This is a genomic window from Gardnerella sp. DNF00497B (genome assembly GCF_049262725.1).
Taxonomy (GTDB): Bacteria; Actinomycetota; Actinomycetes; order Actinomycetales; family Bifidobacteriaceae; genus Bifidobacterium; species Bifidobacterium leopoldii.
This window is the reverse complement of sequence record NZ_CP058400.1, coordinates 519,043-749,728: the sequence shown is the minus strand read 5'-3', so window position 1 is coordinate 749,728 and position 230,686 is coordinate 519,043. Positions and strand designations below refer to the sequence as shown.

181 protein-coding genes, 8 tRNA genes, 1 pseudogene and 4 riboswitches (1 of these 194 cut by a window edge) are annotated in these 230,686 nt (G+C 42.1%); of the genes and pseudogenes, 60 read left to right on the top strand and 130 right to left on the bottom strand.

The window, feature by feature from the left end; genetic code table 11:
* Positions 1–9 precede the first annotated feature (9 nt).
* From HXT26_RS02750 to HXT26_RS02740, 3 genes are all read left to right on the top strand, one after another.
* Positions 10–318: a hypothetical protein gene (locus HXT26_RS02750; RefSeq protein ID WP_422112080.1), complete on the top strand. Its 309-nt coding sequence runs from the start codon at positions 10–12 to the stop codon at positions 316–318.
* Between the two features lie 21 nt (positions 319–339).
* Positions 340–783, top strand: a complete 444-nt coding sequence (locus HXT26_RS02745) for a hypothetical protein (RefSeq protein WP_004119548.1) — start codon at positions 340–342, stop codon at positions 781–783.
* Between the two features lie 446 nt (positions 784–1,229).
* Positions 1,230–2,003 (top strand): helix-turn-helix domain-containing protein, encoded by a 774-nt coding sequence (locus HXT26_RS02740; RefSeq protein WP_004119551.1) that lies wholly within the window; start codon positions 1,230–1,232, stop codon positions 2,001–2,003.
* A gap of 798 nt (positions 2,004–2,801) precedes the next feature.
* Here HXT26_RS02740 and HXT26_RS02735 read toward each other — a convergent pair.
* From HXT26_RS02735 to HXT26_RS02725, 3 genes are all read right to left on the bottom strand, one after another.
* Positions 2,802–2,963: a hypothetical protein gene (locus HXT26_RS02735; protein ID WP_004106675.1), complete on the bottom strand. Its 162-nt coding sequence runs from the start codon at positions 2,961–2,963 to the stop codon at positions 2,802–2,804.
* 103 nt (positions 2,964–3,066) lie between these two features.
* Positions 3,067–3,369: a hypothetical protein gene (locus tag HXT26_RS02730; RefSeq protein ID WP_422112079.1), complete on the bottom strand. Its 303-nt coding sequence runs from the start codon at positions 3,367–3,369 to the stop codon at positions 3,067–3,069.
* 3 nt (positions 3,370–3,372) lie between these two features.
* Positions 3,373–3,528, bottom strand: a complete 156-nt coding sequence (locus tag HXT26_RS02725; RefSeq protein WP_421788877.1) for a hypothetical protein — start codon at positions 3,526–3,528, stop codon at positions 3,373–3,375.
* 489 nt (positions 3,529–4,017) lie between these two features.
* Here HXT26_RS02725 and HXT26_RS02720 point away from each other — a divergent pair.
* The 14 genes from HXT26_RS02720 to HXT26_RS02655 all read left to right on the top strand — a co-directional run bounded on the left by HXT26_RS02720 (position 4,018) and on the right by HXT26_RS02655 (position 18,591).
* A tRNA-Gly gene (locus HXT26_RS02720) sits at positions 4,018–4,090 on the top strand.
* Positions 4,091–4,118: 28 nt separating this feature from the next.
* A tRNA-Cys gene (locus HXT26_RS02715) sits at positions 4,119–4,189 on the top strand.
* Between the two features lie 30 nt (positions 4,190–4,219).
* Positions 4,220–4,291 (top strand) — tRNA-Val (locus HXT26_RS02710).
* Positions 4,292–4,330: 39 nt separating this feature from the next.
* A tRNA-Val gene (locus HXT26_RS02705) sits at positions 4,331–4,403 on the top strand.
* 258 nt (positions 4,404–4,661) lie between these two features.
* Positions 4,662–4,751: riboswitch (TPP riboswitch) on the top strand.
* A 200-nt stretch (positions 4,752–4,951) separates the two neighbouring features.
* Positions 4,952–6,193: a hydantoinase/carbamoylase family amidase gene (locus HXT26_RS02700; RefSeq protein ID WP_004574239.1), complete on the top strand. Its 1,242-nt coding sequence runs from the start codon at positions 4,952–4,954 to the stop codon at positions 6,191–6,193.
* A gap of 299 nt (positions 6,194–6,492) precedes the next feature.
* On the top strand, positions 6,493–7,977 hold the full coding sequence (gene allW, locus HXT26_RS02695) for an allantoin permease (RefSeq protein ID WP_082851869.1): 1,485 nt from the start codon (positions 6,493–6,495) through the stop codon (positions 7,975–7,977).
* 1 nt (position 7,978) lies between these two features.
* Entirely contained in the window at positions 7,979–9,355 is a 1,377-nt protein-coding gene (gene allB / locus HXT26_RS02690; RefSeq protein ID WP_004106667.1) for an allantoinase AllB, read from the top strand.
* A 60-nt stretch (positions 9,356–9,415) separates the two neighbouring features.
* Positions 9,416–9,613 carry a sulfur carrier protein ThiS gene (thiS, locus tag HXT26_RS02685; RefSeq protein ID WP_004106666.1) on the top strand — a complete coding sequence of 66 codons (198 nt, stop codon included), beginning with the start codon at positions 9,416–9,418 and terminating at the stop codon, positions 9,611–9,613.
* Positions 9,614–10,237: a sulfur carrier protein ThiS adenylyltransferase ThiF gene (thiF, locus tag HXT26_RS02680; RefSeq protein WP_004106663.1), complete on the top strand. Its 624-nt coding sequence runs from the start codon at positions 9,614–9,616 to the stop codon at positions 10,235–10,237.
* A complete protein-coding gene (locus HXT26_RS02675; RefSeq protein WP_004108959.1) occupies positions 10,227–10,994 on the top strand; it encodes a thiazole synthase in 768 nt (255 codons plus the stop codon). Before thiF ends, HXT26_RS02675 begins: the two co-directional genes overlap by 11 nt.
* Positions 10,995–11,137: 143 nt before the next feature.
* A tRNA-Gly gene (locus HXT26_RS02670) sits at positions 11,138–11,213 on the top strand.
* A 174-nt stretch (positions 11,214–11,387) separates the two neighbouring features.
* Complete coding sequence (locus HXT26_RS02665) at positions 11,388–14,633, top strand: tetratricopeptide repeat protein (protein WP_112928649.1); 3,246 nt, start codon at positions 11,388–11,390, stop codon at positions 14,631–14,633.
* A 58-nt stretch (positions 14,634–14,691) separates the two neighbouring features.
* Complete coding sequence (gene ligA / locus HXT26_RS02660) at positions 14,692–17,460, top strand: NAD-dependent DNA ligase LigA (RefSeq protein WP_082851871.1); 2,769 nt, start codon at positions 14,692–14,694, stop codon at positions 17,458–17,460.
* A 3-nt stretch (positions 17,461–17,463) separates the two neighbouring features.
* Entirely contained in the window at positions 17,464–18,591 is a 1,128-nt protein-coding gene (locus HXT26_RS02655) for an Mrp/NBP35 family ATP-binding protein (protein ID WP_422112078.1), read from the top strand.
* A 91-nt stretch (positions 18,592–18,682) separates the two neighbouring features.
* Here the strand turns inward: HXT26_RS02655 and HXT26_RS02650 are convergent, their stop codons facing one another.
* Entirely contained in the window at positions 18,683–20,053 is a 1,371-nt protein-coding gene (locus HXT26_RS02650; RefSeq protein ID WP_004574246.1) for a DUF349 domain-containing protein, read from the bottom strand.
* A 96-nt stretch (positions 20,054–20,149) separates the two neighbouring features.
* On the opposite strand from HXT26_RS02650, the gene hisS reads away from it, so the two are divergent.
* From hisS to HXT26_RS02590, 12 genes are all read left to right on the top strand, one after another.
* Positions 20,150–21,550 carry a histidine--tRNA ligase gene (hisS, locus tag HXT26_RS02645; RefSeq protein WP_422112092.1) on the top strand — a complete coding sequence of 467 codons (1,401 nt, stop codon included), beginning with the start codon at positions 20,150–20,152 and terminating at the stop codon, positions 21,548–21,550.
* 91 nt (positions 21,551–21,641) lie between these two features.
* Positions 21,642–23,438, top strand: coding sequence for an aspartate--tRNA ligase (gene aspS, locus HXT26_RS02640; protein ID WP_422112077.1), 1,797 nt, complete (start codon positions 21,642–21,644; stop codon positions 23,436–23,438).
* Between the two features lie 146 nt (positions 23,439–23,584).
* Positions 23,585–24,397, top strand: a complete 813-nt coding sequence (locus HXT26_RS02635) for an amino acid ABC transporter ATP-binding protein (RefSeq protein ID WP_004106646.1) — start codon at positions 23,585–23,587, stop codon at positions 24,395–24,397.
* A gap of 68 nt (positions 24,398–24,465) precedes the next feature.
* Complete coding sequence (locus tag HXT26_RS02630; RefSeq protein WP_004574249.1) at positions 24,466–25,299, top strand: glutamate ABC transporter substrate-binding protein; 834 nt, start codon at positions 24,466–24,468, stop codon at positions 25,297–25,299.
* A 1-nt stretch (position 25,300) separates the two neighbouring features.
* A complete protein-coding gene (locus HXT26_RS02625) occupies positions 25,301–25,978 on the top strand; it encodes an ABC transporter permease subunit (protein WP_004574250.1) in 678 nt (225 codons plus the stop codon).
* Between the two features lie 5 nt (positions 25,979–25,983).
* A complete protein-coding gene (locus HXT26_RS02620) occupies positions 25,984–27,069 on the top strand; it encodes an amino acid ABC transporter permease (protein ID WP_004106637.1) in 1,086 nt (361 codons plus the stop codon).
* A gap of 208 nt (positions 27,070–27,277) precedes the next feature.
* Positions 27,278–28,717, top strand: coding sequence for a UTP--glucose-1-phosphate uridylyltransferase (locus HXT26_RS02615; RefSeq protein WP_004106635.1), 1,440 nt, complete (start codon positions 27,278–27,280; stop codon positions 28,715–28,717).
* A gap of 292 nt (positions 28,718–29,009) precedes the next feature.
* Positions 29,010–30,929, top strand: a complete 1,920-nt coding sequence (locus tag HXT26_RS02610; protein WP_422112076.1) for a helix-turn-helix transcriptional regulator — start codon at positions 29,010–29,012, stop codon at positions 30,927–30,929.
* Between the two features lie 2 nt (positions 30,930–30,931).
* On the top strand, positions 30,932–31,273 hold the full coding sequence (locus tag HXT26_RS02605; protein ID WP_410295844.1) for a hypothetical protein: 342 nt from the start codon (positions 30,932–30,934) through the stop codon (positions 31,271–31,273).
* A gap of 27 nt (positions 31,274–31,300) precedes the next feature.
* Entirely contained in the window at positions 31,301–33,934 is a 2,634-nt protein-coding gene (locus HXT26_RS02600) for a DEAD/DEAH box helicase (protein WP_004106627.1), read from the top strand.
* Between the two features lie 109 nt (positions 33,935–34,043).
* Entirely contained in the window at positions 34,044–34,391 is a 348-nt protein-coding gene (locus HXT26_RS02595; RefSeq protein WP_004106625.1) for an RNA polymerase-binding protein RbpA, read from the top strand.
* Positions 34,384–35,118 carry an HAD hydrolase-like protein gene (locus HXT26_RS02590; protein ID WP_422112075.1) on the top strand — a complete coding sequence of 245 codons (735 nt, stop codon included), beginning with the start codon at positions 34,384–34,386 and terminating at the stop codon, positions 35,116–35,118. The genes HXT26_RS02595 and HXT26_RS02590 overlap by 8 nt, the downstream gene beginning before the upstream one ends.
* Before the next feature lie 643 nt (positions 35,119–35,761).
* Here HXT26_RS02590 and HXT26_RS02585 read toward each other — a convergent pair.
* The 19 genes from HXT26_RS02585 to uvrA form a co-directional block, all read right to left on the bottom strand.
* Entirely contained in the window at positions 35,762–36,367 is a 606-nt protein-coding gene (locus tag HXT26_RS02585; RefSeq protein ID WP_064340297.1) for a MerR family transcriptional regulator, read from the bottom strand.
* A complete protein-coding gene (locus HXT26_RS02580) occupies positions 36,345–36,785 on the bottom strand; it encodes an FHA domain-containing protein (protein ID WP_004106618.1) in 441 nt (146 codons plus the stop codon). Before HXT26_RS02580 ends, HXT26_RS02585 begins: the two co-directional genes overlap by 23 nt.
* A gap of 18 nt (positions 36,786–36,803) precedes the next feature.
* On the bottom strand, positions 36,804–37,640 hold the full coding sequence (locus tag HXT26_RS02575) for a DUF881 domain-containing protein (protein WP_422112074.1): 837 nt from the start codon (positions 37,638–37,640) through the stop codon (positions 36,804–36,806).
* Between the two features lie 3 nt (positions 37,641–37,643).
* On the bottom strand, positions 37,644–37,976 hold the full coding sequence (locus HXT26_RS02570) for a small basic family protein (protein ID WP_004106615.1): 333 nt from the start codon (positions 37,974–37,976) through the stop codon (positions 37,644–37,646).
* Positions 37,977–37,978: 2 nt separating this feature from the next.
* Entirely contained in the window at positions 37,979–39,028 is a 1,050-nt protein-coding gene (locus HXT26_RS02565) for a DUF881 domain-containing protein (protein WP_004106613.1), read from the bottom strand.
* 19 nt (positions 39,029–39,047) lie between these two features.
* Positions 39,048–39,653, bottom strand: coding sequence for a CDP-alcohol phosphatidyltransferase family protein (locus tag HXT26_RS02560; protein ID WP_004574267.1), 606 nt, complete (start codon positions 39,651–39,653; stop codon positions 39,048–39,050).
* Between the two features lie 123 nt (positions 39,654–39,776).
* Entirely contained in the window at positions 39,777–40,442 is a 666-nt protein-coding gene (gene rpe / locus HXT26_RS02555) for a ribulose-phosphate 3-epimerase (protein ID WP_004574269.1), read from the bottom strand.
* A gap of 79 nt (positions 40,443–40,521) precedes the next feature.
* The gene (gene lgt / locus HXT26_RS02550; RefSeq protein WP_004106607.1) at positions 40,522–41,439 is read right to left on the bottom strand and encodes a prolipoprotein diacylglyceryl transferase; all 918 of its coding nucleotides are present in this window, start codon (positions 41,437–41,439) and stop codon (positions 40,522–40,524) included.
* A gap of 42 nt (positions 41,440–41,481) precedes the next feature.
* Complete coding sequence (locus HXT26_RS02545; protein ID WP_012914196.1) at positions 41,482–42,513, bottom strand: phosphatidate cytidylyltransferase; 1,032 nt, start codon at positions 42,511–42,513, stop codon at positions 41,482–41,484.
* Positions 42,514–42,546: 33 nt separating this feature from the next.
* Complete coding sequence (frr, locus tag HXT26_RS02540) at positions 42,547–43,101, bottom strand: ribosome recycling factor (RefSeq protein ID WP_004106603.1); 555 nt, start codon at positions 43,099–43,101, stop codon at positions 42,547–42,549.
* A gap of 19 nt (positions 43,102–43,120) precedes the next feature.
* Positions 43,121–43,870 carry a UMP kinase gene (gene pyrH, locus HXT26_RS02535; protein WP_004106602.1) on the bottom strand — a complete coding sequence of 250 codons (750 nt, stop codon included), beginning with the start codon at positions 43,868–43,870 and terminating at the stop codon, positions 43,121–43,123.
* 175 nt (positions 43,871–44,045) lie between these two features.
* Positions 44,046–44,897 (bottom strand): translation elongation factor Ts, encoded by an 852-nt coding sequence (tsf, locus tag HXT26_RS02530; protein ID WP_004106601.1) that lies wholly within the window; start codon positions 44,895–44,897, stop codon positions 44,046–44,048.
* Between the two features lie 100 nt (positions 44,898–44,997).
* On the bottom strand, positions 44,998–45,816 hold the full coding sequence (gene rpsB / locus HXT26_RS02525; protein WP_004574276.1) for a 30S ribosomal protein S2: 819 nt from the start codon (positions 45,814–45,816) through the stop codon (positions 44,998–45,000).
* Between the two features lie 309 nt (positions 45,817–46,125).
* Entirely contained in the window at positions 46,126–46,614 is a 489-nt protein-coding gene (locus HXT26_RS02520; protein WP_004106598.1) for a peptide deformylase, read from the bottom strand.
* A gap of 64 nt (positions 46,615–46,678) precedes the next feature.
* Positions 46,679–48,718 (bottom strand): AMP-dependent synthetase/ligase, encoded by a 2,040-nt coding sequence (locus HXT26_RS02515; RefSeq protein WP_004106596.1) that lies wholly within the window; start codon positions 48,716–48,718, stop codon positions 46,679–46,681.
* A gap of 287 nt (positions 48,719–49,005) precedes the next feature.
* Positions 49,006–49,596: a hypothetical protein gene (locus tag HXT26_RS02510; RefSeq protein WP_004106594.1), complete on the bottom strand. Its 591-nt coding sequence runs from the start codon at positions 49,594–49,596 to the stop codon at positions 49,006–49,008.
* Positions 49,597–49,962: 366 nt separating this feature from the next.
* Entirely contained in the window at positions 49,963–51,093 is a 1,131-nt protein-coding gene (locus tag HXT26_RS02505) for a GuaB3 family IMP dehydrogenase-related protein (RefSeq protein WP_004106592.1), read from the bottom strand.
* A 67-nt stretch (positions 51,094–51,160) separates the two neighbouring features.
* Positions 51,161–53,503, bottom strand: a complete 2,343-nt coding sequence (gene uvrC / locus HXT26_RS02500) for an excinuclease ABC subunit UvrC (RefSeq protein WP_422112073.1) — start codon at positions 53,501–53,503, stop codon at positions 51,161–51,163.
* A gap of 101 nt (positions 53,504–53,604) precedes the next feature.
* Complete coding sequence (uvrA, locus tag HXT26_RS02495; protein WP_422112091.1) at positions 53,605–56,496, bottom strand: excinuclease ABC subunit UvrA; 2,892 nt, start codon at positions 56,494–56,496, stop codon at positions 53,605–53,607.
* Between the two features lie 284 nt (positions 56,497–56,780).
* Here uvrA and HXT26_RS02490 point away from each other — a divergent pair, with 284 nt between their 5' ends.
* Together HXT26_RS02490 and HXT26_RS02485 are read left to right on the top strand one after the other, a co-directional pair.
* Positions 56,781–58,382 (top strand): ABC-F family ATP-binding cassette domain-containing protein, encoded by a 1,602-nt coding sequence (locus HXT26_RS02490; RefSeq protein WP_012914200.1) that lies wholly within the window; start codon positions 56,781–56,783, stop codon positions 58,380–58,382.
* A gap of 46 nt (positions 58,383–58,428) precedes the next feature.
* Entirely contained in the window at positions 58,429–60,645 is a 2,217-nt protein-coding gene (locus HXT26_RS02485; RefSeq protein WP_004106583.1) for a hypothetical protein, read from the top strand.
* A gap of 19 nt (positions 60,646–60,664) precedes the next feature.
* Here HXT26_RS02485 and HXT26_RS02480 read toward each other — a convergent pair whose 3' ends face one another.
* The 3 genes from HXT26_RS02480 to HXT26_RS02470 all read right to left on the bottom strand — a co-directional run bounded on the left by HXT26_RS02480 (position 60,665) and on the right by HXT26_RS02470 (position 63,847).
* Positions 60,665–61,852, bottom strand: coding sequence for a pyridoxal phosphate-dependent aminotransferase (locus tag HXT26_RS02480; RefSeq protein ID WP_422112072.1), 1,188 nt, complete (start codon positions 61,850–61,852; stop codon positions 60,665–60,667).
* Positions 61,853–61,945: 93 nt separating this feature from the next.
* Positions 61,946–62,719, bottom strand: coding sequence for a polyphosphate--glucose phosphotransferase (ppgK, locus tag HXT26_RS02475; RefSeq protein WP_004108876.1), 774 nt, complete (start codon positions 62,717–62,719; stop codon positions 61,946–61,948).
* Positions 62,720–62,812: 93 nt separating this feature from the next.
* On the bottom strand, positions 62,813–63,847 hold the full coding sequence (locus tag HXT26_RS02470) for a glycosyltransferase family 2 protein (protein WP_004106577.1): 1,035 nt from the start codon (positions 63,845–63,847) through the stop codon (positions 62,813–62,815).
* Positions 63,848–63,919: 72 nt separating this feature from the next.
* A riboswitch (FMN riboswitch) is annotated at positions 63,920–64,066 on the top strand.
* A 6-nt stretch (positions 64,067–64,072) separates the two neighbouring features.
* Here HXT26_RS02470 and HXT26_RS02465 point away from each other — a divergent pair.
* From HXT26_RS02465 to HXT26_RS02445, 5 genes are all read left to right on the top strand, one after another.
* Positions 64,073–64,642, top strand: coding sequence for an ECF transporter S component (locus HXT26_RS02465; RefSeq protein WP_004574293.1), 570 nt, complete (start codon positions 64,073–64,075; stop codon positions 64,640–64,642).
* 47 nt (positions 64,643–64,689) lie between these two features.
* Positions 64,690–67,014, top strand: a complete 2,325-nt coding sequence (locus HXT26_RS02460) for an energy-coupling factor transporter ATPase (protein ID WP_422112090.1) — start codon at positions 64,690–64,692, stop codon at positions 67,012–67,014.
* Positions 67,015–67,188: 174 nt separating this feature from the next.
* On the top strand, positions 67,189–67,494 hold the full coding sequence (locus tag HXT26_RS02455) for a YhbY family RNA-binding protein (protein ID WP_004106568.1): 306 nt from the start codon (positions 67,189–67,191) through the stop codon (positions 67,492–67,494).
* Between the two features lie 248 nt (positions 67,495–67,742).
* Positions 67,743–68,240: a hypothetical protein gene (locus HXT26_RS02450; RefSeq protein WP_116442733.1), complete on the top strand. Its 498-nt coding sequence runs from the start codon at positions 67,743–67,745 to the stop codon at positions 68,238–68,240.
* 74 nt (positions 68,241–68,314) lie between these two features.
* Positions 68,315–69,442, top strand: a complete 1,128-nt coding sequence (locus tag HXT26_RS02445; protein WP_422112071.1) for a hypothetical protein — start codon at positions 68,315–68,317, stop codon at positions 69,440–69,442.
* A 195-nt stretch (positions 69,443–69,637) separates the two neighbouring features.
* Here the strand turns inward: HXT26_RS02445 and HXT26_RS02440 are convergent, their stop codons facing one another.
* From HXT26_RS02440 to HXT26_RS02420, 5 genes are all read right to left on the bottom strand, one after another.
* Complete coding sequence (locus HXT26_RS02440; RefSeq protein ID WP_004106566.1) at positions 69,638–71,350, bottom strand: PASTA domain-containing protein; 1,713 nt, start codon at positions 71,348–71,350, stop codon at positions 69,638–69,640.
* A gap of 135 nt (positions 71,351–71,485) precedes the next feature.
* A complete protein-coding gene (locus HXT26_RS02435) occupies positions 71,486–72,853 on the bottom strand; it encodes a replication-associated recombination protein A (protein ID WP_004106565.1) in 1,368 nt (455 codons plus the stop codon).
* 87 nt (positions 72,854–72,940) lie between these two features.
* Positions 72,941–75,469 (bottom strand): DEAD/DEAH box helicase, encoded by a 2,529-nt coding sequence (locus HXT26_RS02430; RefSeq protein ID WP_004106564.1) that lies wholly within the window; start codon positions 75,467–75,469, stop codon positions 72,941–72,943.
* Between the two features lie 60 nt (positions 75,470–75,529).
* Positions 75,530–77,734: a bifunctional cytidylate kinase/GTPase Der gene (der, locus tag HXT26_RS02425; protein WP_101886053.1), complete on the bottom strand. Its 2,205-nt coding sequence runs from the start codon at positions 77,732–77,734 to the stop codon at positions 75,530–75,532.
* Positions 77,731–78,504, bottom strand: coding sequence for a pseudouridine synthase (locus HXT26_RS02420; protein ID WP_101886054.1), 774 nt, complete (start codon positions 78,502–78,504; stop codon positions 77,731–77,733). The genes der and HXT26_RS02420 overlap by 4 nt, the downstream gene beginning before the upstream one ends.
* A 245-nt stretch (positions 78,505–78,749) precedes the next feature.
* Here HXT26_RS02420 and HXT26_RS02415 point away from each other — a divergent pair, with 245 nt between their 5' ends.
* Complete coding sequence (locus tag HXT26_RS02415) at positions 78,750–79,721, top strand: MIP/aquaporin family protein (protein WP_116442738.1); 972 nt, start codon at positions 78,750–78,752, stop codon at positions 79,719–79,721.
* A gap of 8 nt (positions 79,722–79,729) precedes the next feature.
* On the opposite strand, the gene HXT26_RS02410 is transcribed toward HXT26_RS02415, so the two are convergent.
* The 15 genes from HXT26_RS02410 to HXT26_RS02340 all read right to left on the bottom strand — a co-directional run bounded on the left by HXT26_RS02410 (position 79,730) and on the right by HXT26_RS02340 (position 94,752).
* Positions 79,730–80,047: a hypothetical protein gene (locus tag HXT26_RS02410; protein ID WP_004574306.1), complete on the bottom strand. Its 318-nt coding sequence runs from the start codon at positions 80,045–80,047 to the stop codon at positions 79,730–79,732.
* Between the two features lie 141 nt (positions 80,048–80,188).
* A complete protein-coding gene (purH, locus tag HXT26_RS02405) occupies positions 80,189–81,859 on the bottom strand; it encodes a bifunctional phosphoribosylaminoimidazolecarboxamide formyltransferase/IMP cyclohydrolase (RefSeq protein WP_101886055.1) in 1,671 nt (556 codons plus the stop codon).
* A gap of 33 nt (positions 81,860–81,892) precedes the next feature.
* The gene (locus HXT26_RS02400; RefSeq protein WP_410297057.1) at positions 81,893–83,266 is read right to left on the bottom strand and encodes a DUF6350 family protein; all 1,374 of its coding nucleotides are present in this window, start codon (positions 83,264–83,266) and stop codon (positions 81,893–81,895) included.
* Positions 83,267–83,355: 89 nt separating this feature from the next.
* Entirely contained in the window at positions 83,356–83,937 is a 582-nt protein-coding gene (locus tag HXT26_RS02395) for an adenine phosphoribosyltransferase (RefSeq protein WP_004574311.1), read from the bottom strand.
* Between the two features lie 140 nt (positions 83,938–84,077).
* Positions 84,078–84,476, bottom strand: coding sequence for a preprotein translocase subunit YajC (gene yajC, locus HXT26_RS02390; protein WP_004574313.1), 399 nt, complete (start codon positions 84,474–84,476; stop codon positions 84,078–84,080).
* Between the two features lie 59 nt (positions 84,477–84,535).
* Positions 84,536–85,540: a Holliday junction branch migration DNA helicase RuvB gene (gene ruvB, locus HXT26_RS02385; RefSeq protein ID WP_217428681.1), complete on the bottom strand. Its 1,005-nt coding sequence runs from the start codon at positions 85,538–85,540 to the stop codon at positions 84,536–84,538.
* Positions 85,541–85,634: 94 nt separating this feature from the next.
* A complete protein-coding gene (gene ruvA / locus HXT26_RS02380) occupies positions 85,635–86,264 on the bottom strand; it encodes a Holliday junction branch migration protein RuvA (RefSeq protein ID WP_064340661.1) in 630 nt (209 codons plus the stop codon).
* An 87-nt stretch (positions 86,265–86,351) separates the two neighbouring features.
* Positions 86,352–86,933, bottom strand: coding sequence for a crossover junction endodeoxyribonuclease RuvC (gene ruvC, locus HXT26_RS02375; RefSeq protein WP_004106546.1), 582 nt, complete (start codon positions 86,931–86,933; stop codon positions 86,352–86,354).
* A 6-nt stretch (positions 86,934–86,939) separates the two neighbouring features.
* Positions 86,940–87,698, bottom strand: a complete 759-nt coding sequence (locus HXT26_RS02370; RefSeq protein ID WP_004106544.1) for a YebC/PmpR family DNA-binding transcriptional regulator — start codon at positions 87,696–87,698, stop codon at positions 86,940–86,942.
* A 62-nt stretch (positions 87,699–87,760) separates the two neighbouring features.
* Positions 87,761–88,417: a CDP-alcohol phosphatidyltransferase family protein gene (locus HXT26_RS02365; RefSeq protein WP_004106542.1), complete on the bottom strand. Its 657-nt coding sequence runs from the start codon at positions 88,415–88,417 to the stop codon at positions 87,761–87,763.
* Between the two features lie 215 nt (positions 88,418–88,632).
* Positions 88,633–90,663: a threonine--tRNA ligase gene (thrS, locus tag HXT26_RS02360; RefSeq protein WP_422112070.1), complete on the bottom strand. Its 2,031-nt coding sequence runs from the start codon at positions 90,661–90,663 to the stop codon at positions 88,633–88,635.
* A gap of 183 nt (positions 90,664–90,846) precedes the next feature.
* The gene (locus HXT26_RS02355) at positions 90,847–91,740 is read right to left on the bottom strand and encodes a metal ABC transporter permease (RefSeq protein ID WP_004106538.1); all 894 of its coding nucleotides are present in this window, start codon (positions 91,738–91,740) and stop codon (positions 90,847–90,849) included.
* The gene (locus tag HXT26_RS02350; RefSeq protein ID WP_004574321.1) at positions 91,741–92,697 is read right to left on the bottom strand and encodes a metal ABC transporter permease; all 957 of its coding nucleotides are present in this window, start codon (positions 92,695–92,697) and stop codon (positions 91,741–91,743) included.
* Between the two features lie 6 nt (positions 92,698–92,703).
* Positions 92,704–93,426: a metal ABC transporter ATP-binding protein gene (locus tag HXT26_RS02345; RefSeq protein ID WP_004574322.1), complete on the bottom strand. Its 723-nt coding sequence runs from the start codon at positions 93,424–93,426 to the stop codon at positions 92,704–92,706.
* A gap of 144 nt (positions 93,427–93,570) precedes the next feature.
* Positions 93,571–94,752 (bottom strand): metal ABC transporter substrate-binding protein, encoded by a 1,182-nt coding sequence (locus HXT26_RS02340; protein ID WP_410299661.1) that lies wholly within the window; start codon positions 94,750–94,752, stop codon positions 93,571–93,573.
* 471 nt (positions 94,753–95,223) lie between these two features.
* Between HXT26_RS02340 and HXT26_RS02335 the strand changes: the two genes are divergently transcribed.
* From HXT26_RS02335 to HXT26_RS02320, 4 genes are all read left to right on the top strand, one after another.
* Positions 95,224–96,360 (top strand): ADP-dependent NAD(P)H-hydrate dehydratase, encoded by a 1,137-nt coding sequence (locus tag HXT26_RS02335; protein ID WP_112928669.1) that lies wholly within the window; start codon positions 95,224–95,226, stop codon positions 96,358–96,360.
* 98 nt (positions 96,361–96,458) lie between these two features.
* On the top strand, positions 96,459–97,109 hold the full coding sequence (locus tag HXT26_RS02330) for an HAD family hydrolase (RefSeq protein WP_422112069.1): 651 nt from the start codon (positions 96,459–96,461) through the stop codon (positions 97,107–97,109).
* Positions 97,110–97,291: 182 nt separating this feature from the next.
* Complete coding sequence (locus HXT26_RS02325) at positions 97,292–98,224, top strand: LysR family transcriptional regulator (protein WP_422112068.1); 933 nt, start codon at positions 97,292–97,294, stop codon at positions 98,222–98,224.
* Between the two features lie 135 nt (positions 98,225–98,359).
* Positions 98,360–98,809, top strand: coding sequence for a Panacea domain-containing protein (locus HXT26_RS02320; RefSeq protein ID WP_004106525.1), 450 nt, complete (start codon positions 98,360–98,362; stop codon positions 98,807–98,809).
* A 380-nt stretch (positions 98,810–99,189) separates the two neighbouring features.
* Here the strand turns inward: HXT26_RS02320 and HXT26_RS02315 are convergent, their stop codons facing one another.
* The 3 genes from HXT26_RS02315 to lepA are packed head-to-tail and all read right to left on the bottom strand — an operon-like array spanning position 99,190 to position 102,902.
* Positions 99,190–99,645, bottom strand: a complete 456-nt coding sequence (locus tag HXT26_RS02315; RefSeq protein WP_004106523.1) for a hypothetical protein — start codon at positions 99,643–99,645, stop codon at positions 99,190–99,192.
* Between the two features lie 57 nt (positions 99,646–99,702).
* Complete coding sequence (gene hemW / locus HXT26_RS02310; protein ID WP_004119123.1) at positions 99,703–101,025, bottom strand: radical SAM family heme chaperone HemW; 1,323 nt, start codon at positions 101,023–101,025, stop codon at positions 99,703–99,705.
* On the bottom strand, positions 101,022–102,902 hold the full coding sequence (gene lepA, locus HXT26_RS02305; RefSeq protein ID WP_032842496.1) for a translation elongation factor 4: 1,881 nt from the start codon (positions 102,900–102,902) through the stop codon (positions 101,022–101,024). The genes hemW and lepA overlap by 4 nt, the downstream gene beginning before the upstream one ends.
* 261 nt (positions 102,903–103,163) lie before the next feature.
* Here lepA and rpsT point away from each other — a divergent pair, with 261 nt between their 5' ends.
* Entirely contained in the window at positions 103,164–103,424 is a 261-nt protein-coding gene (rpsT, locus tag HXT26_RS02300; protein ID WP_004106518.1) for a 30S ribosomal protein S20, read from the top strand.
* A 91-nt stretch (positions 103,425–103,515) separates the two neighbouring features.
* On the opposite strand, the gene HXT26_RS02295 is transcribed toward rpsT, so the two are convergent.
* The 3 genes from HXT26_RS02295 to HXT26_RS02285 form a co-directional block, all read right to left on the bottom strand.
* Positions 103,516–104,229: a trimeric intracellular cation channel family protein gene (locus HXT26_RS02295; RefSeq protein WP_032842495.1), complete on the bottom strand. Its 714-nt coding sequence runs from the start codon at positions 104,227–104,229 to the stop codon at positions 103,516–103,518.
* Positions 104,230–104,371: 142 nt separating this feature from the next.
* Positions 104,372–105,541: a branched-chain amino acid aminotransferase gene (locus HXT26_RS02290; protein WP_004106516.1), complete on the bottom strand. Its 1,170-nt coding sequence runs from the start codon at positions 105,539–105,541 to the stop codon at positions 104,372–104,374.
* Between the two features lie 279 nt (positions 105,542–105,820).
* The gene (locus HXT26_RS02285; RefSeq protein WP_422112067.1) at positions 105,821–106,447 is read right to left on the bottom strand and encodes a 50S ribosomal protein L25/general stress protein Ctc; all 627 of its coding nucleotides are present in this window, start codon (positions 106,445–106,447) and stop codon (positions 105,821–105,823) included.
* Between the two features lie 337 nt (positions 106,448–106,784).
* Here HXT26_RS02285 and HXT26_RS02280 point away from each other — a divergent pair, with 337 nt between their 5' ends.
* The gene (locus HXT26_RS02280; RefSeq protein ID WP_004106511.1) at positions 106,785–108,833 is read left to right on the top strand and encodes an AMP-dependent synthetase/ligase; all 2,049 of its coding nucleotides are present in this window, start codon (positions 106,785–106,787) and stop codon (positions 108,831–108,833) included.
* A 175-nt stretch (positions 108,834–109,008) separates the two neighbouring features.
* Positions 109,009–110,583, top strand: a complete 1,575-nt coding sequence (locus HXT26_RS02275; protein ID WP_422112066.1) for a CAP domain-containing protein — start codon at positions 109,009–109,011, stop codon at positions 110,581–110,583.
* 190 nt (positions 110,584–110,773) lie between these two features.
* Here the strand turns inward: HXT26_RS02275 and era are convergent, their stop codons facing one another.
* The 6 genes from era to HXT26_RS02245 all read right to left on the bottom strand — a co-directional run bounded on the left by era (position 110,774) and on the right by HXT26_RS02245 (position 116,402).
* The gene (era, locus tag HXT26_RS02270; RefSeq protein WP_004119093.1) at positions 110,774–111,769 is read right to left on the bottom strand and encodes a GTPase Era; all 996 of its coding nucleotides are present in this window, start codon (positions 111,767–111,769) and stop codon (positions 110,774–110,776) included.
* Positions 111,770–111,839: 70 nt separating this feature from the next.
* Positions 111,840–113,348, bottom strand: coding sequence for a hemolysin family protein (locus HXT26_RS02265; RefSeq protein WP_004106315.1), 1,509 nt, complete (start codon positions 113,346–113,348; stop codon positions 111,840–111,842).
* A 20-nt stretch (positions 113,349–113,368) separates the two neighbouring features.
* On the bottom strand, positions 113,369–113,929 hold the full coding sequence (gene ybeY, locus HXT26_RS02260) for an rRNA maturation RNase YbeY (RefSeq protein WP_064340645.1): 561 nt from the start codon (positions 113,927–113,929) through the stop codon (positions 113,369–113,371).
* Between the two features lie 3 nt (positions 113,930–113,932).
* Positions 113,933–115,126 (bottom strand): PhoH family protein, encoded by a 1,194-nt coding sequence (locus HXT26_RS02255; protein ID WP_174163857.1) that lies wholly within the window; start codon positions 115,124–115,126, stop codon positions 113,933–113,935.
* 3 nt (positions 115,127–115,129) lie between these two features.
* Entirely contained in the window at positions 115,130–115,492 is a 363-nt protein-coding gene (locus HXT26_RS02250; protein WP_004106318.1) for a histidine triad nucleotide-binding protein, read from the bottom strand.
* Positions 115,493–115,604: 112 nt separating this feature from the next.
* A complete protein-coding gene (locus tag HXT26_RS02245) occupies positions 115,605–116,402 on the bottom strand; it encodes a 16S rRNA (uracil(1498)-N(3))-methyltransferase (RefSeq protein WP_174163855.1) in 798 nt (265 codons plus the stop codon).
* A 94-nt stretch (positions 116,403–116,496) separates the two neighbouring features.
* On the opposite strand from HXT26_RS02245, the gene HXT26_RS02240 reads away from it, so the two are divergent.
* Positions 116,497–117,582 carry a succinate dehydrogenase/fumarate reductase iron-sulfur subunit gene (locus HXT26_RS02240; RefSeq protein ID WP_004106320.1) on the top strand — a complete coding sequence of 362 codons (1,086 nt, stop codon included), beginning with the start codon at positions 116,497–116,499 and terminating at the stop codon, positions 117,580–117,582.
* Position 117,583: 1 nt separating this feature from the next.
* Here the strand turns inward: HXT26_RS02240 and HXT26_RS02235 are convergent, their stop codons facing one another.
* The 5 genes and pseudogenes from HXT26_RS02235 to HXT26_RS02215 all read right to left on the bottom strand — a co-directional run bounded on the left by HXT26_RS02235 (position 117,584) and on the right by HXT26_RS02215 (position 121,378).
* Positions 117,584–118,390, bottom strand: coding sequence for a TIGR00730 family Rossman fold protein (locus tag HXT26_RS02235; protein ID WP_422112065.1), 807 nt, complete (start codon positions 118,388–118,390; stop codon positions 117,584–117,586).
* A 71-nt stretch (positions 118,391–118,461) separates the two neighbouring features.
* Positions 118,462–119,700, bottom strand: a pseudogene (locus HXT26_RS02230) (Na+/H+ antiporter NhaA); the annotation flags it as partial.
* 162 nt (positions 119,701–119,862) lie between these two features.
* A tRNA-Arg gene (locus HXT26_RS02225) sits at positions 119,863–119,936 on the bottom strand.
* 153 nt (positions 119,937–120,089) lie between these two features.
* Positions 120,090–120,764 (bottom strand): ATP-dependent Clp protease proteolytic subunit, encoded by a 675-nt coding sequence (locus HXT26_RS02220; protein WP_004106323.1) that lies wholly within the window; start codon positions 120,762–120,764, stop codon positions 120,090–120,092.
* A 2-nt stretch (positions 120,765–120,766) separates the two neighbouring features.
* Positions 120,767–121,378 carry an ATP-dependent Clp protease proteolytic subunit gene (locus HXT26_RS02215; protein ID WP_004106325.1) on the bottom strand — a complete coding sequence of 204 codons (612 nt, stop codon included), beginning with the start codon at positions 121,376–121,378 and terminating at the stop codon, positions 120,767–120,769.
* A 214-nt stretch (positions 121,379–121,592) separates the two neighbouring features.
* Here HXT26_RS02215 and HXT26_RS02210 point away from each other — a divergent pair, with 214 nt between their 5' ends.
* Positions 121,593–122,363 (top strand): hypothetical protein, encoded by a 771-nt coding sequence (locus HXT26_RS02210; protein WP_004106326.1) that lies wholly within the window; start codon positions 121,593–121,595, stop codon positions 122,361–122,363.
* A 133-nt stretch (positions 122,364–122,496) separates the two neighbouring features.
* Here HXT26_RS02210 and HXT26_RS02205 read toward each other — a convergent pair whose 3' ends face one another.
* The 7 genes from HXT26_RS02205 to HXT26_RS02175 form a co-directional block, all read right to left on the bottom strand.
* Positions 122,497–123,891 (bottom strand): chloride channel protein, encoded by a 1,395-nt coding sequence (locus HXT26_RS02205; protein ID WP_422112064.1) that lies wholly within the window; start codon positions 123,889–123,891, stop codon positions 122,497–122,499.
* 151 nt (positions 123,892–124,042) lie between these two features.
* Positions 124,043–125,392 carry a trigger factor gene (gene tig / locus HXT26_RS02200; RefSeq protein WP_012914242.1) on the bottom strand — a complete coding sequence of 450 codons (1,350 nt, stop codon included), beginning with the start codon at positions 125,390–125,392 and terminating at the stop codon, positions 124,043–124,045.
* A 53-nt stretch (positions 125,393–125,445) separates the two neighbouring features.
* Positions 125,446–126,876 (bottom strand): HRDC domain-containing protein, encoded by a 1,431-nt coding sequence (locus tag HXT26_RS02195; protein ID WP_422112063.1) that lies wholly within the window; start codon positions 126,874–126,876, stop codon positions 125,446–125,448.
* A gap of 206 nt (positions 126,877–127,082) precedes the next feature.
* Positions 127,083–127,430 carry a hypothetical protein gene (locus HXT26_RS02190; RefSeq protein WP_004106331.1) on the bottom strand — a complete coding sequence of 116 codons (348 nt, stop codon included), beginning with the start codon at positions 127,428–127,430 and terminating at the stop codon, positions 127,083–127,085.
* Positions 127,431–127,535: 105 nt separating this feature from the next.
* Entirely contained in the window at positions 127,536–128,417 is an 882-nt protein-coding gene (pflA, locus tag HXT26_RS02185; RefSeq protein ID WP_004106335.1) for a pyruvate formate-lyase-activating protein, read from the bottom strand.
* A 110-nt stretch (positions 128,418–128,527) separates the two neighbouring features.
* Positions 128,528–130,903 carry a formate C-acetyltransferase gene (gene pflB / locus HXT26_RS02180; RefSeq protein WP_410295832.1) on the bottom strand — a complete coding sequence of 792 codons (2,376 nt, stop codon included), beginning with the start codon at positions 130,901–130,903 and terminating at the stop codon, positions 128,528–128,530.
* Positions 130,904–131,020: 117 nt separating this feature from the next.
* Positions 131,021–132,718, bottom strand: coding sequence for an NAD+ synthase (locus HXT26_RS02175; RefSeq protein ID WP_410294736.1), 1,698 nt, complete (start codon positions 132,716–132,718; stop codon positions 131,021–131,023).
* Between the two features lie 221 nt (positions 132,719–132,939).
* Here HXT26_RS02175 and HXT26_RS02170 point away from each other — a divergent pair, with 221 nt between their 5' ends.
* The 4 genes from HXT26_RS02170 (at position 132,940) to thiC (ending at position 138,287) form a co-directional block, all read left to right on the top strand.
* Complete coding sequence (locus HXT26_RS02170) at positions 132,940–133,773, top strand: MetQ/NlpA family ABC transporter substrate-binding protein (protein WP_004106340.1); 834 nt, start codon at positions 132,940–132,942, stop codon at positions 133,771–133,773.
* Between the two features lie 181 nt (positions 133,774–133,954).
* A complete protein-coding gene (locus HXT26_RS02165) occupies positions 133,955–134,779 on the top strand; it encodes a methionine ABC transporter ATP-binding protein (protein ID WP_004119080.1) in 825 nt (274 codons plus the stop codon).
* Positions 134,780–134,781: 2 nt separating this feature from the next.
* The gene (locus HXT26_RS02160) at positions 134,782–135,462 is read left to right on the top strand and encodes a methionine ABC transporter permease (RefSeq protein ID WP_004106344.1); all 681 of its coding nucleotides are present in this window, start codon (positions 134,782–134,784) and stop codon (positions 135,460–135,462) included.
* 64 nt (positions 135,463–135,526) lie between these two features.
* A riboswitch (TPP riboswitch) is annotated at positions 135,527–135,632 on the top strand.
* Complete coding sequence (gene thiC, locus HXT26_RS02155; RefSeq protein ID WP_004119078.1) at positions 135,630–138,287, top strand: phosphomethylpyrimidine synthase ThiC; 2,658 nt, start codon at positions 135,630–135,632, stop codon at positions 138,285–138,287. It overlaps the preceding riboswitch by 3 nt.
* Before the next feature lie 311 nt (positions 138,288–138,598).
* On the opposite strand, the gene HXT26_RS02150 is transcribed toward thiC, so the two are convergent.
* From HXT26_RS02150 to hrcA, 7 genes are all read right to left on the bottom strand, one after another.
* Positions 138,599–139,135, bottom strand: coding sequence for a peptidylprolyl isomerase (locus tag HXT26_RS02150; RefSeq protein ID WP_004106348.1), 537 nt, complete (start codon positions 139,133–139,135; stop codon positions 138,599–138,601).
* Positions 139,136–139,370: 235 nt separating this feature from the next.
* Positions 139,371–145,382, bottom strand: coding sequence for a hypothetical protein (locus HXT26_RS02145; protein ID WP_422112089.1), 6,012 nt, complete (start codon positions 145,380–145,382; stop codon positions 139,371–139,373).
* Positions 145,383–145,782: 400 nt separating this feature from the next.
* Positions 145,783–146,613, bottom strand: a complete 831-nt coding sequence (locus tag HXT26_RS02140) for an inositol monophosphatase family protein (RefSeq protein ID WP_004106351.1) — start codon at positions 146,611–146,613, stop codon at positions 145,783–145,785.
* A gap of 242 nt (positions 146,614–146,855) precedes the next feature.
* Entirely contained in the window at positions 146,856–147,509 is a 654-nt protein-coding gene (serB, locus tag HXT26_RS02135) for a phosphoserine phosphatase SerB (protein WP_004106352.1), read from the bottom strand.
* A gap of 25 nt (positions 147,510–147,534) precedes the next feature.
* Complete coding sequence (fmt, locus tag HXT26_RS02130) at positions 147,535–148,518, bottom strand: methionyl-tRNA formyltransferase (RefSeq protein ID WP_004119074.1); 984 nt, start codon at positions 148,516–148,518, stop codon at positions 147,535–147,537.
* Between the two features lie 69 nt (positions 148,519–148,587).
* The gene (gene dnaJ / locus HXT26_RS02125) at positions 148,588–149,739 is read right to left on the bottom strand and encodes a molecular chaperone DnaJ (protein WP_004119073.1); all 1,152 of its coding nucleotides are present in this window, start codon (positions 149,737–149,739) and stop codon (positions 148,588–148,590) included.
* Positions 149,740–149,830: 91 nt separating this feature from the next.
* Positions 149,831–150,847, bottom strand: coding sequence for a heat-inducible transcriptional repressor HrcA (gene hrcA, locus HXT26_RS02120; protein ID WP_004106356.1), 1,017 nt, complete (start codon positions 150,845–150,847; stop codon positions 149,831–149,833).
* A 220-nt stretch (positions 150,848–151,067) separates the two neighbouring features.
* Between hrcA and tkt the strand changes: the two genes are divergently transcribed.
* On the top strand, positions 151,068–153,167 hold the full coding sequence (tkt, locus tag HXT26_RS02115) for a transketolase (RefSeq protein ID WP_422112062.1): 2,100 nt from the start codon (positions 151,068–151,070) through the stop codon (positions 153,165–153,167).
* Between the two features lie 204 nt (positions 153,168–153,371).
* Complete coding sequence (gene tal, locus HXT26_RS02110) at positions 153,372–154,475, top strand: transaldolase (RefSeq protein WP_422112061.1); 1,104 nt, start codon at positions 153,372–153,374, stop codon at positions 154,473–154,475.
* 181 nt (positions 154,476–154,656) lie between these two features.
* Here the strand turns inward: tal and HXT26_RS02105 are convergent, their stop codons facing one another.
* The 24 genes from HXT26_RS02105 to HXT26_RS01990 form a co-directional block, all read right to left on the bottom strand.
* Positions 154,657–155,664, bottom strand: coding sequence for a hypothetical protein (locus HXT26_RS02105; protein WP_422112060.1), 1,008 nt, complete (start codon positions 155,662–155,664; stop codon positions 154,657–154,659).
* Positions 155,665–155,832, bottom strand: a complete 168-nt coding sequence (locus HXT26_RS02100) for a hypothetical protein (RefSeq protein WP_415706251.1) — start codon at positions 155,830–155,832, stop codon at positions 155,665–155,667. It lies immediately after the preceding gene.
* Between the two features lie 390 nt (positions 155,833–156,222).
* Positions 156,223–157,650, bottom strand: a complete 1,428-nt coding sequence (locus HXT26_RS02095; protein WP_415706249.1) for an ATP-binding protein — start codon at positions 157,648–157,650, stop codon at positions 156,223–156,225.
* 691 nt (positions 157,651–158,341) lie between these two features.
* The gene (locus tag HXT26_RS02090; RefSeq protein WP_422112059.1) at positions 158,342–158,866 is read right to left on the bottom strand and encodes a hypothetical protein; all 525 of its coding nucleotides are present in this window, start codon (positions 158,864–158,866) and stop codon (positions 158,342–158,344) included.
* 37 nt (positions 158,867–158,903) lie between these two features.
* Complete coding sequence (locus tag HXT26_RS02085) at positions 158,904–159,497, bottom strand: hypothetical protein (RefSeq protein WP_410297044.1); 594 nt, start codon at positions 159,495–159,497, stop codon at positions 158,904–158,906.
* A gap of 84 nt (positions 159,498–159,581) precedes the next feature.
* Positions 159,582–160,100 carry a hypothetical protein gene (locus HXT26_RS02080; protein WP_410297324.1) on the bottom strand — a complete coding sequence of 173 codons (519 nt, stop codon included), beginning with the start codon at positions 160,098–160,100 and terminating at the stop codon, positions 159,582–159,584.
* Positions 160,101–160,231: 131 nt separating this feature from the next.
* Entirely contained in the window at positions 160,232–160,753 is a 522-nt protein-coding gene (locus HXT26_RS02075) for a hypothetical protein (protein WP_410297042.1), read from the bottom strand.
* A gap of 270 nt (positions 160,754–161,023) precedes the next feature.
* Positions 161,024–161,851, bottom strand: a complete 828-nt coding sequence (locus HXT26_RS02070) for an HAD family hydrolase (RefSeq protein WP_415688449.1) — start codon at positions 161,849–161,851, stop codon at positions 161,024–161,026.
* A gap of 140 nt (positions 161,852–161,991) precedes the next feature.
* A complete protein-coding gene (gene secG, locus HXT26_RS02065; RefSeq protein ID WP_004119067.1) occupies positions 161,992–162,240 on the bottom strand; it encodes a preprotein translocase subunit SecG in 249 nt (82 codons plus the stop codon).
* A gap of 61 nt (positions 162,241–162,301) precedes the next feature.
* Entirely contained in the window at positions 162,302–163,108 is an 807-nt protein-coding gene (tpiA, locus tag HXT26_RS02060) for a triose-phosphate isomerase (protein WP_422112058.1), read from the bottom strand.
* Between the two features lie 163 nt (positions 163,109–163,271).
* Positions 163,272–164,477 carry a phosphoglycerate kinase gene (locus HXT26_RS02055; RefSeq protein WP_174143329.1) on the bottom strand — a complete coding sequence of 402 codons (1,206 nt, stop codon included), beginning with the start codon at positions 164,475–164,477 and terminating at the stop codon, positions 163,272–163,274.
* Positions 164,478–165,335: 858 nt separating this feature from the next.
* Positions 165,336–166,283: a DNA-binding protein WhiA gene (whiA, locus tag HXT26_RS02050; protein ID WP_004119060.1), complete on the bottom strand. Its 948-nt coding sequence runs from the start codon at positions 166,281–166,283 to the stop codon at positions 165,336–165,338.
* A 272-nt stretch (positions 166,284–166,555) separates the two neighbouring features.
* Positions 166,556–167,404: an RNase adapter RapZ gene (gene rapZ, locus HXT26_RS02045; RefSeq protein ID WP_100066601.1), complete on the bottom strand. Its 849-nt coding sequence runs from the start codon at positions 167,402–167,404 to the stop codon at positions 166,556–166,558.
* 107 nt (positions 167,405–167,511) lie between these two features.
* Positions 167,512–168,705 carry a shikimate dehydrogenase family protein gene (locus tag HXT26_RS02040; RefSeq protein ID WP_422112057.1) on the bottom strand — a complete coding sequence of 398 codons (1,194 nt, stop codon included), beginning with the start codon at positions 168,703–168,705 and terminating at the stop codon, positions 167,512–167,514.
* A gap of 22 nt (positions 168,706–168,727) precedes the next feature.
* Positions 168,728–171,184 (bottom strand): primosomal protein N', encoded by a 2,457-nt coding sequence (locus HXT26_RS02035; protein ID WP_422112056.1) that lies wholly within the window; start codon positions 171,182–171,184, stop codon positions 168,728–168,730.
* 72 nt (positions 171,185–171,256) lie between these two features.
* The gene (metK, locus tag HXT26_RS02030) at positions 171,257–172,474 is read right to left on the bottom strand and encodes a methionine adenosyltransferase (protein WP_004106381.1); all 1,218 of its coding nucleotides are present in this window, start codon (positions 172,472–172,474) and stop codon (positions 171,257–171,259) included.
* 139 nt (positions 172,475–172,613) lie between these two features.
* On the bottom strand, positions 172,614–172,898 hold the full coding sequence (gene rpoZ / locus HXT26_RS02025; RefSeq protein WP_004106383.1) for a DNA-directed RNA polymerase subunit omega: 285 nt from the start codon (positions 172,896–172,898) through the stop codon (positions 172,614–172,616).
* Positions 172,899–172,980: 82 nt separating this feature from the next.
* Positions 172,981–173,589, bottom strand: a complete 609-nt coding sequence (gene gmk, locus HXT26_RS02020) for a guanylate kinase (protein WP_117009017.1) — start codon at positions 173,587–173,589, stop codon at positions 172,981–172,983.
* Between the two features lie 15 nt (positions 173,590–173,604).
* Entirely contained in the window at positions 173,605–174,516 is a 912-nt protein-coding gene (pyrF, locus tag HXT26_RS02015) for an orotidine-5'-phosphate decarboxylase (protein ID WP_004106386.1), read from the bottom strand.
* Positions 174,517–174,519: 3 nt separating this feature from the next.
* The gene (carB, locus tag HXT26_RS02010) at positions 174,520–177,915 is read right to left on the bottom strand and encodes a carbamoyl-phosphate synthase large subunit (RefSeq protein WP_004119051.1); all 3,396 of its coding nucleotides are present in this window, start codon (positions 177,913–177,915) and stop codon (positions 174,520–174,522) included.
* Between the two features lie 51 nt (positions 177,916–177,966).
* A complete protein-coding gene (gene carA, locus HXT26_RS02005; RefSeq protein ID WP_064340539.1) occupies positions 177,967–179,178 on the bottom strand; it encodes a glutamine-hydrolyzing carbamoyl-phosphate synthase small subunit in 1,212 nt (403 codons plus the stop codon).
* A 288-nt stretch (positions 179,179–179,466) separates the two neighbouring features.
* Positions 179,467–179,949: a transcription antitermination factor NusB gene (gene nusB / locus HXT26_RS02000; protein WP_004106395.1), complete on the bottom strand. Its 483-nt coding sequence runs from the start codon at positions 179,947–179,949 to the stop codon at positions 179,467–179,469.
* Between the two features lie 167 nt (positions 179,950–180,116).
* Positions 180,117–180,680 carry an elongation factor P gene (gene efp, locus HXT26_RS01995; protein ID WP_004111770.1) on the bottom strand — a complete coding sequence of 188 codons (564 nt, stop codon included), beginning with the start codon at positions 180,678–180,680 and terminating at the stop codon, positions 180,117–180,119.
* A gap of 92 nt (positions 180,681–180,772) precedes the next feature.
* Positions 180,773–181,969: a zinc-ribbon domain-containing protein gene (locus HXT26_RS01990; RefSeq protein ID WP_004106400.1), complete on the bottom strand. Its 1,197-nt coding sequence runs from the start codon at positions 181,967–181,969 to the stop codon at positions 180,773–180,775.
* 117 nt (positions 181,970–182,086) lie between these two features.
* Between HXT26_RS01990 and HXT26_RS01985 the strand changes: the two genes are divergently transcribed.
* Entirely contained in the window at positions 182,087–182,476 is a 390-nt protein-coding gene (locus HXT26_RS01985; protein ID WP_004106402.1) for a YccF domain-containing protein, read from the top strand.
* Here the strand turns inward: HXT26_RS01985 and pyrE are convergent.
* From pyrE to leuS, 22 genes are all read right to left on the bottom strand, one after another.
* Entirely contained in the window at positions 182,452–183,144 is a 693-nt protein-coding gene (gene pyrE / locus HXT26_RS01980; protein WP_004106403.1) for an orotate phosphoribosyltransferase, read from the bottom strand. The two genes, HXT26_RS01985 and pyrE, sit on opposite strands and share 25 nt — an antisense overlap.
* Before the next feature lie 73 nt (positions 183,145–183,217).
* Entirely contained in the window at positions 183,218–184,219 is a 1,002-nt protein-coding gene (locus HXT26_RS01975) for a dihydroorotate dehydrogenase (RefSeq protein WP_004119039.1), read from the bottom strand.
* Positions 184,220–184,224: 5 nt separating this feature from the next.
* Positions 184,225–185,121, bottom strand: coding sequence for a dihydroorotate dehydrogenase electron transfer subunit (locus tag HXT26_RS01970; protein ID WP_004106407.1), 897 nt, complete (start codon positions 185,119–185,121; stop codon positions 184,225–184,227).
* Positions 185,122–185,215: 94 nt separating this feature from the next.
* Positions 185,216–186,259 carry an orotidine-5'-phosphate decarboxylase gene (pyrF, locus tag HXT26_RS01965; RefSeq protein WP_116442757.1) on the bottom strand — a complete coding sequence of 348 codons (1,044 nt, stop codon included), beginning with the start codon at positions 186,257–186,259 and terminating at the stop codon, positions 185,216–185,218.
* Between the two features lie 34 nt (positions 186,260–186,293).
* Complete coding sequence (locus tag HXT26_RS01960) at positions 186,294–187,706, bottom strand: dihydroorotase (RefSeq protein WP_410295828.1); 1,413 nt, start codon at positions 187,704–187,706, stop codon at positions 186,294–186,296.
* A 55-nt stretch (positions 187,707–187,761) separates the two neighbouring features.
* Positions 187,762–188,997, bottom strand: coding sequence for an aspartate carbamoyltransferase (gene pyrB, locus HXT26_RS01955; RefSeq protein ID WP_004106414.1), 1,236 nt, complete (start codon positions 188,995–188,997; stop codon positions 187,762–187,764).
* A 141-nt stretch (positions 188,998–189,138) separates the two neighbouring features.
* Positions 189,139–189,471: a type II toxin-antitoxin system RelE/ParE family toxin gene (locus tag HXT26_RS01950; RefSeq protein WP_308583203.1), complete on the bottom strand. Its 333-nt coding sequence runs from the start codon at positions 189,469–189,471 to the stop codon at positions 189,139–189,141.
* A complete protein-coding gene (locus HXT26_RS01945; RefSeq protein ID WP_117009003.1) occupies positions 189,471–189,704 on the bottom strand; it encodes a hypothetical protein in 234 nt (77 codons plus the stop codon). Before HXT26_RS01945 ends, HXT26_RS01950 begins: the two co-directional genes overlap by 1 nt.
* An 80-nt stretch (positions 189,705–189,784) precedes the next feature.
* On the bottom strand, positions 189,785–192,973 hold the full coding sequence (locus HXT26_RS01940) for a bifunctional [glutamine synthetase] adenylyltransferase/[glutamine synthetase]-adenylyl-L-tyrosine phosphorylase (protein WP_422112055.1): 3,189 nt from the start codon (positions 192,971–192,973) through the stop codon (positions 189,785–189,787).
* Between the two features lie 92 nt (positions 192,974–193,065).
* A complete protein-coding gene (locus tag HXT26_RS01935; RefSeq protein WP_422112054.1) occupies positions 193,066–200,640 on the bottom strand; it encodes a peptidase in 7,575 nt (2,524 codons plus the stop codon).
* Between the two features lie 715 nt (positions 200,641–201,355).
* The gene (gene metF / locus HXT26_RS01930; RefSeq protein ID WP_410295825.1) at positions 201,356–202,210 is read right to left on the bottom strand and encodes a methylenetetrahydrofolate reductase [NAD(P)H]; all 855 of its coding nucleotides are present in this window, start codon (positions 202,208–202,210) and stop codon (positions 201,356–201,358) included.
* 3 nt (positions 202,211–202,213) lie between these two features.
* On the bottom strand, positions 202,214–204,592 hold the full coding sequence (metE, locus tag HXT26_RS01925) for a 5-methyltetrahydropteroyltriglutamate--homocysteine S-methyltransferase (protein ID WP_422112053.1): 2,379 nt from the start codon (positions 204,590–204,592) through the stop codon (positions 202,214–202,216).
* A 118-nt stretch (positions 204,593–204,710) separates the two neighbouring features.
* Positions 204,711–205,268 (bottom strand): SixA phosphatase family protein, encoded by a 558-nt coding sequence (locus HXT26_RS01920; protein ID WP_004119025.1) that lies wholly within the window; start codon positions 205,266–205,268, stop codon positions 204,711–204,713.
* 9 nt (positions 205,269–205,277) lie between these two features.
* Positions 205,278–206,429: a tRNA (adenine-N1)-methyltransferase gene (locus HXT26_RS01915; protein WP_101886072.1), complete on the bottom strand. Its 1,152-nt coding sequence runs from the start codon at positions 206,427–206,429 to the stop codon at positions 205,278–205,280.
* Between the two features lie 44 nt (positions 206,430–206,473).
* The gene (tsaD, locus tag HXT26_RS01910; protein ID WP_004106430.1) at positions 206,474–207,517 is read right to left on the bottom strand and encodes a tRNA (adenosine(37)-N6)-threonylcarbamoyltransferase complex transferase subunit TsaD; all 1,044 of its coding nucleotides are present in this window, start codon (positions 207,515–207,517) and stop codon (positions 206,474–206,476) included.
* A 21-nt stretch (positions 207,518–207,538) separates the two neighbouring features.
* Positions 207,539–208,069 carry a ribosomal protein S18-alanine N-acetyltransferase gene (gene rimI, locus HXT26_RS01905; RefSeq protein ID WP_112928703.1) on the bottom strand — a complete coding sequence of 177 codons (531 nt, stop codon included), beginning with the start codon at positions 208,067–208,069 and terminating at the stop codon, positions 207,539–207,541.
* A 25-nt stretch (positions 208,070–208,094) separates the two neighbouring features.
* The gene (gene tsaB, locus HXT26_RS01900; protein ID WP_004119014.1) at positions 208,095–208,922 is read right to left on the bottom strand and encodes a tRNA (adenosine(37)-N6)-threonylcarbamoyltransferase complex dimerization subunit type 1 TsaB; all 828 of its coding nucleotides are present in this window, start codon (positions 208,920–208,922) and stop codon (positions 208,095–208,097) included.
* Between the two features lie 89 nt (positions 208,923–209,011).
* The gene (gene tsaE / locus HXT26_RS01895; protein WP_004106436.1) at positions 209,012–209,584 is read right to left on the bottom strand and encodes a tRNA (adenosine(37)-N6)-threonylcarbamoyltransferase complex ATPase subunit type 1 TsaE; all 573 of its coding nucleotides are present in this window, start codon (positions 209,582–209,584) and stop codon (positions 209,012–209,014) included.
* 85 nt (positions 209,585–209,669) lie between these two features.
* Positions 209,670–210,698, bottom strand: a complete 1,029-nt coding sequence (gene holA / locus HXT26_RS01890; protein ID WP_422112052.1) for a DNA polymerase III subunit delta — start codon at positions 210,696–210,698, stop codon at positions 209,670–209,672.
* A 66-nt stretch (positions 210,699–210,764) separates the two neighbouring features.
* Positions 210,765–212,456, bottom strand: a complete 1,692-nt coding sequence (locus HXT26_RS01885) for a ComEC/Rec2 family competence protein (RefSeq protein WP_422112051.1) — start codon at positions 212,454–212,456, stop codon at positions 210,765–210,767.
* A 7-nt stretch (positions 212,457–212,463) separates the two neighbouring features.
* Positions 212,464–213,303: a helix-hairpin-helix domain-containing protein gene (locus tag HXT26_RS01880; protein WP_422112050.1), complete on the bottom strand. Its 840-nt coding sequence runs from the start codon at positions 213,301–213,303 to the stop codon at positions 212,464–212,466.
* 650 nt (positions 213,304–213,953) lie between these two features.
* Positions 213,954–216,938 (bottom strand): leucine--tRNA ligase, encoded by a 2,985-nt coding sequence (gene leuS / locus HXT26_RS01875; RefSeq protein WP_422112049.1) that lies wholly within the window; start codon positions 216,936–216,938, stop codon positions 213,954–213,956.
* Positions 216,939–217,178: 240 nt separating this feature from the next.
* On the opposite strand from leuS, the gene HXT26_RS01870 reads away from it, so the two are divergent.
* From HXT26_RS01870 to HXT26_RS01855, 4 genes are all read left to right on the top strand, one after another.
* Positions 217,179–217,619: a hypothetical protein gene (locus HXT26_RS01870; RefSeq protein ID WP_012914287.1), complete on the top strand. Its 441-nt coding sequence runs from the start codon at positions 217,179–217,181 to the stop codon at positions 217,617–217,619.
* Positions 217,620–217,693: 74 nt separating this feature from the next.
* On the top strand, positions 217,694–218,137 hold the full coding sequence (locus tag HXT26_RS01865) for a DUF2871 domain-containing protein (protein ID WP_004106454.1): 444 nt from the start codon (positions 217,694–217,696) through the stop codon (positions 218,135–218,137).
* A 90-nt stretch (positions 218,138–218,227) separates the two neighbouring features.
* The gene (locus HXT26_RS01860; RefSeq protein WP_064340255.1) at positions 218,228–219,043 is read left to right on the top strand and encodes a fructosamine kinase family protein; all 816 of its coding nucleotides are present in this window, start codon (positions 218,228–218,230) and stop codon (positions 219,041–219,043) included.
* Between the two features lie 123 nt (positions 219,044–219,166).
* Entirely contained in the window at positions 219,167–220,876 is a 1,710-nt protein-coding gene (locus HXT26_RS01855; protein ID WP_004106457.1) for a hypothetical protein, read from the top strand.
* Positions 220,877–220,973: 97 nt separating this feature from the next.
* Here the strand turns inward: HXT26_RS01855 and HXT26_RS01850 are convergent, their stop codons facing one another.
* A complete protein-coding gene (locus HXT26_RS01850) occupies positions 220,974–222,785 on the bottom strand; it encodes an AMP-dependent synthetase/ligase (protein ID WP_422112048.1) in 1,812 nt (603 codons plus the stop codon).
* Between the two features lie 142 nt (positions 222,786–222,927).
* Positions 222,928–223,545, bottom strand: a complete 618-nt coding sequence (locus tag HXT26_RS01845; RefSeq protein ID WP_240321009.1) for a M23 family metallopeptidase — start codon at positions 223,543–223,545, stop codon at positions 222,928–222,930.
* Between the two features lie 206 nt (positions 223,546–223,751).
* Between HXT26_RS01845 and HXT26_RS01840 the strand changes: the two genes are divergently transcribed.
* Both HXT26_RS01840 and HXT26_RS01835 read left to right on the top strand, forming a co-directional pair.
* Positions 223,752–223,827, top strand: a tRNA-Asn gene (locus HXT26_RS01840).
* Between the two features lie 181 nt (positions 223,828–224,008).
* The gene (locus HXT26_RS01835; protein ID WP_422112047.1) at positions 224,009–224,914 is read left to right on the top strand and encodes an ATPase; all 906 of its coding nucleotides are present in this window, start codon (positions 224,009–224,011) and stop codon (positions 224,912–224,914) included.
* Between the two features lie 115 nt (positions 224,915–225,029).
* Here HXT26_RS01835 and HXT26_RS01830 read toward each other — a convergent pair whose 3' ends face one another.
* The 4 genes from HXT26_RS01830 to HXT26_RS01815 all read right to left on the bottom strand — a co-directional run bounded on the left by HXT26_RS01830 (position 225,030) and on the right by HXT26_RS01815 (position 229,396).
* Positions 225,030–226,421, bottom strand: coding sequence for an amino acid permease (locus HXT26_RS01830; RefSeq protein ID WP_004106466.1), 1,392 nt, complete (start codon positions 226,419–226,421; stop codon positions 225,030–225,032).
* 149 nt (positions 226,422–226,570) lie between these two features.
* Positions 226,571–226,756, bottom strand: a riboswitch (Lysine riboswitch).
* Positions 226,757–226,870: 114 nt separating this feature from the next.
* Positions 226,871–226,943 (bottom strand) — tRNA-Ala (locus HXT26_RS01825).
* 178 nt (positions 226,944–227,121) lie between these two features.
* Positions 227,122–228,198, bottom strand: coding sequence for a hypothetical protein (locus tag HXT26_RS01820; RefSeq protein WP_004106467.1), 1,077 nt, complete (start codon positions 228,196–228,198; stop codon positions 227,122–227,124).
* Positions 228,199–228,388: 190 nt separating this feature from the next.
* A complete protein-coding gene (locus HXT26_RS01815; protein ID WP_410299591.1) occupies positions 228,389–229,396 on the bottom strand; it encodes a DMT family transporter in 1,008 nt (335 codons plus the stop codon).
* 344 nt (positions 229,397–229,740) lie between these two features.
* Between HXT26_RS01815 and HXT26_RS01810 the strand changes: the two genes are divergently transcribed.
* Positions 229,741–230,145: a pyridoxamine 5'-phosphate oxidase family protein gene (locus tag HXT26_RS01810; RefSeq protein WP_004106472.1), complete on the top strand. Its 405-nt coding sequence runs from the start codon at positions 229,741–229,743 to the stop codon at positions 230,143–230,145.
* Between the two features lie 314 nt (positions 230,146–230,459).
* Here the strand turns inward: HXT26_RS01810 and HXT26_RS01805 are convergent, their stop codons facing one another.
* Positions 230,460–230,686 carry the 3' portion of a DUF3021 family protein gene (locus HXT26_RS01805; RefSeq protein WP_004106474.1) on the bottom strand. The gene runs 223 nt beyond the window's last position, so the window shows 227 of its 450 coding nt (coding positions 224–450); the start codon falls outside the window, past its right edge — the gene reads right to left on this strand; its stop codon occupies positions 230,460–230,462.

The window sequence follows — 230,686 nt, the reverse complement described above, 5'->3', positions numbered from 1 at the left end:
ATAGTTTACATGCCAAAGATTTTTCAATTTATTCGTTTGATTCAGGTGAACGTTTTGAGCCTGATTTCATACTCTTTATTCGTGAGAAAGAGTATGAGGATGTTAAAAACATATCAAGCATATGTTGAGCCTAAAGGTAGTCAACTTTTATTTGAAGATGAGTGGAAAGAAAAATTCTTAGGGCAGATTGAGAACAACTACAAGATTAACGATATTTTAGGAAGAGGATACAAGATTATAGGTCTTCCATTCTTTAATCAAGAAAACAGAATGTCTGAATTCGACAAAGTACTAAACGATTTAGTATCAAAATTATAGTGAAAGGTCTGCGTGTATATTATGTCTCCAGAATTAATCATTTCTTCTACTTCAGTAATAGTTGCTTTAATTGCTATTTTCTTCGCTTGGAAATCAGCACGCGAAGCTCACATAGCTAATGATAAATCAGAAGAAGCAAACAAAATAGCACGACAAGCCCTAGATTTACAAAGACGTTTAGCTCCAGCACCTTGGAGTGAAATTATCCGAAGTAGCCCAACAAAAAATCTAATAAAAAATACGTCTGGGCATAATTCAATAATTACATCAATTGAGGCAATTCCTGAAAGCGCATCCTGGTTACTTAAAATTGACAGAAGTATGCCAATATGTGTAAATAATGGAGATTCTTTTCAATTATCGATTACACGAGTTGCGTGGGGTAATTTAGAATCTATCAAAATACAATGGCATTATGAGGACGACCCTGACTCTACACATGAGATTACTAGAAACGTGAATTGAGATAAAATTTCTAAAAACCCTCATATTTAACAGAAACAAGTGTGTGTTAGAATTTCTATAATCCTGCGCTATCGCTTGATATCTCATAGGAAGTGGTCAAATTGGTGAAATATTAATATATAGCAGCGCGCAGCTCATTTTATCTACTTAATATATGCAATACGTATTTTGCAATCTTTATTTATATAACCTTCAATCTTTCCAAGAGCAACTACAAAGGTTTCAAATTTAGACAAGAAATGTAACTATCAATCAATCTCTTATTTTTTAGAGGTAACTTTTATGTTGTTTGATTTTATTTTTTCATTGAATTTTAATTTTTAAGTTAAAAATTAGTGTGTTTATTTTTTATTAAGTTTTTATAATTAAACTGAGTATTTTTACAAAACTACTCAGCACGTATCAAAACTGTTTCCTTAGCGCAACAATTTTGATACACTTGCGTTATGTCTATTTTTGTGAATGATACTCTTCTTACGCGTGAGGAAGCTGCAGCCAAGCTAGCAGTTAGCACTCAAAGAGTTAGCGCATTATGCTCTAATCGTTTACTAACAACATACGCATTTGGAAGTAGGAAGATTTTAATTTCACTTGATTCCGTAAATCGTTATAAACAACAAAGCTCTAAAAGCGGTAGGGCATATGCTCCGTCATTAGCTTTTGCTGCATTATTTATGCTTAGCGATTGTGAAGTTTCGTGGATAAATAGACAGCAGAAGTATCGTATAGAAGCATATTTGCGCTCAATTACTCCACAAGAGCTAGTTAATCGTTCCAGAAATCGCGCAAAAACAATGAAGTATTGGTGTAGAAAATCGCGTTTGGTAGAACTTTCAAAGCACTTAATACTTTCAGCTGCAACCGGAAATATGCACACACAATTCCAACTTACGCAAACTGACGAAATAGAAGGATACGTAAGCAGCAACAATTTAGGGGATTTAATAAATAAGTTTCATCTTAAAAAGAGCGAAGATGGCGCAGATAGTTCAATAATTAATGTTAGACTCCGCGTTATCGAAGATTCTGAGGTTTTCGATTTTATTTGCCAAAATGTGTCTTCACACATTACTGAAGGCACACAAGAATCATCAGCAATATCCTTTATGCCAATCGCAGTGTGCGCTGCAGATTTGGCCGAATCTCTTGACGTTCGCGAGCGCCAAGCAGGATTAACTAAGCTCTCAGAACTACTTAATGAATACAATCTCGCAAAATAAAATCTTATATGACAACAAAGTTGTGTAATAAAGCGATAGTTGATACTATCGCAAGAAGGAGTCTTCCTGCGTTGAAAGTCGGCTTCATGCCGTCGGTTGATTTACTCACCTTAGATGTTGTGCAGGCTCCTTTACTTTTGGCTATAACATATGAATCATTAAAGACTATAAAACAGTTGGAATATACGAAAGCTAGTCATACCCTCAAACCAACTCATTACGAGATTAAAGGGTAAGAGGAGCCCTAGCTTTTACTTCGATTCTATCATATGAGTCTTTCCCTGCATATGCGGGATAGAACCTACACGTGCGGCAAGTGTGGTTGTAGTAGTCTCGTGGCGGACATGATAGCCGCCGCACACGCGGCAGTTAAAACGCATCGCGGCGCATCATACCGCGCGCGCTAATCTTTTTAAAGAGGGTAGGCAAATAAAAAACTTGCCTACCCCTTACTTTTTACTATTGCTTGCTTGACTCAGTTTTAGCTGCTTTATCAACAGTCTCTTTTAACTCTTGCCATGATGTTGGCAGCTCTACGGGGCGATGTGGGCGGCGTGCTGCCCAATTGCGGATCGTATCATAATCCCACGCGGGCTTTGTGGTTAGTACGCCAACCGAGTGTGTTGGTAGTGGTATTAGACCACGTGACTCACTCGCGGTTTGAACGTCTAAGGCGGCGCGCCTAGAGCGCACTAAATACTGGCGCATAGACTCGTAGCTAACACCAAGAAGCCGCGCAATGTCATGTAGTGATACGAGTACTGTTTGTCCGTTCTCGTCTAACATGGTAAGCTCCTTTTATTTTTCTTTGCTACTGCCTGTTAAGCCAGCGGATAAGCCAGCGATGCCAGCTGCTAGAGTGAACCCGATGCCAGCGAATGGCACTTGTAAAATAACGTTTGTTACCGCGGTAATAGCGCAGATAGCTGAAATAATGCCTAATACTCTTGCTCTACTCATAATCGTGTGGAAAGATTGAGGCTAGGGGTTCTAGCCAGTATCGTTGGTTGGAACCCCCGTTTTTTGACCTATAACCCCAACATAACACCATGACTCTTCTTGCTCACCGCCTAGCAGTGCCATCAGCCACACGGCAGCGGATAAGCTCCGTCGCGTCAGACGCACTATCAGGCAAAACGATAGGACTACGAGAACGGTTAGCAGCATACGCGCGGATCGTCTCATAATTCCACAATGGCGCTTCTTGCACAATGCCAGCTAGCGCGTCGGGTAGCGGAAAATCCGCGATTGTGAGCGTGCCTGCTTTCTGCTTTTTCCTACTAATCACCAAATACTGGCGAATCGTAGGACGACCAACAGAAAGCAAACGAGCCACATCAAGAGCAGTCAGATACACTTTACCCATTTTCTACCCTTTCTTACTACGCCCCGCTATATAGCCAAAAATGCCAGCATTCAAACTCATAAGCATCGCAAGCAAAGGAAGATGCAATGCAAGCAAAACGCTACATACTGCACACAGTAAACTAACAACACCATAAGGGTTTCTATTAAAAAATTTCATTTCTACATTTTCGATGATATACTAAAGGAAAGCACAGAGCGCAGATGCTAGCTACGCTCCATGCAATCCGCTACTTGCCTTTCTTTATGGCATATAGCGCGGCTATTGAAGTAATTATGACGCCAACAATTGCGAATATTTTATAAGTGACGTAATAATTGTGAGTATATCCATCTTTCAGCTCCTTTCTTTTTTAGCCGTCTTAATAATATTAACACAAAGCGCTAATATTATTAAGTGTAAACACAAAATATCATGAATGCATCACCGCCTCAACGCCACATGCCTCGTACCTACACTCTCACAAAGAACTACATACACTCTCACTTTGAAAGAGCTTGAAATGCACTATGCAATTCCAAGCTCACTTACAACCAGCTTGAGAGCACCAGCGACACGCCAAAATAGGCGAGGGCTTGCATTTGAGAATATTTCGGGTATAGTAGTTACTCGTGCTTCGGCGCTGACATTGTTCAGTAAAGTTGCATTGCGGACATAGCTTAGTTGGTAAAGCGCAACCTTGCCAAGGTTGAGACCGCGGGTTCGAGTCCCGTTGTCCGCTCTAGGTCCGATGAGTTATTCGACCTTACGGTGGGTTAGCCAAGCGGTTAGGCAGCGGCCTGCAAAGCCGTATAGATGAGTTCGACTCTCGTACCCACCTCGATTAAGCGGGTTAGCTTAATACACAACCGGGCGGTTGGCGCAGTGGTAGCGCACTTCCCTGACACGGAAGGGGTCACAAGTTCGAACCTTGTATCGCCCACTCGAAAGGATTGCCTTTCACGCATAATTAAAAAATTTTGGGTGATTGGCGCAGCGGCTAGCGCACTTCCTTCACACGGAAGGGGTCATAGGTTCGATTCCTATATCACCCACAATATGTTCGCAGTGTAGAAGCACTGCGTTTTTTGTTATCTGGCTATTTTTTATTTCCTAACTTACATATGAAAATTTTTCGCAGCCAAACACACATGCAACCACAAATAGAAGCAATATCTCATAGCAGTCAGTCAATCAATCAACCAACCAACCGACCAGCCAAGCAAGCAACCAATCATTTCTTCACAGAAACACACATGATAATGTTCATTTTGAGTTCATTTAATATCGTGCTATACTCATCCGAGTACAAGTGAAAATTGCAGGGGTACTGGAAACAGTTGAGAAACACCCTTTGAACCTGTTTTGTTAAGACATGCGTAGGGAGCAATTACAATAAGTGATTTCTTTCTGTCACGATTTTCGTGACATCTTGCGTTGCCACAAAGTAGTAGCAATTACACGAGTATCAACTAAACAATTAAAAAAAGATTTAAAAAACAATTAAAAACTAAAAACTAAAAACCAAACACCAAAACCAAAAAAATATCCGCCTGAATGTCACTTTTGGGAAAACTTGCACAAGTGAGGAGGAATACTGCACATGATTGATAGCAGCATAAGTGCTGAAACTATAGAATCAGCCATAAGCTGGCTTGCAGGATTCACAGAAAAACCAGGAGAACAAGGAGTTACTCGACCTCTTTACACAAAATCTTGGAAACAGGCTCTTTTTGCTCTTCGTCAACGATTTGAAAAACTCGGTATGACTGTAGAATTCGACCAAGTTGGAAACCTAATTGCAACTGTTGAAGGATGCGAAAAACCAGAAAGCATAATAGCTTGTGGATCGCATATTGACACAGTTTCAAGAGGAGGTCGTTTTGACGGCCAACTTGGAATAGTTGCAGCCTATTTAGCAATTAAGAATTTACTTACTAGATATGGAAAGCCAAAGAAAAGTCTTCGCATTATCTGCTTAGCAGAAGAGGAAGGCTCACGTTTCCCATACGTATTCTGGGGTTCAAAGAATTTCTTCGGACTAGCCCAAAAAGAGGACGTAGAAAATATTTGCGACAGCGAAGGTGTTCCTTTCGAAACAGCAATGCGTGAAGCTGGGTTCAATTATCAAACAACTCAACCTAAGTTCGCAAATCTTGAAGCCTGGATTGAGCTACACATTGAGCAGGGACCAACGCTTTACAGCAATCACGAAGATTTAGGTATTATCACTAGCATTGCTGGTCAGCATCGTTGGGATATTCATCTTAAAGGCGTACAAAATCACGCTGGCACAACAATGATGTCCTACAGGCACGATGCAGTAGATTGCATGTCTCATATAATCGCCAAAAATCTTGACAAAGCTAAGCAAGCAGGCGACCCACTGGTGCTTACTTTCGGTAGAATCAGCGTAGTTCCAAATCAAGTAAATATTGTTCCTGGAGAAGTTACTTTTTCAATGAACTGCCGTCATACAGATAAAGCTTTTCTTGATAAATTCTTGCAGGAACTCGACGAGGATATTCACGAAACTGCCAAGTCTTATGGCATTACAGCGCAGATCGATAAGTGGATGTCTGACGATCCTACACCACTTAGCGACGATATTATTAATCTTTTGAAAGATCAAGCTAATAAGCAAGGTTATGCGTACAGAGTCATGCATTCAGGTGCTGGTCAAGATACGCAAATTTTTGCTCCGTTTGTAAAATCCGGAATGATTTTCGTTCCTTCAAAAGATGGTATTAGTCACGCTCCAGAAGAGTACACAGATCCACAAGACGCTGTTCACGGAGTAAAGCTTTTACGAGATGCTCTGCATAGTTTGGCTTATGAGGACTAACTAAAAACCAACTAAAAAGATAACGAAAACCAAATAAATAGAAATCTAGGAAGGACTCAAAAGGCATATACGATGCAAACTTCACTGCTTAATTAATCGCAGCGAAGAAAAGTGAATATCGAATGAGAGTACAACGCTTATTCACGAATAAGAGGCTGATACGAAGGGGCGCACCACCACGGGTACGAAATCCTTTCGTATCTTTTTTTATTTTTGAGCAAAGTTGCGATTATTACTTTCAAAAAACTCAAAACACAAAAAAGAATCAAATTACAAACAAGAAAAGTAAGGAGGTGCGCATGCAAATTAGTAAACTGCTACAAGATGAGCCAGTAGCTAGTAAAAACTTGGAATGTTACCGCGAGCGCGGCTACACCAACGAAGATTTACTGCCAAAGCCGCAAGAAAAACGCACAATGAGCGCTCTTAATTTCTGCACTTTGTGGATGCAGTCTGTACACAATATTCCTAATTATGCTGCAGTTGGCGCGTTCCTTTTAATGGGATACTCTCCAATTTACGTAATGATTGGTATCATGCTTGGCGCAATTCTTACAGCAATTGTCATGGTTGCTAACGGTGTTGTAGGTTCCAAATACGGCATACCGTTTTCTATGCATTTGCGCGCAACATACGGAAAAGCAGGCGCTCAACTACCAGGATTCCTCAGGGGAGTAGTTGCTGCAATATGCTGGTATGGAATTCAAACATATATAGGTGCGAAAGCTTTAGAGATTCTAGTTGGCAAAATTTGCCCTGAGTTTCTTACTTTTGGAAACAAAATACCATTTGTAGGTTCACACATACCTATTATTATTTCCTTCGCAATATTTTGGTTGCTTAATTTGGCGATTGGTTTAGGCGGAGGAAAAACTCTTAATAAGCTAACTGTAGTATTAAGCCCACTTATTTACGTTGTTTTTGGTTGCATGAGCGTATGGGCTATTAGCTGTGCTGGTGGATTATCTGCAATCATGCAATATCATGCTACTGTTCAAGCGCCAACTAATTACGGTCTTGGGCTTTTCATGATGATGGTTGTAAATTCTGTACTGGGCGTTTGGGCTGCTCCTGCCGTTTCTATTGCTGATTTTACGCAAAACGCAAAGTCAACTATGGCTCAACTAAAAGGTCAAATTGCCAGCTTCTTGCTAAGTTACGCGCTTTTTGCTTTTACAAGCGTAGTTATTTTAGTGGGCGGATCGCTTTTTTACCATGAAACTATTACAGATGTTCTTGTTATCATAAACAAGTGGGATAATCTTCCTGCAATTGCAATAGCTACTGGGTTGCTTCTACTTACTACAGTTTGCACAAATGCTACTGGCAATATTGTTCCTGCAGCATACCAGCTAACTGCTTTAGCTCCGCGATTTGTAAATTATAAGCGTGGCGTAGTTATTGCAGCTCTTGTAAGCACTGTGTTAATGCCGTGGAAGTTTATGGCTAATATTACAGGCTTCTTGAATCTTATTGGTATGCTTTTAGGCCCTATTGCAGGTGTTCTACTTGCCGACTATTACGTAGTAAAGCGCACACATATTGATCTTGATCAAATTTATTACGATACAAATAGCTCGTCAAAATCTGCTTATTCTGGAACTAACTGGATATCTTATACTGCTACGATACTTGGGCTTTTATTTGCTCTTTCCGGGCAGATAATTCCTCTACTTTCACCACTTACTCAAATCTCATGGATTGTGGGATGCGCTGTAGGATTCGTGTGTCAAATATTACTATCAAAAGTTTTTCAGCCAACAATGGCTAAAGAAAGGAAATAATATGAACTACGATGTAGTAATCACAAATGGTTTGGTTGTATTCGATAATGAAGCAACTAAAGCCGATATAGCAATTAAAGACGGCAAGTTTGCTGCTTTTGGAAGCAACTTTACAGCCGATAAAACTATTGATGCAACTGATTTAATAGTTGTTCCTGGAAAAGTTGATTCTCACGTTCATATTAACGCTCCAGGCGGCGGCGTTCGCGACGATTGGGAAGGTTTTGTAACAGCAACTTCTGCCGGCGCAAAAGGCGGTATTACTACAATGCTGCAAATGCCTTGCAATCAAATTCCTGCAACTACTGATGGAAAATCATTTGAAGCAGTGCTTAAAGAAGCCGACGGAAAGCTCAAGGTTGATGTTGGTCAAACTGGTGGCTTGGAACCACAAAACCTCAATGGCGGAATATGCGAGCAAGATAAGCAGGGTGTCGTTAATTACAAAGCATTCCTCGGCACTACTGGCGACAAGGATTTGCAAGTTGATTTGTATAATTGCGACGATTATTCCCTCTACACCGGTATGCAGCAGATTGCAAAAACCGGCAAAATTTTGATTATGCATTGCGAAAATGCTCCTATTACAGACCAGCTTGGAAAGAAAGCTCATCAAATGGGAGCTAGAAAGCTTTCTGAGTTCGTAGCAACCAGACCTGTTTTCACTGAAGTTGAAGCGATTGAACGCGCTTGTCTTTTTGCTAAAGAAACTGGATGCAGAATTCATATTGTTCATGTTTCTTCACCAGAAGGTGCTCAAGCTGTTGCTGACGCTCGTAAGAATGGCGTAGACGTAAGCTGCGAAACTTGCAACCATTACCTATATTTCGACACTTCTGAGCTTGACGAAATTGGAAATATCGCTAAGTGCACTCCGCCAATTCGTGACAAGGAAAACCAGAATGGCTTGTGGGAAAAGGTTTTTGACGGTTCTATTAACTTCATTGTTTCCGACCATTCGCCAGCTCCTTTGAGTTTGAAGCAAACTGATGATGCTTTCACAGCTTGGGGTGGTATTGGTAGCGTTCAAAACGATGTTGATGTGTTCTTTGATGAAGCTGTGCAAAAGCGCGGAATGTCATTAACTCAATTTGTGGCATTGAATTCTAGCAATTCTGCAAAACGCTTCGATTTGAAAGGAAAAGGCAGCATACGTTTGGGTTACGACGCAGATCTTGCATTCATTAAGCCAAACGCTCCTTATGTTCTTAAAGCTGAAGACCTTGAGTATCGAAACAAGTTCAGCCCATACGTTGGTCGCACTATTGGCTGCCAGGTGGTAAGAACTTTGCTTCGCGGCGAAGAAATTTACAGCCAAGAAAATGGCGTTTGCAAAGGCTTCAAGGGCAAGTTTATTCTTCATCCAGCTAAGGATTAGGTAGAATCTTTAAACGTAATATTTAAAACTTAAAGCATATTCTACAGAAAGGAGGTAAGTGTGCTGAAACTTAATCACGATACTGTGGATTATGTTGAGAACGAGAATTTACTTGAACTACTTAAGCGCGAAGGTTACGACAGTACTTTTGTTGCAATAGAAGTTGATGGTGAATTAGTAAAACGCAAAGATTTTGAAACTTTCATAGTTAAAGATAACGCAAAAATTGAAGTATTTAGCATTATGGGAGGAGGATGAATGGAAAGTGACGATATTCGCGCAAAAGTTCTTAAACGTCAGCTAAAGGAAGATAATGATTTGTTTGCTCAACAATCAGTTTCAATACTTGGCTGCGGCGGTTTGGGATCAAACATTGCGTTGATGCTTGCGCGAGCCGGCGTAAAAAAGTTGTACATTTACGATTTTGACAGTATCGAGTATTCGAATTTAAACCGTCAAAATTATACGATTAACGAAATTGGACAACACAAAGTATCTGCTACTAAAGCGCGGCTTAATGAAACTTTGCCGTACGTTGAAGTAGAAGCTTTCGTGCAAAAAGTTACGCCGGAATCGTTAGATGAGATTGCTGAGCGCTCCGACTTGTTTATTGAAGCATTCGACAATCGCGAATCGAAAGCAATGGTTCTTGACTATTTCATGAATCATCCTAACAAATATGTTATTACCGCTTCTGGCTTATCTGGACTAGGAGATATTAAGAACGTAAAAATTAAGCATCTTTCAAACGTGTGCTTAGTAGGTGATTTTAAGTCTTCTCCTGAAGAAGGCTTGTATTTGCCTTATGTTTCGATTATCGCAAGTTTAGAAGCGTTAGAAGCGTTGAAATGGATAAAAAATGGAGGAAATTATGGAGAATGAAGATTATTTAGAATTAGGTGGTAAGAAGTTTACTTCTCGATACATTTTGGGTTCTGGAAAGTATTCTGAGGAGCTTATTGATGCCGCAGTAAATAGTGCTAAAGCTGAAATGATTACTGTAGCAATTCGCTATAGCGAGAAAGCTGCAGGAATTTTAAAGCATATTCCAGAAGGCGTTACCATTTTGCCTAATACTAGCGGATGCGTAACTGTAGAGGAAGCAGTTAACACTGCACATATTGCTCGCGAAATGGGTTGCGGAAACTTCATCAAGCTTGAGATTATTCCTGATCGCAAGTATTTGTTGCCAAACAATGAAGCTACTTTGCAAGCAACAAAGATTTTGGCTGACGAAGGTTTTACTGTTCTTCCTTACATGTATCCAGATTTGTACTTTGCTAAGGCAATGCGCGACGCTGGAGCTGCCGCAATTATGCCTCTCGGCTCTTTGATTGGCTCTAACAAGGGTCTTGAAACTAAGAAGTTTATTCAGCTTATTATCGACGAAATCGATCTTCCTGTTATTGTCGATGCCGGCATTGGCGTTCCAAGCCAGGCTGCTGAAGCAATGGAAATGGGTGCTGCAGCTGTAATGGCAAATACTGGAGTTGCTACTGCAAACGATATTGTGCTTATGGCTAAAGCATTCAAGCTTGGTATTGAAGCAGGCCGCGCAGCTTATCTTGCAGGCCCTGGTCGAGTGCTTGAAAAGGGTGCAACACCATCTTCTCCAAAGCGCGATGACGAAAGCAAGTAAGCAAACAAATAAAATAAGTCTTCAACTTAAAACACTGAAAATCTGAAACAAGTAAGCCTTACAAGTGCAGCCAGTACTTGTAAGGCTTGCGACATACCTAATTTGCACTTTTTATGAAAATGATATAAGGTATTCACTTGTTTGCGGACATAGCTTAGTTGGTAAAGCGCAACCTTGCCAAGGTTGAGACCGCGGGTTCGAGTCCCGTTGTCCGCTCCATTTGAAAATAAAATATCCACAATTCTGCAACATTCACACATCGAACATGCGTTTCCTATATACTACTTATATACTGAACTATGATGTGACGAGTGCAGTCAGCGCACAAGATTAAATGCTGAATGCTTACGAACGCAACTTGCATTATGTCAACGACTTGAAAGAATGGGGATTATGGCTGAAGACGTGCAATCTACCGAGCAGACACACTCTAAAGAAGATCGTATGTCAATCATGTCAGACGCTATTGATTCCTTATGGCAACAAGGCGAAATTACTTCCATTCCTACTTTTTCTAAACACCGTATTTTTTGTGATTTTCCAGGACTTCCAGCAAATACCCAACTAGCTTGGTTTAAAATCCCTGGGAAACTATTTGGAATTGCGCTAGGTTTATGCAAAGATGATGGAAAACATTTTCGTCAACTTGCAATCGCAGACAAAGATGGGAGAGTTTACACAGGAGATAAAGTAACTCCTGTAGAAGCAATTGAGCGCATACCACAATTGTCATTTATTGAGCAAGGGTCTTTTAATCTATATAACAAAACTAGATTCTATGGATCTAAGCAAATACAAGCATCACATAACTTTACAAAACAACTACAAAACGTATTTAAAAATTTACGAAAAAAGAAAGTAAATAAGAATACTTCAAGCTCATACGCAAAACAAAACATTAACGATAAGCCTTTTGTCTATGGCGATGTTGTTATGCAAGTTTCTTTAGATGATGGCTTACATCAAGTTGCTTCATGGATCTGCTTAAACAATGGAAAGCATAAAAAATATACTATCGAAGGCACACGCGTATCGTTGAGTGACGATTTTAGATGCAATCTTTCATATGAAGACGCTATTGCTACAGTATTTTTTGCGACTTTTTTTGTGCCAGATTTACACCAATCATTAGTTGGTTTTGGATATTTTCACGTATTACACCGCTTGCATACAGAAGCTCCTCTTGGCGCAATAAGAAGAAGCGTTTCCGATATTAAAACTGCGCGCAAAGAAGGTTTTAGAGTTTCCGGTTTGGAAGAATACTACGAACGCGTCATGCGCGACGTTGGAGCATTAGAGCAAACTCACAGTCTAGAAGCAGTCCATGCAGCGGAAAGATTACACTTACAACCTGCACAGAAAACTTCAGCACATTACTTGATTTGGGATGATTCATTAGAGCCTTCTGCAGCTTTGAAAGTGTTGCGCATTGAAGGTGCATTAAACAGACTACAAGCAATTTATCAATGCATTCAAGCAAACGCATCGCAAGGTGGTAAAAGTTTAGAAGATAATATTACTTGCGAGCGCATTTGTGCTATCGATAACTCATTTATTGAAGATCCAGCTTTTATTGCTAGCGAAGATTTAGGAATGCAAAGTTTCGGAGATCCTACGCAAGATGACTGTATTCGCCCATTAATGCATTTATGGCGCAAAGCTCGCAAGTGCCAACAGTCTGCATCGTATTTAAAACAGACTGAAGCAGGAGAGTGGTTGTATCGCCAATCTTTAGCTGAACTTATTCGTAGCTTGTATTTACCGTTCCGTTTTGATGCAGATTTTCGCTCTAATTTAGGAGATGGGAAAGTTGCATTAGCTTTTACAGCAACAGGATCATCACTAATGCCAAGAAGTATCTACGATACTCATAAAAATAAGTGGCATGAGTATAGCGATAGCGAAAAGTCCAATATTTCAGTAAATTACAATTTGAGAATTGGAATTATGCTTGCAACTCTCGCTTTTGGTATTAGCGATAAAATACAGCAAGTTTCTATTAGACTTGACTCTATAGGTTTAGAAGAAATGGTTGCTGCACAAGATAGCGCTATTAGCAATCTACTAAATCGTACGCTAAGAGCACTAAATAGAATTGATAACAATAGTACGACGCACGAAAAAGGTGAGCCAAAAGATGGAGACATTCATGGCGACCCTTCTAAGTTGCAAGATTTGCAACACCTACCGTTTGCTGATGTTGTAGAAGCTGCGCAATCATTAGTAGATGAGCATAGCGATGATTTAACAAGCGCGATGGCAGCCGGAAACAATGAAAACAACGCAAATAACACAAATCCTTTAGCAGCATTTAGCGAACCGCCAGAAGTGCGAACTTTAATGACCGTCACTTTCGAACGTGACAATTTCGTAAAACATATTCGCTCGCACGGATTACGAAATCCTATAGAATTCTACAAAAAATCTAACGCGCGTATAAGCTTAAACGAAAATTGCAAGCTTAACACTGTAGAACCATCATTCGATTTGCATGACACTTGCTTCTCGCCTAACGGTGCACAGGAAGAGCCAGAGTTTTCAGACACACTATTTAACGAAGAACAAGAAGAAATACTCGGAACAGAACATGCTAAAGGTCTTTCTATACAACGAGAAGACTTGCTACAGCAAGCAGTCGCCGATTTTCATCATATTGCTTCACAACCATTGCTAACAACAGCTGAAAAAGCTCGTGAAGCAATGAATATCATCGAACAAATTGGCGACCCAGAGCTTAACAACCAAGCAGATATAGTAACTCGTTCACTTATTGACGAAACTACAATACCGGAACTTCATTTCAAAGCATCTCAAAATATAAGAGATATGCGCATACACGCCCAAGAACAACTCATAGAGGGCGACATTAAACAAGCATTAGAATCTTATGAGAACAATATTGCAAAATTTGACACCATGTTCACAATAGATAATGCTGTGCCACGTTACTTTAATTCATATGCAGAACGAGTAGTGTACAACCGCTTATTCGCAACACCAGACGAGCAAACACTACTTATTCCAGACGGATTATTCTACGCCCACATGGAATTAGCAGATTTGCTCTCACAACTACATCAATATGATGCGGCGTTAAAACATTTAAACACAATGGTTTCATACGCTCCAACATACGCATTATCGCATTTGCGACTTGCAGCAGCATTATCGCAACAAGAAGATTGGACGTCAACAGTAGCAGCATGTCTAAACGCACTTCGAGTCGCATTAGACAAAGACGACGCAGCATTCGCATACTATAGATTAGCTTATGCAGCTTGGATGCAAGACAAGTTCACTCTGGCAGCAAGCGCTTACCGAATGGCAGACTATTTAGCTCCAGGAAGAATAGAACCGCTACAAATGGAACTAGAAGAATTATTATCACGAATGCGCTCGCAGTGTTATAAAGCTCCTACTAGTATGGATGATGTTAGACATTGCTTTATGAGTGACGATATTCCTGTCTGGCCTAATATTGAAGCAAATCATATTATTGGAAAAGCCGCAAAGCTAACTGTTGACGATGGAATGTTTGTAATTGCAAGAACTTTGTGCGTAGCGCATATTCGAATGTCACTGAATGACGATTGTGAAGGTGCAGTACAATCACAGTTCTTACGTTCATTAAATGCGTAAATGGTAAGTGACATAATCTATATAAAGCAACAGCTGATTTGAAGGGGGTTTCATGAGTATGGCTCACGATGATATCGAGTCAAAAAACGCACAATGGACTCTTTTTGACGATTTTGACGAGCAAAATGAGACTCATGAAAATACGCAAAAAACAGATACGTGGATTGCTCAACTTCAGCCAACAGACACTGATGCGTTGGCTCTTGGAAACTTGCAGCCAGCGACGCTTACTATAGAGCAAGCTGCGAAACTTTGGGCAAAATTGGCAGCTTGGGCACAATCTGATCAAATTGCTTATTACGTAGAAGATTCTCCGACTAGTTCAGACGCAGCATATGATGCAAGAATGCGAGCGCTAAGCGCTTTAGAAGCTGCCTTCCCAACTTTAGATACTCCTCAATCTCCAACACATCGCGTAGGTGGAACTTTTTCTAACGATTTTACTTCTGTAAAGCATCCGTCTCGAATGATGAGTTTGGATGACGTATTTTCAATTGAAGAATTACATGATTGGTATAACAGCGTAATTCGCGATTTACAATGGGATGAGTCTAAGCCTCTTCCTATGACTTGCGAAGTAAAAATTGATGGTCTTGCTTTAAATCTTATTTATCGCAACGGTACTCTTGAACAAGGTCTTACTAGAGGCGATGGCGTAACTGGCGAGGATATTACATTAAACGTAAGAACGATTGAAGCAATACCAACACAGCTTCATTCTGATAATCCTGACGATATTCCTGAGTTCGTGGAAATTCGTGGCGAAGTTTTTATGAAATGGGAAGACTTTAGAAAATTAAATGATGAACAAGAAAATGCTGGACGAGTTGCTTTTGCAAACCCTCGTAACGCTGCAGCCGGCTCTTTGCGCCAAAAAGACCCACGAATTACAGCCACGCGTCGATTAAGCTTTTTTGCACACGGACTAGGTGAGCTTCGTTGGAAAGAAAATACAAACCATAACAATAGTGAAACAAAATTTAATCAGTCTGACGCATATAAGCTCTATCAACAGTGGGGAATACCTGTTTCTCCGTACACAAGAAAAGTCACAAATTTTTCTGAAATAGAAGAAATGATTGACTATTACGGAAAGCATAGAGCAAATATTTTGCACGCTTTAGACGGCATAGTTGTAAAAGTTGATGACAGAGCATTACAGCATCAACTAGGAGCTACTTCTAGAGCTCCACGATGGGCTATTGCATACAAGTATCCTCCTGAAGAAGTTAATACTTATTTGAAGGATATTATTGTCCAGGTTGGAAGAACTGGAAGAGTAACTCCTGTAGCTGTTCTTGAACCTGTTACTGTAGCAGGATCGACAATTTCTCGCACAACTCTTCATAATGCTTACGAAGTTGAACATAAAGGCGTGCTAATTGGCGATACTGTCGTAGTTCGTAAAGCTGGGGATGTTATTCCAGAATTAGTCGGACCGGTACTTAAAGCTAGGGAAGGGCGAGAAAATGAACTTAGAAAGTTTGTTATGCCAGAATACTGCCCATCTTGTGGAACTAAGCTAGCTCCTGCAAAAGAGGGAGATAAAGACATTCGTTGCCCAAATGTAGAAAACTGCCCAGCTCAACTTACAGAACGAATAATTCACTTGGCTTCCAGACAAGCTTTTGATATTGAAAATTTGGGCGATAACGCTGCGCTAGCTCTTACAAATCCTGAGGATTGCAGACCTACAACTGCAGAAGTTTACTGCCCAGATATGGATAAAATTATAATTCAGCGAGGCGCAACTCAACAACCATATATACCGTCACCAGATTTAACGCTACCTGAACCACAAACTCCAGTACTTAGAAATGAAGCTGGATTATTTAGTATTACTGCCGACGATTTGCAAAATGTAATGGTTTGGAAAGAAATTCCTCTTGTTGAAGAGTGGAAAGAAGTTAGTAAAGACGGTAGCTTTAAAAAGCGTACACGCAAAATAGGCGGATCTGGTCTTTGGCATCAAGTTAGAGCATTTTGGACTCGCACAATCGAAGCAAAGTTATCTACAAATTACGAAGCAGAAGGAACTCCCGAAAAAACTACTTCACCAAACGAACAATGGGATCCTCAATATCCTAAATTCCAAGTTCCAATTGACGCTAAAGTGGTACTTTGGAAAAATAAGCGCATTACTAGAAATGCTAAAACTAGCGACAACGCTAAAGAAACAATAAATGTGCCATGGTATACAAGACCTTCTGAAACTACTCGTAGTATGCTTGAAGAAATAGCTCAAAAAGGCAAGAATGCAGCACTGTGGCGAGTTTTGGTTGCTTTATCTATTCGTAGACTAGGTCCACCAACTGCACGTCTTATAGCGGCAAATTTTGGATCTTTAGACAATATTTCCAAAGCATCTATTGAAGAACTTACACAAATTGATGGAGTTGGTCCTGAAATTGCGCAAGCAGTATACAACTGGTTCCAACAAGCTAAAGACCCTGCTAATTGGCAATTTGAAGTATTAAAATCGTGGCAAGAAGCAGGTGTAGTAGGGAAAGTTGAAGCATCATCTTTCGCTCAAACATTAGTAGGTAAAACAATAGTTGTTACAGGATCTTTGCAAGGATTTACAAGAGACAGCGCAAAAGAAGCTATAGTCTCAAGAGGCGGCAAAGCATCAGGATCAGTAAGCAAGAACACATATTGCGTTATTCTAGGCGAAAATGCAGGATCCAAGGCAACTAAAGCGCAAGAACTTGGCATCCCTATGCTTAACGAACAACAGTTTAATACTCTTTTAAAAACTGGGAACTTAGAAGAAATACTACAAATTGCAAATAATACTGTTCCAAATCTCATTGCTGAGGAATCATAACGGATGAATACAAGTGAACTCGAAAAACAAGTTTACGATTTGCTGGGTAGCGTTATTGATCCAGAATTAGGTCGCTCTGTTACCGAATTAAATATGGTAACCGGAGTGCATGTGATAAAGAAAGCTGAAACCATTGATACAACAAAGTTTGCTTATGATGTAGAGATAAATCTTGAACTTACTGTGCCAAATTGCCCTCTTGCGGAAGTAATTACAGGACGAGTTCAAGAAGCTATATCTAAATATCCTCAAGCAATACTCATACCGCACGTTAACGCTACTGCAATGAGTAAAACTAAATTAGAAAAGTTGGTTGCAGATTTAAAAGCTGAACGCAAAGAAAATCCATTTAATAAAGCTGGCACTCGCACGAGAATTTTTGCTATAGCTTCTGGGAAAGGCGGAGTTGGAAAATCTTCTATAACTGCTAATTTAGCTGCAACTTTTGCAGCATTAGGTTACGATACTGCAGCTATTGACGCCGATATTTACGGCTTTTCTTTACCGCGAATGTTTGGAGTTAATTCTCAACCAACAAATTTAAACGGAATGCTTATGCCTGTAGTTGCTTGGGGAGTAAAGCTTATTTCTATTGGAATGTTTGCTGGAACTGATCGTGCTATTTTGTGGAGAGGACCACGATTACAACGTTCTTTAGAGCAGTTTCTTTCAGATGTTTGGTGGGGCAACCCTGATGTTTTACTTCTTGATTTAGCTCCAGGCACAGGAGATATGGCATTAGCTGTAGCGCAATCCTTACCAAACGTAGAGCTTGTTGTAGTAACAACTCCACAGCCTAGCGCATCAGATGTAGCAGTTAGGTCAGGTCTTATGGCTTTGCAAATTCCTGTAAAAGTTCGCGGAGTTGTTGAGAACATGAGCTGGTTTGAAAATAACGGCGAGCGCTTAGAATTATTTGGTTCAGGAGGAGGAAGGAGAGTAAGCGAACAACTTTGTAACGCTCTTGACACTAATGTGCCTCTTTTAGCTCAACTTCCTTTAGATCCTGTGCTTAGAGAAACTGGTGAAGCAGGGAGACCTGCTGTTCTAACCGAAGATGGAAAATTGGCAGATTCTAATTTAGCTAATACTTTTATTCATTTAGCTAAATCTTTAATAAAAAACTCTTAAAGCAAATAAAGCTTAAAATACAGCCGAAAAAATAAGTATGGGGTTGCTTAAAATCAAGCGACCCCATACTTTTAGTTGGTTATAAAACTAATTATTTAACAGCGTTCAACCACTGCTCTTTAGTAGCCTTTTCAGCTTCCAACTTAGCTTTACGCTTATTATCGGTTTCCTTAGCAATAGCAGCGTTAAGCTCTTCTAGTTGTGCTTCCAACTGTAAAGCAAAACTGGACTTACGAGCGTTAGCTTCAGGATCAGCCTCACGCCAAGCAGCTTCTTCAACAGCCTTAATCTTTTTATCAACGTCGTTTAAGCGAGACTCAATACGACGCATATCTTCACGAGGAACGAAACCAATAGCATCCCATTCTTCCTGAATCTGAGACAAAGCCTTACGAGCTTTCTTAGCAGCTTCTTCATTTTCTACTGGCAACAAAGCCTCTGCTTTTACGAGCAAAGCTTCCTTCTTAGCAAGATTTTCGTGTTCTCCAGCATTAACCTTTTCACGGTCATTTTGACGAGCATGATAGAAAGCATCAGCAGCTTCGCGGAACTTAGCCCACAAAGCATCATCGTGCTGGCGGCCAGCATTGCCAGCTTTCTTCCAACGATCCATCAAAGCATTGAACTTCATAGAAGTTTCACGCCAATCTTTTGAATCTTTTAAGCTTTCAGCTTCTGCAATAATAGCTTCCTTAAGCTGCTTAGCAGTATTACGCACGTGCTCACGTTCTTTAACCCAAGAATTGCGAGCCTGAGAGAATGCAGAACGAGCCTTTGAAAAACGCTGCCACAAAGCATCGGCATCAGACTTATTCAAGTGAATAGTAGTACGCTGATGCTCCTGCCATTCGTCAAATAAAGCACGTAGCTTATCGTTTAATTCACGCCAATTAGTAGATTCATTCATTTGCGCTACTAACAATTCTGCACGTTCTACAATATTTGTACGCTCTTTCAAAGCTTTTTCCAGAGCTTCTTTTCGAGCTTTAGCGATTGCTTCCTTCTTTTCATTACCTTTTGCAGTCAATTCGGCGTGTCGCGCACGTAAAGCAGCAATATCGCCTACGGCAGCAGGATTTTCCAATTCAGCTTTCAAAGTATTAAGCGTTTCGTCAATTTCTTTTGCTTTTACATTGGAAGCTTCTAAGCGCTTAGCAAAAAGATCAAGCTTAATCTTCAAATCAAGATAACGGTGAATATAGAAAGTCAACGCTTCTTCAGGAGTGCCAGTGGAGTATTGACCAACCTCACGCTCAGCACCGTTTTCAGTAACGTAAACAGTGCCATTTTCATCAACACGGCCAAAAGTTTTTGCGGCTTTAATATCCTCTTCACTATAAGAAATGGTTGGTGCTTGAGCAACAACACGAGTCTTATGCGCGAAGCTTGCTGGAGATGGAGCAACTGGCTTTGGCGCGGTAGTAGTTTTAGTAGTTTCTTCAGGTTTAGTCTGTTCGGTCACGGGACGACTCCTTACAGCAGATGCACGGTAACATTGTTACGAATAAGTATGACGGTAAGCCATGATTTTTCCGCAACACCACCTATTATAGTGGACATGGTACAAGGCTCATCAATATCGGGTTTCCCTGAATGGCTTCCTAGTGAACGCGCTGTTGAACAGCAAGTAATTGACACACTAAGAGAAGTGTTTGAACTCAACGGTTTTATTGGAATTGAAACGCGTGCAGTAGAACAGGGTTCAAGCTTATTAAAAAAAGGCGAAACCAGTAAAGAAATTTATTTATTATCGCGTTTACAAGAAGTTGGTCACGAATCCGACACTCCTGTAGAAGAACGCATTGGTTTACATTTCGATTTAACAGTTCCACTCAGCCGTTACGTCGTTGAGCATACTGGTGATTTGACGTTCCCATTTAAGCGCTGGCAAATGCAAAAAGTTTGGCGAGGGGAGCGTCCACAAGAAGGTCGTTTCCGTGAGTTTGTTCAAGCAGATATCGATGTCGTAGGAAATGGCGAATTACCTTCACACTACGAAGTTGAACTTCCACTTGTCATGGTTGAAGCTCTTGAGCGTTTACGTAAGTTCGGTCTTCCTAAGGCAACTGTTCATGCTAACAATCGAAAGCTTTCTGAAGGTTTTTATCGCGGTATTGGATTAAGCGATATCGAGGGAGTTCTTCGAGAAATCGATAAGCTAGACAAAATTGGCGCTGAAGAAGTATCCAAGCTTTTGGTAAAAGAATGCGGCGCTACGGCTTCTCAAGCTGATGCATGCTTAGAATTAGCTGAACTTACTGCCGAAACAGGAGATGAGTTGAAGTCTCGTTTCGACGAATTATGCGATAAGCATAATATTTCTCGAAGTGATGATAACGAGTCTTACGTTTTAGCTTCTCAAGGTGTTGAAACTCTTGCGATGATTGTAGACGAAGCAGCACGTATTCGCCCAGGCGCTGTTGTTGCTGATTTGAAGATTGCTCGTGGACTTGACTACTATACTGGTTCTGTTTACGAAACTTTCCTTGATAATGCAGCATCTCTTGGTTCAATTTGCTCTGGTGGACGTTACGATAATTTAGTTTCACAGGGCAAGAAGAAGTATCCAGGCGTAGGACTTTCAATTGGCATGTCTCGACTGCTTTCTTATATGCTTCACACTGCAGGAGCTACTGTTTCTCGAGTTTCTCCTGCTGCAGTACTTGTTGCAGTGTGGAATGAAGAAGATCGTCCTGCATGCAATGCTATTGCTAAAACTTTACGAGATCGAGGCATTGCAGCAGATGTTGCTCCTAGCGCAGCAAAGCTTGGTAAGCAAATAAAATATGCTGACAAGCTCGGCATTCCTTATGTGTGGTTCCCTGCTGATAGCACTGAATCAAAGTCATCTCACGATGAAGTAAAAAATATTATTACTGGCGAACAGGAAACCGCGGATGCCACGTCTTGGCAACCGGATACTGTTTATGCCCGGCAGACAGTTTCTTGCGCTAAATAATGTTCTTGCAAATTTGCTTGAATATTGTGCGCAAAATCATGTCAATAGAAACAAATGAATATATCAATTAGATTGTAGAGGAAGTGGACTTATGAGCCAGACGGCGTATCGCACACATCATGCCGTTGAAGTGACTGAAGAATTAGTCGGGCAAAAAGTAACCATCGCTGGTTGGGTTGATCGTCGCCGCGATCATGGTGGAGTTGCCTTTGTTGATGTCCGTGATAACACAGGCTTAGTGCAAGTTGTTATTTACGATGAAGAAACTGCACGACCATTGCGTAGTGAATTCGTTGTGCAAGTGACCGGCGAAGTTCGCTTGCGTCCAGATGGCAACGAAAACGATCATTTAGCAACCGGTAAAATTGAGATTGTTGCTCAAACTGTTACTATTCTCGCAAAGTCAGACGCTTTGCCATTCCAGGTTTCAACAGCTTTGGAAAACGAGTCCGAGAACAAGCTTCCAAGCGAAGATGTTCGTTTGAAGTATCGCTACCTTGATTTGCGTCGCCCATCTATGCAACGCAATTTGAAGCTTCGCTCTGATATGGCTAAGGCTGCTCGTCACGCTTTGGAAGATATGAACTTTACTGAAGTTGAAACACCAACTTTCATTAAGTCAACTCCTGAAGGTGCTCGCGACTTCGTTGTTCCAGCACGATTGGTTCCAGGCTCTTGGTACGCACTTCCACAGTCTCCTCAGCTTCTAAAGCAGTTGCTCATGGTTTCTGGCGTTGAACGCTACTACCAGCTTGCTCGCTGCTATCGCGACGAAGACTTCCGTGCAGATCGTCAGCCTGAGTTCACTCAGCTTGATATGGAAATGAGCTTTGCAAGCCAGGAAGATGTTATGGCCATGGCAGAGCGCGTTATTGCTGCTATTTGGAAGGAAGCCGGTCACGAGATTACTCTTCCTTTGCCTCGTATTACTTGGCAGGAAGCTATGGATAGGTACGGTTCCGACAAGCCAGATTTGCGTTTTGGAAACCCACTTATTGAGTTGACTGACTACTTTAAGAACACTCCATTCCGCGTGTTCCAAGCTTCATACGTTGGCGCTGTGCTCTTTAAGGGCGGTGCTGCAACTCCTCGCCGTCAGTTTGACGCTTGGCAGGATTGGGCTAAGCAGCGTGGAGCTAAGGGATTGGCTTACGTTGTGTTTGGTGAAGATGGCGAGTTAAAGGGTCCTGTTGCTAAGAATCTTAGTGAAGAAGAGCGCGCAGGTCTTAAGGAAGCTGTTGGAGCAGAAGATGGCGATGCAGTGTTCTTCGCAGCAGGCTCCCGCGAGTCTTCGCAGCTTTTGCTCGGCGCAGTGCGCGTTGAACTTGCTAGCCGCGCAGGATTGCTTCACCCAGATGAGTTTGCTTTCACTTGGGTTGTTGACTTCCCACTGTTCAAGCGCACTGATGATCCAGATGATGACGACGTTGCTGTTGGCCACTCAAAGTGGACTTCTATGCACCATCCGTTTACAATGCCATCTGCTGATTGGATCGATAAGTTTGATAAAGATCCAGAGCACGCTATGAGCGATTCTTACGATATCGTGTGCAACGGTAACGAAATGGGCGGCGGATCCGTTCGTATTCACCGCGACGATATTCAAGATCGTGTGCTTAACGTTCTTGGAATCGATAAGGCTGAAGCTGACGAAAAGTTCGGCTTCTTGCTTGAAGCTTTCAAGTATGGTGCTCCACCTCACGCTGGTATTGCTTTGGGTTGGGATCGTACTGCTGCAATTTTGGCAGGCGCAAGCTCAATCCGCGACGTAATTGCATTCCCTAAGGCTGGCGGCGGTCGAGATCCTCTAACCGGCGCTCCTGCTCCAATTTCTGACGAGCAGCGTGCTGAAACTGGTGTTGATTACGATCCAGAAGAAGACGAGTAAATAAAAATACTTGTAAAAAATGTTATTGATAAGCCGTTGATTGTTGATTTTATGATCACAATCAACGGCTTTTTTGTAACGTAAGAGTTACAAAACGTAACGATAGTGATAAATAGCCGTAACACAGATTAGCTAAACTTCTTGTTATGGATAAGCAAGTATCAAAGTCAAATCCAAACGCCGAGGATATGACTAATCGCACTATTTCAGTGCAAAAAGCGGCAAATCCCCTCGTAGAACTAAGTCATGTCGAAAAGCATTATGGAAAACTTCATGTGCTTAAAGACATCAATCTGACCGTTAACAAAGGCGAAGTACTAGTTATTATCGGTCCATCTGGTTCTGGTAAATCGACAATGTGTCGCACAATTAACCGTCTCGAAACTATTGATTCAGGTGACATACGTATTGACGGTGAGCCACTTCCTCAAGAAGGAAAAGAACTTGCAGCTTTGCGAGCAGAAGTTGGTATGGTATTCCAGTCCTTTAATCTTTTCGCTAACAAGACTATTTTGGAAAATGTTATTCTTGCTCCAATGAAAGTGCGCCATATGGATCAGCAAAGTGCTGAATCTCTTGCTATGGAATTGCTTACTCGAGTCGGAGTTGATAATCAAGCAAATAAAATGCCTTCACAACTTTCCGGCGGTCAGCAGCAGCGTGTTGCAATTGCTCGAGCTCTTGCTATGCAGCCAAAAGTTATGCTTTTTGATGAACCTACATCTGCACTAGATCCGGAAATGGTTAATGAAGTTCTTGATGTCATGGTTGAACTTGCAAAAGAAGGCATGACTATGATTTGTGTTACCCACGAAATGGGATTTGCACGCAAGGCAGCTGACAGAATTGTATTTATGGCAGATGGTCAAATTCTTGAACAAGGCACTCCTGAAGAATTCTTTGAACATCCAAAAACTGATCGTGCAAAAGATTTCCTTTCCAAGATTCTTACGCATTAATCTGCTTTTTGTTTTATCTTTCAGTAAAATTCTGAAACTTTAAAACAGTTCTTATGAAGGGAAAAGATATGAAAATATTACAAAATCGCATTTTTCGTGCGATACTAGCGATGCTTTGTACCATATGTTGCGTTATGCCACTTACAGCGTGCGATCGTAGTGATGGTAAAAAAGTCATACGCATCGGTATTAAATTCGATCAGCCTGGTTTGGGTTTCAAAAAATCAGGAACTTACGTTGGATTCGACGTTGATGTTGCAAAGTATGTTGCTAAAAAGCTTGGCTATTCCGAAGATCAGATTGTGTGGAAAGAATCACCATCTAAACAACGCGAAACGATGCTCCAAAATGGCGATGTTGATATGATTGTAGCCTCATACTCTATTACGGATGCTCGTAAAAAAATGGTGACATTTGCAGGACCATATTTTATTGCTGGCCAGGATTTACTAGTTCGAAAAGATGAGCATAAAGTAAGCGGTCCAAATGATTTGGACGGAAAGCGTTTATGCTCAGTTTCAGGCTCAACATCTGCAATTGCTATTAAGGAGCGTTACTCTTCAAAGGTACAGCTTATGCAACAGCCTGGTTATGCAGAATGTGCAACTGCATTATTCTCAGGAATTGTAGATGCTGTAACTACCGACGACATTATTCTTGCTGGTTTAGCAACCGCTTCTCGAGGTCGTTTAAAGCTTGTAAACAAGCCATTTACCGCAGAATATTACGGAATTGGCATTAAAAAAGGAAATACAGGCTTAGCTAAGAAAATTAACACAGCCTTAAAAGACATGATTCGTAACGGATCATGGAAAAGAGCTCTAGACGACAATTTACGAGGCACTGGCTTTAAGCCAAACGCAAAGTATAATCCGCCAATTCCTCAAGAAGGAGAGAAGTAATATGCAAGATTTTATGCAGCTATTTACCTCCTACAATATTCCAGGAGCATTCTTGGTTAATATTGAAATAACTTTATGGAGTGTACTTTTTTCATCAATTATTGGCGTAATTCTTGTTACTATGCGCATTTGCCCTGTTTCATCATTACGCATGATTGCTACAGTTTATGTTGAATTGTTTAAAAACATGCCACTTACCATCATTATGGTTTTTATGGTTTTAGGCGTTTACGCTCAGCTTAAGATAGGATTCTCCTCAATTTTTGAAGTGAATTTCTTCTGGCTGGCAATTGCTGGATTGTCGCTTTATACTGCAGCATTTGTTTGCGAATCTTTGAGATCTGGTCTTAATACAGTGCCTGTTGGCCAAGCAGAAGCTTGCCGCGCTCTTGGATTAAATTTCTTCCAATCTGCAACACAAGTAATTCTTCCACAAACTTTCTGCGGTTCAGTAGCACCATTAGGTAATACTTTTATTGCTTTGCTTAAGAATTCTACAGTTGCTGCTGCAGCATCAGTTGCCACAGAGACTTCAACAATGATGAGCGAAATGATTGAGAAACATGCAGATTTGATTGTTCCAATCTTCTTAATTTTCGCTTGCGGATACATTATGCTCATCATTCCTATCGGCATTTTGACTACTTATTTGTCAAATAAACTTGCTGTGAGAAGGTGATAACAATGGCTAAACAACGTGAACAATCATTATTATTTGATGCTCCAGGTCCAAAAGCTCTTAAGAAAATTCGCATAGCTAATATTATTGCCGGTTGCATTTTTGTTATTTGCATTATTGCTATTCTCGTTCGTTTGAGCAATCCTCCAGAGGGAGAAAACCAACTTTCTTGGACACTTTGGAATCCTGCACTCGAATCTGAAGCCTGGGTTGATTTTTATCTTCCTGGATTATGGATGACACTAAAGGCATCGTTACTTGCAGTAGTTGGTTCTATTGTATTTGGCTTATTCTTCGGACTTTGCCGTTTACTACCTAATTTTATTATTCGTAGTATTTCCGCAATAGTAGTAGAATTTTGCCGTGCAGTACCAGTATTGATGCTTATGATTTTCTTGTGGAGAGCATTCGCACTTTCTGGTATGAAAGAATCATCATACTGGGCTGTTGTTTTGGCACTGATTATGTATAACGGTTCTGTTGTTGCAGAACTTGTTAGATCTGGTGTTGGCAACTTGCCAAACGGTCAAAGAGAAGCTTCGCTTGCATTAGGATTGAGCGAATACCAATCATTGACACAAATTGAAATGCCTCAAGCAATTATTGCTATGATGCCTGCAGCAGTAACTCAGCTTGTAGTTGTTTTGAAGGATACTGCACTTGGTTCAATTATTATGTACACTGATTTGCTTCAGGAATCGCGTCGACTCGGATCAATGTACTTTAATATTTTGCAAACATTAAGCGTTGCAGCAGTAATATATTTCCTTATTTGCTTGGCATTGTCTTGGTTTGCACAATGGTTGCCATCGCACTTGAAGAATCGAACTGCCGCTCCAACAGAACCAGAGCCTGTTGCTCCAATTGCTATTATGGATCCTTCTAATGTGAACCAAATAGCAGTTGCTAGCGAAGTTAAAGAGCTTCCTTATGGTGGTACTCCACGTAAGTATCACGTACATCATCGCGGTACAAACGCTTCTATTCACCATTGGCGTCACACTCGTTACTTGCAAGGCTATGACGAGCATCATCTAAAAACTGGAGATGAACCGGAAGAAAATGATGACAACAATGCAGAAAATAACTAAATTTCATATTTAGTGGTGTTTAGTAGCAAATTTCTCATAAGCGCAGTCAGTATTTATTATTGGCTGCGCTTATTATTTTCTATCTTGCAATTTCTAACTTTGGTAGAATCATAATAGTATTTCAAAATAACCGTTAAAAGCAATATTTGCACAGCGACGCACAAATCGCTAAACTATTAAGGTCACATGCATACGAGGAGGCTTTTACATGGATGACGCGTTTGAGTTGTCCGCTGCAAAGATGCGCGAACAAGGCATGAGCGAAATTGCTATTGAACAATTTAAACACTTATATAATGCTTGGAATTTAGATAAATCAGGGGATAAGCCTGCGGAGTTTATTCGCGAGAGCACGGTTGAGCCTATTAAAAGCGTTCCAACTTTCCACGAAATTTACGAAACTATTGATCACGACAAAGCTGTTAACGCATTCGCAAAAACTGCTTTTATTAAATTAAATGGCGGTTTGGGAACATCTATGGGCTTGTCTTGCGCAAAATCTTTACTACCAGTTCGTAGGCATAAAGCTCGCCAAATGCGCTTTATTGATATTATTATTGGACAAGTTCTTACAGCTCGTCAACGATTAGGAGTTAATCTTCCGCTTATTTTCATGAATTCTTTCCGCACGTCTCACGACACTTTGCAAGTACTAAAACGCAATCGCAAGTTTGTGCAAGACAATATTCCTGTAGAAATTATTCAACATCAAGAACCAAAATTAGTAGAGGAAACTGGAGAACCGGTTTCTCACAAGGAAGATCGATCTCTTGAATGGTGCCCTCCAGGTCACGGCGATATTTTTTCAACTCTGTGGGAATCTGATTTATTGCATACTCTTAAAGAAAATGGAATTGAGTATTTGTTTATTTCAAATTCTGACAATTTAGGTGCTAGACCGTCGCGCACTCTTGCTCAACATTTTGAAAATACTGGCGCACCTATCATGATTGAGGTTGCGAAGCGAACGCAAGCAGATCGTAAGGGCGGTCACATTGTTAGGGACGCGCAAACAGGAAGACTAATACTACGAGAAATGACACAGGTTCATCCTGAGGATCGTAGAAGCGCACAAAGCATTAAAAAACATCCATACTTCAACACAAATAATATTTGGGTTCGTGTAGATGCTCTAGAAAAAAAGTTAAAAGAGCACAAAGGAATTTTGCCTTTGCCTGTTATTTTTAATCACAAAACTGTTGACCCAACTGACGAAAGCAGCACACCAGTAGTGCAATTAGAAACAGCAATGGGCGCAATAGCTTCACTTTTTGATGACGCAATTTGCGTAGAAGTTGATCGCATGCGTTTCTTGCCTGTTAAAACAACCAATGACTTATTTATTATGCGATCAGATAGATTCCATCTTACTGATTCATATGAAATGGAAGATGGTAACTATATATTTCCTGATATTGATTTGGATCCACGTTATTACAAAAACATCAATGATTTCAACGAAAGATTCCCATATTCTGTTCCAGCTTTAGCTGCTGCAAAATCAGTAACTATTAGAGGGGATTGGACATTTGGAAATCAAGTTTCAATGTTTGCTGACGCTGTTTTAGAAGATACAGGAGAACCAAGTTATGTGCCGAACGGAGAATTCGTGGGACCGCAAGGAATTGAACCAGACTCTTGGGTTTAAAGCAGATTTCTTGCAAATATGCGATTTTTATTGATAGTAAATAAAATTATCTATAAAAAAGTTATATGGCGTGTCGCGAAAAAATGGCGTATTTTCAACGTTGTTGATGTTCGTGTGAATAAAAAATACATAATTATTAGAAGTTTTTTAAAAAATGTCCACACGTACCGCAAAACACCATTAAAATAGAAAAGGTGTGCGCAGTATTGCAACACAAGTTTTGCTGCATTTCGTAGTCGCTTGTATGCAAGGCGCATAAGTAAATTGATACAAACATGATACGTGAGGACTAATGGTAGAAGGAAGCAACGGAAGGCGACGTTTTTCCGACAAATGGGGCAAACACGAGTTAGATGTACTCGCTGTATTGTCTTCCGCATTCCCGCAATGGCTGACTTCGCGTCAAATTGCACAGCGCGTAAAGGCATATGCAGATTCGTACGGTGAGCTTGCAGATCAAGCAGCTAAAGCAGCATTCGCAAAACAATTCCAGCGAGATCGCGCAAAGCTTGCTGCTATGGGTATTGCAATCGAATCTAGGCAGCCAGAATATTCTTCAAAGTCCGAAGGTCAAGACTTTGCGTCTTATCGTTTGCAATTAGGCGATGAACCTCGCGTACGTTTACGTTTCGACCAATCTGAATTACCAGTTTTAGCTGCAGCAAATTATCTTGCTCGTTCAATGTCTATTTCTTCTCTTGATTCAGGTCAACACGAGCAACAGCGCACTTCTCGCACTGCTCCTAGAGTTCCACAAACTCCTATTCCTGGCTTAGGCTTGGATTCAATCGCACCTGGTCTTGGAACACAAATGCTACCTGATTCATTGGTAAAAGTTATTGATTCTCGCAGATTTGCCGCAACTGTGGATGTCGATGGTGAACATTTAAACGTTGCTTATACTGATGCTGACGACTTAGCGATGTTTGTGCTAGAACATCCTGGATCTAGCGTAGTAAGCCCTCAAGAAGCAGTTGATGCTTTCCATCGCCGTTTGCACGCAGCAGTTAATTTTGCTCAATGTGACGAAAATGAGCAAAAAGATGAAGAAGATGCTATACAAGAAGCGCAAAATATTGAAGAACAAAATAGCGACACTGATAAATCGCATACCAAAAAAGGCTCTTCATTCCAAACTGGAAGTGAAGTAGATCGTAGGCTTCGATTGATGCTTTTCTTGTCTGCTCATCTTGGAGAGGAATTCCCATTAGACGAGCTTGCTGAGCGTTTTATTGGTAGACCAAAAAGCGATGATGAACTCCGTCGATTTGTTACAATTCTTCACAAGGATATAAATACTCTTACTACTGTTTCTGACGATGGGGAAATGGCCGGAAGCCAATTCTTTGATATAGATTGGACTCTTCTTGAGAACGAGGGAATTGTTTCTGCTACTAATTCTCTAGGATTGGAAAGACTTGCTGGAATTTCGCAGCAATATTTGAGCATGCTTACTGCGTCTGCTAATTATTTGGCACATTCCTTGCTTTTGCCTATTGAGCAGCGCACACAAGCTGAATCCTTGTATAAACGTCTTCGCCGTCATGTTCTTCCTGGTCAAACTCCATGGCTGAGTTTAACAGGTTACGAAATTGAGCCTCGAAATTGTTCTATTGTTCGCAGTGCTATTAACTCTGAATCTTTGCTAGATATGGAATACACTGACGGGGCAGGACGTATTCGTCGCAAGATTGTTGCACCGTCGAAGATTTACGTTGATGAAGGCGTTTACTATGTTGCAGTGTGGACTGATGTAGAGCAGCAAACACCAGAAGATAAACGTGAATTTGTTGCTAAAGATACGACAATTAATAAAGCGAATGGATTGCCTCGCATTTGGCAAGTTCTTCGCGTAGCACGTATTGAACGTGCAGAAGTTGTAGAGCCTGTGTCTCAAGTTGAAATTCCAGATGTGCCAGTTAGCGAACTTCGCAAGTGGAGCTTTGATAACGGAACTGAGACTTGCTTCATTACCGACGAAACAGAATTGAACTTTTTGAAGAATCTTTCTGGAGCCACTATGGAAACTTGTGGCAGCGGAGTAAAAGTCCATCTTAATGTTTCTTCTGATTCATGGTTCGTTGCTTTTTGCATTGCTCACGCACGTCATATTACAGCTGTTGCTCCTGAAACATTGCGTAGTATGATTATTGCTCGCGCTCAACGTGAATTAAGCGTTAATCACGCTGATAATGCGAATACAGAGGAATAACAATGCCTTGGTGGATTTGGCTACTCATAACAGTTTTTATGCTGATCATGGTAGCGCTAGGAGTTGTTATTGTCGTTTTAAGCGCAATAAAAATAGCTAGGGTCTGCTTTGGCATTTCCGAAGACGTTTCTTCTAGATTCGAACGTTTGCATGAACCAAATAAAGAAGATAATGAAAATCCTCGAGATCCATTATTTACACTTCCTATTAAAGATGCAACGAATCGATATGAGCGAACGCACGCAAAAGTTATTGAGCGTCATCAAAAAATTCGCGAAAATCACCGTAAAATATGGCAGCATTGGGATAAAAAATCTCTTCGCGAAGAAGACATTCAGCTATAGCATATAAGAAAGCGACTAATACTTTTTATGTCTCATTTATCACATAAAAAAGACTGCAAAAATAAATCAAGCAATCCAACTGACTGCAATGAGAATGATGTAGTATTATCTCCTTCACAACGTTTCGCAGCTTTTAAAAATACAATGAAGCACGAGCGTTCAATGGCATCTAAATTTGAGCGTTCTTTGTCTTTTGAACTTGATGATTTTCAACTTGAAGCTATTGATGCACTAGAAAATGGCAATAATGTTTTAGTTGCTGCTCCTACTGGAGCTGGTAAAACTGTTGTTGCGGATTTTGCTGTATTTCTTGCGCAAAATCGTAATGTAAAAGCTTTTTACACAACGCCTATTAAAGCTTTAAGTAATCAAAAATATCACGATTTCTGCGAACAGTACGGCTCAGACAGAGTAGGGCTATTAACTGGCGATACTTCTGTAAATCCTGAAGCAGACATTGTTGTAATGACTACTGAAGTTTTAAGAAATATGCTTTACGAGCATTCGATTACGTTGCAATCTTTAGGGTTTGTCGTTCTTGACGAAATTCATTATCTTGCAGATAAATTCCGCGGAGCTGTGTGGGAAGAAGTTATTATTCACCTTCCAAAATCGGTGAAAATTATTGGGTTGTCTGCAACTGTTTCAAATGTTGAAGATTTTTCTGCATGGCTAGAATCAGTGCGTGGAGAAACTCATTTGGTTGTCGACGAACACAGACCCGTGCCTTTAGAAAGACATGTTGTTATTCAAGAGGATTCTGCAACTGAGCCTGAGTTACTCGATTTATACGACCATGACAATAATGGAAACGTAACTAAGCGCGTTAACCCTGCATTGACTAGGAAACTTAATGAATTTGAGTACCGCGCTCGTCGCCGTAAAGAATCTTACAGCGATAGCAAATACCGTTACAGAAAAGGTAAGAAGCACAGTGCTAACGGGGGAGTTGCACAGTTAGATAAATGCGCGAAACGACATACTCCTCGTCGCTGGGCTGTTATTGACGAATTAGATTACCTAGGAATGCTGCCAGGAATTTATTTTATATTCTCTCGTTCCGGTTGCGATCAAGCTGTTCAACAATGTTTAAACGCAGGATTAATACTTACATCTGATGAAGAAATGTACGAAATCCGTAAAATTGTTGACAGTATGGTTGCAAATCAACTTTCTAAAGAAGATTTACACGCTTTAAGCTTTGAGCGTTTTCGTTTTGCTCTCGAACAAGGATTTGCAGCACATCATGCAGGTATGATTGCGTTATTCCGTCACATTGTTGAAACTCTATTTGAACGCGGACTTATTAAAGTTGTTTTTGCAACAGAAACACTTGCTTTAGGCTTAAATATGCCAGCTCGAAGCGTTGTTGTAGAAAAGCTAGTAAAATTTGACGGTACTGGGCATGTACCTCTTACACCTGGAGAATTTACGCAACTTACAGGTCGTGCTGGAAGACGTGGAATTGACGATATTGGTTACGCAATTCTTGTAGATCATGCTGATTTTGTTCCTCAACAGGCTGCAGCGCTTTCTAGTAAACGCGTATACCCACTACATTCCAGCTTCGTTCCTACGTTTAATATGGCAGTTAATTTGCTGAACTCAAGCGATGCAGATACTGCTCGAACAACACTAGATCGTTCTTTTGCTCAATGGGAAGCTAATGCTTCTGCTGAACGTTTACATAATCGCATGAACGAACTTGAAACAGCTCTTAAAGGCTATGAAGAAGCATTCCACTGCGAACATGGGGATTTTGCTGAATTCTTACAATTACGTATGAAGCTTAAAGAAGCTCAACACGATCAACGCCGTAAACTGAAACATACTTTATTCCACACAGATGCAGAACGCACAGCAGCGTTTAAAGCGCTGGATGATGTTATTGCAAATCTTAGAGAAGCTGAGCGAACGCATCCGTGTGCAGGTTGTGCAGATATTCAACAACATTTGCGTTGGGGCTACCATTGGATTAGAGAACATAAGGAACTTGATCAAGTACGTGAACGCTACGAATCTCGTACTGGTTCTGTTGCTAGAACTTTTGACCATATTTGTGACGTATTGTACAGTTTGGATTATTTACAATCTGAAGATTCTTCACAAAACCAAATTTTGCACCTTACTGAGCGCGGTCAATTGTTAAGAAGGTTGTATAACGAACTAGACATTGTATTTGCTGAAGCTATTTGCGAAGGAATTTTTAATAATCTTTCACCGCTTGAATTATTATCGTGCTTGTCTGCATTAGTTTATGAATCTAGAGGACCTGCAGGGGGAGAACCTAGACGATATCCAGGCGGCAAGGATGGCGCGATATTTAATACAGTATTGCGAATGAAAGAATTATTTATGCGTACTAGCGCATTATGCGCAGACGCTCATTTGCCAGCGTTAAGACCGCTTGAATTTGGTGCTGTAGATATTATGTATGATTGGGCTAATGGTGCTGATCTAGCTGAAATTTTGCGCAATACCGACAGCACTGGAGGAGATTTCGTGCGTCAAGCTAAACGTCTTATTGATTTACTTACTCAACTTTTCGCAGCAGGAGAATATTTACAATCTATAGATGGCGTAGATAAAAATCTTTCTTCGTGCGCTTATGAAGCTGCAAAACTATTAAACCGTGGAGTTGTTGCATACTCAGATGTATAAGTATGAGCATATACAAATAAAACGCATGTATTTTGTATATATAAATCGTTTTTATATATATAGTCCGTGCAATTCGGTAATTTTATAAAGTACTACACAAGGAGATACTATGGCAGAACGCAGTTTACGCGGTATGAGCATTGGTGCGAAATCATTAGAATCTGACGATAATGTAGATTTCGCGGCACGAAATGATGTTGTGTATGTGTGCCCAAAGGGACATCGCACGATTCTTCCTTTTGCTCAAGGCGCAGAAATTCCTGAAGAGTGGGAATGCCGCTGCGGCACGATTGCACATCGCGAAGGCGACGATGATCGTCCAGATGATGATTTCAACAAGCCTTCTAGAACGCATTGGGATATGCTGCTTGAACGTCGTAGTGAAGAAGAATTAAAAACTTTACTAGACAAACGTCTAAAAATGCATCATGAGGGCTGGATTCCTGACTATGAGTGAATTCTCGGTGACTTCAGGATGCACTAGTCGTCGCATTATTCTGCTTGATCTTGATGGCACATTAACAAAGTCAGATGCTGGTATTATTACTTGCGCAAAGCTTGCATTGAAAGAATTGAAACAGTCTATTCCGGACGATGCTGAAATGCATCGTTTTATAGGTCCTTCAATTTTAGAATCTCTTCAACGCAATAATGTGCCTGAATCGCTGCTAGCAAAGGGACTTGCTACGTATCGCAAGTATTATTCTGAAGTAGCAACTTTTGATGATCCAAATAATCCTGGTAAAAAGATTCCAGGATGCCTACTTAACAAAGTATACGATGGAATACTTGAGCAACTCACAAAACTTCGTGAAGCTGGATATTATTTAGCAACCGCATCTTGCAAGCCAGAATATCAAGTAAAGCCTATTTGCGATTATTTTGGTTTAACGAAGTATCTTGACGGAATTTATGGCGCTAGCAAAGATATGTCGCGCATTAGCAAAACTCAAGTTATTCGTTATGTTTTTGATGAGATTGATTACAATCCAGAAAAAGGCGACAGAGCTTTGATGGTTGGAGACCGCTGGACTGATGCCGACGGAGCAAAAGATTGCGGCTTGGATTGCTTGGGATGCGCTTGGGGCTATGCTGAGCCTGGCGAGCTTGAAGCACACGGATCTTACAGAATTATTGATAGCGTAAGCGAATTAAGCACTGCAATTTGCGAATATTTCGCTTAATCTAATCAGAATTTTTGTCGTAACGGCTTTTTCTTTACACCCTCGTAAAGTTTCGGTCGTTTTTTGGCGGGAAACCGACAGTTTCTTTACATACATGCACAGTTTCTGTCGGTTGAGCTTATTATTTGGCTAGATTTACTTGATATTTATCCGATAATGTACGTTATGTCAAATTAGAGATAAATAATCAAACATAACCAACAAAATCTCAACTACTATCAAATAATATCCCTACGATACTTCTTGCTAAATAATCTAAGACTTGCAACTTCGGTACGCACAAAATAGCATTGCAAAAATATTGACAAAAATAAGCGCGATAATAATCACATATGACGCAATCAGCGTTGATCTCATTAATAACCAATAATCATCGCGAACAAATCCAAAATCGCGAACAATATGCAAAAGCATGTACGCAAGCATTGCGCAAGGAAGCCCACAACAATGCGTAATAACAATACTCCAAGGCATTAAACCAATAGAATTTCTCTTATTACTATTGCTAATACTATTTGCCTTCAAATAAGCATTTTTTCGAAATTTTACTAAAAAACGCACGCAAGCAAATAAACTATAGAAAAACAATGATACTGAAGCAAACCAGCAAATAACAGCGATAATAACAACTACAAACATGCCATTATCCCCACGTTTCCTGAACAAGACTCCATGAGTTTGAAGATGTATGAGAAGTAGGTTTTGAATAAGATTTGCGAGTAGACTTACTACTTTTTTCTTCAACTTGCGTAGCATCAACAGAATTTTCAGAAGATAAGTCCTCTTCAACTCTAGAAACAATGCGGCCAACAGCAATAGCAAATACTGCTAAACCAGAAGCAAGCATACGACGCATATTATCTTGATTCTCATCGCACTCTTGAACAGATTGACCATCACAAATAATAGTCATATTTCTCAAACGCTCTTCTGAGTATCGATTAAGAAAAATAATAGCCGTAGTAACATTAACTAAATTAACGCCAGCATCAAGCAGCCTTTTAGCTACAGCCATAATCGCAATATCCTTAAAAGAATACAAACGACGAGAACCAGAACCGCTAGATGCATGAATTGAAGGCTCTATAATGCTTTTACGAGCCCAATAATCGAGTTGCCGGTAAGTAATACCGGCAACCTTCATAGCGACACTACCACGGTATCCTGAAGCGTGATCAGCAGACAGAGAAAAATTAAAAAGCTCCCCCTGTACTGCGTTAATCACATTATCGGACTGTGACTGCGTCATGTGCGAAAAATACCAGTCTGAATTTGCCAATCATAATTTCATCGCCATTATGCAGCACTGATTCATCAACACGTTCACGATTTACATACGTACCATTTAGACTTCCAGAATCTGAAATGCTAAACACGCCATTATGGCGCTTAAACACTGCATGAGCACGCGAAACAGTAGAATCATCTAACAAAATATCAGCATGCGAATCGCGCCCAACTGTTACTAAGTCTTCATCGAGAAGATAGCGAGAACCAGACACTGCTCCCCTAGTTGAAATCAACAACGCAGTACCAGGACGTAGTTTCGCTATAGTATCAAAATCATCCTGCTGCATAGGACGATCTGAAGTTGTATTCATTGGAATATGAATAGCTGGCATACCAATAATAGTGGTTTCGCCAGCTGTAGGAATCGGTTCAGTCATACTTGCTATTCTACCTTGTTACTCGACTGGTTTTGCATATTCGTACTGTTTTGGTTCGCGTGTCGAAGTAATTTCTACCTCATCAGGCACTGAAACCATTACAGAAGAACCAAATTTAATTTTTAAACGCGACCCAACACCGCCTGCAATATTAACAGCATTTTGCAAATTCTGAGGGTCACCAATTGCTTTCACAATATAAGGAGGATCAATCATAATATTGTCACATATAAGACCATGCTTAGTTTGTGAAATATAGCTTGAAGTAACTATTCTCACACCGTTAATAGACATAACTTCTACGCCAGCATTTCGCAATTCCTCTATTAGCTGAAACATCGTAGCGGCATCAATATTCTCTTTTTCACCTGCGGTAATGTGAACTACAATACCTTTACCTACTGCCGGCAGACGTCCAGAAATAAGACCATTTGTTTGAGCATTCTGCTGAGCAATGCGACGAGCTTCATCTTGTTTATCTACTGCTTCACGCAACGAATTAAGCTGACCTGTTAATTCACTTTTTCGGCTTTCCAAACTCTGAATTTGAGAATGAGTTTCTGTAATAAGACGTGTCAACTCCTCTTCACTCATTGTTTCATACAAAAGTGAGTTACTACGATTAACTTGAATCATGTACGCAAAACCTAATAAAGCGCAGAGCAACATCATTAAAAAGCCCGTAAATATACGCGCCCGCGTCACATGACCACTTAGTGAAGATTTTACTTTACGATGAACTGCTGGGAAAGATCCAGTTTGAGTTTCATCACTTTCACGATCATGCGCTTTTTGACGACGCATTTTATGAAGAATATCATCACCTTGTGGAGAATGAGAAAACATTGAAACCATATGCTAACTCCTGAAGATGAAACGACGAATTGCAGAAACGTTAGAGAAAATACGAATTCCTAAAACAACGATAACTGCAGTTTGTAATTGTGCACCTACACCAAGCTGATTTCCAAGTAAAACAAGCAACGTAGCTGCTATAACGTTTGAGAAGAATGAAATAACAAAAACTTTATCCGAAAAGTTTCTCTCAAAATATGCACGTGCGGCACCAAGCAACGCATCTAGTGCTGCAACGACCATAATAGGTAAATAAGGCTGAATGACAATAGGAATATCTGGATGAACAACAACTCCAATTAATACTCCCAAAATTAATCCAAAAATCGCTGCCATGCTTATCTCCTAATTCTCTCGTTGGCAAAACTGATATCGCCTGTGTTTGCTGCGCTGAGTCGTATAACTCTCGAAGGTGAAACCTGTGGATTAATGCCTGCATTAGCTAAAGATGCGTACCATTTCATGCGTTTCATATCATTACACTGTTTAATTAAATCATCAGAATCGCCAATAACTTCAATAACATATGGACTTTGAGTTTGATTAACTCCAATAAGAATAGTTTGGCCAGCAACACGAATAGAAGTTTGTGCTCCAAGTCTATGCCCATTAACAGAAATAGCTTCAGCGCCTGCTTTCCACAATAATGATACAAATTGTTGAATATCGCGATCTGTAACTAATCGCATTCTTGCGCCATTACTCTCGCGAGGCAAAGAACCGCTATTCACATCGCTCGAAGCAGAAATAGGATTAGCAATAGTTACAGTAATCCCAGAACCTTCTACAGCATGAGTGCCATTAACCATATCATCTGATTTACTAACTTCATCCTCTTCAGGCGTAGTAATTTTTTGCGACTCATGATCTACGTTATTTCTCAATAACGTTACTTCTTCTACAAGCTTATCGAAACGAGACGTATAACCTGACAACTCATTAGCTAATGAAGAACGTATTGCTTTTCTAGGATCAGTGTGTAACTTACGAACAAACTGGCTCCCAACAGTACCGATAGAAACACACAATAAAAATACTATAGCTCTAGTGAACCACAGATTAAACGGTTTAACAGGTTGTTTACTTAATCTTGCATCCATAAACATTGGATCAACCGGACGATTAGTTAAATCATCAATAAGACGCAAAGCATAATCGTCAATATAACGTCTACGATCATGATTGTGAGCAAAACCACTAGGAGACATTACAACATGATGCGTTGAAATACCAGTAAATGAGTGCGAGAATAATGCTCTACGCCTAGTTAACAACATTCCATCAGGAGCAGCAAAAGACATTGGCATAGTGCTTTTATGAGACGTATGTTTTACATCTAAATCTTTGATACTATCTTTTAAACTAACAAATTCATCTTGCTTAGTCATATGTGCGTACACGCCTTATTTAGTTTTTTCTTGACTTAGCAAGTAACAAATAAGCTTGCATATAGTAAAGCAAGCCAGCATACCAATATAGAGCAATACCCCACACTCCACATGCAAGTGCAGCAGCATAAAGCAGAAACATAGACTCAGTAGCTACAGCATAAACAATCATTAAAGAAACGATTGAAAGCATAAGAAGCGCCGTGCCAGCTTTACCTACGAAGTTAACAGGCAAAGGACCATAATCTCTTTGCGCAAGTACTATTACAAGTACAGCCATAATAGCATCACGCAATACTACTAATAAAAGTGCCCACCAAGGGATAATCATTGCAACAGCTAAAGCTAACGTACTGCAAAAAATCAATAGACGATCAGCTATAGGATCAAGGATTTGACCCAACTTACTAACTTGATTCAAAGTACGAGCAATATAACCATCAAGACAATCAGAAAACGCAGATATTGCTAAAACAATAAGAGCAAAAGTCATCTGATGCTGTGTAATAAGCCAAGCAATATAAGGAATTGAACATATGCGCAAAAAACTGATTAGATTAGGTATTGTCAAAACTCGATTCATTGCTTCAGGACTATATTCCTGATTAATAACGAACTTAGTCATAATATCTTCCTCATACGAAATCACTCAATTAATCAGCATATATTCGCATCAAAAAAACTCGCTTGTTGTGCAATACTTAATATGTTGGGGACATATTTCATGTCCCCAACATACATCTAATATTTATTCGTGCCAAGCAGCTTTTGCAGTATTACGAATAGCTTCAATCGCCTCTTTAGGACTTTCTGCTCCATAAACTGCAGAACCTGCAACAAGCACATCAGCACCAGCTTCAGCAACTATTGCTGCAGTTGAAGGGCTAACTCCTCCATCGACCTGAATATGAGTCTGCAATCCGCGACGAGTAATTTCGTCACGTAAACGGCGAACCTTATTCATTTGATTAGCTAAGAACTTCTGTCCACCGAAACCAGGCTCAACAGTCATAATAAGAACCATATCGAATTCATCAAGAATATCGAAAATAGGTTCAACTGGTTCCGCAGGGCGCACAGCAAAGCAAGCTTTACAACCCATATCGCGAAGCTGACGAGCTAATCTCACTGGAGCATGAGTAGCACCCATATGGAAACTCACAGAAGCAGCTCCAAGCTTAGCGTATTCTGGAGCCCAACGATCTGGATCCTCAATCATCAAATGTACGTCAACTGGAAGTTTAGTAACCTCACAAATTCGCTTAACAATTGGTTCACCCAAAGTCAAATTAGGTACAAAGTGATGATCCATTACATCGACATGAACAAGATCCGCATTAGATATTGCATCAAGGTCACGCTCAAGATTGCAAAAATCTGCGGAAAGAATGCTAGGTGCTATTTGTATATTCATGTGTACTATTCTAGAAAATGCAAGCGACTAGTTTTATAAAAACAAAATTTTTAAAATTGTTTTTTCAAATACTTGAAACTTATTTACTAGAAGTATTCTGAGACTCACGTTCTCTTTCATCTGAAGTTATATCTATAAGTCGTTCAACAAGAGAATCACGAGTACTAGCACTCTTTTGCAGCAAAGCAAAAACAATAGTTGCACAAATAAATACGATAATAGAAACCCAAACATTAATGCGAACACCTAAGAAGACATGTGAAAAATCAATTCGCAATGCCTCAATCCATACTCGTCCGATTGTGTACCACATAACATAAAGTGCGAATACGGAACCGGCTTTTAATTTCTTAGCTATAACTTTGCCAAAATAAATAAGCAATGCAGCACCGATGAAATTCCAAATCATCTCGTATAAAAATGTCGGATGGAATAATGTGCCTTCTGGGCACGTTAACCCATCATAACATCTTTCGCTATGACCTATTGCTTGAGTGGTATCATAATTTAACTTCAAACCCCATGGCAAGTTAGTAGGAGCTCCGTAAAGTTCTTGATTAAACCAATTCCCCAATCTTCCTATACCTTGAGCAATAAGCACTGCAGGAGCTGCACAATCAGCTAGTAATCCAATAGGATATTTACGATACTTGCATAGCACACAAGCAGCCAATGCGCCTAAGAATATGCCACCCCAAATTCCTAGACCACCATTCCAAATTCTAAAAATTTCTAAAAAATCACCATTAGAGCCAAAAAACTTTTCTGGAGTTGTAATAACGTGATACAAACGCGCGCCAATTATTCCAGCAGGAAGACTGACTAAAACAAGATCAAGTATCTGGTTAAAATCTCCTCCAAGACGCTTCCATCGACGCGTAGTAATCCACATTGCAACCAAAATACCGGCAAGAATACTAAGAGCGTAAAACTTTATGTTTACAAAGCCAAGAGAAAATTGCGAAATACTTGGCGACGGGATAAAACAGACTGTCATGGCGTCGATATTAGTCTAAGCCCACGATTGCGACAGATAAATTCAGAAATGAGCAAGTTGCAAAAGCACAAGCAGCACAGGACCGCACAGCAAAATAGAATCTACTCGGTCAAGAACACCACCATGACCTTTTAGCAAATGTCCCATGTCTTTAATACCAATATCTCTTTTAAGCATAGAGGCACACAAGTCACCGAATGTGCCAATAATTCCAGAAGAAATACCCATGACTAATGGCATCCACCAGAAATTGAACCAAGAAGAACCATAAAAACCTGCAATAATTGCATATGCTCCTATAATTGCAAAAAGCATTGAGCCTATTAAGCCTTCTACAGACTTCTTAGGAGAGATTCGCGGAGAAAGCTTATGTTTGCCCAACCATGCACCAGCAAATAATCCGCCAGTGTCACTTAATGCAGGTAAAAATACCAAAAGCATAGCGTGAGCAACTGCGTATTTTGTATTTGTAAGAGCTAATACAATGCAAGAAGCTAAAAGTGGAATGTACAACACCACGAATAGCGAAACAGACGTATTCGTAAATAAAGTATGTTCGTATGATGAGCGGTTAGAACCATCGAGCTTTTTTTCTACAGCTTGCATCGTTCTATCTGAAATAGTACTGCTAAGAGTCGCACAAATTACTGTAAGAAGCAAAGATGCAGTAATTCCACTAGCCATAGCAACAGCATGCCATTTTGCATAGTATGTTGCAAAAATAGTTACAAGCGAACATATTGATAACGTTACGAAAGGAATACGCAAACCGAGAGTTGCAAAATCAACATGTAATTCCCACAATGCCAGAACCATAAAAATGGCCATAAGCACTATAAAGACATCAATGCTAATAATTAAGCAAGAAACAATTGCTACAACTAGTATTGCGGCAGTAGCAATTGCTTGAGGCATATTCCTGCCCGTGCGACGATTAATATCACTTAAAGTTTCATGGGTGCCATGTGTAGCAGTATCTGCTTTGTCAAAAGACAATCCTACTTCTGATGCAGTTTTTTCAGCATTTGCTTTACTGACTTCATTGGCAAAATTATGCTGTTTTATTTGACTCATACGGCACCCATTCAGTTTGAAACTACAAAAATCTCAGACTTCCATAATTTCTTTTTGCTTACCTTCAAGCAAAACGTCTAAAGAATCAGTAACTTGCTTAGTTACTTTATCAAGCTCTTTTTGTAAACGATCGCCTTCATCTTCGCCAAGTTCACCATCTTTAACAGACTTGTCAATAGATTCCTTAGCTTTGCGACGAATATTGCGAACTGCAACTTTGCCTTCTTCTGCTTTATTCTTAGCAAGCTTGACGTATTCCTTGCGACGCTCTTCCGTGAGCTCTGGCATAGTAACACGAATAACATTGCCATCACGATTAGGGCTTACACCTAAATCAGAATCGCGAATAGCCTTTTCAACAGCATTCGCTTGAGAAGCGTCAAAAGGCGTAACTGAAAGAGTTCTAGGCTCTGGAACACCAATAGATGCAACAGCTTTAATTGGAGTTGGAGCACCATAATAATCAACCATAATTCCGTTTAGCAAAGCAGGATTAGCACGACCGGTGCGAATACCCATAAAATTCTCTTTAGTAGCTTCAACAGACTTATTCATCTGTTCACGGGCTTGATCAATTATTGCTGACATGTGTTCTCCTTTATAATATTTAAGCAAATGTTGGCTCTGCATTAGACACTAATGTGCCAATAGATTCTCCAACAAGAGCACTAGTTACGTTACCTTCGCCCTCAAGACCAAACACACGAATTTTTTGATTATTATCGCGAGCCATAGAAAGCGCAGACGCATCCATAACAGCTAAACCATCAACGATAGCGCGATTGTAGTTTAATGTTAGGAACTTACGAGCAGTAGAATCTTTACGAGGATCAGCACTATATACGCCATCCACACCATTCTTGCCCATAAGAACTTCATCGCAATGAATTTCCAATGAACGTTGAATAGAAACAGTATCAGTAGAAAAATATGGCATTCCGGCACCAGCACCAAAAATAACCACACGACCCTTTTCAAGGTGACGAATTGCTTTCAACGGAATATAAGGTTCTGCAACCTGACCCATTGTAATAGCAGTTTGTACGCGAGTTGCTTGCCCTGCTTGCTCAAGAAAATCCTGAAGAGCCAAGCAGTTCATTACAGTGCCCAACATACCCATATAATCGCCACGGCTACGATCAATACCTGCTTGCTGCAGTTCTGCTCCCCTAAAGAAGTTACCGCCGCCGACAACAATAGCAACCTGAACGCCTTGATTCACTGCAGCTACTATTTCGCCAGCAATCCTACGAATAACATTAGTATCAATACCAACAGCGCCACCACCGAATGCTTCTCCAGAAAGCTTTAATAAAACCCTACGGGACTTTCCTTCATCCGTTTGTGCAATAGCCATACAGATTCCTCCAGTCATAACGGCGAATGAGGTACATCTTTGTCAGTTTATCTATCAATAACGACACTCAAAACGCACGTTAAGCTGGAAAATGAATATAAAAAATGGGTTGCGCACAACTTGTGCACGCAACCCTATATACAAGAACAAAAATAAATTCTTATATAATTAGTGCTTATTCAGCAGCACCTTTGCCAACCTCAACGCGAGCAAAGGCAAGAGCGGTGCCGCCAACTTCCTTGAACAAGTCACCAACGCTCTTGGATGGATCCTTAACGTATGCCTGCTCGAGAAGTACAGTTTCCTTGAAGAAAGCGTTCATACGTCCTTCAACAATCTTTGGAACAATCTTCTCTGGCTTGCCTTCAGCCAAGGACTTCTCGGTTGCAACGCGACGCTCAGATTCCAAAACTTCTTCTGGAACATCTTCGCGGCGAAGCCACTGCGCACCCATAGCGGAAATCTGCAAAGCAGCTTCGTGAGCAACCTTTGCACCAGCCTCGTCAGTAGCAATCATGGAAACGATGCTTGGAGGCAATTCCACAGACTTCTTGTGAGCATAAATCTCAACGTGTGGACCGCTTACCTTAGCAACCTGACCAACCTTGACGTGCTCGCCAAACAAAGCTGCTGCTTCTTCAACAGATTCCTTAACAGTTGCGCCATCAGCTGGTGCTGCAAGTACTTCTTCAGCAGTAGAAGCATTAGCTTCAACAGCATGGTCAAGAACAGTGTTTGAGAATTCCACAAACTTTGGTGTCTTTGCCACAAAGTCAGTTTCGGAATTCAACTCAACTGCGTAACCAGTTTCGCCTTCAGCAGACTTAACAACCTTAGAAGCGATGGTACCTTCCTGAGCCTTACGACCTTCACGCTTACCAGCTGCCTGAATACCCTTAGCGCGGATGATTTCCTTAGCGCGGGCAACGTCGCCTTCAGCTTCAGTAAGAGCCTTTTTAACGTCCATCATGCCGGCGCCGGTTTCTTCACGCACCTGCTTAATCAACGCTGCAGTAATTGCTGCCATTTTGTTCTCCTCGTATCAATATGATTCTTAAAAGCTGCAAAAAGCAAAATCAATTGGATTTTGCAGCTTCTAGATAAGAATCTGGTTGCAAATTAGCTTATCAGGCATTTGCCTCAGTATTTTCTTCCTTGGCAGGCTTAGCTTCAGCTTCGCCTTCCTTGGTGAGCAATTCCTTCTCCCAAGCTGCCATTGGCTGAGCATCATTACCTTCAGACTTAGCGCCCTTACCGGCATGCTCAAGCAAGCCTTCAGCTACAGCATCAGCCATCAAGCTGGTCAATAACTCAATGCCACGAATAGCATCGTCGTTAGCAGGAATTGGATACTCAACAGACTCAGGATCAGTGTTGGTATCAACAATTGCCACAACTGGAATACCAAGCTTATGGGCTTCTTCAACAGCCAAAGCTTCCTTGTTAATATCAACAACGAACATGGCGGATGGGGTGCGGTTCATGTTGCGAATACCACCGAGCTGCTTGGAAAGCTTGTCCTTCTCGCGCTCGAGAAGCAAAAGTTCCTTCTTAGTCAAGCCGGATCCACGAACATCGCTGAAGTCCATTTCCTCAAGTTCCTTCAAGCGCTTTACGCGAGTAGAAACAGTCTGGAAATTGGTCAACATACCGCCAAGCCAACGCTCGCAAACATAAGGCATGTTTACGCGAGTTGCCTGATTCTGTACAGCTTCCTGAGCCTGCTTCTTAGTGCCCACGAAGAGAACAGTGCCGTTGTGAGCAACAGTCTGCTTGATGAAGTCATAAGCCTTGTCGATCATGTCGAGAGACTTGAACAAATTGATGATATGAATACCATTGCGCTGGGTAAGAATGAACTGCTTCATCTTTGGGTTCCAGCGACGAGTCTGATGACCGAAGTGCAAACCAGCCTTCAGCATTTCGCTCATGGTAATCTGTGCCATATCTATATACCTTTCTTGTCGGTTATTTCCTGGCCATGTCTGTTCGCATGCAACTTGGCTGACACATGCCTAAATCCAAGCCGACCGACACGAACGGACGCGTACATGGCGCGTATTTGCGAATCCGTGTAGACAATAAAAAGCGAGCAATCATATAACGCGGCAATACTCATGCTCAAAATGGACACGCAGAGAGTGATTATATCAGATACTCAATACCAAAAATCGGCATCCTTGTAGCAATAAAAGCAACAAAAATGCCGATAACTTTTAAAAAATTATTTACACATAACGCATAAAAACTAAAACTTAGCTACGCATATTATTGCGCAACTCACGCAACGCTTGACGGCGCACATCCTTTTCAAGCCTATCCAAATAAATATGACCATCTAAATGATCACACTCATGCTGAATCATTCTAGCCATAAGACCTTCACCTTCAAGCACTACAGTCTTACCATCTAAATCAATTCCACGAGCTCTAGCATAATTTGCACGCCTAGTTTTGTACCATAATCCCGGAACAGAAAGGCAACCCTCGTCGTCGTACTGTTCACCTTTTAGCTCTTCAATTACTGGATTTAGAATATAGCCAATTCGACCATTTATATTGTAAGAAAAAGCTCTAAAACTTACACCAATCTGATTAGCAGACAATCCAGCTCTACCTGGATCATTTACCGTTTCCAATAAATCATCAACTAAATGTTTCACAGCTGGCGTAATTTCACGAATCTCATCACAAGGAGTTCGCAATACGGGATCCGGAACAATACGAATTTTTCTAATAGACACTCGATTACTCTTTCTTTTATGTAAGTAGGAATAACGAAAAAACAACTACAAATATGTAAGCTTTTTACTCGACATGTTCATTATGATCACTATGCGATGTCGAAGAGGAATCTGATGAAGATTCTTCACCAAAACGCTTCAAATGATTCGCAGCTTGATCGATAGCTTGACGTACTCGAGGAGTTACAGCTTCCTGTGCTTGCTTAACAGTCTCCTGTGCTTGCTTAACAGTCTCAGTAGTTTTATCGAGAATCTTTACAGTTGCTGGCAAAGGACGAGTATTAGGCTTTGGAGCATACAATTGCGTTTCGATAATATCAGCATAGCGAGCAAGAATCTTCGGACGAACAATCTTCATACTTGGAGTCAAGGTTCCAGCATCTTGAGTAAATTCATCTTGCAAAATAACAAACTTACGAACAGACTCAGCGCGAGAAACAGTACTATTAGCTTGGTCAATAAATTGCTGAATTACTGAACGCACTGCTTCGTTAGTAGCAATCTCACTCATAGTAAGGTTAACATCCATACCCTTATTCTTTAGCCAAGAACGAACCATATCTGGATCAAGCTCAATTAAAGCAGAAACAAATGGCTTACCATCGCCCACTACTACAGCATGAGAAACTAATGGGCATTGAGCAATAATACCTTCCATAGGAGCAGGACTTATATTCTTGCCACCGGCAGTAATAATAATATCTTTTTTGCGACCAGTAATAGACAAGAATCCTTCATCATCTATTGAGCCAAGATCGCCTGAATGCAACCATCCATCTTCGTCAATAACTTCTGCAGTAAGCTCAGGCTTATTGAAATATCCCATAAATACGTTAGGACCTTTAATAAGCACTTCATCGTCGTCAGCAAGACGGATAGCTATACCAGGACCAGGTCGACCTACAGATCCAACTTGATTTGCATGCTCAAAATTAACTACACAAGGAGCGGCAGTTTCAGTCATTCCATACCCTTGAATAAAAGTAATACCATCAAGACCATTAAAGAAATGAGCCAAATCAGCATCCATTGGAGCTCCACCGCAAGCTAACCATGAAAGATTAGGACCTAAAGCTGAACGAATAGAAGAACCAACTGTTTTCATGTACATCGCATGATTCATGCGTGCAGCAAGAGAATGAGTTTTACCTTCAACATTGTCGCGAGACCATTGAATGAAATGCTTTACAGCTTTAGCAAAGATACGACCCTTTATGCCAGCACCAGCTTTTTGTGACGCAGCATTATAAACTTTTTCAAAAACTCTAGGCACGCCAAGTAAATACGTAGGCTTAAAACTACGCAAATCAGCCAAAAGATGCTTAGCATTAGGCACATATCCAATAACACCGTGAGCACCAATAGCAACATATTGAATGTACCGAGCAAAACAATGCGCCAATGGAAGGAATAAAAGCAAACGATTTGGTTTGCATAACATATCGTTAAGAACATCGTAACCAGCAAAAACAATATGCGTAAAATTACGATTTGAAAGCATTGCGCCTTTAGGTCTACCAGTCGAGCCAGAGGTGTAAACAATAGTAGCTAAATCATCTGCCTTAACAACATCAACAGCTTTATTAAGCTCATCCTCAGTAATAGATCTACCAAAATCAACAACTGCTTCCAAGCCACCAGCTTTGAAATTAAATACGGTTTTCAAAGTTATATGTTTATGATCCTGACGAACACGCTCTAAGCATTGAGCATGCGCATCGTCTCCAGCAAAAGCAATAACTGGCTTAACTTCATCGATAATGTCAGCTGCCTGCAATGCTGAATCTGTTTCATAAATAGGAACGCTTACAGCACCAATACATGCACAAGCAAAATCGACAATACCCCACTCATAACATGTAGCAGAGTAAATAACAACTTTGGAGCCATGCTGAACTCCGAGTGCTATTAAGCCTCGAGCTACTGCACGAACTTTCGCGAGCATTTCAGATGAAGTAACATCATGCCAACGACGAGTTTCATCGTCTTGCCATTGAGCAACCAAGTCTTGTGGGCTACGCATAGCACGATTGGCGAGTAAGGAATAAATGGTATCACCGTCTTGAGTTGGGTGAATGGCTTCTACAGCAAATTCTCGGAGCATATTATTTATTGTACTTGATAACAGAATCGACACGACTGCACGAAGTACAAAAAATAATACTTAATATTGTCATTTACAAACAAACACTGGGAAAAAACTTAGATTCTACAAGTCGTACAAGTTAGAATGTTTAATCTTACAAAAGTGAACCCCTTTATTGCTAAAATTGTTGAAAAATCAGCAAATCAAGCAATAAGGGGCTCATATTTATTTGAATATATGTACATAAGTCTTCAAACGCATTATCATAGATGTCTTATTTCAGCTACCTACTATAAGCGACGATTTTATCCTAGATCTGCATACGTGCAAATCCAACGATTATTTTTCAATTCCAAAGATAACGACGCCCAGTATTTCACAGGTCCTGCACAAATGCGCACAACACCTTCAAAATGATTCGGGCTGACTAACATTCCATTAAACAAACTCGGAACTGCAGGAAAACTACGCACAGCAGAGCGAGTTTCCGAATCGTTATTATCAGTGAAATACTCATCCATCAGTTTCCACATGTTAGTTAATTTAGTAATACAACTTTTTGTTAAAAGCTGCGACATTGCTGGAGAAATAGGCCTACCTCTCGAAATATCTGCAGCTATGCAAGCAATTTGACAAGTTTTTAAAGCTAAATTAACAAAAGCCTGCTCATCTCTACTGTCGAAATAACACATTCCAACATGGTATTTCAAGCATTCACGCGAAAAACCAACACTAACTTCACCCTCATATACAGGCAAGCTAATACGAGGTCTACAGAAAACATGTGGAGGATCCTCGTCATTGTTTTTCTTAGTCTTTGAGGACTTATCTTTCAGCTCATCATCACTGTAATCGTTATCTTCCATGCCATAGGCATCAGCAAAATCTATCTTCATGTTTCTCTCCTGTTTTAACAATTATTTAAAACTGTTGTTATTTAAAACTTGTTAAGCTTATATTTCTACAAACTAAACGAGTTTAGATAAAAGCTTACAACGTAATTTTTCTCTAACTGCGTAATTAATAAAAATGTGGATAAATTACAAAATATTCGTCGTTTTTATTGAAAATAAACGATTTTATGCGTGTTGAATTATACACATTACGGTTTAAAAGAATAGCAAATATAGCTAAAAAATCATATTTATGCATAAATCAATAGAATGTTCATATAGATATAACAATTTTGAAAACAAAAATGGCGGCTCAGAGCAAATTACTGAACCGCCATATTTTATGCAATAAGCATCATACTTATAACACTAACGAATATCCTGATGGAATGGGTTAAATACTACGTTGCAACGCTGGAAGCTCTTAACATCAACATAACCTGTAGAAGCCATTGTTCTGCGCAATGCACCAACAAAGTTTGTAGTACCATCTGCTTCATGACTTGGACCGAAAAGAATATTTTCTAACGGAGCCACAGTGCCAACATTTGAGCGCATGCCACGAGGAAGTGATGAATGGCGAGCCTCAGCACCCCAATGAGTGCCATGACCAGGAGCCTCAGTTGCGCGAGCTAATGGAGTACCAAGCATAACTGCGTCAGCTCCAACTGCAAGAGCCTTAATAAAGCTGCCGGAATTACCCATTCCTCCATCAGCAATAATTTGCACGTAACGACCGCCGGATTCATCCATATAATCCCTACGAGCTTCAGCAACATCCGCAATGGCAGTAGCCATAGGTGCTTGCACACCTAAAGTATTCATTGTTGCGGATACTGCTCCGCCGCCAAATCCGACTAAAATACCTGCAGCTCCAGTTCTCATCAAATGAAGAGCAGAAGTATAATCCGCGCAACCTCCAACAATAACAGGGACATCGAGATCGTAAATAAACTTCTTTAAATCAAGAGGTTCATGATCTTTAGAAACATGTTCCGCAGATACTGCTGTTCCGCGAATCACAAATAAATCAACACCAGCTTCTAGCACAGTGTTATATAATTCTTGCGTGCGTTGTGGAGAAAGAGCTCCTGCTACTGTCACTCCAGCATCTCTGATTGTATGCAAACGCTTTGCAATCAATTCTGGTTTGATTGGCTCAGTATAAATCTCCTGAATGCGGCGGGTTGCAATATTTGACGGCATCTCAGCTATTTCTTTTAACAAAGGTTCTGGATTCTCATATCGAGTCCATAAACCTTCTAGATCAAGAACTCCAAGACCACCCATTTGACCAATTGCAATCGCAGTATCCGGGCTAGTAACAGAATCCATCGGAGCAGCAATAATTGGGATATCAAACGTGTAAGCATCTACTTGCCATGAAGTAGATACAGCTTGAGGATCACGCGAGCGGCGCGAAGGAACAATAGCAATATCGTCAAGCGAATATGCAACTCGGGCTTTTTTGCCCAAACCAATTTCAATTTCCTGAGACATACTTCTTAGGCTAGTGCCTTATGCTGACGAGTTACGACTCATAGTAAGACTCATAGTAATTCAAAAGCTATTTATCATTATTTTTACGCAAAGCACTGTATATAGCTTTTGCTTTATTCTCGCCAATTCCAGGTACTTTTTGCAAATCTTCTAATGAAGCATTTTTCAAAGATTTTATTGAACCAAAAGATGCAAGCAAACGCTTGCGATACACTGCTCCAATTCCAGGAATTGCATCAAAAGTAGAATGCAATGAACCTTTTCTTCGCAATTTACGATGATACGAAATAGCAAAACGATGAGACTCGTCTCTAGCACGCTGCAATAAATACAATCCTTCTGAGCTTCTCTTAAAAATGATTGGATAATCTTCGTCAGGAAGCCACACTTCTTCAAGCTTCTTAGCTAAACCACAAACAGTAATATCACTTACGCCAGCATCTCTCATAGCTCTTTTAGCAGCTTTTGCTTGTTCTTTTCCTCCATCGACAATAATTAATTGAGGTTTATAAGCAAAATGCCGCGCACTAGTCAATGAATTACCTGAAAAATGCTTATTAGAAATACTGTTAGCATCGCAAATATTAATATCAGATGAGTCAGATGTATCTGATGAATCTGATGCATTTAATATATCAAGCCTATCTTCTGCATAAACATCTTTATGCTTAAACCTTCGCAATAATGTTTCATAAACAGCACTTAAATCATCTATTTTACCATCACCATGTTCACCTCGAACCGCAAAATGACGGTACTCACTAGGACGAGCAACACCATCTTCAAAAACAACCATAGAAGCAACTTGATAACTGCCATCAACTGTATTTGAGATATCATAACATTCAATTCGCAAAGGAGATTTACTCATTCCAAGCGCTTTTGCTATTTCGTTCATAGCTTCTGTTCTCATATCTATGCTGTTAATACGGCTAGATTTTATTCGTTTCAATTCCTGACTAGCATTATCGTTTGCACGATCCATAAGAGCACGTTTTTCTCCGCGCTCTGCAACTCTAATACTTACTTGAGAACCACGAATATTGCTAAGCCACAATTCAAGCTCTTGCTTACGTTCATCAGAAATTTTAATTGGAACTATAATCTCACGAGGAACAGGCGAAATAGGAGCAAGTAAATCCTCACGACCTGTTCTCTCTTGACGTTCACGACGAGTTTTAGTAGCTTGCGCTCGCAATATTACATCAGTTGCAGTAGCTTGCTGCGTAGAGCTAACAGCGTCGCGAACTTTCTTAATGCTAATAGTATCTTCATGGTTTTGTGTGTAATTTTGCTCATATTCTGCGTATACGCGAGTTAATAAATCAGCTATAAGATCACTGTCACTGATATGCTCATTTCGTTCTACTGACCAATTTTTCTCTCCACGAATCATTCCAGCTCTGACAAAAAATACATGAATTGACGCTTCAAGCTCATCTCCGCAGAATCCAAAAACATCTGCTTCTACATCATTGTCAAACACAACTGCATTTTGTTGCAAAATAGTGTTCAAAATAGCAATTTCGTCACGCAATTTAGCTGCACGCTCAAATTCTAGCTCTTCACTTGCTTCTTTCATCTCATTCTTAATTTGTGAAATATAAGACTCTCCAACACTGCCTGTAAGTATGCCAACTACATGTTCTACCATCTTGCGATGTTCGCTAGGATCTATGTTTCCTATACAAGGAGCTGAACATTTACCAATCGAAGCAAATAAGCAAGGTCTACCAGTCCTATGAGCTTTGTTAAAAACAGAGGATGAGCATGTGCGAATAGGAAAAGTTTTAAGTAAAGAATCTAAACTATGACGAAGAGGCCACACTTTTGCATACGGACCAAAATATCTAGCATGCCGCGCACTACGATTTCTAGTAATCCATACTCTTGGAAAAGTTTCTTCTAGCGAAACTGCAACATAAGGATATGTTTTATCGTCACGAAAAACTACATTAAACCTAGGATTAAAAGCTTTAATCCAAGTATATTCAAGTGTAAGAGCCTCAAATTCAGTGCTTACAACAGTCCATTCCAAACTGCGAGCTGTAAGAACCATAGATTGAGTTCTAGGATGAAGTTGGTAAAGAGGTTGAAAATAATTCGCTAAACGATTGCGTAAATTTTTTGCTTTTCCAACGTAAATAACTCGCCCCTCGCCATCACGCCACTTGTATACTCCAGGTTGCGCTGGAATATCACGAGAAGCTGGACGGAATAAATCACGGGTATCACCAAGCAATGGAGCTCCTAATGCATTTACTCTTTCATCATCAAATGATGAATCTTTCGAAAACTGTTCATCTATTATTGCTTGCGTTTTACGCCATTTTTCACTATCTCTCATCCTATTTTCTTCTTGCAAATCATATGCTTTATAAGAATTTTTATTAAGATCATTATCTTTCATTTTCACCTCCTTTCCTAAACAAGATTTATGCAACTATTCATAAGATTTGTCGAGTAAATTTCTCAGTTCAGCAAATTACAGATCGGTAACTTTTTGAACGCTTAATGTAACATTTGCTTAAGGAATTTACCTGTCCAACTCTCGCCATTACGCACTACGCTCTCAGGACTACCTTCTGCAACTAAGGTTCCGCCTTTATCTCCTCCTTCTGGACCTAAATCAATAATCCAATCTGCAGATTTCACAACATCAAGATTATGTTCAATTACAATAACACTGTTGCCTTTATCTACAAGAGATTGCAAAACCGCTAGAAGTTTCCTAACATCTTCAAAATGTAATCCAGTAGTAGGTTCATCAAGAATATAAACTGTTTTACCAGTAGATCTTCTCTGCAGCTCTGTAGCAAGCTTTACTCGTTGAGACTCACCGCCAGAAAGCGTTGTTGCGCTTTGACCAAGACGAATATAGCCCAAGCCAACTTTTACTAAAGTATCTAAATATCGAGAAATAGAAGGATATGCTTTGAAAAATATTGCAGCTTCACAAATAGGCATATTAAGAACATCTGCAACAGACTTTCCGTTATATGTAACTTCCAAAGTTTCACGGTTATAACGTTTACCATGACAAACTTCACACTCTACGTATACGTCAGGCAAAAAGTTCATTTCTATTTTTAAAGTACCGTCGCCATGGCATGCTTCACATCTGCCTCCTTTAACATTAAACGAGAAGCGACCAGGACCATAGCCACGAACTTTTGCTTCTGGAGTCTGAGCAAACAATGAACGTATTTTATCCCAAACACCAGTGTAAGTTGCTGGATTAGAACGAGGAGTTCTTCCTATAGGATTCTGATCGACATGCACTACTTTGTCACAAAGCTCAATACCATCAATACGTTTGTGCTTTCCTGGAACAATTCGAGCACCATTTAGTTTGTCTGCAAGAACAGGATACAAAATTGAGTTTATAAGTGTTGATTTACCAGATCCAGATACACCCGTTATGCATGTGAATACTCCCAAAGGTATGCTTACATCAATATTTTTTAAATTATGCTCATGGGCATTAATTATATGGAGCATACGATTTTCGTCTACACTACGACGTTGTTTTGGCACATCTATTGAGCGTCTGTGAGCAATATAATCTCCAGTAATTGAACGCTGAGCTTTAATAATTCCATCAGACGGACCTGAATATACTACTTCTCCTCCATGCTCGCCAGCTTCTGGACCAATATCAACAAGCCAATCGGACTGACGAATAGTATCTTCATCATGCTCGACAACAATAAGCGTATTACCAAGATTTCGCAGATGATGCAATGTTGCAATCAAACGCTCATTATCTCTTTGATGCAATCCAATAGACGGCTCATCAAGCACGTACATAACACCAACTAAACCTGATCCAATTTGAGTAGCTAAACGAATACGTTGAGCCTCTCCACCAGATAAAGTTTTTGCAGCTCTTGAAAGAGTGAGATAGCTTAAACCCACATCGTTCAAAAAACCAAGTCGAGCACGAATCTCTTTTAATATTTCTGTTGCAATTACTGCTTGAGAACCATCCAAATGCAAAGCATTTACCCATGCTAGACTTCGCTCTACTGGCATATCGCAAACTTCAGCTATGGAAGTATTAGATACTGTAACTGCAAGAACTTCTGGACATAAACGCTTTCCATTACATTTTTGGCATGGAACTTCACGCATATACGACTCATAATATTGACGCATTTGATCAGAATCAGTTTCGTCATGTTTGCGCATAAGCGTACGAACTACACCTTCAAAGCCAGTAGAATATTCACGCTGACGCCCCCACCTATTTGTGTAGGAAACTTGAACTGTGAAATCATGACCATACATGATGTCATGTTTAACGTCTTCCGCTAGATCCTTCCACGGAGTATTCATATCAAAATGCAAATCTTTAGCAAGTCCTGAAAGTATGTGCTGATAATACATTCCAGCTGACTTATTCATTGCCCACGGCTCAATAGCTCCCTGCGCAAGAGATTTGTCTGGGTCTGGGATAACAAGTTCAGGATCAATTTCGAGATTGTATCCAATGCCAGAACATTCAGAGCAAGCACCATAAGGAGCATTGAATGAAAATGTTCTAGGCTCAATCTCATCAAGCTCTAATTGATGATTATTTGGGCATGCGCGATGCTCCGAAAATGATTTACGACGCGTTTGTGAGTCTTCTGGTTCGTCAACAAAATCAGCAATTACTACTCCCTTAGATAGTTTTAATGCTGTTTCAATCGAATCAGTTAATCGAACACGAATGCCATCTTTAATAACTAAACGATCTACTACTACTTCAATTGTATGTTTCTTCTGTTTAGTAAGAGTAATATCTTCAGAAAGCTCATGCATTTGTCCGTCAATAATCGCACGAGCATAACCATCTGAGCGCAAAAGCTCAAGCGTGTCTTTAAATTCTCCTTTACGACCACGAACTACTGGAGCAAGAATTTGTAACCTCGTACGTTCTGGCATAGCAAGCAACGAATCAGTCATTTGCTGAGGAGTTTGAGAGCTTACTATTTGACCACATTCAGGACAGTGAGGCACACCAATCCTAGCAAACAATAATCGCAAATAATCATATATTTCTGTAATAGTTCCAACAGTAGAACGAGGATTACGATTCGTAGTTTTTTGATCAATAGAAACAGCAGGACTTAGGCCCTCAATAAAATCAACATCAGGCTTATCCATACGTCCTAAAAATTGGCGAGCATAAGCACTAAGCGACTCAACATAGCGTCGCTGACCTTCTGCAAAAAGCGTATCAAACGCAAGCGAGGACTTACCAGATCCAGAAAGACCAGTAAAAACAACCATACGATTCCTAGGAATCGATAAACTTACATTTTTTAGATTATGCTCTCTAGCACCCTGGATAGTTATTTTCCATTCAGAAGGAATACTAGATAAATCAGCTATAAAAGTACCGTTGTTAGCGCTCATAGGAGCATTATCAAGCAATTCTTGCAACGAGTCATTTTGTTCATTCGCCTGTTTTGACACAATTACCTCCACACTTCCCCATAATCACTTGAATATTCCCAACCAATACCCAATTTTATTACTAACAAGAAAATTATAGAACAAGTGTTCGAAAAAGTAAAGTATTTGACTATCAACCACATGCTGTATTCGTTACCAGTAAGCAGTATAATGGTGAGTTTGGTTATGACTTTTATAAGTAATAAATACTAACAGCCTAAATTTTGGGGAACGGAACAGACATTATGCCTATTGACGCACAAGCTTTAACCATTCAGATTGGTGCGCGAACGCTGTTAAATCCTACCGATTTTCACGTCACAAAGGGAGATAAGATCGGTTTAGTCGGCAGAAACGGCGCAGGCAAAACTACGCTTACTCGCGTTATTACAGGAGACATGCTGCCAGCAGGAGGCTCGGTTAGAGTTAGTGGAGGTTTAGGCTACTTACCTCAAGACACGCACGCAGCAGACCCAGAGCAAAGTGTTATAGATCGCATTATGAGTGCTCGAGATATTGCTTCTATCGTTTCGCGTATTCGCAAAGCGGAAAAAGAAATGACAGATCCAGATCCAGACATAATGACTAAAGCTATGAACCGCTACGACAAAGCAATGCAAGATTTTGAAAAAGCAGGCGGTTATTCAGTGCAATCTGAAGCAATATCGATGGCAACAAGCTTGGGACTTCCACAAGAAGTTATGCAACAAGCTTTAGGAACACTTTCAGGTGGTCAACGTCGCCGCATAGAACTTGCTAGAATTCTGTTTTCTGACGCAGATACATTAATTCTCGATGAGCCTACAAACCACTTAGACGCAGACTCAATAATATGGTTGCGCAATTATCTTAAACGATTTGAAGGCGGATTCCTAGTAATTTCTCACTCCACAGAATTACTAGACGAAGTAGTCAACAAAGTATGGCATTTAGATGCGCAACTTGCAAAAATAGACATGTACTCAATGGGTTGGAAAGCATACTTGCATCAGCGCGTAGTAGACGAAGAAAGACGTCGTCGCGAACGAGAAGTTGCAGAAAAGAAAGCTGAACGCCTTATGAAACAAGGCATTCGCTTGCATGCTAAAGCTACAAAAGCAGTTGCTGCTCAAAACATGATGCGAAGAGCTGAACGCCTATTAAGCGAAACAAGTGAAGCTCAAAAACAAGAAAAAGTTGCAGATATTCGTTTTCCAGAACCAGCTGCATGCGGAAAAACTCCAATTATGGCAAAAGATATTTCCAAAGCGTATGGTTCTAATATTGTTTTCGCTGGAATTAATCTTGCTATAGACAAAGGTTCACGCGTTGTCATTCTAGGCTATAACGGTGCTGGAAAAACAACAACATTACGCATTTTGGCAGGAGAAGAAACAGCAGATACTGGTGAAGTTCAATACGGACACGGATGCAAAATCGGTTATTTTGCACAGGAACACGATACATTAGACTTGGATTCTACAGTTTTGGAAAACCTTCAGCATGTTGCACCAAACCTGGATGACACGCAAGCACGTTCTATGCTTGGCAGCTTCCTGTTTTCCGGCGACGACGCAATGAAGCCTGCAAGAGTGCTTTCAGGTGGCGAAAAAACGCGTCTAGCACTTGCAACACTAGTCACTTCCAAGGCCAATGTGCTACTACTAGACGAACCTACTAACAACTTAGACCCAGCATCTCGAGATGAAATACTTAAAGCTATTGCAAAGTATGAGGGAGCAATTGTTCTTGTTACACACGATGAGGGTGCAGTTCAAGCCTTACAACCTGAGCGAGTGCTACTCATGCCTGATGGCGACGAAGACTTGTGGAATGACGAATATCTCGATTTAGTTGCCGAAGAGTAAAATGTTGAACTGAATTACTTGAATTGTGCAATAGAATGGTTAAGCAGTGATTTCAACGTACGCGTCTAAGACTTTGCCAAATACGGCAAATAGTGACAACAGTCGTATAAGCAATCAAATTGACAAACATTGCATAAAACGTACGCTACATTTTTTGCGAATACCATTCATCGTAATAATTCTTATAACCTTATTTGAATGTTCTATTGGAAATCTGCCATTTTGGAGCAGTGTTACAGGAAGCACAGATAGCATTTCTGCACACAACGATATAGGTTCTGGAATTAGACGCTTAGCTTCCGGCGGCATTCTTATAACGGATCCTTCAGAAGCATATTTAGAAGTAACATCCGATGGAAGTTCGCCTTATATTCGCTTAGAGCCTGCGATTATTAAAAAGAAAAGCAAAAATAATAATCTTATTTCAAACATCAATGTTTTAGTTGAAGCAAACAAATACTTAAGCAAACCTCAAAGCACAAACACTGCTTCTCTAAACCCATCTTTGCTTAAACTTCCAAAACAAGCAGTAGGAAAATCTTGCATTGTTAGAGTGTGGCTGCAACATCCAATAGGATCAATATTAAATATTGAAGACTCAAGAGCAAACGTTCGAGTGCCTTTTAGGTGGTCATGGGGTCGCGTATTAATACTTGCTATTTTTGCATTTCTTGTTACGCTTTGGAATCCTTGGTCCAAGCTTTGGAAAATTAAACTCAACACTCATAGTCTTATTCAACGTTGCTGCTTTGCTGCTTCTCTTCTTCCATTTATTGCTGTTGGGTTAATAACTATTTTTTGGAATTTACGAAACGCAACTCCTATGCATTTTTACACAAACGGTAATTATGCATATGATTTTGATCAATATGCCCACACTGCAGACGCATTGTTAAAAGGTCAAGTGCATTTAAATCTTCCTGTTCCTAATGAGTTAGAACACTTGCAAAATCCTTACGACCCTACGGCTAGAAATAATTTGTTAAACCACTCAGTACAACATATGTATTGGGATTACGCATACTACAAAGGTCACTGGTATTCCTACTTCGGAGTTCTTCCAGCAATATTGCTATTTTTGCCTTATCGCATTATTTCAAGACTATGGACTCCTGAAGGCTCTATGCTTCCAACAACAGTAGCTACGATAATATTCTTAATTGGTTTTCTTATCGCAGGCTCCCTATTGGTTATTCGAATTATTGAGCAGACTTCAAAAAAAGTATCTTTAGGAACGACATCCATTGTTCTTGCTTTATTCTTCATTACTTCAAATACAGTGTATTTGTGGTTTAGAACGTCATTTTATTCCGTACCTATGGCAGCCTCACTTTTCTTCACATCTCTTGGATTGTGGTGCTACCTAGGTTTTAATAAAACACACTCTTTGCTAAATATTGTTTTAGGTTCTTTCTTTATTGCATTAAATTTAGGATGTAGACCTACTTTTTCTATAGCCGTTCTTTTTGCACTTCCTGCAATTTATTCGCATATAGAAAAAGATTTACCAAATATTTTGCGCAACTGGAAAAAAGTTTCTTCATGGCATAAGCCTTTTAAATATTTTGCAGCTTGGATACTGCCATGCGTAATTACTGCAATTCCATTTGGCGTTTATAATCTTTTGCGCTTTGGCTCACCGTTAAATTTTGGCAATGAGTATCAAATAACTATTACTGACATGACGACTATGCGTTTGCCGTCACAAAATATTTTGCCGTCTATTTTCAGCTATATTGCGCTACCTTTGCGTTTTATTCCAACTTTTCCTTGGATTGGTATTCAGCCTATTGCATTTGACCGTTGGCAATATGCAGAGCCTATGATTGGCGGAATGTTTACACTTTCACCATTGGCATTAGTTGGCATAATATGCGTATTTATTATGAAAAAACGCTGCCGCACGCATATTGCTTGGCAAACAAGCGTAATAGCTATAATAGTTGGGCTTGTTCTTATTGTTTTTGACAGCTTAAAAGCTGGTATCGGATGGAGATATATTGCTGATTTTGCGTGGTCTTTTGCTATAGCTGCCGCAATTGGAATTAGCTTGCTTTTAGAATATGCATCCACTTTGCAATCAGAAAATTCTTTACATAAAAAAACTATTGCTTACACAATACGCTTACTTGTAGCAGTATTGCTATTTGCTTCTATTGCTATCGCTGTACTCAGTTGGTTTGTTACAGGACGTGAAGACAGCACGCTTCGTTTTAACCCAAACTTATGGTTCGCGTTTAGAAGTTGGATGACATTGTTTTAAATAATTATTTATATAATTACTATTCTTCTAACAATGCATCTACAGTTCGAAGAAGCGCATGCAATCCGCTAATAAACTGCTGCGGCTCTGGCAATAATGACAATGCTAAATACCCATTAACTGGCATATCGAAATAATATCCAGGTTGAGAAACTAAATTATAATCTTTCATCAATCTCAAAGCTAATACATCATCGTCAATGCAAGATGGTACACGCAATAAAATATTCCATCCGCCCTCCGCACGCAACGCGCTAACACAGCATTTAGGCGTGGATGCCAACGTTTCTCGAAGCGTATGCAGATTATTAATAATACGATTTCGTACAATAGCGCTTTGAGAAGATGCATATTGCAATAATTCTGGTATTCGCTCAGAAACAGTATTACCAATAGGCAAAAAATCATCCGCTATAACGTCAAGCCTTTTTTGTGCTTCATAAACATCATCTTTAGGACCTGAAACTTCAATCCAACCAACTTTTGCGTGAGGAGCAGCAAGCATTTTGGAGAATCCATCAAGCGCAAAAACTAAAGTAGAAGATTCTCCAGCAAGACGAGCATTTCCAGCAAAAGGTTCAAGCGAATATTCATAAAATACTTCGTCTGCAATAATCGCAACACCATTATCACGACATAATTGCAATAGTATTTCACGTTCTTCAGGCTTGACATATGAGCCTGTAGGATTATTTGGATTAATAAGCACAAGAGCTTTAATACGCAAAGACACATCTTCTAAAAGTTCTCTAACACGCGCAATATCAATAGTCCAAGAACCATCATAGTGCAAAGGATACGGTATTGCATTCACGCATTGCAAGCGCGCAATAGACTCTATAAGAGGATATCCAGGAGTCGGTCCCATAACGGCATCCCCTGCATCACATAAAAGCATCATAAGCCATGCGTAAGCTTGAGAAGTTGAAGAAAGCACATAAAGCTGATCTGGATTAAGCTTTGATGGAACAGACTTTTCAGTGCGGTTATCTCGCTTATTGATAAAGTTTGAAAGAATATCGCGAATTTCCTTAGGACCCCTAGGGTCTGCCGTGTAACGTCCACTTAAACATTTAGGCGCTAAGCCGTGAGACGTTGGATTGGAATCGTTTAATTTAGTAAGCTTTACGCCATTAACAATAGCTTTTCGCTGAGCTAAAATAATAGGATTTGGCTCACTCACATCTACTCTAGAAGAAAATCGCACGAAACTACCCTAACACTTGGCATAACAAAAGCTGGGCTGCAGTATAAACTGCTCACCCAGCTCAATAGATAACAAATAATATTTAGTTATTTTTTAGTTTTGCTGCATCTTTTGCATTGCATAGTAAGCTGCACCAATAATTCCAGCCTCATTATGCAATGTTGCAACAACAATAGGAGTTTTAATATCGATATGCGGCAAGAACTTTTCGCTTACGCGGCTAACACCGCCACCGACAACAAACAAATCTGGGTTGAAATACTTTTCCATCAGGCCGTAGTACTTAGTCAAACGCTTAGCCCACTTCTTATAGCCCATATCCAACTTTTCACGAACAGAAGAAGCAGCGTACTTCTCAGCATCGCCCTTACCTTTTTCAAGCTGAATATGACCAAGCTCAGTGTTTGGAATAAGCACACCGTTGTAAATCAAAGCCGTGCCAATACCAGTGCCAAGAGTAGTAGCAATAACCAAGCCATCCTTGTCTTTTGCTGCACCAAAACGCTGCTCAGCTAAACCAGCAGCATCGGCATCGTTAACTACTGTTACAGGACGACCACAAGCCTCGCTAAAGACTTCAGTAACATCAACACCAATCCAAGACTGGTCAAGATTTGCCATAAAATCAAGCTTCTTACCAGGCTTAATTGGAGCAGGGAACGCAATTCCAACAGGCACATCTGCAGGTACTTCAAAATGTTCAAGCTGCTGACGAACAATATCTGCAACTGCTTGAGGCGTAGAAACCGCAGGAGTGAGAATTTTGTATCGAGGTTCTGCGAACTCTCCCTTTTCCAAATTTACTGGAGCAGCCTTAATACCGGAGCCACCAATATCGACGCCAAATGCTTGTGCAGTGTCAATCATTTCACTAACACTCCCCTCTGAATGTGTGCTGTATGGACAATTACCAGTATTCTATCGTATATTTGATACGACACGCTTACTGTTTACTAACTTCTACTTCAACGAAGGCATAGGTTTCCAGTCTTGATCGTGCAAAATTTTTCGAGAATCAATCCAACCGGTAAACAATTTACCAATACCCGAAATAATATGCTCACGATCGACAGCTATCAAACGAATAAGCTCTTTAGCAGCTGTTAAAGCAGTTCCAAGCGCAAACATAAACGGACGAAAATCGCCATGAACCATAAAGTAGCGAGCCATAAAGCCCCTATTTCGCATAATATGATAACGATTCATGTCCGATGTTGAATTTAGCTGACGCACTCCTGCAATATCCCAATTAGGAATATCACGAGTGCGACGAAGAATAATATCCGGAACAACAATAGGATTCGTAACCTTACTCGCAAGATACCCGTAAGTAGTATCATCCCAGTAAATAAAGTAGCGCGAATCCGGGAAGCCGATTTTTTCAACTATATCTCGACGAATCAAACCGCCCTCAAAACACATCGTATTCATAACTTTATATCCAGCTCTGCCGAAAGCAGCAGGCGCAATAGGATTTGGAATACCAAGCGGAACCAAAAAATCGTACTGCCAGTAGAATTTACCACCGTCATAATCTAAACGACTTCCTTGAACAACAGCATGACGCTTAGTCCAAGGAGCAAGACGCTCAATAGATTCAGGCACTGTTTCAACATCGTCATCCATAACCCAGAACCACTTAGCTCCAAGTTCATAAGCTTTTTTAACACCAGCACTAAAACCGCCAGCACCACCAAGATTTTCATCTTGAGGAGCATACACAACATGAAGTTCATTGCCTTCACAATCTTTTTGAGCTTTACCCCAACGATTAGTTAAAGAAGCTTCAAGACGAGCAACCATTTCGCCGGTTTTGTCACTGCACTCATTGTCAACAACGACAATACGCCAAGGGCATTCTTTTAAACATTCAAACGAATGGAATAAATTCTCCAAAAGCTCTTGACGCTTATAAGTGACAACAACAATAGCTAATTTATCAATGCTAGTTGCGTTATTAGTAGTAATTTTTTTTGATGCACTCGTATTGCTCATACTTGTATTCTCGCACCTACCCTCGCCACACAATTATCACAACAATGTTCTTAGCATGAGATACAAAAGAATAGTTAGTTTCAGGGAAGGTGAAAATCCTTACTGGCGGTAACAAAATACGTATTTCATGCGTTTTTGAAGCCCGCGAGCGGCTTACAAGCTGCTGATTCGGTTAAATTCCGAAGCCAACGGTTACAGTCCGGATGAAAGAAACGGAGACCCATCATGGGCATTTCTAATACAAATAATCACCAAACTTATGCAAAGAACTCTAACTGGTCTAGCGAAAAAATAGCAAAATACGCTCTATTCGTGGCACTTTCAATGGCTGTAAGTTTCATAGAATTTCCACTTATTCCAGACTTGTCGTATTTAAAATATGATCCTTCAGGAATAGTATGCCTAGTTGCAGGATTCGCATATGGTCCTGCAGCTGCAGCAATAGTAAGCATACTAGGTTTCGCACCGCACTTATTTACCAATCCACTAGGCACAGTTATGGCAGTGCTAGTATCTTTAGGAGCTAGCGTCACAGCGGCATTGATTTACAAAAAAATGCATACCAGAAAAGGCGCAATAATCGGACTTTTGGCAGGATCAATTATTGCTATTGCTCTTGCAATAGCTGGAAATCTTGTTATTACGCCACTTTATGCTCACATGACTGTTTCACAGGTTGTGGCTCTTATTATTCCAGCACTGCTACCGTTTAATATTATTAAACTTGCACTTCACGTTGTAGTAACTATGCTTATTTACAAACCAATTTCCAACCTACTACACGAAAATAAATAATAATTCTAAGCGGCATAATTATGCATAATATCAGCACAAGTAGTAGCATGAACGAAGCTAAAAAGCACATGATTGAAAATAATGCGCAAGTAGTGTTGCGAAATGTTTGCTTTAGCTACGATGATGGAAAAACTTGGACGCTTAATAATTTAAGTCTTACAATTAACGCTGGCGAGCGCGTGGCAATTGTGGGATTAAACGGTTCTGGTAAGTCAACCTTGGCAAAAATTATTGCAGGTTTAACGGCACCAGATAGCGGTTACGTTACATTATGCGGTGAAAAAGTTTTTGAAAATACTACTGCTTGTGCTGAATCATATAAAAAAGCACGAAAATATATTGGTGCACTTTTCCAAAGTCCTGAAGACCAGATTATTACAACAATTACTGAAGAAGATGTTGCTTTCGGACTAGAAAATTTGCAATTCCCTCGAAAAACAATGTATAAGCGTATCAGTGAAGCTTTAAAAACTGTTCACATGGAAGATAAGCGTTACGATGACCCTAGCACTATGAGCGGAGGACAGCAGCAACGAGTAGCTTTAGCAAGCGCTATTGCTATGAATTCTAAACTGCTTGTTCTTGACGAACCTACTTCTATGCTCGACTCGTTCGCTCGCAAAGACGTTGATGCTTTATTCGATAATTTGCATAAAAATGGCACTACTATTGTTCAAATTACACACAATTTTGAGGAATGCAAACGAGCAAATCGCATACTTCTACTAAAAAATGGCATTCTGAAAGAAGTAAGCTTTAATGGTTTAAAAACTTACCTTTCTAATATTGAGTTGGCTAATAATCATTTAACTAAAATCAGCAAGAACAAAAACTTAACAGATAGCAGATTCAAAGAAAATGAGTCAGATATCGCTGTAGAAATTTCCGGACTAACTGTTAAATATGATAAAACTTCTCCAGCTGTTATTGACGATTATTCACTCACTGTTAAAAGTGGCGAAACAGTTGCAATAATGGGCGAAAACGGCTGCGGTAAATCAACTCTTGTTAAAACAATGTGTGGATTGTTAAAAGCCAATTCAGGAAACATAACAGTGCATGGTATATCTGTTAGAGGTAAAACATCTAAAATAATACGACAAAAGCTACATCAAACAATTGGCTACGTTATGCAACTGCCAGAACAACAGCTTTTTGCTGATACAGTACGGAATGATGTTTCGTATGGGCCAAAAAATTTTGGGCTGAAAGGCAATGCTCTTAAAGAACGTGTGGATGAAACCCTACGCTTATTGAGCCTTGAGAATTTGGCTGAAAAATCACCTTTTGCGCTTTCTGGAGGTCAGCAGCGTCTTGTTGCAATAGCTGGCGTTTTAGCTTGCAAGCCACGCGTGCTCGTACTGGATGAGCCAACAGCTGGATTAGATTTTGAAGCTGCGTTACGTATTCGAGAAATTCTTGGAATGCTACACAATCAAGGCGTAACCATAATACTTATTACGCATAATCTTCAAGAAGTAGAAGATTTAGGCGCAAGATTAGTAACATTGAAAACAAGGAATAAAGCAAGCAATAAAGAATGCAGCACAGCAAAAAATATTGAAAATACCAAAAACAAAGAAAGTTCCGCAAAAGCAAAAACAACTTCGCTACTTCAATCTTTTGACCCACGCGCGACGCTGCTATCATGCTTTATTCTTATGCTAAGTGCTTTTAGTATTACTAACTACATACAGTTAGCTATTCTTGCTTTTGTAACATTTACTCTAACTGTTGCTGCAAAAATACCATTTGTTAAGCTTATTGCTTCACTGCACATGATTATTGCGGTATTTGTTTTCTCCGGATTACTTAACATTCTGGCAGTGCGAACTGGTACAGTGCTAGCAAATATTGCAACTATTCCTATTACAACTGATGGAATTAATTATGCAATACTTTTTGCAACACGATTCTCGCTTGTTATTATCATTGGAGCAGTTCTAGTGCTAACAATGAGTCAGACAACGCTTAACGAATCTTGCACACGATTACTATCACCACTTCGACATATTGGAATACCAACGCAAGAAATAGCACTTATTATGAGCCTAGCGCTACGGTTCTTACCAACACTCAGTGCAGAAGCGCACTCTGTGGCACTAGCGCAAATCGCTCGAGGAAGTAGCATTCGAGATGGTTCTTTTAAGCAACGAGTACACGCTATAACAGCTTTAATAGTGCCAGGTTTTGCAGGAGTAATTCGCCATGCTGACACTCTTGCGCTCGCATTAGATGCACGCTGTTACACGCCTGGAGCTGAAAGAACTCACTTGCACTCATGGAAAATGCGTATAAAAGATGTGCTGCTATCAGTAGTTACTCTTGGTGTTGTAAGCGCGATTATTGTGTGCAAAATGCTACCTTTGTAATAAAATTTTGAAAATATTTCACACTTTTGCAGCGCGCGTAATAAATACACAATGCACAGTAAATAAATTTGTATTATCACATGCAACAATTCGCAATATACTGTATAATCCGTTAAGCACTATGTAATTTATGTAATATTTGCGTTATAAAACTTGCATTTGAAAGGACGCCTTATGGCATTGACAAAAAAGCAGATTAAGCAGCTCCGCGCGCTCGCTAATACGCTTAGCCCACTTTTATACGTTGGCAAGAACGATATTACTGATGCAGCTGTGAAGCAAGCAGACGAAACCATGCAGTACCACGAGCTCATGAAGTGCTCTGTGCAAGATGGTTCCGGATTAAGCGCTAAAGAAGCTGCTGATGCACTTGCTCAAAAGCTCGGCGCCGAAGTCGTGCAAGTAATTGGCAATCGTTTTGTTTTGTTCCGCGTATCTCCATTAGACAGCGTTGAACACATTATGCTTGTGCGTGAATAATGATTTAGATTAACACGCCGTTTAAATCGTATACGAATGGGCTTCTCTAATTTGAGAGGTCCATTTTGCTTATGAGAAGCTATATAAATTACGTAATCAAGACAAAAATACGCATAATTTTTGCATGTTTTCTTATCAGCGCATATAGATAGAATTGCATGTAAGAATTTCGCTTAAGAGAGATTGATTGATTCGAAAACTGAGTCAGCGATGCTTATTTTGTATCATGCTTGAGATGGAGGTTTATTATGAGTAAAGCTAAAAGTTATTTTTGGGGATTCGTTGTTGTCGCTATATTAGCTGGTTTGTGCTATTGTGTTCAGCACAATCCTTCTTTTAGCGGATTGCGTCACTTACTTAATATAAAACCAGATCTTAACGCTATTAGCGAAAAGTGTCATTTACCAATAAAACGCAGCTACGCTCTCGGAGGAGATAATGCGATTATAAAAGTTGGAACTGGTGACAATTTTCAACAAGCCGCATCATGCGTACTTGATGAGTTTCCTTCTTCTGACGCAAATCATAAAAAATTAGAAAATATTCTTTATAAAAACGGCAACCCATTCGACATGAATGACGACAATCATATTTTTATTGTTAGCGACCCATGTTCTGTAATGATTTTCCCAACTACTGCTGGTGACGTTATGATTGTTGGAAATGCTAATAATCTTTCCAAAATAGACAACGGCTCACTCATGGCAGGTTTAATGAAAGACGTTTCTTCCAATTACGGTGAATGAGTTACACATAAAACGTAGGTTTTGCCAAAATACGATTAAACAATTGCAACTTTGCGAAAGTAGAGATGCTGGGTATGAAAAAGAATAGTGATTTTCTGTATTATTGCGTATCGACTGTTGTACTTATATGCTGGCTTACAACATGGGTTGTGTATGTTTGCTTTGTTGCCGACACTGCACAAAATAGCGGTTTTTCACTGCAACATGTTGCCAGTAGTGCCATAAGCACTATCACAAAACCGCATACTCGCAATGCAGATGACATTCGTTCTCAAGCTGGCCGCGCTTATAAAGACGTACTAACTAATCTCAACGGCAAGTATAAATTTGGTGATGCAGATAAATATTATTATTCGCTTTGGGATGTTAACAATGACAAAATTCCTGAGTTGATTGTAACTGCTGCGAAAGTTGTAGATCCAAATTGTTCGCCAGCACAAAATGGTGAGACTTGTGAAAATGATCGACCAATATCAGCTCGGTTATTTTCATATGATGGGAAAAAGTTAGTCATTCCCTCAACCATACTTAGTTATGGCACTAATTTTGGAACTATGTTTTTTGACAAAAATCATGATGGTATTGTTTTCCTTGAAAATAAAGTACCAGATGGCGGTTATTCTGAGATCCATAACTGGTCGGAAGATCCTCATTTCCCATGGAAAAAAACAATATATAAACTGCAAAATAATGATTTTGTTAAAAAAACTTATTTAGTTGAATATCCTATCGACACAAATCTAACTAAAGGTAGTAATGAGTTAGGTAAAGTAACTGCGCCAAATTATTTGGAATCTGATGATCTTAGCGAAATTAATAAGTTAATTAATATAACTAAATTAACTTCTAAAGAGCGTCAGCATGAAGCAGAAGTGCTGAAATGGCGAGAAAAAGGTTATCAGGTTTTCGACGGTACAATATCTAGTGAAAATGAATTTATTTTCACTAAACGTCTTCTTATTGTTACTAATTTTCATGGAACAGAAAGTGGTTTTTCTGCTCCAGGTACTCGTGTAACAAGAGGTTTAATTCCTCAAGCAAATTCTGAAGAAGATAATTCTAAATTAGATGCTTATTTTTCAAAATACGCAAAAACTGGGGATAAATTTACCATAGCTATTAAAGATTCTAGATATTGTTGTTGGGATGAAGATCTTTCAGGAACTCCGGAAGCTTTTGATGCTATGCATATTATTCCGTAATATGCAGTGAGCGCAGCATTACAAAACTTTCTGTTCCTATGAAGTGATACAGGTAAATGCACATAGTTATATAGATTAAAGTGCTCCATGAATGTTGAACTGCCTCAGCAGTTTTTCAATCATGGAGCATTTTATTTGCGCGAATAAATTTCATTTTTAAATGAATATCACTTCGCTTGATGCATGTAATGCAGTTTAGTCACGTTCAGGAAGCTTACTCCAGTCGAAAGGCTTTTCAACCAAGTAGTATGCAACACTATCGTCTGGAGCAGGCTTAAATGGAACAGCCTTGTGCTTAACTGTTGGCACGAACGGGTTATCTTCTATTGCACCTTTGTAAGGCTCAGCATCAACAGTTGTTTTAGAATACAGTTTCGGATTTCTGCGTAAAATAAACGGTCTTGTAGTATCTGGCTTTTTATTGCCTTTTCCTTCAAAATAGCCAGAAGATTCAATCTTATTAAGATTTGCATGAACTGGAACTACAAGGAAGAAGTCGCGCATTCTAAACGAAGAGTCTTTCCAATAGCCAGGAATTTTATCAGGACTTCCATATTGTTTAATGTCTTCAGGAGGTTCAAACGCGTCAACCCACTTACCATTAACACACATATTGCCAATATTGTCATTAGCTGTTTCACCACAATATGGCAATCCCATTCCACGATAAAGTTCAAAGGCGCCAGTGTCTCCAACAATCAAATGATTCTTCATCTGACTGTCTTTATTCTTATCATTATCCTTATAAAATATCATTCCGCCCATCTGATGAGCACCATTACCAAAAGTTAAATACTCATAGAAATGAGAATCATCAGGGTACTTAGGATCGGTAGGAAGCTGCAAAAACATATAGTCCGGATCATCTTTAGGATAATCATGTTTCTGAAGCTCAATACAGTCGCCATCATTAGTACACCAAGTGCCAATAACAGGAGACGCATTAGTCACATACATTATAGTCTTGTCACTAGGATCATTTTCTGTAAGCACATTTTTGGTTTCAGAAGCGTCAACACCGTAGTACAAGTCAACATGCCCACCAGAAAACTTTGTGCCTAAAGCAGGTTTAGAAGAAATAATCTTACCAAGATTCTTTTCTGACGAGAAATGCGGGTGCAATGAAACATCTTTCAATCCCAAATCTCGCAACTTATTTACTGCTTCGTCTTTATCCATGCCGAACAAGTCTGCAGGAATACCTTTGTCTTTAACTCCAACAGCAATACGAATCACGCCATCATCACTACTTCCGCTCGAAACTGAGAAGCCTGGCATCGGGTCAGTTGCAATAACTTTTCCAGTATTAGTAGAAATAATATTGTATGTTTCAACAGGAACACCCATAGATTCAGCTATTTTCTTAGCTTTTTCGAGAGGCTGACCTACTACTCCCTTTTTAGGAATTCCAGGACCTTTAGATTCTATAACAGTAACATGCGATGAACTTTGCACACGTTGACCAGGACGAACATTAGTAAAACGAACAAAACCACCACGTTTAACAGAAGAAAACTCTTTAACAATAATAACTTTCACACCCTGCTTACGTAAATCGTCTACAGTTTTTTGCAATGGCGCACTTTTTAATGCACTAGCTTTAGGAATAAGAACAGTATGACTACTTTGTGAAGGTAAATAAAATACCATAAACGCAACCGCAGCAGCAATAACAAGTACTACAGCAACAATTGAAGCAATCAGTAGTTTAAATTGCTTTGATTTAGTAAAAGATTTCTCGCTACTACTTTTTGCAATATACCCAGGCTGAGTATAAGTTTCTTTTACAGGTGGCACATTATAATTTTCATTCGCAACATCCGAATAATTTGCAACAACATTGCCACATGAATCACAAAACTTACTATTCTGCTCTAGTTTATTTCCACAATTTTCACAAAATGCCATAATTCCCTCTCTTAACTGTGCTCGCACTTACCGAGTTTTTAACACAGCAAATCCCTCTTAAGTGAAATATCTACACACGATTCTAGTTACACTGTCCGATAAACACAAAGATGCAATAACAAACACAGCACTTATTTATTTGTTAGATTCGTGAAGAATGGCACGGATTTGAGATAAACGTTGCGAAATCTCCTGCTCGTAGCCGCGATTCGACGGCTGATAGTATTCGCGACCAACTAGCTCATCTGGCATGTACTGTTGGGATGCTACAGCACCCGGATAATCGTGAGCATACTTGTACCCGTCATGGTTTCCCCAACTTTTCATCAAAGCAGTTGGAGCGTTACGCAAATGAAGAGGAACTTGACCAATATTTCCAGCATCAACATCTTGCAAAGCCTGATTAATAGCATTGTAGCTTGCGTTTGATTTAGGAGCGGTTGCTACAGCAATCACAGCTTCCGAAAGAATAATACGCGCTTCTGGCATGCCGATTAAAGCAACTGCTTGAGCTGCTGCAACAGTTACTTGCAAAATTTGCGGAGCTGCCATACCAACTTCTTCGGCAGCAGCAATCATAATTCGCCTTGCAATAAAACGCGGGTCTTCACCAGCTCGAAGCATTCGCGCTAAATAATGCAAAGAAGCGTCAACATCACTTCCGCGCATCGACTTAATAAAAGCAGAAATCACATCGTAATGATCGTCGCCGTCTTTGTCGTAACGAACTGTAGTAGTATCCATTACGTTAGAAACAATATCAGCAGTAATTACAGGCTTCTTTTTGCCATGCTGTAACGCAACATCTCCTGTTACTGCTCCTGCAGCCGCCTCTAAAATAGTGAGAGTTTTGCGAGCGTCTCCCCCGCTTAAGCGAATAATAGAATCTATTGCGTCATCGTCGATTTTAAGCTGATTATTAAGACCATTTTCGCCAGTTAGCGCACGTTCTATAAGAGTATGCAAATCTTCAACGCTAAGTGACTCAAGTTTAACAACTACTGATCTACTAAGTAGCGGCTTAATAATTGAAAAGCTTGGGTTTTCGGTAGTAGCTCCAATAAAAGTTACGTCGCGATTTTCAACGCTTGGAAGCAAAGCATCCTGCTGAGATTTAGAAAAACGGTGAACTTCGTCAATAAATAAAACTGTTTCTTGACCATTACTAACTAAACGCTCATGCGCGCGATCAAGTACCGCACGAACGTCTTTAACTCCAGAAGTTACAGCAGAAAGCTCTTCAAACACGCGACCAGACTGACGAGCAACAATATAAGCGAGCGTAGTTTTGCCAACTCCCGGAGGACCAAACAACACAACAGAACTTGGAGCAGTAAGAGAACCTCTAGATTGCGGATTTGCAAGCCTACGCAAAGGAGAACCTTCTTTTAGAGCATGCAACTGCCCTAGTACGTCTTCAATACTGCTCGGGCGCATACGCACTGCCAACGGACGAGTTACATCACTCGGCGCGCTACTTGCTGCAAATAAATCCTGCTCCATAAATACCAGCTTACACTACATATAGAACAAACGTTCGATTGCATTTTGCGTCTTGCATTTCGTATTCTGTTAACACATTTTTAAAAATCACACGTGCGAAACTTGGTAATCGAAGAACACAACTTCGCCTTCATCTTGAGTTGTATCTAAATCGACAACGCCAGTAATAGCCCAATTATGATCCCCGTCTGAATCGTCAATAATCTGCCGAACTTTCCACGAATGTTCACTTTTCTCAAGCGAATCATCCAAAATAAACAAGTCGCCACTTCGAGCCTTAGCATCTATTCCAACATACTCGTGCTCATCATAATAGTCGTCAAGCACATCATTCCACTCGTGAACGCCGTAACCCCAAGCTTTGTCAAGCTCTCCCAAAGATTCCGCATCTTCCAAATCCATAAGCTGCACACGGCGGAACATTGCGTTTCTAATCAACACAATAAGTCCACGACGATCCTCAACTACAGACTCAGAAGTTGAAGGCGCAGCCGTAGTTACAGCGCTAGCTTCAGCATCCGATCCTCCTGCACTCTCCCACTCGTCAACAAGACTTGAATCAATAGAGCGCACAACAAGACGAAGCCACGAAATAATATCACGCAATTCTTCGTTAAGCATATCTTCAGGCACAGTGCGCGCAAGAGAACGGTAAGCGTCCGAAAGGTAACGAAGAAGCGTTCCCTCACTTCTAGCAATGCCATAACGAGAAATGTATCCAGTAAAATCAGATGCTGTTTCAACCATGTCTCGAAGCACAGATTTAGGCTTAATCCAGTAGTCGTTCGCCCACGGCACATCCTTGCGATATTGCGCAAAAGCAGGAGCTAGTAAGTCTTCAAGAGGCTTAGGATAGCTAACTTCAGCTAAGCGTTCCATGCGCTCCTCATAGTCAATGCCATCGTCCTTCATACCAGCCATTGCAGCATCGCGTGCTTTGCGCTCTTGAGCACGAAGAACAGGCTTAGGATCATCCAGAGTTGCTTCAACCATGGAAATTACGTCAAGCGCATAGCTTGGAGATTCTGGGTCTAGAAGTTCCAAAGCTGCGAGTAAGAATGGAGAAAGCGGCTGATCTAGCGCAAAACCGTCTGGCATAGCAACATCAAGATCATAATCGCAAGAACCGTCAACGCGCTCTCTACATTCAATGACTTGAGTATCGAGCAAAGTCTGGAAAATATCATCACAACGCTCAAGCAATTTTTCTTTATCTTGTGGCCTTTGTGCACTATCTTCAATAAGTTTTTCAACGCGCGCTCTAGCATCCCCACCTTGCGTAACTTCGTTCAAAATCATTGAATGCGTTACAACCATGTGAGGATTCAAAGTTTCGGGAGCGCTTTCAATAAGCTTAGTAAATGTCGGCTCGCCCCAAACAACAAAGCCTTCTGGAGCTTTCTTACGCTTAACTTTTTTAAGCTTTTTAGGATCATTTCCAGCTTTTGCAACAGCGCGCGCATTCTCAATCTCGAACTCTGGAGCCTCTGCAACTACTAAGCCCTCAGTATCGAATCCCATTCTGCCTGCACGTCCTGCAATTTGGTGAAACTCGCGAGCGCGAAGCTTTCTACTACGATTCCCATCAAATTTTGTAAGAGCTGTAAGCACAACCGAGTGAATTGGCACGTTAATGCCAACGCCGAGAGTGTCTGTGCCGCAAATAACTGGTAGAAGTCCTTGCTGTGCGAGCTGTTCGACAAGCCTACGGTAGCGCGGAAGCATACCAGCATGATGTACGCCTACACCAGTGCGCAGTAACCTTTGCAAAATTTTGCCGAAACCTGTAGTAAATTTAGTACCTTTAATGGCTTGAGCAATTTTGTCTCGCTGCTCTTTGCTTGAAACTCCAGTACTTGCGAGCGCTTGCGCTGTTTCAAGAGCTGCGTCTTGCGAAAAATGAACTACGTAAATTGGCGTTAAACCCTTGTTAAATAAGAGTTCTACAGTTGTTGCAAGCGGCTTATCTGTGTACTCGTATTCGAGCGGGATTGGTCTTGGAGCGTCTGCAATAATATCGACGTTTCTTTTTGTTGATTTTTCTAAGCGTTCCGCAATATCCGTTACGTCTCCAAGAGTTGCGCTCATAAGTAAGAATTGCGTATTTGGAAGTGTAAGCAGCGGAACTTGCCAAGCCCATCCGCGCTCTGGATCACCATAGTAGTGGAATTCGTCCATTGCGACGCAATCGACTTCAGCGTTTGCGCCTTCACGCAGAGCTTGATTTGCTAAGATTTCCGCCGTGCAGCAGATTATTGGAGCATCCGCATTAATATGCGAGTCGCCTGTAATCATACCAACGTTGTCACGCCCAAAAATAGCTACTAAATCGAAGAATTTTTCGGATACAAGAGCTTTAATTGGCGCAGTATAGTAGGAGCGTCTGCCGGTGGCGAGCGCCGCGAAATGCATACCGAGCGCGACAAGCGACTTTCCAGAACCTGTTGGAGTGTTTAAAATAACGTGGTCTCCTGCAAGCAAATCCATAACGGATTCTTCTTGATGCGGCCACAAATCTACATGTTTGTTATCTTTAACCCAATCAACAAATGCTTGAAAAATCTCATCTTCGCTAGCATGATGCAAATCGAAAGCTAACTCGCCCAAACCAGCCATATACGCTCCTACTTTACTTAACCCTAACTTACTTTGACTTAATCACGCTTTATTTGCGCTTTACTTGCGCTTCTTCTTATCTCGTACTTTTACAGAGATTTGAATAGGAGTTCCCTCGAATCCAAACTCTTCTCGAAGAGAACGCTCAATAAAGCGACGGTATCCGTGCTCTAAGAAGCCAGTTGTGAATATTACAAAACGCGGTGGGCGCGTAGAAGCTTGCGTAGCAAACAAGATTCTCGCTTGCTTTCCGCCTCGCAAAGGATGCGGATGAGCAGACTGAATACGCCCTAAGAAAGCGTTGAGCTTGCCTGTAGGAATGCGCTTATCCCAGCTGTCTAAAGCTGTTCGCATAGCGCGCGCAAGACGATTCGTATGCCATCCTGTTTTTGCGGAAAGATTTACGCGCTCAGCCCAAGTTACGCGCTCAAACTCAGTTTTCCATAAGCGTTCCATGCGCTGTCTGGAAAATTCGTCCATCAAGTCCCATTTGTTAAACACAAGTACGATTGCTCGACCCGCGTCTACAGCCTGGCTCATAACTTTCAAATCCTGCTCTGCAATCGGCTGGGAAGAATCGAAAAGAATCAAAGCAAGTTCCGAGCGTTCAATCGCAGCTTGCGTACGAAGTGAAGAATAGTATTCAGCACCCGTAAGCTTGTGCTGCCTGCGCTTAATACCAGCAGTGTCAATAAACAGCCAATCCTCGCCGTCAACTCGCACAACCTCATCAACAGGGTCACGAGTAGTTCCAGCCAAATCGTTTACAACAGATCGCTCTTCATGAGCTAAATGATTCAAAAGCGAAGACTTACCAACGTTTGGACGACCTACTAAAGCAACTCTGCGAAGTCCTTCTGGAGTTAAGAATCCTGAAGTTTTATTCGCTTTCTTCAAAGAATTGAGCGCTGCATCAAGCAAATCTCCAACGCCTCTGCCGTGCATTGCAGAAATTCCGTAAGGCTCACCCATTCCGAGCTTCCAAAACTCTGCAGTCAAATACTCGCTTCTAGCGTCGTCAACTTTGTTAACTGCCAGAGTAATAGGCTTACCTGCAGCGCGAAGCATTGAAACAATACGCTCGTCTGTAGCTGTTAAACCAACTTGACCATCTACTAGGAAAATCACAGCATCGCTTAAACGCACTGCTACTTGCGCTTGTTGAGCAATAGAAGAATCAATACCTTCAACATCTGCTTCCCAGCCGCCAGTGTCAACAAGCTTGAAGTTGGTCCCAGCCCACTCAGCGTCGTAGCTTACGCGATCTCTCGTAACACCTGGAGTATCTTCTACAACAGCTACACGATGACCCAAAATACGATTTACCAGCGTTGATTTTCCAACGTTTGGTCGACCTATAATGGCGATTACTCCAACAGCTTTAGAGTCTTTTGCATCGTCTTGACTTACTTCGTCGCCTCGAAGAAGCGCACGATCTTCATCGTCAAGATCGTAGCCTTCAAGATTAGCAGCATAACGGTCATACTCATCCTGCTCAATTGCAGCGTCAACCATTTCAACAAGAGCATCGAGAGTCTGCTCAAAAGTCAAATCAGAATTATCGAGCGTTGTAACACCGTCTGCTGCTTGAAGAAAATGCGTAACTTTAGCATCTTTAGCATCACGAGCGCGAATATCGTCTTCTTCAGATTCATTATTTTTAGATTCATTATTTTGCAAATTTTCTTGCGCAATATTCTGCTTGTTTCTGCGAGCTTGACGCACTTCTTCGCGTGCAGTAAGAAGCACTCGAACTTGAGCATTAGGAGCAACAACAGTAGTAATATCGCGTCCTTCTGCAACTATTCCCTCACCTTTAGAGAAAGAATCTTCATCTGACTCTGAAGCAATATACGCACGCTGAGCAGCAATAAGCATACGGCGAACTGCAGGAATCGAAGATACAGTAGACACATGCGAAGAAACTTCGCTGGAACGCAATTCTTCGCTAATATCCTCACCTTCAACAGTCACTACAGGATTCTTAGGATCAACACTAAAGTCAGCGTCACTTTCAGTAAATAAGGCTCCAACAGCTTCAATAATTTGATTAAAACGTTCAGCATCCGCTGGATTTACAGGATTTCCTTCTTCATCCAATTCAAGTTGCGTGCTTAAATCAATACCTTGTTTCAAGCACCACCAAGCAGCAGCTCTATACATTGCACCCGTATCTAAATACGCAAAACCATAGTATTGCGCTAAAGCACGAGAAGTAGAAGACTTACCTACTCCTGCTGGTCCATCAATTGCTACACAAATCACAGGCCAACCTCCTTAGAAAGCGAGCGCACTTCTGTTTGAGAAAGCACGCGATACGATCCAGCTTTTAAGTCACCCAATTTAATAGGGCCAATTTGCGTACGAACAAGACGCTTTACAGGGTATCCTACGGCTCCAAAAATCCTGCGAACAATACGATTTCTGCCAGAATGCAACACAACTTTTACCATGGTTGTGTCGTGATTCTGATCGATTATTGCGCAACGGTCGAGCTTAATCCAACCATCTTCAAGATTTACACCTTGTGAAACCAAGCGGCGGCAAACCATACCGTTGATTTTGCCTTCAACAGTTGCAATATAAGTTTTCTCAACCTCATACTTTGGGTGCATTACGTGCTGGCTTAGCTCGCCATCGTTGGTCATTAAAATAAGACCTTCAGAATCGTAATCCAAGCGTCCCATGTGGAAAATTCGCTCGTACTTGTCTCCAACAATATCTCTTAAAGTAAAGCGACCTTTTGGATCGTCCATTGCGCTAAGAACTCGCTTAGGCTTATGCAATGCGAGCGTTACTAGCTTTGTGTTGAACTTTACGCGAGATCCATCAACGCGCACTTTTTGACGTTTTGGATCTACTCGAGTACCAAGTGTTGTAACCAATTCGTCGTCTACTTCAACACGCCCGTCAAGAATAATCTCTTCACACTTACGTCTTGAACCAAATCCCGCTTCAGCAAGCAGCTTCTGCAGTCGAATGGCGTTGTTGTCATCTGAATGCGCCTGATTGGCGCGGGAATATGCGTTTGGCATCGTTCTCCCAACGTGACCTAAAGAATTACATACATATTTGCGCCAGAATTTACTTAAGAATACGCAATATAAGCAATTCATTACTCATTAACTTACTAATTTATGTGGCAATTTATTAAATTTGCAATAAATCAAAAACACCACGTCTTCCTATGTTACCGTATGGCATAGCCGTGATAGTATAGCCTAGGTTTCATTGTGTTGCAATCATTAACAAAGCGACACAACTAAAATTAAGGAAAATTATGATTAAAACTACAGATACACCGTGCAGCACAACTAAAACTGCTGCGCCACTTATTGTTCGTATTGGTACTGAATTTATTGCTACAGCTTTAGCGATGTTCGTTGTTTACACTTTTTATTCTCTTACTACCGTAATGTACGGAATCAACGTTTTAATGATTGCCGCCGGCACTGGTATCGCTTATGCTGCAGCGACATATATTGCATCTAAAGTTTCTGGAGGCCACCTTAACCCTGCAGTAACAGTTGCTTCGATGCTTACTGGACGCACTTCATACACTGCAGGATTATGCTACATTGTTGCCCAAGTTCTTGGTGCTATTGCAGCTGCAGGATTGTTTATTCTTATTATTCCTCAGCAGGATTCAAGCATTGATCCGTCACAAGTTGGTCAAGGCTCAGGTTTTGACAAAAAGTATTGGTTTGTTTCAATAGTAAACGGATTCGAAAAGGCATCCCTTTCTGCACGTCAACTAAAAGAAATAAACTTGTCTTTCGGAATAGTATCTGCGTTATTAGTTGAAGTTATTGCTGTTATTTTGATTGTTGCCACTGCATTGCGCAGCACAGACCATGAAGGTAATACTAAATGCGGTTATGCAACACACATCGGTATTGCATACGCAGCTGGCGCTTTCATTACGTATCAAATTACAGGAGCTGGTTTGAATCCTGCTCGTTCTACCGGCATCGCATTATTCGCAAACTCTCATGATTTGGAAGTTAAACCACTAAGTCAATTGTGGGTATTCTGGATTGCTCCAATTTTTGCTGCAGCGCTTGTTAGCCTAGTTTTGCTATTAACAAAGCTTCTTTCAAACTCAGCACAAAAACTTGCTGTACCAAATGAAACAAATCCTGCACCAATACAAAATTTTGCAGACACAAAAGCAGATGCTCCTGCAGCGCCAGATATGAGCTATGAGTACGTTCAAAACGCATCTGACAATAACGTTGCGAACAATCTTTAAAAATAAAATTATAGCAAAAATATAATTGAAGCGTATGTTATAAGCAAACCTATGCCGAGCGTAATACTTATGAAAGAATCAAAGCCAACTGAGCGAACTTTCCAAGGGCTACGCTGACGCATAATTAAGCGCATAACTCCTAGAAGTACAGCCGTCACAGAAATAACAACTGTGGCGGCTTTTACATATCCTATAAATGCCAATAATGCGCAAAGTGCAATAATAATTGCTACAATCCATTCAGCATAAGGCTTACCCTCACGTTTTTCCGACACGTACGGATGCTCCGTTTTAGCACTTCTAGTCTGATGCTCACTATCTGTCATACTTGTATCATACCTGCTCCGCGATAAGAAAACATGAGTTGTTTTAGGCACTAACACAAAGATGCAGCGCTTGAAGTACACAAACGCTGCATCCATAATATTGATTAATTTATTTGTCTATGAATCTTAGCTAAAGCAATTTTAGTGGAAGAAGTGACGAGTACCGGTAGTGTACATCGTTACACCAGCTTTGCGCGCAGCTTCGAACACTTCTTCGTCGCGAATAGAGCCACCAGGCTGCACGATTGCGCGAACGCCCGCTTCAATCAAAATTTGCGGACCGTCAGCAAATGGGAAGAAAGCATCCGAAGCCGCAACAGCTCCGCGAGCACGTTCAGCACCATCAGCCAAAGTATTTGCACGCTCAACAGCCAAATGGCATGAATCCACGCGATTAACCTGCCCCATTCCAATGCCAACAGTAGCATTGTCGTGCGCAAGTAGAATTGCGTTAGACTTTACACAACGAAGCGAACGCCACGCGAATTGCAAGTCGCGCAAAGTGTCAGCATCAGCAGGATCTCCAGAAACAAGCGTCCAGTTTTCAGGATTATCACCAACTGCATCAATCTTATCTGCAGACTGAACTAAAGCACCACCGTCAATAGGATGAACTTGCAAATCTAAGACTGGCGGAGTTGCAACCTTCAAAATGCGAAGATTCTTTTTCTTAGTGCGAAGCAATTCCAAAGCTTCAGGCTCATAGTCTGGAGCCACAATAACCTCTGTGAAAATTGGGCGCACACTTTCTGCCATTTCCAAAGTCACAGTAGTGTTTGCAGCAATCACACCACCGTAAGCACTTACAGGATCGCAAGCGTGAGCTTTTTTGTGCGCTTCTACTGCAGTCGCGCCTATTGCCAAGCCGCAAGGATTATTATGCTTGCAAACAGCAACCGCAATTTGTGGAGCAAAATCCCAAACTGCACGCCAAGCAGCATCCGCATCCACATAATTGTTGTAGCTCATAGGTTTTCCGCCAAGAAGCTCAGCCTGAGCCAAACCACCCTTATGCAAAGGATCTAAATACAATCCTGCTTGCTGATGGGGATTCTCACCATATCGAAGCGTATGCTCTAAACTCCAAGTGCGCGTGTAGTTTGCAGGAAGCTTCACAGCTTCAGCATTTTGATTATCTTCTTCATCATTTGTGTTCAAACTTTCAGGCTTCTGCCATGCTTTACTTGTCCACTCAGATATAGAAGCATCGTAAGCTGCTGTATGAGCAAATGCTTTACCAGCCAAATATTCGCGCTCTTGCAAATTAAAGCCTTCACCTGAAACGATTCTATTAGCTAAAAGCTGGTAATCTGCAGGATCTGTAATAACGGCAACAGACTTATGATTCTTTGCTGCAGCACGAATCATAGAAGGTCCACCAATATCAATTTTCTCAATAATTGCGTCACTATCAGCACCGCTCATTACAGTGTCTACGAATGGATACAAATTAACTACTACAGCATCAAACGGCTTTATGTTTAGCTTTTCAAGTTGCTTTACATGATCAGCATTACTCATATCTGCAAGAATTCCAGCGTGAATATGCGGATCTAAAGTCTTCACTCTTCCATCAAGACTTTCTGGGAAACCAGTAACGTCAGAAACTTCAGTAACATGAACGCCAAGTTCAGCCAATTTAGCAGCAGTAGAGCCGGTTGAAACTACTTCAGTATCAGCCTTTCTAAATGCTTCAGCTAATATTTCAAGTCCCTCTTTATGAAAAACTGAAACAAGAACTCTACGAATTTGCTTTTCACCTGTGGTTATCAGCACATTTGCGTTTGATTCTTTGCTCTGTGTCTGTTGCACGGCGGCCTTCCTTCCCAAAATAGTAGTGAGGAATTATTTTCTTTTAGCCTTCGATGAAACCGTCCTAGGAGCAGCTTTTTTCAAAGGCAAAGGTTGATTCTTTTTATTACTAGTCTTATTTTCGATTAATTCTGCAGATTTTACAGGTTTATTCGACTTACTAGCAGCAATAAGATTAAAGCAATATCGCGCGCCACAAATAAGTAGGATACTAAAAATCGAAATAACCCATGCTACAGCAGAAGCGTATAGAGTAAGATGACCAACAGCCCTAGTACTTTCAATAATGTCAACTCCAATATAAGAAAGTCGACATTCACCCAATGAACCATTTGCTATTGAGAAAACAACAGTCCACATAATTGTAATTAAAGCGGATACACCTACACTATCAGTTGCAGCTTCTACAGCATTCAACATAAAAGACTCACGCTCGGTTTTGTCAATAATATTTTTTAAACGCAAGCCACAGCCGCTTTTATGCAATAAAGTTATAAGCATTACAATAAAGCAGAAAATTGGAACTATGGAGTAAAAAACAGTGCGATGCATAACATCAACAATAGCATCAGGAAATATTCCAAAAACCGGAATAGGAGGCAAAGATTTACGCTGAGAAACTGCTAAAGTAAAGTGTGCAACAGATCCAATATTAAATCCAGATCCACAAATCCAAGATAATGCCCAAATAGCAATATTCGGCAGCCAAACTAAGCAAGCAATAGTTGTAAGAATACGAGAACCATTTTGCATGCCTAATTTATTGAAATATGAATTAACATAGCCAAAATTTGTGCAAGCCCAAACTACAACAGTTATTAACGCAATAAAAGCGTATAAACCAAATAAAATTACTGCTGTACGCTTAGTAATACGAATATTTTTTTGAATATACTCAGGGCACATTTGCTTGTAGCGCTGCTTTAACGACATAAACAATGAGCTGCTTGGAAAAACCGCTATAAGCAAAGAAATTAAATAAATACAAGAAGATTTACAAGCAACAATAAAAGTAGAATCCAGTAAAGTAACATGCGTATTTTGAGAAAGTATCGCATTAATAACAGCCCAGACTACAAGCCCAGTAAAATATGCTATATCTCCACCTCGAATACGGCGAATTAAACATACAAGTGTTGCAATAAGTAGAAAAGTAAGACCTAAAGGAATAATCGTAAGAATGCAATTGCCAAAAGTAATACCTACGCCTTGAGCAAACATAAACACAGCCCAAGTCATAGACATTGCAGATTCAGAAAGATTGCCTGCTCCCTCTTCGATAGAAACCACAAGAAGTGTGAGAGATAGGAAAAGACCTATTGTAAGAGAAAAAATAAAAATAACAATAATAGGAGTTATTACACCTTTAGACATGTTTATTAAGAATGACTTAAGTTTCTCAACCATGCCTTTTCCTTTCAATTCTTTTAGGTGCAAAACCAATATATTGCTTTAAATAGGATATTACTTTAATAATAAGCGATAATAATAAACTTTTAAGCTGGCATAGTAATTAAACTACTGCAAGGATAATCGCATAACTCACTCATTCCACTAATACCTGTAAGTTCAATAACAAAACTAAAACCTGCAACTATTCCTTGAGCGCGCTTGACAATATTTGCAGCAGCTTTTGCAGTGCCTCCAGTTGCAATAAGATCGTCAACAATAAGCACACGTTGACCTGGCTTAATAGCGTCGTTTTCAATTTCAATACTTGCCTGACCATACTCAAGCATGTACGACTCAGTAATAACTGGAGGAGGTAGCTTACCAGCTTTACGAATAGCAAGAAAACCTTTGCCTAACCGAGATGCCAACAATGGTCCAAAAAGAAAACCTCGAGCTTCAAGCCCAGCAATCAAATCAATTGAATCAGCCGGTACAGGCAATGCATCAATCAAAGAATCAATAAGAATTCGCGAAGAGCGAGCATTTGAAAATATAGGAAGAAAATCACGAAATATAATACTAGGATTAGGGAATCCTGGAACGGTACGAATCAAAGAAGCAAGATAAGCGGCGTCATCGTTACTTACTGTTTTCAACGTTTTCACTGTAATATCCGTTGCTGTCATAATTCTAACGTTCTTTTCTTCACAAGACTTGTTATTGGAATATGGAAAGAATGTCACATATTCGCATGATGTGTGAGACATGCGCTGACTCACACATCACGACTTAAGTATTAAATTATAAATTTATGAAATAAAAGTTATTACTTTTCAGATTCTGCAGATTCTGATACTGGCTTGTTATCTTCGTTTACAGACTTATTTGCATCATCCTGCTTAGCTTCTTCTGCTTGTGCAGCTTCTGCCTCTTCATCGCTAATAAACGCTGGACGCACATACAATCTGTTTACAGCGCGGAAAGATACTCGCATCAAGCTACCTTCTGAATCGATGACAATCTCTTCATACTGCGTATCTACGCTTACAATCTTGCCGATAATGCCGCCAATTGTAATAATTTCAGTGCCTGGCTCCAAAGATTCATGGAAGGAACGCATTTCAGCTTGACGCTTCTTAGCATTGCGAGTCTGGAACATCATCATGCAAACCATTGCTACAACGAGAATAATAAGCATGCCATACTGCTGGAAAAATTGAGGCAAAGTAAACTCCTTAAGTATCCAACCCTAAGACGGTCGAAATGCCGTCCAAGTTAATTATTTTAAGCTAGCTCACTGACATTACTAGGCTCTTTAAAGCCCAAATGTTTCCAAGCTTTACTAGTTGCAACACGACCTTTAGGAGTGCGAATTAAGAATCCTTCACGCACTAAATATGGTTCACATACTGTTTCAACAGTTTCAGCTTCTTCACCAACCATTGCAGCTAAATTATTAAGACCAACCGGTCCACCGTTAAACTGACAAACCATAGCCTTCAAAACTGCAATATCAAGTCGATCAAGACCTTGCGTATCAATCTGGTATAAAGCTAACGCTTCAACAACAGCTTCATGATTTACTTCTGACAAATCATGCACAATAGCCCAATCTCTGACACGCCTCAACAAACGATTCGCTATACGAGGAGTGCCACGAGAGCGCAATGATAGCTCTTTAGCAGCTTGATCAACAAGACGAATCCCTAAGACTTTAGCAGATCGTTCAATAAGTTTTTCAAGCTCTTCGTGAGGATAAAAATCAAGATGAGCAGTAAAACCAAAACGAGCACGCAATGGAGAAGGCAACATTCCTTCCCTAGTGGTAGCTCCCACTACAGTAAAACGAGGAAGAGTTAACGGTATTGATGAGGCGCCAGGACCTTTACCCACCATAACGTCAACGCGAAAATCTTCCATAGCAATATAAAGCAACTCTTCTGCAGCACGAGGCAAACGATGAATTTCGTCAATAAACAACACTTCACCTGCATCAAGCGCGCTTAGTATAGAAGCTAAATCTCCAGCATGCTGGATAGCAGGACCTGAAGTAATTCGAATAGGAACTTGCAATTCATTAGCAACAATCATTGCTAATGTAGTTTTTCCCAATCCAGGAGGGCCTGCCAATAACATATGGTCAGGCGCAACATCACGCTTTTTAGCAGCATCTAAAAACAGTTGCAATTGCGCTTTTAAAACTGGTTGGCCAATAAAACCTTCTAATGCGTGAGGACGAAGCTCCTCATCACTGAGTTGCTCATTTCCTAAAGGAGTTGAAGAAACCATGCGTAAGGATTCTTCAGCAACACCAGTATTTAGCGCAGAAGCATACTTTTCACTCACTTCAACTCCCCCAATACTAGATTCTTTACAAACATGATTACCTACCTCTATCAAGTGAAGCTAATGCCATTCGTAAGACATTAGGCAAATCTGCATCAGATATAGGAGTTGAAATATTATTCTCTGCACAGACTTGCTCAACTGCTCTTTGAGCGTCAACTTGTCTCCAACCCAATGAAACAAGACCCTCTATGACGCATTGCACGCTAGAATCAACAATCTGCTTATTAGATTGAGTAGAATCATTAGAACTATCTGCCAGTATTGAAGGATCAAGAGAACCCTTCAATTCCAAAATAATCTTCTGCGCACCCTTTTTCCCTAAACCAGGCGCAGAAGAAAGAGAAGTTACATCTCCCTCAGAAATAGCTTGTAAAAGACGATCAACATTCAAAGTTGAAAGCATAGAAAGAGCAACTTTAGGACCAATTCCACTAACTTTTTGCACTTGCAAAAACATTCGTTTAGCAGCTTGAGTTGTAAAACCATAAAGAGTTAAAGCATCTTGCGAAACTTGAAGCGACGTATAAACGCGAACTTCCTGCCCTTCATGCAAAGAAGACAAATCTTGAGAAGGCATATAAGTCTCGTAGCCAACTCCAGAAACAACAATAAGCGCAGAACGAGCATCAATTGACGCAACTTGCCCAACAAGCATTCCAATCATAAGCTCACTCCTACTTAACAAAAACTCATAACTTAAAGCACATAAAGTCAAATACAATTATAATAGAACATCTGTTCTATTAATATCCTACATGTCTCGAACGACAGAAGAAGATTTACGCGCCTGAGCTTGAGCTAAAGCCCATTGTTTCTGTGCAGCAGTTAGATGCTGCTCGCGCTCGCCACCTTGCAAAGCACCAGAAGGACGAAGAGCATGACAAATAGCTTGAGCTAAAGCGTCGGCAGCATCAGCAGGAGTAGGCAAAACATTAAGACCAAGTAATCGCGCTACCATGCGCTCTACTTGAGGTTTTTGAGCTTTTCCGTTTCCAGCTACAGCAAGTTTAACTTCAGTAGGAGTGTGTAAAGCAACAGGAATATTGCGCTGTGCTGCAGCAAGCATTGCGATACCAGCAACCTGTGCAGTGCCAAGAACAGTATTTCGATTTTCTTGCGCAAAAACACGTTCAATAGACACAGTATCAGGCGAAAAACGCTCAATTTTTTCAACTAATCCGTTATAAATCTTTAAAAGTCGCAAATCTTGCGAAAGATCAGGCTCAGACCTCAACACATCGACGTGAATAAAAGAAAGCCGACGCGAGACGCCGGCTTCAATCACGCCGACCCCGCAGCGAGTAAGCCCGGGGTCAACGCCCAAAATCATCATAGGAGACTATTCATCTTCCTCAAGCTGAGCCATAACCTCATCTGAAGCGGTCCAGTTGCTGTAAATATTCTGAACATCGTCCAAGTCATCGAGATTATCGATTAAGCGAGAAACTTTTTGAGCATCTTCGAAGCTTAATTCAACCTCATTGTTTGGATGCATAATGATATCTGCAGAATCATAGTCGAAACCAGCTTCCTGCAAAGCCTTACGCACAGTTACCAAATCACTGGAATTGGTGTAAACAGAATAAACATCACCATCATCAGCAACATCTTCAGCTCCAGCTTCAGCTGCAACTTCGAAAAGCTTATCGTAGTCAACGCCTTCGGATGGAACCTCAATCAAACCTTTACGTTCGAAGTTGAAGCTCACGGAACCGCTTGTCGCCAAAGAACCGTTGCCCTTAGTAAGAGTTGAACGCACATCAGCAGCAGCACGATTACGGTTATCAGTAAGGCATTCAATAATCAATCCAACACCTGCAGGAGCGTAACCTTCGTAAACGATTTCTTCATAGTTTGCGCCGCCAGCTTCTTCACCAGAACCACGCTTTACAGCGCGCTTGATGTTGTCAGCAGGCATGGAAGCCTTCTTGGCTTTAACGATGGCATCGTACAGCGTAGGGTTACCATCAGGATCGCCACCACCCAAACGTGCAGCAATTTCAATGTTCTTAATAAGCTTGGCAAAAAGCTTGCCACGCTTTGCGTCGATAGCGGCCTTCTTGTGCTTTGTAGTCGCCCACTTGGAATGACCTGACATGATACTCCTAAAACGTACAGTTAACCAAACGAAACGATTTTATTGCGCTTTCGCGACAAATTTTATTTATCTTTTATATCAAGCCCATGCTTTACTTCAAAAATACGCTGGAAAACTGTAATAATACCGCCAATAGCAAGCAGAATCATAGCAAAACTCAACCAAAAAAGTTGATTTGTAAGACCAACAAGCCCCATAGCAACAAGAATCACAGCAACTCTATCTGCACGAGTTATTAAACCTTTTTTAGGATCTACATTTATTGACTGACCGCGAGCGCGAGTGTATGAAGTTACGAAAGCTGCCATAAGAGCAACCAAACAGCTTAATAATCCTACATACTTTATTGCATTGCCATTCAAAGTTGAAATCCAAGTGCACATATCTTTTTCATGAGAGTTATACAAACAAATGCATACCGAGGAAAACAATGACCAGTCTGCAATACGATCGAGAGTTGAGTCAAGAAATGCACCAAATTTTGTGCCGCCTGTTGTCAAAGCAGCAACAGAACCATCTAAACTGTCTGCAAGCACAAAAATAGTTAAAAATATAGTGCCAACAACAAACTGTTTAGTAAAAGCAGTAACAAAAGCAATAATAACTACAGCTATTGTGCCGACAATTGTTACACAGTTAGCACTTATGCCTAATCGGACTAGCAATTTTGCAATTGGAGAAATAGTGCGCTTAAACCCACTGCGTAATGATTCCAACATTGAATGCAACCTTCCTAGCGTAATCAAGCAAATAAAACTTGGGTTCAATAAACAATCCCATATTAGTCAATCGGCTGTAATACACACAAAAGCCCACACAACTTTAAGAAGTGTGGGCTTTTGCTTATTTCGTTTATTTATTGCAATTTAATTTTCAAGCGAAACTGTGCTGCTTAAGTAACGTTATTTAAGTTACATAACTTAAATAGCTTATGCTACTTAGTGTAGCGCTCAAAATCTTCTGCAGTATTGACCTGAACGCGCTGCTTAATGATGGACAAAATCCACTCTTTAGCTTGCGAAACAGGAACGCCATTCAATTGGCTGCCATCGCGGAAGCGGAAGCTCACAGCATTGTTGTTCACATCCTCTTCGCCAGCAATCAAAGTGAAAGGCACTTTAGACTTAGAAGCGTTACGAATCTTCTTGCCGAAGCGATCGTCAGAGTTGTCCATTTCGCAACGAACCATATTCTCTTCCAAATCGCTAATCAACTTTTGCAAGTGTGGAGCGAACTCATCTGCAACAGGAACGCCAGTCACCTGGACTGGAGCCAACCATGCTGGGAATGCGCCTGCATAGTGCTCAAGCAAAATAGCGAAGAAACGCTCAATAGAGCCAAAGAGTGCGCGGTGAATCATCACAGGACGCTGGTGGCTACCGTCAGCCGCAATGTATTCCAACTTAAAGCGCTCAGGCAAGTTGAAGTCGAGCTGAATAGTAGAAACCTGCCAAGTGCGGCCGATTGCATCGCGAGCTTGCACGGAAATCTTCGGGCCGTAGAATGCAGCTCCACCTGGATCGTCCACGAGTTCCAAACCAGACTCTTTAGCAACCTCTGCCAAAGTATTAGTTGCTTCTTCCCAAATCTCGTCGGAACCAACGAACTTGTGCTCATCCTTAGTGGAAAGCTCCAAGTAGAAATCGTTCAAACCGAAGTCTTTAAGAAGACCAAGCACAAAGTTAAGCAAGCTCTTCAACTCATCGCGCATTTGCTCGCGAGTGCAGTAAATATGCGAATCATCCTGAGTCAAGCCACGAACACGAGTTAACCCATGCACAACGCCAGACTTTTCGTAGCGATACACAGTACCAAACTCAAACAAGCGCAAAGGAAGCTCGCGATAAGAACGCTGGCGAGACTTGAAGATCAAGTTATGCATTGGGCAGTTCATTGGCTTCAAGTAGTAGTCAGCACCTTGGCGAGTTACGTTACCGTTTTCGTCGCGCTCTTCGTCAAGCTTCATTGGAGGATACATGCCATCCTTGTACCACTGCAAGTGACCGGAAGTCTCATACAAGCCGCCCTTAGTAATGTGCGGAGTTTGTACGAAGCTGTAGTGATGCTTGCGATGCTGTTCGCGGGAATAATCTTCCATTGCGTTAATAATTGCAGCACCTTTTGGATGGAACACTGCTAAGCCTGGACCAATCTCATCTGGGAATGAGAACAAATCCATCTCTTGACCGAGCTTACGATGATCGCGCTTAGCAGCTTCTTCCATGCGAGTTGTATAAGCTTTAAGCTCTTCCTTACTAGGCCAAGCAGTTCCGTAAATGCGCTGAAGCATAGGATTATGCTCCGAGCCACGCCAGTAAGCTGCAGCAACACGCTCAAGCTTAAAAGCCTTAATATAGCGAGTGTTTGGCAAATGAGGCCCACGGCACAAATCGCTCCAAACTTTATTGCCTTCGCGATCCAAATTGTCGTACATGCTAAGCTCATGCTTGCTAATTTCGCCAGCAGCAGCCGGATCAAGAGCAGCTTCCTTATCCCCAATCAACTCCAACTTATAAGGTTGATTTGCTTCTTCAGCGCGCGCTTCATCTTCAGTTACAACGCGACGACGGAAGCTTTGAGACTCTTTAATAATGCGCTGCATATGCTTTTCGATTTGCTTCAAATCGTCTGGCGTAAATGGAGTATCAACATCGAAATCATAGTAGAAGCCGTCTTTAATTACAGGACCTACGCCCAACTTTGCGTCTGGTCGAATTTCTTGAACAGCTTGAGCCATCACGTGAGTAGCGGAATGACGCATGATTGCGATGCCATCTTCACTATCAAGTGCTACTGATTCCACGGTATCGCCGTCATGAAGAGGCGTGTACAAATCACGCAACTCGCCATTTAAACGCACGGCAATAATATTCTTATCTTCCGCGAAAAGTTGGGCGCCAGTGAAGCTTGCATCCACCTCCTTGCGTTCCTTGTTTACGATGATGGAGATGGTATTTTCAGCCATAATTGTCCTTTTCTATCGGGGTCTTGCGTTACTAATGTGCAGACCTGGACTTGTGTGGCGTCGATAAACTTACGCGATTAAAACATAAATAAAACGCGCAAAAAACGACGTCAATCGCACGCATTTTTCACGCGCAATTCGTTGATATTCTAGGACAACAGAACGACTTTTAAGGCACTTTTGCTAAATAGCGTTTTCGGCTACTTTTTCTCGCCTTGCATGCAATCTTGATGAAAAATCATTAATTTTTATAAAAATACTTTCACCAATCTTGACTATTAAGAAGAAAGCTCCAGCTACGATAGCAATAGTGCCGCCGGCAGAAAGTTTCAGTATTACAGCCAAAGCTAGTCCAATTAAAGCAATCGAAACAGCAGTAATTACGCATGCAAGCACGAATTTATTTATAGAAGCAATTCTTCCCTTTAATGCTGCAGCAGGAGCAGCAATAAGAGATACTGAAACAACTGTACCAACTGCTGGAATAATAACGGAAACAGTAATAATAATCAAAGCAAGAACCATGCCCTGTATAAAACCTGATCTTCCGCCTGCAGCACGGTAATTAATAGGGTCAAACGAGCAATGCACAAGATTAGCAGAATTAAAAACCCATAATCCCAAAACAAGTAAGAAAGCAACAGAGGCTGAAATCACATCTGCAGGAGTGCAATTAAGCAATGATCCAGTTAAAAATCCCTCAATACGCAATGGCAATGGAGCAAACCACTTATTTAAAAAGTATCCACTAGCAAAGCCGACAGTTAAAGTAATGCCAGCTGCAGCTTGCGAAGAAATGCCTTTAAGATGCGAAAGTGCATACATTACTAAGGAAAGTACAACGCACGCAACAGCAGCACCAACAAAAAGCCCAAGCGACAAAATATTTTGATCTATTGTATAAGCAGAAGTTAAAACTACACCTAATACTGCTCCAGGAAATGCAGCATGAGTAATAGATTCAGTAAAGAATATTCGCTGATTAAGAAGAGCAAGAGAGCCAACAAAACCGCATAGAGCACCTACAACAATTGCTTCAACTATAGGTAGAGCGATAATTTGCCAAATACTTACCATCTATGCCCTACCTTTATAAGATTTTGCTAAAACTTGCATATCGCTATCGCTTGTATGAGTTTTATGCGCAAAAACTATAGATGAAATAACTTGGAACAGCCAGCGCACAACAAGCACAACTACGAACATTGCACACATGCTTAATGCAATTGCTGCTTGAGGAGAAATAGGATGATCAAGCTCCAAATTCATAACGTACATACCAAGAACAACTCCAGCAATACCAACAAAAATACCAACTGCAACCATGCGCCCAACTGTTCTAGACACTAAACGAGCACTAGCTCCTGGAATAATAAGGTATCCGATCACAAGAAGAACGCCAACAGCTGAAGATGCAGAAACAACAACCGCAGCAATACCAACGTTAAGAACAATATCTACAAAAAGAGTATGCACTCCCATTAATGGAGCACTTGCTCGATCGAAAGCAACAATAATCTGCTGTTTCCAAGTTGCCAAAAGCACAATAATTGCAAACAAGCAAATCCACATTGCTTGAGTCATTCGCTCATCAGTGACATCAAGCAGCCTACCAAACATCAACGCCTCGAGCTGACCTGACATATCACCTTTTTTTAGTGAAATTACTACACCAAGAGCAAAGAAAGTAGTTAAAACAGTTGCGATAATCGATTCATTTATGCGAGCTGAACGAGAAGCCCACACTAACGCAGCAACTAAAAATACTGAACAAATTGCAGCACCAGGAATAATTTGATCTATGCCACCGTACAAAGCGCCTACAACAATTCCAGGAAATATGCCATGCACAATAGCTTCCGCATTAAATTCAGCACATCTCAAGTTCACGAATACACCAACGATTCCGCTAGCTATAGACAGAACTATAAGTAAGCAGAACGGGCGAAAAATATAAGGAGCAGAAGCAATAAAATCAAAACCTGGAATTGGTTCCAGAGCTTCTCTTAATGACTCAACTAATTGGGCAAGCATTGAAAATCAGCCTTCCGCAATTTCCGAAAAAGTAAGACCTGCAGAAGCAGCAGGCATGCTTCCACCATATGCGCGAGTAATATTTTCTTTAGTCATTACTTCTTTAAGCGCACCAAAAGCAATCTGCTTGCCAGCTAAAAGTAGCGCTTTTTCACAAATAGCATCTGCAATAACTAAATCATGCGTAGACACAACAAAAGCAATACCTTCTTGCTTTGCTGATTTCATAATATTAAGAAGTTCTCGGCGATTCGGTTCATCAAGACCATTAAAAGGTTCGTCGAGCAAAATAAGCGTTGGCTTTGCAACAATAGCGCGCGCAAGAAGAATGCGTTGGCGCTGACCGCCAGAAAGGTCACCAAATCGCACATCTGCACGATTTAATAAACCAACATGATTAAGAGCATCCTCAACAGCTTTTTTCTGATCTTTTTTAAGCAATCCAAGAAAACCTGTCTGTCTACTTAAGCCCATTGCAACAACTTGCCGTGCAGTAATAGGGAATGTTAAATCCAAATCAACCTGCTGTGGCACATATCCAATAGACAAAGCCTTAGGCATTTTCAGTTCACCGCGACTTACGCGCACGATACCAATAATAGCCTGCAAAAACGTTGTTTTTCCAGAACCATTTGGACCTATTAAAGCCAAAGCTTCCCCGGCTTGCACACTGCCATTAATACCAGTCACTACAGTTTTATAACCGTATGCCAGGTCGCAATTTTTCATTGCAAGGACGCTCTTATTCACTATATTTCCAGTCTTTTCAGTTTATTAATAAGTATTCGTAACAGTAACTTCCTGCTTTCGCTATTAAACTTTCGCTATTAAAGTTACTGTTACGATACTATTATTTTTACTGTTATTTATATGTCACTTCTTCAATGCAGTCTTAACTGAATCTGGAAGTTCAGGAACATTACCATTCCAAGCTTTCACCAATGTTTCAACATTGTGAACAATGGAACCGATGTAAGTTTCTCCGGCAGATCCGACTGGTCCAAGCGAATCTCCATAAAGTGCGTCGTCGCCAATAACAGCCTTTACTCCTGCTGCTGCAGCAACAGCCTTGATAGACTTGGAATTGTTAGAATTCTCAGCAAAAATCGCAACAGCTCCGGACTTCTTGACATCTTCTGCAGCTTTCTGAATATGATCTGCAGTAGCATCCTGCTGGCTGTTGAAATCAGAAAGTGCTGCACCAATGAACTTCACATTGTAGTCACGAGAGAAGTAGCCAAAGGCATCGTGAGAAGTGAAAAGAACACGATGCTTTTGTGGCACACTATTCAAAGCTTTAGTTGCCCAAGCATCCAAATCAGTCAAAGACTTAACGAACTTTTCAACATGCTCATCGAAAACAGACTTGCTCTTAGGAAGAGCTTTTCCAAGGAAATAACCGATATTCTTAACCTGAATCATCGTGTTCTTCGTGCTGGTCCAAATATGTGGATCGTACTGGAATTCAGGCTCCTTCTCGCCTTCTTCTGGAGGGAATGGCCACTTTTCAGCATGCACCTTAGCGATACCGCGATCAACCTTGTATGGAAGATCCTTTTCCTTAGCAGCCTCAGCCTTTGAATCCTTGATTTCATCAGCAGTGAGAATACCGGAAGTTACCCCCATAGTGCCCTTAAAACCGGTAGCTTTCACAGCTTGATCCAAGAAGTGCTCGAGATCTACACCAGAAACGAGCATCAAATCAGCCTTAGAAAGAGCTTTAGATTGAGCTGGAGTCATTTCATGCTCATGAGCAGAAGCGTTTGGCGCAAGCAAGCAGGTCAAATTAATTGTTGACTTTGCTTTGTCTTGAGGAGCTCCGATTACAGACTTCTTGCCCTGAGAATCAGTCTTATTGAGGCTCAATCCAGATTTTGCGTCAGCAGTTGAAGCGATTTGAGTTACGTAATCGCAAATTTGAGTTGTAGTTGCCACTACATTTACTTGATTGCCCTTCGCCTTATTTTCGGCATTTTTTGCAGAGCCGCAAGCACCCATAGAAGTTGCTAATAATGCAACCGCAGCTGCAGTTGCGAAAATTCGTGAAGTTTTCACACTCGTTCCTTTCGGGAATCTTTAACTGTTATTGCATGGGTTGATTGTGAGAGGTACTCATGAAAGCTATTCATGAAAAAAATAATCATTCGCAATAACGCTTATAGCATAAGAAAAATATGCGTGACGGTCAATAAAAAATGTGAAAAAATATAATTATTTTTGCAAAAATGCGTTTCGCGACTTTTCCATCTGTTATAATGCAAAATTTCAAAAAAGACCGTGCTACTTTCTGCTTTATCTTGCATTAAAAAACGTTAATATACCAACGAAAAAATAAATGTGATTATAACATTTGAACAAATTTATTAATCAGGCATTTTTGTTTATTTTTTACGCAAAACTAGTAGCGACACGCCGTAACACTCACGACACGCAGAATAACAAAAAATTACAAATATTTTCAAAATGTTTACAAATTGTAACAATACATAAGTTTAGACAATAATACACATGTTTAGCCAACTCTGCATGTGCTTAACAGCAATTACACTTAATACTATGTTTGGCAATACAGATGGTATGAATTACATTGCAAAACCCGACAGTTCACGCACTGACGATAAAAACTCTGCAACTAATGAAATATCAGTAGATATTCATCTTGCTTCCACACCATTGCGCACGCCTCACGCAAGCGATAATAAATATTCAAGAGGTGTTCTAGGCGTAATTACCGGTTCAAACGACTATCCCGGAGCAGCAGTGTTAAGTACAAGCGCTGCAATACATGCAAATATTGGAATGGTTCGTTATTCAGGTCCTCTTCGCGCACAAAACTTAGTATTGCAAGCATCGCCTGAGGTAGTAGCATCTGAACAATTAAACGGAAAAATAGACGCAATAACAGTTGGATGCGGCATACCAGACGAAAGCCATTGCAACGACGAAACTGCTTTATCTCAAAGAAAATACATTGCTAGCATACTTGCAAAATACTCCAACGAAAACGACAACAAAAACGAAAACGACAACGCTGAAACGCAATTAAATAACAATCTTCCGCCAATATGCGTAGATGCTGGAGCATTAGACTTACTACCAAAACAAGTTTGCGAAAAAGTAGTTCTCACACCTCATGCAGGAGAATTAAGCTCGCTTTTTACTAGATATGATTTAGAAGTAAGCGCACAACAAATATCTAGCAACCCAACACACTACGCTCAAAAAGCAGCAAATCTTACTGGAGCAACTGTGCTTCTTAAAGGCGCAACAACAGCAGTTGCTTCACCATCATCGCTGCACTCTCCTATTTATATTGCACAATACGCTCCATCTTGGCTAGCAACTGCAGGCTCAGGAGATGTGCTAGCAGGAATTCTAGGAGCATTGCTAGCACAGTACGAAAAAGATAACGAAAACGCCGACAAGAACGACAACAACAATGCAAACAACAAAAATTACGCACTTATTGCAGCGAGCGCAGCTGTAATCCACGGAATTTGCGCAGTATTTGCATCACGCAGTAGCGGAGGAAACAATTACACTCAACTAGTGCAAGACATAGTGAAATCAAAGCATGCTTTAACTTTGGAACATCCAATTGTGGCAAGCGACATTATAAATGCATTACCGCATGTTCTTGGGATTCTTATTAATATAAAGTAGCGCGCAGAATAATATCAATAGCGTGCAAAATTAACGCATGAAACAAAATACGCAAATGTAAAATAACGTATGAAACAAAATAGAAGGAGTAGAAACAAATGACTAAAGCACAAAATATTGAAATCCATGACGTTATGTTTGACTATTGCAAAGTTCTACTCGAATGGAATTGCCGAAACTGTTTGCAAAAGCAATTCCCGAATTTAGTTGATACTATTTGCCCTAATGGAAGCTTTGGAAAGAACGATTTAGCCGGGTTCTATGAATTTGAGGACCGCATGGATGGCGGCGAGCTTTTGAAAGATCTTATGCCTGAATACGAACGTCGCTTTGGAAGCGAACTTGCTGAAGCTTTCCGTTGGTATTGTGCTCATTATGACCAAGTTTTGACGCGCATGATGCCTGGAATGGTTGATTTATTGCATGATCTGCGTAAAGCTGGATACGGCGTGTGGGGCTTAACGAATTGGTCTAAAGAAACTTTCCCACTTGCTTTACGTAAATTCCCAGAACTTTCTACTCTTTTACAAGGAACTATTATTTCCGGTGTTGAGCATTTGCATAAGCCAGAACCGGAAATTTTTGAACTTGCTATAAGTAGATTTGGATTGAATCCGCAAACAACTGTTTTCTTCGACGACAAACCAGCAAATATTGATGGAGCTCATAGAGTTGGCATGCATGGCTTTGTTTTTACAACCGCAGAGCAGGCGCGTAAGGATTTAGCTTCAGTGGGAGTAAATCTTTAATAATATTGCTTAAATATTTAGCTTATATTACTAAGATCATGTATGAGACTATGGTTATGTGAAACTATGGTTATGGCAACTAAAAATTAAGTTATGCCTATACCTTTTGCTAGATTCGTTAGCGGTTCATTTATGTGATTTTTGATGATTATCGTAACTTTTAGCTCACGAAAGAAGCTCGTATGACTTTGCTACAACTGAAATATATTGTAAAAATCGTTGACTGCGGTTCAATGAACGAAGCAGCACGAGCACTATATATTTCACAACCAGCATTGAGTTCTTCTGTAAAAGAGCTTGAAAAAGAACTTAACATTGAAATTTTCACTAGGTCCACTCAAGGAATTGCATTAACAGCTGATGGAGTGGAATTTTTGACGTACGCTCGACAAGTAATTGAGCAGGCAGATCTTCTTGAAGAACGATACAAAAGTACTAAGCCTCGCCCACAATTATGCAGCGTTGCAACACAACACTATATGTTTGCTGTTGAAGCATTCGTCGATATGATTCGCAGTATTCATTCTGATGAATACGAGTTTTCAATTCGCGAGACACGCACAAAAAATATTATTAAGCAAGTAAGCGATATGCGCGCAGACCTTGGAATTCTTTATCTTTCTGACTACAACAAGGATGTAATCGGCAAGCTGCTTCGTGAAAAACATTTGGAGTTCCACCCGCTTTTCCGTGCAAAATTGCATGTTTTTCTTTCTAGAAACAATCCGCTTGCAGTGCGAAAAAGCTTGAGCTTGGAAGATTTAAAACCGTACCCGTTTATTCAATACGAACAGGGAGAAGAAGGAAGTTTCTTCTTCGCAGAAGAGGCTGTTTGGCCTACTCGCCCACCGAAAAAAATCAACGTTTCTGACCGCGCTACCATTTTAAACTTTATTATTGGGTTGAATGGTTATACTGTTTGCACTGGAATAGATAACGGCGATTTAAACAATGAAAAAATCGTCACTATTCCGCTTGAATGTGATGACACTATGCTTGTTGGCTGGATTACCAACGAGCGCACGAAGCTTTCAAGAGCTTCACTCGCTTATCTTACGCAACTTAAATCTGTGCTTGTAAGACATGGCTACGCGCTTATAGATTCACAAAATTAACGCAAGTCAAAAACTACGCGCAAGCAAAAAATACGCATAATAAAAGTTGTCCACATTTCTTTAATCGAATTGACGCTCACTTTTTCCATTCATAAAATCGCTATTAATTTGTTGCAAAGAAAAAGGAGGTGCGCGGTGGGTATTATTAACGTAGCGGCAAAAATATTGGAAATTATGGGACCAATGACAACTATGAAACTGCAAAAGCTTGTGTATTATTCTCAAGCGCACAGCTTAGCTACAACTGGATTGTCGCTATTTCCGGAAGATTTTGAAGCTTGGACGAACGGTCCAGTTTCATTGGAATTATTTAACAGGCATCGAGGGAGATTCACAATTCGCAAAGAAGAACTACTGATTTCTCTTCCAGAAAGATGCGCAACTTTAGAATATGAGCAGGTGAAGATTATAAAGGAAGTGTGCGCAAAACTTGGAAATCTTACAGGGAATCAGCTCAGCGAAAGAACACATAAAGAAGATCCGTGGATTCGCGCGAGAATCGGCATATCTGCAAATCAAGGCAGCGAGGAAATAATTTCCAAGAAGTCAATGCGAGATTACTACATTAAGCATCCTATTGTGTAAATGCGCGAATGTCCGAAGAGCGCCAACTAGAGACCGTAACGCAGTATGCGCTCGCGCGCTTTGGCCGAGCTTGAAATCAACAGGATTTCAAGCTCTTTCAAAGCGTGATTTGGCTCAATTGTGAAGCACGGTGTGCTTCACATGCCAAATCAGCCGAACGGCTACCAATAGCCGTGAGGAATAAGCGCTCGCTTACGAAACTCGCGTTGGAAGTCCACTGGACTTCCAACTTAAGCGAGTTTCCGCTCCGACCTGCTTTCGCGCGCTACGCTCTAAGCGCGAAAGCAGGTCGGAGCGCACACAAATAACTAAGGCGAGCACGTTGTTATTAGCAAGTGCCCGCCTTAATTATTAAAAACATTCTTATTTTATAAGTACATCTAAATCGCAGTGCCGTGCTCGTCAAGGCGCGGATTCTGCCTAGAATTACTAAAGCTAAAGAACAAGCCAAACACGCCTAATGCAAACAAAACAGAAACTACCACAACAAGCACAATAGGCTGATTAGGAAGCCACATAATCACCAAGAAAGCAAGCGCTGAAAGCAAAATCACAGCCCAGGAAAACACTCCAACAACTTTACGAACAACATTCCAAGTATCATCGCCAACCTGAGATCGCTTAACATTGCGAGCCAATCTCTCCTCCTCAGCTGTCACGTTAGACGTTGGCTTCCAAGGACCAGTTCCCCTCTCTTGAAGTCTTCTAGAGCGTTCTTGTAAATTGTATTCGTCAATCATGCCTCCGCGAGCGCGACCTTTTGTTTCATCATATTGAGAAGGAATCCCTTTGCGGCTCTGCCTTTCCTTCGCGCGACGCTCTTTGCGGTTTGCCATGATTGTTCCTTTCTACATTGAATTTTCTTATATCAAGCATTTATGACACAATACGCATTATTTTAGCACGGTCATACCTTCTTCACACGCGTCAACAATTCTTTCTATTAATAAATCGTTGAGCAGCCTACCTTTGCGTGTTGCGATAATGCGATTTTCGTGCAACACTGCCAAATCTTCCTTACACACTTCGCGTAACACTTTTTGCAAATGTGAATCATCGAACACCTTATTAGTTTCGCGCATTTTTTCGCACAATTGCGAAATATCAAGCCCTTCTTTAATGCGAAGCCCAAGCATTACCTCTTCAATAAGCGCGTCTTCAGCATTTATACACTCGTAGTTTTGCCACGGCACGTTTCCTGCGTTAATAGCATGAGCCCAATGTTTTGGGTGCAAAATATCCCATGAGCGAAGGTTATAAAACTCACTTGTATTAGCTAAAGAAGCACTATCATCCATGCTTTGTTTACTAATGTGATTTGCAGCATTGTAGTGCGAATGTGCTCCAGGACCAATTCCAGCCCAATCAATATTTCGCCAGTAGCCAAGATTATGACGAGACTCAAAACCAGGACGCGCCCAATTAGAAATCTCGTACCATTGTAATCCAGCAGAGTTAAAAAGTTCGTCTGCCAACTCGTATTTTGCGGCTTCATCATCATCATTTGGCGCTTGAATAGTGCCAGCAGCGATTTGACGGCCCATTTTTGTACGCGGCTCTACCGTTAGCGCGTATGCAGAAATATGGTTAACGCCTAGACTTAAAGCCATTTCTACCGACTTTCGCCAATCGTCTAAACTCTCCCCCGGAGCTCCATAAATCAAGTCAACGCTTGAACGCAAGCCACATGCGTTTGCTGCGTTTACACCGCGAGTTACATTTTCTGGAGTATGAGTACGGTCAAGAGTTTTAAGAACATGCGGAACAGCCGATTGCATTCCAAAAGATATTCGAGTAAATCCACCTTCTGCAAGCGTCTCAATATACTTTTCATCTGCAGTATCCGGATTTGCTTCAGTAGTTATTTCCGCTCCAGTTTTCAATCCCCACAAGTTACGTATTTCTTGCAAAATTCGCACTAAGTCGCGCGCTTTAAGAACTGTTGGAGTGCCGCCGCCGAAGAAAACAGATTGCGCTTTAGGCTCGAAAATCCCGTGATATTCCTGCCATTTTTTTACGAGTTGCATTTCACGAATCGCAACATCCGCGTACCCTTCGCGACTTGCTCCCTCTCCTAAATCGCGAGCAGTATACGTATTAAAATCGCAATAACCGCAACGACGCAAACAAAACGGCACATGCACGTACACTTCAAAAGGCATACTTTTAGTTTGCATAGCTGATTTATTTAATTCAGCATCCAACTCTAAACTCATCCCTCGGACTTTTGTGCTGCACGAATCTTATCTTTAGTATCGCGATCGTTTGCGCTCTCGTCTGTAGCTAATGCAGCAACAAACGCTTCTTGAGGAACTTCAACATGGCCGAGCATCTTCATACGCTTCTTACCAGCCTTCTGCTTTTCGAGAAGCTTACGTTTACGCGTAATATCGCCGCCGTAGCATTTAGCGAGCACGTCCTTTCGAAGTGCGCTAATAGTTTCGCGAGCAATAATTCTAGAGCCGATTGCAGCTTGAATTGGGATCTCAAATTGCTGTCGAGGAATAAGTCCACGAAGCTTCTTCGTCATCATAACGCCGTAAGAATAAGCCTTATCGCGGTGCACAATCGCACTAAAAGCGTCAACCTTATCTCCCTGAATAAGAATATCAACTTTCACAAGATCCGCAGACTGCTCGCCATCCTCATGATAGTCGAGAGAAGCGTAGCCTTTTGTGCGGCTTTTAAGCTGATCGAAGAAGTCAAAAACGATTTCTGCAAGAGGAATCCTGTAATGCATCTCCACGCGGTCGGCACTAATATATTCCATTGTGCCCATTTCTCCGCGATGTTCCTGACACAAATCCATTACAGCACCAATAAATTCTTTCGGCGTAATAATATCGGCAGCAACCATTGGTTCAATAATGCGCTTAATCTTGCCTTCTGGAAACTCGCTAGGATTCGTTACATGATGCTCTTTACCATCTTCGCTAGTAACGTCATAAGTTACGTTAGGAGCAGTGGAAATAAGATCCAAGCCAAACTCGCGGCTTAAACGCTCGGAAACAATCTCCATATGAAGAAGACCTAAGAATCCGCAACGGAAACCAAAGCCCAACGCAACAGACGTTTCTGGCTCGTAAATAAGAGCAGCATCGTTAAGTTTTAGCTTGTCGAGAGCATCTCGAAGATCCGGGAATTGCGCGTTATCAATTGGGAAAAGACCTGCGTAAACCATAGGTTTAGGATCGCGATAACCATCCAAAGGCTCAGATGCAGGATTTATAGCGCTAGTAATGGTGTCGCCGACTTTAGATTGACTCACGTCTTTTGCGCCTGTAATTACATAGCCTACTTCTCCGGCTCCAAGCGCCTTAGTTGGAGTCATATCTGGGCTAATAACACCGATTTCAATAGGATCGTGCGTCATGCCGATTCCCATCATATGCAACTTTTCGCGCGACTTAAGTTCGCCATCAACCATACGAATATAGGTGACGATTCCGCGATACGAATCGTATACTGAATCAAAAATAAGAGCGCGAGCAGGAGCATCAGGATTTCCGCTTGGGGCTGGAACTTCCAGCACAATTTGATCAAGTAAGTCTTTAACACCTTCGCCGGTTTTACCAGAAACGCGCAACACGTCCTCCGGCTTGCAACCAATTAAACCAGCTATTTCTTCAGCATGCTTATCTGGTTCAGCGCTAGGCAAATCGATTTTGTTAAGAACAGGAATAATCGTTAAATTATGGTCGATTGCCATATAAAGATTAGAAAGCGTTTGCGCTTCAATGCCTTGGGTTGCATCTACCAACAGCACCGCACCTTCGCATGCTGCTAACGCGCGCGAAACTTCATAAGTAAAATCGACGTGTCCAGGAGTATCAATCATGCCGAGAGAATACTCTTTGCCTTCAAAAGTCCAAGGAACGCGAACAGCCTGCGATTTAATAGTAATACCGCGCTCTTGCTCAATATCCATGCGATCCAAGAAACGGTCTCGCATTTCACGCTCTGGCACGATTCCTGAAAGTTGTAAAATGCGATCTGCTACAGTGGACTTGCCGTGATCTATATGCGCAATAATGCAGAAATTGCGTATCAACGATTGATCCGTAAATCCTGGCTGGTTATGCGGTGTAATCAAGGCAAATATCTCCTTTTAAGAATGCGAATACATGAAAACATGCAAGCATGAATCAAGCACTATAACTAATCAATATTAGCAAATCTACCGCCTTAGCGTAAGTGCAAAATACGAAAGTTATTTATTAAGTAGCATATTCAATAAGTTTTTAATTAAACCAACAATAACAAATTAATTATATGAACTACTATATTTATCTAATAAGCATGATACACTTACTATTTGTATGTCCTTATATAGCAAACGTCGTTTGGAGTAACAGTGGCAAACATTAAGTCGCAGAAAAAGCGTGTTCTCACTAACGAGAAAGCACATAAGCGTAACGTAGCAGTAAAGTCTGCTTTGAAGACCGCTATTCGTGCTACTCGTGAAGCCATCACCGCTGGTGATAAGGCTGCAGCGCAGGCCGCTTTCGCAGTAGCCGCTAAGAAGCTTGACAAGGCTGCAGGTCGTGGCGTGATTCATAAGAATCAGGCTGCAAACCGCAAGTCTGGTCTTGCTGTAGCGATTAACGCTCTGTGAAGTTTGTGCAGATAACTGCATAACACAGCATGTAAGGAAAATCCCCAGTACCAATCGGTGCTGGGGATTATTTTTATCATCGTATGCAATATTAGCGGTGACGACGATTATTAATACGACGAATACGAGGACGTCTAACCTTAATAGGTTCCGTGCGGTTCATTGCTCCAAATAAAGTTAAATCTAGTTTCACAGACAACAAGCGCATTGCAACAACAAGAACAACAATAAGAACATCAAGCAATATTTCAACAGTTAAACCAAAGTAACCTGCATGCTTTGCTTTTACAACAAAAACAGTTAATACACATCCAAGAGCAGCAGGTAAAGCATACCAATGCTTATCTCGCACAATAACAGGAACTTGGTTCAAAATCATGTCGCGAATCAAACCGCCACCCAAAGCAGTTGCCATTCCTAAAAATACTGAAGCCATACCAGACATGTGAAAATCCAAACCTTTTGCTGTGCCATTCACAGCAAACAGACCCAACGCCAAGGCATCAAGCGTAAGCATAAGCCAACGCCATTTATCAATCTCAGGGTGAGCAACAGCCACAATAACACCAGAAAGCAGACCTGTAATAACAAAACCACGATCAGCAATACCAACAGGCGGCAATGCTCCAAGCAACACATCACGAACAATACCGCCACCCAATGCAGTTATCCAAGACGTAGTAATAATCGCAAAAACATCATAATTCTTACGAATAGCCCACATGCCGCCAACCATGCCACAACATCCCATAGCAACATACTCAACTATAAGAAAAAAGACGTTATCCCCTAACGCACCTTCCAAAGCATTTCCCTTCAAATAAATTCGCCAAAACACTACGTGTATAACAAACAAACGCGTTGTACTCTATACGATATCTAAATATATAGAGTACAACGCGCCATAAGCAACATTAGATGAGATAATATTAACTAACTTATATAAATTAGTCGCAAACTTTCCACATCCAGTTATGCTTATCTTCGACATCACCGAGCTGAATGCCAAGTAACTCATCGCGCAAAGCCTGAGTTAACTCACCAACGCCACCATCGGCAACCTTAAGATCGAATTCATCGGACTTAAAACGACCAATTGGCGTAATGATTGCAGCAGTACCGCAAGCAAAGACTTCAGTAACCTCGCCAGAACGAATATCGTCAAGCAACCCTTGAAGAGGAATCATGGTTTCAACAACCTTATGTCCTGCTTCCTCAGCAAGCTGAATCAAAGAACGACGCGTAACGCCAGGAAGAATGCTGCCAGTAAGAGATGGAGTTTCCAAATGGCCATCCTTGTGGAGTGCGAACATATTCATGCCACCAAGCTCTTCCAAATATGTCTTAGTTGCAGCATCAACGAAGCACACTTGCTCACAACCATGCTCAATACCCTTGTATTCACCAAGTAAGGAAGCTGCATAATTTCCACCACACTTAGCAAAACCAGTACCACCAGGACCAGTGCGGAACCACTGATCTTCAACCCAAATGCTAACAGGCTTCAAACCACCCTTGAAGTATGGGCCGGATGGAGAAGCAATAACACAGTATTCAACTTCGTGAGCTTCGCGCACACCGAGGAACGGCTCGGAAGCAAACATGAATGGACGCATGTAAAGCGTATACTCTCGACGGCTCGGAACCCATTGCTTGTCTCGCTTTACCAAGGCTGCAACCGATCCAATAAAATCATCAATAGAGAGTTCCGGCAAATACAAACGCTTAGCAGAATTTTGGAAACGAGCAGCATTAATATCTGGGCGGAAAAGCCAAATAGAGCCGTCGGCGCGCTTATAAGCCTTCAAACCTTCAAAGCACTCCTGAGCATAGTGCAACACAGATGCACCTGGATCCATTTTCAATGGACCATAAGGCTCTACACGACGATCAGACCATCCTTCACCTTTAGTCCAAGACATATGAACCATATTGTCGGAGAAAATCTGACCGAAAGCAGGCTTATCAATAAGTTCGTTGCGTTTTGCATCCGAAACTGGATTATCATTCGGCAGAACTTCAAAGTTGCCAGCCAATTTGTTCAACAGAGCTGTATCGCTATGATCATAAGACTCATAAGCGTCAGAAAACTCTGGAGCTACTTCTAAATCAGCCATTATGTCTCTTTTCTATGTGGATTATTTCTACTTGCCTTTTACCGCAATTAACGTATAGATTAATACGATTCTTGTTTTTCGCAAAACTTACACGCCAAAATATCTTAAGAAATATTTCAAAAAATATGCTTTAAAATAAAAATTATTTAGCAAATTTGTTGATTTTATATGAAAAAAGCCGCATAAGAACTGACTTATGCGGCTTAAAATTTTAAACTATTTTATAAGTTATGAATTATAAGTTAATTAGTAATCAAATACATTAACTTATTTTATAACTTACTTTTCTTCTGCAGCTGGAGCGGCAGCAGGAGCAGCATCAGCAGCAGCATCAGCAGCTGGAGCAGCAGCTTCGGCTGTAGCAGCATCTTCAGGAACAGTGACGCTCACCACGGATTCTTCGCCATCCATATCGAGCTCAACACCCTCAGGAAGCTTGACATCCTTAGCAAACACCTTGGTGCCGTCGGTCAAACCATCAACGTTAACAACCAAACGCTCTGGCAAGTTAGCAACGTCTGCGCGAACCTTGAGCTCCTGGACATCCACGAATGCAACTGCAGCACCCTTTGGAGTGCCTTCAACGAAGACTGGAACTTCAACGTCAATCTTTTCGCCAGCCTTAACTTCGTAGAAGTCAATGTGTTCTACAATGCGCTTAACAGGGTTACGCTGAACATCCTTAACAACTGCAATGCGAGATTCCTCGCCAAACTTAATAGTGAACAAAGCATTAGCGTGACGCAAAGCCAAAGTGGTCTCGCGCATTGGAAGAGTAACATGCACTGGTTCAGCACCGCCAGCATAAAGGCTTGCTGGAATCAGCTTAGCTACGCGCAAACGACGAGCAACACCCTTACCAAACTCAGTGCGCAATTCGCCTTCAAGAGTAATTTTTGTAGCCATATCGGTCTCCTTATGGTCTGGATAGTTTAGTTTGTTAATCCAGCTTCAGGCGCACCGACGCGCCGAAAACCATAAGAGGCTATCAGCCCAGTCGATAACGGAACTCTGCCAACAAACTAATCACAAGCTAGTGGCATATTCCCTCGCCAAAGCAACTTCGCTATTCTAACGACAGGCTACGACTTATAGCAAATACAAAATTATTACTAATCAAATCGAATATAACTGCTACTTGAGCATACAAACGATTATTATAGTTAATAGTATGTAAGTGCATAGCATGATACTATGATGTGCGCTTAATCCGCAAGCCGTTTGGCATAATGAAGGAGCAAATGTGTCCGTTTTTAATGCACTCCAACAGCAAGCGTTTAATCTTGCCCGTAAAGCATTGCGTATTGGCAGTAACTTCGCGCACCCAGTCAGTGATGACCGTGCAGGCGGACCAGACTACCTTAATACGGATCAAGAAAACACAAATACTTTACTTTCACAAAAACAACGCCTTCCACACGTAGAAGAGTGGGGTGCGCAAATGCCAACAACGACGTTTATCGATCCGGAAACAGGCTTGCTGACCACAAAAACCGAAAGCGCAGCACCTCTTGACGATGGCACAAGCATTTATGACTTATACGCAGATCGCGCAGCACGTATGGGCGACGATCCTCTTTACACTTATAAAGAAAACGATAAGTGGGTCACAAAAACAGCTAATCAGTTCCTTCAAGAAGTACGCGATGCCGCAAAAGGTTTGATGCACTACGGATTGCGCAAAGGCGACGCTGTTGCTTTTATGTGCAAAACATCATACGAGTGGGATGTAACAGACGCAGCAGTTATGGCTTGCGGCGGTGTTCTTGCAACTATTTATGACACGGATTCAGCTGAGCAAATTCGCAATATTGTGAATAATTCCGACTCGCGTTTCCTTATTGTTGAAACAACTGACATGCGAGATAAAGCTGATGGAGCTATTGAAGAATGCCCAAGTTTGGAACGCATTATTTGCATTGAAACAGGCGGTTTAGCAGAACTTCAAGCTTTCGGATACGCTGTTAGCGATGAGGAACTAGATGCTCGCATTGATTCTGTAAAGAAAACAGACTTGTGCTCTATTGTTTACACTTCTGGCTCCACAGCTGCACCTAAAGGTGTGGAAATGACTCACGAACACTATTGCACTACAGCGTTGAATTTGCCTGTTTACTTGCCGAATTTGCTTAGCGAAAAAGACGGCTCTGTGCTTCTGTTCCTTCCTCAAGCACACTCTTTTGCAAGAGCAATTAACTATATTGTTGTTGCAAGTACGTTGCGCATTTATATTGCTCAAGGTATTCCTACTTTGATTTCCGATTTGCAAGTTGCAAAACCTACGGTTATGATTGTTGTCCCTCGAGTTCTTGAGAAGGTTTATAACGCAGCTTCGCAGAAGGCTGGTCACGGTGCTAAAGGCTTGGCTTTCCAGGGTGCTGTTGTGACGGCTCAACAGTATATGAAGGAAGTTCAGGAATTTGGTGACGCTAAGGCTCTTACTAAAGCTCGCCGCACTGCTTACGATCCGCTTGTTTATCGTCCACTTCGCCAAGCTCTTGGCGGTCGCGCACGCTGGATTGTTGCAGGTGGAGCTCCTCTAGATCCTGAATTGCTTTCATTCTTCCGCGGAGCAGGAGTTCCTGTCTACGAAGGTTATGGTCTTACAGAAACTACTGCACCATGCGCGTTTACTCCTATTGGAGTTCCATTCCGAGAAGGTTCTGTTGGCATTGCATTCCCAGCTTTTACTTTGCGAATCGCATCCGACGGAGAAGTGCAAATTAAAGGCACTTGCGTATTCCATAAGTATCACAAAAACGATGAAGCAACAGAAACTTCATTTACTAAAGACGGATGGTATGCAACAGGCGATTTGGGACGAATTGACGACGATGGCATGCTTTATATTACCGGACGTAAGAAGGATTTGATTATTACTGCTGGCGGTAAGAATGTTGCTCCTGGACCTATTGAAGAGATGATTAAGAGATGCGAACTTGTGTCTCAGGCTCTCGTTCTTGGAGATAAGCGTCCGTTTATTTCTGCACTTGTTACTTTAGACGAAGAAACTTTACGAAATTGGCTTAAACTCAAGGGTCTTGACGCTACTATGAGCATGGAAGAGGCTGCTAATAATGCTGTCGTTCGTGCTGAAGTGCAAAAATTTATAGATCTTGCCAATGAAGGCGTGTCACGCGCAGAATCTGTGCGAAAGTTCATTATTTTGCCAGAAGAGTTTACGCAAGAAAACGGCTTAATGACTGCGTCTATGAAGATTATTCGTCCACGAGTTATTAAGCGCTACACTACTTTACTTAATACACAAATGTATACGACGCGCAAAAAGTAGTTTGTTTAAATTAACTCAGCTGAACGCACACAATTTACCCCGTATTTGGAAAGTTAATATATTTAACTCTACAAATGCGGGGTAAATTGCATAAAAAATACACATTTAAAATGTTTCACATACTTATTAAAATTATGCGTGCAAGGGAATTTTTCCTACAAGAAAGAGAACAATTATGAATAAAAACAAAACTATAAAATCTGAAAGAAAAGTTTATTCAAATACTTTTTCTAAGAAACTTACTGCCGCAAGCGTAGCGGTAATTTTAACTGGGGCTTCTATCTCAATGTTTGCAGTTACTGCCAATAGTGCATATGCAAACGAAACTGATTTAAAACAACCTACTGTTCTCATTCCTAACAATAAAGTCACTTACAATGTAGCATCAGCTCCACTAACAAAAGGCGCAACAACTTCACAAAGCAGTGTAGAAAAGACTGCCGCAGGTCTTTTTAGATTTGCAATGAACGATCCTTCTCTTACTGCGGCACAGCGCGAAGATGCTCGCAAAGCTTACGAAACTTTGACCGGACAATTAAATAAGCCAAGCTGGTACGACTCAAAGGTGACTTTAGGAAAAGGAGATATTTACCCAGATTCTCTTTCTCGCTTAAGCAAAGCAATATCTTATATGCAAGCAATTAATGCTTATCGTCAAAGCATAGGATTAAGTCCTATGGGCGTAAGCCTCCAATTAACCGCTGATGCAATTAACGATGCATTCTATTCTGCAAACTACATCGGTCATGCTCGTCACTATAATACTTATGAAAATTTGGCTTGGGCTGATTACGGCGATGGTTCATACACCGGTGGCACAACACCTGAAACAATGACTGGCGCAATGAAGCAGTGGATTACAGACGAAAAGAAAGTTTACGACGAATACAAGTCACGTGGACAAGAGGCTCCAGAAGGCGAAGTTGGTCACTATTTGAACTTCATTAACGGCTCACTTGGTTCAATGGGATTCACTACTGGAAACATTAGTAATGAGTACGGTAGCATTGCAGCATGGGATGCTTCAACAGAAAGCGCTCCTTTCACAATCGAACAATACAAACAACTTATTGACAGGTACATCAATGGTAATGGTGGATCTTCCAGCCAAACACCAACACCGTCAGTTCCTGACCACACCGTGCCGTCAGTTCCTGACCACACCGTGCCGTCAGATCCTGAAGTAGATCATACTGTTACACCAGATGTTATGCCAAATATCAATATTCCAGAAGAATATCCAAGCTTTAGCCATTCCGATTACAATATTGGTGTAGGAGATATCAATTCTTCTAACTTCGGCTTAGGAGACTTCAACTTCGGCTTGGGCAACACCACCGACTTCAGCGGAACCAACATCGGAGACTTCAACTTCGGCTTAGGCAACACCACCGACTTCAGCGGAACCAACATCGGAGACTTCAACTTCGGCTTAGGCAACACCACCGACTTCAGCGGAACCAACATCGGAGACTTCAACTTCGGCTTAGGCAACACCACCGACTTCAGCGGAACCAACATCGGAGACTTCAACTTCGGCTTAGGCAACACCACCGACTTCAGCGGAACCAACATCGGAGACTTCAACTTCGGCTTAGGCAACACCACCGACTTCAGCGGAACCAACATCGGAGACTCTAGCTTGGGAGACTTCAACTTCGGAGACTTAAACGGCTCCAACGCTTCAACTACTTTACCTGCATCTAGCACTACGGATACCCCTGTAGTTGATCCTGACACACTTCTGTAAGAAGCTGAAATCTAATTAACAAACAAAAATGAAGTGACGCAGCGGCATTCACCGTTGCGTCACTTTTTATTACAACTTATTTGCAAAGAATTGTGTTTTCAACTTGAGTAAGGTTACTCTCATAATCACTTCCACAGAAACCATTATTACTTATTAAGTAGATTGTCACAAAATAAGTAAATATGCTCTACTAGAACCCCAAACGCTCAAGCTTCTTAGGATCGCTCTGCCATCCTTTTGCAACCTTCACATGCAATTCAAGCACAGCTTTTGTGCCAGTAATACGATTTACAGCCGTGCGCAAACGCTTCTTTACGCGCACTAAATGCTCCGCACGATGGCCAATAATAATCGGCTTTTGAGAATCACGCTCAACATAAACAGATACAAGCACATGCGCTTTATTGTCGTCGTATTGAGTATCCTCTCCACCGCCCGGATACACAATATCGTCAACTACAACAGCTAAAGAATGAGGCAACTCGTCGTCCAACTCTTCCAAAAATGCGCCGCGAATAAGCTCCGAAATCATGCTTTCTGGGCTTTCCTCACTAAGCTGATCCGCCGGATACATTTGCGGACCTTCAGGCAAGTTTTGAATCAAAACATTCTTAACTTCGTCAACATTGTCGCGTTCCAACGCACTAACCGGCACGATATCCGTAAAATCAGCAAACTGTTGTATTTGAAGCAAATGCTCAACTAACTCGCTGCGGCTAAGCGTATCAATTTTCGTAACAATACCGATAAGCGGAACTTTCCAAGTCCAATTGCCCTTCTCATCTTTTTTAGCAAAATCAGAACGAAGTCGACTCAGAATTCGCCTATCCCCAGGACCAATCTCCTGGTCTGCTGGAAGCAAAAATGCAATCGCGTCAACATCTGAAAGTGACTCGTCAACAATATCGTTCAAACGCTGACCAAGAAGCGTACGAGGACGGTGAATACCTGGAGTATCAACCAACACCATTTGTGCATTATCGGTAGTAACAATCCCTCGAATAGCTTTACGCGTAGTTTCCGGACGAGACGACGCAATAGCAATTTGCGTACCAATAAGAGCATTCATAAGCGTAGACTTACCAACGTTTGGTCTACCAACTACAGCTACGAAACCGGAACGATAACCGTGAAAATCAGGAGTAGAAATCGTTGCGCGAGTTGAAGCGTCTAGATTTGCAAACATCTCGTCGTCGAAGTCATCAGTGTCGTCGAAGTTGTTAATATTATTCACGTTATTCTTACCGTCCAGTTCTTTATTTCAGCATATTTGTTTGTTTCATAGTACTAGCTTGCTTCAAAGCATTGGTTTGTTTGCTTTCAGCAGATTTTTCGGAAGAGCTAATGTCATTTTGATTATCCTTAGAATCCTTAGACTCTTCCAAAACTTGTGCATCTCGTTCTACTAAAATAGTAGATACTTTCTTTCGCCTACCAGCTGAATCTACAGCAGTTAATTTTAGTCCTCTTGTAACAGCGCTGGAACCAACAATCGGCACATTACCAATCAACTTCGTAAGCAAACCAAACACAGTATCCACATCGTCTTCGTCAATATGAACTTCAAAAATATCTTCCAAATCTGCGATTGACGTTCGAGCAGGCATCTTCCACACGCCGTCACGTATTTCTTCTGGATCTGCATGCTGAGTGCGATCGTGCTCATCTTCCAACTCGCCAACAATTTGCTCAATAGCATCCTCAATAGTAACCAAGCCTGCAATACCGCCGTATTCGTCAACCACTACTGCCACATGCTGGCGAATTCGTTGCATTTCATGGAATAAATCGTCAACCGGCTTCGACTCAGGAACAAGCATAGGGTCTCGGCTAATTGTTTCAACTGCTCTAGAAGATGCTGCAGGATTAAACACAGTAGCGCGTACAGCATCCTTCAAATAAGCAACACCTACTAAATCATCTACAGAATCTCCAATAACGGGAACTCGAGAAAATCCTGAACGAGAGCATAATTTAAGGAAATTTTCCAGCGTTTCGTCACTTTTTACGCAAATCATATCGGTTCTAGGTACCATTATTTCGCGAGTCAAAGTATCTGAAAGCGTGAGCACATTGCGCATCATTTCCGACACTTCCGGATCGAAATCATTCGCTTCAACAAGTCGATCAATACTCGCCTTTGCTTGATCTAGCTGAATATCTTCCAAAGCTTCATCATCTGAAAGATCAACATGCTTTTTCCTAGAAGTGACGTCAACATCGCTAGCAATATGCACTAAAGGATTAATCGCAATAGCAATAGACACAATGCGAGAAAGTCGCATCAACTTTGCTACAGGTTGAGCCGCACCAACTGAACGTGGACGAACAAGAATAGAAATCACAGCTACAGCTACTGAAACAACAACACCAATAATAAGAGTTACCCATAAAGGCGAGCCGAAAAATGCAGCTAAAGAAGCAAACAAAACTCCATCTAAAACGTTACATAGCACACGCACAAAAGCGCATGCTCCAGAAGTTGTATAACGGTCAGCAATCAGTTTTTTTACACGATGGATTCTAGCGATTCGACGCATACGCACTATGGCACTAGTTTCATCATCATGCGTTTGCGCTTCAATCATAAGATTATTTAAACTTGCACGAGTAACTCTAGGCACTGCCCCTTCTGCAGCAGCCATAGCAAGCGAAAGCCATACAAGCAGCATTGCCAGCACAAGCAATGCAGCTAAGCCAATCCAGATATGCAACGGCAATTGCGGAACTGATATGCTAGAAAATATTTGCTTAATATATTCCATAATTATGCTCTTAATGCGCTTTAATGCTGTTTTTTATTTTTATTTTTGACGCTACTCGCTTCATGCTCAGCATCGTAACGCTCAAGCTCGTTTACTGCACCTTCTGGCAAAGTTGCATCATACAATTCTCCAGATCGAGCAGCGAAAAAAGTAAGCATTAGTTGACGTTGCAAACCAAACATTTGCTTTTCTTCTTCCGGAGTAGTGTGATCGTAGCCAAGCAAATGCAAAATGCCGTGAATAGTTAGCAACAACATTTCTTCCATAGTACTATGCCCAGCTGCGAGCGCCTGCTGTTGAGCAACCCATGGGCAAATCACCAAGTCGCCAAGCATTCCTTCAGAAACTTTTTCATCGCTTCCAGGAGTAAGCTCGTCCATTGGGAAACTCATAACATCCGTTGGGCCTTCTAGGTTCATCCAACGTTCATGTAAACAGGCAATTGGCTCTGGATCAACAAAAGTAATCGATAAATCCGAATGCGTACTTACTTTCATTTGTTGAAGAACCCACATTCCAAGATCTGAGAAGATTTTAGCGTCAATATTCCACACTGTTTCATTCATGACTTCAATGCTCATGATTTATCCGTTATTCCTCTCAGTAGATTCTTTAGTACGTTCACGTTTTTTACGCTCAAGCATTGCATCGTAATTTTCGTATGCTTCCACAATACGACCAACCAAAGCATGACGCACAACGTCTTCTGCTTGCAAATGCACAAAAGCAATATCTTTAACTTCGCCCAAAATCTTCTCAATAGAAACAAGACCAGAACGCACAACTGCTAAATCAACCTGCGTGCTATCTCCTGTAATCACCATGGTTGTATTAAAACCGAGTCGAGTTAGGAACATTTTTAATTGTTGAACAGTCGCATTTTGCGCTTCATCAAGAATAACAAAAGCATCGTTTAATGTGCGACCTCGCATATAAGCAAGAGGAGCAACTTCAACAACATTCTCGTCAAGATAGCGTTTTAGTTGTGCAGATCCAAGCATATCAGAAAGCGCATCATAGAGTGGGCGCAAATATGGATCAACTTTATCGTTTAAAGTGCCAGGCAAGAATCCTAAGTTTTCGCCAGCTTCAACAGCAGGACGAGTAAGAACAATTCTGCGAACTCTTCCATCTTCCAATGCACGAACAGCTTTAGCAACTGCTAAATACGTTTTTCCAGTACCAGCAGGACCAATTCCAAACGTTACAATATTGCAATCCATTGCTTGCACGTACGCTGTTTGCCCAGCAGTTTTTGCGCGAACAGGATTTCCTCCAGCAAACGTGATCACGCCTTTACTCATTCGAGCTCTTCTGCTCATAGCACGGCGATGCGCTTCTTCGCTAGAAGGCAACAGCTCACTTGAATCTCTTGAAAACTCATTTTCAGCGCGCGAAACAGGATTATTAATTGCATAGGATGAAGAAATAATACTATTTCCAAGCACTCCACCATCATGACCGATACGGTTTATGCGCACATTGTGTTCATCGTTATGCAAAATATCACGCTCAAGCATGCGTCTTACTTCGTATGCATCCATAGGTTGTTCGTAAGCTGCATCAATCATGCGCCTAAACGCATACTCAGCTTTAGCTGCATCTTCATCTGCTCTAGCTGAACGAGCAACAATTTGAACATCTTTGCCTCGCACAGTAATATCTGCTTCTGGAAAAGCATGTTCCACCTCACGCAAACCAGCATCTGCAGCACCTAAAACTGCAACCGAGCTTAATTCGCTAGGAATTTGCACAAAACGCGTAGTACTTTTCGTCACGATTTACAAGCTACCTTCTACAAGTTTTTCGCCAGTTAATACATGAGCATGAACATGAAACACTGTTTGACCAGCATCAATACCAGTATTAAATACGAGTCGATAATCACCGTTGAATTCATCATCAGCAATTTTTTGTGCGACACCAGCAATATGGGCCAAAGTTTCAGGAGCTTTACTAGCAAGCTCAGCAACATTCTTATAGTGATTGCGCGGCACAATCAGCACATGCACTTTTGCTTGAGGATTAATATCTTTAAAAGCAACTACCGAATCGTCTTCATAAACTCTGCTGCTCGGTATTTCTCCAGCAACAATTTTACAAAAAATGCAATCAGCATCAGTATTGTAAGTAATATCACTCATGGTTTCTCCCCTATTTGCTACTAAATGAAATCAATGCCTTAAGCCAAAAGCAATCGACACTCTTCTTATTATTTTACACAATTATGAGCACTTTTAGATACGATTTATGCGATTATTCGTAACGTCCTAAAGCACGCGAAAGAAGAGAAAGAGCTACAGGTCCTGCAGTAGATGCGCGAAGAATATTACTGCCTAAAACGCAGCTTTTAGCACCAGCATCAATAAACATTGACACTTCATCGTCACTAATACCACCTTCTGGCCCAACTAAAACGTAAATAGTACGCTCTTTACCATCCTCCAAACAGCGCTCGCTAAGAGTATTTACTGCTTGTTCTATTTGATTCCAGCAATCAGTTGCGTCTTGATGCAATACAATTACGAGATTTCCGTAAACGCACGCACGCCTACATATTGCAACTATTTGCTTGCTCGAAACACATTCTTGAAGTTCAGGCATCCATGCACGACGAGATTGCTCTGTGGCAGACTGTAAAACTTGGCTCCAACGCTTATCTGTGCGACCAGGTTTCCACTTTGCAATTGAACGATCCGCGCACCAAGGGATTACTTCATCCACGCCAATTTGCGTAGCCATATCAATTGCTTGCTCATCGTGCCCTGTTTTTGCCAAAGCTTGAACAAGTGCAAGTCTAGTCATTCGCGGAGCTTCCCTAGTAAACGCTTCTACACGAACTAAACCATTTTCAACATCCGTCACCTTTGCATGAATGCGCAAGCCTTTGCCGTCAGAAAGTTGCAAAGCATCGCCTTCTAATAGTCGCATGGCAGATATAGCGTGACGTTTTACTTGAGATGGAAGCGCAATCGTCCACCCTTCTTCGATTCCTTCTGCAAGCACAGGAGCATTATCGTGATCAGTATCAAGCAAAAATAAAGCGTCAGTCATAGTTCAAGCCTAACGTGAGGATGCGCCAAGTACTAAAAAATGTTTCTGTGCAAGTATTGTGGCAAACTAGAACAGTACGTATTGGAGGTTTGCAATGAGTAATGAGCTTGGTGATAACACTGCGCTTGTTACTTTGCGTATTTCACGCTTTACTCCATGTAATAAATCTGAAGATGATGCAAACAGTAAACAGACAGAGCGCAAGCGCAGAGAAAGTCCTTTTGCGCGCAGAAAGCGCAGTAATCCTTTCGCAAAACTAGATTCTTCAGAAAATAACATAAATAATTCTTCCGAATCTAGTGAATCCAGAATATCTAGTGAATCCGGTGAATCTTACGAATCTTCTCCAAAACGCATTCAAGGTAAGCATTGGGTTCAAGATTACAGTTTACGCGTTCATTCTACTGACACTATTCTTGACTGTTTACTGACTATTAAACGCACAATCGACCCAACTTTAGCTTTCCGCTACTCATGCGGTCACGGCGTTTGCGGTTCCGACGCTGCAAACGTAAATGGCATGCCAACCTTACTATGCAGTGCAACTATTGGTGCGAACGCACGTCCTGAAAGCACAAATAGCGTGCAATCTCGAGGCTTTAGAAAAACTGGCACTACTAGCAGCTCCTCACAGTCGACAAAATCGCCAACTTTACAGCAAAAATCTAAAGAGACTACCACTTTGCAAAATGGCACTTTTGGTATTATTGAGCTTGCTCCACTTTCAGGATTTGCAGTTCAACGAGATCTTATTTGCGATATTTCGCCTATGATTTCGCAAATAAAACGCTTAGAACCTTATTTGCAAGCATCTAACGTTTCTACGAGGAATACTGAAGGGAAACTCCAGCTTATTGAGTTTCTGCAACATCCTGAGGAACTTAAAAAATTTGAACTTTTGAGCAATTGCATTATGTGCGGTGCTTGCGAAGGAATTTGCCCAATTTACGCAGGCGGAGAAGCCTTTATTGGGCCTGCAGCATTAGTTAACGCGGCTCGTTTTATTTACGATTCCAGAGACAACGCAACAGAGCATCGCCTTGATCTAATAGACAGCAGTGACGGTATTAGCGCATGCCAGTCAGTTAGAGCATGTTCAAGACAGTGCCCTCGCGGAATTGATATTGGCGAAGAAATTTGGCAGCTTACAACGCTTGTAAACGAGCGCAAAAACTCTTAGATTATTCAATTCCAGATGCTATGCGCACTGCCTCTATTGGGTCGTCTGTAACAGCAAACAAGTGCGGATCGAGTGAAGAAATAAAACCTCGTTGAGTTACTGTAGACTTCAGCCAGTCAATCAAACCATTCCAATACGAAGTACCGAAAAGAATAACAGGCACGCGCGCAACTTTATGCGTTTGCACTAAAGTCAAAGCTTCAAACATTTCATCCATCGTGCCAAAACCGCCAGGGCACACAATAATTCCAGAAGAATACTTCATAAACATTGTTTTACGCACGAAAAAATACCGAAATTGCATGCCAAGATTAATCCACTTATTCAAACCCTGCTCATGAGGAAGCTCAATCCCCAATCCTACAGACGTACCACCAGCTTCTGCAGCTCCACGGTTTGCAGCTTCCATAATTCCAGGACCGCCACCTGTAATAACAGCAAAACCGCGTTTTACAAGCTCTGAACCCATAGTACGAGCTAAAGAATACTCAGGATCATCTTCTTTTATTCGAGCAGAACCAAAAATACTAACAGCTTTACCTAACGATGCGAGCGCGTCAAAACCATCAACAAACTCAGCTTGAATACGAAGCGCACGCCATGGATCCGCGCTACGCCAATCCCATCTCTTATCTACTTCTACACCAACTCCAGAAGCAAGCTGCTGATTGTTATCGTTACGAAGAAGCGTCTCTGTAGTGCTCTCCTTAGGAATCATAGAACCGCGCATCACAACAGAACCACGATGATACGTGTTATTCCAAGGTGGAACATCTACTGAAAAATCTTCTTTATTACTATTAAACATGATTTCTCCTAGAAATTTACTTTCAAATATATTGAAAATAATAATTAAAACTAGTCTTCAACTTCATCTAATTCTTCTTCCATATGCTTTGCTTGCATAGAAAGTAAGAAGCCAGAAACTCCTGCAGCAATAATAGAAGCAACAAGAACGCCAAAACGTGCTTCAGCAGACAAATCTGCGTCAGAATACGCAAGCGAGGCAATAAGAAGAGAAACAGTGAAACCAATTCCACACGCACATGCTGTAGGCATTAAGTCTACTACGCGAAGACCATCAGGAACTTTCAAACCTAGAACACGCTTTGATATCCAAGCAGTTGCCATAATTCCAACAGGTTTACCAACAACAAGAGCAATAGTGATGGCAATCAAAATTGGCGAGAAGAACAACTCCCAAGTCAATGTTTCAAAATGCACTCCTGTAGCGAAAAGAGCGAAAATTGGAAGAGCCAATAACGCAGAAACAGGCTGAATTTTTTCACGATAGCGTTCAGCCCGAAGCGTTTTTTCACCATGAACTAAATGCGCCGGAGTTAGCAAACCCACCATTACTCCAGCTAAAGTTGGATGCACGCCAGCTTCATACATCATAATCCAAGCCATAATTCCTACTATTGCAACCAACGGCCATGGAACACGCTTCAAACGCACTAAAGTAGTCCAAACCAAACCGCAAGCAATTACTCCAGCAAACCAATACCATGCGTTAAGAGACGAGAAGAAGACAGCAATAAGTGCTATTCCAAGCAAATCGTCTACTGTAGCAAGAGTCATAAGAAATGCGCGCAAAGCGTGTGGCAAAGTTTTTGCAAATAAAGCAAGAACAGCAAGAGAGAAAGCTATATCCGTTGCTGTAGGTATTGCCCACCCGTCACGAACCATATCAAGCGAAGGTAAAGCGCCAGAAGTAAGACGCATAATCTCCTGCCCAGCATGCAATTCAGAAAATACAGTTACTGTAGCAACAAACAGCAAAGGAGGCACAATCATTCCACCAACAGCACAAATCATTGGCATTGCAGCTGCGCGAGGGTCAGAAAGCGAACCAGCAATAAGCTCATGTTTTAAATCTAAACCAACCGAAAGGAAGAAAATAGTAAGCACGCCATCTTGTACCCAGTGACCAATCGACATGTGTATATTCGTCCACGGAATACCTACATGAGTATGCGATACGGCTTCAAATATTGGTGCGGTTAAAGGAATATTTGCAAGCAATAAGCCGGTAAGAGCGAAACCAAGCATAATTAAGCCAGAAATTCGCTCATTATTTGCAATATTGCGTGCTACTCTCCAACTGCGTCGTATCATATTGTAAATATTTCCTCCACTAAATGCATTTATAACGTTTATAACGTTTTATAGTGCAAAATATGTGATTCGCACTTTTAAGTATAACTGAGAGGCATAAACCGAGCGAGTTGCATACGAATTAAAAAAAAAACGCGGAGCAAAAGCTTCGCGTTTTGTTTGTGCGCCAGACAGGATTCGAACCTGCAACCTTCTGATCCGTAGTCAGATGCTCTAATCCGTTGGGCTACTGGCGCATGTTTCCAGCCTCAAGAACCATGTCCTTGTTTCCGGCAACTTGACTAATATACAACCATCCGCGCTAAAACACAAACCCCGGCGTGTCGACCGGGGTTTGTTGTTAAGAAATGCAAGAATTGATAAATACTCGCTAAGTTGTAAAGATTGAATTATGCTCTGCGCTCAAGCACTTCGTCAACCATTCCATAAGCTTTAGCTTCTGGAGCAGTCAAAATAGTATCCACTTCAATATCTTTACGGATGCGCTCAATATCTTGACCAGTATGCTTTGCAAGAGTTGATTCTAACCAAGAACGCAAACGCAACATTTCCTTAGCTTGAAGCTCAATTTCAGTAGCTTTACCAAAATCTTGACCCATTGCAGGCTGATGGATAAGCACACGAGCATTTGGCAAAATCATGCGCTTACCAGCAGCTCCAGCAGCAAGAATAATAGCAGCAGCAGAAGCAGCCTGACCTAAGCAAACAGTTTGAACATCTGGATTAATGTATTGCATTGTGTCATAAATCGCAGTCATAGCAGTCATCGAACCGCCAGGTGAATTAATGTACATCATCACATCGCGATCAGAATCCATGCTTTCTAAAACAAGCAACTGAGCCATAATGTCGTCAGCAGAAGTGTCATCTACTTGCACACCCATGAAAATAATGCGATCTTCAAACAGCTTAGTGTAAGGATCTTGCGTTTTCATGCCATATGGAGTTTGCTCGCCAAATTGAGGCAACACGTAACGATTAGTAATGCGCTGAGCAGAAGTAACGCCGCCAAAACCAGCTAAACGCTCAGCACGCGCAACAAACTTTGCTTCTTCACTTGCCATAATTACTCCTCACCGCGCATAGAAGCAGGAGTGGTCACAATTTTATCTACGAAACCATACTCCAAAGCTTGCTGAGCTGTAAACCAGTGATCGTATTCGTTATCTCGGTAAATTTCCTCTACCGTATGACCAGTCTGCTTTGCAGTCAATTCAGAAAGCGTTTTTTTCATATCCATAATAAGCTCTGCGTTAATTCGCACATCCGTAGCAGTGCCACCGACACCGCCAGAAGGTTGATGCATAAGCACACGAGCATGTGAGGTAATATAACGCTTACCAGGAGTGCCAGAACTAAGCAAGAACTGACCCATAGATGCAGCCATGCCAACAGCAATAGTTGCAACATCTGGCTCAATTAATTGCATAGTATCGTAAATTGCCATACCAGCAGTAATTGAACCTCCAGGCGAATTAATATACAACCAAATATCCTTCTTAGGATCTTCCGCAGCAAGCATTAACATTTGCGCGCAAATAACATTGGCATTCTCGTCTTTTACTTCAGATCCCAACCAAATAATGCGATCTTTTAGCAACCGATTAAAAATAGAATCAGTTGATGTAGGCGCTTCAGCCTGTTCCATCACAGGAGAAGCTGTAAAAAGCTCAGTCACTATATCTCCTTGTTACCACGTAATTATTTCTACACTACCTTGTGCGCATGACCGCATAGAAAATATTGCGAATATGATTTGAATTGAATGTTTTACGCCAAATTTCTAAAATTTTATTCATATCAACAGATGTAATTTTTACTTATTACCTCACGTTAGTATGCATTATTGAGTATATTTTTATTGGATTATCAATTCATTATAAGGAGTAATTATGGATCCTAACCAATTGCCAGACAACAACTACTCGCCTGCTCCGATGCCAAATAACGAGTATCCAAATAATGGTTACCAAAATAATACATACCCAAATAATGTAAATCCAAATAACGGATACCCAAACAATGGTTATGGAAACAATGGGTACCAGAACAACGGATACCCAAATAACGGATACCAGAACAACAATTACCCTAATAATGTAAATCCAAATAATGGTTACCAACCAAACTTATATCAGAATAATCAACAACCAGTCAACAACTATCCTGCAAACGCTTATCCAAATGCAACAAATACAAGTGCTCATAAGTCAAAATACATTTGGCTTATTGTTGTCATAGTAGTAGCAATAGTTGCAGTAGGTGGCTACGTAATTTCAACTAATCTTAAACCGCATTACAATTGCGCTGCACCAAAAAGCGCAAATATTGAAGAATACGTACATTGCCATCCAGAAGAAGCTAAAAAACTCACTAATGGATTTAATGATGCCACTAGCAGCTCACCATTCAACATAACGTTTGACACTAAAGGTGATCAGCTCAATATAAATGCAAAGTTCAAAAGGCACCTATCTGATTTAGAAATTACAGCGTTAAAGACTGGAATGCAAACATACGGCGATAGCCTCTCGAACTTGATGCCACAATCAGCATCGGATGATATGAAAGAAAAAATTATTGCACCAGTACGAGTGCATTTCATCTTCTCAAACGATGATGGAACTTTTATCGCAGATAAAGAATTCAGCTCTAATAATTAATTAAAAAATAACTAAAGTAATCAACATAACTAAAAAATATTTACTTACAATAAATGCGCCTTTGCTAATACTGAACTAGCATAGGCGCATTTATTTTGCACATATTGTATTTTCCATACTAAAAATTCAAACATTATTTGCGCATAAAAATTTTTGGTATTATCGCTATGCTTCTAGATACAGCACAAGAAACAGCCATCGGAATAATCATAATCATAGGCGCATTCACTAATTGCGCTACCAAAAAAAGCGCAAACCACAATGACTTTCGGCTTGCAGTTAACAGACTTGCAGCGCCAAAAATAGCAGCTATTATCAATATTTTTGGCTGACTTGATAGCATGCCACCAACAACTGGAATGTTCATACTTATAAAACCTACGATCAGCCCTACGCAAGCTCCAGACGACATACTCGGCTGAAGCACACCACCACTTGCGCCAGCTCGAAGAGTGCAACTTGTTAAAATTATTTTTGCAACAAATAGTAGAAGCAAAGTTACCAAAGAGTTTTTGTCAATTGCAATACTTGTTGCAATGTTATATGCGTATTGTGCTAAAGCTCTGCCATTGCCCATAATTGCTGGATTCCACGATGCAACTAATCCTGTCACTAAGCCCATTAGCGGCAAAAAATATAAGATTTGGTAATTGTGAGCACACTTAGAGCGAGCCCAATGAATCATCTTATGGAAAAGAGTGCCAACAATACCGCAAGCAATGCCAACTATAATTGCAAGTAGCAACACAGTCGCGTTGACAATATGGATGTCATCAAGACTTGGCAAACAATAGTAAGATTCATCCCCAAGCACAAAAATAGTAGTCAATGATGCAATTTCACTTATAAATAACGCAATAGCAAAAATACTAAATTTTTGTATAAGCCAATACCATTTCAAACGCTTTAAAGAAGATTTCGATTCGTGAGAAAAACGTGGAATTGCAACCAAACCTAGTGCCATAATCGCACCCGCTATTGGAGTGCGATAAACTCCAGCTAAACCAGCACCAGCAGCACTTGCAACCAAAACGCGAGCTTGAAATTCACTGACTCGAATAAAGCAGAGTAACTTCTGAGTGAGCATTGCAGCTAATTCTCGAGGCGCAACTTCTCTACCTAAACTTGCGCCAGAAGCAACTATAAAAATTTGTAAACATACATGGATAATCGTCGTATTAAATGGCATCGATTGGCCACTAACAGCATGAGCTATATCGACAATACGATTAGAAGATTTTGTCCATAACCACATCCAAATAATTGCAGCAACAGACATCACAATTAATACAACAGCAACATAATGCAATACTGGCAATCCAACTGGCGAAGGTTTAAGAGCAGATTCTGAAAATCCGAACATTACATTTTGCACAGCATGTAGTAACAGAGTTAATAATACTGCACCAACTCCAGCCATAACTGCAACAAAAAAAGCAATAAGACTTAATCGTAAACATGTAAAAACATAGTTCAAACACTTACCAGGTTTTTTACTGTCTACCATTTGCAAATTGCGTTTTTCCATTAGCAGCAGCCTTCCTTACGTTATTTGTTTTTCATTTTATTTGTTTTTCACTTTCTTTAAAGTATAACAACAACACAAAAACCCAGAGCAAAAGCCCTGGGTTTTTAGCAAATATGAGAAAGTATAAACTTTTTTTCTTGCTTGAAAAATACTACTTAGAAAGTTCGTCAGCAACTTCTGCAGCAGCAGAAGCAGCCTTCACGCTTTCGTCTTCGTCATCATCCTCAGACAAGAATGCACTCAAGTCAAGAGCTTCTCCGCCGGAAACGAACTTTACAGCACGCATACCAGCAAGCAAGCCCTTAGAACGAGCAACTTCCTGCACAGCGGAACCAAGCTGACCGTTGTTAACGATTGCGTTAATGAACTGGTTTGGATCCATGCCGTACTGCTGAGCAACAGAAACCAAGAAGTTGGTGACGTCAGCCTGGGAAACAGTCACATCCATCTGTTCAGCCAAAGCGTCAAGAACCATCTGGTCGCGAAGTTCCTTCTCAGCAGCCTGCTGAGCTTCGTCCTTCTGCTTCTTGGTAGCTTTTTCAGGATCAGGGGTCATGCCCTTCAAATGCTCTGAAACAGCCTTGTCCAAAACGCCCTTTGGCACAGGAATTTCAACTTCTTCCTGAAGCTTAACAAGGAATGCGTCACGGGCATTAGTTGCCTGACGACCTTCAGCAGCCTGCTCGCAAGCCTTGCGAATATCTGCCTTCAAATCCTTCAAAGTATCAAACTCAGAAGCTTCCTGAGCAAAATCATCATCAAGCTCTGGCAATTCCTGAGTCTTTACGGAATTAACCTTAACCTTGATCTGAGCCTTCTCGCCCTTATGCTTACCGGACTCGAGAGTACCCTCAAAGGTGGTTTCTTCACCGGCAGAAAGGCTATCCAAAGCCTCATCCAAACCGTCAAGCAACACACCGGAACCGATTTCGTAGCTTACGCCCTCTTGCGCATCAACTACTTCGTCATCGATACGAGCTTCCAAATCAATGTTAGTGTAATCACCCTTAGCTGCAGGACGGTCAACACCAACCAAAGTAGCAAAACGCTGACGGAGGCTTTCCAAGCGCTCCTTGACATCCTTGTCGGAAACCTTTGGCTTCTCAACTTCAATCTCAACGCCCTTGAACTTGTTCAACTTGAAATCTGGACGACGCTCAACTGTTGCTACAAACTTAAGACTTGCATCTGCATCAGTCGACGTTGGAACTTCCTGAACGTCAAATTCTGGCTGATCCATTGGGCGAATCTTCTTTTCTTCCAAAGCCTTAGAATAAAGCTCTGGTACAGCGGAATTTACGGCTTCGCCGGCAACAGCTGCGAAACCGACGCGCTGATCTACAATCTTGCCTGGCACATGTCCCTTACGGAAACCTGGCACGTTAATTTGCTTAGCAATCTCCTTACGAGCTTCTTCCAAAAATGGCTTGAAGTCTTCGAGATCTGCGGTAATGGTGAGCTTAACTTTAGTTGGCTCAAGATTCCTGACGCTGATTTTCACGCTTGCGCTCCTGAAATTACGTTTTTTCTAGCTTCTGCCGTATGGCACAACCGTTACATGATAGCGCGAGTTACGGACTCAGCTACCAATCGGGTTTGCCAATCTCGAGCACCATGCTCACTTAGGAATGTTTTAACATCAATATCTTGCGCATCATCATGCCAGCAAAGATTACGAATAATCTGTGGTTTGATAATAATTTCTGCAGGAGTATGAGTGTATTCAGAAATTTGATTTAACTCAGCTTTTACTCTTTGTAAACGCTCATAACGCTTAGGGTGATGTTCTCGCCAATATTTCATAGATCTAGGAGCGCTTTGTGAATCTTGCATATCCTGTAAATACTGCGAATCTGATGAATCATGGCAATCCTGACAATCGTTAGAACCTTGTGACTCGTCAGTATCTGTTGATTTAAGTACGCTCGTTTTACGAGATTCGCGCGAATTAAGTTGAATAGCTCCATTCGGTAATACTGGATGCACATCATCCATAGCTGTTTCACCAGATTTAGCGCGCAAAATAGCATTCTCTATAACGTTTTTCCAAATAGATGGTTTAATTTTGCGCTGAATTGGAGCGTAACGCTCGAACATTTTGTCTTGCTCACTGCCAGTGTGCATTCGCACTCGCTCATTCAAAGAACGAATAGCACGAAACGCGCGCGCATTACTAGGTTTACGCTTACCAGCTTCAATAATCGCAGCATCAGAAAGTAGCAGAGTTGGCGCAATATCATATTCACGCGCTAAAGCATCTCGCTTTTGCCACAATGCTTTCGCAATAACTAAACCAACACGATCGTGCATAAGCACACTTATATGCGATATTTTAAGCCATGGACGCGGATGCGGAGCTTTCTTTTGTGCACCCTTATTAAGTAAGTGTTTAAATTCTTCTTCCGCCCAGGAAAGCTTACCTTGCTTTTTTAGCTCGCTACGCATTACTTCTTCTAGCTCAATAAGTAATTCAACATCTAAAGCTGCGTAATTTCGCCAATCTCTAGGAAGTGGGCGATAAGACCAATCCGCTGCAGAATGTTCTTTTGCGAGGGTCAAACCCAAATAATATTCGGTTACAGAGCTTAAACCGAAGCGCTTTCTACCAAGTAATTTAGCCGCTATCTCGGTATCAAATAAAGCACGCGGGCGCAAACCAATATCGAAAAATCCTGGCAAATCTTGCATCGAATCGTGGATAATCCAAGGCGCATCTCCTACTGCCTTGTTAAATTCGTTCCAATCAGCTCCAAGTTTTGTAAGTTCTATTGGATCCAGTAACCCTATTCCTGCACCTTTGCGTTTAAACTGAATCAGCCAATCTTCATGACCATATCTAAAACCGGAAGCTCGCTCGGCATCTGCAGCTAAGGGACCAGAGCCTGCTGCCAACAAGCTGCAATAATCTTTATATGCTTCAAGCGTATCAATGACTTCTGGAACTCCTTCTCTAGGCTCTTTTAAAAGCTTTGGTTCCTCGTTCAAGTACGCCTCCCGATTTGCATGCTTTAGCCAAATTCTTACGTTTTTTGCAACTTATTCTGTACTTTTTGCAAAATGTTGCGCAAGATATATTTAAGCCGTGTTATAGATTATGCATCTTTTAACACGGCTTCAACTTTCGCACACAACTACGACTATTCAAAAAATAAATAATCAATTAAATAATCAATCTGTTTTATTGTTTGATCTTATTGAGTTATGCTCTTAACAAGCTTGGTTTTAAGGAATCTAGTAAGAGTAAATGCGACTGCCGAAACTAAAACTGTTGGGATAACGTAGACAGTATGTAAACCTAAATCTCTTATTGGGAAAGTGGCAAGTTCTGTAGCAATGGTTATAGCAATAGATATTATTGGCACTTCAATAAGAAGTTTCTTATCGAAAGCCGCAACGATATTTATCGGCAACAAAATTATCGGCAAAACAATTAAAATAATAAGCGCTGTGCCAAAGCCAAACTGATCGTTACACCGTGCAAAAATAGCTAACGCTAATGCAAAAGCTAATGCAATCCAACAACCTATTCTGCGCTTCATTGCGTATCCTTTCTCTAAAAAGGGTGTTTGTGTAATTATACAAAAATCCTTCAAAAAAAAACAATACAATACGCAAAAATTGCCTAAAACGCATCGAGGTTCAGTCTAGTACACAACAAAACCGTGGTCTTTGAACTGGTTTACAACTCGCTCTTTTAGTGCCCTAGAAGGTCCTTTTTGATTCTCAAGAGGGTACGGTATTCGAAGCTCATGCCACTTTGGGCGACCTAGTTGATGGAAGCCAAGCACGTCAATATGCTCAACAGCATCCCCAAACGAATCGCAAATCTCAGCAACTTTTTCAACGTTTTCTTCGCTGTCAGTCAAACCTGGAACAAGCACAAAACGCACCCAAATCTTCTTACCAGCCTTTGCCAAGCGCTGACCAAAGTCAATAGTTGGCTGAAGCAAGCCGCCAGTTACTTTTTTATACGTTTCTTCAGTTCCTGATTTAACGTCAAGAAGGCAAAGATCAATGTCTTCAATCATTTCGTCCGTGTAATTACGATTCAAAAATCCCGAAGTATCTAAGCAAGTATGCACGCCCATTTCTTTTGCAGCACGAAAAACTCTAGATACAAAAGCTGGTTGCATCATGGACTCGCCGCCAGAAAAAGTGATTCCGCCGCCTGTTGCCTTAAAAAGACTTTGATAACGGTCAACTTTTTTAATCATCGCATCTAAGTAGACTGGCTTGCCGTCGCGCATTTTCCAAGTATCAGGATTTTGGCAGTACTGGCAGCGAAGCGGGCAACCGCTCATAAACACTGTCATACGAGTTCCCGGGCCATCAACAGAAGTGTTAATATCCCACGAATGCACAAACCCAATATCGCCTGTTTTAAGAGCAACAAGGCGATCTTTTCGATCTAGCCCAATTGGGGATTCAAAGCCGGAAAGTCCACCCATTAAAGTTTGACGAGCATACTCTTTTGACTCTTTGAGCATATGCTGAGTAGTAGTACGAAACGCTGTGTTTTCAGCCATCTAACTGCCCTCCAAACTATTTATAAATAAATAATAAATAATATACTCAATTAACAAAAGCCGGGAGCGAAACTAGCCTCGCTCCCGGCGGTGTTTAGCAATCGACCAAATCAGTCAGTAACTGAACCCTGGTGGAATGTACGAGAAATAACGTCGAGCTGCTGCTCCTTAGTGAGCTTCACGAAGTTCACTGCGTAGCCGGAAACTCGAACCGTCAAATGCGGATACTTTTCTGGGTGCTCAACAGCATCTTCAAGCTGTTCCTTACGCAAAACATTGATGTTTGCGTGGTACAAGCCGTGACCGTTGCCAGCATCCAAAATGCCAACCAAATTGCTGATGCGCTCGTCTTCGTCACGACCTAAACCATCAGGAGTAATGGTGTTCGTAAGCGAAATGCCGTCAAGAGCATCATCGTAATCAATCTTTCCAACGGAGAACATCGAAGGAAGCATGCCGTGCGAATCCATGCCGTTTTCTGGGTTTGCGCCTGGAGCGTACGGAGTACCCTTCTTGTGACCGGATGGGAAGGAACCAGTGTTCTTACCATACTCAACGTTAGAAGTGATAGTCAAAATGGACTGAGTTGGTACAGCATTACGGTACACAGGCAAACGCTTTACCTGACCCATAACAGTGCTCACAACCCACTTAGCTAAGTCGTCTGCACGATCGTCGTCGTTACCGTAAATTGGGAACTCGCCAACAGTCTTGTAGCCAACGATTAAGTCGTCGTCGCCGCCCTCAATGTACTCGTACTCGTGGCCTTCAATGGTCTTAGCATCCTTGTTGTAGATTGGGTAAACCTTTGCATACTTCAAAGCAGCCAAGGAATCTGCAGCAATAGACAAACCGGACATGCCGCAACCAAGCGTACGATAGACTTCCCTATCATGCAAAGCCATTTCGATGGACTCGTAAGCGTACTTATCGTGCATGTAGTGGATGATATTCAAAGCCTCAATATAGGTTTCGGAAAGCCATTCCAAAGCCTTCTCGTAGTTAGCCTTAACCTTCTCGTAGTCGAGAGTACCGTCAGCTTCTGGCTTGATTGGGTCAATAACACCCTTATCAATAACCTGCATACCGGTCATTTCATCGCGACCGCCGTTGATTGCGTAAAGCAAAGCTTTTGCAGAGTTCACGCGAGCAGCGAAGAACTGCATTTGCTTACCGACGCGCATTGGAGAAACGCAGCAAGCAATAGCAGCGTCATCACCCCAGTGCTCACGAATGTCTTTATCGGACTCGTACTGGATTGCAGAAGTGTCGATAGAAATTCGTGCGCAGAAACGCTTATAAGCTTCTGGGAGCTTTGGATCCCAGAAAATAGTGATATTTGGCTCAGGACCAGGTCCCAAATGCTCAAGAGTCAAAGTGTTGAGCAAACGGAACGAAGTCTTGGTTACGAAAGTGCGACCGTCCTCGCTGAAGCCTGCATCGGACCAAGTTGCCCAGTAAGGATCACCAGAGAAGATTGCGTCGTAATCCTTAGTACGCAAGAAGCGCACAATACGAAGCTTCATAACAAGAGCATCAATAATTTCCTGAGCGTCGGTTTCGTTAATTAAACCTGCCTTCAAATCGCGCTCAAAGTAGCAATCAAAGAATGCAGAAACGCGACCGAAGCTCATTGCAGCGCCATCCTGGCTCTTAACAGAAGCAAGATAGCCCATGTAAGTCCACTGAACAGCTTCCTTAGCGGTCTTAGCTGGACGAGTCAAATCCAAACCGTACTCGTTACCCAAGTTAATAAGCTGCTTCAAAGCCTTAATCTGCTCGTCATGCTCTTCGCGGAAGCGAATCCAATGCTCAATTTCAGTCTCGGTAAAATCGTTACGGTATGGAATCGAATCCTTGTCGCGCTTCTTGAACTCAATAAGCATGTTCACGCCGTAAAGAGCCACACGACGGTAATCGCCAATAATACGACCGCGACCGTAAGCATCTGGCAAACCGGTCAAAATCTTGTTGTGGCGAGCAATCTTAATATTCTTGGTGTAAACGCCAAATACACCATCGTTATGAGTCTTGCGGTAGACGGTGAAGATCTTCTTGATTTGAGGATCTACTTCCTTGCCAGCTTCTTTAATAGCCTGCTCAACCATGCGCCAACCGCCATTTGGCATCATAGCACGCTTGCAAGGCTCATCAGTTTGCAAACCGACGATTACGTTATCTACTTCTGGGCTTTCAATGTAGCCTGCTGGCATTGCATCAATGCCTGCTGGGATATGAGTTTCAACATCATAAACACGACGTTCACGTTCAACAGCCAAGTAGTTGTCGTCGAGATACTTCCACATGTGCTTCGTTTTTTCAGTGGCATTTGCCAAGAAGCTTTCGTCACCTTCATATGGCGTATAGTTCTTTAATATAAAGTCGCGTACGTCAATGTCTTTCTTCCAATTGCCGTCAGTAAAACCATTCCACGCTTCGGTACGAAGATCCTCTTCACTGAGAACTGGTGCATCAACTGATGTCATGTTTAGACTCCTTTTGTACCCGCAACGCATCTTCACGCTGCCCTAATAACAATGTTAAAGCATGGGTAAACGCATACACGAGTAGTTTTGCAAAAAATCTAGTGAAATACATCACATTTATTCACGAAAAGCTGTGGTAACAGGCATTCTGCGATCCCTGCCAAAAGCAATAGCACTTACTTTTGGTCCAAGTGGATACTGCCTGCGCTTCCATTCTGCGCGATCAACTAAACGCATAACCGTGTCAACAGTATGCTCGTCAAAACCATCTGCAAGCAAATCTGCTCTACCATGAGCAAGCTCAATATGAGCCTCTAAAACACGATCGAGCAAATCGTACTCAGGTAAAGAATCAGAATCCTTTTGCCCTGGACGCAACTCTGCACTCGGAGGCTTAATAATAGAATTAACAGGAATAAGCACGCCATCTTGCGGAGCTTTCGCTTTCTGAGAATCCTCATATCCAACAATTGGCAGCATACCAATACCTACTCCAGCATTCGCAGCGCGATTCCTCCAACGAGAAAGTGCCCAAACGCGCGTCTTAAGCAAATCCTTAATAGGAGCATACCCTCCTACCGCATCGCCATAGATAGTAGAATATCCGCAAGCAAGCTCCGATTTATTACCAGTTGCGAGCGCCAAAACACCGCGCGAATTTGAATATGCCATTACGATTACGCCACGAACGCGAGCTTGCAAGTTTTCTGCAGCAACTCCTTCTAAGGAAAGTTGTGATTGGAAAGCTTTAAAAAGCGGTTCAATTGGTTGCACATCGTAGTGAGCGCCAATTCGCTCTGCTAAATCGCGCGCATCGTCTTTAGAACCGTCCGAAGAGTACATGCTTGGCATAGAAATACCATATACATTTGCTCCGCCGCAAGCATCGGCAGCCATAGTAGCTACTAAAGCAGAATCAATTCCCCCAGAAAGTCCTAAGCACACACCCTTAAAACCATTCTTACGCATGTAATCTCTAAGACCTACAACACACGCACAATACACTTCTTCGTCTGCGTCAAGTTTTGAAGCAATGCTTGAAACTTTCTGCTTTTTCAGCGAGTTATCAAAATCAACAAACGACAAATCTTCAGCAAACATTGCCGAGCGTTCAAGCAAAGTTCCGTCAGAATCAACAACAAAACTTCCACCGTCAAAAACCAAATCATCTTGACCACCGACCTGGTTCACATACACAACCGGCGCATTGACTTCAACAGCGCGCTTTTGAGCCAAACTCAAACGCACATGAGTTTTACCTTCCTCATATGGAGAACCGTTCATAGTTATTAGCGCATCGATACCAAGTTTTGCCAAACGCGCAACAGGACCGCCGTCTTGCCAAATATCTTCGCAAATAGCAAAACCTAGACGTATTCCATCTACTTCCAGCAGCTCACACTTATTGCCAGAAGAGAAAATACGAAACTCGTCAAAAACACCATAATTTGGCAAGAAATGCTTGTCGTATTGCAACACAGATTTGCCTTCATGCAATACGAGAAGCCTGTTTCGAGGCTTTCCAGCAGACTCGTCAAAGCCAACAGTTCCAACTACTACGTAAAGCTCCCCCAAGCCTTCTTCTGAAAGTTTTGATGCAAGCAAGTCTGCAGCTTTTTGTGCAGCTGTGCGGAACGTGGCACGCAAGGCGAGGTCTTCAATAGGATACCCAGTCAAAGTCATCTCAGGAAATACAACCATGCGAGCACCCGACTGCTTTGCGCGCGCAGCATACTTCAAAACTTTTTCAACGTTGCTATCAATATTCCCAACGCAGGTATCTATCTGCGCTAACGCCAATCGCAAAAAACTCATACATTACAGTCTAGTAGATAGCTTCATTGCAAGTAAGCGACGTGTTGAAAAACTTATTTTTTCTCTTTCCACACTGCAAGTATGCGAATTATTAACACGTCATAAATAATACTAATAAGCAAAGTATAGAATTATTGATTTTTCTCGCCTATATTGATAATTCGTTACTCGCGAAGGGGATTTAACTTTAAACGAATTTCACCGAACAAGGAGCAGGAAATATGCGAAAAATTAAAGTTATTGCATCAATTACAGCACTGGCAGCATTAGCGACTTTCACTTTAAGCGGCTGCGGTAGCTCAAAAGCAGGAGCGAAGGATGACAAAACTATTACTGTTGCTGCTTCGCCTACTCCGCATTCTGAAATCTTAAATAAGGTTGTAAAGCCAATCTTGCAAAAAGAAGGCTACAAGCTAGTAGTAAAGGAATTTACTGACTACGTGCAGCCAAATACAGCTACTGAAGAAGGCGAAGTTGACGCAAACTACTATCAGCATTTGCCTTATCTTGACAACTTTAATAAGGAAAAGGGAACTCACCTTGTTTCAGTAGGTGGAATTCATTTTGAACCATTTGGATTGTATCCAGGAAAAACCAAGACGATTAAAGCATTAGCAAATGGCGCAACTGTTGCAGTTCCAAATGATCCTACTAATGAGGCTCGCGCATTGCTTCTTTTGCAAGATGCTGGATTGATTAAGTTGAAGAATCCAAAGGATATTAACGCTACTACAAAAGATATTACTGAGAATCCTAAGAATTTGAAGTTTAAAGAACTTGAAGCGGCAACAGTTCCTACTGCCATTAAGGATGTGGATCTTGCTGCCATGAATGGCAATTACGCTATTCAAGCTGGTTTTAACCCAACTAAAGACCCACTTACTTCAGAAAAAGTTGGTGGCATTGCGGCTAAAACTTATGAAAATATTATTGTAGTAAAGAAGGGCTCTGAAAAGTTTGCAAAAATCAAAGCCTTACTCAAAGCTTTGAAGACAAGCGAAGTGCGCGACTATATTACTAAAACTTACAAAGGCGCTGTGCTTCCTGTTTTCTAAATAATACTCACAATGTAGCCACCTAATGCCGCATGTGTATGCTTTGCGGCATTATTTTATAAGCGTGTAATATACGTAATGTGCGTGCTAGTCAATAATCTAGTTAATGACGCTAGTTAGTAACTCTAGTTAGTAACGAAGTATATTTCACACAGAAAGCAATAATCTGTTAAGGAAAAGCATGATTCAGATCGAACATCTTCACAAAAGCTACGGCAAAGGTAGCAAAGCGAATGAAGCATTACACGACATTAATCTGACTATTGAATCGGGAGAAGTATTCGGAATCCTTGGTTCTTCTGGTGCAGGAAAGTCTTCGCTAGTTCGTTGCATGAATCTGCTTGAGCGACCAACTTCTGGCAAAATTATTGTTGACGGAAATGATATTAGCGAAGTAAAAGATAAAGAACTTGCAAAAGTACGCACTAATATTGGCATGATTTTCCAGAATTTTAGCCTTTTCCAGCAACGTACAGTATTGCGAAACGTCACTTTCCCATTAGAGTTAAATCACACTGCAAAAAAGGAACGAGAAGAACGCGCAAACTACTTGCTTGACTTAGTTGGTTTAAAAGATTTTGCAAACCGCTACCCTAGCCAACTTTCAGGCGGACAGCAGCAGCGCGTAGCAATTGCACGAGCATTGGCGAATAATCCGTCGATTATGCTTTGCGATGAAGCAACAAGCGCACTGGACTCCACAACTACTGCGCAAATCCTTGATTTATTGCGCCGAATTAACCGCGAACTCAACGTAACACTTGTTATTATTACACATTCGCTGGCTGTAGCACGAAATATTTGCGACCGAGTTGCAATGATTGATGGCGGACGCATTGTGGAATTAGGTGACACGGATACGCTTTTTGCAAATCCACAAAGCGATATTTTGCGAACTCTTATTGCAGATGAAAAACAAGAAAATCATCGTGCTAAAACTACAAACACGCTTGCAAACGAGGCAACAGACGCACAAACAAACGCGCTTACCAATGAGGTGAAATAACAATGTTAGAAGCTGCTACACAATTTTTTAACGACTACGGTGACTTACTTATTGAAGGCGTGCAAGACACACTCGTAATGACATCAGTTGCAACACTTTTTGCATACCTTATTGGACTTCCAGTTGGCGTACTTCTCATTACATCAAACAAAAAAGGTATTTGCCCTAACGCGCCAATTAACGCAGTTCTAGGCTGGATTGTTAACATCGTGCGTTCTGTGCCGTTTATTATTTTATTAGTTGCAATAATTCCTTTTACTCGTCTCATAGTTGGCACTTCTTTGGGAGTTCCTGGAGCTATTGTGCCACTGGTAATTACTGCTGCACCATTCGTTGCTAGAGTAGTTGAACAATCTTTAGCCGAAGTTGACGGAAGCTTAATTGAAGCAGCACAAAGCTTTGGAGCAAGCAAATTGCAAATTGTTTGCAAAGTGTTGCTGTGGGAAGCTTTACCTTCGCTAATTCGCGGAGCTGCGCTTACATTTATTACGCTTTTTGGATTCTCCGCAATGGCTGGAACAGTTGGCGCAGGCGGACTCGGAGATATTGCAATACGATACGGATACCAGCGCTATCAATACGATGTGATGACAGTGGCTGTTATTCTTTGCATTATCCTCGTGCAGATTGTGCAAAGCTTGGGAGATTTTATTTCACGCGCAATCAATCATCACGAACGCTAAAGAATTTCGCAACATACCCACCACCAATTAAATGCACATAATCGTGTAAACTTACTGGTAATTCGACATTTTGCAGGGGTGCTTTCGAAAGAAGGCTGAGATGGTATTAATTTGCCTAACCCTTCGAACCTGTTAGTTAATACAACGTAGGGAGCAACGATTTTAGTATGACATCGAATTATCCGTACGCATCAATGCGTAATCAATTTAATCTAAGTGCCTGCTTTATTGCAGACCCACAAGCTTGTAATAATCGTCCACTTACAGATATTGTCGATGATGCTTTGCGCGCTGGAGCGACTTTTATTCGTCTTCATTGCAACAATGAAAACGCTAAAGAAATCACTACTATTGCACGCGATATTGCACAAATCATCGAAGACAATAACAAATGCGATTCTGTAACTTTTGTTATCGATGAACGTGTTGATGTCGTTTGGCAAGCTCGCAATCAAAGCATCAAAGTTGACGGAGTGCATTTAGCACAAAGCGACATGGAGCCTAGAGAGGCTCGCGCACTTCTTGGCGAAGATGCTGTAATCGGCTTATCTGTTGAAACCGAAAGCTTAGTTAAAGTAATAAACGAACTGCCAGATGGATGCATTGATTACATTTGCGTAACAGCAATGCACAATCCTGAAGAAGGATGCGAAAGCACTACTGCCGCTTACGAATTGGAAGCAAACCACACAACGCTGGACGAAGCGAAAATTAATACGATTTGTTCCGCAAGTGATTTCCCAGTTCTAGTTGGCGGAAGAACTGCGCTCGACGATATCGATACAATCGCTCACACTAAGGCTGCAGGATGGTTCGTTTCTGAAGCACTGTATTCTTCAGAAACACCAGAATCAACTATGCGTGAGTTTGTTGAACATTGGAAAGCTGTGCGAGGCGAAGAAAAGCACGGCTACGCTAAGCGAGTAATAGTTGCAGAAAATTCTGAATCAAAATCTTCAGAAACTCAAGAAAAGAAACCAACTTTTATTAACGCTAAAGAAGCAAAGGATGCTGCGAAATTAGCTAAACAACAGCGAGTTGACATTGCAGCTCGTGGTTGCACTCAGCGCGATAAAGCTCATATTCGCAAAACAACTCCAGTTCATTTTGAGTATGAATATGGTTCTTACGATTTGGAAGTTCCTTATACGGAAATTAAGCTTTCGGATACTCCTGGCGTAGGTCCTAACCCGCCTTTTAAGGATTACAATACTGAAGGTCCAAAGTGCGATCCGAAGGAAGGCTTGGCTCCGCTTCGACTTGACTGGATTCGCGACCGCGGTGACGTTGTGGAATATGAGGGTCGCAGGCGCAATCTTCAAGACGACGGCAAGCGCGCAATTAAGCGAGGCAAAGCTTCTAAAGAATGGCGTGGTCGCACGCATAAGCCAATGAAGGGCGCAGATCATCCGATTACGCAAATGTGGTACGCTCGTCACGGAATTACTACTCCGGAAATGCAATACGTTGCAACGCGCGAAAATTGCGATGTAGAGCTAGTTCGAGAAGAAATTGCAGCAGGACGCGCTGTAATTCCTTGCAATATTAACCATCCTGAAGCTGAGCCTATGATTATTGGCTCGCGCTTCTTAACTAAGCTCAACGCAAACATGGGTAATTCTGCTGTTACGTCATCTATCGACGAAGAAGTAGAAAAGCTTACGTGGGCTACGAAGTGGGGTGCGGATACCGTTATGGATCTTTCCACCGGTAACGATATTCACACAACGCGCGAATGGATTTTGCGCAACTCCCCTGTGCCAATTGGAACAGTGCCAATGTATCAGGCTTTGGAAAAAGTTGAGGATGACGCTTCTAAGCTCAGCTGGGAGCTTTTCCGCGACACTGTTATTGAGCAGTGCGAGCAGGGCGTTGACTACATGACTATTCACGCTGGAGTGCTTCTTCGCTACGTGCCGCTTACTGCAAACCGCGTAACCGGTATTGTTTCTCGTGGTGGCTCAATTATGGCTGAATGGTGCTTGCAGCATCATCAAGAGAGCTTCTTGTATACGCATTTTGAAGAATTATGCGAGATTTTCGCAAAGTATGATGTTGCATTTTCTTTGGGCGATGGTTTGCGTCCAGGTAGCTTGGCTGATGCTAACGATGCGGCTCAGCTTTCCGAGCTTATGACACTTGGCGAGCTTACGAAGATCGCTTGGAAGCATGACGTGCAGGTGATGATTGAAGGCCCTGGTCACGTGCCATTCGACACTGTGCGTATGAATATTGAGATGGAGAAGGCGATTTGCCAGAATGCTCCATTCTATACGCTTGGTCCTTTGACTACGGATACCGCACCGGGCTATGACCACATTACTTCCGCAATTGGTGGCGTGGAGATTGCACGATACGGAACTGCAATGCTTTGCTATGTGACTCCTAAGGAACATTTGGGATTGCCTAATAAGGACGACGTGAAGCAAGGCGTGATTGCGTATAAGATTGCTTGCCACGCAGCTGATCTTGCTAAGCACCATCCACATGCTATGGATCGCGACAACGCAATCAGTAAGGCTCGCTTTGAGTTCCGCTGGTTGGATCAGTTCAACTTAAGCTACGATCCGGATACCGCAATCGCCTTCCACGACGAAACACTTCCTGCAGAGCCGGCAAAAATGGCGCACTTCTGCTCGATGTGCGGACCAAAGTTCTGCTCGATGGCTATTTCGCAAAATATTCGTAAGCGTTTTGGCGGAGCAGCTCAGCAGGAGCAGCTCGTTGAAGAAGCACGCAGTCAGGCAATTGCCGATGGTATGAAAGAGATGAGCAAAAAGTTCCAAGAATCCGGCTCATCGCTGTATCAAAGCGTGAAAGCATAAAATGCAGAAGTACGGAAGCAAAAACTGAATTGCAAGTGCTTCAATAACAATACTTACAACGGATAACAATAGAAGAAGGTTGATATAAACCAAAGCGAGTTTTATAGTGAGCTATTACGCTTGCTATAAGACTCGCTTTCTTTATATTCGCATTTAGATTCTATTAATCCGACCTTTTCGTTGCACGCTTGTAAAGTTTCTGCCGCCTTACAGCAAAAATCCGACCTTTTCTGTACACAAGCGTATAGAAAATGTCGGATTAGTAATTGAGAACTGTAGTATTAAAGAATATTAAATCACATAATGTTTAATCACAAAACTTCAATAGAAATAATACCTACAGGCTCAAGAGGAGCATCAGATCGATCAGTTGCGACAGCCTCGAGCTTATCGACAACCGCCTTCGATTCATCGTCAGCAACTTCGCCGAAAATTGTATGGTGACCGTCAAGCCATGGAGTTGGCACAGTTGTAATGAAGAACTGCGAACCGTTAGTGCCATGCAAACGACCGTCACGACCGCGACGCTTTCCAGCATTTGCCATAGCGAGCAAATAAGGCTTATCAAACTTCAAGGATGCGTCAATTTCATCGTCAAACTCGTATCCAGGACCGCCAGTTCCGTTACCAAGTGGGCAGCCACCCTGAATCATGAAGTCCTTAATAATGCGGTGGAAAGTTAAACCATCGTAAAATGGCTCATGCGAAGGTTTTCCACTGAATGGGTCAAGCCACTCACGCTCGCCGGTAGCTAAGCCAACAAAATTTTTGACGGTTTCAGGCGCGTTACTGTCAAACAAATTGATTTTTATATCGCCTTCAGAAGTATGCATAATAACTGTAGTCATGTGGTAATTCTCCCATATTTTCAAGACTGTTTCAATTCGTGTTAGATAAAAATATTCGCATACAAAAATGCCTCACTTTGCGTAGTAAAGAAAGACGCAAAGTAAGGCACGTTTTACATTAACTTCATTATGCTAATTAACCCAATACTCAGCAAACTTACTGAATACAATTAAGCAAGCATTAAGCAGCTCTAAACTAGCTGATCTGCAATAACCAGACCAGCTAGCAAATATTCTACTTATTACTATGACGAGAAGTACCACGACGCTTAGCCGAGAAAAGCGCAGCACCAGCAGCACTAAGAGTTGCAGCAAACAAGCCAAACACAGACACGTCACTACCAGTCTTACTAAGCTGAGCAACACTACCACTCTTCAACACCTGAGCGCGCACAGAAGCACGAACATCAGCCGCATGAGCCTTAGCAGCAGCCAAAGCCTTACGAGCAGCAGAAAGATTCTGAACCGCAGCATCAACCTGAGCCTGAGTAGCGTTAGGATCAGCAGCAACCTTCTTAGCCTCAGCCAAAGCAGCATTCACAACAGCCTGAGCCTTAACAACTTGAGCATCCGCCTGCTTCACAGCCAGATTATTCTCAACAGCAGCATTCACAGCAGCAGAATTTACGCCATTAGCATTATTAGCGTTAGCGTTGGCAGCATTGGTGTTAGCAGCGTTACCTGCATTACCAGAGTTTACGCCAGCACCAGCGTTACCAGCTACGTTGGCAGAATTACCAGTATTAGCACCAGCACCAGCGTTACCGTTACCAGCATTTCCAGGCTGCGAATCAGACTCAGCACCCTGAATCTGAACATTCAACTCACCCTTATCCACAGTAGTAGGCGCATTATCATTCACACCATAACCAGCTTCAGAACCAGAACCAGTATCACCAGTTCCTGTATTGCCGGTTCCAGCATTACCAGTTCCAGCACCAGGCGTTGGCAGCGGGCTTGGGCTCGGCAGTGGAGTTGGGGTTGGAGTTGGGATTGGAGTTGGGGTTGGAGTTGGGGTTGGCTTCTTACCGTCCAACGCAGTCTTAGCAGTAGTAATAGCCTGAACAGCGTTAGCAACCTCATCAGCCGTAGCATCAGTCTTAGCTAACACGCTTTGACCATCACTAATAGCCTTATCGTAAGCACCCTGCTTATCAGCATCAGCATACTTATACGCGTCAGAATCCTTCACCTGCCCAGCAGCATCAACAAGAGCCTTCAAATCACTCTTATCAACAGAAGGAGCCGGGGTTGGCTTTTGTTCCTTACCATCAAGATCCTTAGCAGCATTCTGCAATGCAGCCAATGCATCATTAACAGCTTTTTGCTTCTGTTCTTGAGTCTTTGGATCCTCGCCGGCAGCCAACTGTTTCCTGCCCTCAGCATCCGCAATTGCATCTTCAGCCGCCGTAAGCGCCTTATCGAAAGCCTTTTTCTTATCATCAGAAGCATTCTTATACTTCACATCATTCTTCAAAGGCTTATCTTTGTCGACTTCAGCTTGCAATGCAGTTGTATCAATGCCGTCAAGAGCCTTGCGAGCATTCACTAAGTTAGCAAGAGCAGCACCGATTGCATTCTGCTGAACTGCAGCATCAGCACCAAGCGCAGTTGGATTCTTTGTTGCATTTTCAAGAGCAGCTTTTGCAGCTTCAAGAGCTTTGTCGAATACTTCCTTCACATTCTTAGTTGCATTCTTGTATACAGGATTATCCTTCAAAGCAACATCAGCATCGTATTCTTTTTGCAAGTCGTCAGTGTACAAACCAACACCCTTAACAGTGCTATCAAGGCCTTGCATAGCTGTAAGCAAATCGTTGTACAAAGCGTTAGCACCGTCAGCGTTAATATTGTCGCTGTCTGCGCCATCAACCTTATCTAGTTGAGTGTTTGCAGCCTTCAAAGCAGCATCGAAAGCATCCTTCTTAGTTTGCTCAGCAGAAGAATACTTTTTATCTTTATCATCTTTCTTAAGCGCGTCTGCACTCGTAGCAAGATCAGCCAAACGCTTCATCACACCGTTCAAGTTCAACGCTTGCTCAAGAGCATCATCGATGTCATCCTTGCCGTCAGCATGATCAGAAGCATCAGTGCTATCAAGAAGATCCTCATAATACTGCTTTTGAGCCTTGTTCAAATACTTAAGATCAGCAATCTGCTTCTTAGCATCCTCAATCTTTTGATGCTTTTCAGCTCGGTTAGCAATACCAGTTGGGTCGCCAAGCTTTGTTGAAGCATCGATTGCATCATTGTACTGCTTCTTTTCCTCTGGAGAGAGATTAGTCTTATTGACACGATCATGAGCAGCTTTCTTCTCTTCGGCAAGTGCAGAATCTTGATCGTTGGTGATACTAGAAGTATCGCGCTTAGGCGTATTATTCTTGATATCTTCCTTAGCAGCATTAAGCGAAGTATCTACGCCATCAACAGCCTTCTTGATTTCAGAAGGCTTAGTTGCTTTGTTAACAGCAGATTCAGCATCATCAATAGCTTTAATAGCAGCATCATACTTATCTTTAGCTTTCGTCTGTTGATCAGCACTTAAAGCATTATATGCTGCAACAAGCTCTGCTTTCTTAGCTTCAAGCTTCGCAATACCAGCATTCTTGGCATTCTGCTCGTTACTTGTATTCTGTAGCTTTGCTTTTGCAAGAGCCTTGTTGATGCTTTCTGCAGTAGCATTATTGTCCTTTAGAGCATTTTCCAACTCGGTGAGCGTTTGATCCTTACTAGGAGTTCCGCCGAGCAATTCATTAAGAGCAGCATCCTCAGCGTGGTTTGGATCAGACGAATCATCTTTTCCACCCTTACCGTGATCGAGGAACACAAACGTTGCTTTTTGCGCTTCATCCTTAGCACCCTTAAGCTCGTCTGCTAGCTTTGCAGCATCAACAATCTTCTGGACGTCTGCAGGAGTCTTAACACCATCACCGTCAAGTTGATTCTCAAACTCCGTCTTTTGTTCCTTTGACAAATTCTTAAGAGCTTCGATTGCTTTCTTGGCAGCTTCTTTAGCGGCATCAAGTTTCTTCTGATTCTCAGCGTCAGTACCCTTCTGATTGCCGCTTATTTCGTTACTAACTGTTGGATCTGTAGATTTTGCGTTTTCAGCAGCTTTCTCTGCAGCTTCCTTCAAAATCTCTTGAATCTGCTCAGCAGTAGTTGCTGTAGCAATACGATTATCAAAACCTTCCTTATCCGTTTTAGTCAGATTTGGATTATGATCGATAGTCTCCTTAGCTTGCTTTCTCATCTCCTTAAGCTCATCGTCGCTAAGCTTTGGAGTTTCTTCCTTCTTCTTGTAGCTAATAGCAACAGTGAAAAGCTGAGCACCCTTGGCATCCTTAAATACCATTGACTTATAGTCTTTTTTACTATCGGTTTCACTGGAAGTAACTGACTTGATATTATCGTCAGCAATCTCCATGTCAACAGTGCCAGACTTTGGAGTTAAATCAGTAGGTAAAGCTGTAGTGACATCATTAGCATGGAAATTGTCGCTCTTATCGTAGTTAGCTTTTACAAACGCTTCCACAGCCTTCTTGAAATCATCTTCAGTAAGCTTGGTTGGATCGTCAACAACAACGTCACCAGCAGAATTGTACGTACGATCAGCATGCTTTGCTTCACTCAGCTTCTTAATAAGATCACGAAGCTCTCCAGCATCAGTCATCTTATCAATAGCATTATCAGTTATTTTATCTTTATCTAAACCAGCTCTTGTAAAGTCAGATTTAGTAAGATTCTTCTTTTCATTCAAAAGCTGCTTAGCAAGAGCCTTCAACTGATCAATGGTGTTGTCTTTATTGTTATTCTTCTTGATGTAAATATCTTCGCTATTAATACGTATCTGTAGCGTCGTATCGTGATCGTTAGGATCATCTTTATCCTTCGCAGGTGTAGGATCATAATTAATTGTAATGTCTCCCAAATGAGAAACCATTACGTCTACAATATGACCATCTCCATTACCACCATAAGGAGTCATTGATGGGTCTTTTGCAGTTAAACCAGAATCCTCAATCGTGATAGTACTACTACTACCGTCGTACTTTATTTTAGGAACCGCCCCATCGTAATTCAACGTAACGAACTGCTTAAGAGCCTCTTGCCCTTCTGCTAACGTTGGAGAATCACCAGCAATGTTGACATGAGGAATTTTATATTTATATCCATCCTTAGTCTCTTCATTTTTTTGCGTAGGATTCTGAGTACCAGATCCAGTTGACTGCTTCTTATAGAAGATGCCGATTGGATACTTTCTATCTTCATATCCTTTAGCTTTAAAAGTTACAGTGCCAGTTGCAATATCAATCTTTGCAGAAGTAAGAGTTACAGTCTTATTACTATCGCTTGCGTCCTTAGCTGTTAAAGCTTGCAATGATGCTTCAAGGTTGGTAAGTTGATTCTGATCAACTGTTGCATTCTTATCAAATGGATCGAAAGTAACTTCCGCAGGTGTTGCTGGCAAATCAACCGTAAACTCTTTGGTAGTTTGCTTTTGCTCAGGCTTTGTAGCTTGCGTCGGCTTCTTCTTCAAGAACATCCAAGCAGGAATGGTAGTTTGTGAACCATCTTCCCAAGTAATTACAGCATTGTTTTTGTTATCAAACGTTACAGGAGACGTATTATTGTTATGCTTTTTAGCAGCTTGATAAACAGGGAAACTCTTATTTGCTTCATCAAATGCCGACGCAATAGCAGTCTTTTGCTCTTCAGTTAATGCCTGAGATGGGTCATCTACTTCCGTAGGAACTGGAACGCGATACGGCGCCCAATCGGCAATAGTTGCACCTTGATACACCAAATCTGTAGAAGGAATCGTAAGTTTTGAACCATCCTCGTACGTAACTTCTACAGAACCATTATCATTAACTTTGAAGTCATACTGATTATTGGTTTGCTTCACATGCTTCAAGAACTCATTTGGAGTTTCCTTACCATTGGCATCAATAATCGCTTGACGAACTTTAGTTTTTTCGTCATCAGTAAGCTTCGACAACTTCACTACAGGCGTACGAACTGGAAGCGTTGGCTTGTACTTGTCTTTATCGGTTTCGTTCTTTAATACCAATAAGCTAGCTGGCATAACGCGCTTAGTGTTGTCTGTAAAAGTAATAGTCGCATTACCTTTAGCATCAACACTAACGCCGTCTTTTACTACCAGCTTATCAAACAGATTTGGATTGTCTTGATCTTTACTCTTATTAGCATCATTAATAGCAGTTTTTACTGCTTCCTGTTCATCACTATCAAGCTTTTCAAGATCCTTTACAGGCGTCGGCTTAGGATATTTCAATTCCAAATGATCAGCAATCTTTGGTGCACGCATCGTGCTGCCTGCAACGTAACGCCAATTACCAACACCGCGGTAAATGCCTGCAACAAACAATAGCGGCTTCTGGTCGCGCTGCTTCCAAGCATCATCCGTCATTTCTGCTACATACGACATTTCGTAGTAGCGTTGACCAGCAGACTCCCAGTCAGCAAAAATACCCTGGAGACCGTTAGCACTACTATCCTTATAAATATTCCACTGACCTTTGGTATTACCAGAATTATCGTAATCTTTCTCATTCTTAGTAATACCGACCATACGCTGCCAACCCTTGCCATCGATGGTCTTGTCGCTACCAGAGTAATAATCGCGCGAAACACTGTGCTTCCACTGATCTATGTTGTTATACGTGTGGTCGCTTGCTACAACATAGCCTTTTCTTGAAGCATCTTTCAACTTTTTAGCGCCAGGAGTAGCTGGACTAGAAGCCTCCTGAGTTCCTCGCTCATTCCTTACCAAACGAATTTGAGAAATCGTATCTGCTTTCAAACCATTTGGCACACCAAACCACCAAGTCGGTCTTAAAGCCCACTTATCTGGTTGTTTATTGACATCCTCAGGATTATTAGAAGTATATTCAACGCGCACAAACTTACCAAGCGGATCAACACCATCGTTTCCACCTTTAAGCGCATCAGCCTTAGTTCTATAATACGTTACTTTAATCAGCAAACGCTCTTTACTGTAATCAGCGTCAGCTTTGTAGCCGTAATAAACGCGAGCACCGTCACCACTTACATAACCGTCAGCATATGCAGGCAAAGGAGTAGAAACGAATACCCCCCCCCCAAGCACCATTGCACCGGCAAGCATCGCAGCGCACACACTCTTAGAAAGTGGCGCGTAAATAACGCTGTTACTAGACTTTTGCATAGACTTTTGCAAATCAGCAAGATGCTTTGCATTCATGATCTTCTTCGCCATTATTCCTCACTTCAATAATGTGTCTTCTTTATGTTTCTGCTTATGCATAATTTGTAATATGCAATCATGCGGCAGCCAATAAATTAGCATTCGCTTCTTTGTTTCATACCAATTTGCTATTTACACAACGCTTCATACTCTCTTAATACGTTTCAATATGCATAAAAATGTGCAAACTGACACTCATACAGGTTGTATGATACTCACATATTCATACATTGCAAACCTTTTTACACTATAATTTTGTGTCTTTATTTCACTACAGCATGGATTTGCGCATAAATTGCATGATAAGACGTCATAATATTTATTAAATAATTACGACACGCCGCAAGACTATTAGCTACTTACGTAAGACTATTAGCTACTTACGCAAGATTATTAGTTACTTAAGATACGGCTTTAACTCTTTAATAAGCAAGCCATTAGAAGCAACCACATCATTTTCCTTGCGCCAATGAATAGGGCTTCCATCCCACTGGCACATCTGGCACTGCGCCTCTTCCACAACCACAGCACCAGCAGAAACAGCTGGAATATCCCAATAATGCAAGTGAGGCTCAAAATAAGCGTCATAAGTGCCATCTGCCACCTTGCACAAGTCGAGCGACGCAGGCCCAATACGCTTAATATCCGCAGGGCATCCTTCTTCAACAGAAGCAACTACGCCAAGTGCGCGCTTAGATTCACCAGGTATATAAGACATTCCGTAACAAACCACAGATCCTTGCAAAGTAGAAGTTGTGGAAGGCGTAATCTTCTCGCGCTTCTCTCCTTGCGGAGTCCTACGAATACGAATAGCACCCTGACCCTTTGCAGCCAAATAAGTCAATCCCAACGCAGGAGCGTGCACAACGCCAAGAACCGGACGAGCGGAGCCTTCATCGTTAAACTCAAAAAGCGAAACCGTAAGAGTCCACTCAGCCATATCGCGATTAAAATTAATAGCGCCGTCAACGTTTCCAACACACCAAAAACGGTCTCCCGGATTGCACTGCTCCGGCCTAGTTTGCCAAAAACCTTGGAAAGGATTCACATAAGTCAAACGATTTTGAATAAAACGCACGAGCTTATCGCCAAAACCAGATTCAGATTTATTAGGATCACCCAACGCAATCGACGTCATATCTTGAGGGCTTAATTGATCCTGATACGCATGTTTACCAACATCTTCCAAAATACGCGCAACTTCAAGCGCAACCTCTCGTAAATTCAACTTACACTCCCTACCCTAAATGCATAAATTCCCGTATTTATGCACACTCTCTCTCCTATAAATTAACTTTATTTTACTCACTTAATAGAAAGATTCACCAACACATTTAAGCTCTGTGGTTAAAAGATACAGAACTTTCACAAAAAAATTTAATCATTAATCTTTAATCATTGCTTCATTATTTTACATTGCTTATGTACATTCATCAACTTTTCGTTCTATAAATGCAAGAAATCCTCTTATTAATTCGCATTCAAAAAACGCAAGACAACGCTTAAATCGCGAGTAAGAATGCGGTAAGAAGTGGCCGCTTGAACTGCTGGTTTTGCGCAAAAAGCTACGCCTAATCCAGCGAATTTAATCATTGAAATATCGTTCGCTCCATCCCCCACTGACACAGTTTGTTCGGGATCAATTCCAAGATTAGTTGCCCAAGTTCTAAGCGCTTCAACTTTTGCATTAGCATTAACAATATTTCCAAGTACGTTGCCAGTAAGCTTTCCATCAATAGACTCTAAATGGTGAGCCGCCCAAAAATCAATATTCAAACTCGGCAAAAATTCGTCCAAAATCTCGTGAAAACCGCCAGAAACTGCGCCAACTTTCCAACCATGTGTATGAAGCGTGTCAATTAAAACATTCGCGCCTTTAGTTACATGAATTTTAGAAATAATACGCTTTTTGCACTCGTCAAGATTCAAATCGCGAAGCATACACACGCGCGAACGCAAGGAAGTATCGAAAGTAATTTCGCCACGCATTGCTCGCGCTGTAATCTCAGAAAGCTCATCTCCGCATCCAGCTTCTGCACCGAGCAAATCGATAACTTCTTCTTCAATAAGCGTTGCATCAACATCCATAACCAAAAGCCCAGGTTTAGACAAAGTTGGCAACATCGAAGAAAAGTTCATACTCATAATTTTATGCGCAGTAAGCTGCTGCCGAAAGCCTGGCTCCGCGCGCCCAGTCTGCCGCTTTCATAGCTTTCTTACCTTGAGCTTTTACTTCCAAAAGCTCAAGTGCGCCGCTTAAAGTACCGACCCAAACTTGCTTCTTACCAGCAAGTAATTTTCCAGGATCAAGCTTCATCAATTCCTCACCATGCGGATCGTTAGCATCTGCAGGAACTGCGCGCAAAACATGCAAAATAATCGGCTCTGCGTTATTCTCATCGTCCGCGTGAAGTTCGCACCACGCACCTGGATTTGGCGTACAAGCGCGAATTTGACGATCAACAGCAAAAGCTGGCGCATGAAAATCAATGTGAGCATCTTCAACAGTGATTTTTTGCGCAACTTCTTGAGGAGTTTGATCTTGATCAACCGGCACAATTTCACCAGTTTCCATACCACGAAGAGATGCTGCAAGAAGCGGAGCGCCGTCGTTTGCAAGTCGCGCAAGAAGATCGCCAGAATTTTCGTGAGGCTCAATTTTTGTAGTAAACTGCGCCAAAATAGGCCCGCAATCCATGCCGCGTGTAATGCGAAAAACAGTAGCACCTGTAATGTCATCTCCAGCCCAAATGGCGCGCTGCACAGGAGCTGCACCTCGCCATTGCGGAAGAAGCGAAAAATGAAGATTATACCAGCCGAGTGGCAACGCATCTAAAACATTCTGGCGCAAAATCTTACCGTATGCTACAACTGCTGCAGCTTTTGCACCGGTTGCCGCAAGCTGTTCAAGAAACACATTTTCATCTTTAGGATCCGACTCAAGCACTGGCAAGCCGAGCTCAAGAGCAGCCTGTTTCACAGGACTTGGCACAAGCTTTCTGCCGCGACCAGTCGGAGCGTCCGGTCGCGTAAGAACAGCGCGAACATCAAAATGCTCACTATCTTTAGCTAACTCGCGAAGAGACGGAACCGCAACTTCCGGAGTTCCAGCAAACAATATTGGTAATGCCATATTTCCCCACTATTTTAAATTAAAGCAGTAAATTAAATCCGTTTAAAGCAGTAAATTAAATCCGTAAAATCAGCCGGCAAAAGCTTCCTTTAATTTACTAAAGAAACCTTTACGCTCACTCGACTGCTCACTTAACGAATGTTGCTGCACTTGCTTCACAGAACTATCATGCAACTTAGCAAATTTTTCAATCAAAGAACGCTCTTCATCATTCAACTTAGAAGGCGTTTGCACTAGCACATGAACCACGATATTTCCGCGATCTTTAGAACGAAGCTTCGTTACACCAAGATTTGGCAAAGTAATAGTGTCTTCGTTTTGGCAGCCTGCAGGAATAGTTATTTTTTGAGTACCATCAAAAGTGTCGATTTCAAGACTGCGACCAAGAACAGCCCAGCTCATAGGAACTGTAATCCAGCAATGCAAATCATCCTCGTTGCGAGTAAATTGCTTATCTGCACGAATATGAATATCAACGTACAAATCGCCAGCAGGACCGCCGCACTCACCAACGCTTCCTTGAGAAGCTAAGCGCAAACGACTGCCATCACGAATTCCAGCCGGTACGTTCACGCCAACTTCACGAATTGAACGCACGCGACCATGACCGTGGCAGTTTTGGCAAAGATTCTTAATAATCGTGCCATGACCTTCGCAATGCTCACAAGGCATCGAAGACATCATTTGACCGAGCATAGTGCGCACAACTTTTTGACAGAAGCCGGAACCGTGACACACTGAGCACTGTTCTGGAGCGGAATTGTCGGCAGAACCGGAACCAGAGCAATCCTTACAAACACCAAAAGTAGTTAACCGTACGCTAACGTTTCCGCCAAAAATAGCGGTTTTCAAATCAATACGAGCCTCAGCTAACGCATCGTCACCAGGCTGCACACGCGAAATTGGTCCTTGCGAATTGCCGAAAGAGCCACCAAAGAATTGGCTGAAAATGTCACCCATTCCCATGTCTGCAAAACCAGCGCCTGAAGCTCCGGCACTTCCTGCAGAAGGATCGTTAGGATCAACACCCATGTCTACCATTCGACGCTTTTCAGGATTAGAAAGCACGTCATAGGCAGCATTTACTTCCTTAAACTTTTCTTCAAACTCAGCACCTGCAATATCAGGATGATATTTGCGGCTCATCTTGCGGTAGGCTTTGCGAATTTCGTCGTCGCTAGCATTGTGATCAACGCCTAGAACTTTGTAGTAATCAGTCAATTAATTCCCCTTTTACCTTTTTCTAAAATCATTTTTGCATAAGGCACAGCCAGACATAAGCCGAATAACCAGCCATAAACCAGCCATGTTTTTATGAATTTTCGGATATAAACGAATTAAGGTAGCGCGCAACAGCCTTAACAGCAGTCATCGTTGCAGCATAATCCATATGCGTAGGACCAATTGATCCAATAAAAGCAGAGTCAGAATCAGCATTGTAGCCGTAAGCGCTTGTTACAACAGAAGCGTTAAGCAAACCAGGAGTATGCGTTTCCGAGCCGATTGCAACACTAACACCACTTGCACAATCGCTTGCTTCCTCACTTAAAGAAGTCATAAGTCGCATAATAACAGCCTGTTCTTCGAGTGCGTCAAAAAGTGAAGCAAAATCAACAATACTTTGTCTATGCGCAAGTTGAGAAGCTCCAGCCATGTATAAGTCGTGAGCATGCTCACCGTCATGCATATCTTCTAAAGCGTTAGCAAGTTGACTAATAATTTGCAAAGCTGATGCTAAATCTTTGTGATTTGCGAGCGCATAAACGCGTTGTGAAGCAGATGAAAGGGATAGCCCAATGCAGCACTCATTAACCATATTAGTTAGATGCAATAAGTCATCTGAATTTATATTAGTTGCTTGAATCATGTGCTGAGCTACGCCTCCAGCATCTGTAATCACAACAACCAAAAGCGTAGAAGACGATACTTGAACAATCTCAATTCTTTTTACTTTTGACTTAGACAATGCTGGAGATGCTACGAGAGCGACTTGACCCGTAATACTTGCAAGAAGACGTGCGGAACGTTGCAAAGTATCTTGTAAACTGACAGATCCGCTTAAAAAGTTACGTATAGCGCGACGCTGCGGTTCAGAAAGTGGAATAACAGAAGCCAAACCGTCAACAAAGTAGCGATAGCCTTTTTCAGTAGGAATACGACCTGCAGAAGTGTGCGGTTGAACAAGGTATCCCTCCTCTTCCAAAGCCGACATATCGTTACGAATAGTAGCTGAACTCACACCAAGCTGATGATGCTTTGCAAGAGCCGCAGAACCAACAGGCTCTTGAGAACGAATATAATCCTCAACAACTGCGCGCAAAATCATCATGCGTCGTGACTGCATTACCACTCCTTACAAACACGTCTAAATACTATATTCCTATAGTAGTCTATTTCTTAGCACGCAACAGAACATAAAAGCAAACTTTTGACACACTTTGTAACATATTCGTCGCGCGCGAAAGATAGGATTGAAGGGCAATGAGAGGGTAAAAAGCCAGCGTAAGCTGTGCTTAAAAACCCGGATTATTGGAAGGAAAGTAGATCACATGACCGATTTCAACTGGTCTGCATTAGACGAGCGCGCCGTAAAGATGGCGAAGGTTCTCTCGGCTGATGCTGTTGAGCGAGCAGGACACGGACATCCTGGCTCCCCTGTTTCATTAGCACCGATTGCGTACACATTGTACCAGCATTTCATTAAGCACGATCCAGCTGACCCAAAGTGGGCTGGCCGCGATCGTTTTATTCTTTCTGGCGGTCACGCTTCGCTTACGCAATACGTGCAGTTGTTCTTCTCTGGATACGGCTTGACTCTTGACGATCTCAAGTATTTCCGTGGCGGTGCAGACACGCGTACTCCAGGCCACCCAGAATACGGCTTGACTCCAGGCATCGAAATGACTACTGGCCCACTCGGTCAGGGTCTTGCCTCTGCTGTTGGTTTTGCTTATGGTCAGCGCTTTGAGCGCGGTCTTCTTGATCCAGAAGCTCCAGCCGGCACTTCCCCATTCGATCACAAGGTTTGGGTTATCTGCGGCGAAGGCGACGTTGAGGAAGGCGTTTCTTCTGAAGCTGCTTCCTTGGCTGGAAACCAGAAGCTTGGCAATTTGACTGTAATCTTCGATGCAAACCATATTCAGATTGAAGGCGACACTAAGCTCACCTTCTCTGAGGATATTCTTGCTCGTTACCGCGCATACGGTTGGTACACCGATGAAGTTAGCTTCATCCAGCCAGACGGCTCCTACAAGGAAGACGTTCAGGCTTTGGCTGCAGCTATTGAAAAGGCTCAGGAAGTTACCGATAAGCCTCACTTCATTAAGGTTAATACTTTGATTGCTTGGCCAACCCCAGGCAAGACTAACAACGAAGCTTCCCACGGCTCTAAGCTTGGCGAAGAAGCTGTGAAGGGCTTGAAGGAACTTTGCGGTTTCGACCCAGAAGTTCAATTCCCAATCGACGAAGAAGCTTTGGCTCACGCTCGCAAGGTTGCAGAGCGCGGCTTGGCTGCTCACAAGGCTTGGGATGAAGCTCTTGCAAAGTGGACTGCCGCCAACCCAGATAAGGCTGCTCTCTACGAGCGCATTAAGGCTGGTAAGCTTCCTGAAGGCTTCGACAAGGCTATTGACGACTTGGTTGCTGGCTTCGAAGTTGGTTCTAAGGTCGCTACCCGTAAGGCTTCCGGCGCAGTTCTTAACGCAATTGCTGCCGTTATGCCAGAACTTTGGGGTGGTTCCGCTGATTTGGGCGGCTCCAACAACACCAACATTAAGGGTACTGACTCCTTCGGTCCATCCGAGGATGCAACTCGCACTTGGCCAAATGTTTCCGAGTACGGTCGTCAGCTTCACTTCGGTGTGCGTGAGTTCGCAATGGGTGCTATTACCAACGGTATTTTGCTTGGTTCTGACACTCGCCCATTCAACGGCACCTTCTTCCAGTTCTCTGACTACGAGCGCCCAGCAGTTCGCTTGGCTGCTTTGATGGAGATTCCAAACCTCTACGTTTGGACCCACGACTCCGTAGCTTTGGGCGAAGATGGTCCAACTCACCAGCCAATCGAACACTTGACTGCTTTCCGCGCTATTCCTCAGCTTGAGGTTGTACGCCCTGCAGATGAGTACGAAACTGCTGAAGCTTACCGTTACTTCTTCGAGAAGAAGAACAGCTACCCAACTGCCATGATTTTGACCCGCCAGGGCGTTCCAACCCTCGCTGAGACTGCTGAAAAGGCTCGCGAAGGCGTAAAGCACGGCGCTTACGTTTTGGTTGATTGCGAAGGCACTCCAGACGTAATCATCATGGCAACCGGTTCCGAAGTTCAGTGGGCTGTTGCTGGTGCCAAGACTTTGGCAGCTGAAGGCATTAAGGCTCGCGTTCTTTCCATGCCATCTCTCGAATGGTTCGAAGAGCAGGACGAAGAGTACAAGGAAGAAATCTTGCCAAAGTCCGTCAAGGCTCGCGTTTCCATCGAAGCTGGCTTGGCATTGCCTTGGTACAAGTATCTTGGCGATTGCGGCAAGGCTGTTTCTATCGAACAGTACGGCTTACAGGGTGACGGCGGTCAGAACATGATCGACTTGGGCATTACTGCTGAGCACGTAGTAGAAGCTGCTAAGGCTTCTATCGAAGAAGCTCGCGCTTAAGTAAATAAGCGAAATAAAGCTTGATGTATCAAAAGAAAATTGATATGTCACAAAACTAGAAGTGCTGACGAAACACTTCGCAAGAAACAGCGACGGCGTGTTGATGCCGAGCTACCGTTGGTTCGACATCAACCGCTGTTTCTTGTAAAAACGCCAAACTACCGACGTGCCCCAATTGGTGGAGCACAGTGTTAAGGAGATAACATGACTGAAGCAACGCAGCGCACCAGCGATTCCGGCGTTTCTATTTGGTTGGACGATTTGTCCCGTACCCGCATTGAGTCCGGCTCTTTGCAGGATTTGATTGCTAATAAGAATGTTGTTGGCGTTACCACCAACCCATCCATCTTCCAGAAGGCTTTGAGCCAGGTTGGCCCATACGATGCACAGCTTAAGGAACTCGGCAAGGTCGACGTTGAAACCGCTATCCGCGAGTTGACCACCACCGACGTTCGTAACGCAACCGATATCTTCCGCGAGATCGCTGAAAAGACCGACTTCGTTGACGGTCGCGTCTCCATCGAAGTTGATCCACGCTTGGCTCACGATACTGCTAACACTGAGAAGCAGGCTGAAGAGCTTTGGGCAAAGGTTGATCGTCCAAACGTTATGATCAAGATTCCAGCAACTTTGGAAGGTCTTCCAGCTATCACCGCTACCCTTGCTAAGGGTATTTCTGTGAATGTAACCTTGATCTTCTCCCTCGAGCGCTACGAGCAGGTTATCGACGCCTTCATCGAAGGTATCGCTCAGGCTGCCGCTAACGGCCACGACTTGAAGCACATTGGTTCCGTAGCTTCCTTCTTCGTCTCCCGCGTTGATACCGCTGTTGACAAGCTCCTCGAAGCTAACGGCTCTGCTGAAGCTAAGGCTCTTGAAGGCAAGGCTGCTGTTGCTAACGCTCGTTTGGCTTACGAACTCTTCGAGAAGAAGTTCGCAGCTGACCCACGTTGGGCTGAGCTTGAAGCCAAGGGTGCTAAGAAGCAGCGTCCACTTTGGGCTTCTACTGGCACCAAGAACGCAGCTTACTCCGATTGCAAGTATGTTGACGAGTTGGTTGCTGAGCATGTTGTTAACACCATGCCAGAAAAGACTTTGAACGCTCTTGCTGACCATGGCAACGGTGCTGCTTCCATTAAGGGCACTTACGAAGAGAGCCACGCTGTTATGAACAAGCTCGCTGAGCTTGGCATCAACATCAAGGACGTTACCGACAAGCTTGAGGCTGACGGTGTTGCCGCCTTCATCAAGTCTTGGGATTCCGTGATTGCTGACGTGCAGTCCGGCATCAATCGCGTAAACGCCTGATTTGATTAATCAGTAATAAACAAATATAAACCGCACATGTTCGTGGATTAATTCACACATGTGCGGTTTTTGTTTAACTTACAAAGTGTTCAAGCAGCTAATAACTTAATTATACAGTCACTTAATTAATACAGCTTAATCACTTAATAGACTATAGCTTCTTAGTACAGTTTAATATAACTTAATCATTGTCGTCATCGCTATACGACGAATCGCTGCTATCGTCCGATGAAGAACTATCGTCGTCCGATGAAGAACTATCGTCGTCCGATGAAGAGTCATAATCGTCAGAAGAGGAATCGTCGTCGGAGGAAGAATCATCGAAAGGATTCGGCAAATCTGAACCTATCTCACTTTGACTTTGCTCAGAAGTATCAACAGTATAAGTATGATCATTTCCATCTTTATCGGATATCGTGAAATGATAAACGCCAGAATAAACAAGCAAAGTGCACGAATCATCATATAATGAACAATTTGTAATAGTAAAGTTTTCACAGTTAACTTTTATATTTCCAATACTAGAAACATTGTTAACCTTAATCTCATCTGCTAAAGATCCAATATCAATAACATACTTTTTAAAAATTAAAAAGTCCGTCCCATTAGGTCTAAGCAATAAATTCTTATTTACTTTTTTGCCATTAACTTCATACGTTACGTTAACTTTGTAACAAGTATCCGTATTTACATTTAATCCTCTTGACCCAAAATTTCGGACTTCATAAACACTTTTGGACAATCCTGCAATACATTTATATTGGGACGTATAATTAACTACAAATCCTGAAGTCTTAGATTCATTAGCGTAATTATCATACAATAAACCATAACTACCGTTAGTTTGGAAACCACTTAATCCTAGAGATTTCTCATATTCAGAAGTAGCACTAGTATAGTGACCCGCAGAAATCATATCCATATACTTTTTAGCAACAGCTGTAGGAGAATAAACTAAATTATCAATAAGGATATACGCGCCACCAAGCAAAACAACAAGAGCAGCAAAGATACATGATGCTATTTTTATTTTTTTTACTCTCGACTTTTTAAGCATTGCATCATAGTCTTGAACTTCAAAAGCTTGAGAATAATCCTGCTGAGGCACAGCGCCTGCTTGATACGCATAATCAGAACCATATTGCTGATTTTCATAACCATATTCATATTGCGGAGTATTTTGATACACCTAAGTTGGAGAATACTGTGTAGTAATAGTCTGCGTTGGAACAGCCTGCGTATATTGCGTTTGTGTGTTTTCATATTGCTGATTATTTCCATCAATTAAACCACCGCAAGAATCACAAAAGATAGAATCATCCTTGTTACCCGCTCCACATAGGTTGCAATATTTCATAAGCTATTCCTCTACTCTTTTACTCATTTGCAATAAGAATTTGCAACATGATTAAGTTATATATATGCACTTATATTAATTATATTAAACCAATAAATTAGCAAAAACATAATAAAATTATTAATAAAAACTAACAGTAACGCTAGAAAACAAATGCCAAAGAAACTTACTGCAAATGTTCAACAGCAGCTCTCAGTCAGGTCGTCAGCGCACACAAAACACAACTAAATTCCCAATAAATTACCACACTAACCTGCCCTGCCTTCGTCTTTACCGACGAAGGCAGACCTCGCTTGCGTTGAAAGCACACCGCGCTTTCAACCCTAAGCAAGCTCGGCGCTCCGAATTGCTTTCGCGCGCGCTGTGCTGCGCTCAAGCAGGTCGTCGCGCTCACAGAAACTCAGCCATAACAATCGGCAAACATTCAATCGCACCAACGCGCTGATAGTCTTTAGTGTAAATCAGCAACTCGCGCGCAATACGCGAAGAAAACTTGCGCGAGAAAACATCAAGCGAAGCATGAGTTTTATAGCCAGAACTTTTCACTTCAATCGGCACAATTTTATTATTTTCCGCAATCAAAAAATCAATTTCGTAATTGCTCCTGCCACGCTTTTCCGTACTAATCGCAGCACCACCACTTGTGCCATCACTATTTGCGCAATCGCATTCGTCAATCAGATCCTCCGCAAAAGTGTGATAATACAACTCGTGCCCATGCGCACTCAACATTTGCGCAACCATATTCTCATAAACGTACCCAAGATTCGCCTGCAACTTACCGCTAAGCAATCGCGCGTAAATATCATTGCTCGTAAACGACTTATCTTTAAAAGCCAGCGTAACAAACAATCCAGTATCCGCAAGAAAAAGCTTAAATTTAGTCAAATCCTTATACTGAGCCATTCCTGCAGAAGGGTCAGAAGTATGATTCGCAATGAGAACGGTTCCGGAATCCTTTAACTGTGCGAGCTGCTCAAGAATATCATCCGCACCCTTACCAGCAAGAACGCTAGAAACGTGGTATCGCGACGTGTTAGACATAAGTTGTGCAGGAATAGCGTCGAAAATTGCGGAAATTTTACCAGTCGCGTCAATCTTCCTAAAATCATCCTCATACAGTGAAAGAATGTTGCGTTTCACTTGATCCACAGCACTAAAATCGTTAGTCTCAATATAACTTTCTACAGCTTGCGGCATCCCACCAACCAGCATATAAAGACGAAAATCTCTCAGAATCTTCCTGTACGCAGCCTGACCGATTGGCTTTTTAGAATCATATAGTTTACGCAGAAGCGGAATCGTAACTTCATCACCAAGCGCGCGAGTGAACTCCTCATAATCCATCGGATACATTTTCAACTTGTGTTCTTCGCTAGGAATAAGAATATCCTTAACATTTTTGTGAATCGAAATTAGCGAACCGGTTTCTATATAGTCGTATCTTCCGTCGCTTACTAAAGCTTTTATGGCTTGACGTGCTTTAGGGCAAAGCTGTACTTCGTCGAAGACAATGCAAGATTTGCGCTCTTTTAAGCTTGTTTTGTACGCTAGCTGCAGCTGCAAGAAAATATAGTTTACGTCCGAAAGGTCATCAAACAGCTCCTTTACTTCTTTCGATGCGGTATAAAAATCAACAAGAATGTAGCTTTCGTACTCATTTTGGACGAATTCTTTTACGATTGTCGATTTGCCTACGCGACGCGGACCTTCGATAAGCAGCGCTGTTTTGCCGTTGGACTCGCGCTTCCAGGCTAGCATTTCGGAGTAGATTTTGCGTGGGAATTTGAGGGTTGATTCATCACCTTCGTAAACCATTGTAATTCCACCTTTCTTCCCAAAATTGACAATTTTATTTTAGCGCATTACCCCAAAATCGACAATTTTATTTCGCAAATTTACCCCAAAATCAGCATTTTTAATACTCTAATATTCAATAAGCGCAGGTACATATACGCTGTACCTTCAAAAGTTACTAACGCAGAAAACATACTGTACCAGTAACAGCAATCACCCAAACACCGTTAAAAACTAAGTCAACAAGATGAGAAAATAACAGTAATAATAGCAATAGCAGCAATGAATCCAAACAAACTAATCGTGCATCAACAAATACTCTGCCTCAAAACAGGCGCATCTGTGTTTGCTTCAATGCTTAGCACATTAGGATTATCAATTGCAAGTTTTGTTCTAAAAAGAAGAAAACAAGCTAAAAAAATAGTTTACTCATAAAACTAGTAAACTCTAACTAGCCAAACCGCACATGCACGTGGATTAATTCCATCTCATGTGTGGCTTGTTTACATTTGCGTCCAAAAACAAGAAAACGTCCGTAAATTTTGCCAAAACGTCCGTATTTTGTAGAACGCGTCCGATTTACTGCTATTTGCGTCCGATTTTTCACTATTTTCCGTCCGATTTTGCCCGTTTTCAGACACGCGCGCAGTACGGTTACTGCACTCGTGCCAGAAACAAAATAAGCACCACGCTACAGCCTAGTAACGCTTAATTAATTCTTTCGAGAGCTACCATATTGAATCATATTGTTAACGCTATCCTTGCTAATCAAGAGTATAACTCGACAATATTTAGATGCGTCGATGTTGGAATTAATGTTTGCAAACGTACCTGGATTATATATTTCACCGCACTTATCGGAAGGGTTATATCTCATGAATACTCCATAGTCGCCATGGAAATAAACACTTACACCTTCCTTCTTATTCTCATAATCTTTTTTCAATTTTTTTAATTCATCTTTCAAAAAAGAATCATTCGGAGCAATAGAATTAGCTAAACAGCTTGCTTTATTAGCAAAGTCATCAAAAGACGAGAAATTATTCTTTATATAAATATCTTCCCTATTATATAAAGGCTCCTTAGCAGACTCTGTGATGCCACAATTAGTAGCACCTAAACCAACAGCGCCATCGCTTTTACTTATAGCACTGACATTATTACTGTTAACACCACAACTGCACAAACACATTACAGCAGCAGCCATTGCAACAGACGCAACTATTCTCTTAAACATGCTAAAACAACTCCTTCGCAACAAATAAAAACTACTACTATCGTGTTCGATGATTCATCCTAGAATTTAACTTATTAAAATCGTCAACACTGAGAGCATGAAACTCAATACCTCTATAAGGGCGTGACGTTATTACATACGAACGTCCAACATAATTAATAAACGAGAGGTCATTTTCTTTAAAGTAGTCATTAAGATTATCAGGATTGTACTTGCTGAATGTTCTCTCAACTTTAGAAGCTAATTCTAAAGCTTTAGGATCATCAGGATTTAATTCTTTGATAACGCACGGAACAACTTTAGTCAAAGAATGCAAAAGACGACTACTATTTTCTCTAGAATACTCAGGTATAGTGCTATCATCAACGTAACCAGGATCTTCTACGTATTCTTGGTAAGAAAGTGCAGTATGTTCCAAATATCCAGATGAGACTTGCCATTCAGGGATATTGCATGCAATAGCTGCCTCTCTAATAGTTACCTTTTTAGAATGATTAGTGACATTGTTAACAGAGCCCACAGCAGTGCCACTATTTTGAGCAGGCTCACCGCACGCGCTTAAACCACACATGCAACCAAACACCACAACTAAACAACCCGAAACAAGCCTACACTTACGTTTCACCTTCATACTCCTTATCACTACTTCGCGCTAATTTGCGCAGCTTCGCGCTACTTCGCGCTACCTTGCAATATTTAAAAAATTTCGCAATATTTATTTCTTTCGACCTAATTGATCAAGATTGAACTTGTTAAAATCTTCTTTCGTCATAATAAAAATATAATTATAACGATGTGCCTCATCGGAATTGCCACTGAACTTTACTAAAGGAGATGCCCAGTAGTACACATTTGGATCTTCAGGCTCAGCATTGTATTGCGCAATTGCAACAACATCCGAATTTAAATATCTAAAAGAAGTTTCCCCGTCAGTTGTACCTGTCATGTACATATTATCTTTATTTGCAGTAGAAATATTAGATTTTAGCAAGCACAATTTAGTTTTATTAAAACCATTAATCGTTTTAAAACCATTAATAATTGCCATGTTGTATTTAGAATATACAGGATCCTTCATGACTTTTAATCCACACTCTGCAGCTAACGACTTAATAGGATCTCCCGACGGACTCGAAGAATTTATTTTATAATTATTCTCACCGCATCCAGATAAACCCGTTAATGCTATTGATAAAGATGCTACAAAATATATAAATTTTTTTGCTCTACTCATAACTACTAATAACTCCATTATTTATACATATAAAAATCTAATAATCAATGGCTGATGTCGATATTATGAAATACGAAACTAACTCAATAATATTTTTGACATCAAACGGATGATTTGCTAATAAAAAATGCTTATTTAAGTTTTACTATTTTTATACCCTCGTAAGTAGGGTATACGTAATAAGTGTTACCCAAATATGGTGGCATATATTTGTCATAGTTTTCAAGATTAACAGAAATAGAATTGATATCTGAAGATTCTAACTTATCGCTAAATTTTTCTGCAACTGGGTCTCCAGGATTAACATTTTTTATTGCACAAGCATAATCTTTCTTAAATTTTTCTCCAGAAGCATCTTGGTCTCCTATAAGAACTGCATCAAAGAGATAATCATTTTCATCAGATTTCAATGGCTCGAAGTTGCATTTTTTAGCTACTTCTTTAAGAGATACATTTTCTGACGAATTTTTACTACTGGAGTCATTCGAAATGGAAGAACTGCTTGCAGAATCCAAAGCATTAGTAGATTCAAAACCACCATTAGAAGGCATATAGCTAGCAGAAGGCTCACCGCACGCACTCAAACCACACATGCAGCCAAGAGCCACAACCAAACAACCCGAAACAAGCCTATACTTACGTTTCACCTTCATACTCCTTATCACTACTTCGCGTTAGTTTGCGCAACTTCGCACTACTTAACGCTACCTTGCAGTCTTCGCTATATTTCGCGATATTTCTCAGCATTTCGCAATATTTAAAAACATAGCAAAAGCAAAATTTTCTCTCAACACTTACAAATATACTCCAACAACGCAGTAACAGCTATAGCGCACTTACTTTAAATGTTAAAAAACGTACACGCACGCAGTACAGAGTATACAAAAGATTCGTACGATTTTGATAATTAGAATAAATAGCCGCTAGAGCAATTCGTTTTGAAGCCAGTTGGCAACGCCGTCGTCATTGTTGGAAGCGCAAATCTCGTCCGCAATCGCAAGCAAACGCGGATTACTATTCGACACCGCTACCCCATAACCACCGGCACGGAACATGTCGATGTCAATAACATCGTCGCCAAAAACAACTGTGCGGCTAGGCTTCACGCCCAAACGATTGCAAATAACGTTCAGCGCATGCCCCTTATTTGCAAGAGGATTCGTAAGCATCCACAAAACGTCTTCGCTAATATGCAAAGAAAAATCGTCCGGAAGAATGCGCTGAAGCTGCTCTTTCTCGCTATCTCGCGGAACAATAATTATTTTGTCTGCAGTTCCGCGCGGCACATTTGAAAAGTCGGTAATAACAAAATCCTGTTTGCTCCAAAGCATACGAACGTCAAAATTCGTGTAACGAACGTCGTTCATAACAATACCAAGACGCAGCGTAGGGATTTTATCGAGCAAACGCAAACACACATCGCAAGCATGCTTAGAATCAAAACCAAAACGTAATAATGTGCTTATTTCACGCTGAGAAGTAAGCTCCGAAATCGTGCTATTAGCGCAATCAAAATCGATTAACGCGCCATTGAGATACGCACAAACTTGAGCATTTAAATCGTGAATAAAATCAAAAGCACTTCCGACAGGACGAGCCGTAATAATCGCAAGAGGAATTCCGTTTTCGCGCAAACACTTAGCTGCTTTCACAGTTTCGTTGCTTAAAAAGCGCCCTTCAAAAGTATCGGCATCGTGAAGCATGGTGCCATCAAGATCCGCAATTACTAAAGAAGGAGAAAAACGCATAATAATAAACACTTATATAAATAAAATGGGCGAATACAACGGGCAAATAAACAGTGAAGCAAGCTTTCAGTCAAAGCCTGCAAACAAAGCATATAAACAAAAAGCGCACAATCTGACAACCATGCGCTTTTCAAAAAGAATACTCAGATGAGCGAGAACTTAGTCATTAAGTTTAAAGCCACAATCACAGCAACCCAAATTAATGCAATAATAACCGTCCAACGATTTAAGTTCTTTTCTGCAACACCAGAGCTACCAGCGTTCTTCGTTAAACCGCCGCCGAACATGTCGGAAAGGCCGCCGCCCTTGCCCTTGTGCATCAAAATTAACAATGTGAGCAAAATGCTAGTGAGCACAAGCAACACCTGCAAAATAATCTTCACAGTGGACACAACCAACCTCCTGTTTTACAGTACCTGGTTAAGTCTAATAATAACCTTTGACCACTTAAGCTTATTTAGTTTCTAAACGTGTTTGTGCAGCCGTTAGTCGCACAATATTAGCAAGTTCTTGCGCATCAAGAGAAGCGCCACCAATTAAGAATCCATCGACATCTGGCTCCGCGATAAGACTTGAAGCATTAGAAGACGTTACAGATCCGCCGTAAAGAATACGGACAGTATCTGCAACATCGTCACCGAACGTAACACGCAAGTCTTCACGAATAGCCAATGCAGCTTCCTGAGCTGAATTAGCCGTGGCAACCATACCCGTACCAATTGCCCAAACTGGTTCGTACGCAATAATTAAACGCTTAGCTTGCTTCGCATCCAAATCGCGCGTTACATCATGCACTTGCCCTACAGCAAAATCGAGCGCAACACCCTGTTGACGTTCTTTAAGACTTTCACCAATGCAAAGAATTGGCTGCATTCCTGCGGCAAGCACAGCTCGAACTTGATCAACTATATTTGCATCATCTTCAGGATGATACTTGCGTCTTTCAGAATGACCAACAATAACCATTGAGCATCCAAGACTTGCAAGCATATCTGCAGAAACATCACCAGTAAAAGCTCCTTGAGCAGTAACAGAAACAGCTTGAGCTCCGTACAATATTGGCAAATGGTCAGACTCAACAAGAACTTGCACGCTTCTTATTGAAGTAAAAGAAGGCATAAGTGCAATTTCACAATCGTGATAGTCGTAATGCGCGTCACGCAGTAGCCACGCAAATTTTTGTATAAAATGCGTAGCTTCGCGGTGGTTGAAATTCATTTTCCAATTACCAGCGACTAACGGCTTTCTTTTGGAAACCATAATCACCCTTAAAAGTTTACGATTGAGATTAATAGTATTGCGCAAATTAGTGTTATGCCGACCTCGATTTACAAAGCGGATTCATAAAATCGAAAGTCGGCATAAGCGGAAATATTTAGTTTATACTTGCTCGCGTAAATATTACTTACTCAAGCAATATTACTTACTCAAGCACGCTCAAACCTGGAAGAGTCTTGCCTTCCAAGAACTCGAGAGAAGCGCCGCCGCCAGTAGAAATGTGCGAGAAGCCATCTTCAGGGAATCCAAGGTTGCGCACTGCAGAAGCAGAATCGCCACCACCGACGATGGTGAAAGTGCCGTTCTTAGTTGCATCGACCAAGCCCTGGGCTACAGCGCGAGTACCAGTTGCAAACTCTGGAACCTCGAACACACCCATAGGACCGTTCCAAACAACAGTCTTGGAGTCAACAATCTTGTCGTGGAAAAGCTTCTGAGAGTCAGGACCAATATCCAAGCCCATCTTGTCTGCAGGAATAGCGTCTGCTGGAACTACTTCTGGAGCAACTGGAGTATCCCCTGCTGGGAAGCCGGCATTCACAACAATATCGGTTGGAAGTACAAGCTCAACGCCGTTCTTCTTAGCGGTTTCAATGTAACCCTTAACCTTCTCGAGTTGATCCTCTTCAAGCAAAGAAGTACCAACTTCGTGGCCCAAAGCCTTGAGGAATGTGAACACCATACCGCCGCCAATAACAAGACGATCAGCCTTAGAAAGCAAATTCTCAATAACGCCGAGCTTATCGGAAACCTTAGAACCACCAAGTACAACAGTCAAAGGACGCTCTGGGTTTTCAGTTGCGCGAGAAAGTGCCTTAACTTCCTTCTCAACAAGCAAGCCTGCAGCTGATGGAAGATCGGCAGCAACATCGTAATTTGAACCCTGAGCGCGGTGCACAACACCAAAGCCGTCGGAAACAAATACTTCGCCAAGAGAAGCAATCTTCTTAGCGTAGGCTGCGCGCTCGGAAGCATCCTTGCTGGTTTCTTCAGCGTTGAAACGCACGTTTTCGAGCAAAACAACGTCGCCATTATTCATGGCCGCTACCTTAGCTTGAGCATCTTCGCCGTAAGTGTCTGCAGCCAAAACAACATTTGTGCCGAGCAATTCACCTAAACGCTGCGCAACTGGAGCTAAGGAAAGCTCTGGAACAACCTGACCCTTTGGACGACCAAGGTGAGCCATCAAAATCACCTTAGCACCCTGCTCACGCAAAGCCTTAATGGTTGGTAAAGCAGCACGAATACGACCATCATCAGTAATCGTCGTATCCTTGAGAGGAACGTTAAAATCAGCGCGAACCAATACGCGCTTACCACTCAAATCTCCCAAATCTTTCAGTGTCTTCATTGGTATCCTTTCCAAACCATATTGGCTTACCATATTTGACTTACATACTGGCTTACCGTGCCGGCTTACTTCGTTCAACAAAACGCAAAATCAGCCTCAAACATCAACACATTGCCGGGTGCAATTATACCGCACATCTTCAACAATCCCTATGAACAACGCAGCTTTGCACCAGTACTATGCTAACGTTGCGTCTGTAGCTTTGCAGTAATGCTTTGCAAACGTTGCTTATGAAGCTTTGCAGTAATGCTTTGCTAACAGCGATTATTTGTTGCTTAGTGAACTTTAACAGTATTGCTCTGCAGACGTTGAGTATTTATTGCTTAAAGAACACTAGCGCCATTGCTGCTGCACACACTACAACCAGGCACTCCTACTACCACACCAAAAACAACGGTGGGTGAATTTACGAGTGGGAGATAGGAATTGCTTGTCGAGCAATATAAAAGCGGAACGATAGTAATAATCTTATTGACGAATACTATTTTTGCAGAAAAAGTAAGTAAAAAACTAAACTTAACTACACAACCGCTAAGTCCAAATAAGGTATAAGAGCGGAGCGCTGTCCTTATGGCTAATCGCCATTCGGCTGAGCTTGCACGGAAAGTCCACTGGACTTTCCGTCTGAACAAGCTCACGCTCCGAGTTGCTTTCGCGCGCTACGCTCTGAGCGCGAAAGCAGGTCGTCGCGCTAGTAATTCCTATCTCACACAACCACTCCAGAAACCCGCCAGCCAAACACCAGCCAAAAACAAAAAAACGGCAGAAACTTTACGCGCATGTAAAGAAAAAGTCGGTTGCACGCCAAAAAACGGCAGAAACTTTACAGTTACGCACACAAACCACGCAAAATCAGCATTAAAGCTGCTGCATACGCGACTTCTCAACCTTCGCCGAAAGCTGCAAAAGTCTACGAATTCGCCCTGCAATCGCATCCTTTGTAATAGGAGGATCAGCCAAGTGCCCAAGCTCTTCCAAACTTGCGTCGCTATGCTCAAGACGAAGCTTTCCAGCCATTAACAAATTATCTGGAATATCGTCGCCCAAAATATCGAATGCGTGACGAACCTTTTCGCATGCCTCAGCAGCAGCCTTAGCGCTACGACGCATATTCGCATCGTCAAAATTAGCCAAACGGTTTGCTTTTCCGCGAGCTTCACCGTCCGAACGCTTACCGGTCCATTCGCGAGCAGAACGAGGAGCACCAATCAAAATCAACATTCGCTCAATTGCGTCAGAATCGCGCAACGTCACTCGCTCAGAACTACGAACCTGACGAGCCTTGGCGCTAATGCCAAGTCGCGCTGCCATAGTTTGCAAAGCATTTGCAGCCTCATGAGTTGGGCAAACAACTTCCAAATAGCTAGCTTTGCCAGGATCCGAAATAGCACCGTGAGCCAAGAAAGCACCACGCCAAGCTGCTTTGATTTGGGCGATACTTCCACCAACAATCTCAGGTGCAAGACCTGCAACAATTCTCATACGTCGATCAAGAAGACCAGATTGCAAAGCCAATGCTGCAGCACCACGCTCAACTACCACGTCATAGCGAACTACAGTGCCCGTAGGAGTTTGACGAGAAACTTGAGCAATTGTTGCTTCCCTCTGGAAATGAGTTTTCAATACCTCAACAAGCCACTGAGCTGCACGCTGAGAATCTAACTGAGCGCGAATAACAGCCTGATTATTTACTGGCCTTAAGCCGCCAGCAAAGCGCATCATTGCTGCAGCTTGAGCCATAATGACAGTCGGGAGCTCATTGTTGTTTGAAACGAGTTCATTTTTGACGTCGTCAAGAAGAGCCAAGGGACAACCTCCTACTTTTGTTCTTCTTAAAATATGAGTGCTGTTGGGTACTTGTATGATGCTGTGGCACACGACATGCCCGGCTTTCTGTGATACAGAATACGTTGGACATTTTACCGGTTTTTGCACATGCTTTACATGCTTTTAGTACAAGATTTTTATATTTTATATAATTTACGCAATTTTACTTAATTTTTTAATTAATTTTAATTGATTAGTTTCATAATCGCATTTCGCTACTTTACTTCTTCACTACTTTACTTCTTCACTTACTACGATCTTCTCTGCAGCTCTCTTGCAGATACTGTAACTTGCAAACCGTGCAATCTCAAACGTCTAGCAAGCTCAATACTTACGGCAACAGAACGATGCTGACCACCAGTACATCCTACAGCAATAGTCACGTAATGCTTGTCTTCTTTAGCGAATCCGTCGATAGCTGTAAGAAGCGCATTTTCGTAAGAATCTAAGAATGCAATTGCCGCAGGATTCGATAAAACGTAATCTTGCACAGCTTGATCCTTACCTGTAAGCTCCCTTAATTCAGGAACCCAGAAAGGATTCGGCAAAAATCGCATATCGGCAACAAAATCAGCGTCCATTGGCATGCCGTATTTAAATCCAAAACTGAAAATATGCACAGAAACCGTAGAAGAGCCTTTTCCAAGCAATCCTTCGTAAAGCTTTGTAGAAAGTTGGTGAATACTAAGTGCAGAAGTATCGATAATAATATTTGCGCAATCTTTCAAATGACTGAGCAGCTCTCGCTCTTCTAGAATACCGTCAATAAGTCTGCCGCCGCGCTGCAAAGGATGCGGTCTGCGCACAGACTCATAACGCTTAATAAGCACAGCATCTGAAGCATCTAGAAACAGAATTCGCGTTTTTACACCAAGGTCATCAATATGCGCAAGAACTGCAAACAGGTCGTCGAAATATCCTCTAGAACGCACGTCAATAACAGCAGCAAGCTTATGCACTTTAGAACCGGATGAAGTCATCATATCTACTAGCGGTATGAGCAGTTTTGGCGGAAGATTATCGATAACATACCATCCCATATCTTCCAACGCGTTAGCAGCGTGCGATCGCCCAGCTCCACTCATGCCGGTAATTAGCATAACTTCAAATCCGTCAGCTAGTTGTACGCTAGTCGACGCGGAACGTTGCGTAGTATGTTGCACATCACTTTGCGTATCACTTTGCGTAGTATGTTGCGTATTATCGCTCATAATGCCTCCTGTAAGGCTTTTCGCATGAGACTACTTAAGTCATCGTAATATCTAGCCTTGTCAGCACTAGGTTTATAACCAAGCTCAGAACCAGTCTCAGCACAATCCTCAGCGCCAGTCTCAGCACAATCCTCAAAATTTTCTTTAGATTGCCTGTAGTCAATCGTCATAAGACTTACTTGTGCTAAAGCTTGTTGCAAAAGCATTTCTTCTCCGCCAATAGCGCAACCATATTGTTGCCATACACTAAGTAGCATGCTTGGGCGAGGATCGTAAACTACGTCAAGCAATGTTCCTAATTTCGTTTGATTATGCGCACTATCTTGACAGTATGCTTTCAACGCAAGCGCAATTGGATCTGCTACATGCGCTGGAACTGTGCTTACTACTATGTCTGCTTCTGCGATTGCACGAACAGCTTCTAGTGAATTTAAAGATCTCAAAATGAGAGATTTATCACATTCTGACAATTTTTCTGCGCTCAATTTTTCTGTGCTATAGTCTGCAAATTTTGAAAATACTTCTTCGCTTATTGTTGGGAACTCAATACCTTGCACAGGCTCATACATAGCGTCATTTTCTTCGCTTTTATTATTTTGACCTATGCTTATTTTATTTGGAAAATCAGCGCAATACTTTTGTATAAGATTATTAAAACGTTCAACGCCTTTTACACTACCGTCATCTTCAGTTCTAGCAACAACTTGCACTTGCTCAAGCTTTGCCACTTGCGCAATTTCAATTAAAGCTGCCAGTGCAGAGGATGCAGTGTTGCCACTGCCAATAATAACAGCCTTTTTTACTTCGCATATGCGCTCATGTAATGCTTGCATAAATGTTATTAATATGCCACTTACGTCAGTGTTGTATAGCTTTATTTGCGATTGCGAAGCGACTGCTGGGTTGCTAGTAAAAACTGCAGTATTTGCCACGTTAAGTGTGCGCGACCAGTAGTCGCAAGGTGTACCGAGTTTCATTACGGTTTTTTTAAGCGGCATAGTAAGGCTTAAGCCTTTCCAAGAATCATCAAGATGCGTAATAAAATCGTGAAGATCCGTTTCGCTTACTTTTTCCTTACTATATTGCCAATTCGTAAGCCCCAAAGCCTTATAAGCCGTGTTGTGAAGCACAGGCGACAGCGAATGCAAAATAGGATCTCCCAAAACTGCGCAATGATATATTTTTACCATTTTTCTCTCCCCTATTAGTAAGTTAGTACGCTAATAAATCTTTTGGATCAACACAAAAACGCAACTCTCCTGCAGCACGTGTTGCTACGTGACGAGCTACTTCCTTGTGCAATCGGTTCACTAATTCTTGTCTTAAATAAAGCGGAACTCTTACTACAGCTTTTACACGGTCGTAAATATCGTCAAAATGCTGGTATTTGTCTGTAACAGGCGGATGCATTGGAACAATTCCTAATAATGGAGAAATTGCTGAAAAATCAGCATCTTGACTACTTTCGCACCCAAGATTTTCTTGCATTGCACCAATATTTTCAAGCGCACGCATAACCGCATCACGAGCACCCCATACGCATGCTGCAGTTACGCAAGGCGGCAATATTGCTTGAGCTCTTTCTGAAAGCTCATTGCAAGAAAGTTGAGTCGTATCCCACAATGTAAGCGCGCGCGCAAGAACAGGATACGTTTCACCAATAAGAAGTACACTTCCTCCACGCGCTCTAGGAGCACATAAAGCAGAAGCTTTCATCCACGAATTAAGCGTATCTATTCGCGAATCAAGCCCTGAAGCGTACAAACTTACCCACGTATCAAGTATTGCTACAACACCGTATTCTCCATTACAATTTGCGTCTTGCGTTTGTACGCGAGGCTCACATCCAGGAGTTGCAACAACAATTACAGGTTTTTCATCAATGCACTGGATAATTCCGTTCGGTTGGTGTTGTGACGAAATAATAATAGGCACGTTACGAAATAGTTTAGATAATTCTTCTGCAACGCCAACAGCGCCAACTCGTATAACTCGCATATTGCTACTGCCACAATTAGAACAAGACCAATTTATTGCACTAGCACCACACCATGAGCAACGTGCTGTCTGCTGACTATTTGCAACATCAAGAGGCCCGGTGCATCGTCTACAGCGCGCTTGACGTTTGCACGAAGAGCATATAGCCGATTGCGTCACACCATCTTGCTCAATAGAAAGCAGCACAGGCTTACCATCCGAAAGAGCATCGTTAATAGCTCTTACTGCGCTATGCGGTATGCGAGCGCCAATGCTTGGGTCAGCTAATTTTAGTAAAGCTTCACGATTAAGCCAACGAACCCAAGGAACTAACTTTTCGCGAGCAAGTTTACTCGCGCTTACAGGTATACTAGATCCGCTTATTGTTTTAGCAGCTTGAATAGCTTTAACAGTTTTAACAGTTTTAGCAGCCTCAGCAGTTTGAACAGCTTGCTCACCTTGCACACTTTGCGCAGATTGAGTAGTTTGCGCATCTTGCGCATTTGACATATAGCAGTCTACTTCACTTTGACTAAGCGCACTTCTGGAATACGACATTGACACAAATACGCCGCCATGCCTTTTCGCACGAAGCCGCATAACGCCACGCGCTTGAGCATACGGCATCATGCCATCAGCATATTGGTACGCGCAATCTTCAACAATCGCAAATAAAGCATCTCCCTCAACTGGAGCATACATTGCAGCTCTAGTACCAAGAACGCAAGGAACTATTCCGGACGCGATTGCGCGCCAAGCTCTATACCTATCAGCTGGAGGATCCGCAGCACAAAGTCGAGCGACATCGCCATCAAAACTTCCAGCAGAAAAACCACGATGATTCTCACTTACGCGCTTATATGGCTTTAAGCCATAAACCATTAGCGCGCGCATTACATCATTGACTTCTCTTAGCGTCGGCAAAACTACAACAGCCTGCTTACACGCGCTTAAAGCAGTGACAATCATCCACGCTAAATCTTGTGCAAGCCGGCAAGAACCTGGTAAAGCGTCTACAATAAAAGATTGAGAAGAATTATTTTCTGCTTGCTTGACTAATTGATTTTCTGCTTTATTTTCACTAAAACTTGCGTCAATAGATTTTTTGATTAATGCATTGTATAAAATATTTGCATTTTCGTAATCATAAATCATGCGAGAAGTTGTAGCGTAACCTGGGTTTGTATTGTTATCGTTTTGCAAACGCTTCTTAAGATTTTCACGCCACTGTTTTCTGCGTTGCAAGCGTATGTTGTCAAAAACTTCCTCATGCTCAACACGAGCTACGCGTTGAGGCACAGCAATACGCAAAATATTTGAGCTAGTTCCACCATAAGCTTTAGCTATGGCGTCAATATCGTCTCGCAAAGATTTAGAAAGCAAAACATCTGAAGGAAACACTCGTTCTAAAAATCTTAAAGCAGCATGAGGGGTGTCAGTATGCGAAGAACGAGACCAAATAACTCCAGTGAGTTTTTGGGCTCCAAAACGAACGCGTACAAACGCCCCAGGCTGAGCAGATTCATCTTGATCTTGCGATATCAAGTAATCAAAAGTACGACCTAAATGTGAAGCTTGAACATCGAGCATCACATGCGCAATAGGGCATTCATTAGCAGGCACTAGAGAAACAGCATTGCGCTTACGTCTTGTTTTACGCGCTAAGCCGTCTAGCGAAGGTTGCTCTGCCATAAATAACCCTTAGTTTTACTTGAATTACATCACATAATTACTGTTATTTTACAGCAAAATTTATCAATAAAACTACTTTTTTAGCGCATCTTTCAATTGCTCAATACGATTCGTTTCTTCCCAAGGGAATTTGACATCCATACGACCAAAATGACCATAAGCTGCAGTTGGAGCATAAATTGGCTGAAGCAAGTTAAGCTCGTCAATAATCGCAGCCGGACGCAAATCAAATACTTCGCGCACAGCACGCGCAATATCTGCGCGCGTAATACCGTCAGCTTCAGTTCCGAAAGTTTCTACGTTTACGCTTACAGGATCAGCAATACCAATAGCATAAGCAACTTGAACTTCTGCCTTATGAGCTAAACCAGCTGCCACAATATTTTTTGCAACCCAGCGAGCTGCATAAGCTGCAGAACGGTCAACTTTACTAGGATCCTTACCGGAAAAAGCTCCACCACCATGATGAGCAGCACCACCATAAGTGTCAACAATAATTTTTCGACCAGTTAAGCCCGAATCAGCAGCAGGGCCTCCCAAAACAAAAGAACCAGTAGGGTTTACAAGCATACGGTACGAATCGTGCGCAACTTTTTGAGCAAGAACTTCGTCCAACACAGGCTTAACAACATGCTCAACAAGCTGATCTTGTAACCAGTCTCTAGAAACTTCTGGATCATGCTGAGTAGAAATAAGCACAGTATCCAAACGTTTAGGCGTGCCTTTGGAATCGTACTCAATCGTTACTTGAGTTTTCCCATCCGGACGCAAATGCGCAACAGTGCCATCTTTACGAACTTTAGCAAGCTTTTGAGCTAAACGATGAGCAAGATAAATCGGCAAAGGCATTAAAGTATCTGTTTCGTCGCTAGCGTAACCAAACATAACACCTTGATCGCCTGCACCTTGAGCAGCGTAGCGCTCCTCACGAGAAGATGCACTCTCACAAGAAGCATCCAACCTAGCAACACCTTGATTGATTTCCGCACTTTGCTCAGTTAAAGAAACCATAACACCACAAGAATCAGCATCAAGACCAATTGTGGAGCTCGTGTAGCCAACATTACGAACAACTTGACGTACAATTCCCGGAATATCGCTATAAACTTCACCACGCACTTCACCAAAAACCACGAACTGACCAACGGAAGCACAAACCTCTACAGCAACATGCGCATGAGAATCCTGACGAAGCATATCGTCCAATATAGCGTCAGCAATTTGATCGCATAACTTGTCAGGATGACCTTCAGTTACAGATTCTGCAGAAATTAATTTACGTTCTTCCACATTTCCCCCTTAAGTTCATAGTCGATAAAGGCTAAATATAGGCTAAATAAAGCGAAAAACGCAGCCGTGCATCCGCTTTATTGAGCACGGATGATACGCGACTGCGAATACCCATAAAGACGTTTATTAGCAAGGCTTATTAATTACCTTCGCTTAAGTCGTCCTCACCAAGAGTCTCTTCAAGCAATCCAGCATTAATTTCGCGGAAAGCAATAGCTAAAGGCTTTTCTTGATTTTGATACTCAACTAGTGGGCCAACATTTTGAAGCAAACCTTCATTAAGCTGAGTAAAATAAGCATTAATTTGACGTGCTCGTTTTGCAGCAAATAAGGCAAGCGCATACTGGGAATCCGCATGTTGCATTAAATCATCAATCGGTGGATTCGCAAGACCAGTAGGTGTTGGCTGAGTGCCTAATGCCATAATATTCTCCAAATTCTATGGTGCTACAATAGTTCCAAAAGGCTTATTATATGCTATCGATTGGATATTGCGTAAGTTTTAACTATAAGTCGTATTCGCTTGCAATAACATTCCACAGTTCATCTGCAGCACGCTCAGCATTATCATTCACAATAACAACATCGAACTCTTTAGCTGCAGCAATCTCAACTTTAGCAGTTTCCAAACGTTTTGCTTGCTGCTCAGAAGTTTCAGTACCACGACCAATAAGACGACGCTTAAGCTCTTCAAAGCTCGGAGGCGCAATGAACACGTACACAACTTCTAATCCAAGACGAGCAGCCTCTTGTTTTACGCGCCTAGCTCCTTGCAAATCTATTTCCAGCAAAGTAGGAATATCTTGCGTAAGATGATCCAAAACAGGCTGAAGAAGGGTACCATAATGAGCCATGCCATGAACTAGCGCGGTTTCCAAGAATTCGCCATTACGCTTACGACGCTCAAATTCTTCTTCATCCAAGAACCAATAGTGAATACCATTAAATTCACCAGGTCTAGGCGCACGAGTGGTAGCAGAAACAGATAGCCAAATATGAGGATGCTTCTCACGAAGTATGCCTTCTACTGTGCCTTTACCAGCCGCAGTAGGACCCGTTAATACGATTAATCGACGTCTAGACTGCGAAACTGCAGCCTCATCCGTGGCACCCATTTGCTTACCCCTCGTTTACACACATTCGCCTGAATCAACAAGAGCCTGACGAATATCCAATGCTATGCGTTCAGTTGCAGCCGAAAGTTCACCAATATTTGGACCATGCGACGCAATCGAACGCGAAACAGTTACCAATACATTACCATGTGTACCAGCAAAAACACGCTTTAAATCGTCAGCTTCTGCACCTTGCCACCCGTAACCAGGAGAAAGAATTGGACCAGTAAAACTGGTTACGTCAATTCCACCACCGTTCATCCAGTCGCCAATAGTAGCTCCAACAATTAAACCAACAGAACCCATTCCTTTAGTTTTATTGTTAAAACTTTGAGCTGTTTGAGCAATTCCGTGAGCTACAGTAGTTCCGCGGTAAGTTCCGCTCTGCCTAATAGCAGTTTGCAAACTTGCGCCTTCGCGATTAGAAGTTAGAGACGCAATAAAAACACCGCGACCGTTATTAAGAGCTTCGTTAATTAAGCCGCCCATAGAACGTGCGCCATAATAGGGAAGCAAAGTAATAGCATCAGCAAGAAGCGGAGCTCCAGGCTTAAAATATGCGTCTGCAAGCGCAGAAATAGTAGTAGACAATCCTCCATGACCGCAGTCAACGATAGTAATAATATCCATTTGACGAGCGGCATACAGCACACGCTCAAGTGCTGCGAAACCCTTAGAACCGTAGCGCTCAAACATGCTGGATTGGAATTTAACTGCCGCTGCCCTACCATTCATAGCTTGCAGCATTCGCATAGAAAAAAGTTCAGCTCCAAGAGCATCCATGTTGTATCCCCAATTAAGCAGCATTTTGCGATGAGGATCGATTCCAACACACAATGGTCCATATTTTGCCATAGCGTTCTTCAAACGCAAACCAAAATCGGATCGTTGCGCCTGCACTTCTTGATCACGAATGCTCTCGGTCATGTATTAAGCCCGACTTTCTTGACTTTCTGCCTGTTCAATTGCAAACAGCTGCTGAGCATGTTCTTGTATACTCATCACCTGATAATCGTTGTTCTTAACAGCTTCAATAGCCATTAATACTGGTGCAAATTCGGTAATAGTAGTGAATTGTGGAAGATCAGCTGCTACAGCTGCCGCACGAATGGCATAACCATCAGTGCGCGATCCCCTTGAATTCGGCGTATTTAATACCATGTCAATCTTACCATTTTCGATAAGCTCTACAACATTCTTACCGATTCTTTCGTTCGCTTTCTCACTATTTGGCATATCCTTCGCCGTGTCGCCCTGACTAGAAAGCTTATCGACAATAACAGAATCAATGCCATAACGACGAAGCACAGAAGCTGTACCTTCAGTAGCCCAAATCGTAAAACCAAGCTCCACTAATCGCACTGCAAGAAGTGGAAGTTGTCGCTTATCTGCATCACTTACGGACACAAACACGTTGCCGCTGGTAGGCAAACCGCCCTTGTATGCTGCAAGCTGGCTCTTAGCAAAAGCGTGAGGGAAGTCGCGATCAAAACCCATAACTTCGCCAGTAGAGCGCATTTCTGGTCCAAGCAAAATATCAACCGTACGACCAACAGGAGTGCGGAAACGCTTGAACGGCAACACAGAAGCTTTAATAGCAACCTGCTGACCTGGGTGAATATCTCCGCCATCGCCTTGCGGGAGAAGAAGTCCACGCTTGCGCTGCTGTGCAATGGTTTCACCAGCCATAATTCGAGCAGCAGCTTTAGCAAGAGCAACGCCAGTAGCTTTAGAAGCAAACGGAACAGTACGAGACGCTCGAGGATTTGCTTCAATTACATACAAAGTGTTTGCCATAAAAGCGTACTGTACATTGATAAGACCGCGAACTGAGCAGCCGCGAGCAATCGAAAGCGTACCCTCGCGAAGGCGTCGAATTTGATCGTCCGAAAGCGTGCTTGGAGGAAGAGTACAAGCAGCGTCACCAGAGTGCACACCAGCTTCCTCAACATGCTCCATAATGCCGCCAATATAAAGCTCGTTACCGTCGTAAAGCGCGTCAACATCGATTTCAATAGCGTCCTGAAGGAACTTATCGATCAAAAGTGGCGAAGGCAATCTGCCAGAAACAACCGTGTCTGCTCGAGCCTCATCCAATGCGCGATCAACATACTTTGCAAGTTGAGCATCGTCATATACAATTTCCATGCCACGACCGCCGAGCACGTAGCTTGGGCGCACAAGAACTGGGTAGCCAATTGCGTGAGCTGCATCTTTTGCTTCCTCAAGACTTAACGCTGTGCCGTATCGAGGAGCGTTCATGCCTTCTTGACGAAGAACTTCGCCGAAAAGCTCACGGTTTTCAGCCAAATCAATAGCCTCAGGAGTCGTTCCCAAAATTGGAACTCCTGCAGCCTTAAGACGAGCGGCAAGCGAAAGTGGCGTTTGACCACCAAGCTGCACAATCACGCCCTTAACAGGTCCAAGCTTCTTTTCTGCTTCGTAAATTTCAAGCACATCTTCGAAAGTAAGAGGCTCAAAGTAAAGGCGATCAGACATGTCGTAATCTGTAGAAACTGTTTCAGGATTGCAATTGACCATAATGGTGTCGTAATCCTTGCCCAATTCCTGAACAGCGTGAACACATGTGTAATCAAACTCAATACCCTGACCGATTCTGTTTGGACCAGAACCAAGGATAATCACAGCTTCGCGATCACGCTTCTTCAACTCGCTTTCGTCAGCGTAGCAAGAATAGTAGTACGGAGTTGCTGCGTCGAACTCAGCTGCGCAAGTGTCAACAGTCTTGTAAACAGGGCGCAAACCGTAAGCCCAACGAAGCTCACGAACCATGTTTTCGCCTTCGTCGCCAAGATTACGCAAATGCGCAATTTGAACGTCCGAAAGACCAGCGAGCTTAGCGCGCTTCAAAACTTTAGGAGTTAAGGTTTCAGCTTCACGAACTGCGAGCGCAGTCTCGTTAATTTGAGCCAGCTGCTCTACAAACCAAGGGTCGATTTTTGTTGCTGCAAAAATCTGCTCCGGCGTTGCCCCACCCCAAAGCGCGCGCTGAATTTGCAAGTAGCGATGCTCGGTTGGAGTATGCATTTCTTCAAGAAGCTTATTAACTTCTTCCTTGCTCGGGCGCTCACCATCCCAGCTAAAGCATGAGTGACGCTTGTCGATTGAGCGCATTGCTTTTCCAAGGGATTCCTGGAAGTTTCCAGCCAAAGCCATTGCTTCGCCGACAGACTTCATGGAAGTTGTAAGCGTGGTATCTGCTCCTGGGAACTTTTCGAAAGCAAAACGCGGAATCTTTGTTACAACGTAGTCGATTGTTGGCTCGAAGCTTGCAGGAGTTGAACGAGTAATATCGTTTTGAATTTCGTCCAAAGTGTAGCCGAGAGCAAGTTTCGTTGCGATTTTTGCGATTGGGAAGCCGGTTGCTTTAGATGCGAGCGCGGAAGAACGGGACACGCGCGGGTTCATTTCGATGACGATAATGCGACCAGTTTGAGGGTTGATTGCAAACTGAATATTGCAACCGCCAGTATCGACGCCAACGCCTCGAATAATAGCAATACCGATATCGCGCATCTTCTGATACTCGCGGTCTGTAAGCGTAAAGCAAGGAGCAACTGTAATCGAGTCGCCAGTGTGCACGCCTACAGGATCGACGTTTTCGATTGGGCAAACAACTACGACGTTATCTTTTGCGTCGCGCATAAGTTCAAGCTCAAACTCTTTCCAGCCTTCAATGCCTTCTTCAATAAGCACTTCGTTTGTTGGAGAATAGTGAATGCCAGCTCCTGCAATGCGGTGAAGCTCTTCTTCGTTATGAGCAATACCAGAGCCCAAGCCGCCCATTGTGAAGCTTGGACGTACTACTACCGGGTATCCTAAAGTTTCAACAATTTTGTCTACTTCTTCGATTGAGTGAGCAATAAAGGATTTTGCTGACTCAGCTCCGGCTTTTTCAACGACTTTTTTGAAAAGCTCTCGGTCTTCTCCGCGGTCGATTGCTTCCAAAGAAGCACCAATAAGCTCAACGTTATATTTTTCTAGGATTCCTGCACGACCCAAATCCATTGCAGCATTAAGCGCAGTTTGACCACCAAGCGTTGGAAGAAGCGCATCCGGACGCTCCTTCGCAATAATTCGCTCCAAAATCGAAGTGTCAATTGGCTCAATATATGTTGCGTCCGCAAGCTCCGGGTCGGTCATAATAGTAGCCGGGTTAGAGTTGACCAAAATTACGCGAATACCTTCTTCGCGAAGAACTCGGCAAGCCTGCGTTCCGGAATAATCAAATTCTGCAGCCTGACCAATAACAATCGGACCGGAACCAATTACCATAACCGACTTAATATCAGTACGTTTTGGCATAGTAAACTTCTCTTTCCGTAAATCTTAAAATCTTACTTGCTTTTTCGAGTATTACTTGCTTTTTCGAGCGTTTTCGCGCATCAATTGCACAAAACGGTCAAATAGATAGGAAGCGTCGTGCGGTCCTGCTGCAGCTTCCGGATGATATTGCACCGAGAACGCTGGAATATCAAGGCATTGCAAGCCTTCTACAACGTTGTCGTTCAAGTCAATATGCGAAACTAGCACGCGACCAAAGTGTCCGTTTTCGTAAGGAGATTGCACAGGACCGTCAAGAGGTGCGTCCACAGCAAAGCCGTGATTGTGAGCCGTAACTTCCACTTTTCCGGTTGTAACGTCTTTTACAGGCTGATTAATACCGCGGTGACCAAACTTCAACTTGTAAGTTCCAAAGCCGAGCGCGCGACCAAGTAACTGGTTTCCAAAGCAGATACCAAAGAACGGGTAACCTGCATCCAAAACTTTGCGCAAAAGCTCAACTTCGCGATTTGCTTGGCTAGGGTCTCCAGGACCATTCGAGAAGAATACGCCGTCTGCGTTAAGCGCTTGCAGCGATTCGAAGCTTATTGAGGAGCTTACAACGTGCACGCGGCAGCCGCGCTCAGCCAAACGGTGAGGAGTCATAGATTTAATACCAAAGTCGACTGCTACAACAGTGTAAAGTGGATCTTTTCCTTCAAAATCACCGCAAGGCTCAATCGTGTACGTTTCTTTAGTACTGACTTCATCCGTTAAACGCAAGCCCTGCATTTGAGGAGTTTGCTTAATTTCGTCAACGAAAGAAGCGACGGTGCGAAAAGCCCCGGTTGACGGATCAACCAGGGCCTTATTAGAAAAAATGCCGGCACGCATAACGCCTACCGAGCGTAAATGACGTACCAGCTTTCGAGTATCAATACCACTAATGCCAACGATACCTTGCTTTTGTAAATCGTCTTCCAAGGAACCTTCAGCTCGCCAATTGCTAACTACTGGGCTTGGCTTCTTAACTACGTAACCAGCAACCCAAATGTGGGCAGATTCTGGATCTTCGTGATTTATTCCCGTATTACCTATGTGTGGGAATGTTTGAACTACGATTTGTTGATCATAACTTGGATCAGTTAATGTTTCTTGATAACCAGTCATGCCCGTGGAGAACACAATCTCAGCGCGCGTAGAACCTTGCGCACCAAAAGGCTTACCAACGTAAACCTGACCATCCTCCAACACCAATACTGCATCATCACTGCCGAATCCGGCAAAGGTGTCGCTGTAATCCACCTTAACCCCCTTATGGCTTTAGGATATTCGTGGTAAGTCTACTCAGGTTGGCGGACGGGCGACGCGCCGGCGCGACGACCTGCTTGAGCGCAGCATTGCGCGCGCGAAAGCAACTCGGAGCGGAAACTCGCTCAGGTTGGAAGTCCGGTGGACTTCCAACGCGAGTTTCGTAAGCGAGCGCGTAATCCGCGCGAGCGACTACTGCACGCGTGTCCCAAAACTATCAACTAGAGACACTAACGCAGTAAGCATTCTGCGCGAGGGTCTCAAAACATGCAAAATGAGACGTTACTCAGCAGCAGCTTCTTCCGTAGACTCTTCCGTAGCAGCGTCTTCAGGAGAAGATTCGCCATTAAACTTTGCCAAGCAAGCGTCTTTATCTGCCATAATCGCGCTTAGTAAGCCGTGAATAAACGCAATAGCTTCGTCATCGCTATACATTTTTGCGAGCGCAATCGCCTCGTCAATAGCAACTTTATCTGGAATCTCATCATTAAGAAGCATTTCCCAAACTGCAATGCGCAAAATATTGCGATCGATAACAGCCATTCTGCCAACTTTCCAGCCAGTCGAATAGCGGTTTAGCGTCTTGTCAATTCTGTTACGTCGCTCTCCTACGCCTCGAACAATCTCAATAGCGTACTCTGGGAGCGGAGTTTGAGCGCCAGGCTCCTTAACTCGCTCCTCAAGCAAAGAAAGAATATGCTGATTCTTCTCATCCGCCTCATACAGCGTATTCAAAGCCCTTTTACGAGCGGTAGAACGTGCCATCGTAACGCCCTTCTGTGTAACGTATAAAAATTACTTAATAAAGTTGTATCAAAAATTACGCGACCCAGCAACGAATAATCGCCACCGGGTCACTCTATAAAAATTATTGAGAAATAAATAGCTAATTTAATTAGATAACTAATTATTTTAATTAGATAATTAATTCTTTAGTTTTCACGACCAAGGTAAGAGCCGTCACGAGTGTCGACCTTCACCTTTTCGCCTTCACCCACGAAGAGTGGAACCTGGATTTCAGCACCGGTTTCCACAGTTGCAGGCTTAGTACCAGCGTTAGAACGATTGCCTTGCAAGCCTGGCTCAGTGTGAGTAATAGTCAAAATCACGGAAGCTGGAAGCTCAACGCTCAAAGGAGTGCCATCATGGAAGCTTACGATGCAGTCGGTGCCTTCAAGCAAATACTTGCTCTGCTCGCCAACCAAAACCTTAGGAATATAAACCTGGTCGTAAGTGGTCATATCCATAAAGACGAAGTTGTCGCCATCTTCGTATGAATATTGCAACGTGCGGTTATCAACGGTCTCGAACTCCATCTTCATGCCGGCATTAAAAGTCTTGTCGACAATCTTGCCCGAGAGCACGTTCTTAATGGTGGTACGCACAAAAGCAGGACCCTTGCCTGGCTTCACGTGCTGGAACTTAACGACGGTCCAAAGCTGACCATCAAGGTTCAAAACCGATCCATTCTTAATATCATTGGTAGTCTGTGCCACGAGTTACCCGTTTCTTTCGCTAATAGGCTGCAAATTAAGCAGCTAAGAAATAAACCTTGCTTATTATGCCACAAAGCGTCAACTTAATATATTTAGAGATTATTTTTCAACAAATTCAACAGTTTTGAAACAAATTCAGCAACGTCATCTTTATCTGCACTTTTTGTTAAAACAGACACTCCGATCCTATTCTTGCCCTTCTTAAGAATCAAGAAATAGTTATAAACATTCTTAATTCCTTGACCACGATGAGCCATAACCTCTATGCCGTCTGGAACGTTCACGCCATCAGCAGAAATATCGTAACCCGTCGCATTGGCAATAGTCGAATTTTGCATAGCTTTTGAAAGCATCATCGCAGCATCATGAGAAGAAGTAAGATTTTCGTGACCATCGTTCGATGCATCAACATCACCATATTTGCGAGTAAAAGATGTATTTGCATAGCCATTATCTGACAGCCATTGATCTAATCCGTCTATGCCACCTTGATCATCTAAAAGCTCATTAGCGGAGTCATTACTCATTGCCTTAATAACATCTTCACACTTATCTTCATAATCATGCTGTGGATTATCCTTAGTATAAAGAACAACAGGGAAATAAAAACCTACAGCAGGGAATGTTTTACGAGAATTAGAAGACTCATACAATATGCCCTTCTTGCCAGAAATCGCTACAGATACGCTATTATTTGAAGCAAAATTGCTTACTAATTTATTGATTTTTTTGGTATTGAGCTTTTCACTCGCGCCAATAGCGTTATCCTTATCGCTGCTAGTATCACTATCTTCATCGTCTGAATCTAAATCATCATTGGTTAGAACATGCTGCTTAGATTTATTATTCTTTGATTTTGATGATTGTAATTCAGTTTTATTATTTGATTGAGCTGTTCGCGCACTATTTACATACCACCATGCACCAGCACCTATAACCAAAACACAAGCAATAATAGCGGTTATTAAAGTAATAATTACTTTCTTCTTGCGCTTATCATCCTCTGAATGAGAATAATTAGCCGGAGCTTCGCCTTGTACGTAAGGTGAATTATTCATAGAAGGCTGTTCACTCGAAGAACCCATAATAGGAGAACCTAAAACGTTTAGATTATCCGATAAAGCTTCCTGCGCAGGAAATACAGTAGTAGGCGCTTCGTTAGTAGGCAATTCGTATTGTTGACTTTGGATTGACGGCTCGACTGTTGACGTAACTTCTAAAAGCGCTCCGCAAGTATTGCAAAACTTGCTATTATCATCATTTTTATTACCACATTGCGTGCAGAACATATTCTTCCTTTAAACAAATGCATCTATTGCAACGCATTATTTTACAACCCGCTTACAATAAATCACTTATCAAAAATCATACTTCATTAAAACTGAAAAAACTTATATACTACTTTTATGAAACTTCTTGGCAATATTGTGTGGCTGATATTCGGCGGTCTTTTCATTGCTGCAAGCTGGTTATTTATAAGTTTCCTCCTTTGCATAACCGTTATTGGCATACCATTCGGTATTCAAGCATTCAAAATGGCAAAGCTCACGCTCACGCCATTTGGAAAACATGTTATTTACCAAGGCGGCACTAGCACAATTTGGAACATACTATGGATTGTATTTTTCATTGGGCCAATGCTTGCATTAGGCTATATCGTTTCAGGATTCATTTGCTGCTGCACAATTGTTGGCATCCCATTTGGCATACAATCTTTCAAAATGGCAAAACTTGCGTTGTGGCCGTTTGGTTCCGAAATTGTAGAGGATAATTACGCACCATACGTACGCAAGTAATCTGCAGCACGCGAAGCTAATTCCTCATCCATAACTGGCTTACCGTCAGCATTAACTAAGCGCTTTGCTGCAGCGAAAATTTCGCGCACGTTTGCAATTGGCAAAACTGGGAAGCCAAACTCCTGCTCTACTGCTTTTACTGCAGAAAGCTCGCTGTCTTTCGTGCGTTCCATTCTGTCTACTGCCAAAATCAAGCCAACAACTTGCACATTTGCTTCCGCTTTAAGCTTTGGCAAAGTTTCGCGAACTGCAGTTCCAGCAGTCATCACGTCGTCAACTAACAGAACTTTCATGCCGTCTTTTAACGGTTTTCCAACCATAATTCCGCCGTCGCCATGATCCTTTCGCTCTTTGCGATCGAAAGTAAAACCAACAGGCATATTGTGATTATTCGTCAAAGCCATTGCCGTAGAAACTGCCAACGGAATACCCTTATAAGCAGGGCCGAAAACAGTGTCGATATCTTGCGGAAGTTTGCCATCTTCGATTGCTGCAACAACGCGCTCAGCGTAGTATGCGCCTAGATTTGCGATTTTCATGCCGTCGTCAAAAGCACCAGCGTTAATAAAATAAGGTGATTGACGACCAGATTTCAGCGTAAAGTCACCAAATTTAAGCGCACCTGAATCAAGCAAAAACTTTGTAAAACGTTCGTCTAATTCTGCCATAATTAGCTCTCTTTCTTAAAATGATTTTAAATACTTTCTAAATACTTTTTAAATACTTTTTAAATACTTAATTTCAGCGCCAAGTTTTGCCTTCAGCGAGTAAAGACGCAAGCTTTGGACGAGAATCAAGCAAATCGTCAAGCTCGCGAGCAATGCGAATAGGAGCAGTAGGATCCACCAAAGCAGCAGCACCAACTTCTACAGCATTCGCGCCAGCATACAAGTATTCCAAAGCTTTTTCGCCAGAATCAATGCCGCCAATGCCAATAATTGGAATATCTGGCATAGCTTGACGCACTCGCCACACAAACCCAAGTCCAATCGGGAAAATAGCAGGACCGGAAACACCGCCCGTGCGATTCGCAATAATAGGCTCGCCTGTTCGAATATCAATTCGCAAACCAACTAGCGTGTTAATCATGCTTAAAGCATCCGCTCCAGCATCAACTGCAGCTTTGCAAATCGAAACGATATCCGTCACATTTGGCGTCATTTTTACAATCATTGGCTTGCTTGTCATTGCGCGAAGACGCTTAATTAAGCGGTGCAATGCAACCGGATCAGTGCCAACGCTCATTCCGCCGTGAGTCACGTTTGGGCAGCTTACGTTAATTTCAAGCATGTCGGCTGCAGAATCTGCAAGCTTTTCAACAACTTGCGCATAATCGTCGTCACTGTGCCCTGCAACATTAGTAATAACAAGCGCTCCCATGGATTTTAGTTTCGGCAACTCGTCTACTAAATAATGGTCGACACCAGGATTTTGCAATCCAACTGCGTTTACCATTCCAGAAGGAGATTCTGCAGTGCGCGGAGAAGGATTTCCTTCCCACGGAACAGGAGAAACACCTTTTGTACAAATTGCGCCGAGTTGGCTTACGTCGTAAAAGCGTCGGCAAGCTGCAAGCTGGAAAGTTCCAGAAGCAGTTCCAACCATGTTTTTCCACTTAACGCCTGCGACTTGAGTTGGGTGCTTCCAAACGTGGCTAGTGTCAAAACCAAAAGTTTCAGCGGAATTTGTTACGGAATTTGCGTTATTTACAGAATTATTTTCGGCATTATTTACAGCACTCATATTTTTTACTCCCAACCCAAACGATTCGCATCAAAAACAGGACCATCGTTGCAAACTTTCAGCCTGCCTTCCAAAGTGTCAACAACGCAAGCAACGCAAGTTCCGTATCCGCATCCCATACGCGCTTCTAAACTGAGCTGACACTCAATATTTCTTTCATGTGCCCAGTGAGCTACAGCTTTCATCATAGGCAAAGGTCCGCAAGACAAAATAACAGTTGGCAAATCGTCGTCGAAATCAAAATGCTTAACTTTTTCAAGTTCGTCAAGAAGTGTAATAACAGTTCCTTCAGCATTTGTAATACTGTGTACGTCTGAAATATATTCTTTCGTTAAATCATCTGCAAAACGTTTGTTACGGTAGCCAAGCACTGCCGTTACGCTAGAATCTTCACGCTTTGAAAGCGCTTGAGCAGCACACAAAATAGGTGGCACTCCCAAGCCGCCACTTACCAACACATAATGTGCAGGTTTGGAAATATTAAAGCCAAGTCCCAAAGGTCCAAGAGCGTCAATGCTATCTCCTGGTTTAAGCTCAGCAAACTTAGCAGTGCCTTTGCCAATCACAGCAAAAATCAAAGTAAAAGTATCGCCTTCTACGCTTGCAACTCCAAAAGGACGCGGAAGCATAGCAGTTGGATCAGGGGAATACAAGTTCACAAATTGCGCAGGAGCAGCTTTTTTAGCAATCTCAGAATCTCGCAAAGTTAAACGGTACACGCCTTCGTCTAGCTTCTCATTATTGAGTACTTCTACAGCTCTGCGCCCCCAAAGGCGCGAATATTTTGCATTATTGCTTTCGTCTGCAGAACTTGAGCCGGAAGAATCAAAAGCGTCTTCACGTAACGTAATTATGGCGTTTCCAGAGGCTTTTCGCGTTGGAATAAACATGCCATCACTCATGTGGTTTCCCCTACCCTTGTATGTGTTTTGTACCGTTGCGTTTTATTTTTAATTTTAATTATATTTTTAGTTATATTTATTTTAGTTATACATTCTAGCGATACACTGCATTTCGCAAGTCGTCACGCATATTTTTCGCAGCAACAGCTGCAGAATCACGCACAATATCAAGAATGTCATCGAAAGACATATGACCTTGATTTTTAGCGTAATCTTCAGACTTTTTCCAAGCACCAATAATACCGCGCGAAGAATTTACAATAGCGCCTTCAGAATTTGCATCAAACATTCCTGCAACATCTTGAGCTGTACCGCCTTGAGCGCCATAGCCTGGAACAAGGAAGAAAGTGTGCGGCATAATCTCGCGCAAATGCTTGCCCTCCTGCGGATGCGTGGCACCTACAACTGCGCCAACTCTTGAATAACCGTGCTTGCCAATGCTTGAAGCACCCCAGTTCTCAATCAAATCAGCCATATGCTCATACACTGGCTTGCCATCTTGCAAAATAAGCTCCTGTAGCTCCTTGCTAGAAGGATTCGAAGTGCGAAGCAGCACAAAAATGCTTTTATCGTGCGCTAATGCTTCATCGATAAAAGGCTTCACTCCATCCGAACCCATATAAGGGTTTACTGTAAGCGAATCTTCATGCCAAACGTCAAGATTTTTAGAGCTTTTTAGAAGATTTTTAAGAGATTGTGGCAGTGCGTTATCAGTCGCATTTTCGTCTTCAAAATATGCAGAAAGATTAGCGAAGCCGCTTAAATGAGCCGCATACTGACCAGCTGTAGAGCCAATATCTCCGCGCTTTGCGTCACCTATTACAACTAATCCTTGCGATTTTGCGTATTCGCAGGTCATTGCGTAAGTATCGATACCTGCAGGACCAAGCGCCTCGTACATAGCGATTTGCGGCTTTACTGCCGGCACAATATCCGAAACCGCGTCAATAATCGCACGATTAAACTCAAAATAAGCTGTAGCTAAAAGCGTTGGCAGCGCATCCTCGCCTTCTACTTCTTGCAAAACTTCGTCCGCAAGAGAGCTAATAATTTCGGCAGGAACAATTCCAGGCTTAGGATCCAAGCCCACTACGCTAGGATTTTGCTTGGTTGCAATCGCTTCAATAAGTTCGTCCATAATTTACTACCATTCCAAATTTATATTTAATCAATCACATTCTCGAGAAAGCAATTTCTGAACCAATAATCGTCGCAACAGGCCTGCCCGTAAGTTGCCATCCATCAAAAGGAGTGTTTCGAGCTTTTGAATGGAACGAATTTGCGTCAACCGCCCAATTTTCGCGCATATTAATCAGCACTAAATCAACGTTTTCAGGGTGCTCAGTAATACTTAAACGCAGCGTTCGCTTGTTTGCGCATCGCGAAGAAACGTTAAGCAAAGCCGCAATATCAGTAGGTCTTCTGCTCATCAATTGCATTGGATTTACTGCCATTAATTCGATTAAATGCTTATCGTCCGTATATCCTGCATCAACCAAAACTTTGCGGCACACGCCATACGCGCACTCAAGTCCAATAATTCCGTTAGGAGTGCTTGCAAAATCTCCTGACTTTTCTTCCGCAGTGTGAGGCGCGTGATCCGTTGCAATCATGTCAACTGTGCCATCCGCAATAGCAGCGAGCGTTGCTTGCCTGTCCGCTTTTGAACGAAGAGGAGGATTCATCTTAGCCATAGCACCATATCGCAAAACATCCTCATCACACAAAGCTAGATAGTGAGGCGCAGTTTCGCACGTAATCGGCAAACCCTCTTTCTTTGCCTTACGAATAGCTTCAAACGCAGCAGCAGTGCTCACATGCTGGAAATGCACATGTACGCCAGTTTTGCGGGAAGCATCAATATCTCGCTGAACAATTGCAAGCTCAGTAGAAGCTGGAATTCCACCAACACCAAGCATTTTTGCGATCGGACCCTCGTTCACAGCTCCCGTATCATGATGCTCACAATGCTCCACGAATGGCAAACCAGTTTGTTTTGCCATAGCTAACACATCTCGCAAAATCGGTTCAGGCACTGCAGCACCGTCGTCGCTTATAGCAGTAATCGGGTGCTTTTTCATAGGAGAAGTTTTTTCGTCATCGTCGATTCCAGCAACATACTTTTTCCAAAGCTCAATATTGCTTGGTTTTAAGCCTTTACGCCCCAATGATGCGCACACGCTCAAATCGTAGCGAACTGGCAATTTTACGCCGTAAATGCAACCATAGCGCTGCAAATAGTCAACTACATTATCTACATCAAATGGAGCATCTTCCCAAGGCTCGCCGTCAAGAGCTGGAACAGTATTTGGCATAATCAAAACTTGCGTATAACCGCCAGCCGCAGCAGCCTCACTGCCGGTCATCATTGTTTCTTTTGCTGTTTGACCTGGATCTCTAAAATGCACATGCGGATCTGCAAAACCAGGAGCAACAACCCAATCGCTTGCGTCAATGTCGCCAGTAACGCGCGCATTCTGCTCTATAAGGGCATCCTGACGAACGCCATCAACAATAAGATCAATACGTTCGCCAGTATCCCACACAGAGATATTGCGCAAAGTTAAGGTGCCTGATTCGTTCATTTCACTCCTGGTTTTGCGTAATTTTTACAGTTATATAATAATATTATTAAATTTTTTATTTAGTTTCTGCTTCTTCGTCGCAATACATGCAACGATACTCGTGACTGTCAGAATCAGCTTTGTAGAACTTGCGTTTAAGAGTTAGTTCGCTGTTTGTTATGCAACGAGGATTCGGGCAAGTAAGATCTTCAGGCGCATTCACGTCTGTTACGTGCACGCGAGGATCCGTTAATGAAATTCCGTGTGCGTCAACTGCTTGCAATTCGTCTTCTGGCACGTTTACAAAATCAGTTGGTTCGTAGCCGCAAAGCTCGTCTCCAAGAACGGAACTTTCCAAAGCCATACGCATAAGCATACCGTTTTTAACCTGCTCAAAATATGCTGCGCGAGGATCGTCATCAACATCAACAGAAATCTCGTTAATTCGAGGAAGCGGATGCAGCACAGGCATATGCGACTTTGCTTTTTGCAATTTTTCTTCAGTCAAAATGTACGTGTCACGAAGTCGCAAGTATTGCTCGCGATCCGTAAAACGCTCTTCTTGCACGCGAGTCATGTAAAGCACGTCAAGCTTGCCAATAACTTCCATCAAGTCGCGAGTTTCTTCGTAAGTGCACGAAGGAGTGTCATTAATGCGGTCGATTACGTACTGCGGAGTTTTAAGCTCATCCGGGCTAATCAGCACAAAATGAACGTTTCCAAAGCGGCACAAAGTTTCAATAAGCGAGTGAACTGTGCGTCCATAAGTTAAGTCGCCGCACAAACCGACAGTGAGATTATTAAGGCGACCAAAACGCGCGAGAATAGTTGCCAAGTCTGCAAGAGTTTGAGTTGGGTGCATGTGGCCGCCGTCACCTGCGTTAATAATAGGCGTGCTCACAGCTTGCGTAGCAACGAAAGCAGCACCCTCCTTTGGGTGACGCATTGCAACAACATCAACATAATTAGACACGACTTTCAAAGTATCGTTTACAGTTTCACCCTTGCTTGCGCTGGAAAGTTGCGCACCTGCAAAACCGATTACCTTTCCGCCTAAACGCAGCATTGCTGTTTCGAAGCTTAAGCGAGTGCGCGTGCTCGGCTCATAAAAAAGAGTGGCCAACACTCTGCCATCGCAAGTGTGAGCCACTTCTTTACGGTGCGAATCAATGTATCGCGCTTTGTCTAAGAGCATTCGTATTTGCGCAGTTGAAATATCGTCTAATGTAACAACACTTTTGCCAGCTAGAGAATTTGCAATTGTGCTGCGAGAAAAAGTTTGATGCAAAGAACTAGAAATTGCGTTCGTCATAATAAGTACCGCTCACCTTCCGTCAATTGGCAAGACGGTCGCAACCACACGCGACCTACGCAATTTTACTGATTAGCGTTGACGAATCTATATACGGAGTGGCGTAGAATTATAACTTATAATGCAACATTTAATAAGTACTTAATCCAATAAATCTATTTGTTCCAATACAGTTTGTTGATTACGTCTACCATAAGTAACCTTCAAAATATAAACTGTATTTTCTTCTAAAACAACTCTGTAATAAACAAGAAAATTCTTTACAACTATACGACGCATGCCAAGTGAATTCCAAGGCTCATACTTGACTGCAGGCGCAAACTGAGGAAAAAGAGACAGTCTTTCAATACTAGATTTAATAAGATTAATAATTCTTACGGAAGTTTTCTTAGAGATATTAGATGCAATATAGTCTCTTATATTTTTTAAATCATTTTCTGCATCTTGAGTAACAAGAATATTAAAAGAACTCATTACAAGCCCTTTTCTAACTCAGCAAAAACATCCGCATATGGGCGCGCTAAACCAGAAACTGACTGCTTATAACTATGCATAAGTTTTGCAGCAAAATCAGTAGATAATAATTCGTCATTTTCTTCTAAATTTTCACTACTGACTGCTTGTTTTATAGGTGCAGAAGCATCAGCATAAAAAACTGAAGAATTAGCTCTTTCTTTTACATCATTACTTATTACTGCATTTTTCATTAAAATCACCTCCCGTCCTGTAATTATATCCTAAAGAAGAGAATGCAACAATAAATGTGAAGCGACTAAAGATTGAGAAATTAGCGAGCGTAGAAAAGACGAGACATGATTTCGCGGCACTGACGCATAGTTGCTAAAAGATCGTTTTCAAAAACGCGACCCTGGTTCGGCTCATAGCCAAGGTAAGTTGCTATTCCGCCCAAAGAATACGAGTCAGTTGGAATAATATCTGCGCGAGCCATTGATCCAGACCACAAGAAGTTTGCGTTGCGCACTGCAGAACACATATGCCAGCAGCGGCTTAAAACTTCAGCATCCTCGTCGCTTATAAAATGCTCAGATTGCAATGCTTTCAACGCTTGCATAGTTCCAACTACTTGTAAAGATTCATACTTTGAAGCATATTGCAATTGCATCAATTGCACAGTCCACTCAACATCGCTTAAACCGCCGCGACCAAGCTTCAAATGCCTGTCCCTACTAACTCCTCGAGGTAAACGCTCCGCTTCCATGCGAGCTTTAAGCTTACGAATTTCAGCAAGCTGAGATTCACTAAGAGGATTTGCAGCGTAACGCAATTCGTTTACAACTCCGTTAAGCAAAGCATCCGCCAACTCCTTAGAACCTGCAGCAAAACGCGCTCGCAACAACGCTTGATGCTCCCAAGTGCTAGCCCATTGACGATAATACTTTTCGCAAGATTCTAGCGAACGAACAAGCGGACCGTCTTTTCCTTCCGGACGCAAATCCAAATCGACCATGATTTTTGGTTCAAGCGTAAGAGGACCTTGCAAAATATTACGCAAAATATCTACAGTTTTTTGCGCAAAGCGGTGAGCTGCGTTTAAATCGCAATCTTCACCAACCGGCTTGTAAATTACCATAATATCTGCATCAGAACAGAAGTTTACTTCTCTACCACCGTAGCGACCTAAAGCAATAATAGCAATTTCAGCTTGAGGAGCATTCAAATTCATGACTGACACAGCTTCACGCATAGACCATTGCAAAGTCGCATCTAAAATAGCATCAAACACATCACTCATTGCAAGCATAGAAGTATCGTCATCAATTAGACCACACATCCAAGCTAAAGCTACTCGCTCAATTTCCTGCCGGCGAAGAGCGCGCAAAGACTGCGCAAAATCCGCAATATTACTTGCATAACGCGCAACCATTGCACTAGTTTGCATGTCAAGACTTGCCCTATCGCGCGCAGATAACGCTTCGTCGTCACCAAGCCAAGTAATAGACTGCATAGACTGCATCATAGCGTCGCCAAGATAGCGCGAATCCGCCAAAACGTGGCAAAGACGCTGAGCTGCGGAAGGAGAATCACGCAAAAAACCAAGATACGTGTTCTTTCCGCCAAAACGCTCAGCAAGACGCCGCCACGCAAGCAAACCCATATCTGGATTCTGCCCGTCGCCAAGCCACTTCAACACTGCCGGAAGCAAAATTCTATGAATTTTAGCAGCCCTAGAAAGCCCCTCTGTAAGCGCTTCAACATGCAACTGTGCTGCGCGAGCATCCGCAAAACCAATAGAAGCAAAACGCGCGCGAGCAGCCTCCGGCGAAAGCACAATAGGATCCGCATCCGTTTGAGCGTTAATAGGAAGCATCGGACGGTAGTAAATATCCTTATGCAAGTGCCGAATTTCACGACGAGCTTTATCAAAACGCGCAACTAACTCTTCCGGACGAAGCCGCACAGCACGAGCAAGTCGGCAAATCTGCTCATTGTTGTTAAGCTGCTCTGTAGAAATTGTGCGCGCGCGATCCAAGCCGCCGTTTCCTTGCGCACCCAAATCTGGGAACAAATGCGTGCGATGCATACTCCACATTTGCTGACGATGCTCAAGAACACGCTCAAAACGGTAGTGTTCTGCCAATAGCGCCGCCTGAGACCTAGAGACGTAGCCACCTTGAGCCAACGCTTGCAAAGCGGAAATAGTATCCCTTACTCGAAGCGACTCATCCTCACTTCCGTGCACAAGCTGCAGCATTTGCACAGTAAACTCAACATCGCGCAAGCCGCCTTTACCAAGTTTCATATCCAAATCGCGTTGAGAAGCCGGAATAAGCGACTCCACACGCTGACGCATATGCTGGCAGTCAGCTACAAAATGCTCACGACCAGAAGCCTTCCAAATAAACGGCTCTACCATATCGCGATAAGCCTTTCCAAGATCCGCATCCCCTGCTGCAGGGCGCGACTTCAAAAGCGCCTGAAACTCCCAGCTACTCGCCCACTTTTCATAATATTCTCTATGAGAATCAAGCCTACGAACAAGAGGACCATCCTTACCTTCCGGGCGAAGCGCAGTATCAATCTGCCAAAGCGGAGGCTCCACAGAGCCCATAACCACCGACTGGCATACTTTTTGCAAAACCATTGCCATAGAAACACCAACGCGCAAAGCAGCATCCTGGTTCTGCTTGTTGCTTAAATCCGCAGGTTCCACAACATAAATCAAATCAATATCGGAAACGTAGTTAATTTCTTGCGCTCCAAGCTTGCCCATAGCAATAATCGCAAATCTGCATGCGGAAGAACCAGTAACCTGTCCTCGCGAAATAGACAACGCTGCCTCTAAAACAGCATCGGCAGCGTCGGAAAGCTTACGACTAATATCTGGCTGCACTTCAACAGGGTCAGCGCTCGCTAAATCAGCCGCCATAATTGCAGCAACATGCTCACGGTAGCGCGCACGAAGCGCAGAAACTGCTTGTGCAAAGCCGAGTGATGTTAAGTAAATTGTGTTAGAATCGCTGCTTTCAGAAGAAACAACTGTTGCAGTGTAAGCTTGTATTGCTTCGAGTAAGTCTTTTACGCGTTCTTCCCTAGTCATTGCAAAAAGATGATTCGGGTCGTTTGCTGCAGCTTTTACAAGATTAGGTCTTGTGCGCATAAGCATTGCCAACGCGTTAGACGCACCTAATACTTGCATTAGGCTTGTTAATGAGTCAGATACTTGCGAATTTGAAGTTGAAATATTATTTATTATTTCGGGGTATGCTTCACTTAAATCTTGCAATGAAAGCAATGCAGAATCTGGATCTTCAACTGTAAGCGCGCTTCTTAGTAGTGTTTCAAACGATATTTTATTGCAGTTTTTGCGTATTGCCATCATTGCGCAACGTGCAGCATCCGGGCGAGCAAAGCCCGCTTTAATAAGGCTTCTTGAGGTGAGTGCGGAAGAGTTTGTGTTGCTTTCGTTGCAGTTGGTTTCAGTAGTTGTACTATCTGTTCTGTTCGCACTTTCCATACCGCAACTTTACATTGTGGTGGTGTACAAAAATCCCTCGCGGATTATCGGAAGATAACCTGCGAGGGAATTTGCTTAATTACGGCGCAAGACTACTCGTTAGAGTGCTTGCGGCGGCGAGAAGCTACGCCTGCAACACCAAGTCCGGAGAAGACTGCGGCAAGACTTGCAAACAAGCCAGTTGCAGCACCCGTCTTAGCAAGACCACTAGCATTACCGGAAGCATTACGCAACGTAGCCTTAGCAGCCTTAAGATTCCTCAAAGCCTCATCAACCTGAGCCTGAGTAGCATTCTTATCAGCAAGCACACGCTTAGCTTCAGCCAAAGCCTTTCTATAAGCTCTAGCAGCAGCAGTATTCGCCTTAGACGCAGCAGAAGAATCTGCTTCAGAATTATTAACCTCAACTCTCAAAGCAGTCTTATCAACCGAAGCACTCTGAGAATCAGTAGTCTCGAAACCAGCAGCAGAGCCAGAGCCAGAATCAACCACAGAGCCAGAGCCGCTTCCAACACCACTATCAATACCAAACGGGTGATTAATCTTATCCTTAGCAGCCTGAAGCTTCCTCAAAGCCTCATCAACCTGAGCCTGAGTAGCGTTAGGATCTGCAAGCACACTGTTAGCCTCAGCCAAAGCCGTGTTATACGCGTCAATATCCTCAGTCATTCCAATCATAAAGAATACAGAATCACGGAACTTAGCATCAGCATCCGCCTCAGTCTGAAGCTTAGACTTATCAGTCTTATTAGAATCAGTAAGCTTCTTCTTAGCATCCTGGAGCTTCTTCAAAGCCTCGTCTACCTGAGCCTGCGTTGCATTCTTATCGTCGAGAACCTTGTTAGCGTCTTCGAGCGCCTTCTTGTAGGCGTCAAGAGCTTGCTTAGACGCGTTATCACCCTTAGCTTGAGCATTCTGATACTCAGGCGTCTTAGTGAAATCAGAATCCTTACCAGCTTCAGCAGTCAGATCAGTCTTATCAGTCTTATAACCATCAGAAAGCTTAGACTTAGCATCCTGAAGCTTCTTCAAAGCATCATCAACCTGAGCCTGGGTTGCATTCTTATCGCCGAGAACCTTATTCGCATCCTCAAGAGCCTTCTTGTAATCCTCAAGAGCCTGCTTAGACGCGTCATCACCCTTAGCTTGAGCATTTACGTACTCAGGTGTCTTAGTGAAGTCAGAATCCTTGCCAGCTTCAGTGTTCAAATCAGACTTATTAGTCTTGTAGCCGTCAGTAATCTTCTTCTTGGCATCCTGAAGATCCTTCAAAGCAGCGTCAAGTTCCTGCTGGGTTGGAGCCTTATCCATGCCGTCTGGAAGCTTACCCTTTGGCTTGCCAGTAGTGCGATCAAAGGCATCAAGAAGCTTCCTGGCAGCCTTGAGCTTTTCGGTGTAGGCATCTAGTGCCTTCTTGGCAGCTTCATCACCCTTCGCAGTCGCGTTCTTGAACTCTGGAGTGTTCTCGAACACGTCGGTGCTGGTGTCGTCCTTGCCGTCCTTAGACTTATCAACTTCTTCTTGCAAGTCGTGCGGGCTAGTGACGTAGTTCTTAGTAATCTTATCCTTAATTTCCTTCAGATTATTAAGAGCCTCGTCAACTTCTTGCTGAGTTGGAACATCCTTAGCACCAGGCTTTGGTTTACCGTCATCACCAAACTTTTCAAGCAAAGTCCTAGCTTTCTTCAACGCTTCTTTATAAGCAGTAACGTCAGCATTATCCTTGCCGTCATCAGTCTTCTTAGCAAGCGCATTCTGATACTCAGTAGTACTCTCAAATGACCCAGCAGTTGGCTTAGCAGTAGGATCTGTCGTATCGGCAGTAGACTTCGCAGCTTCAGTCTTCAAATCGTCAATCTTAGTACCGAAGCTGTCGTCGATTGCCTTTTTAGCATCTTGCAAAGCCTTAAGAGCATCATCAACTTCTTTTTGAGTTGGCTGTTTATCAGCTTCAACATTTGGATCAGGATTATTCACCTTGTTGATGAGTTCCTGCGCAGCTTTGAGCTTTTCGTTGTAAGCTTCCAGCTTTGCAGTCGCATCAGCGTCGCCAGCGTTCTTCTTTTCAAGAGCGTTCTTGTACGGAATCGACTCTTCAAACTTAGGAGTTACAGGCTTGCCGTCTTGATCCTTATCACCGACCTCGTTATTAAGCTTGTCAACGTTGGTCTTGTAGCTGTCAGCAATCTTCTTCTGAGCAATATTGAGCTGCTTTACTAACGCATCAACCTCACGCTGAGTAAGCTTGCTAGTATCCTTAAGCTTTTCAGCAATCTTAGCAATCTGACCTTCAAAACCAGTTTGCTTAGTAGCATCGCCCAAGTCCTTTCCAGCCTGATCATGCTTTGCGTTGTTAGCGTCAGCCTTGATTGCTTCAGCATTCTTGTATTCAGGAGTCTTCTTGAATACATCTTCTGCGTATTCCTTAGCTTGCTTAAGCTTATCAACGTTTGTCTTATAGCCGTCGGTAATAGCTTGCTTAGCTTGCTTCAAGGCCTCAAGAGCATCATCAATCTGTTTCTGAGTTGGATGATCGCTGAGCGTATTGGATGTGTTATCTTGCGCCAACTTGCGTGCCTTTGCCAAAGCATCCTTGTACGCTTTCACATCATCATTGTCTACCTTCTTACCGTCAGCGCCATCCTTCTTCTTAGCATCAGCATTCTGGAACTCAGGCGTATTCTCGAAGTCGCCTTCAGTAACAGCAGCATGCTCTGGAGTAGACTTCTTAGTTTCTGTCTCAAGATCAGTAGTAACAGTCTTATACTTCTCAATCTCAGTACGAGCATCGTCGAGAGCCTTAAGTGCGGCGTTGATGTCTTTTTGAGTTGGCTTTGCGTCTTGCGGCGTGTCAGCGCTGTCATGCTTCTTCAAAAGCTCCTGAGCTTTTGTCAAAGCTTCATCATACGCCTTCTTGGCTTCCTTAGCAGCGTTGTTCCTCTCGGTATCTTCAACTAACTTAGTTGGGTCAGTTGCATCCGCCTTCATGAAGTGAGGATCAGACGCATTGCGATACGCATCAGAAGTTTGCGTTCCTTCTGTAGCTGCAGGGCCCTCTGTAGAGCCGTGCTTCTTTACGCTTTCCACAAGCTTGGCGGTGTCGGTGTTGTAAGCGTCGAGAGCCTTGCGTGCTTCATCAAGCTTCTTCAACGCATCATTGACTTCCTTCTGAGTTGCAGCAGGATTCTTGAGCAATTCCTTAGCTTCATTAAGAGCTTTGCCATAATCGTCTACAGCCTTTTTAGCTGCTTCTTTCTTAGTTGCATTCTCAGTGCCATCATCATTCTTGAAATCAGGCACAGAAGCATTCTTATACGCAGGAGTCTGCTTGGTTGCATCATCCTCGTTAACAGACTTAAGCAGCGCGTCAGTCTTGGTTGCAAACTTATTCAACTCAGCAGCTGCAGCGTTCATTTCCTTAAGGATAGCGTCAACATCCCTATCCAGAGGCTCGCCTTGTGCGTGTGCCTGAATATTCTTCAGGTAGTCTCCGCTGTCAGGGTTGCCATCCTTATCAGGAGTATTTGTATCAGGAATATCATTACCATCTGCTTGATCCTTAGGCATCTTTTTCTCAAGCGCCTGTTGTAGCTTCTTTACGGCATCGTCATACTTCTTCTTAGCAGCCTTTGCATCCGCGCTTGCATCAGCTTCAGATACATTCTTATACGCAGGGCTGAGCTTTATAGCAAGGTCATTAAACACAGCTGCCGAAAGCCTGCTGGTATTAGTTGCATACTTGTCGATGACTTTACGAGCATCTTCAAGAGCTTTCTTTGCATCGGCGATGTCTGTAGCAGTTGGCTGCTCAGCTGGATTAGTTTTAGCAAACTTTTCCTTCAGAGCCTTAGCTTTTTGATAAGCATCGTTGTAATCTTTGAATGCTTTCTTAGCATCAGTGTCTCCAGCTTGCGCCTTATCGAAAGCGTTGAAGTAGGCTGGCATCAGATATCCGCTAAAGTTGTCTGCAAGAGCTTTCGTAAGATCGTTAGCATCGGACTTATAATTCTCATGCAGAGCGTTTTCGGCCTTAGTTAATGCATCTTTAGCATCATTAACTTCTTTTTGAGTTGCATTATCTTTCTTAAGAACCTCACGAGCCTTAGCTAACGCAGTGTCATAGTTTTCAACAGCAGTTTTAGCAGCAGGGTCGGTGTCTTTCTTCGCAGCGGCATTCTTGTAGAAGGTACTCTGCTTGCTTGCATCATTATTAGGATTATCAAAGGTGAGCTTTTCGGCAGTTATAAGCTGCGACTTATCGGTTGCTTTAGCGTCAAGAGCTGCTTTGGCTTTTTGAAGCTCATCAATAGCTGCATTAACGTCCTTTTGAGAAGCGCTTGGATCCTTAGAAAGATCATTTGCTTTCTTTACAGCGTTATCATAAGCTGTACGCTCTTTTTCAGTTGCGTTTTGATATGCTGGGTCAGCGGTCTTGAGCTTCTCCTCGCCTTGCTTAGACGTATCACCAGTCTTTACCTTACCATGCTGAGCGATTGCATTATTCAACTCATCCTTGTTGGTGCTGTACTTATCAAGCTCCTTACGCGCAGCATCAAGCTTTGCCTTAGCAGCGTCAACGTCTTTTTGCGTGGCGTTGTTGTTGTCCCTTGCAGCTTCAGCAGCTTGAAGTGCTTCATCGTAAGCTGTCTTTGCTTTCTTAGCAGCTTCGTTCCTGTCGGTGTCGGCAGAACCATCTGACTTCTTAAAGTCAGGATCGCTCACATTCTTGAACTGGTTTGTTGCTTGCGTGCCTGTAGCAGCTTGCTGACCTTCTGCAGCTTTACCGTTCTCATCGATGGATTTCTTAAGCTCCTCTTTCTTGGTAGCGTCACCATCAAGAGCTTTGCGAGCTTTTTCCAGCTTAATGGTTGCGTTATCAACCTCAGCCTTAAGCGCTTCGGTTAAATCAGCATCAGCTGTGTTACCAACTTTTTCAAGCGTTTGTTTAGCAACCTTCAACGCATCATCATAGTCGCTCTTTACCTTGTCCGAAGCGTTGTAGTATGCAGAATCAGTAGGAACTTCCTTACCCTCAACATGGGTAGTCTTGTGATCCTCAACCGACTTCTTCAAATCACTTGTCTTATGATTCGTCTGCGGCACAAAGATAACGTTAATCGCCTTAGGCGTATTCCCAGGGTTTTTGCCATTTTCGATGTAAATGTTTCTATACATCGTCAATCCATACGGCAAAACAAACAGGCGCGCTTTATATACCTTGTTTCCTTTAGCAGCAACTACTACCGGCTTAGCTTCTTCATCCCAGGAATACGATCCTGCATTCGATTCAGAATCGCCAAGATTTTCACCAGAATTAGAAACATTCTGACTATATTGCCAATAAGCACCGCTCATATTGCCGAGCGACAACTCAGTTGTAGGTTGGCCGTTCTTGTCGATCACGTAGCCCACATGCGACTTCTGCGCGTTTTCTTTATCGCCTTCATGAGCAAGAGCTTCGCCACCAGTAAGCTCGCGCAAACCAGCGTTGCCATCCTTCGGCGTAGCTTTCAACAAATTAAGAATCTTATTTGTATCAAACCCTTCTGCTTTAGTTGGGTCGTAGCGGTAAATGATGGTCTTGTGGTCTTCGCTCCACGAAAGGCCTTCGTCGGTGTCGCGGCCGGCAATTTTATTATTCTTCCACGAAACGTCGTAATCTTTGCGAATATCCGCCAAACGCGTGAGCTTGCCAGCCTTTACATCAGACTTAAACTCAGCAACCGCTTTATCGGTCTTAATCTTAACGGTAATAGTATTTTCTGCCTGACCATTCGAGATGCCCTGATTTGCATGACCAGCCGCAGTAAGATTGCCAGTAAGATACGAAAGCGTAATCTGCTTCTCGTAGTCGGTAGCGCTTAATCCAAGCTCTGTGTTGTCTTTATTAGCTTCGTAAATAGCCTTCTTAATGCTCTTAATCTCAGCATCAGAGTAAGCGAGTGGATTGTAGATAACAGTTGCGGTACTTTCTGCAGGAACCTTAATCTGATCTTCGGTAAACTTCTTTAACACAAGGTCACGCAGAGCAATCTTAGGAGCATCTTTTTCATCCACGCCGTCAAAATGGATTACAGCATTATCTCCATCAAACGAAATCTTATCTGCTGTAACGCCATTAATCTTGGCAAGCTTCGTCTTAATTTCTTCCTTAACTTCAGCCGAAAGATTAGTCGGATCTTCCACAATCGGCTTGTCAATGCGATCATCGTAGCGCGCAACGGTAAGCGGAATAGCTTGCGACTTAAAGCCCAAATCCGTAACCATATAAGTGTTAAGCGTCTTCGCTCCAGTTACATAAGTTTTATTTGTTGCGCCTTGAGCTGAGGTTTCCTTATTAATAGCCTCAAACGTAGTCTTGTCGTAAGCATCTTCAGACTTTACGTTAATATTTTGCGTAAACGTTCCAGAAAGCTGATCATTTACAGACTTCTTATCACTACGCGCCGTCTCAATATTGCCAGCTTCAGTAATTGCTGCTTGAACCTTTTCTGCCGTAAGAGGCTGATTATATTTCAGCACCACTGATCCAGAAGTTTTTGGCGGAACAAGCGTTACAGCGCGGAATACATTCGTTTTATATGCAATAGTTTCTGTACTACTACCATCTTTAGTTACATACACGAAAATAGAACGACTGGCTGTATACTTCTCAGCACCGCCATTAAGGTTACCATCCCTAAAAAGAGTGCTCATCGTAAGAGTTGCAGATCCGTCGGAATTAGCAGTAAATATATATTCACCAGAATAATCTTGGTGTTTGTCTGGATTTTTCGAGTAAAAATCAATACCTCTCTCACTTTTTGCATTATTGAAACCATTTGTCTTAGAAGGGAAAATAGCAATACTGGTAATCTTGCTACCATCTTTTGGAGCTGCAAAGTGGAAAGTAACAGTGTGCTTTTCGCCATTTACGCTGTATGTATTGTCTGAGCTTCCCCAGCCATACACGTTCGGCATAGTGCCAGCGTTATTCTCATTAATTTCAATCTTGGTATTAGCAGTATCCGTTGTATCAGGATTAATTTTATTAGGATCTTGGTTTGCTGCACCATCAGAAGCGCGATCCTGATTTTCAGGCGCAGTGACATCAGGTTGATTATTTTCTAACGAACGCTTTGCGAGCTTCTTTGCACCAGATTCCGCAGAAGTGATATCTGTAACCTTATTATCTACAGACTCAGTGTTCACAGTCTTCTGCTCAGTCTCAGTGCCATCAGTCTTTGCTACAGACTGCGTAGAAACTTTCTTTTCCTTAGTTAAATTCTGTTCGAGCTTAGACTTGTTATTATTATCCTTGTGAACCTTCTTTAAAGTATTATTGTCGGTCTTCTCGTATGTAGCAGACTTCTCTTCAGTCTGATCCTTATTATCAGCTTCCTTAGCTTCAGGCTTAGCATCAGCATTTTTACCAGCTTCAGCCTTCTTATCAACACCAGGCTTCTTACCAGCCTCAACAGGAACCGAAGCCGCACCAGCCGCAGCACCATTCTCCGCCGCCATTGCCGGAGTTGCTCCAAAAGCGAACGCCGCACCAGCCAACACGCCAGCGGCTCCAACCGTAAATGCTGCCACCTTGCGTGCATCCACAGCCTTAGCAATCGCATTACTTACTGCAGCATCCAATGTAACCTTGCGTGCATGCCTTCCGGAATTTGAATTAGCCATTGTGTATCTCCTTGAATACCAGATTCTCTCTGAACAAGTCTTTATGAATTTATTAGTGAAGAGCTTTGTGCAGTAATCAAACGCTGATCGAACTACGGTCAAATACATATGAAACTTCTGCTCAGCTCTCAAAAGCGCAATCTCTTTTATTGAGATTTACATTCAATAATACCGAATATACGAATATTTTGCAACGTATTTGTTATAATGTATAGCCTATGAAGCCCCCCCCCAGAGGCTTTATTCCAACATTTTTAGCAGATTTTTGGGGCGAAAACTTTCATAACAAATGTAAGCTAGATTACAGTTTTAATGGTGATTCTAAACACATGTTTAGTATAAAACGCAATTATTTTATGCATTTATACATTTTTGCGTATTTGTATACATTACACACTCTATGTTAAATTTCAATACTCACTACCTGTTGTTCAAAGAACACTAACATCATTACTGCTGCACACTCAACACCAGAAACTCCTACCACACCACAAAACACTAGCGGCTTTACTGGTAGTGAAGGTGGGTGTTGCTTGGTCGAGCAATATAAAAGCGGAGCGATAGTAATATCTTGTTGATAAATAATATTTCTGCAGAAAAAGTAAGTAAAAAACTAAACTTAACTATGCAACCGCTAAGTCCAAATAAGGTATAAGAGCGGAGCGCTGCGAGACAAGTAACACCCACCCTCACAGCCACTCCAAAACGCTGCAACCTACCCAATTTTCGTAAAAAGCGGCTTCACATTCGCCCAAATCCTTCGAGCAATACCCGGATGATTCATCGTATACAAGTGAATGCCATCCACGCCTTCTGCAATTAAATCGTTAATCTGCTGGGAAGTAAAAATACTGCCAGCATCACGCAAGCAATCAGCATTACTCCCCCAACGATCCATCATTGCGGAAACTTGCGAAGTAATTCGAGACGCACACAAGCTCGTCATGCGCTTAACTTGCGAAGCGTTCGCAACAGGCATCACGCCAGCTTCAATCGGCACGTTAACGCCGGCAGCACGAGCTAAATCACGGAAGCGCAAAAAATCCTCATTATCGTAAAAAAGTTGCGAAATTAAATGCGTAACACCCGCATCAACCTTGCGCTTCAAATTATCAATATCCGCTTGCAAACTTTCCGCCTCCGGATGCTTCTCCGGGTAGCAAGCGCCCAAAATCGGCAAATCCGGGCGCTTTGAACGAATATAGGAAACCAAATCGCTGGCATGCTCAAAAACGCCTGCCGCCTCCTGGCCTGCAATCACGTCGCCACGCAAAGCCAAAACACCGGAAACGCCAGCATTATCAAACATTTCCAAAGCTTCATCAACAGCATCATAATCAAGGTAGCGAGCTGTTAAATGAGCAACTGCGTCAATGCCATATTCGGAGCGAATCGTATGAGCAATACGCGCAGTAGCAGTACGATCCTGCAGCTTTCCAGTGCCGTAAGTAACCGAAATAAAATCCGGGTCAAGACCCTTCAAGCCATCCAAAGTATCGTAAATCGTACCAATAGGAGATGTGCGCTTAGGTGGAAAAACTTCCAGCGAAAACTTTGGTTTATACGGCATAGCTCACCCCCTATTTAGATTGTTGCTTACATTGCCGCTTAGATTTCCGCTTTGCTTGTTGCTTTGCTGATTATTAGAAAGCTCCGCACGGACCTCTTTAGCAGCAGCGACAAGATTCTCCAAGCTTGGCCAAGTTTCAGCGTCGCCTCGAGTTTTAAGACCGCAATCCGGGTTAATCCAAAGCTTTTGAGCAGGCATCTTACGCAAAATCTCGTGAATACGCTCCACAAGCTCCGCCTTACCAGGAACGCGCGGAGAATGAATGTCGTAAACGCCAGGACCAGCCTCAGTCTCAAAATGCGCGTCGTGAATAGCGTCAAGCACAACCAAGTCGCCACGAGAAGCCTCAAAAGAAATCACATCCGCATCCATAGCATCAATGTCGCGAATAATGTCATTAAACTCCGAATAGCACATATGCGTGTGAATTTGCGTAGTCGCAGCAACTGCAGAATGAACAAGGCGGAAAGCAGCAATCGCCCAATCCAAATACTTCTTATGCCAATCAGAGCGGCGAAGTGGCAACTTTTCGCGCAAAGCAGCCTCATCAATCTGAATCACACGAATACCCGCACGCTCCAAATCCAACACTTCATCGCGAATAGCAAGAGCCAACTGCTGAGTCTGCTGCTCGTGAGTAATATCCTCGCGAGGCCAAGACCAGTTAAGAATCGTCACAGGTCCTGTAAGCATGCCCTTAACAATATGCTTCGTGCAGCTTTGGGCATAAGCGCTCCAAGCCACAGTAATCGCAGACTCGCGAGAAACATCCGACCACACGATTGGAGGCTTCACGCAGCGAGTACCATAAGACTGCACCCAAGCGTTTTTCGTAAATTTAAAGCCGCGCAAATGCTGGCCAAAATATTCAACCATGTCGTTGCGCTCAAACTCGCCGTGAACAAGCACATCCAAGCCAATTTGCTCCTGATGCTCAATGCACTTGGCAATGCGATTGCGCATAAACTCGTCGTAAGCTTCGCGCGAAATCTCGCCCTTACGAAGAGCAGCTCTAGCGTTACGAATATCCTTAGTTTGCGGGAAAGATCCAATAGTAGTCGTTGGCAAATCCGGTAAGCCAAGAGCTTCCTTTTGCAAACGCTGACGTTCTGCCCTTTCCGGCAATCGCACAAAATCAGAATCTTTAAGATTAGCAAGACGATTAGCAACAGCAGAATCTGCTTTCACGCGCGAACCGTCGAACAAAGCCTGATTTTTAGCCAAAACGTTACTCGATTTACGGCTTTCGTCACTTTCTACAGCAAGATTTGCGATATCGCGAATCTCTTGCAACTTTTCAACAGCAAAAGCAAAATGTTGCAAAACATCCGCACCCAAAGCATCCTCACCAACAGTGCTAAACGGCACGTGAAGAAGCGAGCAAGCAGTAGAAACAGCCACGCGATCCGTAACATTCTCACGCAAAGCGTCAACCAAACCAAGGCTCACAGCATAATCGTTACGCCAAATATTACGGCCATTCACAACGCCAGCAAAAAGCGTAGTTTTTTCGTTCACACCATAACGCTCAATGGCTGCAAGATTTTCTTCCTTGCCTTCCACCAAATCAACGCCAACACCGTCAAAACCAAGATTATTCACAGTTTCGTAAGCGTCAGCAATATTGCCAAAATACGTGTTAAGAAGAAGCTTAACTTCCGCGCCCCTAGCCTCAAGCAAAGGCTTATACAAAGCTTCAAAAAGCTCCAAATCGCCTTCCTCTTTATCAAGCGCCAAATAAGGCTCATCAAATTGCAGCCAAGTTGCGTGAAGTTCGCCAAAACGCTTAACAATACTCGCATAAGCAAAAGCCAGAGCTGAAATCACAGACTCAGTTACTTTCAACTCCTGCGCTTCAGGAGTACGAGCCAACTTCAAAAAAGTGTACGGGCCAATCAGCACAGGCTTCGTTTCCAAACCCTGCGCGCGAGCCTCCAAAAACTCGTCAAAAGGCTTAGTTCCAGCCAAATGCAAGCCTTCCGGATTCTCAACTTCCGGAACAATATAGTGGTAGTTCGTAGTAAACCACTTCTTCATTGGCAACGCCGTCACATCGCCGCGCTCACCCTGATAGCCGCGCGCAATAGCAAAAAGCGTATCCTCAGCATGCTCAAAATTCAATTTACGATAACGCTCAGGCACAGCACCCAGCAAAATAGCAGTATCGAGCATTTGATCATAGTAGCTAAAATCGTTACTTGGAATTAAATCAATCCCAGCTTCAGCTTGCAAACGCCAATGCTTAGCTCGCAAAGACTGAGCAACTTCACGCACTTCATCCAAAGAAGCATCCTGCTTCCAGTAACGTTCAATAATCTTCTTCAACTCACGATTAGCGCCAATACGTGGGAAACCGGAAACAGAAGTAAAAACCGCAGACATACATCCTCCAAAAAATTTCTTTGACTCGCTTTAGCCTAGCAAAGAAATGCTTGAATGCGGTCATTCAAGAACTTGGGGTGTCGTTATAAGCTTAATTTATATGCTTAATTTCGTGTGGTTATGCAAAGGATTTGGGGGTGAGGATTGCGAGAGCTGTGGCACCGCGCAAGCCGCAAGTTGCGAATGGACGATCAGACACAAGCACCACAACAGACGCATTAGCAAGCCCCAAACGCATCGCCCCAAGCACATCCGGATCCGAATCAGGCGAAGAAAGCCACTGCGCAGCCATAGACATCGTCGGCTCATGCCCAACAATCATCGTCGTATGAACATCGCCTCGAATCGCTTGCAACTCGTCCATAACAGATTGCATACCGCCATCGTAAAGACTCTTGCGCGACTCAACCACAGGAGAGTCGCCAAAACGCTTCAACATGCGTTTCAAAGTTTGCTCAGTGCGATTCGCACTAGAACACACAATATAATCCGGCACAAGCTTCAAAGATTCCAAGCCTTTTGCCATAATTTTCGCCTGCTTCAAGCCCTTATCTGTAAGACCACGACCCCAGTCGTCACCCATTTGAGGAGCCTCAGCTTTAGCATGACGCATCAGCAACAAAACGTACTTACTATGATGTGCTTTCTTCATAAGCTTTTTCATTGGTGATGCCATAATGCTCTCCTACTTAGCTTGATTAAGCGCTGATTGTTGTGCAGACTGCGAATCTTGCAAATCTTGCGACTGCGAATCTTCCGGCAATTGCGCAAGCTGCACGTCTAAATCACGTAAAACTTTACGCAATTTACGATCCGAAATATCACGCAAAGACAAGTCTTCCAACTGTTCAGCGCGCTCTTCTGCTGTCATATCGTCAATATCGCTCACAGTATCTTTAGTACCATGCTCACGCTTTTTCAAAGCGCTAAAACCTTCAGCCATTGCGCGCGAAACAATCAAAAATCCAGTGTGGCCAATCATCGCATGATCCGGACGAACCGCCAAACCTTGAGCTTTCCAAGTGCGTTCCAATGTTTCCTGAATCTCCGGCTCAGTCCACATGCCACTTTCTCGCAAAGCTTCAGCCATGCGAGACATTTGCGTAGTAGTCGTAACGTACGCAACAAGCACGCCTCCAGGCACAATAACTCGATGAGCTTGCTCGAGGCGATTCCAAGGGTCAAGCATGTCTAGCATAATGCGATCCACGCTGTGCGCATCTAAGGTTTTTGCAACAGAATCAAAATCGCCAGTAAGCAAATTCCACCATTCTGGGCGCTTTCCGTAGTACAAAGTTGCGTTAGACTCGGCAATGCGCGCAAAATCCGGGCGAAGCTCAATCGTAGTAAGCTTTCCACACTCCCCAACTGCGTCCAAAAGACTTAAACTCATAGCACCAGAGCCAGCGCCCGACTCCAAAACGCGCATTCCAGAACGAATATCTCCTAAAGCGATTACTTGCGCAATATCTTTCGGATACATAATTTGCGCGCCTCTAGGCATAGAAAGCACGTAGTCAACCATGCGCGGTCGCATAACTACATAATCCCAGCCGCCAATAGCGCGAGCTGCTTTCCAAGGCTTATTGCCAGATTTTGAAAGGTCTTTAGATTCTTGATTTTCGCTATTTTGCTGAGATTCGCGCTTTGCACTAACAGTAGTAATTACAACGCCTTCGCTTTGGCCAATCACGTCGTCGTGACAAATAAGACCGTGCTCAGTTTGTGTAACCCCACCCACAACAAGCTGTGCAGTAATTCGCTTACCTTTACGATCGGTGAATTGAATCTTCTCACCTACTCGTAACACACCACTACGCGAATTAACTGACTGCACAAAACACCTCGCAACTTTAAAGCGACTTTTATTATTGCTACTTATTATAAGCTCACAGTGGTAAGAGGCATTGCAGAATCGATTGCAAAATCGGGAGCAGAAGGACGAACCCCTGCTTCTACCAAATTTACGCCAAGCATTGCAACCATCGCACCGTTATCCGTGCAAAGCTTAAGCTCTGGCAAACGCACTTCAATTCCATGCTCCTTGCCGCAAGCCAGCAAATGCTCACGAAGCTGCGAATTAGCAGAGAATCCGCCGCCAATCATCAACGTTTTAGAACCGTACTGCTCGCAGCCCATCATAGCTTTGCGTGAAAGCACTTCCGCCACAGAATTAGCCAAAGAAGCACACACGTCGTCAACTGGAATTTCAAGCCCTTGAGCCTCACGCGCTTCAACCCAGCGCGCAACAGCAGTTTTTACGCCCGAGAAGCTGAAATCGTACGGATGCTCTTTGCCGGAACGACCTTGCGTCAAGCCTTGCGGAACTTTCAAAGTATCCGGATTTCCAAGCCTTCCATGCCTATCAATATGAGGGCCACCCGGGTATGGGAACCCAAGCAAACGCGCAACTTTGTCAAAGCACTCGCCTGCAGCATCGTCCAAAGTTGTGCCAACAACGTCAATACTTCTAGCAATATCGTTCACGTGAAGAAGCGAAGTGTGACCGCCGGAAACAATTAAAGCCAGCACATCTTCCGGCACGTCGCCGAATTGCAATTGTGTTACTGCAATATGCCCAATTACGTGATTAATACCATAAATCGGCTTATTTGCAGCCCAAGCTAGTGCTTTAGCTCCCGAAACTCCCACAGCTAAGCAGCCAGCAAGACCAGGACCTGCGCTTACTGCAATCGCGTCAACATCGCTTAAATCCATGTTTGCGTCTGCCAATGCTTTAGAAACAACCGGCACGAAAGCTTCAGCGTGCGCACGAGAAGCAATTTCTGGAATTACGCCACCGTAGCGCGCATGCTCCTGCATTGAAGATGCCACCACATTCGACACCAGAGTACGTCCGCGCACAATAGCTGCGGCAGTTTCGTCACAAGTTGATTCAATCCCCAATACGATTGCTTCGCTCATTTTATTCCTCTTTATTCCTCGTTATTCCTCAGTTCCGTTATTTTTTGCGGTTAGATCAGCGCACATTGTGTACGCATCCACGCCTTCCGGCTGATAGTAACGTTTCCGCAAACCCATTTTCTTAAAACCAAAACGTTCATACAACGCGAGCGCAGGAACATTGTCAACTCGCACTTCTAGCAACATGCGCTTAGCACCAATTTTTTCTGCGGTTTTGATCATAGTTGATAAAAGTTCCGACGCTAGGCCTTTTCTTTGATATTGTTTTGCAATGCCAATTGTCATTATTTGCGCGTCATCGCCGTCAAACCAGTAGCCGGCATACCCGCATAACGTATGCGTATTTTCGTCGATTTGAGCGTAATACGCGCGCATAGGAGCTTGCAATTCTTGCGAAATCATGCTCTCATTCCATGAGCCTTTGCCAAACAAGTCGGCTTCAATAGGAGCTATTTTTTGCGCTAACTCATTGCAAGTAAAATCGCACTTTGGAACTATATTGCAATTCTCGACTACTGCTGGAAATTTAGAACGCGTTATATCAACAATCATAATTACTCAAATCGTTAAAACGCTTCTATTTTTCTTTTGCCTTATTCGCTTCGCCAGAGCCAAGCACATGCTTAAGCGGATTTGGCACAGACACGTCCGGACGGCGCAAATAAAGCGGTTCAACAGCTTTTACGCGCTCATCTTTATCGACGCAATTCTCAGCGCACTGCTCGAAAATTTGCAAGCCTTGCACACCCAAGTCAAGCGCAGAAACTTCAGCAATAACGCCAATATTGGCAATATTTCGCCAATCTTCAACGTATTTTTTAGCACCGTGTCCGAGCACATCCACGCAATAATTTTCGTTAGTTTTGCTTGCTAAATACTCATTCACACGAGCAACAACATTTTGCGGATAGTCAATATCCATATCTATTAGCGCATTTCCTTCGTTGTCGTATAAGGACATGTACACTTGGCGACGACGCGCATCATTTAGTGAAAGCACGTAGTGACGAATATTAGAGTCGCAAGAATCCACAGAATTCGGAATATTTAGTAGCAAATCCTTGCAAATAACGCCATTTTTGCGAGCTTCTTCGAACGCGCCGGAACGCATCATCAAACTTTGAGGAAGAAGACTATCACACCCCAAAATTTCAGCATTATTTGCAAATGCAATCGCTTTTGCTGCAACTAATCCTGCGCGAAGTCCTGTAAAAGGAGCAGGACCTACTCCCACAACCACGCGTTTAATATCGGAAGGCTTAAGCCCAGCGTCCTCCACAACTTTTGCAATATTTACTTGTAAACGCTCCACGTGAGTGCGAGAGTCGGTTTCAACAATCGGCTCATGGCCCACAATTCCAACAGTAGAGCCAAATGATGTGTCAATAATCAGCGTATTACTCATGTTCATTCCTCGAAGTCACGTACCAGACTAGCTTACTCGCTTAGCACAACTTGATTTATTTGTTGCGATATTTACTCGCGTATTTCTAATTACAATTTTGCAAGTCGATTAAGCCAATCCTTGCCAACAGCTTTCAAAGTTAAGATTCGCTCGCCATCGCTAGTAAAATCGTCTACTTGCGAAGAGTCAATAGGTCTTGCAATATGAACTTCTAAGCGCTCAGCAGCAAGCACTCCTGCCATTTGCTCACCCCACTCCATAAGCACAACAGTGCCGTCTCCTGGCTCTTCCAAAGCTTCGTCAAGCCCCAAAGATTCAAGCTCGTCAAGCAAACGCGAAACAGCATCTTGCCCCGGAGCAAAATCTTCGCCACCCAAACGATAAGCATCAACGTGAATTAGCGTCGCCGGCTTACCATCCGCAAAAGTGCCATGCAATTCGCGCGCAATCGTAAAAGTTGGAGACACAATCGGCTCACTAATTGAAAGCCCTGCACCAAAACCTTGAGCGAACGTTGTTTTACCAGCTCCAAGAGGACCAGAAAGCAGCAAAACGTCGCCTTCTTTAACTAGTTTTGCCACAGCTTTACCAAGCTCGCGCATATCAGTATCTGTAGGCACAGTACACACTTTTTGCTGTTCTGACACCGTTTCTTCTTTCATACTTAACACAATCTTTCTAATTTGCAGTTCTTAATTTACGTTTCTTATTTACGATTCTTAATTTACGATTCTTAATTTACGCTTTCTAATTTCCTCGAGACGCAATGAGCATAATACATTTTTCAAGCGCATAATTCGCATCACTAGATCCGCCTTTGCACTGCTCATCCGCCCAAGCTAAAGATTGCAAACATTTAGAAACACCTGCACTATTCCATCCAGCAAGCTGACGCATTGCCATTTTAAGAGCCCACGGGTTTACTTTCGCTTCAGCACTAGAAATCGTGCCGTTGCGAATTGCCATTGCGAGCGCAATTACGCGTACTTTTGCAGCCAAAGCACCTATTAATGCTATGGCGTCAACTCCTTGAGCAATTGCAGTTCTTGCTGCAAGCACAGCAGAACCTGCATGACCTGCAACAGCTTTATCTGCAACAAAAAAGCCGGTAACTTGCGGATCTGCAATCAAGTATCGGTCGACAATATCAAGCGTTATTGGATTATCGTCATAGTCGAAGCATAATTGCGAGCATAATGCTGCAAGCTCCCCTGTTTTACTTCCCAAAACTGACACAAGACGTTGTGCTGCTTGAGGCTCAACGCTTCGATTGTGACGCTCAAATATGCTCATAACGAAGTTGAGCTTGGCATCGTCTTTTTTAAGATCCGGCACTGTAATTGTGTTTGCGCCAGCTTTCGTAAGGCGCGTAATAATAGACTTTCCTTTAAGCCCACCTTCGTGACGTGCAATAACCCAAGTTGCAGAAGAGTCTACAAAATTATTTTCGTTATTTTCACTATTTTGCGAATTATTTTCACTATTTTGCGCTTGTTTGCAGAAATTTTCGATTGCTTCTACTAAAGACTCGTCTGCTTGTTGCAAATTATTTACTATTACAATCGTTCCGTCACCGAAAAGCGAAGGACCTACAGCTTCGTCAAATGCGTACTGATCCGCAGTTGACGCATCGAGTTCAATAATTTCAGCATCCGGAGCACTTTTTTGAACTTTTTCACGCACATTTCGAACATTGAGCTCGTTTAAGTAAGCGTCACCTCCAACTACCAGCGTAACTGGCATAACGCGTTGCGCGCGCTTATTATTTGCTGCCATAATGCTCCTTAAACCAACCAACTCTTAACCATCATAATATTGCATTCGAATATGCGTGCGTGTTTGCTACTCTTCGAAAATTTTCTCTGCTTCTCGTAACGTTCGCTTTGCCGAAGCAGACCACAGTTGACCAATTATGCTAGCTCTTTGAACATAATACTTATTGCGAAAAGCTCGCAAAGCTAGCATAAACAAAGCCAATATCACAAATTCTGCACACAACATTGCCCACGCTCCTGCAGCACCTTTTATCCATGGAAACACGCCAAAAGATACTTCATCGCACCAACACGCGCACTTTTGCATAAAGCTTGTTCCAATTGATGAAGCTCTCGCAAAAATAAGCGATAATCCACCGTTAAAGCTCGCACAAACTAGTGAAATTAAGCCGCACACTGTTGCCCAATCCATAAGAGGCGCAACTATTAGATTAGCTGGCACAGACATAAATGACACTTCCGGTTGCATAAGAATTTGCACTGGCATAGTCCAAAATTGTGCAGAAAGCGTTATAGCTAGCGCAGAAGCAACACAAGATGGCATATATTTTGCAAGCGTTTTAGAAATCGGCACTCCCATAACAACAATTCCCAAAGTTGCTGCAGAAGAAAGAGCAAAAGCATAATCCCAAGCATACGAAGGGTTTACTAGTAACACTCCAATAACAGTCCAACTTAAAGCACTAACTGACTGGTATGGACGTTTGCAACACCACGCAACAGCGGATATTATTCCCATAATTAACGCTCGAAGCACAGATGCAGAAGGGTAAACTATCGCAGCCAAAGCAATTTGCAACGTAATTTGTATTAAAGATGTAGCCCAACGAGCCAACAGTAATCGTGCGCAAAACTTGCGAATAATCATACTAAGTAGCAAAAAGTGTCCGCCTGAAACTGCCATAACGTGCATGATTCCAGCATGTTGAAAATGTTGACGTGTCATATTCGCATAAGTTTCGTCGACAGGCTCAAGTGAACTTGCATCCTCTACTGGCACATATTCTTGCCCAAGCATGCCAACAGTTACTCCAGGAACCAACATTCTGCCTTGCATATCGAGCTTATTTGTTACGTCATAAAACGATTTCCACAAATTACTAACGGCTTTGTGCCAAAAGTCTGAGTCTTGTACAACATGCAAATTTCGTTGAGTTTTTTCTACATGCAATTCAGGCTTACTACTATCAAATCTCGAAGCTTTCACGCTAACAGGAACGCTTAGGCTAGAACCATAGCTAAGTTGCTTGCATATTGGCGAATACGCATACAGTCGCGCTTGAACGTAACTTTTTTGCGCATCAAACTTATGCACTTGAACATTAGCTTGGCAATCTCCTTTAAAACTTCTAGACGAGCGCACAGGAGTAACTACTGTAAATTCTGCAAAATGTGCGCGCCCGGCATTATTTCCTCGAGAATACAGTGCTTTAATAGGATTATTGCCGCGTATTTCTCGCATAATAACGTCACCAGATATCACATATTGAGTTATGTACGAAAGCATGAACGCAGCTACAAAAGCGTTTATTATCACTAAAACTGTTCTACGCCATATAAAAAACTTAAATTTTTTGCAAAATATAAAAATCGAAACTATAGTTGCATTGAATAAAACTATTGAAATGCAATAAATTATAGTAAAATCGCATAAGAATTTTCCAATTAAGCATCCAGCCCAGCACGCTGCAGCAACAGGAATCATACGAAAGTCACGACTTCCAGAAACGTTTTCTACTTTTTCTACGTTTTCTCGCATAATTCACCTATTTGACGTCAACATTCCCACGGAATTTATTCAAGGTTTTAGGCCCAATTCCTTTAATTTGCATCAAATCTTCTAAACTGCGAAAATAACCAACTCTTTTACGCTGAGCGATAATGCGCGCAGCAGTTTTGGGACCGATTCCTTTTAAGGTTTCTAGTTGATCAAGCGTCGCAGTGTTTATATTGATTCTGCCAGTGTTACTTTGATTAGAAGCAGTATTTTTGTCGCTTCTGTCACTTTTATTACTTCTGTCACTTTTATTACTTCTGTCGCTTTTGTTGCTCACGTCGCTTTTGTTGCTCACGTCGCTTTTGTTGCTCACGTCGCTTTTGTCGTTACTATCACCTTTACTTCCTCTGTTGCCTTTACTTCCGTCACCTCCGCTGTTTTCGTCGAGTTCATTACTTACACTTTTTTCTTCATCATCATTTTTATTGTTACCTTTTAAATCGCTAAAAGAATGCTTTTCGCGACTAGTATCGTCGTTTTCTATTGCAAACGCGCCTGCTTTTTCGTTCTGAACTCGTTGATATGTTAAGGATTGAGAAATAAGCATTGTCAAGCTTGCACAAAGAGCCGCAACTAGTATCAGCATTAAAGCAAGCGTATGTACAGGCTTCATGTGAAATCTAGGATGAGTTTTTCTACTTATAATTTCTTCATCAAAAGAATTACAAGCTTTTTCGCAATAGTCGTCACTAAAATTTTTATCAACATTGCTGTTAGAAAATTCTTCTAAAGACGTTGCAATTCGTCTCCTAGGCAAATCAGACGCAGGCTTATTAAGCCTAAAATTATGCTCATGATTCTGCCCAAAATTCTGCTCAAAGTCTTCCATAAATCCCCCAACTCTTAAAGTTCTTAACTTAACTATTGGGCAACTTATAACACTTCGCAACAAAAATATGCGCCTGTGGTTAAAACCTTTAACATTCTCTACTGTTCAAAGAACACTAAAATTAAAGCTCTGCTGACACCACACCAAACACACTCACCCACAAACTACCCCGCAGCTTAATTAAGCGACTTTAGTGTACGAATACCAACGTGGTGAGATTTGAGATTTTTCGCACTGAGCGAGGCGAACGTCAGAGCCGCAGGCTGCTGATTCGCCAAGCGAAGAAGAAAAATCGAAAAATCTCTGCGATGAGCACGGTTATTAACGATTATCACGCAGAGTTTGGGGGATTTCTCTACGAGCACTAAAAGAGGACTGATGGAGCAACATTCTTTAAAGAAAGGCAAACACAATAAACGCCTTTAACAGCCAAAGCGACTGAAGGACGGGACGTGCGAGGAGAGAAATCCCCCAAAACTCGCGCCACATAAAGCAAGTATTTGCGCAAACACAAATTTTCTAGCCTCGTCAAAACCAAAAAACTAAATCAGTTACAAAACTCATAGACGAAACCCAAGAATAACAAAAAATGCTGTAAAGCACGAAAAATCGCGCAATACAGCATTAATTAAGCAGATTTTAGCTTCGACTCAGCTCTCGTCAGGCACAATAGACACAATCTTAGGAGCCTTCACAATCACCTTGCGCGGAGCCTTACCGCCCAAGCGATCAGCTACAGCTTCTAGCGCGAGCTTTTCAAGCTCAGAAGCGTCAATATTTGGGTCAACTTCAAGCTTTGCTCGAACCTTGCCCTTTATTTGCACAACGGCAGTAACAGTATCCTCACCAACGTAGCGAGAATCCGCAACAGGCCAATCTGCGTGAGCAATCGACTTTGCGTGTCCAAGCTTGCTCCACATTTCTTCGCAAATATGCGGCGCAATTGGAGCCAGCATAAGAACCAGCGGCTCGACAGCTGCTCGCGGCACGTGAGGAAGCGAAGTCAAGTGGTTGTTAAGCACAATCAGCTTAGCAATTGCAGTATTTGGACGCATTGCTTCCATTTCCACAGTCACTTCTGCAATTGTGTTGTTAAGAACCTTCAACGTCTTCTCGTCGAGTGCGTCGTCGGTTACCACGCAAGCTCCGGTTTCTTCGTTCACAACGTTACGCCACAAGCGCTGCAAGAATCGCATGCCACCAACAACGTTACGCGTATTCCACGGGCGAGATTCAGAAAGCGGACCCATGCTCATTTCGTACAAGCGGAACGTATCTGCACCGTAGTTCTCGTACATGTAGTCTGGAGTCACAATATTCTTTAAGCTCTTGCCCATTTTGCCGAACTCGCGGTTCACGGTTTCGCCGTGCCATGTAAAGGTTGGCTCACCAGCGCTGTTTGAAGCACCTTCTTCAACCTCGTCAGCAGGAACGTACTGTCCGCGCTCATCCGTGTAAGCGTAAGCCTGAATCATACCCTGGTTAAACAAGCGGTGGAATGGTTCAGCAGAATCCACGTAACCCAAGTCGTAAAGCGCCTTATGCCAGAAGCGCGAGTAAAGCAAGTGCAAAACTGCATGCTCTACACCACCAACGTAAAGGTCAACGCCTCCAGATACGTGCTCTTTGCCTGGACGGTTTGTGCCCATCCAGTAGTCGTATTCATCGCTGTCAACCATATGCTCAGCATCGTTTGGATCCAAGTAGCGCATGTAATACCAGCAAGAACCAGCCCAGTTCGGCATAGTGTTGGTGTCACGATAGTAGGTTTTTACGCCATCGCCAAGGTCGAGCTGAACTTTTACCCAATCTTCGTTTCGGCTCAAAGGTGCTTCAGGCTCCGAATTTGCATCGTCTGGAGCGTAAGTTTTTGGCTGATAGTCAGGAACGTCCGGCAATGCAATTGGAAGCTCGCTATCTGGCACTAAGTGAGCAACACCATCTTCGTCATAAACGATTGGGAATGGCTCACCCCAGTAGCGCTGGCGAGAGAACAGCCAGTCGCGAAGTCGGTAAGAAACCCTACCTTTTCCTACGCCTGCAGCTTCAAGCCAAGTAGTCACCTTTTTAATAGCTTCGTCTACGCGCAAACCGTTAATAGACAAAGCGTCACCAAGCTTGTGCGTATGTTCTACTGCTGAATTAATAACAATTCCGTCGTGAGAAACAAACGGAGCTTTACCTTCGTAATCTGCCAACTTTTCTTCGGAATCAGGCAAAGGCTCAACAGTGTAAATTACTGGCAAACCGAATGCTTTTGCGAAATCATAATCGCGCTGGTCGCCGCCAGGAACCGCCATAATTGCGCCTGTACCGTAACCCATAAGCACGTAGTCAGCAGCAAACAGCGGAAGTTTTGCTCCAGTTACAGGATTAATTGCGTAAAGACCAGTAAACAAGCCGGTTTTTGCTCCTGCATCTTCCGTGCGATCTTTAGCAGTCTTCGCGCGAGCTTGAGCTTGATACTCTGCCAAGCCTTCTTTAAGACTTGCGTAACCGCCCTTCCAGCTTTCTGGAACGTCCGCACCCCAAGCTTCTGGAACATGCTCAAGAATTGGGTGATCTACGGAAACAACCGCAAACGTTGTACCAAAAAGCGTGTCTGGACGAGTAGTGTACACTTCCAAATCGCGCGTTTCGCCGTCCGCACATGGCACTTCAAAGTGCACAGATGCACCGTGAGATTCGCCGATCCAGTTTCGCTGCATAAGCTTAACTTTTTCTGGCCAATCAATAGTGTTCAAATCTTCCACCAAGCGGTGTCCATAAGCGGTAATTCGCATGGACCACTGGCGAAGGTTGCGCTGGAATACTGGGAAGTTTCCGCGTTCAGACTTACCTTCTGCAGTAACTTCCTCGTTTGCAAGCACAGTTCCCAAGCCTGGGCACCAATTTACAGGAGATTTAGAAATATAAGCAATGCGGAAATTGTTTAATACATCCGCTTGCTCTACTTTATTAAGCTCTTCCCACTTTTTGCCTGCAAAACCAGGAATTTCGCGCTTGCCGCTCTTAAACTCATCAACGAGTTCAGCAATCGGACGAGCAGAACCCTTTCCGCCGTCTTTGCGCACAAAATCAGTGTCATACCAAGCGTCATAAAGCTTCGAGAAAATCCATTGCGTCCAACGCACATAATTTGTGTCAATCGTTGCAAAAGACCTACGATCGTCAAAACTCAAGCCCATACGATGCAACTGCCTGCGCATATTAGCAATATTTGCCTCAGTGGTGATGCGCGGATGCTGACCAGTTTGAACAGCATACTGTTCTGCTGGCAAACCAAAAGCGTCGTAACCCATTGCATGAAGAACATTCTCACCCTTCATGCGATGGTAACGGCTTACAACATCCGTTGCCAAATATCCAAGAGGATGTCCAACGTGTAAGCCTTTGCCGGAAGGATACGGGAACATGTCCATTGCAAAGAAAGAAGGACGACCGTCAGCAAGCTTGCCTTCGCCATCCTTCAAATCGCCTTTAACATTAGCAGCCCAGAACGTGCCTTGTTCATCCCAGGTTTTTTGCCAGCGCTGCTCAATATCTTGTGCGAGCTGCGCGTTGTAACGAAAAGCTGGCTCAGCAATAGTAGCTTTATTGTCAGCTGTTGCATACTGTTGATCGTTGTCGTTCATACCCTAGGACTATAGCGTCTAATATCGTCATTACGCAACACTTTTTACAAGTTTTATTGATATTTTATTAAGAAAATATGTAGTTTTAACGTAAGTTTTCCTAATATGCGCACAAGATTAAGATTTTATGATTATTTCGCAAAATAAATCATTACAATAGTAAATAAACTTTTTGAGCAAATAAAGATTAGAAAATTAGGTAAAATTCAATAAAACTATAAATATTAAAGAGGTTGTGAATTGAAAGTACAAAAAAATACGTTGCTTCTTATTGCTTGCTTAGTTTGGGGAGCTGCTGGTTTTAATATTCTTAAGATTGGCTTATTGGCATACCCAAATTATTTGCAGCCACTAAATTACGCTTTATCGTTATTAGTTTTTGCAATATTCCAATTCCTTATTTTTGGAAAACTCGTTAAAAAACATACTCAAAGAATTAACGGCTATGTGGAAGAAAAGCAGTTTTTCCTTAAATTCTTTGACGTTAAATCTTTTATAATCATGGCTTTTATGATGACTTTTGGAATTGTTCTTCGTGCAACAAATATCGCTCCAGAACGCTTTATTGCCGTGTTTTATACGGGATTAGGCTCCGCATTAGCCTTAGCAGGATTACTTTTTGGATATCAATTTGTTAAAACTGTATGTCCGCATTACAAAAACACTCATACTATGCAATAGTGCTTACAAACACTTGTAACACCAGCAACATTACTAAGGAATATTTGACTATCACTCTACGTAAGGAAGTTACTATGAATCATGTTATGAAACGTTATATTAATACGTCTTTGTTGTATGCTGTCCTCGCCATGATTGGCGGCGTCTTTTATCGCGAATTTACAAAATTTAATGCTTTCCATGCAAAAAGTATGCTTGCTGTAGTTCACACACACTACTTTATGCTTGGCATGGTTGTTTTTCTGTTACTTATACTAGTTGAGAAAAACTTCAGTTTTAGTAACGAAAAAACTACGAGAATCTTAATAACTTATCATATTGGACTCAACCTAACAGCAGTAATGATGATTACTCGTGGAATTGCACAAGTACTACGTCTACATCTCAGTCCATCTATAGATTTTGCCATAACTGGTTTAGCAGGAATCGGACACATCCTACTTGGCGTAAGTATTGTACTCATCTTATTGCAAATTAAACGCAGCATCGCTCATTGTGCTAATACTTCAGTAAAATAGTGAGCTTGGGAATAATTTAATTTATTAATAAATATTTTATTAAGTATGTAGCGCATGTTTCGTATGCGCTACTACGTTAAGAAGGCTTCTATGAACAACGCTGTATATAAGAAAAGTAGATTATACGCGCCTGAGCGTTTCTTTGAATGCGAAGGTAAAGGCTTAAAATGGCTTTCTGAAGCTCACAAATACGGCGGCCCTAGAGTGGCTGAAGTATTTGATTGGGGAAACGGTTACCTTAATATTGAGCGCATTGACACTCACTCAGCAACACCACTTGCTGCATTTGAGTTTGGTGCAGCGCTCGCTCATATGCACGATTACGGTGCAAAATATTTTGGTGAAGCACCAGCAGATTACGATGGCACATGCTATTTTGGACCTTTAAGTGATCCAGTTGAAATGCCAACTGGCACTTGGAGTAATGTTATTGACTACCTTGCGGACGGACGATTGCGCCCTATGGTTGAGCTTGGGATTGCTCGCGGAGAGCTTACTAAAAGCGACTTAGATCTTACAAACGAAGTTATTGATGCGCTGCCTGATTTATTAGGAAAAGCTGCAGAAGATAAGCCTGCTCGAGTTCACGGAGACTTGTGGAGCGGAAACGTGTTATGGACTAAAAGTTCAGACGGCGAACACACTGAAGCTGTTCTAATCGACCCTGCAGCACATGGTGGGCACCGCGAAGAAGATTTAGCTATGCTTCATTTATTTGGAATCAGCTATTTTAAGCAGATTTTAGACGGCTATCAGTCTGTTCATCCACTTAAAGCAGGTTTTGAGCAGCGCATGATTATTTGGCAGCTCTACCCTATTGCAGGACATTGCGTGTTCTTTGGTGGAGGCTACGTGAGCGAATACCGTAATATGTGCGAAAGTCTTATAAAAAGTTCTATAAGATAATTTTGCTCACTAAAATAGCAATGTAAGTATTTAGCACACGGCTATATACAATGTTAGAAGATAGTTACAAGTAGAACACATATAGACAGCAACAGATAGACCACGAAACGAGAGGTCACTACTATGATTCGTTTGTGCAACAGAACTATGCATCGTTCTTTAGTTATGCTGACAGCATTAGTTACGATGCTTTTTGTTGTTAGCTCGTGCGCAAGTTCAACAAAAACTTCTTTAAAATCTGAAAATAAAGAACAAGCGAACCACGGTAACGTTATTGTTTTTACTCCATCAGATGGATTGGCAATAACACGTAATAAGCCTCTAAGCACGTGGGATATACTGGTCCCAGAATTAATAAAATCGTTAAAAGATAAGGGATTTGACGATAATTCTATTACTACTAAAACTTCTTCTAGCCTTTCAGAACAAAGCCGCGATGTGCAAGATTATGTAGTAAATTTGCTAAGCTCATTGAACAATGCAAAACAGAATAATTCAGAAAAGCACAATTCTGTTTCCGAAAATTCAAAAGTCAAAAAACAATTAAGCAAAACGACAATTGTTATAGCTCCATGGACTAACAAAAACGGCAATAATAACTATGGAGATTATGCAACATTACCTGCGTCTAATTCTGAAAATACGCAAAAATCAAATACTCAGGACTTAAATTTACAAAATGCCGATAACTCTCAATCATCCAAAGATGAGCTTAATGCAGAAAAACGATTGGCATCATCACTTAGCCTAGCAAAAAAGGCAGGAATACACGTTGTTATGCTCTCACGACGTGTTAGCGGTTTCAAACCTGATGTGATGTTCCATTTATCTGACGCAAGAACCATTGGCGAAATTCAAGCAACAACTCTGGTACAAAAAATCGCTCTAGATCGTGCAACTAAAGAAAATCCACGCTACATTGAAGTTCTTTTGCCATGTCACAATCAAAAAAATATTAATGCAAACAATAATAATCAACAAAATAACAGCGACGAAGCAAGCGAGGATGATGATTCTAACAACAATACGCATGCAAATAGCGAAACAGCATTCCATGATGATTTTGCTGAAGAAGCATTCGCTGGCATTTGGAAAGTTTTGAGACCATATTTTGCTTCGGGGACATTAATAAGCACTTCTGGAAGACTGAATGTGAATAGTAGCGAAAAAGACTGGACCAATGTTGCTTTCGACGCAGATGTAGCTGACTCTGTGAAAAATGAGTTAACAAAACGAATTACGAGAAGTACAAGTCTTTTTTCACACTCAAGGCATCGCGTTGATGGAATTATTGCACTCGATGATCAAATTGCTTTACAAGCCGTACAAGCACTAAACGATCTCGGTTATGAAGGAAGCGCAGCAGATATAAACCCATCTTTCAATTTGCCGGACGTTATCGGAAACTTCATAGGGAAACGAGATCTTAATAAAAGACCAGTTCCTGCTCCAAAAGATTCTGCGAAGAAAACTGAAAAAGAGTTACAACAACAGCAGAAAAAAGATGAGGAAGAAGAATCAGAAGCAAAGAAATGGCCAGTAATAACTGGTTATGGCGCGTACAAAAATATTATGCCAAACATTGTGAGCGGAAAGCAATGGATGACAACTATAGAAAATCATAAGCAGATTGTTCAAGATCTTACTGCTACTTGTTATTCTTTGAACAGAAACGGTAAACTTGACAAAAAAATCGCTACAGTGCAAACAAAAATTGAACACGGGGAAACTGTCCCTACTGTTAACGAGCGACTAGTGGCAGTAAGCGCAACAAATCTAAAGTCACGTTTAATTGACCCAGGCTACGTATCATTAGCAGACGCAGGCTTGTAAATACAATTTTTGGATGCAAGTTGTGAAATATAATTTGTGGAACGCAATCTGTAGCTTCAGGCTAACTTCAAGTTATATTCCACGAATTTACACGCAGCTAACGTTTGCGTGGAGCATAAATAACATGTTCGATAAGGTCGTTATAACGCTCTACAACAACTTGACGACGCGCCTTTAAACTTGGCGTAATCAAACCGTTTGCTTGAGTAAACTCATCTGGAACTATTTCGAACTTGCGAATAGACTCAGCTCTAGAAACTAGCTCATTTGCTTTGCTAACAGCACGCTCAACTTCTGCTCGCACAATACCGTTACGTGAAGCCTCTTTTAAAGACCGTACAGGGCATGCGCCACGCGAAGAAAGCCAAGTATTTACTTCTGATAAATCGAGCGCAATAATTGCTGAAACAAACGGCTTCCTGTCTCCAATAACAACAGCTTGAGAAATAATAGGTGAAGACATTAATGAAGCTTCTAACGCATTTGGAGATAAGTTCTTACCGCCAGCAGTAATAATAAGATCTTTCTTTCTGCCTGTAATACGCACAAAACCGTCATCGTCTAAAGACCCAAAATCTCCCGTATGCAACCAGCCATTTACAATCTGCTGTTTGGTAAGCTCAGGATTATTATGGTAGCCTTTGCATACTGCAGGACTCTTAATGCACAATTCACCATCGTCAGCAATAGCAACAGATACACCCTTTACAGGCAAACCAACGGTACCAATGCGATAACCTGTCGTAGGATTCACCATAGAAGGTGCACAAGTTTCTGTCATTCCATAGCCTTCTAGAAGAGGCAAACCAATGCCATTAAAGAAATGCGCAATCGACAAATCTAAAGGAGCGCCGCCCGAAATAGCGTATGAAACAGAGCCTCCAAATACGTGTAGTAGTGGAGCATACACTAATTTTTTACATATTGAATGGCTAAGAGCAAGCATTGGAGGAACCATTGAACTAGACTGCTGAGCGCGAGACCATTCGCGAGCAACCTTAGACGCATAAGCAAAAATAAAACCTTTTACTCCCCTGCCTGCTTTTTGAGAAGCAGCATTGTAAATCTTCTCAAAAATGCGTGGAACACCAAGAATAAATGTTGGTTTAAAAGTTTGAAAATCAGACAATACAGTTTTCAAATTACTCGTCAAACCAAGAGTTATATTTCCAGCAAAGCAGAACAATTGCATAAACCTAGCAAAAACGTGCGCAAGAGGCAAGAACAGCAAAAGACGCGGGCTGTCTTTTAACGCAATATCTGGCATAGAAATAACACCTGATTTAGCAATAAAAACAAAATTGCTATGAGTAAGCTCAATTCCTTTTGGCTCACCAGTTGAACCTGAAGTGTATACAATTGTTGCTATGTCACTTCCATTAACAGCGTGCACTCGCTCATAAAATTCAGCATCAGTTACTGCTTTACCGTATTCAATGCACGCGTCGATAGCACCACGATTCATTACATATACGTCGTGAAGAGTAGGACATTCTTCCTGAACAGCCTCTACTTTTGGCAACATTTCAGGAGACTCCACAAATATTGAACATACTTGAGAATCTTGAACAATATGTTGTATTTGCAGCGAAGAGCTTGTTTCATAAATTGGCACTGTCAATGCGCCTATAGACATAATAGCCATATCAAGAACTGTCCATTGACATGAAGTGTGAGCAATAATTGACACAGCGTCACCAGGCATTACTCCTCTAGCAATAAAGCCTTTAGCAACAGCTATTACCTTATCTCTAAATTCTTCAGCAGTATATGACTTCCAAACGCCGTCAGCTCCAACGTATTCAACCAAAGAACCATTAGGATTGCGCTCTGCTCGCTCTTCTAGCAGTGAGAAAACATTAACATCTGTATTAATAGACTCATCAAGTGGACGAGAATATTCTTGCATATTAGCTCCTCTATCTGCTGAATTGACGTATATCTTTACTATACGCGATTTGCAAGCCTTCGCATATGCGAATATCTACAAGATTGTAATCAATTTTGTTCATTTATCTACAAATATCTACGATATAAATATATTATTTTGCTCATTCCACAGGCTTAAGCACAATGCGACGCTTAACAGTCATTCTTTCAGGATTAACATATGTGCGATTTTTACGCTTTAAACCCCACTGCACACAAGTTGTGCCGCAATGGTCCGAACCTCCTTCGACATGTGCAAAATTCTGGCCTCTTTTCACAAAAACCCCAACGCTAAACTTTGTTACAGCAGGCTCAAAAGTGGATGTCAGTTCACCATGCCTAATAGTCACAACTGATTTACCAGCGACTTTACCAGCAAAACTAATAACGCCATCTGCAGGCGCAAATAAAGGAGTCCCTGTGCTTGCAGCTAAATCTACGCCACGATGCCCAACCATCCAAGGTTTAGGCGGAGGATTAAAAGCTTTTACTATTTGTGCAGGTTTCACAGGCCATTGCATAGCTGACTTGCATGTTTTTTCACTATAATCACCTTTAGAAAGAGCACACTTGTGGCAACATGTCACAGCAGATTCTACAACATAATATTTAAGATGATGATTATTTTGCGAAATTTCGGGTTGTAAAAACAGCGCATCTAATAAAATAACTGAGATTATAAAAATCCCCAAACAGGCAGATATTTTGTAATATAATCCATAATTTTTGCGAATACACATATATTCCCCATCCATATTTTTATAAAACGACTTTTATAAAAGTTTTGCAGCTAATTTGCGAAAATCATAAGCTTTTAAAGCATTGTGGATAAAACATATGCTTATAATCACTATTTCGACACGCCAAAACACGCCATATTTGCATCTTTGAAAATTCCGTGTAATATAAATGTCTTGTGCACAGCGCTTAGTTGAGCACAAGATATTCCTGCGTAGCTCAGTTGGCAGAGCGTTCGACTGTTAATCGAATGGTCGCTGGTTCAAGCCCAGCCGCAGGAGCCATAAAGCCACTGGTTTTCCAGTGGCTTTTTGCGTTAAATATTACGACTTGCATCCACAAGCAAAATCTTAATTGTTTAGCGCCCATGAGCGTGGCTAACATAAACATTTTGGCGTATTATATAAACAAGTTGCGTATTCAAATGCGCTAATGTTGAGCAGCAATAGATAACAGAGGACAAATATGAATCAACATAGCTCCGATAATGTTGAAACGAACCAAAAGAAAAAGCTCATTATTCTCATAGCAGGAATTGTTGTGCTAGCTTTAGCTCTTGGCACAGTTGGCACACTTTGGTACATGAAGCAGACTGAACGCACTAAAGCAGCTCGCAAACAGTGCGAGATAAAAGTTGCACAAGTTTCTAAAGCCAATGCCGTATGGAAAAGTTTAGTACACAACAGCGTAATAACAGATCTCACAAAAGGTGACTCTGATAACGCAAAAGAACTTGCTAAAATCATGAGTGAAAAGGTTCCTGACGCAGTATCTTGCACAGCAAACTCTCCTGAAGAACTTGGTTCCCAAAGCGCAGAAGCTTTAGCTGCTTCTGAATGGTATGCAGTCAAAGCAAAAAAAGTGCGCGAGTTGGCTGTTACATTAATCGATGAAAATAACAAAAAAGATAAAGACAAAGACAAAGACAAACAAGACGAAGAAACAAAGAAGCAAGAGATAAATGAATCGACTGGAATTGTAATTCAGCGTTCAAATGTTGTCCCACCAAAGCCAAAGCCAACGCCAGCGCCGACGACAAATACTCAAGACACTAAGAAACAGAAGACTGAGAAAAAGCCTGAAACAAAGACTAACAAAAAGCCTGAAAAAAATAGTAATACAGAAAATTCACAGCACAAAAAAGGCAACGAAGAAGGTAAAGGAAGCACAGAACCAGGCAAAAAAGGCAACGAAGAAGGTAAAGGAAGCACAAAATCAGACAAAAAAGGCAACGAAGACGGAGCTGGTGCTGAAAAACCTAAAGGAAATGATGGTCAAAAAGATCCGGATGGTAAAGCAAAAAAGGGCGAACAAGATTCCTCAGATAAAAAACCAGCCCCGGACATAATAGCAGGTTCACAACAACCATAAAACATATTGCTCTGTTATCTGACTCAATGTAAAAGCTCCCAGTGATATACGCTGGGAGCTTTTACATTATCTAACTCTACATCGTAAACGATGTTGAACTTTATAAACTATTCGTTCATTTTGCTACTCGAACATGAGTTAAATCGACTTCTTCAAGAGGAATTACTCGAGTATGATTTTTAATCTTATAACCAATGTATAGAACGATAAATAGCGGCACAGACATGTACGTGATTCCAATAGCCTGCCAGTTAAGCGTTGCAAATGAATGCAAATCCTGACCAACAATAACAAGAATGCATAAGAAGAACGCAACAATAGGACCAAACGGATACCACTTTGCTCGGTAAACTAATTCATCTAAGGAATGACCTTGAGCCAAGTATGCCTTACGGAAGCGATAATGAGCTGCAGCAATACCAGCCCAAGCAATAAAACCAGTCAAACCACTTGCAGCAACCAGGAACATGTATATTTGATCGCCAAAAATACTCATAAAGAAAGTAAATAAAGCAACTACAAATGTAGCAATCAACGCAGGAACAGGAATACCACGAAGACTTACCTTGCCAAATACTTTTGGAGCATTATCTTCTTTTGCGAGCGAATAAAGCATTCTTGTTGAAGCATACATGCCTGAATTTGCTGCAGAAATAACAGAAGTCAAAATCACGGCATTCATAACTGCTGCAGCAGCTGCAAGACCTGCACGCTGGAACACGAGCGTGAATGGGCTAATAGCAATATCAGTTACATCAGAACCAAGTAAGTTCTTGTCAGTATAAGGAATAATGCAAGCAATAACGAAAATTGCAAGAATGTAGAAAAGAAGAATACGCCAGAACACTTGCTTTACAGCCTTTGGAATACTCTTTTCTGGAGTTGCAGACTCACCTGCAGTAATACCAATAAGCTCAGTTCCTTGGAAAGAGAAGCCTGCAATAGCGAACGCACACAACACTGCAGGAACACCGCCTGCAAATGGAGCGTCCTTATGAGTGAAGTTTTGCAAGAATGGCGCTTTGCCGCCAACAATGCCAACAATCGTAAGCGAACCGATAACAAGGAATACGATTACTGCCAACACTTTAATAATAGAAAGCCAGTATTCGGTTTCTCCAAAGCACTTAACTGTAAGCACATTGATAACCAAAATAAGCATAAGAACCGACAGCGAGAAAATCCATATTGGCACTGTTGGGAACCAGTATTGCAGAACTATTGCTGCAGTACTAACGTCCACTGCAACCGTAATAGCCCAATTAAACCAATAGTTCCAGCCCATTGCGAAACCGAGTGCAGGATCAATAAAACGTCCAGAATACGATGCAAACGATCCACTAATAGGCATAAAAGTGGCCATTTCACCAAGGGAAGTCATAAGGAAGTAGACCATAATGCCAATCGCACCATAAGCGAGCAAAGCGCCGCCAGGACCAGCCATATGGATTGTTGCACCACTAGCAACGAATAAGCCGGTGCCAATGCTGCCACCTAAAGCAATCATGGAAATATGGCGGGTTTTTAATCCTCTATGGACATCGTTATTTTGCTGAGTATTCTGCTGAGTATTCTGTACAGCAGTAGATGATAATGAGCTACTCATTTTTCCTCCTTTCATGACAATCAGAGGCAAAACAAGCAAGCAAAAGCAAGCGTGTCGATAGCTCTCCGCAGCGAATGCCGACTCGCTGCGACAGTCCTTGGTATATTAAGCCAAGTCCCAGCTCACTACTTTTGGGATTAAGCAGTAAACTTCGGCGCTCTCCCCTTTTGTAAGCAATTAACGCTTCCCTAGCTCATGCTTATTACTCTTGTCGAGCGCGACCTCTGGTCGATGGTGTTCATTATTAGTACGACTTGCAGACAAACAGTAAAAAATACGGCGTGGCGCATAAAAATCGAAAAATAATAACAAAAAAACGCCACTTCATGAGAAGTGACGTTTAAAATTTGTGGAGCTAGGGGGATTCGAACCCCCGACCCCCTCCATGCCATGGAGATGCGCTACCAGCTGCGCCATAGCCCCGTTTTTACTTATGCCGTTCAAACGAACCTTTGATAGAATACAACAAATAGCCGCTCTATCCAAATGCGGCGTGTCGAATTCAACTTACAAATTCCAAAAATTCTGCGAATTCTACTAACAATTTAGTCGCCAATTTGAAAACCAATTCAAGAACCAATTCGGCAAACCAATTCAAGAACTAGTTACCATTGGCACTTCCAGATTGATCACCATTACCAGGAGAAGTTACATTGTTTGAAGAACCAGTAGATCCCGAAGATCCAGCAGATCCAGCACCTGCATCAGAACTATCAGCACCCGATCCACTATTCCCACTAGCAGCATCACCTGAATTCGTTCCTGAATCATTGTTAGTGTCACTACCTAAATCATTATCAGAATGACCACCTGTTGAGCCAGCTGCGTTTTCATTGCTATGCTCATCATTTTCGTCTTCATTAGCATCTTTACTATCAGAATCATCATGAGACTTCTTATGGTCTTGATTAGTATTCGTGTTAAGACGTTGCTTAGGTTGCGGCTGATTTTGCTGCTGCTCATGACTAATTTCTTCAGGCTTATCAATATTGTCTGTGCCTTTTCCTTGTGTAAACAAAAGAACAGCACCTGCAGTAACAATAACAGCTATAAGAGCACTTATAACAGCAACAACAATTGTTGTACGATGATCGTTTCTATTTTGGTAAGATCTAGAAGAGTAACCGTAGTTTCCACTAACAACCTTAGATAACGGCACCGGCTCTGGAATTGTGCCCTCCGACAGTTCCATGTCTTCTTCATGCTGTTCACGTAATTTCGACAATTCCAAAATACGCGTATTTTCTAATTCCGGATTACGGACTTGCGAACTAACAGTGCGTCCAGATCTTGCATCTTGAACAGTCATATTTTTGTCATCTGAAGGATCAGTATTACATTGCAACGAATTTGATGAATATTGCATATGAATATCATCTCCAATTCTTTTAGAATCAACATTCTCTAAACCATTTGAACGCACGCTAGAATCTGACACATTACTAAAATTAGACTGTTCTGTAGAAGTATTCGGATTTACTTCCGAAAGTTTACGCGATGAAGCGTGAATAACATTCTGATACAACTGTGATGCTACTGCTGAGACAATAGAACCAATAGCTACGCCAATAACTGAACCAGCAATACCAATTTTAGAAGCAAGTAAAAACGAAGTCACTGCAGCGAGCGATCCAGCTAATACTTGCGTAAACGATATGCCTTTGAAGAAATTCTTCACTTATGCACCTTAACTATTTATGCGAATATAATGCCAAAATGCATGGCAAATATGCAAATTCCACTACCAACACCATTACAACAATGATGGTATCACTCTACGCAAAAATTGCACAGTATTGCCAGAGCATTCTTACAACAAAATCACAAGTCTTATATACATAAAACTTAGCTACACAAAACTGAAATGCCTAAGACTTAGCAACCTCAAAATCTCTATCTTTATAAGAAAGCTCACAATTCGCTCTTTTATCACAATAATGCTCACCTAAGCTTGCAGTAATAATTGCAGCAAATATTAAAGCAAATCCCACAAAAGCCATGTTAGAAACATGCTCATGAAAAAGAATAGTAGAGAATAAAAGCGTGAACAAACTTTCAGTGCACATAATCACAGAAGCGTTTGCAGTAGAAAGATTCACCAAACTATAGTTTTGCATAATTTGCGCAACTACTGTTACTACCACTGTAAGGTAGAACATATTAGCAAAAATAGAGAAATGATCAGCAGCGTTAAAGTTTGGCAAAGGCTCACAAATAAGCGCACCAGCTACAAAAAGTACGCCTGAAACAACAAATTGCCCAAAAGTTAACGTAACTGGATTATATTTACGAGAATAATACGCAAGGAACGTAAGATTAAAAGCAAAAACTGCAGCACATAATAAAGTAAGGAAATCTCCATAAGACAATGTGAGAACAAGCATTCCAGGCTTTAATGCCACAAAACCTACTCCAGCAACGCACATAACTGCAGCTACTAATCCTAAAAGAGTTGGCTTTTTCTTGACGATTAACCAAGCAGAAAATGGCGTAATTACGCAATATGCTGCTGTCAAAAACGCGCTACGGCCTGGATCAATTGAACGTAACCCTTCAGTTTGCAAAATTAAAGTAGCATAATACGTAATTCCAGTTAGTAAAGAAGGAACAATAAGCTTTTTTGTAAAAGTTTTACGAAGTGTACCGAAAAAAATAACAGCCATAATTGTGCAAGCTCCAACCATACGAACGCCCATAAGCCATTGCACAGGAAACACTTCAAGAGCATATTTTGAAGAAACATAGCTGCCACCCCAAATAGCAGCACAAATCAACAACATAATCTGAGCAGTACGAACACTTTTGCCTTGAGGCATGCCCGATTTATCCGAAAGCGGTTCAGCTATAGATTTAGCTGTTTCATATTTCACCTTCATAATGTTCCCCTTCAACTATAAAAGTTGATTCTTTAAAATTTTTCTTTTATAAAGCGTTTTAGCTTATAAAATAGACAGAATAGCCGTAAAATCGTGAAAAGTACAACTTTCTGGCGTTCTTTCGTAAAATTTCCGATATACGCTCCAGAAAACAGTGGCAATCAAGTATTTTGCTGTATAAATTTCGCCCACGAAACTATTGAAGAATTGGGTGATTTATATCACAACTTACAATTTTTTTACGCTACACGCTCGTATACACTTTTAAATCAGCGTAATGTAGCAATGTAGGCTTATAAATTGCGTACGAAGAAAGTACGCAATCTTGTTAGGAAAGGAATATTATGGCAACTCTTAGCGCAGATATGAAAGAATTTATTGCGAATAATTTGGCTTGGATTGCAACAGTAAGCAAAGATGGCGAGCTTGATTTGGGACCAAAAATGTCTATGTTCGTACTCGACGACAACCACCTTGCCTACCACGAGCGCACTGCAGGTCAGCATTATAAGAACTTGCAAGACGGCAGCCAGCTGGTTGTAGCAGTTGCTAATTTGGCAGAAAAGAAAGGCTATCGCTTCCGCGGAACAGTAACTCTTCACACTGATGACGCGATTTACGAAGAACAGGTACGTGTGGCCGAAGAAAAAGGTACGAAGAAGCCAGCTGCAGTTCCAGTTATGGAAATCACTGAGATTCAGGACTTGACTTCTGGAGCTACTGCCGGCAAAACTATTGCAAAAGATTAATGCGTCGTCATTCAGTCGTGTGGATATTAGTGCGGTAGAGATTTGAGATTTTTCGCACTGAGCGCGGACGCTCGCGCGGGTAACGCGCTCACTACGAAACTCGCGTTGGAAGTCCACTGGACTTCCAACTTAAGCGAGTTTCCGCTCCGAGTTGCCTTCGCGCGCTACGCTTTAAACGCTCAGGCAGGTCGTCGCGCAAAACGCCGAATTAGTACGTCTATAGTAGGCGTCATACAATATCGAGTGGCGTTCGTCCTCAACGGCGAAGATGAACACCACTCAATTCTTTACTTGATTATTTAGTTGTCACTAATTTACTTGCTTTCTTTACGCAATGCTTTCAGTCTAGCGTTCATTTCTTTCGCTTTCTTCTTCTCGAAGTAATAAATTATTGCAGCAATAGGAATCGGTAAAATAACAGTGAACGCAATCCATCCGCAAATCACCGCTGGCTCATCTTTGAACGAAATCCATCCAACAATCACCGATACAATAAACTGAATAGCAATTGGCGGAACTAGCGCAAAAACGAACTTTGCAA

Bases quoted from the DNA above. Each gene is read 5' to 3' on its own strand.
- HXT26_RS02750 (WP_422112080.1), top strand. From the start codon at position 10: ATGCCAAAGATTTTTCAATTTATTCGTTTGATTCAGGTGAACGTTTTG.
- HXT26_RS02745 (WP_004119548.1), top strand. From the start codon at position 340: ATGTCTCCAGAATTAATCATTTCTTCTACTTCAGTAATAGTTGCTTTA.
- HXT26_RS02740 (WP_004119551.1), top strand. From the start codon at position 1,230: ATGTCTATTTTTGTGAATGATACTCTTCTTACGCGTGAGGAAGCTGCA.
- HXT26_RS02735 (WP_004106675.1), bottom strand. From the start codon at position 2,963: ATGAGTAGAGCAAGAGTATTAGGCATTATTTCAGCTATCTGCGCTATT.
- HXT26_RS02730 (WP_422112079.1), bottom strand. From the start codon at position 3,369: ATGGGTAAAGTGTATCTGACTGCTCTTGATGTGGCTCGTTTGCTTTCT.
- HXT26_RS02725 (WP_421788877.1), bottom strand. From the start codon at position 3,528: ATGAAATTTTTTAATAGAAACCCTTATGGTGTTGTTAGTTTACTGTGT.
- HXT26_RS02700 (WP_004574239.1), top strand. From the start codon at position 4,952: ATGATTGATAGCAGCATAAGTGCTGAAACTATAGAATCAGCCATAAGC.
- allW (WP_082851869.1), top strand. From the start codon at position 6,493: ATGCAAATTAGTAAACTGCTACAAGATGAGCCAGTAGCTAGTAAAAAC.
- allB (WP_004106667.1), top strand. From the start codon at position 7,979: ATGAACTACGATGTAGTAATCACAAATGGTTTGGTTGTATTCGATAAT.
- thiF (WP_004106663.1), top strand. From the start codon at position 9,614: ATGGAAAGTGACGATATTCGCGCAAAAGTTCTTAAACGTCAGCTAAAG.
- HXT26_RS02675 (WP_004108959.1), top strand. From the start codon at position 10,227: ATGGAGAATGAAGATTATTTAGAATTAGGTGGTAAGAAGTTTACTTCT.
- HXT26_RS02665 (WP_112928649.1), top strand. From the start codon at position 11,388: ATGGCTGAAGACGTGCAATCTACCGAGCAGACACACTCTAAAGAAGAT.
- ligA (WP_082851871.1), top strand. From the start codon at position 14,692: ATGGCTCACGATGATATCGAGTCAAAAAACGCACAATGGACTCTTTTT.
- HXT26_RS02655 (WP_422112078.1), top strand. From the start codon at position 17,464: ATGAATACAAGTGAACTCGAAAAACAAGTTTACGATTTGCTGGGTAGC.
- hisS (WP_422112092.1), top strand. From the start codon at position 20,150: ATGGTACAAGGCTCATCAATATCGGGTTTCCCTGAATGGCTTCCTAGT.
- aspS (WP_422112077.1), top strand. From the start codon at position 21,642: ATGAGCCAGACGGCGTATCGCACACATCATGCCGTTGAAGTGACTGAA.
- HXT26_RS02635 (WP_004106646.1), top strand. From the start codon at position 23,585: ATGGATAAGCAAGTATCAAAGTCAAATCCAAACGCCGAGGATATGACT.
- HXT26_RS02630 (WP_004574249.1), top strand. From the start codon at position 24,466: ATGAAAATATTACAAAATCGCATTTTTCGTGCGATACTAGCGATGCTT.
- HXT26_RS02625 (WP_004574250.1), top strand. From the start codon at position 25,301: ATGCAAGATTTTATGCAGCTATTTACCTCCTACAATATTCCAGGAGCA.
- HXT26_RS02620 (WP_004106637.1), top strand. From the start codon at position 25,984: ATGGCTAAACAACGTGAACAATCATTATTATTTGATGCTCCAGGTCCA.
- HXT26_RS02615 (WP_004106635.1), top strand. From the start codon at position 27,278: ATGGATGACGCGTTTGAGTTGTCCGCTGCAAAGATGCGCGAACAAGGC.
- HXT26_RS02610 (WP_422112076.1), top strand. From the start codon at position 29,010: ATGGTAGAAGGAAGCAACGGAAGGCGACGTTTTTCCGACAAATGGGGC.
- HXT26_RS02605 (WP_410295844.1), top strand. From the start codon at position 30,932: ATGCCTTGGTGGATTTGGCTACTCATAACAGTTTTTATGCTGATCATG.
- HXT26_RS02600 (WP_004106627.1), top strand. From the start codon at position 31,301: ATGTCTCATTTATCACATAAAAAAGACTGCAAAAATAAATCAAGCAAT.
- HXT26_RS02595 (WP_004106625.1), top strand. From the start codon at position 34,044: ATGGCAGAACGCAGTTTACGCGGTATGAGCATTGGTGCGAAATCATTA.
- HXT26_RS02590 (WP_422112075.1), top strand. From the start codon at position 34,384: ATGAGTGAATTCTCGGTGACTTCAGGATGCACTAGTCGTCGCATTATT.
- HXT26_RS02585 (WP_064340297.1), bottom strand. From the start codon at position 36,367: ATGACGCAGTCACAGTCCGATAATGTGATTAACGCAGTACAGGGGGAG.
- HXT26_RS02580 (WP_004106618.1), bottom strand. From the start codon at position 36,785: ATGACTGAACCGATTCCTACAGCTGGCGAAACCACTATTATTGGTATG.
- HXT26_RS02575 (WP_422112074.1), bottom strand. From the start codon at position 37,640: ATGGTTTCAATGTTTTCTCATTCTCCACAAGGTGATGATATTCTTCAT.
- HXT26_RS02570 (WP_004106615.1), bottom strand. From the start codon at position 37,976: ATGGCAGCGATTTTTGGATTAATTTTGGGAGTATTAATTGGAGTTGTT.
- HXT26_RS02565 (WP_004106613.1), bottom strand. From the start codon at position 39,028: ATGACTAAGCAAGATGAATTTGTTAGTTTAAAAGATAGTATCAAAGAT.
- HXT26_RS02560 (WP_004574267.1), bottom strand. From the start codon at position 39,653: ATGACTAAGTTCGTTATTAATCAGGAATATAGTCCTGAAGCAATGAAT.
- rpe (WP_004574269.1), bottom strand. From the start codon at position 40,442: ATGAATATACAAATAGCACCTAGCATTCTTTCCGCAGATTTTTGCAAT.
- lgt (WP_004106607.1), bottom strand. From the start codon at position 41,439: ATGACAGTCTGTTTTATCCCGTCGCCAAGTATTTCGCAATTTTCTCTT.
- HXT26_RS02545 (WP_012914196.1), bottom strand. From the start codon at position 42,513: ATGAGTCAAATAAAACAGCATAATTTTGCCAATGAAGTCAGTAAAGCA.
- frr (WP_004106603.1), bottom strand. From the start codon at position 43,101: ATGTCAGCAATAATTGATCAAGCCCGTGAACAGATGAATAAGTCTGTT.
- pyrH (WP_004106602.1), bottom strand. From the start codon at position 43,870: ATGGCTATTGCACAAACGGATGAAGGAAAGTCCCGTAGGGTTTTATTA.
- tsf (WP_004106601.1), bottom strand. From the start codon at position 44,897: ATGGCAGCAATTACTGCAGCGTTGATTAAGCAGGTGCGTGAAGAAACC.
- rpsB (WP_004574276.1), bottom strand. From the start codon at position 45,816: ATGGCACAGATTACCATGAGCGAAATGCTGAAGGCTGGTTTGCACTTC.
- HXT26_RS02515 (WP_004106596.1), bottom strand. From the start codon at position 48,718: ATGCTCCGAGAATTTGCTGTAGAAGCCATTCACCCAACTCAAGACGGT.
- HXT26_RS02510 (WP_004106594.1), bottom strand. From the start codon at position 49,596: ATGAAGATAGATTTTGCTGATGCCTATGGCATGGAAGATAACGATTAC.
- HXT26_RS02505 (WP_004106592.1), bottom strand. From the start codon at position 51,093: ATGTCTCAGGAAATTGAAATTGGTTTGGGCAAAAAAGCCCGAGTTGCA.
- uvrC (WP_422112073.1), bottom strand. From the start codon at position 53,503: ATGAAAGATAATGATCTTAATAAAAATTCTTATAAAGCATATGATTTG.
- uvrA (WP_422112091.1), bottom strand. From the start codon at position 56,496: ATGAGCGCTAACAACGGTACTTTTATAGCTGATTTATCTAGTATTCCT.
- HXT26_RS02490 (WP_012914200.1), top strand. From the start codon at position 56,781: ATGCCTATTGACGCACAAGCTTTAACCATTCAGATTGGTGCGCGAACG.
- ppgK (WP_004108876.1), bottom strand. From the start codon at position 62,719: ATGATTGACACTGCACAAGCATTTGGCGTCGATATTGGTGGCTCCGGT.
- HXT26_RS02470 (WP_004106577.1), bottom strand. From the start codon at position 63,847: ATGAGCAATACGAGTGCATCAAAAAAAATTACTACTAATAACGCAACT.
- HXT26_RS02465 (WP_004574293.1), top strand. From the start codon at position 64,073: ATGGGCATTTCTAATACAAATAATCACCAAACTTATGCAAAGAACTCT.
- HXT26_RS02460 (WP_422112090.1), top strand. From the start codon at position 64,690: ATGAACGAAGCTAAAAAGCACATGATTGAAAATAATGCGCAAGTAGTG.
- HXT26_RS02455 (WP_004106568.1), top strand. From the start codon at position 67,189: ATGGCATTGACAAAAAAGCAGATTAAGCAGCTCCGCGCGCTCGCTAAT.
- HXT26_RS02450 (WP_116442733.1), top strand. From the start codon at position 67,743: ATGAGTAAAGCTAAAAGTTATTTTTGGGGATTCGTTGTTGTCGCTATA.
- HXT26_RS02445 (WP_422112071.1), top strand. From the start codon at position 68,315: ATGAAAAAGAATAGTGATTTTCTGTATTATTGCGTATCGACTGTTGTA.
- HXT26_RS02440 (WP_004106566.1), bottom strand. From the start codon at position 71,350: ATGGCATTTTGTGAAAATTGTGGAAATAAACTAGAGCAGAATAGTAAG.
- HXT26_RS02435 (WP_004106565.1), bottom strand. From the start codon at position 72,853: ATGGAGCAGGATTTATTTGCAGCAAGTAGCGCGCCGAGTGATGTAACT.
- HXT26_RS02430 (WP_004106564.1), bottom strand. From the start codon at position 75,469: ATGGCTGGTTTGGGCGAGTTAGCTTTCGATTTGCATCATGCTAGCGAA.
- HXT26_RS02420 (WP_101886054.1), bottom strand. From the start codon at position 78,504: ATGCCAAACGCATATTCCCGCGCCAATCAGGCGCATTCAGATGACAAC.
- HXT26_RS02415 (WP_116442738.1), top strand. From the start codon at position 78,750: ATGATTAAAACTACAGATACACCGTGCAGCACAACTAAAACTGCTGCG.
- HXT26_RS02410 (WP_004574306.1), bottom strand. From the start codon at position 80,047: ATGACAGATAGTGAGCATCAGACTAGAAGTGCTAAAACGGAGCATCCG.
- HXT26_RS02400 (WP_410297057.1), bottom strand. From the start codon at position 83,266: ATGGTTGAGAAACTTAAGTCATTCTTAATAAACATGTCTAAAGGTGTA.
- HXT26_RS02395 (WP_004574311.1), bottom strand. From the start codon at position 83,937: ATGACAGCAACGGATATTACAGTGAAAACGTTGAAAACAGTAAGTAAC.
- ruvB (WP_217428681.1), bottom strand. From the start codon at position 85,540: ATGGTTTCTTCAACTCCTTTAGGAAATGAGCAACTCAGTGATGAGGAG.
- ruvA (WP_064340661.1), bottom strand. From the start codon at position 86,264: ATGATTGGAATGCTTGTTGGGCAAGTTGCGTCAATTGATGCTCGTTCT.
- ruvC (WP_004106546.1), bottom strand. From the start codon at position 86,933: ATGATGATTTTGGGCGTTGACCCCGGGCTTACTCGCTGCGGGGTCGGC.
- HXT26_RS02370 (WP_004106544.1), bottom strand. From the start codon at position 87,698: ATGTCAGGTCATTCCAAGTGGGCGACTACAAAGCACAAGAAGGCCGCT.
- HXT26_RS02365 (WP_004106542.1), bottom strand. From the start codon at position 88,417: ATGTTGGAATCATTACGCAGTGGGTTTAAGCGCACTATTTCTCCAATT.
- thrS (WP_422112070.1), bottom strand. From the start codon at position 90,663: ATGGCTGAAAATACCATCTCCATCATCGTAAACAAGGAACGCAAGGAG.
- HXT26_RS02355 (WP_004106538.1), bottom strand. From the start codon at position 91,740: ATGGTAAGTATTTGGCAAATTATCGCTCTACCTATAGTTGAAGCAATT.
- HXT26_RS02350 (WP_004574321.1), bottom strand. From the start codon at position 92,697: ATGCTTGCCCAATTAGTTGAGTCATTAAGAGAAGCTCTGGAACCAATT.
- HXT26_RS02345 (WP_004574322.1), bottom strand. From the start codon at position 93,426: ATGAAAAATTGCGACCTGGCATACGGTTATAAAACTGTAGTGACTGGT.
- HXT26_RS02335 (WP_112928669.1), top strand. From the start codon at position 95,224: ATGTGCTTAACAGCAATTACACTTAATACTATGTTTGGCAATACAGAT.
- HXT26_RS02330 (WP_422112069.1), top strand. From the start codon at position 96,459: ATGACTAAAGCACAAAATATTGAAATCCATGACGTTATGTTTGACTAT.
- HXT26_RS02325 (WP_422112068.1), top strand. From the start codon at position 97,292: ATGACTTTGCTACAACTGAAATATATTGTAAAAATCGTTGACTGCGGT.
- HXT26_RS02315 (WP_004106523.1), bottom strand. From the start codon at position 99,645: ATGGCAAACCGCAAAGAGCGTCGCGCGAAGGAAAGGCAGAGCCGCAAA.
- hemW (WP_004119123.1), bottom strand. From the start codon at position 101,025: ATGAGTTTAGAGTTGGATGCTGAATTAAATAAATCAGCTATGCAAACT.
- HXT26_RS02290 (WP_004106516.1), bottom strand. From the start codon at position 105,541: ATGGCTGATTTAGAAGTAGCTCCAGAGTTTTCTGACGCTTATGAGTCT.
- HXT26_RS02285 (WP_422112067.1), bottom strand. From the start codon at position 106,447: ATGGCTACAAAAATTACTCTTGAAGGCGAATTGCGCACTGAGTTTGGT.
- HXT26_RS02275 (WP_422112066.1), top strand. From the start codon at position 109,009: ATGAATAAAAACAAAACTATAAAATCTGAAAGAAAAGTTTATTCAAAT.
- era (WP_004119093.1), bottom strand. From the start codon at position 111,769: ATGTTTGCAAATCTAGACGCTTCAACTCGCGCAACGATTTCTACTCCT.
- HXT26_RS02265 (WP_004106315.1), bottom strand. From the start codon at position 113,348: ATGGAATATATTAAGCAAATATTTTCTAGCATATCAGTTCCGCAATTG.
- ybeY (WP_064340645.1), bottom strand. From the start codon at position 113,929: ATGAGCATTGAAGTCATGAATGAAACAGTGTGGAATATTGACGCTAAA.
- HXT26_RS02250 (WP_004106318.1), bottom strand. From the start codon at position 115,492: ATGAGTGATATTACTTACAATACTGATGCTGATTGCATTTTTTGTAAA.
- HXT26_RS02245 (WP_174163855.1), bottom strand. From the start codon at position 116,402: ATGACTGACGCTTTATTTTTGCTTGATACTGATCACGATAATGCTCCT.
- HXT26_RS02240 (WP_004106320.1), top strand. From the start codon at position 116,497: ATGAGTAATGAGCTTGGTGATAACACTGCGCTTGTTACTTTGCGTATT.
- HXT26_RS02235 (WP_422112065.1), bottom strand. From the start codon at position 118,390: ATGTTTAATAGTAATAAAGAAGATTTTTCAGTAGATGTTCCACCTTGG.
- HXT26_RS02220 (WP_004106323.1), bottom strand. From the start codon at position 120,764: ATGGCAAGTGAAGAAGCAAAGTTTGTTGCGCGTGCTGAGCGTTTAGCT.
- HXT26_RS02210 (WP_004106326.1), top strand. From the start codon at position 121,593: ATGGATCCTAACCAATTGCCAGACAACAACTACTCGCCTGCTCCGATG.
- HXT26_RS02205 (WP_422112064.1), bottom strand. From the start codon at position 123,891: ATGGAAAAACGCAATTTGCAAATGGTAGACAGTAAAAAACCTGGTAAG.
- HXT26_RS02190 (WP_004106331.1), bottom strand. From the start codon at position 127,430: ATGAAGCGCAGAATAGGTTGTTGGATTGCATTAGCTTTTGCATTAGCG.
- pflA (WP_004106335.1), bottom strand. From the start codon at position 128,417: ATGGCTGAAAACACAGCGTTTCGTACTACTACTCAGCATATGCTCAAA.
- pflB (WP_410295832.1), bottom strand. From the start codon at position 130,903: ATGACATCAGTTGATGCACCAGTTCTCAGTGAAGAGGATCTTCGTACC.
- HXT26_RS02175 (WP_410294736.1), bottom strand. From the start codon at position 132,718: ATGAGTTTTTTGCGATTGGCGTTAGCGCAGATAGATACCTGCGTTGGG.
- HXT26_RS02170 (WP_004106340.1), top strand. From the start codon at position 132,940: ATGCGAAAAATTAAAGTTATTGCATCAATTACAGCACTGGCAGCATTA.
- HXT26_RS02165 (WP_004119080.1), top strand. From the start codon at position 133,955: ATGATTCAGATCGAACATCTTCACAAAAGCTACGGCAAAGGTAGCAAA.
- HXT26_RS02160 (WP_004106344.1), top strand. From the start codon at position 134,782: ATGTTAGAAGCTGCTACACAATTTTTTAACGACTACGGTGACTTACTT.
- thiC (WP_004119078.1), top strand. From the start codon at position 135,630: ATGACATCGAATTATCCGTACGCATCAATGCGTAATCAATTTAATCTA.
- HXT26_RS02150 (WP_004106348.1), bottom strand. From the start codon at position 139,135: ATGACTACAGTTATTATGCATACTTCTGAAGGCGATATAAAAATCAAT.
- HXT26_RS02145 (WP_422112089.1), bottom strand. From the start codon at position 145,382: ATGAATGCAAAGCATCTTGCTGATTTGCAAAAGTCTATGCAAAAGTCT.
- serB (WP_004106352.1), bottom strand. From the start codon at position 147,509: ATGTTGCCAACTTTGTCTAAACCTGGGCTTTTGGTTATGGATGTTGAT.
- fmt (WP_004119074.1), bottom strand. From the start codon at position 148,518: ATGGCATTACCAATATTGTTTGCTGGAACTCCGGAAGTTGCGGTTCCG.
- hrcA (WP_004106356.1), bottom strand. From the start codon at position 150,847: ATGATGATTTTGCGCGCAGTTGTTGAGGATTATATTCGTTCTCAAGAG.
- tkt (WP_422112062.1), top strand. From the start codon at position 151,068: ATGACCGATTTCAACTGGTCTGCATTAGACGAGCGCGCCGTAAAGATG.
- tal (WP_422112061.1), top strand. From the start codon at position 153,372: ATGACTGAAGCAACGCAGCGCACCAGCGATTCCGGCGTTTCTATTTGG.
- HXT26_RS02100 (WP_415706251.1), bottom strand. From the start codon at position 155,832: ATGAAATATTGCAACCTATGTGGAGCGGGTAACAAGGATGATTCTATC.
- HXT26_RS02095 (WP_415706249.1), bottom strand. From the start codon at position 157,650: ATGGTTTACGAAGGTGATGAATCAACCCTCAAATTCCCACGCAAAATC.
- HXT26_RS02090 (WP_422112059.1), bottom strand. From the start codon at position 158,866: ATGTTTAAGAGAATAGTTGCGTCTGTTGCAATGGCTGCTGCTGTAATG.
- HXT26_RS02085 (WP_410297044.1), bottom strand. From the start codon at position 159,497: ATGAAGGTGAAACGTAAGTGTAGGCTTGTTTCGGGTTGTTTAGTTGTG.
- HXT26_RS02080 (WP_410297324.1), bottom strand. From the start codon at position 160,100: ATGAGTAGAGCAAAAAAATTTATATATTTTGTAGCATCTTTATCAATA.
- HXT26_RS02075 (WP_410297042.1), bottom strand. From the start codon at position 160,753: ATGAAGGTGAAACGTAAGTATAGGCTTGTTTCGGGTTGTTTGGTTGTG.
- tpiA (WP_422112058.1), bottom strand. From the start codon at position 163,108: ATGGTTTCCAAAAGAAAGCCGTTAGTCGCTGGTAATTGGAAAATGAAT.
- HXT26_RS02055 (WP_174143329.1), bottom strand. From the start codon at position 164,477: ATGAAGACACTGAAAGATTTGGGAGATTTGAGTGGTAAGCGCGTATTG.
- rapZ (WP_100066601.1), bottom strand. From the start codon at position 167,404: ATGCTAATTACCGGCATGAGTGGAGCTGGGCGATCGCACGCTGCTAAC.
- HXT26_RS02040 (WP_422112057.1), bottom strand. From the start codon at position 168,705: ATGGTAAAAATATATCATTGCGCAGTTTTGGGAGATCCTATTTTGCAT.
- HXT26_RS02035 (WP_422112056.1), bottom strand. From the start codon at position 171,184: ATGGCAGAGCAACCTTCGCTAGACGGCTTAGCGCGTAAAACAAGACGT.
- rpoZ (WP_004106383.1), bottom strand. From the start codon at position 172,898: ATGGCATTAGGCACTCAGCCAACACCTACTGGTCTTGCGAATCCACCG.
- gmk (WP_117009017.1), bottom strand. From the start codon at position 173,589: ATGGGTGCCACGGATGAGGCTGCAGTTTCGCAGTCTAGACGTCGATTA.
- pyrF (WP_004106386.1), bottom strand. From the start codon at position 174,516: ATGACCGAGAGCATTCGTGATCAAGAAGTGCAGGCGCAACGATCCGAT.
- carB (WP_004119051.1), bottom strand. From the start codon at position 177,915: ATGCCAAAACGTACTGATATTAAGTCGGTTATGGTAATTGGTTCCGGT.
- nusB (WP_004106395.1), bottom strand. From the start codon at position 179,949: ATGGCACGTTCTACCGCTCGTAAAAGGGCTTTGAATACGCTGTATGAG.
- HXT26_RS01990 (WP_004106400.1), bottom strand. From the start codon at position 181,969: ATGTTCTGCACGCAATGTGGTAATAAAAATGATGATAATAGCAAGTTT.
- HXT26_RS01985 (WP_004106402.1), top strand. From the start codon at position 182,087: ATGAAACTTCTTGGCAATATTGTGTGGCTGATATTCGGCGGTCTTTTC.
- pyrE (WP_004106403.1), bottom strand. From the start codon at position 183,144: ATGGCAGAATTAGACGAACGTTTTACAAAGTTTTTGCTTGATTCAGGT.
- HXT26_RS01975 (WP_004119039.1), bottom strand. From the start codon at position 184,219: ATGAGTGCTGTAAATAATGCCGAAAATAATTCTGTAAATAACGCAAAT.
- HXT26_RS01970 (WP_004106407.1), bottom strand. From the start codon at position 185,121: ATGAGTGATGGCATGTTTATTCCAACGCGAAAAGCCTCTGGAAACGCC.
- pyrF (WP_116442757.1), bottom strand. From the start codon at position 186,259: ATGGACGAACTTATTGAAGCGATTGCAACCAAGCAAAATCCTAGCGTA.
- HXT26_RS01960 (WP_410295828.1), bottom strand. From the start codon at position 187,706: ATGAACGAATCAGGCACCTTAACTTTGCGCAATATCTCTGTGTGGGAT.
- pyrB (WP_004106414.1), bottom strand. From the start codon at position 188,997: ATGACGAACGCAATTTCTAGTTCTTTGCATCAAACTTTTTCTCGCAGC.
- HXT26_RS01950 (WP_308583203.1), bottom strand. From the start codon at position 189,471: ATGAGTTCTTTTAATATTCTTGTTACTCAAGATGCAGAAAATGATTTA.
- HXT26_RS01945 (WP_117009003.1), bottom strand. From the start codon at position 189,704: ATGAAAAATGCAGTAATAAGTAATGATGTAAAAGAAAGAGCTAATTCT.
- HXT26_RS01940 (WP_422112055.1), bottom strand. From the start codon at position 192,973: ATGGAAAGTGCGAACAGAACAGATAGTACAACTACTGAAACCAACTGC.
- HXT26_RS01935 (WP_422112054.1), bottom strand. From the start codon at position 200,640: ATGGCTAATTCAAATTCCGGAAGGCATGCACGCAAGGTTACATTGGAT.
- metF (WP_410295825.1), bottom strand. From the start codon at position 202,210: ATGCCGTATAAACCAAAGTTTTCGCTGGAAGTTTTTCCACCTAAGCGC.
- metE (WP_422112053.1), bottom strand. From the start codon at position 204,592: ATGTCTGCGGTTTTTACTTCTGTTTCCGGTTTCCCACGTATTGGCGCT.
- HXT26_RS01920 (WP_004119025.1), bottom strand. From the start codon at position 205,268: ATGGCATCACCAATGAAAAAGCTTATGAAGAAAGCACATCATAGTAAG.
- tsaD (WP_004106430.1), bottom strand. From the start codon at position 207,517: ATGAGCGAAGCAATCGTATTGGGGATTGAATCAACTTGTGACGAAACT.
- rimI (WP_112928703.1), bottom strand. From the start codon at position 208,069: ATGATTGTTGATATAACGCGTTCTAAATTTCCAGCAGTAGTCGAGAAT.
- tsaB (WP_004119014.1), bottom strand. From the start codon at position 208,922: ATGAGTAATACGCTGATTATTGACACATCATTTGGCTCTACTGTTGGA.
- tsaE (WP_004106436.1), bottom strand. From the start codon at position 209,584: ATGAAAGAAGAAACGGTGTCAGAACAGCAAAAAGTGTGTACTGTGCCT.
- holA (WP_422112052.1), bottom strand. From the start codon at position 210,698: ATGGCAGCAAATAATAAGCGCGCGCAACGCGTTATGCCAGTTACGCTG.
- HXT26_RS01885 (WP_422112051.1), bottom strand. From the start codon at position 212,456: ATGCGAGAAAACGTAGAAAAAGTAGAAAACGTTTCTGGAAGTCGTGAC.
- HXT26_RS01880 (WP_422112050.1), bottom strand. From the start codon at position 213,303: ATGGAAGACTTTGAGCAGAATTTTGGGCAGAATCATGAGCATAATTTT.
- leuS (WP_422112049.1), bottom strand. From the start codon at position 216,938: ATGAACGACAACGATCAACAGTATGCAACAGCTGACAATAAAGCTACT.
- HXT26_RS01865 (WP_004106454.1), top strand. From the start codon at position 217,694: ATGAATCATGTTATGAAACGTTATATTAATACGTCTTTGTTGTATGCT.
- HXT26_RS01860 (WP_064340255.1), top strand. From the start codon at position 218,228: ATGAACAACGCTGTATATAAGAAAAGTAGATTATACGCGCCTGAGCGT.
- HXT26_RS01855 (WP_004106457.1), top strand. From the start codon at position 219,167: ATGATTCGTTTGTGCAACAGAACTATGCATCGTTCTTTAGTTATGCTG.
- HXT26_RS01850 (WP_422112048.1), bottom strand. From the start codon at position 222,785: ATGCAAGAATATTCTCGTCCACTTGATGAGTCTATTAATACAGATGTT.
- HXT26_RS01845 (WP_240321009.1), bottom strand. From the start codon at position 223,545: ATGTGTATTCGCAAAAATTATGGATTATATTACAAAATATCTGCCTGT.
- HXT26_RS01835 (WP_422112047.1), top strand. From the start codon at position 224,009: ATGAATCAACATAGCTCCGATAATGTTGAAACGAACCAAAAGAAAAAG.
- HXT26_RS01830 (WP_004106466.1), bottom strand. From the start codon at position 226,421: ATGATTGCTTTAGGTGGCAGCATTGGCACCGGCTTATTCGTTGCTAGT.
- HXT26_RS01815 (WP_410299591.1), bottom strand. From the start codon at position 229,396: ATGAAGGTGAAATATGAAACAGCTAAATCTATAGCTGAACCGCTTTCG.
- HXT26_RS01810 (WP_004106472.1), top strand. From the start codon at position 229,741: ATGGCAACTCTTAGCGCAGATATGAAAGAATTTATTGCGAATAATTTG.